204 protein-coding genes, 4 tRNA genes and 5 pseudogenes (2 of these 213 running past the window's edge) are annotated in these 220,826 nt (G+C 75.0%); 70 read left to right on the top strand and 143 right to left on the bottom strand.

Translation table 11 applies throughout. The features are described 5' to 3' along the window. From ACOQFB_RS10340 to ACOQFB_RS10355, 4 genes are all read left to right on the top strand, one after another. Positions 1–513: the 3' end of an ArsB/NhaD family transporter gene (locus tag ACOQFB_RS10340; RefSeq protein ID WP_421610523.1), read on the top strand. Its footprint begins 729 nt before the window's first position; only the last 513 of its 1,242 coding nucleotides appear in the window; its start codon lies off the left edge, out of view; the stop codon is at positions 511–513. A 191-nt stretch (positions 514–704) separates the two neighbouring features. Next, positions 705–1,295, top strand: coding sequence for an RNA polymerase sigma factor (locus tag ACOQFB_RS10345; protein WP_421610522.1), 591 nt, complete (start codon positions 705–707; stop codon positions 1,293–1,295). Next, positions 1,292–1,825, top strand: coding sequence for an anti-sigma factor family protein (locus ACOQFB_RS10350; protein ID WP_421610521.1), 534 nt, complete (start codon positions 1,292–1,294; stop codon positions 1,823–1,825). Before ACOQFB_RS10345 ends, ACOQFB_RS10350 begins: the two co-directional genes overlap by 4 nt. Positions 1,826–1,836: 11 nt before the next feature. Further along, entirely contained in the window at positions 1,837–3,606 is a 1,770-nt protein-coding gene (locus ACOQFB_RS10355; protein ID WP_059438922.1) for a secretin and TonB N-terminal domain-containing protein, read from the top strand. Here the strand turns inward: ACOQFB_RS10355 and ACOQFB_RS10360 are convergent. The 14 genes and pseudogenes from ACOQFB_RS10360 to ACOQFB_RS10425 form a co-directional block, all read right to left on the bottom strand. Beyond that, entirely contained in the window at positions 3,603–5,645 is a 2,043-nt protein-coding gene (locus tag ACOQFB_RS10360) for a HEAT repeat domain-containing protein (RefSeq protein WP_494492558.1), read from the bottom strand. The two genes, ACOQFB_RS10355 and ACOQFB_RS10360, sit on opposite strands and share 4 nt — an antisense overlap. Positions 5,646–5,722: 77 nt before the next feature. Beyond that, the gene (locus ACOQFB_RS10365) at positions 5,723–6,688 is read right to left on the bottom strand and encodes a pseudouridine synthase (RefSeq protein WP_494492559.1); all 966 of its coding nucleotides are present in this window, start codon (positions 6,686–6,688) and stop codon (positions 5,723–5,725) included. A gap of 3 nt (positions 6,689–6,691) precedes the next feature. Then, on the bottom strand, positions 6,692–7,843 hold the full coding sequence (gene scpB, locus ACOQFB_RS10370; protein WP_421610930.1) for an SMC-Scp complex subunit ScpB: 1,152 nt from the start codon (positions 7,841–7,843) through the stop codon (positions 6,692–6,694). Then, a pseudogene (locus tag ACOQFB_RS10375) lies at positions 7,840–8,738 on the bottom strand (segregation and condensation protein A). The gene scpB and the pseudogene ACOQFB_RS10375 overlap by 4 nt, the downstream one beginning before the upstream one ends. 28 nt (positions 8,739–8,766) lie before the next feature. Further along, entirely contained in the window at positions 8,767–9,759 is a 993-nt protein-coding gene (gene trpS, locus ACOQFB_RS10380; protein WP_421610928.1) for a tryptophan--tRNA ligase, read from the bottom strand. Positions 9,760–9,776: 17 nt separating this feature from the next. After that, positions 9,777–10,394 (bottom strand): site-2 protease family protein, encoded by a 618-nt coding sequence (locus tag ACOQFB_RS10385; protein WP_237757999.1) that lies wholly within the window; start codon positions 10,392–10,394, stop codon positions 9,777–9,779. Positions 10,395–10,571: 177 nt separating this feature from the next. Further along, complete coding sequence (xerD, locus tag ACOQFB_RS10390; RefSeq protein WP_059438319.1) at positions 10,572–11,468, bottom strand: site-specific tyrosine recombinase XerD; 897 nt, start codon at positions 11,466–11,468, stop codon at positions 10,572–10,574. Positions 11,469–11,523: 55 nt separating this feature from the next. After that, entirely contained in the window at positions 11,524–12,147 is a 624-nt protein-coding gene (locus ACOQFB_RS10395) for an L-threonylcarbamoyladenylate synthase (protein WP_059438318.1), read from the bottom strand. A gap of 114 nt (positions 12,148–12,261) precedes the next feature. Beyond that, the gene (locus ACOQFB_RS10400; RefSeq protein WP_011420745.1) at positions 12,262–12,456 is read right to left on the bottom strand and encodes a hypothetical protein; all 195 of its coding nucleotides are present in this window, start codon (positions 12,454–12,456) and stop codon (positions 12,262–12,264) included. 24 nt (positions 12,457–12,480) lie between these two features. After that, a complete protein-coding gene (locus tag ACOQFB_RS10405; protein WP_012526193.1) occupies positions 12,481–12,876 on the bottom strand; it encodes a general stress protein in 396 nt (131 codons plus the stop codon). Continuing rightward, positions 12,869–13,813: an ATP-grasp domain-containing protein gene (locus ACOQFB_RS10410; protein ID WP_421610927.1), complete on the bottom strand. Its 945-nt coding sequence runs from the start codon at positions 13,811–13,813 to the stop codon at positions 12,869–12,871. The genes ACOQFB_RS10405 and ACOQFB_RS10410 overlap by 8 nt, the downstream gene beginning before the upstream one ends. Then, positions 13,783–16,830 carry a [protein-PII] uridylyltransferase gene (gene glnD / locus ACOQFB_RS10415; protein ID WP_494492560.1) on the bottom strand — a complete coding sequence of 1,016 codons (3,048 nt, stop codon included), beginning with the start codon at positions 16,828–16,830 and terminating at the stop codon, positions 13,783–13,785. Before glnD ends, ACOQFB_RS10410 begins: the two co-directional genes overlap by 31 nt. A gap of 45 nt (positions 16,831–16,875) precedes the next feature. After that, a complete protein-coding gene (locus ACOQFB_RS10420; RefSeq protein WP_421610925.1) occupies positions 16,876–18,744 on the bottom strand; it encodes a M61 family metallopeptidase in 1,869 nt (622 codons plus the stop codon). 101 nt (positions 18,745–18,845) lie between these two features. Next, the gene (locus ACOQFB_RS10425; protein WP_421610924.1) at positions 18,846–20,666 is read right to left on the bottom strand and encodes an N-acetylmuramoyl-L-alanine amidase; all 1,821 of its coding nucleotides are present in this window, start codon (positions 20,664–20,666) and stop codon (positions 18,846–18,848) included. A gap of 158 nt (positions 20,667–20,824) precedes the next feature. Here ACOQFB_RS10425 and elbB point away from each other — a divergent pair, with 158 nt between their 5' ends. The 3 genes from elbB to ACOQFB_RS10440 all read left to right on the top strand — a co-directional run bounded on the left by elbB (position 20,825) and on the right by ACOQFB_RS10440 (position 22,443). Next, positions 20,825–21,490 carry an isoprenoid biosynthesis glyoxalase ElbB gene (gene elbB, locus ACOQFB_RS10430; protein ID WP_421610923.1) on the top strand — a complete coding sequence of 222 codons (666 nt, stop codon included), beginning with the start codon at positions 20,825–20,827 and terminating at the stop codon, positions 21,488–21,490. A 166-nt stretch (positions 21,491–21,656) separates the two neighbouring features. Continuing rightward, complete coding sequence (locus ACOQFB_RS10435; RefSeq protein WP_011420752.1) at positions 21,657–21,944, top strand: cytochrome c3 family protein; 288 nt, start codon at positions 21,657–21,659, stop codon at positions 21,942–21,944. Between the two features lie 220 nt (positions 21,945–22,164). Further along, on the top strand, positions 22,165–22,443 hold the full coding sequence (locus tag ACOQFB_RS10440) for a cytochrome c3 family protein (protein WP_059439292.1): 279 nt from the start codon (positions 22,165–22,167) through the stop codon (positions 22,441–22,443). Between the two features lie 71 nt (positions 22,444–22,514). Here ACOQFB_RS10440 and mutS read toward each other — a convergent pair whose 3' ends face one another. Continuing rightward, positions 22,515–25,163 (bottom strand): DNA mismatch repair protein MutS, encoded by a 2,649-nt coding sequence (gene mutS / locus ACOQFB_RS10445; RefSeq protein ID WP_421610922.1) that lies wholly within the window; start codon positions 25,161–25,163, stop codon positions 22,515–22,517. An 82-nt stretch (positions 25,164–25,245) separates the two neighbouring features. Here mutS and ACOQFB_RS10450 point away from each other — a divergent pair. Further along, positions 25,246–26,920: pseudogene (locus tag ACOQFB_RS10450) on the top strand (ABC1 kinase family protein). Positions 26,921–26,935: 15 nt separating this feature from the next. Here ACOQFB_RS10450 and ACOQFB_RS10455 read toward each other — a convergent pair. After that, the gene (locus tag ACOQFB_RS10455; RefSeq protein WP_421610921.1) at positions 26,936–27,841 is read right to left on the bottom strand and encodes a hypothetical protein; all 906 of its coding nucleotides are present in this window, start codon (positions 27,839–27,841) and stop codon (positions 26,936–26,938) included. A 108-nt stretch (positions 27,842–27,949) separates the two neighbouring features. Between ACOQFB_RS10455 and lexA the strand changes: the two genes are divergently transcribed. Together lexA and ACOQFB_RS10465 are read left to right on the top strand one after the other, a co-directional pair. Then, positions 27,950–28,639, top strand: coding sequence for a transcriptional repressor LexA (lexA, locus tag ACOQFB_RS10460; protein WP_421610920.1), 690 nt, complete (start codon positions 27,950–27,952; stop codon positions 28,637–28,639). Between the two features lie 153 nt (positions 28,640–28,792). After that, entirely contained in the window at positions 28,793–29,023 is a 231-nt protein-coding gene (locus ACOQFB_RS10465; protein ID WP_421610919.1) for a hypothetical protein, read from the top strand. 76 nt (positions 29,024–29,099) lie between these two features. Here ACOQFB_RS10465 and ACOQFB_RS10470 read toward each other — a convergent pair whose 3' ends face one another. The 4 genes from ACOQFB_RS10470 to ACOQFB_RS10485 form a co-directional block, all read right to left on the bottom strand. Next, a complete protein-coding gene (locus ACOQFB_RS10470; RefSeq protein ID WP_494492561.1) occupies positions 29,100–30,518 on the bottom strand; it encodes a type II toxin-antitoxin system RelE family toxin in 1,419 nt (472 codons plus the stop codon). A 3-nt stretch (positions 30,519–30,521) separates the two neighbouring features. Further along, on the bottom strand, positions 30,522–31,424 hold the full coding sequence (locus tag ACOQFB_RS10475) for a hypothetical protein (protein ID WP_421611012.1): 903 nt from the start codon (positions 31,422–31,424) through the stop codon (positions 30,522–30,524). Positions 31,425–31,428: 4 nt separating this feature from the next. Continuing rightward, positions 31,429–32,235, bottom strand: coding sequence for a metallophosphoesterase family protein (locus tag ACOQFB_RS10480; RefSeq protein ID WP_059439591.1), 807 nt, complete (start codon positions 32,233–32,235; stop codon positions 31,429–31,431). Between the two features lie 106 nt (positions 32,236–32,341). Then, the gene (locus ACOQFB_RS10485) at positions 32,342–33,466 is read right to left on the bottom strand and encodes a hypothetical protein (RefSeq protein ID WP_421611013.1); all 1,125 of its coding nucleotides are present in this window, start codon (positions 33,464–33,466) and stop codon (positions 32,342–32,344) included. 38 nt (positions 33,467–33,504) lie between these two features. Between ACOQFB_RS10485 and ACOQFB_RS10490 the strand changes: the two genes are divergently transcribed. The 7 genes from ACOQFB_RS10490 to ACOQFB_RS10520 all read left to right on the top strand — a co-directional run bounded on the left by ACOQFB_RS10490 (position 33,505) and on the right by ACOQFB_RS10520 (position 42,785). After that, positions 33,505–33,729 (top strand): hypothetical protein, encoded by a 225-nt coding sequence (locus ACOQFB_RS10490; RefSeq protein WP_059439320.1) that lies wholly within the window; start codon positions 33,505–33,507, stop codon positions 33,727–33,729. Between the two features lie 156 nt (positions 33,730–33,885). Further along, positions 33,886–36,393 carry an endopeptidase La gene (lon, locus tag ACOQFB_RS10495; RefSeq protein ID WP_059439323.1) on the top strand — a complete coding sequence of 836 codons (2,508 nt, stop codon included), beginning with the start codon at positions 33,886–33,888 and terminating at the stop codon, positions 36,391–36,393. A gap of 77 nt (positions 36,394–36,470) precedes the next feature. Further along, entirely contained in the window at positions 36,471–37,523 is a 1,053-nt protein-coding gene (locus ACOQFB_RS10500) for an NAD-dependent epimerase/dehydratase family protein (RefSeq protein ID WP_421611014.1), read from the top strand. Positions 37,524–37,744: 221 nt separating this feature from the next. Continuing rightward, complete coding sequence (locus ACOQFB_RS10505; RefSeq protein WP_494492580.1) at positions 37,745–39,538, top strand: protein kinase domain-containing protein; 1,794 nt, start codon at positions 37,745–37,747, stop codon at positions 39,536–39,538. Beyond that, the gene (locus tag ACOQFB_RS10510; RefSeq protein ID WP_011420766.1) at positions 39,535–40,389 is read left to right on the top strand and encodes a tetratricopeptide repeat protein; all 855 of its coding nucleotides are present in this window, start codon (positions 39,535–39,537) and stop codon (positions 40,387–40,389) included. The genes ACOQFB_RS10505 and ACOQFB_RS10510 overlap by 4 nt, the downstream gene beginning before the upstream one ends. 6 nt (positions 40,390–40,395) lie before the next feature. After that, on the top strand, positions 40,396–42,222 hold the full coding sequence (locus tag ACOQFB_RS10515; protein WP_059439253.1) for a sigma 54-interacting transcriptional regulator: 1,827 nt from the start codon (positions 40,396–40,398) through the stop codon (positions 42,220–42,222). Next, entirely contained in the window at positions 42,219–42,785 is a 567-nt protein-coding gene (locus tag ACOQFB_RS10520) for a hypothetical protein (RefSeq protein WP_059439252.1), read from the top strand. The genes ACOQFB_RS10515 and ACOQFB_RS10520 overlap by 4 nt, the downstream gene beginning before the upstream one ends. Here the strand turns inward: ACOQFB_RS10520 and ACOQFB_RS10525 are convergent. From ACOQFB_RS10525 to mutL, 3 genes are all read right to left on the bottom strand, one after another. Further along, the gene (locus ACOQFB_RS10525; protein WP_059439251.1) at positions 42,782–43,315 is read right to left on the bottom strand and encodes a hypothetical protein; all 534 of its coding nucleotides are present in this window, start codon (positions 43,313–43,315) and stop codon (positions 42,782–42,784) included. The genes ACOQFB_RS10520 and ACOQFB_RS10525 overlap by 4 nt on opposite strands. An 82-nt stretch (positions 43,316–43,397) precedes the next feature. Beyond that, entirely contained in the window at positions 43,398–43,568 is a 171-nt protein-coding gene (locus ACOQFB_RS10530; RefSeq protein ID WP_421610822.1) for a hypothetical protein, read from the bottom strand. Positions 43,569–44,030: 462 nt separating this feature from the next. Beyond that, positions 44,031–45,869 (bottom strand): DNA mismatch repair endonuclease MutL, encoded by a 1,839-nt coding sequence (gene mutL, locus ACOQFB_RS10535; RefSeq protein ID WP_059439249.1) that lies wholly within the window; start codon positions 45,867–45,869, stop codon positions 44,031–44,033. A gap of 485 nt (positions 45,870–46,354) precedes the next feature. On the opposite strand from mutL, the gene ACOQFB_RS10540 reads away from it, so the two are divergent. Then, the gene (locus tag ACOQFB_RS10540; RefSeq protein ID WP_421610821.1) at positions 46,355–47,305 is read left to right on the top strand and encodes a lysophospholipid acyltransferase family protein; all 951 of its coding nucleotides are present in this window, start codon (positions 46,355–46,357) and stop codon (positions 47,303–47,305) included. Positions 47,306–47,318: 13 nt separating this feature from the next. Here ACOQFB_RS10540 and ACOQFB_RS10545 read toward each other — a convergent pair whose 3' ends face one another. Next, positions 47,319–48,182, bottom strand: coding sequence for an acyl-CoA desaturase (locus ACOQFB_RS10545; RefSeq protein ID WP_421610820.1), 864 nt, complete (start codon positions 48,180–48,182; stop codon positions 47,319–47,321). 160 nt (positions 48,183–48,342) lie between these two features. Between ACOQFB_RS10545 and ACOQFB_RS10550 the strand changes: the two genes are divergently transcribed. Beyond that, positions 48,343–48,741, top strand: a complete 399-nt coding sequence (locus tag ACOQFB_RS10550; protein WP_059437143.1) for a hypothetical protein — start codon at positions 48,343–48,345, stop codon at positions 48,739–48,741. On the opposite strand, the gene ACOQFB_RS10555 is transcribed toward ACOQFB_RS10550, so the two are convergent. After that, entirely contained in the window at positions 48,738–49,592 is an 855-nt protein-coding gene (locus ACOQFB_RS10555; RefSeq protein WP_059437142.1) for a c-type cytochrome, read from the bottom strand. The two genes, ACOQFB_RS10550 and ACOQFB_RS10555, sit on opposite strands and share 4 nt — an antisense overlap. Positions 49,593–49,690: 98 nt before the next feature. On the opposite strand from ACOQFB_RS10555, the gene ACOQFB_RS10560 reads away from it, so the two are divergent. Continuing rightward, on the top strand, positions 49,691–49,864 hold the full coding sequence (locus ACOQFB_RS10560; protein WP_232287460.1) for a hypothetical protein: 174 nt from the start codon (positions 49,691–49,693) through the stop codon (positions 49,862–49,864). A gap of 10 nt (positions 49,865–49,874) precedes the next feature. Here the strand turns inward: ACOQFB_RS10560 and ACOQFB_RS10565 are convergent, their stop codons facing one another. The 15 genes from ACOQFB_RS10565 to ACOQFB_RS10635 all read right to left on the bottom strand — a co-directional run bounded on the left by ACOQFB_RS10565 (position 49,875) and on the right by ACOQFB_RS10635 (position 66,196). Then, complete coding sequence (locus ACOQFB_RS10565) at positions 49,875–50,627, bottom strand: competence/damage-inducible protein A (RefSeq protein WP_059437141.1); 753 nt, start codon at positions 50,625–50,627, stop codon at positions 49,875–49,877. Between the two features lie 42 nt (positions 50,628–50,669). Next, entirely contained in the window at positions 50,670–51,326 is a 657-nt protein-coding gene (gene tmk / locus ACOQFB_RS10570; RefSeq protein WP_059437140.1) for a dTMP kinase, read from the bottom strand. Beyond that, the gene (locus ACOQFB_RS10575; protein ID WP_059437139.1) at positions 51,323–51,703 is read right to left on the bottom strand and encodes a hypothetical protein; all 381 of its coding nucleotides are present in this window, start codon (positions 51,701–51,703) and stop codon (positions 51,323–51,325) included. The genes tmk and ACOQFB_RS10575 overlap by 4 nt, the downstream gene beginning before the upstream one ends. Before the next feature lie 11 nt (positions 51,704–51,714). Beyond that, a complete protein-coding gene (thrC, locus tag ACOQFB_RS10580; protein WP_421610819.1) occupies positions 51,715–53,073 on the bottom strand; it encodes a threonine synthase in 1,359 nt (452 codons plus the stop codon). 2 nt (positions 53,074–53,075) lie between these two features. Further along, positions 53,076–54,281: an aminotransferase class I/II-fold pyridoxal phosphate-dependent enzyme gene (locus tag ACOQFB_RS10585; protein ID WP_059437137.1), complete on the bottom strand. Its 1,206-nt coding sequence runs from the start codon at positions 54,279–54,281 to the stop codon at positions 53,076–53,078. Between the two features lie 50 nt (positions 54,282–54,331). Then, positions 54,332–54,874, bottom strand: coding sequence for a hypothetical protein (locus ACOQFB_RS10590; protein WP_059437136.1), 543 nt, complete (start codon positions 54,872–54,874; stop codon positions 54,332–54,334). 10 nt (positions 54,875–54,884) lie between these two features. After that, a complete protein-coding gene (locus ACOQFB_RS10595; protein WP_421610823.1) occupies positions 54,885–55,481 on the bottom strand; it encodes a protein-L-isoaspartate(D-aspartate) O-methyltransferase in 597 nt (198 codons plus the stop codon). Positions 55,482–55,604: 123 nt separating this feature from the next. Then, positions 55,605–58,253, bottom strand: a complete 2,649-nt coding sequence (gene recG, locus ACOQFB_RS10600) for an ATP-dependent DNA helicase RecG (RefSeq protein WP_421610818.1) — start codon at positions 58,251–58,253, stop codon at positions 55,605–55,607. A 27-nt stretch (positions 58,254–58,280) separates the two neighbouring features. Beyond that, entirely contained in the window at positions 58,281–58,781 is a 501-nt protein-coding gene (gene greA, locus ACOQFB_RS10605) for a transcription elongation factor GreA (RefSeq protein WP_059437135.1), read from the bottom strand. Between the two features lie 127 nt (positions 58,782–58,908). Then, complete coding sequence (gene carB, locus ACOQFB_RS10610; RefSeq protein ID WP_059437134.1) at positions 58,909–62,142, bottom strand: carbamoyl-phosphate synthase large subunit; 3,234 nt, start codon at positions 62,140–62,142, stop codon at positions 58,909–58,911. 157 nt (positions 62,143–62,299) lie between these two features. Beyond that, positions 62,300–62,725 carry a cyclic nucleotide-binding domain-containing protein gene (locus tag ACOQFB_RS10615; RefSeq protein ID WP_059437133.1) on the bottom strand — a complete coding sequence of 142 codons (426 nt, stop codon included), beginning with the start codon at positions 62,723–62,725 and terminating at the stop codon, positions 62,300–62,302. A 141-nt stretch (positions 62,726–62,866) separates the two neighbouring features. Then, positions 62,867–64,069: a pyridoxal phosphate-dependent aminotransferase gene (locus tag ACOQFB_RS10620; RefSeq protein ID WP_421610817.1), complete on the bottom strand. Its 1,203-nt coding sequence runs from the start codon at positions 64,067–64,069 to the stop codon at positions 62,867–62,869. A 147-nt stretch (positions 64,070–64,216) separates the two neighbouring features. Further along, the gene (gene coaD / locus ACOQFB_RS10625; protein WP_059437131.1) at positions 64,217–64,711 is read right to left on the bottom strand and encodes a pantetheine-phosphate adenylyltransferase; all 495 of its coding nucleotides are present in this window, start codon (positions 64,709–64,711) and stop codon (positions 64,217–64,219) included. A gap of 19 nt (positions 64,712–64,730) precedes the next feature. Continuing rightward, a complete protein-coding gene (rsmD, locus tag ACOQFB_RS10630) occupies positions 64,731–65,270 on the bottom strand; it encodes a 16S rRNA (guanine(966)-N(2))-methyltransferase RsmD (protein ID WP_421610816.1) in 540 nt (179 codons plus the stop codon). Further along, positions 65,267–66,196: a hypothetical protein gene (locus ACOQFB_RS10635; RefSeq protein ID WP_059437130.1), complete on the bottom strand. Its 930-nt coding sequence runs from the start codon at positions 66,194–66,196 to the stop codon at positions 65,267–65,269. Before ACOQFB_RS10635 ends, rsmD begins: the two co-directional genes overlap by 4 nt. A gap of 97 nt (positions 66,197–66,293) precedes the next feature. Between ACOQFB_RS10635 and cysD the strand changes: the two genes are divergently transcribed. The 8 genes from cysD to ACOQFB_RS10675 are packed head-to-tail and all read left to right on the top strand — an operon-like array spanning position 66,294 to position 72,031. Beyond that, the gene (cysD, locus tag ACOQFB_RS10640) at positions 66,294–67,220 is read left to right on the top strand and encodes a sulfate adenylyltransferase subunit CysD (protein ID WP_421610815.1); all 927 of its coding nucleotides are present in this window, start codon (positions 66,294–66,296) and stop codon (positions 67,218–67,220) included. Beyond that, entirely contained in the window at positions 67,220–68,392 is a 1,173-nt protein-coding gene (locus ACOQFB_RS10645; RefSeq protein ID WP_494492562.1) for a GTP-binding protein, read from the top strand. Before cysD ends, ACOQFB_RS10645 begins: the two co-directional genes overlap by 1 nt. Then, positions 68,287–68,529 (top strand): elongation factor 1-alpha C-terminal domain-related protein, encoded by a 243-nt coding sequence (locus ACOQFB_RS10650; RefSeq protein WP_494492581.1) that lies wholly within the window; start codon positions 68,287–68,289, stop codon positions 68,527–68,529. The genes ACOQFB_RS10645 and ACOQFB_RS10650 overlap by 106 nt, the downstream gene beginning before the upstream one ends. After that, on the top strand, positions 68,526–69,245 hold the full coding sequence (locus tag ACOQFB_RS10655; RefSeq protein ID WP_059437128.1) for a phosphoadenylyl-sulfate reductase: 720 nt from the start codon (positions 68,526–68,528) through the stop codon (positions 69,243–69,245). Before ACOQFB_RS10650 ends, ACOQFB_RS10655 begins: the two co-directional genes overlap by 4 nt. Next, positions 69,242–70,096 (top strand): sulfate ABC transporter permease subunit CysT, encoded by an 855-nt coding sequence (cysT, locus tag ACOQFB_RS10660; protein WP_193388345.1) that lies wholly within the window; start codon positions 69,242–69,244, stop codon positions 70,094–70,096. Before ACOQFB_RS10655 ends, cysT begins: the two co-directional genes overlap by 4 nt. Further along, the gene (gene cysW, locus ACOQFB_RS10665; protein ID WP_421610813.1) at positions 70,093–70,944 is read left to right on the top strand and encodes a sulfate ABC transporter permease subunit CysW; all 852 of its coding nucleotides are present in this window, start codon (positions 70,093–70,095) and stop codon (positions 70,942–70,944) included. The genes cysT and cysW overlap by 4 nt, the downstream gene beginning before the upstream one ends. Next, the gene (locus tag ACOQFB_RS10670; protein ID WP_494492563.1) at positions 70,941–71,867 is read left to right on the top strand and encodes a sulfate ABC transporter ATP-binding protein; all 927 of its coding nucleotides are present in this window, start codon (positions 70,941–70,943) and stop codon (positions 71,865–71,867) included. The genes cysW and ACOQFB_RS10670 overlap by 4 nt, the downstream gene beginning before the upstream one ends. Beyond that, the gene (locus tag ACOQFB_RS10675) at positions 71,798–72,031 is read left to right on the top strand and encodes a TOBE-like domain-containing protein (RefSeq protein ID WP_494492564.1); all 234 of its coding nucleotides are present in this window, start codon (positions 71,798–71,800) and stop codon (positions 72,029–72,031) included. Before ACOQFB_RS10670 ends, ACOQFB_RS10675 begins: the two co-directional genes overlap by 70 nt. Positions 72,032–72,159: 128 nt before the next feature. Here ACOQFB_RS10675 and ACOQFB_RS10680 read toward each other — a convergent pair whose 3' ends face one another. The 3 genes from ACOQFB_RS10680 to ACOQFB_RS10690 all read right to left on the bottom strand — a co-directional run bounded on the left by ACOQFB_RS10680 (position 72,160) and on the right by ACOQFB_RS10690 (position 75,588). Continuing rightward, the gene (locus ACOQFB_RS10680; protein WP_421610811.1) at positions 72,160–73,338 is read right to left on the bottom strand and encodes a porin; all 1,179 of its coding nucleotides are present in this window, start codon (positions 73,336–73,338) and stop codon (positions 72,160–72,162) included. 43 nt (positions 73,339–73,381) lie between these two features. Beyond that, entirely contained in the window at positions 73,382–74,407 is a 1,026-nt protein-coding gene (locus tag ACOQFB_RS10685; RefSeq protein WP_421610810.1) for a sulfate ABC transporter substrate-binding protein, read from the bottom strand. Between the two features lie 152 nt (positions 74,408–74,559). Beyond that, positions 74,560–75,588, bottom strand: coding sequence for a cation diffusion facilitator family transporter (locus ACOQFB_RS10690; RefSeq protein ID WP_421610809.1), 1,029 nt, complete (start codon positions 75,586–75,588; stop codon positions 74,560–74,562). Between the two features lie 128 nt (positions 75,589–75,716). On the opposite strand from ACOQFB_RS10690, the gene ACOQFB_RS10695 reads away from it, so the two are divergent. After that, complete coding sequence (locus tag ACOQFB_RS10695) at positions 75,717–76,676, top strand: alpha/beta fold hydrolase (RefSeq protein WP_421610808.1); 960 nt, start codon at positions 75,717–75,719, stop codon at positions 76,674–76,676. Further along, positions 76,673–79,768: a BamA/TamA family outer membrane protein gene (locus ACOQFB_RS10700; protein ID WP_494492565.1), complete on the top strand. Its 3,096-nt coding sequence runs from the start codon at positions 76,673–76,675 to the stop codon at positions 79,766–79,768. The genes ACOQFB_RS10695 and ACOQFB_RS10700 overlap by 4 nt, the downstream gene beginning before the upstream one ends. Here ACOQFB_RS10700 and ACOQFB_RS10705 read toward each other — a convergent pair. After that, positions 79,734–81,452 carry an HNH endonuclease gene (locus tag ACOQFB_RS10705; protein ID WP_421610245.1) on the bottom strand — a complete coding sequence of 573 codons (1,719 nt, stop codon included), beginning with the start codon at positions 81,450–81,452 and terminating at the stop codon, positions 79,734–79,736. The genes ACOQFB_RS10700 and ACOQFB_RS10705 overlap by 35 nt on opposite strands. A gap of 61 nt (positions 81,453–81,513) precedes the next feature. Further along, positions 81,514–81,852, bottom strand: coding sequence for a translation initiation factor IF-2 (locus ACOQFB_RS10710; protein ID WP_421610246.1), 339 nt, complete (start codon positions 81,850–81,852; stop codon positions 81,514–81,516). Positions 81,853–81,963: 111 nt separating this feature from the next. Here ACOQFB_RS10710 and ACOQFB_RS10715 point away from each other — a divergent pair. Together ACOQFB_RS10715 and ACOQFB_RS10720 are read left to right on the top strand one after the other, a co-directional pair. Continuing rightward, a tRNA-Thr gene (locus ACOQFB_RS10715) sits at positions 81,964–82,036 on the top strand. Between the two features lie 100 nt (positions 82,037–82,136). Continuing rightward, positions 82,137–82,454: a CPCC family cysteine-rich protein gene (locus ACOQFB_RS10720; protein ID WP_421610247.1), complete on the top strand. Its 318-nt coding sequence runs from the start codon at positions 82,137–82,139 to the stop codon at positions 82,452–82,454. Positions 82,455–82,558: 104 nt separating this feature from the next. On the opposite strand, the gene ACOQFB_RS10725 is transcribed toward ACOQFB_RS10720, so the two are convergent. Together ACOQFB_RS10725 and ACOQFB_RS10730 are read right to left on the bottom strand one after the other, a co-directional pair. Continuing rightward, a complete protein-coding gene (locus tag ACOQFB_RS10725) occupies positions 82,559–83,152 on the bottom strand; it encodes a DMP19 family protein (RefSeq protein ID WP_421610248.1) in 594 nt (197 codons plus the stop codon). An 83-nt stretch (positions 83,153–83,235) separates the two neighbouring features. Beyond that, complete coding sequence (locus tag ACOQFB_RS10730; RefSeq protein WP_421610249.1) at positions 83,236–83,694, bottom strand: DUF305 domain-containing protein; 459 nt, start codon at positions 83,692–83,694, stop codon at positions 83,236–83,238. A 290-nt stretch (positions 83,695–83,984) separates the two neighbouring features. Here ACOQFB_RS10730 and ACOQFB_RS10735 point away from each other — a divergent pair, with 290 nt between their 5' ends. From ACOQFB_RS10735 to ACOQFB_RS10750, 4 genes are all read left to right on the top strand, one after another. Further along, a complete protein-coding gene (locus tag ACOQFB_RS10735) occupies positions 83,985–84,506 on the top strand; it encodes an NAD(P)H-dependent oxidoreductase (protein WP_059436263.1) in 522 nt (173 codons plus the stop codon). Positions 84,507–84,635: 129 nt separating this feature from the next. Next, on the top strand, positions 84,636–85,166 hold the full coding sequence (locus tag ACOQFB_RS10740; protein ID WP_059436264.1) for an Xre family toxin-antitoxin system antitoxin: 531 nt from the start codon (positions 84,636–84,638) through the stop codon (positions 85,164–85,166). Between the two features lies 1 nt (position 85,167). Next, the gene (locus tag ACOQFB_RS10745; RefSeq protein ID WP_421610250.1) at positions 85,168–85,641 is read left to right on the top strand and encodes an RES family NAD+ phosphorylase; all 474 of its coding nucleotides are present in this window, start codon (positions 85,168–85,170) and stop codon (positions 85,639–85,641) included. A 169-nt stretch (positions 85,642–85,810) separates the two neighbouring features. Next, positions 85,811–86,059, top strand: a complete 249-nt coding sequence (locus ACOQFB_RS10750) for a hypothetical protein (protein ID WP_421610251.1) — start codon at positions 85,811–85,813, stop codon at positions 86,057–86,059. 169 nt (positions 86,060–86,228) lie between these two features. Here the strand turns inward: ACOQFB_RS10750 and istB are convergent, their stop codons facing one another. The 3 genes from istB to ACOQFB_RS10765 form a co-directional block, all read right to left on the bottom strand. Then, entirely contained in the window at positions 86,229–87,011 is a 783-nt protein-coding gene (gene istB / locus ACOQFB_RS10755) for an IS21-like element ISAnsp4 family helper ATPase IstB (RefSeq protein WP_421610252.1), read from the bottom strand. Next, positions 87,008–88,240 (bottom strand): IS21 family transposase, encoded by a 1,233-nt coding sequence (istA, locus tag ACOQFB_RS10760; RefSeq protein WP_421610316.1) that lies wholly within the window; start codon positions 88,238–88,240, stop codon positions 87,008–87,010. The genes istB and istA overlap by 4 nt, the downstream gene beginning before the upstream one ends. Positions 88,241–88,819: 579 nt before the next feature. Continuing rightward, complete coding sequence (locus ACOQFB_RS10765) at positions 88,820–89,101, bottom strand: hypothetical protein (RefSeq protein WP_421610253.1); 282 nt, start codon at positions 89,099–89,101, stop codon at positions 88,820–88,822. Between the two features lie 471 nt (positions 89,102–89,572). On the opposite strand from ACOQFB_RS10765, the gene ACOQFB_RS10770 reads away from it, so the two are divergent. After that, entirely contained in the window at positions 89,573–90,031 is a 459-nt protein-coding gene (locus ACOQFB_RS10770) for a GNAT family N-acetyltransferase (protein ID WP_421610254.1), read from the top strand. Positions 90,032–90,153: 122 nt separating this feature from the next. Then, positions 90,154–90,555 (top strand): group I truncated hemoglobin, encoded by a 402-nt coding sequence (locus tag ACOQFB_RS10775; protein ID WP_059436270.1) that lies wholly within the window; start codon positions 90,154–90,156, stop codon positions 90,553–90,555. A 115-nt stretch (positions 90,556–90,670) separates the two neighbouring features. On the opposite strand, the gene ACOQFB_RS10780 is transcribed toward ACOQFB_RS10775, so the two are convergent. From ACOQFB_RS10780 to ACOQFB_RS10825, 10 genes are all read right to left on the bottom strand, one after another. Continuing rightward, entirely contained in the window at positions 90,671–91,705 is a 1,035-nt protein-coding gene (locus tag ACOQFB_RS10780) for a porin (RefSeq protein WP_421610255.1), read from the bottom strand. 37 nt (positions 91,706–91,742) lie between these two features. Then, positions 91,743–93,104, bottom strand: a complete 1,362-nt coding sequence (locus tag ACOQFB_RS10785; RefSeq protein WP_059436272.1) for an anaerobic C4-dicarboxylate transporter family protein — start codon at positions 93,102–93,104, stop codon at positions 91,743–91,745. 12 nt (positions 93,105–93,116) lie between these two features. After that, complete coding sequence (gene aspA / locus ACOQFB_RS10790; RefSeq protein ID WP_421610256.1) at positions 93,117–94,565, bottom strand: aspartate ammonia-lyase; 1,449 nt, start codon at positions 94,563–94,565, stop codon at positions 93,117–93,119. 240 nt (positions 94,566–94,805) lie between these two features. Further along, positions 94,806–96,242 (bottom strand): sigma-54-dependent transcriptional regulator, encoded by a 1,437-nt coding sequence (locus ACOQFB_RS10795; protein WP_059436274.1) that lies wholly within the window; start codon positions 96,240–96,242, stop codon positions 94,806–94,808. Further along, positions 96,239–98,029 (bottom strand): transporter substrate-binding domain-containing protein, encoded by a 1,791-nt coding sequence (locus ACOQFB_RS10800; protein WP_421610257.1) that lies wholly within the window; start codon positions 98,027–98,029, stop codon positions 96,239–96,241. The genes ACOQFB_RS10795 and ACOQFB_RS10800 overlap by 4 nt, the downstream gene beginning before the upstream one ends. Positions 98,030–98,139: 110 nt before the next feature. Continuing rightward, positions 98,140–98,505, bottom strand: coding sequence for a hypothetical protein (locus ACOQFB_RS10805; protein ID WP_059436276.1), 366 nt, complete (start codon positions 98,503–98,505; stop codon positions 98,140–98,142). Beyond that, positions 98,502–99,653, bottom strand: a complete 1,152-nt coding sequence (locus tag ACOQFB_RS10810) for a tellurite resistance/C4-dicarboxylate transporter family protein (RefSeq protein WP_237757807.1) — start codon at positions 99,651–99,653, stop codon at positions 98,502–98,504. Before ACOQFB_RS10810 ends, ACOQFB_RS10805 begins: the two co-directional genes overlap by 4 nt. 119 nt (positions 99,654–99,772) lie before the next feature. Continuing rightward, positions 99,773–100,405 carry a response regulator gene (locus ACOQFB_RS10815; RefSeq protein ID WP_059436278.1) on the bottom strand — a complete coding sequence of 211 codons (633 nt, stop codon included), beginning with the start codon at positions 100,403–100,405 and terminating at the stop codon, positions 99,773–99,775. Beyond that, entirely contained in the window at positions 100,383–102,167 is a 1,785-nt protein-coding gene (locus tag ACOQFB_RS10820) for a sensor histidine kinase (protein ID WP_059436279.1), read from the bottom strand. Before ACOQFB_RS10820 ends, ACOQFB_RS10815 begins: the two co-directional genes overlap by 23 nt. 73 nt (positions 102,168–102,240) lie before the next feature. Further along, complete coding sequence (locus ACOQFB_RS10825; RefSeq protein ID WP_421610258.1) at positions 102,241–103,860, bottom strand: multiheme c-type cytochrome; 1,620 nt, start codon at positions 103,858–103,860, stop codon at positions 102,241–102,243. A gap of 271 nt (positions 103,861–104,131) precedes the next feature. Between ACOQFB_RS10825 and ACOQFB_RS10830 the strand changes: the two genes are divergently transcribed. The 3 genes from ACOQFB_RS10830 (at position 104,132) to ACOQFB_RS10840 (ending at position 107,157) form a co-directional block, all read left to right on the top strand. Next, positions 104,132–104,731, top strand: a complete 600-nt coding sequence (locus ACOQFB_RS10830; RefSeq protein ID WP_421610259.1) for a DUF2239 family protein — start codon at positions 104,132–104,134, stop codon at positions 104,729–104,731. Next, positions 104,713–105,081, top strand: a complete 369-nt coding sequence (locus ACOQFB_RS10835; protein WP_421610260.1) for a GIY-YIG nuclease family protein — start codon at positions 104,713–104,715, stop codon at positions 105,079–105,081. The genes ACOQFB_RS10830 and ACOQFB_RS10835 overlap by 19 nt, the downstream gene beginning before the upstream one ends. Positions 105,082–105,630: 549 nt before the next feature. Next, positions 105,631–107,157 carry a Glu/Leu/Phe/Val family dehydrogenase gene (locus ACOQFB_RS10840; protein ID WP_421610261.1) on the top strand — a complete coding sequence of 509 codons (1,527 nt, stop codon included), beginning with the start codon at positions 105,631–105,633 and terminating at the stop codon, positions 107,155–107,157. A gap of 123 nt (positions 107,158–107,280) precedes the next feature. Here ACOQFB_RS10840 and ACOQFB_RS10845 read toward each other — a convergent pair whose 3' ends face one another. The 3 genes from ACOQFB_RS10845 to ACOQFB_RS10855 all read right to left on the bottom strand — a co-directional run bounded on the left by ACOQFB_RS10845 (position 107,281) and on the right by ACOQFB_RS10855 (position 110,124). Continuing rightward, entirely contained in the window at positions 107,281–108,267 is a 987-nt protein-coding gene (locus tag ACOQFB_RS10845; RefSeq protein ID WP_494492566.1) for a hypothetical protein, read from the bottom strand. A gap of 622 nt (positions 108,268–108,889) precedes the next feature. Then, the gene (locus ACOQFB_RS10850; protein ID WP_059436285.1) at positions 108,890–109,657 is read right to left on the bottom strand and encodes an ABC transporter ATP-binding protein; all 768 of its coding nucleotides are present in this window, start codon (positions 109,655–109,657) and stop codon (positions 108,890–108,892) included. A 95-nt stretch (positions 109,658–109,752) separates the two neighbouring features. Then, positions 109,753–110,124 (bottom strand): PilZ domain-containing protein, encoded by a 372-nt coding sequence (locus tag ACOQFB_RS10855; RefSeq protein ID WP_059436286.1) that lies wholly within the window; start codon positions 110,122–110,124, stop codon positions 109,753–109,755. A 200-nt stretch (positions 110,125–110,324) separates the two neighbouring features. On the opposite strand from ACOQFB_RS10855, the gene ACOQFB_RS10860 reads away from it, so the two are divergent. Then, on the top strand, positions 110,325–110,939 hold the full coding sequence (locus tag ACOQFB_RS10860) for a DUF6066 family protein (protein ID WP_059436287.1): 615 nt from the start codon (positions 110,325–110,327) through the stop codon (positions 110,937–110,939). 66 nt (positions 110,940–111,005) lie between these two features. Here ACOQFB_RS10860 and ACOQFB_RS10865 read toward each other — a convergent pair whose 3' ends face one another. From ACOQFB_RS10865 to ACOQFB_RS10885, 5 genes are all read right to left on the bottom strand, one after another. Next, positions 111,006–112,577 carry a trypsin-like peptidase domain-containing protein gene (locus ACOQFB_RS10865; protein WP_059436288.1) on the bottom strand — a complete coding sequence of 524 codons (1,572 nt, stop codon included), beginning with the start codon at positions 112,575–112,577 and terminating at the stop codon, positions 111,006–111,008. 114 nt (positions 112,578–112,691) lie between these two features. Beyond that, positions 112,692–113,330, bottom strand: a complete 639-nt coding sequence (locus ACOQFB_RS10870) for a nucleotide exchange factor GrpE (RefSeq protein ID WP_421610263.1) — start codon at positions 113,328–113,330, stop codon at positions 112,692–112,694. Between the two features lie 60 nt (positions 113,331–113,390). Next, on the bottom strand, positions 113,391–113,618 hold the full coding sequence (locus ACOQFB_RS10875) for an RNA polymerase sigma factor region1.1 domain-containing protein (protein ID WP_059436290.1): 228 nt from the start codon (positions 113,616–113,618) through the stop codon (positions 113,391–113,393). A 15-nt stretch (positions 113,619–113,633) separates the two neighbouring features. Next, complete coding sequence (gene ftsH / locus ACOQFB_RS10880; protein WP_421610264.1) at positions 113,634–115,751, bottom strand: ATP-dependent zinc metalloprotease FtsH; 2,118 nt, start codon at positions 115,749–115,751, stop codon at positions 113,634–113,636. A 180-nt stretch (positions 115,752–115,931) separates the two neighbouring features. Beyond that, positions 115,932–116,321, bottom strand: a complete 390-nt coding sequence (locus ACOQFB_RS10885; protein WP_421610265.1) for a (deoxy)nucleoside triphosphate pyrophosphohydrolase — start codon at positions 116,319–116,321, stop codon at positions 115,932–115,934. A 91-nt stretch (positions 116,322–116,412) separates the two neighbouring features. Between ACOQFB_RS10885 and ACOQFB_RS10890 the strand changes: the two genes are divergently transcribed. The 3 genes from ACOQFB_RS10890 to ACOQFB_RS10900 are packed head-to-tail and all read left to right on the top strand — an operon-like array spanning position 116,413 to position 119,908. Then, positions 116,413–117,795 (top strand): MBL fold metallo-hydrolase RNA specificity domain-containing protein, encoded by a 1,383-nt coding sequence (locus ACOQFB_RS10890; protein ID WP_059436292.1) that lies wholly within the window; start codon positions 116,413–116,415, stop codon positions 117,793–117,795. Beyond that, complete coding sequence (locus tag ACOQFB_RS10895; RefSeq protein ID WP_421610266.1) at positions 117,792–119,051, top strand: patatin-like phospholipase family protein; 1,260 nt, start codon at positions 117,792–117,794, stop codon at positions 119,049–119,051. Before ACOQFB_RS10890 ends, ACOQFB_RS10895 begins: the two co-directional genes overlap by 4 nt. Further along, the gene (locus ACOQFB_RS10900; RefSeq protein WP_421610267.1) at positions 119,048–119,908 is read left to right on the top strand and encodes a homocysteine S-methyltransferase family protein; all 861 of its coding nucleotides are present in this window, start codon (positions 119,048–119,050) and stop codon (positions 119,906–119,908) included. The genes ACOQFB_RS10895 and ACOQFB_RS10900 overlap by 4 nt, the downstream gene beginning before the upstream one ends. Here ACOQFB_RS10900 and pheA read toward each other — a convergent pair. Together pheA and ACOQFB_RS10910 are read right to left on the bottom strand one after the other, a co-directional pair. Beyond that, the gene (pheA, locus tag ACOQFB_RS10905; protein WP_059436294.1) at positions 119,905–120,738 is read right to left on the bottom strand and encodes a prephenate dehydratase; all 834 of its coding nucleotides are present in this window, start codon (positions 120,736–120,738) and stop codon (positions 119,905–119,907) included. The genes ACOQFB_RS10900 and pheA overlap by 4 nt on opposite strands. A gap of 40 nt (positions 120,739–120,778) precedes the next feature. Continuing rightward, complete coding sequence (locus tag ACOQFB_RS10910; protein ID WP_421610268.1) at positions 120,779–121,453, bottom strand: HAD family hydrolase; 675 nt, start codon at positions 121,451–121,453, stop codon at positions 120,779–120,781. A 120-nt stretch (positions 121,454–121,573) separates the two neighbouring features. On the opposite strand from ACOQFB_RS10910, the gene ACOQFB_RS10915 reads away from it, so the two are divergent. Both ACOQFB_RS10915 and ACOQFB_RS10920 read left to right on the top strand, forming a co-directional pair. Continuing rightward, positions 121,574–121,912, top strand: a complete 339-nt coding sequence (locus tag ACOQFB_RS10915; RefSeq protein ID WP_421610269.1) for a hypothetical protein — start codon at positions 121,574–121,576, stop codon at positions 121,910–121,912. A gap of 49 nt (positions 121,913–121,961) precedes the next feature. Next, positions 121,962–123,818 (top strand): sensor histidine kinase, encoded by a 1,857-nt coding sequence (locus tag ACOQFB_RS10920; RefSeq protein WP_421610270.1) that lies wholly within the window; start codon positions 121,962–121,964, stop codon positions 123,816–123,818. Between the two features lie 10 nt (positions 123,819–123,828). On the opposite strand, the gene ACOQFB_RS10925 is transcribed toward ACOQFB_RS10920, so the two are convergent. From ACOQFB_RS10925 to ACOQFB_RS10965, 9 genes are all read right to left on the bottom strand, one after another. Continuing rightward, positions 123,829–124,659 (bottom strand): hypothetical protein, encoded by an 831-nt coding sequence (locus ACOQFB_RS10925; protein ID WP_059436298.1) that lies wholly within the window; start codon positions 124,657–124,659, stop codon positions 123,829–123,831. Positions 124,660–124,982: 323 nt separating this feature from the next. After that, a complete protein-coding gene (locus ACOQFB_RS10930) occupies positions 124,983–125,510 on the bottom strand; it encodes a hypothetical protein (protein WP_059436299.1) in 528 nt (175 codons plus the stop codon). A gap of 101 nt (positions 125,511–125,611) precedes the next feature. Then, positions 125,612–126,001, bottom strand: coding sequence for a hypothetical protein (locus tag ACOQFB_RS10935; RefSeq protein ID WP_421610271.1), 390 nt, complete (start codon positions 125,999–126,001; stop codon positions 125,612–125,614). A gap of 51 nt (positions 126,002–126,052) precedes the next feature. Further along, a complete protein-coding gene (locus ACOQFB_RS10940; protein ID WP_272946322.1) occupies positions 126,053–126,175 on the bottom strand; it encodes a hypothetical protein in 123 nt (40 codons plus the stop codon). Positions 126,176–126,460: 285 nt separating this feature from the next. Beyond that, positions 126,461–126,532, bottom strand: a tRNA-Val gene (locus ACOQFB_RS10945). Between the two features lie 53 nt (positions 126,533–126,585). Further along, complete coding sequence (locus ACOQFB_RS10950) at positions 126,586–126,921, bottom strand: hypothetical protein (protein WP_059436301.1); 336 nt, start codon at positions 126,919–126,921, stop codon at positions 126,586–126,588. A 10-nt stretch (positions 126,922–126,931) separates the two neighbouring features. Next, positions 126,932–127,342, bottom strand: coding sequence for an SCP2 sterol-binding domain-containing protein (locus tag ACOQFB_RS10955; protein WP_059436302.1), 411 nt, complete (start codon positions 127,340–127,342; stop codon positions 126,932–126,934). Between the two features lie 3 nt (positions 127,343–127,345). Beyond that, positions 127,346–128,965: an Hsp70 family protein gene (locus ACOQFB_RS10960; RefSeq protein WP_059436303.1), complete on the bottom strand. Its 1,620-nt coding sequence runs from the start codon at positions 128,963–128,965 to the stop codon at positions 127,346–127,348. Between the two features lie 63 nt (positions 128,966–129,028). After that, a complete protein-coding gene (locus ACOQFB_RS10965) occupies positions 129,029–131,209 on the bottom strand; it encodes an ATP-dependent helicase (protein WP_421610272.1) in 2,181 nt (726 codons plus the stop codon). Between the two features lie 137 nt (positions 131,210–131,346). On the opposite strand from ACOQFB_RS10965, the gene ACOQFB_RS10970 reads away from it, so the two are divergent. Next, complete coding sequence (locus ACOQFB_RS10970; protein ID WP_421610273.1) at positions 131,347–132,012, top strand: C40 family peptidase; 666 nt, start codon at positions 131,347–131,349, stop codon at positions 132,010–132,012. Here ACOQFB_RS10970 and ACOQFB_RS10975 read toward each other — a convergent pair. The 4 genes from ACOQFB_RS10975 to ACOQFB_RS10990 all read right to left on the bottom strand — a co-directional run bounded on the left by ACOQFB_RS10975 (position 131,994) and on the right by ACOQFB_RS10990 (position 137,041). After that, complete coding sequence (locus tag ACOQFB_RS10975) at positions 131,994–133,595, bottom strand: amidohydrolase (RefSeq protein ID WP_421610274.1); 1,602 nt, start codon at positions 133,593–133,595, stop codon at positions 131,994–131,996. The genes ACOQFB_RS10970 and ACOQFB_RS10975 overlap by 19 nt on opposite strands. A 145-nt stretch (positions 133,596–133,740) precedes the next feature. Next, complete coding sequence (locus ACOQFB_RS10980) at positions 133,741–134,949, bottom strand: glycosyltransferase family 2 protein (RefSeq protein ID WP_421610275.1); 1,209 nt, start codon at positions 134,947–134,949, stop codon at positions 133,741–133,743. Between the two features lie 51 nt (positions 134,950–135,000). Next, positions 135,001–136,584: a zinc-ribbon domain-containing protein gene (locus ACOQFB_RS10985; protein WP_421610276.1), complete on the bottom strand. Its 1,584-nt coding sequence runs from the start codon at positions 136,582–136,584 to the stop codon at positions 135,001–135,003. Positions 136,585–136,636: 52 nt separating this feature from the next. Then, positions 136,637–137,041 (bottom strand): helix-hairpin-helix domain-containing protein, encoded by a 405-nt coding sequence (locus ACOQFB_RS10990; protein WP_059439358.1) that lies wholly within the window; start codon positions 137,039–137,041, stop codon positions 136,637–136,639. Between the two features lie 139 nt (positions 137,042–137,180). On the opposite strand from ACOQFB_RS10990, the gene hutH reads away from it, so the two are divergent. Continuing rightward, positions 137,181–138,707, top strand: a complete 1,527-nt coding sequence (hutH, locus tag ACOQFB_RS10995) for a histidine ammonia-lyase (protein WP_059439357.1) — start codon at positions 137,181–137,183, stop codon at positions 138,705–138,707. 51 nt (positions 138,708–138,758) lie between these two features. On the opposite strand, the gene ACOQFB_RS11000 is transcribed toward hutH, so the two are convergent. From ACOQFB_RS11000 to ACOQFB_RS11010, 3 genes are all read right to left on the bottom strand, one after another. Beyond that, positions 138,759–140,156: an aspartate kinase gene (locus tag ACOQFB_RS11000; RefSeq protein WP_059439356.1), complete on the bottom strand. Its 1,398-nt coding sequence runs from the start codon at positions 140,154–140,156 to the stop codon at positions 138,759–138,761. Positions 140,157–140,376: 220 nt separating this feature from the next. Further along, positions 140,377–140,742, bottom strand: coding sequence for an FHA domain-containing protein (locus ACOQFB_RS11005; protein WP_059439355.1), 366 nt, complete (start codon positions 140,740–140,742; stop codon positions 140,377–140,379). A gap of 14 nt (positions 140,743–140,756) precedes the next feature. Further along, positions 140,757–142,193, bottom strand: a complete 1,437-nt coding sequence (locus ACOQFB_RS11010; protein ID WP_494492567.1) for a hypothetical protein — start codon at positions 142,191–142,193, stop codon at positions 140,757–140,759. Positions 142,194–142,476: 283 nt separating this feature from the next. Here ACOQFB_RS11010 and ACOQFB_RS11015 point away from each other — a divergent pair. Continuing rightward, positions 142,477–144,273 (top strand): annotated as a pseudogene (locus ACOQFB_RS11015) (serine/threonine-protein kinase); the annotation flags it as partial. Positions 144,274–146,360: 2,087 nt separating this feature from the next. Here the strand turns inward: ACOQFB_RS11015 and ACOQFB_RS11020 are convergent. After that, a complete protein-coding gene (locus ACOQFB_RS11020) occupies positions 146,361–147,983 on the bottom strand; it encodes an OPT/YSL family transporter (RefSeq protein WP_059438813.1) in 1,623 nt (540 codons plus the stop codon). Between the two features lie 27 nt (positions 147,984–148,010). Between ACOQFB_RS11020 and ACOQFB_RS11025 the strand changes: the two are divergent. Then, positions 148,011–148,811 (top strand): annotated as a pseudogene (locus ACOQFB_RS11025) (serine/threonine-protein kinase); the annotation flags it as partial. Between the two features lie 536 nt (positions 148,812–149,347). Here ACOQFB_RS11025 and lipB read toward each other — a convergent pair. The 8 genes from lipB to lipA form a co-directional block, all read right to left on the bottom strand. After that, positions 149,348–150,445: a lipoyl(octanoyl) transferase LipB gene (gene lipB, locus ACOQFB_RS11030; RefSeq protein ID WP_421610279.1), complete on the bottom strand. Its 1,098-nt coding sequence runs from the start codon at positions 150,443–150,445 to the stop codon at positions 149,348–149,350. Positions 150,446–150,513: 68 nt separating this feature from the next. Continuing rightward, positions 150,514–151,968: a dihydrolipoyl dehydrogenase gene (gene lpdA, locus ACOQFB_RS11035; protein WP_421610280.1), complete on the bottom strand. Its 1,455-nt coding sequence runs from the start codon at positions 151,966–151,968 to the stop codon at positions 150,514–150,516. Positions 151,969–152,168: 200 nt separating this feature from the next. Beyond that, positions 152,169–153,023, bottom strand: a complete 855-nt coding sequence (locus ACOQFB_RS11040) for a tRNA threonylcarbamoyladenosine dehydratase (RefSeq protein WP_059438817.1) — start codon at positions 153,021–153,023, stop codon at positions 152,169–152,171. Positions 153,024–153,056: 33 nt separating this feature from the next. After that, positions 153,057–153,833 (bottom strand): TatD family hydrolase, encoded by a 777-nt coding sequence (locus ACOQFB_RS11045; RefSeq protein ID WP_421610281.1) that lies wholly within the window; start codon positions 153,831–153,833, stop codon positions 153,057–153,059. Next, a complete protein-coding gene (locus tag ACOQFB_RS11050) occupies positions 153,830–155,146 on the bottom strand; it encodes a dihydrolipoamide acetyltransferase family protein (protein WP_421610282.1) in 1,317 nt (438 codons plus the stop codon). Before ACOQFB_RS11050 ends, ACOQFB_RS11045 begins: the two co-directional genes overlap by 4 nt. A 13-nt stretch (positions 155,147–155,159) precedes the next feature. Next, positions 155,160–156,134, bottom strand: coding sequence for an alpha-ketoacid dehydrogenase subunit beta (locus ACOQFB_RS11055; RefSeq protein WP_059437150.1), 975 nt, complete (start codon positions 156,132–156,134; stop codon positions 155,160–155,162). A gap of 13 nt (positions 156,135–156,147) precedes the next feature. Then, positions 156,148–157,341: a thiamine pyrophosphate-dependent dehydrogenase E1 component subunit alpha gene (locus tag ACOQFB_RS11060; protein ID WP_421610283.1), complete on the bottom strand. Its 1,194-nt coding sequence runs from the start codon at positions 157,339–157,341 to the stop codon at positions 156,148–156,150. A 14-nt stretch (positions 157,342–157,355) separates the two neighbouring features. Continuing rightward, entirely contained in the window at positions 157,356–158,336 is a 981-nt protein-coding gene (lipA, locus tag ACOQFB_RS11065) for a lipoyl synthase (protein ID WP_059437152.1), read from the bottom strand. A 157-nt stretch (positions 158,337–158,493) separates the two neighbouring features. Between lipA and ACOQFB_RS11070 the strand changes: the two genes are divergently transcribed. Together ACOQFB_RS11070 and moaA are read left to right on the top strand one after the other, a co-directional pair. Next, a complete protein-coding gene (locus ACOQFB_RS11070) occupies positions 158,494–159,567 on the top strand; it encodes an HD domain-containing phosphohydrolase (protein ID WP_059437153.1) in 1,074 nt (357 codons plus the stop codon). Between the two features lie 175 nt (positions 159,568–159,742). After that, entirely contained in the window at positions 159,743–160,747 is a 1,005-nt protein-coding gene (moaA, locus tag ACOQFB_RS11075) for a GTP 3',8-cyclase MoaA (RefSeq protein WP_421610284.1), read from the top strand. A gap of 2 nt (positions 160,748–160,749) precedes the next feature. Here the strand turns inward: moaA and ACOQFB_RS11080 are convergent, their stop codons facing one another. The 4 genes from ACOQFB_RS11080 to ACOQFB_RS11095 form a co-directional block, all read right to left on the bottom strand. Further along, positions 160,750–161,919, bottom strand: a complete 1,170-nt coding sequence (locus tag ACOQFB_RS11080; RefSeq protein WP_059437155.1) for a C45 family autoproteolytic acyltransferase/hydrolase — start codon at positions 161,917–161,919, stop codon at positions 160,750–160,752. 131 nt (positions 161,920–162,050) lie between these two features. Further along, positions 162,051–162,473 (bottom strand): coenzyme B12-dependent isobutyryl CoA mutase small subunit, encoded by a 423-nt coding sequence (gene icmB / locus ACOQFB_RS11085; protein ID WP_059437156.1) that lies wholly within the window; start codon positions 162,471–162,473, stop codon positions 162,051–162,053. Then, positions 162,470–163,258: a class I SAM-dependent methyltransferase gene (locus tag ACOQFB_RS11090; RefSeq protein ID WP_421610285.1), complete on the bottom strand. Its 789-nt coding sequence runs from the start codon at positions 163,256–163,258 to the stop codon at positions 162,470–162,472. The genes icmB and ACOQFB_RS11090 overlap by 4 nt, the downstream gene beginning before the upstream one ends. A gap of 28 nt (positions 163,259–163,286) precedes the next feature. Then, on the bottom strand, positions 163,287–165,053 hold the full coding sequence (locus ACOQFB_RS11095) for a methylmalonyl-CoA mutase family protein (RefSeq protein WP_421610286.1): 1,767 nt from the start codon (positions 165,051–165,053) through the stop codon (positions 163,287–163,289). Positions 165,054–165,278: 225 nt separating this feature from the next. Between ACOQFB_RS11095 and ACOQFB_RS11100 the strand changes: the two genes are divergently transcribed. Together ACOQFB_RS11100 and ACOQFB_RS11105 are read left to right on the top strand one after the other, a co-directional pair. Continuing rightward, positions 165,279–165,352 (top strand) — tRNA-Met (locus ACOQFB_RS11100). A gap of 179 nt (positions 165,353–165,531) precedes the next feature. Continuing rightward, positions 165,532–166,308: an enoyl-CoA hydratase/isomerase family protein gene (locus tag ACOQFB_RS11105; protein WP_421610287.1), complete on the top strand. Its 777-nt coding sequence runs from the start codon at positions 165,532–165,534 to the stop codon at positions 166,306–166,308. Between the two features lie 18 nt (positions 166,309–166,326). On the opposite strand, the gene ACOQFB_RS11110 is transcribed toward ACOQFB_RS11105, so the two are convergent. Beyond that, positions 166,327–168,399, bottom strand: coding sequence for a beta-propeller domain-containing protein (locus ACOQFB_RS11110; RefSeq protein WP_421610288.1), 2,073 nt, complete (start codon positions 168,397–168,399; stop codon positions 166,327–166,329). A 117-nt stretch (positions 168,400–168,516) separates the two neighbouring features. Here ACOQFB_RS11110 and ACOQFB_RS11115 point away from each other — a divergent pair, with 117 nt between their 5' ends. After that, positions 168,517–168,681: a hypothetical protein gene (locus ACOQFB_RS11115; protein WP_193388346.1), complete on the top strand. Its 165-nt coding sequence runs from the start codon at positions 168,517–168,519 to the stop codon at positions 168,679–168,681. Further along, on the top strand, positions 168,681–168,860 hold the full coding sequence (locus ACOQFB_RS11120) for a hypothetical protein (protein WP_059437161.1): 180 nt from the start codon (positions 168,681–168,683) through the stop codon (positions 168,858–168,860). The genes ACOQFB_RS11115 and ACOQFB_RS11120 overlap by 1 nt, the downstream gene beginning before the upstream one ends. 16 nt (positions 168,861–168,876) lie before the next feature. Here the strand turns inward: ACOQFB_RS11120 and ACOQFB_RS11125 are convergent, their stop codons facing one another. The 7 genes from ACOQFB_RS11125 to ACOQFB_RS11155 all read right to left on the bottom strand — a co-directional run bounded on the left by ACOQFB_RS11125 (position 168,877) and on the right by ACOQFB_RS11155 (position 175,154). Beyond that, on the bottom strand, positions 168,877–169,968 hold the full coding sequence (locus ACOQFB_RS11125; RefSeq protein ID WP_421610289.1) for a lysylphosphatidylglycerol synthase transmembrane domain-containing protein: 1,092 nt from the start codon (positions 169,966–169,968) through the stop codon (positions 168,877–168,879). Positions 169,969–170,017: 49 nt separating this feature from the next. After that, positions 170,018–170,731: an NAD(P)-dependent oxidoreductase gene (locus tag ACOQFB_RS11130; RefSeq protein WP_494492568.1), complete on the bottom strand. Its 714-nt coding sequence runs from the start codon at positions 170,729–170,731 to the stop codon at positions 170,018–170,020. A gap of 219 nt (positions 170,732–170,950) precedes the next feature. Continuing rightward, complete coding sequence (locus ACOQFB_RS11135; protein ID WP_059437164.1) at positions 170,951–171,154, bottom strand: DNA gyrase inhibitor YacG; 204 nt, start codon at positions 171,152–171,154, stop codon at positions 170,951–170,953. A 44-nt stretch (positions 171,155–171,198) separates the two neighbouring features. Beyond that, positions 171,199–171,720, bottom strand: coding sequence for a TlpA family protein disulfide reductase (locus ACOQFB_RS11140; RefSeq protein ID WP_059437165.1), 522 nt, complete (start codon positions 171,718–171,720; stop codon positions 171,199–171,201). 191 nt (positions 171,721–171,911) lie between these two features. Continuing rightward, positions 171,912–173,633 carry an MlaD family protein gene (locus ACOQFB_RS11145; protein ID WP_421610291.1) on the bottom strand — a complete coding sequence of 574 codons (1,722 nt, stop codon included), beginning with the start codon at positions 173,631–173,633 and terminating at the stop codon, positions 171,912–171,914. Positions 173,634–173,649: 16 nt separating this feature from the next. Continuing rightward, positions 173,650–174,396, bottom strand: coding sequence for an ABC transporter ATP-binding protein (locus ACOQFB_RS11150; protein ID WP_421610292.1), 747 nt, complete (start codon positions 174,394–174,396; stop codon positions 173,650–173,652). A 2-nt stretch (positions 174,397–174,398) separates the two neighbouring features. Then, complete coding sequence (locus tag ACOQFB_RS11155; RefSeq protein WP_421610293.1) at positions 174,399–175,154, bottom strand: MlaE family ABC transporter permease; 756 nt, start codon at positions 175,152–175,154, stop codon at positions 174,399–174,401. A 115-nt stretch (positions 175,155–175,269) separates the two neighbouring features. Here ACOQFB_RS11155 and ACOQFB_RS11160 point away from each other — a divergent pair, with 115 nt between their 5' ends. Continuing rightward, positions 175,270–175,692, top strand: a complete 423-nt coding sequence (locus ACOQFB_RS11160) for a hypothetical protein (protein ID WP_421610294.1) — start codon at positions 175,270–175,272, stop codon at positions 175,690–175,692. Here the strand turns inward: ACOQFB_RS11160 and ACOQFB_RS11165 are convergent. From ACOQFB_RS11165 to ACOQFB_RS11175, 3 genes are read right to left on the bottom strand one after another with little or no spacing between them, the layout of a single operon-like run. Beyond that, entirely contained in the window at positions 175,689–176,414 is a 726-nt protein-coding gene (locus tag ACOQFB_RS11165; RefSeq protein WP_421610295.1) for an RluA family pseudouridine synthase, read from the bottom strand. The two genes, ACOQFB_RS11160 and ACOQFB_RS11165, sit on opposite strands and share 4 nt — an antisense overlap. Beyond that, complete coding sequence (locus ACOQFB_RS11170) at positions 176,411–177,730, bottom strand: M16 family metallopeptidase (RefSeq protein ID WP_421610296.1); 1,320 nt, start codon at positions 177,728–177,730, stop codon at positions 176,411–176,413. Before ACOQFB_RS11170 ends, ACOQFB_RS11165 begins: the two co-directional genes overlap by 4 nt. Continuing rightward, positions 177,727–179,052: a M16 family metallopeptidase gene (locus ACOQFB_RS11175; RefSeq protein WP_421610317.1), complete on the bottom strand. Its 1,326-nt coding sequence runs from the start codon at positions 179,050–179,052 to the stop codon at positions 177,727–177,729. Before ACOQFB_RS11175 ends, ACOQFB_RS11170 begins: the two co-directional genes overlap by 4 nt. A 228-nt stretch (positions 179,053–179,280) precedes the next feature. Between ACOQFB_RS11175 and ACOQFB_RS11180 the strand changes: the two genes are divergently transcribed. After that, on the top strand, positions 179,281–179,526 hold the full coding sequence (locus ACOQFB_RS11180) for a helix-turn-helix domain-containing protein (protein ID WP_012526021.1): 246 nt from the start codon (positions 179,281–179,283) through the stop codon (positions 179,524–179,526). A gap of 42 nt (positions 179,527–179,568) precedes the next feature. On the opposite strand, the gene ACOQFB_RS11185 is transcribed toward ACOQFB_RS11180, so the two are convergent. Further along, positions 179,569–179,793, bottom strand: coding sequence for a hypothetical protein (locus tag ACOQFB_RS11185; RefSeq protein ID WP_059437173.1), 225 nt, complete (start codon positions 179,791–179,793; stop codon positions 179,569–179,571). Between the two features lie 129 nt (positions 179,794–179,922). On the opposite strand from ACOQFB_RS11185, the gene ACOQFB_RS11190 reads away from it, so the two are divergent. From ACOQFB_RS11190 to ACOQFB_RS11200, 3 genes are all read left to right on the top strand, one after another. After that, the gene (locus ACOQFB_RS11190; RefSeq protein ID WP_421610297.1) at positions 179,923–181,551 is read left to right on the top strand and encodes an HAD-IG family 5'-nucleotidase; all 1,629 of its coding nucleotides are present in this window, start codon (positions 179,923–179,925) and stop codon (positions 181,549–181,551) included. A 231-nt stretch (positions 181,552–181,782) separates the two neighbouring features. Next, complete coding sequence (locus ACOQFB_RS11195; protein WP_421610298.1) at positions 181,783–183,612, top strand: PxKF domain-containing protein; 1,830 nt, start codon at positions 181,783–181,785, stop codon at positions 183,610–183,612. A gap of 153 nt (positions 183,613–183,765) precedes the next feature. Further along, a tRNA-Sec gene (locus ACOQFB_RS11200) sits at positions 183,766–183,864 on the top strand. A 16-nt stretch (positions 183,865–183,880) separates the two neighbouring features. Here ACOQFB_RS11200 and ACOQFB_RS11205 read toward each other — a convergent pair. Beyond that, on the bottom strand, positions 183,881–185,128 hold the full coding sequence (locus ACOQFB_RS11205; RefSeq protein WP_421610299.1) for an MFS transporter: 1,248 nt from the start codon (positions 185,126–185,128) through the stop codon (positions 183,881–183,883). An 86-nt stretch (positions 185,129–185,214) separates the two neighbouring features. On the opposite strand from ACOQFB_RS11205, the gene ACOQFB_RS11210 reads away from it, so the two are divergent. Continuing rightward, positions 185,215–186,120: a LysR family transcriptional regulator gene (locus ACOQFB_RS11210; RefSeq protein WP_421610300.1), complete on the top strand. Its 906-nt coding sequence runs from the start codon at positions 185,215–185,217 to the stop codon at positions 186,118–186,120. A 63-nt stretch (positions 186,121–186,183) separates the two neighbouring features. Here ACOQFB_RS11210 and ACOQFB_RS11215 read toward each other — a convergent pair whose 3' ends face one another. Both ACOQFB_RS11215 and msrA read right to left on the bottom strand, forming a co-directional pair. Beyond that, entirely contained in the window at positions 186,184–187,191 is a 1,008-nt protein-coding gene (locus ACOQFB_RS11215; protein ID WP_421610301.1) for a cytochrome c3 family protein, read from the bottom strand. Positions 187,192–187,322: 131 nt separating this feature from the next. Beyond that, positions 187,323–187,964, bottom strand: a complete 642-nt coding sequence (gene msrA / locus ACOQFB_RS11220; RefSeq protein ID WP_421610302.1) for a peptide-methionine (S)-S-oxide reductase MsrA — start codon at positions 187,962–187,964, stop codon at positions 187,323–187,325. A 128-nt stretch (positions 187,965–188,092) separates the two neighbouring features. Between msrA and ACOQFB_RS11225 the strand changes: the two genes are divergently transcribed. After that, positions 188,093–188,365 (top strand): hypothetical protein, encoded by a 273-nt coding sequence (locus ACOQFB_RS11225; protein ID WP_421610303.1) that lies wholly within the window; start codon positions 188,093–188,095, stop codon positions 188,363–188,365. 51 nt (positions 188,366–188,416) lie between these two features. Here ACOQFB_RS11225 and ACOQFB_RS11230 read toward each other — a convergent pair whose 3' ends face one another. The 3 genes from ACOQFB_RS11230 to speA all read right to left on the bottom strand — a co-directional run bounded on the left by ACOQFB_RS11230 (position 188,417) and on the right by speA (position 191,149). Beyond that, positions 188,417–188,620, bottom strand: coding sequence for a dodecin (locus ACOQFB_RS11230; protein ID WP_059438651.1), 204 nt, complete (start codon positions 188,618–188,620; stop codon positions 188,417–188,419). Positions 188,621–188,717: 97 nt separating this feature from the next. Then, a complete protein-coding gene (locus ACOQFB_RS11235; RefSeq protein ID WP_421610304.1) occupies positions 188,718–189,146 on the bottom strand; it encodes a DnaJ family domain-containing protein in 429 nt (142 codons plus the stop codon). Positions 189,147–189,184: 38 nt separating this feature from the next. Next, positions 189,185–191,149, bottom strand: a complete 1,965-nt coding sequence (gene speA, locus ACOQFB_RS11240) for a biosynthetic arginine decarboxylase (protein WP_059438649.1) — start codon at positions 191,147–191,149, stop codon at positions 189,185–189,187. 89 nt (positions 191,150–191,238) lie between these two features. Between speA and ACOQFB_RS11245 the strand changes: the two genes are divergently transcribed. The 4 genes from ACOQFB_RS11245 (at position 191,239) to ACOQFB_RS11260 (ending at position 196,557) form a co-directional block, all read left to right on the top strand. After that, on the top strand, positions 191,239–193,104 hold the full coding sequence (locus tag ACOQFB_RS11245; protein WP_421610305.1) for an ABC transporter ATP-binding protein: 1,866 nt from the start codon (positions 191,239–191,241) through the stop codon (positions 193,102–193,104). A gap of 3 nt (positions 193,105–193,107) precedes the next feature. After that, the gene (locus ACOQFB_RS11250) at positions 193,108–193,713 is read left to right on the top strand and encodes a class I SAM-dependent methyltransferase (RefSeq protein WP_421610306.1); all 606 of its coding nucleotides are present in this window, start codon (positions 193,108–193,110) and stop codon (positions 193,711–193,713) included. Between the two features lie 9 nt (positions 193,714–193,722). Next, positions 193,723–194,970: a hypothetical protein gene (locus ACOQFB_RS11255; protein WP_421610307.1), complete on the top strand. Its 1,248-nt coding sequence runs from the start codon at positions 193,723–193,725 to the stop codon at positions 194,968–194,970. 66 nt (positions 194,971–195,036) lie between these two features. Beyond that, complete coding sequence (locus ACOQFB_RS11260; protein ID WP_421610308.1) at positions 195,037–196,557, top strand: hypothetical protein; 1,521 nt, start codon at positions 195,037–195,039, stop codon at positions 196,555–196,557. Position 196,558: 1 nt separating this feature from the next. On the opposite strand, the gene ACOQFB_RS11265 is transcribed toward ACOQFB_RS11260, so the two are convergent. The 6 genes and pseudogenes from ACOQFB_RS11265 to ACOQFB_RS11290 form a co-directional block, all read right to left on the bottom strand. Continuing rightward, positions 196,559–197,620, bottom strand: coding sequence for an RluA family pseudouridine synthase (locus ACOQFB_RS11265; protein ID WP_421610309.1), 1,062 nt, complete (start codon positions 197,618–197,620; stop codon positions 196,559–196,561). After that, the gene (locus ACOQFB_RS11270; RefSeq protein ID WP_041453476.1) at positions 197,617–197,883 is read right to left on the bottom strand and encodes a hypothetical protein; all 267 of its coding nucleotides are present in this window, start codon (positions 197,881–197,883) and stop codon (positions 197,617–197,619) included. Before ACOQFB_RS11270 ends, ACOQFB_RS11265 begins: the two co-directional genes overlap by 4 nt. Positions 197,884–198,084: 201 nt before the next feature. Next, positions 198,085–198,966 carry a helix-turn-helix domain-containing protein gene (locus ACOQFB_RS11275; protein ID WP_059439318.1) on the bottom strand — a complete coding sequence of 294 codons (882 nt, stop codon included), beginning with the start codon at positions 198,964–198,966 and terminating at the stop codon, positions 198,085–198,087. 1 nt (position 198,967) lies between these two features. Continuing rightward, positions 198,968–199,966 carry a P-loop NTPase gene (locus tag ACOQFB_RS11280; RefSeq protein ID WP_059439317.1) on the bottom strand — a complete coding sequence of 333 codons (999 nt, stop codon included), beginning with the start codon at positions 199,964–199,966 and terminating at the stop codon, positions 198,968–198,970. A gap of 26 nt (positions 199,967–199,992) precedes the next feature. Continuing rightward, complete coding sequence (locus tag ACOQFB_RS11285) at positions 199,993–200,589, bottom strand: HNH endonuclease (RefSeq protein WP_421610310.1); 597 nt, start codon at positions 200,587–200,589, stop codon at positions 199,993–199,995. 316 nt (positions 200,590–200,905) lie between these two features. Beyond that, positions 200,906–202,942, bottom strand: a pseudogene (locus ACOQFB_RS11290) (transglycosylase SLT domain-containing protein); the annotation flags it as partial. A gap of 185 nt (positions 202,943–203,127) precedes the next feature. On the opposite strand from ACOQFB_RS11290, the gene ACOQFB_RS11295 reads away from it, so the two are divergent. Together ACOQFB_RS11295 and ACOQFB_RS11300 are read left to right on the top strand one after the other, a co-directional pair. Beyond that, positions 203,128–205,371: an ATP-binding protein gene (locus tag ACOQFB_RS11295; protein ID WP_059439314.1), complete on the top strand. Its 2,244-nt coding sequence runs from the start codon at positions 203,128–203,130 to the stop codon at positions 205,369–205,371. 34 nt (positions 205,372–205,405) lie between these two features. After that, positions 205,406–206,827, top strand: coding sequence for a sigma-54-dependent transcriptional regulator (locus tag ACOQFB_RS11300; protein ID WP_059439313.1), 1,422 nt, complete (start codon positions 205,406–205,408; stop codon positions 206,825–206,827). A 65-nt stretch (positions 206,828–206,892) separates the two neighbouring features. On the opposite strand, the gene rsmI is transcribed toward ACOQFB_RS11300, so the two are convergent. The 20 genes from rsmI to rpsE all read right to left on the bottom strand — a co-directional run. After that, positions 206,893–207,765: a 16S rRNA (cytidine(1402)-2'-O)-methyltransferase gene (rsmI, locus tag ACOQFB_RS11305; protein WP_421610312.1), complete on the bottom strand. Its 873-nt coding sequence runs from the start codon at positions 207,763–207,765 to the stop codon at positions 206,893–206,895. Between the two features lie 31 nt (positions 207,766–207,796). Continuing rightward, complete coding sequence (locus ACOQFB_RS11310; protein WP_059439311.1) at positions 207,797–208,201, bottom strand: YraN family protein; 405 nt, start codon at positions 208,199–208,201, stop codon at positions 207,797–207,799. Positions 208,202–210,198: 1,997 nt separating this feature from the next. Next, complete coding sequence (gene rplS, locus ACOQFB_RS11315; RefSeq protein ID WP_011420966.1) at positions 210,199–210,594, bottom strand: 50S ribosomal protein L19; 396 nt, start codon at positions 210,592–210,594, stop codon at positions 210,199–210,201. A 25-nt stretch (positions 210,595–210,619) separates the two neighbouring features. After that, positions 210,620–211,363, bottom strand: coding sequence for a tRNA (guanosine(37)-N1)-methyltransferase TrmD (gene trmD, locus ACOQFB_RS11320; protein WP_011420967.1), 744 nt, complete (start codon positions 211,361–211,363; stop codon positions 210,620–210,622). 41 nt (positions 211,364–211,404) lie between these two features. After that, the gene (rimM, locus tag ACOQFB_RS11325) at positions 211,405–211,899 is read right to left on the bottom strand and encodes a ribosome maturation factor RimM (RefSeq protein WP_059437915.1); all 495 of its coding nucleotides are present in this window, start codon (positions 211,897–211,899) and stop codon (positions 211,405–211,407) included. A 2-nt stretch (positions 211,900–211,901) separates the two neighbouring features. Further along, positions 211,902–212,132, bottom strand: a complete 231-nt coding sequence (locus tag ACOQFB_RS11330; RefSeq protein ID WP_011420969.1) for a KH domain-containing protein — start codon at positions 212,130–212,132, stop codon at positions 211,902–211,904. 7 nt (positions 212,133–212,139) lie between these two features. Next, positions 212,140–212,406 (bottom strand): 30S ribosomal protein S16, encoded by a 267-nt coding sequence (rpsP, locus tag ACOQFB_RS11335; RefSeq protein WP_059437914.1) that lies wholly within the window; start codon positions 212,404–212,406, stop codon positions 212,140–212,142. Between the two features lie 111 nt (positions 212,407–212,517). Further along, positions 212,518–213,111 (bottom strand): hypothetical protein, encoded by a 594-nt coding sequence (locus tag ACOQFB_RS11340; protein ID WP_059437913.1) that lies wholly within the window; start codon positions 213,109–213,111, stop codon positions 212,518–212,520. Between the two features lie 118 nt (positions 213,112–213,229). Then, positions 213,230–213,718, bottom strand: coding sequence for a 50S ribosomal protein L17 (rplQ, locus tag ACOQFB_RS11345; RefSeq protein ID WP_059437912.1), 489 nt, complete (start codon positions 213,716–213,718; stop codon positions 213,230–213,232). 30 nt (positions 213,719–213,748) lie between these two features. Further along, positions 213,749–214,768 carry a DNA-directed RNA polymerase subunit alpha gene (locus tag ACOQFB_RS11350; protein WP_059437911.1) on the bottom strand — a complete coding sequence of 340 codons (1,020 nt, stop codon included), beginning with the start codon at positions 214,766–214,768 and terminating at the stop codon, positions 213,749–213,751. A gap of 185 nt (positions 214,769–214,953) precedes the next feature. After that, positions 214,954–215,580, bottom strand: a complete 627-nt coding sequence (gene rpsD, locus ACOQFB_RS11355; RefSeq protein WP_011420974.1) for a 30S ribosomal protein S4 — start codon at positions 215,578–215,580, stop codon at positions 214,954–214,956. A 19-nt stretch (positions 215,581–215,599) separates the two neighbouring features. After that, positions 215,600–216,091, bottom strand: a complete 492-nt coding sequence (gene rpsK, locus ACOQFB_RS11360) for a 30S ribosomal protein S11 (RefSeq protein ID WP_012525989.1) — start codon at positions 216,089–216,091, stop codon at positions 215,600–215,602. Between the two features lie 29 nt (positions 216,092–216,120). Further along, positions 216,121–216,507 carry a 30S ribosomal protein S13 gene (gene rpsM, locus ACOQFB_RS11365; RefSeq protein WP_011420976.1) on the bottom strand — a complete coding sequence of 129 codons (387 nt, stop codon included), beginning with the start codon at positions 216,505–216,507 and terminating at the stop codon, positions 216,121–216,123. A 26-nt stretch (positions 216,508–216,533) separates the two neighbouring features. Next, positions 216,534–216,650 (bottom strand): 50S ribosomal protein L36, encoded by a 117-nt coding sequence (rpmJ, locus tag ACOQFB_RS11370; protein ID WP_011420977.1) that lies wholly within the window; start codon positions 216,648–216,650, stop codon positions 216,534–216,536. A 234-nt stretch (positions 216,651–216,884) separates the two neighbouring features. Beyond that, entirely contained in the window at positions 216,885–217,679 is a 795-nt protein-coding gene (gene map, locus ACOQFB_RS11375; RefSeq protein ID WP_421610314.1) for a type I methionyl aminopeptidase, read from the bottom strand. Positions 217,680–217,695: 16 nt separating this feature from the next. After that, positions 217,696–218,340, bottom strand: a complete 645-nt coding sequence (locus ACOQFB_RS11380) for an adenylate kinase (protein WP_059437909.1) — start codon at positions 218,338–218,340, stop codon at positions 217,696–217,698. A gap of 55 nt (positions 218,341–218,395) precedes the next feature. Further along, on the bottom strand, positions 218,396–219,739 hold the full coding sequence (secY, locus tag ACOQFB_RS11385; RefSeq protein ID WP_059437908.1) for a preprotein translocase subunit SecY: 1,344 nt from the start codon (positions 219,737–219,739) through the stop codon (positions 218,396–218,398). A gap of 91 nt (positions 219,740–219,830) precedes the next feature. After that, positions 219,831–220,328 carry a 50S ribosomal protein L15 gene (gene rplO / locus ACOQFB_RS11390; protein ID WP_059437907.1) on the bottom strand — a complete coding sequence of 166 codons (498 nt, stop codon included), beginning with the start codon at positions 220,326–220,328 and terminating at the stop codon, positions 219,831–219,833. A 34-nt stretch (positions 220,329–220,362) separates the two neighbouring features. Beyond that, positions 220,363–220,593, bottom strand: coding sequence for a 50S ribosomal protein L30 (gene rpmD / locus ACOQFB_RS11395; RefSeq protein ID WP_011420982.1), 231 nt, complete (start codon positions 220,591–220,593; stop codon positions 220,363–220,365). A 12-nt stretch (positions 220,594–220,605) separates the two neighbouring features. Next, a protein-coding gene (gene rpsE / locus ACOQFB_RS11400; protein WP_011420983.1) for a 30S ribosomal protein S5 crosses the window boundary here: on the bottom strand, positions 220,606–220,826 show its end. It continues 289 nt past the right edge of the window; the window shows 221 of its 510 coding nt (coding positions 290–510); the start codon falls outside the window, past its right edge; its stop codon occupies positions 220,606–220,608.

A 220,826-nucleotide genomic window follows, 5' to 3' on the forward strand; every position in this document is an offset into this window, starting at 1 on the left:
CTGTTCGCGGCGGCGCTCTGCATGGCCATCGCCGGGCGCGCGCCGCGCGAGGCGCTCCAGCGGGTGGACTGGCCGCTGCTCGTGTTCTTCGCGGGGCTGTTCGTGGTGGTGGCGGGCATCGGGCGCGCCGGCGTGACCGAGCGGATGTACCAGGCGGTGGCCCCGCTCCTCGGGGCGGACCCGGCGCGGCAGTCGGCGGTGTTCGGGCTGTTCTCGATCGCGGCGTCGCAGGTGGTCTCGAACGTCCCGTTCGTGATCCTCGCCGGCGAGTGGATCCCCCGCCTCACCGACCCCACCCTGCTCTGGCTGGCGACCGCGCTGTGCGCCACGCTGGCGGGCAACCTGACCATCGTCGGCTCGGTCGCGAACGTCATCGTGCTGGAGCTGGCCGGCTCGCGCGGCCGCATCGGCTTCTGGCGGTTCTTCCGCGTCGGCGCGGTGGTCACGGCGGCGACGGTCGCGGCCGGGCTCGGGATCCTGCTCCTGGAGCACCGGCTGGGGCTGATCGGGTAGGCGTCAACCGCCTGGGAAGACAGAAGCTTTTCACACCTCCGGGGACGCACCCCGGACGGGGGTGGACGGAGCGTGAGATCGACCGCTCCGCCGAAATACACCCCGCCGTTCCCCGTAGGTTCTGCATGGTTGCGGTGGCCGCACTCCCCGATCTAGCTTTCGCGCTCACCTGTCCCGCGAAGGAGCGCTCGTTGGGTCCCTCACTGTCCGGCGAGGCCGCGTGGACGCGGTCGGCCGCACGAGGCGACCGGCAGGCCTTCTCCCGGCTGGTGGACCTGCACAAGCGCACCGTGTTCGCGCTGTGCGTCCGGCTGCTGCGGGACCAGGACGAGGCGCAGGACGCCGCGCAGGAGGCGTTCGCCCGCGCGTACGCGAGCCTGGCCGCGTTCGACCCGGCGCAGCCGTTCGCGCCGTGGCTGCTCCGCATCGCGCGGAACCACTGCCTGGACGTGCTCCGCCGGCGGCTGCCGCAGGCGCAGCGGGTCGAGCTGGACGCGGACCCGGAGGACGGCGCGCCCCGCGACCTCGCCGACCCCGACGCACCCCGCGGCGACGACGCGCTGGAGCGGCGCGAGCTGGCGCGCACGCTCGAGGCCGCGGTGGCGGCCCTGCCGGCCAACTACCGCGAGGTCGTGCACCTCTTCCACGTCGAGCACCTCTCCTACAAGGAGATCGCCGCCGCCATGGACGTCCCCATCGGCACCGTGATGACCTGGCTGCACCGCGCCCGCGCGCGGCTCAAGGCGACGCTCGACGCGAGCGCCCCGGAGATGACGCCATGACGACCTTCACCGGACACCTCACCGACGCCCAGGCGCAGCGCCTGGTGGACGGGACGCTGCTCGAGGCCGAGGCGGACGAGGTCCTGGCGCACGCCGGGGACTGCGCGGAGTGCCAGGCGCTGGCCGAGTCCTACCGCGTGCTCGGCGACGCGCTGGGCGAGGCGCTCGGCGCGCTGGAGGTCCCGGAGCTGCCGCGCGACTTCACCGCCGGCGTGCTCTCCCGCATCGACGCCCGCGAGCGCGCGGTCCGGCGCGAGCGGCGCTTCGCCACGGCCATCCTCGCCGCGGTGCTGGTCGCCATCGGCGTCACCGTGGTGGTCGCCGGGGCCGGAACGTGGGCGCCCGCCGCCAGCCGCCTCGCGGGCGGCCTCGGCTCGGCGGGCGAGGTCCTGCGGCTCGGCGCCGGCCTGGCCGGCACCCTGCTCTCGGCGCTCCGCCTGCAGCTCGCGCTCGCCTGCGCCGTCCTCGCCGTCCCGCTGCTGTTCGCGCTCTCGCGCCTCATCCCCTCGGCGCGCGCAGAGCTCGTCTGACCGGAGCCAGAATGCTCTTCGCCCTCCTCCTCGCCGCGCTCACCTTCGAGAGCCCCGAACCGCCGCCGCCGGTCACGCGCGCGCAGGCGACCGCCCCGGCCCCGCGGCCGCCGCAGAAGCCGGCGCCGCGCGCCCGGCCGGAGGTCCCGGCGCCGCCCGCCCCGCCCGCCCCGGCCCAGCACCCGGCCCCGCCGTCCGTGCTGCAGGGCGAGTGGCCGGCGCCCTCCGGCAAGCGCGTCACCCTCGAGGACACCACCGCGCTGGACGACGCGCTCGAGGAGATCGCCGACGCTGCCGGCTGGAACGTGGTGCTCAACACCGGGCGCACCGGCAACAAGCTGCTGGTCCTGAAGCTCCGGAACGTGCCGGTGGAGGACGCGCTGAAGGCGGCGCTGGCCGGGACCGAGCTGGTCGCCACGCGCTCCGGCGACATGGTGGTGGTCGCGCCCCGCCTCGAGCGGCCCCGCGCCGCCGCCGGGGCGCTCACCGGGTTCGAGAAGCCCACCGGCAAGCGCTTCACCGGCGACTTCGACCACACCCCGGTGGCCGACGCGCTCCGGACCCTCTGCAAGTCGGCCGGGCTCTCGGTGGTCATCCCCGACGAGGCGGCCGGGACCGTGAGCGGCCACTTCGTGGACATCCCGGTGGAGGAGGCGCTGCAGGCGGTGCTGGTGCAGGCCGGGCTCGCCGCGGAGCGGACCGGCTCGCTCATCACCGTGCGCGTGGACCGCTTCGCGCAGGCCGACCGCTTCGACCTGCGGCTCCCCCCGGGCTTCGCCGAGGACGCGCGCCGCTCCGCCGAGGAGGCGCTGCGCCAGGCCGAGCGCGAGCTGCGCCGCGCCGGGCGCGAGGTGGACGAGAGCGGCGGGCGCGATCGGCAGTCCACCGGGCAGGATGTGGTGGTCCGGTCCGGCGAGGCGGTGCGCGACGTGAGCGTGGTGCGGGGCAACGTGCAGGTGCAGGGCGGCGCCGCGGCCCGCGACGTGTCCGCGGTGTTCGGCTCGGTGCAGCTCGACCGCGGGGCCGCGGCCCGCGACGTCTCCTCCGTGTTCGGGGGCGCGAAGCTGGCCGGCGGCGCCGTCACGCGTAACGTGGTGGCGGTGGGCGGGGACGTCGAGATCGGGCCCGGCGCCGCGGTGGAGCAGGACGTGACGAGCATCGGCGGCCGGGTGATCGTGGACCCGAGCGCCACCGTGGGCGGCGACACCAAGTCCATCCCGTTCCCCAGCCTCCCCGGCGTGGTCGGGCACACCGCCTCGAGCGTCTTCCGCGAGGCGTCGCCCATCCTGACCGTGCTCGAGGCGCTCATCTCCTTCGCGGTGCTGTTCGTGCTCGGGCTGCTGGTGCTGGCGCTGTTCCCGCGGCGGCTGGAGGCGGTGGCGAGCTACATGGTCGCGAGCCCGGGCAAGTCGCTGCTCGCCGGGACGCTCGGCACGGTGGCCATGCCGGTGCTGCTCGTGCTGCTCGCCGTCACGGTGGTGGGCATCCTGCTCATCCCGGTGCAGATCCTGGGCATGATCGCGGCCGGCGTCCTCGGCGTCACCGCCCTCACCTTCCACGTGGGGCGCGCGCTGCCGGTGCCGGAGAAGCGCCGCACCGTGGTGCTGCAGCTCGCGCTCGGCACGGCCATCTTCGTGGTGCTCGCGCACATCCCGTTCGTCGGGGCGCTGGTCTGGATCGCGACCTGGCTCGTCACCTTCGGCGCGGTGCTCCGCTCGCGGTTCGGCCAGCAGTCGCCGCCGGTGCTGCCCACCACGCCGGCGCCCCCCGCCGCCCTCTAGCGCCGCACCCGCGGCGCGCCGGCCGGGAGCCGGGACAGCGCCTCCACCGCGGCGCGCCGGACCCGGCCGTGGTAGTCGCTCCGCAGCGCCTCCAGCCGCGGCGCGGCCGGCTCGTGGCGGAGCCGCCCGATGGCGCGCGCCGCCACCGCCCGCACCTCGGCGCGATCGGCCGTGAGCTGCGCGGCGATGGCCGGCCCGGCGTCGCGGGCGGCGAGCTGCGCGAGCGCCTCGATGGCCTCGGCGTCCGCGAGCGAGCCCGGGCGCCCCAGCCAGTCCACCAGCGGCTTCACCGCGGCCGGCGCGCCGGTCTTGCCGAGCGCGAACGCCGCCGCCGGGGCGGCCGCGCCGCCGAGGAGCCCGGTGAGCGGCGCCACCGCGTTCGCCCCGCCCGCGTCGCCCAGCGCCGCGGCCAGCGCGGACCGCCAGGCGCCGTCGTCGGGCGCCGCCTGCGCCGCCGCGCGCGCCAGCGCCGGCACGGATCTCGGCCCGGCCCGGCCCAGCGCCGCGGCGGCCGCGAAGCGCACCTCCGGCGCGCCGTCGTCCAGCGCGGCGGCGACCGCCCGCAGCGCCGCGTCGGTCCCCAGCCCCGCCAGGCCGGCGATGGCGCCGGTGCGCACCGCCGCGTGCGGATCGCGCAGCGCCTCGAGCAGGAGCGGCTCCGCCCCGGGCGCGCGCAGGCCACCGGCGGCGGCGAGCAGCGACCCCAGCTCGCGCGCGTCGGCGTCGCCGGTGGGCGGGCGCGCCCCGGCGCGCGGCGCGGCGGTCGCGGCGGTCACGGCCGTCGCGGCGGTCGCGGCGGTCGCGCCGGCGGGCAGCGACGCCGCGGGCGGCCGTCCCAGGGCGGCCGCCCGGCGCGCGGCAAGCGCCGCGGCGCGGTCGCGGACCGGGCCGGCCGACGCCGGGGCGCCGAGCCGGGCCAGCGCGCGCGCGGCGGCCGCGCGCAGGCCGGGGTCGCCGCGGGCCGGGTCGAGCAGCGGGAGCAGGCGCGCGGCGGCCGCGTCCGCCGCGGCGCCGGTGACCCCCAGCTCCCCCAGCGCGGCCAGGGCCGCCTCGGCCCCCGGCCGGCCCAGCCGCGCCAGGAACGGGCGCGCCGGGCACTCGGTCTCGCGCAGCCGGACCTCGCGCGCCGCCCGCGCCGCCACCGCCGGATCCGCGCTCCGCACCGCCACCTCGCAGAGCGCCGTCCCGACCTCGAGCGCCTCCGGCAGCGCGGCGAGCGCGTCCGCGGCCGCCGCCGCGATCCGGCCGGACGAGGCGAGCGCCACCGCCTCGAGCGCGGCGGTCGCGCCGGGATCCCCGAGCCGGCCCAGCGCGCCCGCGCCGGCCTCGCTCAGCTCCGGATCCGGCGAGCGCAGGAGCCCCTCGAGCGCCGGCCGCGCCGCCCAGTCCCCGGCCTCGCCCAGCCCGCGCGCCGCGCCCGCCGCCAGCGCGCGATCCGGGTTGCGCTCCGGGTCGAGCAGCGGCGCGAGCCGCGCCACCACCTCGGCCCGGCCGCTCGCGCCGATCTCCTCGGCCGCGCCCGCGCGGGCGGGCCCGCGGCCGCCCAGGACCGCCAGGTTGCGCTCCCACAGCGTGCGCGCCTCCTGCTCGACCGCCTCGCGCAGCGAGACGCCCACCGCGTCGAGCGCGTCGGCGATGGCCGCCCGCCCGGCGGGCGAGGCGTCGGCGTAGGCCGCGCGCAGCGCGGCGCGCGCCCGCGGCTGGTCCGGCATGCCGGCGAGCCCGCGCGCGGCCTCGGCCGCCACCGTCGCGTCCGGATCCGCCAGGAGCGCCCCGAGCGCCTCGGCCGCCTCGGCCCCGCCGCGGGCGGCGAACGCCTCGGCCGCCGCCCGCCGCACCTCGGCGCTGCCGTCGCGCTGCGCGACCATCAGGGCGGCGAGCCCGTCGGCGCCGCCGCGCGCGCCCGCCGCGCGCACCGCCGCGGCGCGGCGCGCCGGATCGGGCGAGGCGAGATCGCCGCCGCCGCGGCAGGCGAGGCCCCCGGCCGCCAGGGCGGCGATGGCTGCGACGAGCGTGGCGGCTGCGGGGGCGCGGGGCACGGGGCGCCATGCTCGCCGCGAACCCCGCCGCGCGCAAGCGCGGGCGGGCGCGGCGGCGCCGAGGACGCCCCGGCCGCTCAGCGGCGCCGGCCGGCGCCGCCGGGCCGCGAGGGCCGGGACGCGCGGCCGCCCGGGCGCGGGGCCGAAGCCCTCGGGCCGGCGCGCGGCGCGCCGCGTCCGCGCGGCTCGACCTCGTCCGCGGCGGCCGGCTCGGCGGGCGCAGGGGCCGCGCCGGGCGCCGCCGGCGGACCGTGGCCGTGGCGGCGGGCCGCCTTCGGGAGCTCGCGCACCGACGGTCCCCGGGCCGGCGTGCCGGACTCGAGCCCGACCCGCTGCCGCAGCGCGCGCACCTCCTCGGGCTCGAGCCGGCGGAACTTGCCGGGCCGCAGCCCGCCGACCCCGATGCCGCCGAACTCCGGCCGGAACAGGCGCTGCACCTGCAGCCCCACCGCCTCGCAGAGCCGCTTCACCAGGTGGAAGCGCCCCTCGCCCACCACCACGCGGATCCACACGTTGCGGTCGGCGTGCTCGTGGACGGCCACCTCGATCGCCTTCGCGGGGCCGTCCTCCAGCCGGACGCCGGCCTTCATCCGCTCGAGCGCCTCCGCCGGCGGATCGCCCTTCACCTTGACCAGGTACACGCGCTGGTGGCCGTAGCGCGGATGCGCCAGGCGGTTCGCCAGCTCGCCGTCGTCGGTGAGCAGCAGCGCGCCCTCCGCGTCGTAGTCGAGCCGGCCCACCGGGAACGGCCGCCCCGGCACGCCGCGCAGGTACTCCATGGCGGTGGGGCGGCCCTGCGGATCCGACGCCGTGGTGACGCAGCCGGACGGCTTGTAGAGCAGGTAGTAGCTGCGCTGCTCCGGCTGCGAGACGAGCGCGCCGTCCACCGTGACGAGGTCGCGCCCCGGGTCCACCTTCGTGCCCAGCTCGGTCACGGTGCGCTGGTTGACGCGCACCCGGCCGGCGCTGATGAGCGCCTCCGCCTTGCGCCGCGAGGCGATGCCCGCCCCCGCCAGGAACTTCTGCAGCCGCTCCTCGGCCATGGACTAGCTCCCCGCCGCGGGCGGTCCGCCGGGTGCGGGGCCGGGCTCGGCGTCGGCCCGGGCCTCGGCCTCGTCGACCCGCTTCTTCTCGGCGAGCGCGGCCTCGGCCGCGCGGGCCTTCTCGTCCGCCGCGGCCATCGCCTGCTCCAGCTCGTCGAGCGCCGCGTCGCTCTCGGCGCGCTTCGCCTCCAGCTCGGCGCGGAGCTTCTCGTCCGAGAGCTCCGCCACGATGCCCTCGATCCCGGGCGCCTGCTCGGCCGGGGTCTCCTTCTCCACGATGTCGCGGTGCTCCTCGGACAGCTCGTGGAACTCGCGCAGCGTGGGCAGCGAGGCGAGGTCCTTCAGCGCGAAGAACTCGAGGAACTCGCGGGTGGTGCCGTACAGGATGGGCCGGCCCGGCTCCTCCTTCTTGCCGAGGATCTTGACCAGCTTGCGCTCGAGCAGCGCCTTCACCACCGCGCCGCAGTCCACGCCGCGGATGTCCTCGATCTCGGGGCGGGTCACCGGCTGCCGGTAGGCGATGATGGCGAGCGTCTCGAGCGCGGCCCGGGTCAGCCGCTGCGGCTTCACCTTCAGGAAGCGGCGCGCGAAGTCGGAGTTGTCCGGCGAGGTGCGGAGCTGCCAGCCGCCGGCCACCTCGTGCAGCACGATGCCGCAGGGGCCCTCGCGGTAGTGGCCGGAGAGCTTGTCGAGCGCCTTCTCCAGCCGCTCCACGTCCACGCCGCTCGCGGCGCGCATCTCCTCCACCGTCAGCGGGCGCTCGGCCAGGAACAGGAGCGTCTCCACCACGGTGCGGACCCGGTCGGCGCTGAGCCGCCGCGCCGCCGCGGCCAGCTTCTCGAACGGCAGCTCCTTGTCGTCGGCGACGTCGATGTCGGCCGACTCCACCTCGTCCAGCGCCGGGTCGCCCTGCTTCGCCTCCTCGGCGGCCTGGAGCGCGTCCAGCTCGGCCGCGGAGACCGACGGCGCGGGCGCGGCCTCGGGTGCGCCGGCCGGCGCCGCGGCCCCCGCGAGCTCCGCCGCCTCCGGCGCGGCCTGCTCCGGCACGGGCGCGGCCGCCCCGGCCTCGGGCACCGCGGCGGAGCCCTCCGGCCCCGCGCCGTCCTGCGCGGGCACGTCCTCCGCGGCGGTCGGCCGGTCGGTGGGCTCGGTCATCGGTAGTCCTCCTCTCCGAGGGTCACGTCGTCGCCGAGGGTGTCCTTCGCCTCGACGAGGATCTCCGCCCCGGGGCCGGCCTCTTCCAGCGCGGCCTGGTAGATGCGGATGAGCTTCAGCTTCGCCATCTCGAGGATGGCGAGGAACGTGGAGATCACGTTCGCCTTGGTGTTCCGGCTCTCGGCGGGGCCGGCGAGCAGCTCCTCGAAGGTGGCGCGGCGCCGCAGGCGGAGCACGTCGGCGATGCGCGAGATGGCGTCGCTGATGGTGAGCCGGTCGGTGATCACCTCGTGCGAGTGCTCCGGGCGCGCGTGCGCGATGGCGCGATCGAGCGCCTCGATGAGCTTGAACACCGAGACGTCGGCGAGCCCCTCCGGCCCCTCCGGCGCCGCGGGGCGCTCGGCGCGGACGCGCCGGGTGAAACCGTGCGGTCGAGGATGTCGCGCCCGCCCAGCTCCTCGCCGGCGGCCTTGTACTTCTGGTACTCGAGCAGCCGCCGCACCAGCTCGGCGCGCGGGTCCACCCCGGCGTCCTCGGGGCCGGCCGCGTCCTCGGCCACCTCGGTGCGCGGCAGCAGCAGCTTGCTCTTCATGAGCAGGAGCTGCGCCGCCATGTGCAGGAACTCGCCGGCGATGTCGATGTCGAGCTCGCGCATCGCCTCCAGCGTGGCGAGGTAGCTCTCGGTGATGCGCGCGATGGGGATGTCGAAGAGGTCGACCTCGTGCTCCTTCACGAGGTGCAGGATGAGGTCGAGCGGCCCCTCGAACGGCGGCTGGCCCTCGCGGAGCGGGGGCAGCGTGACCCGGAACGCGTCCGCCGCGGCGCGCGCGTCGGCGTCGCCGGCCCGCGGCGAGTCCGCGCCGAGCCCGGCGTCCGTGTCGGTGTTCCTGGCCATCCCGGCGGACCGCCCCCCGTGGTGGGTCCTACTCGAGCTTCATCGCGGCGCGGACCTGCACCATGTTCGCCTCGGCCGCGGCGCGCGCCTTCTCCGTCCCGAGCTGCACGAGATCGTCGAGGTCCTTCGGCTTCGCGAGCAGGGCCTCGCGCCGCGTCCGCATCTGCTCCTGCTGCGGCAGCAGCCGCTCGAGCAGCTTCTTCTTGCAGTCCACGCAGCCGATCCCGGCGGTGCGGCAGTTCTGGTCCACCCAGGCGACCGTCTCGGCGTCGCTCGTCACCTTGTGCAGGTAGAACACGCCGCAGACGTCCGGGTTGCCCGGGTCCTGCCGCCGCTTGCGGGCCGGGTCGGTGACCATGCCCATGATCTTCTTCTGCGTGGACTCGGCGCTCTCGCCCAGGTCGATGGTGTTGCCGTAGCTCTTCGACATCTTCCGGCCGTCGGTGCCCAGGATCTTGGGCGCCGCGGTGAGCAGCGGCTGCGGCTCGGGGAACACCTCGCCGTAGTGGAAGTTGAACTTCCGGACGATCTCGCGCGACAGCTCCAGGTGCGGCACCTGGTCCACGCCCACCGGCACGCGGGTGGCCTTGTACAGGATGATGTCCGCGGTCATCAGCACCGGGTAGCCGAGGAAGCCGTACAGGGCGAGGTCGCGGTCGGTGATGTTCTCCCGCTGCTCCTTGTACGTCGGCGAGCGCTCCAGCCAGCCGAGCGGCGTGATCATCCCGAGCAGCAGGTTCAGCTCGGCGTGCTGCTTCACCCGGCTCTGGATGAACAGCGTCGCCTTGGCGGGGTCGATGCCCGCGGCGATGAAGTCCACGAACATCTCGCGCTCGGCCTGCTTGATGACCGAGGTGTCGTGGTAGTTCGTGGTGAGCGCGTGCCAGTCCGCGCTGAAGAAGAAGCACTCGTTCTCGTCCTGGAGCTGGACCCAGTTCGCGAGCGCGCCGTGCAGGTGGCCAAGGTGGAGGCGGCCGGTGGGCCGCATGCCGCTGACGATGATGGGGCGCTTCGAGGACATGGATCTCCGGGTGCGGGTCAGGCGCTGATGGCGCCGGCGAGCTGGGCGAGCAGGCCGACCACGAAGCTCGACGGGCCCGAGATGATGCGGCCGGCGAAGATGAAGACCGCGAGGAGCAGGAACGGCGACAGCGCGGTGACGCGCTCCCACTGCGGCCGCAGCCGCGCCGGCATGAACCCGTCCACCACCCGGCTGCCGTCGAGCGGCGGGACCGGGATGAGGTTGAACAGCGCCAGGTTCACGTTCAGCAGGACCATGATCTGCAGGAGCTCGCCCACGCCCTGCCCCGGCGCGATGGCGGTCGGAGCCCAGCGCCAGCACAGCGCGAGCGCCACGGTCGAGAGCACCGCGAGCAGGATGTTGGAGATGGGGCCGGCCGCCGCGGTGAGCGCCATCCCCGTGCTCATGTTCACGTTTTGCCGGAACCGCGCCGGGTTCACCGGCACCGGGCGCGCCCAGCCGAACGGGATGCCGAGCAGCGGCAGCAGGACGGTTCCGATGGGGTCCACGTGGGCGATGGGGTTGAGCGTGAGCCGCCCCATCCGGGACGCGGTGTCGTCGCCCAGCTTCCAGGCGCTCCACGCGTGCGCGAACTCGTGCACGGAAAGCGAGAGCACGAGCGGGATGAGCATCATCAGCCCGCGTTGGAGGTCGAACCCCATTGCCTAAAGCCTCGTCGGGAAAAGCGGTTCTTTAGCAGCGTGGCGCCGGGCGGTCAACGCGCTCGGCGGCCGCCGGACGCGCCGGGGCCGCGGCCCGCTCCCCCCGAAACAGCGGGGGCGCGCCGATTCCGCCCGGGACCGTGGCGCGGCTCAGGCGCGGGGGTGGAAGCGGTCGTACAGCCGCTTCACGTGGGTGCGGTCCACGTGGGTGTAGATCTGCGTGGTGGAGACGTCGGCGTGGCCCAGCATCGCCTGGACCGCGCGCAGGTCGGCGCCCCCCTCCAGCAGGTGGGTGGCGAACGAGTGCCGCAGCTTGTGCGGCGAGATGCGCCGCCGGATGCCGGCGCGGCGGGCGCAGCGGTCCAGGATCTTCGCGAACCCCTGCCGCGTCATCCGGCCGCCGCGCGGCGTGACGAACAGGTCCTTCGAGCGGCGCCCGTGGAGCAGCCGCTCCCGCGCGACCGCCAGGTAGGCCTTCACCGCCTCGGCGGCGGGCGCGCCCACCGGCACGATCCGCTCCTTGTTCCCCTTGCCGCGGGCGACGAGCACCCGGGTCTCGAGGTTCACGTCGTTGAGCTGGAGCGAGACGAGCTCGGAGACGCGCAGCCCGGTGGCGTAGAGCAGCTCCAGCATGGCGCGGTCGCGGATCCCGGCGGCGCTGCGCACGTCCGGCGCGGCCAGCAGGCGGTCCACCTCGTCGTGCGAGAGCAGCCCGGGCAGGCGGCGTCCGGGCCGCGGCGACTCGATCTCGTCGGACGGATCGGCGGGGGTGACGCGCTCGGCGGCGAGGAGCTTGTGCAGCGAGCGGATGGCGGAGAGCGCCCGGGCCTGCGAGCGCGGCGACAGGCCGCGGCGGACCAGCTCGGCGAGGTGGGCCTGGATCTCGGCGCGGCCCACCCGCTCCCAGGCGTCCACGCCCAGCTCGCCGAGGTGCTCGAGGTAGCGGCGCAGGTCGCGGCCGTAGGCCTCGACGCTGTTCTCGGCGAGCCCCTTCTCCACGCGCACGTGGGCGAGGAACAGGTCGAGGGCGGGCTCCAGCGCGGACATCGCGCCGACGATAGCGCCGCGCCGCCGCGCGTCCAGTTCGCGGAGGCGGCCGGCGTCACTCCATCAGGTCGGAGACGTCGCCCTTGCCGACCCGGACCACCACCGGCTCCGGGCCGGAGAGGTCGATCACCGACGACGGCTCGGCCGGACGGAACCCGGCGTCCAGGATGAGGTCGAGCCCGTGGCCCAGCTCCTCCTTGATGTCGTGCGCGTCGATGAGGACGTCGCCGTCGGGCCGGGCGGCCGAGGTGGAGATGAGCGGGTGGCCGAGCCGGCGCACCAGCTCGAGCGCGATGGGGCTGTCGGGGATGCGGATGCCGACGGTCTTCTGGCGGCGCAGCACCAGCTCGGGGACGAGCCGGGTGGCGGGGAGGATGAACGTGAACGGCCCGGGCACCTTGCGGCGCAGCACGCGGTAGGCGGCGTTGTCCACGATGGCGTAGCGCGAGATCTCCGCCAGGTCCTGGCAGATGAAGGCCAGCTCGTGGGTGCGCGGGAGCTGCTTCAGCTGGTAGATGCGCTCGATGGCGCGCTTGTCGAACAGGTCGCAGCCGATGCCGTAGAACGTGTCGGTGGGGTACGCGATGACGCCCCCCGACGAGAGCGCCGAGACGGCGCGCTCGATCACGCGCGGCTGCGGGTGGTGGGGGTCGATCTCGACGATGGGCGCGGCCGGCATGGGCCCGCGATCTAGCAGCTTTCCGCCGGCTCCCCAAGCACCGCGGCGGAGGCGCGCACCGCGGGCGCCCGCCCGGTACGGCGGGCGGGCGTCCGCGGCGCGAACGGACCCTCGTCAGCTGCGGCTCTTCCCGCGCTCGATCAGCTCGCGGACCTTCTGGCCGCCCTTCTTCCCGATCTCCTCGTAGAAGGCGTGCCCGCGCTCGTCGCGCACGGCGATGCCGCCCTTGCGGCCCGCCTCCGAGACCGTCATCCCGCGCCGGCCCTCGTCCGGCTCGCCCCGCCCGACCTTCTCCTCGTGATCCGCCATTCCCGTCCCCCTCCCGTCCGCGTGCTAGCGATCGTCCCCCATGCCCTCGCCCTTCCCGGCCTCCTCCTCGGCGCCGGCCTTCCCCTTCTCGATCAGCTCGCGGACCTTGTGCCCGCCCTTCCGGCCGATCTCCTCGTAGAAGGGCGTCCCGCGCTCGGCCTTGATGGTCTCGCCGCCCTTCTTGCCGATCTCCTCGTAGAAGCGCGGCCCGCGCTCGGCCTTCACGGTGTCGCCGCCCTTCTTGCCGATCTCCTCGTAGAACTTCCGGCCGCGCTCGGCCTTCACCGTCTCGCCGCCCTTCTTGCCGATCTCCTCGTAGAACTTCCGGCCGCGCGTCTCCCGGACCCGCACCCCGCCCTTGCGACCGGCCTCAGAGACCGTCATCGCCCCCTTGCTGCCGCCCTTCTTCTCTTCAGCCATGTGTCGCCCCCGTCCGTTCACGCACAATGTGGTCGCTGGTCTTCCGCCGGCGCAGGGCCCGGGCGAGCACGTGCTCGGCGATGGCCTCCGCCATGTCCAGGCCGGTGGCCTCGAGGATCCCCTGCCAGCTCGGGTTCCCGTTCACCTCGATGACCGTCGCGCCCTCGTCGCCCATGACGAGGTCCACGCCGGCGTAGTCCAGCTCCAGCGCGCCCGCCGCCGCCTCCGCCACCGCGCGCACCGCCACGGGGCAGTCCACCGCCTCCACCCGCCCGCCGCCGCCCACGTTGGTGCGCCACTCGCCCGGCGGCGCGTGCCGCACCATCGCGGCCCGCGTCGTGCCCCCGACCACGAACACGCGCAGGTCGCGCCCCGGGTGCGGGACGTACGCCTGGAGATAGACGGCGCCGTCCCGCCCCGCCCGATCCCGGACGCGGTCCCGCCCCGCCCGATCCGGGCGGACCCGCTCCACGCCCTCGCCGAGCGAGCCCGCGAGCGGCTTCGCCACCGACTCGCCGAGCCGCTCCAGCGCGCGCTCGGCGCCCGCCGGCGCCTGGGCCACCGCCGCCGGCGGCGTCGGCACCCCGGCGCGGACCAGCAGCCACGAGCTGCGGAACTTGTCCTGGGCCGCGAGCAGCGCCTCGATCCGGTTCACCACCACCGCGCCGGCTCCCTCCATCGCGCGGTAGATCTCGAACTGCGCGTCCGGATCGCCGGCCCGCCCGAGGCCGCGCGCGAGCACGAACGCGTCCACCTCCTCCATCCGCATGGTGCCGAGCGAGACCCCCACGCCCTCCGCCCCCACGCCGGCCGCCATCGCCGACGGATCGATCACCACCGCCTCGCCCCGCCGGGCACACGCAGCGAGCAAGCGCTTGCTGTGCCAGTCCTCCTCCGGCCAGGCGGTCACGACCCCGATCCGGACGAAGCGTTCCATGCGAGGCTTGCTTCCCTTCCCCCACCCCGACCGCCGCGCAACATGGTGTCCATGCCCGGCTGGCAGGACAAGGGCGCGCCATCCCGAACCTTTCTCGGAGGTCCCGCCGGGTCCGGCCCGTGGCGCGGCCCGTGAGGCCGCCGGGCGTGCGTCGCCGGTGCGCGGCGTGCCCGCCGGCGTGCCCTCGGCGGCGGGGTGCGGAGGAACGGACCGTGAAATGCGCCGGTCAGTCGGCGCGGGCGAGCGCCGCCTCGAGCGCGGCCACCACGCGCTCGGCCTGCTCGCCCTCCAGCGGCCGGCCGTCGGCCGTGCGGACGTAGAACGCGTCGGCCGCCCGGTGCCCCTCGGTGGCGATGCGCGCCAGGTCCACCGACACGCCCAGCTCGAAGAACGTGCGCGCGACGGTGTGCAGCAGGCCGACCCGGTCCGCGGTGAAGACGTCCACCACGCTGGGCGCGGGCGCTGTGGTTGTCGATCACGATCTTGGTGGGCACGCGGGGGAGCGGCTTCGCGGCGACCGTGGAGGCGCGCAGGCGCCGGGTCATCAGGGCGCCGAGCGGCTCCTCGCCCGCGAGCACGCGCGCCAGGTCCCGGCGCGCGGCGCGCCACCGCGCCGGCTCGACCGGCCCGTCGTCTGGCCCGCGCAGCTCGAACACGTCGAGCGCCCGGCCGGCCAGCCAGCCGGCCGCCGCGGGATCGGGCGAGCTGGAGAACACCTCGGCGTGCTGGATGTCGATGCGGTGCGCCGCCAGCACGCCCGCCACCGTGGCGAGCAGGCCGGGGCGATCGCGGGCGGTGAGCGCCAGCTCGGTCACCCCCAGGTCGCGCCGGTGGCGGAGCGCCCCGGCGAGCACCCGGTCGCGCCCGAGCTGGAGCAGGCGCAGGTGGTGCGGCGCCTCGTCGGGCCCCGCCGTCAGGAAGTACCGCGCCGGCATGGCGGCGACGAAGCGCCGCCGGTCGTCCTCCGACGCGTGGCGGGGGCTGGCGGCGAGCGCGCCGGCCACCCGCGTCCGCCCGGCCGCCTCCGCCGTCCCGGGCTCGGGGCGGCGCTCCCCGCGCTGCAGCACCTCGCGCGTCTTCCCGAAGAGCTCGAGCAGCAGCCGCGCCTTCCACTCGGTCCAGGTGCGCGGGCCCACCGTGGCCATGTCCGCGTAGGTGAGCAGGTACAGCTTCTCCAGCCGGTCGAGCGTGCCGACCTCCTCCGCGAACGCGTGGATGAGATCGGGGTCCGAGAGATCGCGCCGCTGCGCGATGGCGGACATCCGCAGGTGCTTCAGCACCAGCCACTCGATGTCGGCGGCGTCGTCCGGGTCCACGCCCATCCGCACGCAGGCCTCGGCGGCGATCTCGGCGCCGCGCACCGAGTGGTCCTTCCCGGCGCCCTTGCCGATGTCGTGGAACAGGGTGCCGAGGTAGAGCGCCAGCGGGCGCGCCTGGGCCCGCATGAGCTCGCCCAGCACCGGCTCCTTCACGTCGCCGCAGCGGAGCGCGAACAGCCGGCGCACCGCGAACAGCGAGTGAACGTCCACCGTGTACACGTGGTAGACGTCGATCTGGCGGCGGGCGGTGATCCGCGCGAACTCCGGCAGCACCTTGGGCAGCACGCCCAGCTCGTGCATCTGCGTGAGGAACCGGCCGCGGGTCCCGGGCCGCGTGAAGCACGCCAGCAGCTCCTGGTTCAGCTCCGGGTCGGCGGCCGCCTCGAGCGGCAGCTCCTCGGCGACCTGCGCCGCCAGGTCCCGCGCGTACGGGTACAGGTCGAGCTGCTCCCGGTCCGCCGCCGCGAACAGCCGCACCAGCGCGGCGGGCGAGCGGCGCAGCACGTCCTTGTCCGAGACGGTGAGCCGGCCGCGGAACACCTTCAGCTCGCCGCCGGGCAGGAAGCGGTCCGCGGCGCGCGTCGGCTGGCCCTGCAGCACCGGCACCGGCCGCTCCGCGCCGATGGTGGCGGCGGGCGGCGGCACCATGCGCCAGCCGGTGGCGGTCTGCGTCTCCAGGCACCGGTCCACGATCGCGTCGCACGCCACCAGCACCGCCTTCGCGGCCAGGTAGTAGTGGCGCATGAACTCCTCGACCCCGCTCGCGCCCTCGCGGTCGCGGTAGCCCATCGCCAGCGCCACCTGCGGCTGCACGTCGAAGGTGAGCTGGTCCCACTTGCGGCCGGCGAGGTAGTGCATCTCGTTGCGCACCCGCCACAGGAAGTCGCGGGCGCGGCGCATCTCCCGGATGTCGCGCTCCGGCAGCAGCGCCCGGGAGAGCAGCTCGGTGATGCCCGCGACCTTGAACCGCACCCGCGCCAGCCACAGCGCCGACTGGAGGTCCCGCAGCCCGCCCTCCGACTCCTTCACGTTCGGCTCGAGCAGGTAGAGCGAGTCGCCGAAGCGCTCGCGGCGGCCGCGCATCTCGTCGAGCTTGTCCTGCAGGAACTTCTCCACCTTGGCGGTGGAGAGCCCGTGCAGCTCCTCGCGCTCGAGCTCGCGGTACAGGTCGCGGTCGCCGCCCAGCCAGCGGAGGTCGAGCAGCGCGGTGCGCGCGGTGTGGTCCTCGGAGGCGAGCTGGTCGCAGGTCTTCAGGTCGCGGACCGCGTAGCCGACCTCGAGCCGCAGGTCCCAGAGCGCGTAGACCAGGCGCTCCGCCGCGGTCTTCACGAACGCGTCCGGCTTCCCCGGCGCGTGGAGCACGAGCAGGTCCACGTCGCTGAACGGCGCCAGCTCGCGCCGGCCGTAGCCGCCCAGCGCCACCAGCGAGACCGGCGAGGGCGCGTGCGCCTGGCCCGCCTCGGCGACCGCGCGGTCCCAGAGCGCGCCCACCACCCGGTCCATGGCCGCGCTCTGGAGCCGGACCACCGTGTGCCCGCTCGCCCCGGCCCGGTGGACGTCCTCGACGTAGCGGCGCAGCTCGGCGAACGCGGCCCTGGGATCGCCGGTCACCTGCGGCAGCTCGGCGAGCTTCGCCTCGAACTCGAACGGCGCGGCCACGGGGAGGTTGATCAGGGCGTCGAGCGCGGGGGGGGTCATCGCGCCGGAGTATAGCGTCGGCCGGCCCCGCGCTCCCGCCGCCGATCACGGCGCCGGCGCGTGGACGGCGGCGACCGTCCTCGGCGCGGCGACGGCTGCCAGCAGATCGGGCACCCCTGCCTCCCGGACGAGCACCGGGTAGCGCAGCCCGCCGCGCCAGGCGATCGCGTGCGTGCGGAAGCGCTCACCCGACTCGACCAGCAGCTCCAGCGCCCCGCCGCGCTCGGTGGCGCGCAGCGCGTCCTCCAGTCGCTGCCGCGTGTGCTTGCGGCCGTTCACCGCCACGAGCTTCGCGCCCGGCGGGATCCCCGCCCGCGCCGCCGGGGAGCCGGGGACCACGTCCACCACCCGGTCGTCGGAGAGGTAGAGGCCGACCGACGCCTCCAGGTTGAAGGACCCGAGCACCCGCTCCTGCGCCGCCTGCAGCGAGCTGGGCGTCTCGCTCATGGAGAGGCGCCACCCGGCCGCCTCGATCCCGGCGGTGGGCGCCTCCGGGCGCGCACGGACCACGCGCGCCTCGAGGAAGCCGGCCCAGTCGAGCGGCGCCACCTTGCCGAGCGCGGCGATCACGTCCTCGACCCGGTAGGCCGACACGGCGGGCCCGCCGGACCGCCCGCCCAGGAACGCCCGGACGAAGTCGTCGAGCGAGCGGGCGCCGCGGGACTCCCGGCGGATGCGCGCGTCGGCCTCCAGCCAGACCAGCGCGCCCTCCCAGTAGAAGTCCACGCTGCGCCGCGCGTACGCGCCCTCGCTGCGCGCGCCGTAGCCCACCTGCGCCGCCGCGGCGGTGTCCTCGAGCGAGCGCCAGGCGCGGCCGGTGGTGCTCGCCATGCCCTGCGCCGCCACCGCGATCGAGTCCGGCAGGCGCGCGCCGCCGAGGCCGCTCCGCGCGGCCAGGACCCAGCCCAGGTAGTGCGTCAGGCCCTCGTACACCCAGAGCAGCCGCGCGTCGGGCGGCGCCTGGAAGTCCGCGGTCGCCATCCCCTGCGGCCGCCGCGACTTGCCGTTCCACGCGTGGACGTACTCGTGCGACAGCAGGCCCGCCCGCGTCCGCCGCGCGACCGGGTCGAGCAGGGCCCGCTCCGGCATGCGCATGTCGGCGCACTGGTGGTGCTCCAGGCCGGAGAAGACGATCTCGTCGGAGAGCGTGACGAGGAAGCGGTAGCTGGCGAACGGGTACGCGCCGAACAGCGCGCCGGCCTCGGCCACCAGCCGCTCCACGTCGCCGCGCAGCTCGGCCGGGATCGCCAGCGCCTCCTCCGACTCCGCCGCCACCACCAGCAGGTGCGGCGGCGCGCCGGGCGCGTGCACCGGCAGCTCCACCAGGTGGCGCCCGGCGAGCACCGGCGAGTCCACCAGCAGCTCCAGGCTGGCGGGCGCGAAGCGCATCGCCTCGCCCTCGCGCGCGGCGATCGGCAGGGCGGTGCTCGCCTTCCAGCCGCGCGGCAGCGTCAGGCGCGCCCGGACCGGCTGCTCGGCGGCGGGGACGCCGGCGGGCACCAGGACCGCCGTCCCCCAGCCCAGGACGCCGAGCTGCGAGGTGAAGGAGGACCCGGCGGCGGAGCTCCCCTGCCCCGCCGGCGGCGCGAGCTGATCGAGGGCCACCTCGACCCGGTCCGCGCCGCGCGGCACCTGGAGGTGGAAGGCGTACGGGTCCACCGGGTCGCGCGTCCACGCGAGCGGCCGCCCGCCCGCGGTCACCGCCAGCGAGGCCAGCTCCGCCACCGCGTTGCTGGGGCGGTGATCGCCGGGGAGCCACTTCGGCGCGACCAGCGTCAGCGGACCCGGCCGCGCCGGGATCACCAGCCGGGCGTGGACCACGCCCGAGGGCGCGTCCCGGAGGTCCACCTCGAGATCGATCGGCGGCGCCGCGCTCAGCGCAGCGAGGCCCACGGCGACTGCGGCTCCCAGCATGCACGCTCCCGGCGAGAGCCTTCACGCATAGCGGAGAGCGGCCGCCGTGTCGAGGGCTTCCGGGCCCATGCACCGCGCGGGGGCCGTCGGTCCACGCCGGGTCAGCGCGCCGCCGCGACCCGCGCGTCGCCCCGGGCGAACTGCGTCACGGCGCGGGTGATCCCGGACGCCACCTCGTCCTGGTACCGCACCGAGCCGAGCCGCCGCTCCTCGGCGCGGTTGGAGATGAACCCGGTCTCGACCAGCACCGCGGGCATGCGGGCGCCGAGCAGCACGTAGAAGAGCGCGCTCTTCACGCCGAGGTCCTTCACGTCGCCCACCCGCGAGCGCACGCCCGCGCACACCTCGCGCTGGACGAGCTGCGCCAGCCGCCGCGAGCTGTCGGCGCTGGCCTTCGCGTCGAGGTCGCTCAGGATGCGCGCCACCTCGGACGGCCCGTCCTCGGCGTCGAGCCCGTTCTCGCGGGCGGCGAGGCGGGCCGCGTAGCGGTCGTCGGCCACGTTCAGGAAGTAGGTCTCCACGCCGGCCCGGACCCGGCGCGGGTGGGCGTTCGCGTGCACCGAGACGAACAGATCGCCGCGCGCCGTGTTCGCGAGCGCGGTGCGCTCCTCGAGCGCCAGGAACCGGTCGTCGCGCCGCGTCAGCACCACCTGGAAGCCCTCCGCCTCCAGCTTGCGCGCCAGCCGCCGCGCGATCGCGAGCGTCACGTCCTTCTCGCGCACGCGGGTCGGGCCGATGGCCCCGGGGTCGTGGCCGCCGTGGCCGGCGTCCACCACGATGCGGCGGATGGGCCCGAGCTCGCCCTCGCCGGCGGACGGGCCGGCCTTCCCCGCCGGCGCGGCCGGGCCCGGGCCGGGCGCCGGCGCCGGCTCCGCCGCGCGGGTCGCCCCGGCGATCGCCTGGTGGATGGCGGCGTGCGTCCCCACGTCCACGATCAGGCGCGGCGGGTCGTCCAGCGTGAAGAGCTGCACCTTGTCGTCGCCGGGCAGGTCGAGCACCACGCGCACGGTGTTCGGGCCGTTCTGCGCCGCGCGCACCCGGTCCACCTGGTCGCCCGCCACGGCGCGCTCGACCGCCTTGCCGTCCAGCTGCGCCGGGCGCAGGTCGAGCGCGAGCCGGCGCGGCCGGTCGCCCTCGGGCGCGAGCTCCAGCTTGTGCCAGCCCACCCAGTGCGACAGGTAGATGGCGACGCGGGTGTAGTCGCCGCTCGACCAGGTGCGGACCTCGGAGACGGTGGCGGTGCCCTCGCCGCCGGACTCGCCCAGCGGCATGGGCCGGGCGGGCTCGCCGCGGAGGTCGGCCAGCGCCGCGTCGAGCGCGGGCTCCGGGGCCGGCTCCTCGTCGGCGTCGGCCGGCTCCGGCTCGGGCGCCGCCGGGGCGGCGGGCGCGGGCGCCGGCGCGCGCTTCGGCGCGGCCCGGGGCGGCGCGGCGGCGCGGGCGGGCCGGTCGTCGCCGGCCTCGCGCCGGATCGCGGCGGCGAGCGCGGGCGCGTCGCGCGAGCCGAGGCGCGTGGCGCGCGCGGCGAGCCGGAGCGCCTCGTCGCGGTCCGACTCCACCGCGGACCAGCGGTACAGCGCGTAGCGCGCGCGAGAGGCCTCGAGCAGCGCGGCCGGCGCGTCCTTGCCGCGCGCCGCCTGCTGGAGCCCGCGGATGGCCTTCTCCCAGTGGTGCCGGTAGCGGCGCCGGTTCCGGTCGCGCATCAGCGCGGACATCGCCGCCTTGGCGTCCTCGAGCCGCCTCGCCTTCGCCCGGACGGCGGGCTTCTTCGGCGCGGCGGTGGCCGGCCGGGCCCGGGCCGCCGCGCGCCGCGGCGCGTCGTGCTTCGCGGCGGCGGGCGTCCGGCCGCGGCTTCGCGCGGCCGGTGCTGCCTCCACCGGGGCAGCGAGCATCAGCACGGCGAGCAGGACGGCGGCGCGGCGCATGGGAGGGCGAATGTCCCCCCGCTCGATATCTCCGTCCAATTTCCGTCCGCGGCGCCGGGGTCCCGTGCCCCCGGGGCTTCCCCCGCCCGGCCCGGGACGCTGCCCGGGCGCGCGCGGCGGCGGTATCCTGGCGCGTCGACATTCCGGGGAGGCCTCCGATGGCGAGCCAGAAGCGCGTGGGCGTCGTCCTGTCCGGCTGCGGGTTCCTGGACGGCGCCGAGATCCACGAGGCGGTGTGCACCCTGCTCTCGCTCGACCGCCGCGGCGCGAAGCTGATCGCGACCGCGCCCGACGTCGAGCAGCTGCAGGTCGTCGATCACGTGAAGGGGGCGCCGGCCGAGGGCGAGCGGCGCCGCGTCCTGGCGGAGGCGGCCCGCATCGTGCGCGGGCAGATCACGCCGCTCTCCGCCGTCTCCGGGCGCGACCTCGACGCGCTGGTGTTCCCGGGCGGCTTCGGCGCGGCCAAGAACCTCTGCACCTTCGCGGTCGAGGGCCGGGCCATGCGCGTCCTGCCCGAGGTCGAGCGGATCGTGCGCGAGGTGCGCGGCGCCGGCCGGCCGATGGGGTTCATCTGCATCGCCCCGGTGATCGCGGCGCGGATCCTCGGACCCGAGGGGGTCAAGCTCACCATCGGGAACGACCGCGACACCGCCGCCGCGATCGAGTCCTGGGGCGCGCGCCACGTGGACTGCAAGGTGGAGGACGCGGTGGTGGACGAGCGGCTGAAGGTCGCGAGCACGCCCGCCTACATGCTCGGCCCCTGGATCGCGCCGGTCGCGACCGGGATCGACAAGCTGGTCTCGGCGGTGCTGGAGATGGCCTGACGGTCCCCTGCCGGCGGGAGGAAAGGCCCTGAATTGATGCACGTCAACCGGGGACGCCGGTCAGGGCCCCCGTGCGACAATTCTTCCGACCCCCCCTGAATATCGAGTAATGTCGCGCGTCCGATAGCCGGGCGGGCTGGTCCGCCCCGATTCCGAGGAGCCCCACGTGACCAAGTACCTCGCTGCGCTGTTCGCCGCACTGACCGTCGCCGTCGTCGCCGTCGCCGCCGAGCCGCCCGCCACCCTCACCCTCCAGGCCAAGCCGGGCAACGTGACGTTCCCGCACAAGGCGCACGCCGACAAGCTCGGCAAGTGCGAGACCTGCCACGCCACCGCGGCCGGCGGGAAGATCGAGGGCTTCGGCAAGGACAAGGCGCACGGCCTCTGCATCGAGTGCCACAAGAAGGAGGCCAAGGGCCCGACGAAGTGCGCGGAGTGCCACAAGAAGGCGTAGCCGCACCGCTTCGCCGCCGCACCGAGGGGCCGCCGCGCGCGGCCCCTCTTCATTTGCGCCGCTTTGACCAATGGTGCGGGCCGGTGTGTTCAATCCGCGCCTGCGCCCGCGCGCGCATGCGCGCACTTGCCGCAGGTGCCCGGGAGAATGCGCGGGCTAGAGTGCCCGTCCAATTCGCGACGGGAATGGACCCGTCCGCTCTCACCAGGGGTACATCCCAATGAAGCTCCTCGCTTCGATCGTGGCCGCCTTCCTGCTCACCGGCTCCGCCATGGCGGCCGCGCCCGCCGCGCCGACCGTGCTCAAGGCGAAGAACGGCGACGTGACCTTCAACCACAAGACCCACGCGGCGGTGAAGTGCGAGGCCTGCCACGCGACCGCCGCCGGCGGCAAGATCGAGGGGTTCGGCAAGGAGAAGGCGCACGCGACCTGCATCGAGTGCCACAAGAAGGAAGCGAAGGGCCCGGCGAAGTGCGCCGAGTGCCACAAGAAGGCGTAGCGACTCCGTCGGCCGGCCGAGCCCGGCCGCGACCGCAGCGCGAGGGGGCCGGGCGACCGGCCCCCTTCCTTTCACTCCAGCGACTTCTTCCAGCCCGCCAGCAGGTTGAGCGCGTCGAGCGGGCGGAGCGCGTCGAGGTCGAGGGCGCGGATCGCCTTCGCGACCTCGTCCGCCGCGGGATCCGCCGGGGCCCCGCCGCCGAACAGGCCGAGCTGCGCGACGGGCGGCCCGGCGCGGCGCCGACGGCCGCGGGCCAGCGCGGGGTGGCCGCCCTCGTCCACCTCCATCGCCTCCAGGTTCTTCAGGATCTCCCGGGCCCGCGCCAGCACCTCGGCCGGCAGGCCCGCCAGCTTCGCGACCTCGATGCCGTAGCTGCGCGACGCCCCGCCCTGCACCAGCTTGCGCAGGAACACCACCCGGTCGCCCACCTCGCGCACCGCGACGGTGAGGTTGCGCACCGCCGGGCGCTCGCGCGCGAGGTCCTGCAGCTCGTGGTAGTGCGTGGCGAACAGCGTGCGGCAGCCGGTCTCGTCGTGGAGGTGCTCCGCGACCGCCCAGGCGATGGACACGCCGTCGAAGGTGGAGGTGCCGCGGCCGATCTCGTCGAGCACCACCAGCGAGCGGCGGGTGGCGTTGTGGAGGATGGCCGCGGTCTCGGTCATCTCCACCATGAAGGTGGAGCGGCCGCGCGCCAGGTCGTCGGAGGCGCCCACCCGCGTGAAGATCCGGTCCACCAGCCCGATGCGCGCGCGCCGGGCCGGCACGAACGCGCCCATCTGCGCGAGCAGCACCACCAGCGCCGCCTGGCGCATCACCGTGCTCTTGCCGGCCATGTTCGGCCCGGTGATGACCAGCAGCGCGCCGTGCTCGGCGCACTCCGGCGCGCCGCGCGACGCCACCAGCACGTCGTTCGGGACGTACGCGGCCGGACCGTCCGGGAGCACCGCCTCGACCACCGGGTGGCGCCCATCCACGATCTCGAGCGCCTCGGACGCGTCCACCTCCGGCCGGACGTAGCCGCGCTCCGCCGCGACGCGCGCCAGCGAGAGCAGCGCGTCGGCGGTGGCCACCGCGTCCGCGGCGGTGCGCACCCGGGGCGCCTCGGCGGCGACCGCCTGGCGCAGCGCCTCGAACAGCCGCTCCTCCAGCGCCGCCCGCCGCTCCTCGGCGGTGAGGACCTTCTCCTCGAAGCCCTTCAGCTCGGGGGTGACGAAGCGCTCGCCGCCGACCGTGGTCTGCCGCCGCTCCCAGTCCTTCGGGACGAGGTGCAGGTTGGGCTTGGTGACCTCGAGGTAGTAGCCGAAGACCTTGTTGAAGCGGACCTTGAGCGAGCCGATCCCGGTGCGCTCGCGCTCCTTCGCCTCCAGGCCGGCGATCCACCCCTTGCCGTCCTCGGCGATGGCGACGATCTCGTCCAGCTCGGCGGAGTGGCCGCGGCGGATGATCCCGCCCTCGCGCAGCGTGGCCGGCGGCTCCTCCGCGACCGCCGCGTCGAGGTGCGCCGCGAGCGCCTCCAGGCCGCGCAGCCGCCCGCCCGCCTCGCGCAGCAGCGCGGCGCCGCGCGCCTCGAGCACGTCCGCCAGCGCCGGCAGCGCCAGGAGCGCGCCGGCCAGCGCCCGCAGGTCCCGCGCGTTCCCCTGCCCCAGCACGAGCCGCGAGAGCAGCCGCTCGAGGTCGGCGACCGGCCGGAGCGCCCCGGCCAGCTCCTCGCGCGCCACCGAGGCGCCGGAGAGCTCCTCCACCGCGTCGAGCCGCGCGCCGATCCGCGCGAGATCGGTGAGCGGGTAGCGGAGCCACTCCGCCAGGCGCCGGCCGCCGGGCGCGGTCACGGTGCGATCGAGGAGCGCGAGCAGCGTCCCCTTCTTGCGGCCGCCGGAGAGCGTCCGCTCCAGCTCGAGGTTGGTGCGGGTGGCCTCGTCGAGCAGGAGGACGTCGTCGGTGGAGAGCCGCGAGATCCGGTCCACGTGGCGCGGCGCCGCGCGCTGCGTGTCGGCGAGGTAGGCGAGCGCGGCCGCGGCCGCGGAGAGGCCCAGCGGCAGCCCGGAGACGCCGAAGCCGTCCAGGCTGGGCACGCCCAGGTGCCTGCGCAGCCGCTCCTCGGCGCGCTCGAACTCGGCCGCGCCGCGGCGGGCCGCCGGCGCGCCCACCGCGCGCGCGATCGCCTCCGTGCGCGCGCCGTCGGCCGCGTCCGAGAACACCAGCTCGCGCACGCCGGCGCGCCGCAGCTCGTCCACCAGCCGCTCGTCGCCGTCCACCTCGCCGCACTGCAGCTGCCCGGTGGACGCGTCCAGCAGCGCCAGCCCGGCGCGCCCGCCCTCCAGCGCCACCGCCCCCAGCCAGCTCGCCTCGCGCGGATCGAGCACCTGGTCGTCGAGGACCATGCCCGGCGTGACCACGCGGGTGACCTCGCGCTTCACCAGTTGCGACTTGCCCGGCTCCTCCACCTGGTCGCAGATCGCGACCTTGAACCCCTTCTCCAGCAGGCGCGCCACGTAGCCCCGCGCCGCGTGGTACGGCACGCCGCACATCGGGACCTTGTCGTCGCCCTTGGAGCGCGCGGTCAGCGTGATCTGCAGCGCCTCGGACGCGGTGAGCGCGTCTTCGAAGAACATCTCGTAGAAGTCGCCGAGGCGGAAGAACAGGATGGCGTCGGGGTACCTCGCCTTGGTCTCGAGGTACTGCCGCATCATCGGCGTGTGCGCCTGGGCGATCTCCGGCATGGGCGATGGGTTCTACCGCATGCCGGGGCCGCCGTGCACGGGCCGTGGCCACCCCCCGACCCCGGTGTTACAGTCGCGGGCCATGCTCGGGCGGGCGTTCCAGGATCTCAACCGGCTGCGCCAGATCTCGGCCGCCATGGCCCGCCACGGCTTCGGCGCCTACCTCGAGCGGATGCGCCTGCGCGACGTGCTGGGGCGCGACGCGCCGCCGCCGGGCGAGCCGCTCCCCGCCCCGGATCGCACCACCGCCGCCCGCTTCCGCACCATGCTGGGCGAGCTCGGGCCCACGTTCATCAAGCTCGGGCAGCTCCTCTCCTCCCGCCCCGACGTGCTGCCGTCGCACTGGGTGGACGAGCTGGAGAAGCTGCAGGACGCCTGCCCGCCGGTGGGCGTCGCCGAGATCCGCGAGGAGATCGAGCGCGGCCTGGGCCGGCCGGTGGAGACGCTGTTCGCGGAGCTCGACCCGGCGCCGCTCGCCAGCGCGTCGATCGCGCAGGTGCACCGCGCCACCACGCACGAGGGCGTGCGGGTGGTGGTGAAGGTGCAGCGCCCCCGCATCCGCGAGCAGATCGAGTCGGACCTGGCGCTGCTCCACGACCTCGCCGGCCTGCTCGAGGCGGTGATCGAGGAGACCGGCATCTACACGCCCACCGGCGTGATGGAGGAGTTCGACCGGACCATCCACGAGGAGCTGGACTTCTCGAACGAGGCCCGCAACGCCACCGCCATGTACGAGGCGTCCGCCGGCCGCGACTTCCTCGTGATCCCGCGCGTGCACCGGGCGCTGTCCTGCGACACGGTGATCACGCTCGACTACGTGGACGGCGTGAAGGTCTCCGACGTCACCGCCGAGGCCGGCTTCGACCTCGAGCGGGTGGCGCGCAACGTCATCGAGGCGTCGTTCCGGCAGCTGTTCGAGGACGGCCTCTTCCACGGCGACCCGCACCCGGGGAACATCCTGGTGCTGCCGGGCGACCGCATCGCCCTGCTCGACTTCGGCCTGGTGGGCCGGCTGTCGCGCGTGCAGCAGGAGGCGCTCGTCACGCTCATCGTGGCGGTGGCGCTGCGCGACCCGGAGACCGTGGCGCGGGTGCTGAACCCGGATCGGCGTGCCGGACGCGCGCGCGCCCATCACCGAGTTCCGCGAGGACATCCGCGCCATCCTCGACCGCTACCTCGGGCTGCGGCTGGACGAGATCCGCAGCGCCACGCTGCTGCGCGACCTCCTCGACCTCGCCATCCGCCACCGCATCCGCATCCCCAAGGAGTACGCGGTGCTGGCGAAGGCCTCGATCACCATCGAGGGCATCATCCGCCGGCTCTACCCGAAGCTCGACATCCTCGAGGTCGGGCTGCCCTACGCGAAGGAGCTGCTGCTCTCGCGCTTCAACCCGTCCGACGCCTCCGGCCTGCTGATGCGCTCGCTGCTGAAGCTGCAGGGGCTGGCCGAGGACGTGCCGACCCAGCTCTCGCAGATCCTGGTGGACCTCGAGGGCGGCAAGTTCCGCGTGAACGTCGCCTCCGACGCCATCGACCGCATCGGCGGCCACGTGCGGGCGCTCGGGGTGCTCGTGTTCCTCGGCCTGCTCGCGGCCGGCCTCACCGTGGGCGGGCTGGTGGTGCTGGCGGGCGGCGAGGGCCTGCTGGGCGGGCTCGCACTGGGCGCGGCGGCGCTGCTGTGCGCGTTCGCGGCGGCGTACCACCTCGCCACGCTGCGCATGCGCAAGATCTCGCTGCGCCGCTGGCTGAAGCGCTGAGCCGGCCGGCCCCGCTCAGCCGCGCTCCTCCGCGCACGCGAGCGCGGCGACCGTCCCCAGCCAGGCGAGGTCCACCGCCGCCGAGACGCCGGTCGCCGCCACGGCCAGCATCAGCGTCGCGCCGGCCACCGCCAGGCCCGGGCCCGCGGCGGCGGCCCCGGGCAGCGCGCCCCCGAACCCCTCGACCATCGCGGGCGCGAGCGCGCCGGCGATCCCGAACGCGATCGCGGCGAGCACGAACGTGCCGGGGCGCGCGAGCAGCCGCCGCGCCGCCGCGGCGAAGGCCGCGCCGGCCGGCTCGTCGAGGAGCGCGGCGCGCGCCACCGCGGCGTCCACCGCCACCGAGAGCGCGACGGGCACCGCCACCGCCAGCGTGAGCGCGAGCGCCGCCGCGGCCGCGAGCGGCACCGCGCCGGGCCCGCCGCCGGCGCCGGCCAGCCGCGCCGTCCCGAGCGCGAGCGCCGCCGCGAACAGGCCGCCCGACACCTCCGCCACCAGGCCCAGGAGCGCGGTCGCGAGCACCCGCGGCAGCCGGTACGCCACCCCCGCCGCGAAGCGATCCGGGCCGCCGCGCTCGCCGCGCATGGCGGCGCCGAGCGCGGGCAGCGCGCCCGCGAGCCAGGCCACCCGCAGCAGCGCGCCCGCCACCCGTCCGGCCAGCCACAGCCCGCCCGCGATCGCGAGCGCGCGCGGCGCCCAGGCGACCGCCGCCATGCCCCGCACCGGCGCGACCGGGTCGAGCGGCGCGGCGCGGGCGGCCTGGAACGCGGCCTCGGCGAGGATCCCCCAGGCGAATGCGAGCGCGGGCCAGCCGAGCGCGCGCCGCAGGCCGGCGACGGCGAGGCCGGGGGCGACGAGCCAGGCCTCGCGGGCCAGCGCGCGCACGCCGAGCGAGAGGGCGGATCCGAGGGTGGGCGGCACGGCCGGACCGTATCCCCGCCCCGCGCCCCGGGCAACCGGGCCGCCGGCCGGGCGTTTGCTTGTCTTCTGAACGCCGAGCCAGTATACCGATGTTCAGGAGGTGGCTCCATGGAAGGGTTGACCGACCGCCAGCTCGAGGTGCTCCGCTTCATCGCCTCGCAGATCGAGGACCACGGTTACCCGCCCACGATCCGCGAGATCGGCGAGGCGCTGGACATCCGCTCCACGAACGGCGTCAACGACCACCTCAAGGCGCTCGAGCGCAAGGGCTACCTCACGCGCGATCCGGTGAAGTCGCGCGCGCTCATCCCGACGTCCGCGGCGCGCGAGGCGCTCGGCGGCGGCGCCGAGACCGGCTCGAACGTCGTCCCGCTGGTGCGCGGCCCGGCCCGCCCCGGCAGCCGCATGATCGAGATCCCCATCGTCGGCCGCGTCGCCGCCGGCATGCCGATCCTCGCGCAGGAGCGCGTCGAGGACACGGTGCAGGTGGACGCGTTCCTGCTCGGCACGAACAAGAAGGTGTACGGGCTGCGCGTCCAGGGCGACTCGATGATCGGCGACGGCATCCTGCCCGGCGACTACGTCTTCGTGAAGAAGCAGCTCAACGCCGACGACGGCGAGATCGTGGTCGCGATGATCGACGACGAGGCCACGGTGAAGCGCGTCTACTTCGAGGGCGACCGCGTGCGCTTCCAGCCGTCGAACCCGCGCATGGCGCCCATCTACGTCCGCCACTCCGACTTCCGCAGCACGATGATCCTCGGCGTGGTGGTCGGCGTGTACCGCAAGCTCACCTGACCGCGCGGCGGCCGGGCCGCCGGGCGATGCTCGTACGGCCGCCGCCTGCGACGGGTCCTGCCCACCAGGGCGAGCCCGCCCTCGGCTTACCTTGCCCTTCCTGCACGCCTATCTTGCGCACAGGTCCTACGGACCCTGCGGAGGGGAGGCGGCATGGCGAGGTCGAGTGGCAGGCTGGACGCCGCGCGCAAGGCGTACCGGGAGGCGCTGGAGGCCGCACGCGCGCAACCCACGCCCGAAGCGTGGGCCCGGCTGCTCGCGGCCGGGAAGGAGCTGTCGGCGGCGGAGGACCCGCGGTCCCGCAGCAGGCGCGGGCGCAGGCCGGAGCCGCGCGCCAGCGAGGGCGGCACCGAGGCCGCCGATCACCTCGAGGGGATGGACTAGCGGCAGCGCCGCTGGCCGGACGTGCGGTCGAGGGGGTCGCACGTCCGGTCACCGGCGCGTCCTGCCGGTGCCGCGGTCACTGCCGCGTCTTCGCCTGGCGGACGTAGCGGTCGAGGTCCTCCCGGTCGATGAGCGAGAGGATCTCGATCTCGTTCTGGCGCTCGCCGCGCCGGTACAGCAGCCGCACGTCGGTCGCGACCCGCACGCGGTAGTAGCCGGGCAGCCCCTCGAGCGGCAGCGCGCGCAGGCTCGGGTGCCGGTGGTCCTGCGCCAGCAGGGCCGCCTGCTTGAACGCGGCGCGCTGGATCCGGCGATCCCAGCCGGCGAGCGAGTCGTAGAACTCGCGGGTGTACACGGGCATGAGCCACGACGCCGGCGCGTCCTCCGGCTCGTCCGCCTCGACGCCCGCGGCCGCCGGCGCGCCGGCCGGCGCCGCCTGCGCCGCGGCGCGCGCCTCGCGCAGCGCCGCCTCCAGCTCCGCCTCGCGCGCGGCCTGCCGCGCCACCTTCGCGTCGAGCGCGGCCACCCTGCCCTCCAGCTCGCGCGCCGCGGCGCGATGCCTCGACGCCTCCGCGGCCGCGTCGGTGGCCTGCGCCGCCGCGAGCGCCGCCTCGGCCCGCTCCCGCGCCCGGCCGGCCGCCTCCGCCGCCTCCCGCGCGCGCGCGGCGTCGTCCACCGCCTGCGCGGCCCGGGCGCGCGCCTCCTTCAGCCACTCCTGGAGCTTCTCGCGCTGCTCCTCGCCCTTGCGCCGCACCGACTCCACCTGCTGCTCGGCGCGCTCGAGCGACTTCTCCAGGGCCTGCACGCGCGCGGCGGCCGCGGCGGCCTCCTGCTCCGGCGAGGGCGCCTTCGCCTCCGTGCCCCGCGGCGCCGCGCCCTCCGGCGCCGGCCCGTAGTACTCCTTCGCGAGCTGCTCCAGCACCGGGAGCGCGCGCTCGCGCACCGCCGGCGCCGGGTCGGCCAGCACGCGCCAGAGCGCGAGCGGGAGGCCGTGGTCCGAGCTGCCCACCGCGAGCAGGTCGTCCGCGTCGCGCGGCTCGAGCGGCGTCACCGGCAGCGGCATCCCGCCGAACTCCTTCCGGAGCACGTCGAGCACGCGCGCCCGGGTGGCGGGCGCGGCGCGGATCTCGTCCGCGAGCACGTCGCAGCGCTCGACGTCGGAGAGCGCGTCGGTGCGGAACCCGGGCACGCTCAGCCCGAGCTCCTTCACGAGCGCGCGCGTCTCGTCGGGGAGGAGCGCCACGTAGAGCAGGACCGACAGGCCGTCGCGCGACAGCTCGTGCAGCGGCGCGTCGCCGGACGGATCCGGGAGCGGCGGCGGCGGGGGCGGCGCAGCCGGGCGCGGGCGCGCGGCGCGCCGCGGCGCCTTCGCCTTCGCGGCGCCCTCTCCGGCCGCGGCGGCCGTCGGCTTCGCCTTCCCGGGCTTCCTCGGCTTCGCGGCCTCGGCCGCGGCGGGCTTCGCCGGCCTCGCCGGCTTCGCCTTCGGGGAGGCCACGGGCTACTGCGCCGCCTCGCGGACCTCGGCCTGGTACACCGCGCCGGGCGGGATCTTCCAGGGCTCGGCGACCGGCATGGAGACGTGGAAGGCGGCCGGGACCGACGAGCCGCCCGCGCCGCGCACGTTCACGCCGAGGTCGAGCTCCACCGTGGCCGCCTCGCGCGGCAGCAGCTCCACCCACCAGGTGCCGAACATCACGCCCGGCGGGAAGTCCTCCACGAAGCGCTCGGCGTCCACCAGCTTCTGGTACGGCTCGCCGGGGCCGCTCATCTCGCCGTAGGGCTTGCCGGCCGCGTCGAGGAAGCGGAAGCCGATCTTGTCGAAGGACACCGGCGAGATGACCCGGGTGACGGTGCGGTCGCCGGTCTTCTCCCGGTCCACCAGCCGCGGCGCGCCCCACAGCGCGAAGTCGATGCGCAGCCCCGGGCCGCCGCCGGGCGACGCGCCCGGCTCGATGGCGACGAGATCGAGGCGCAGGCCGTTCGCCTGCACCGACTGCACCGGCGCCCAGCGGGCCTTCAGGAGCGCGGCGCGCCCGTCGGCGTACTTCTGGAAGTCCTCGATGGCGGCGCGGTCCTTGTCCGCCAGCTTGCCCTTGCGCTCCGCCTCGGCGGCGGCGAGCGCCGTCGGCGCGGCCTCCACGCCGGGGAAGCGGGCCCGGATCTCCTTCAGGCCCTCGGAGTACCAGCCCAGCAGCGAGGTGGCCTCGTCGGACCACTGCACCGCGCGCTCCGGCGGCAGGGCGCGCGCCAGCGCGGCGCGCTCGGCGAACTCGCGCTTGAGGCGCGCGCGCTCCAGGCGCGACTCGGCGGTGGCCTGCGCGGTGCGCTGGCCGGACAGGACCGAGGCGCCCCCGAGGATCGCGAGCCCGAGCGGCAGCACGACGATGAGCAGCTTCTTCATGGGTTCACTCCGTGCCGGCGACCAGGGCCTCGACGCTGCGGACCCCGGTGCGATCGACCTCGTACAGGTAGGCGCGGGCCCTCCGGACCGGCTCGTCGGCGGTCCGCGACGCCGAGCCCGCGCAGAGCACCGGCGTCGGCCCGGCCGCGCCGGGCAGGTCCACCCGGAACGCGGTGTGGCGGTGCCCGTGCAGCACCGCCGCGACGGGGACCTCCGCCACCAGCCGGACCACCTGGTCCGCGTCGGCGAGCGGCATGCGGCAGACGTGCGCGTCGGACGGCACGCGCTCGGGCGGGAGCACCACGTGGTGGTGGAACGCGAGCAGCACCGCCCGGCCCAGCCGCGCGTGCTCGCGCGCCAGCTCGCGCGCGGCGCGGAGCTGCTCGCCGCCCAGCCGGCCGGGGGTGGTCCAGGGGTCGTCGCCGTAGCGCGCGCTGTCGAGCGCGATCAGCACCGCCTCGTCGCCGAGCGGGACCACGTGCGGATAGGACGGCGCGGCCTTCTTCATGCCCTTGCCGTCCGGGCCGAGCGCGCGCAGGAAGCGGCCCGTCTCCACCGCCTCCTCGGTCCAGACGTCGTGGTTGCCCGGCACCACCGTGAGCTTGCCCGCCTCGGCGAACGGCCGGAGCAGCTCGGCGGCGCGCTCGAACTCGCGCGGCTCGCCCGAGAACGTGAGGTCGCCGGTGACCACCAGGTGGTCCACCCCGATCTCCCGCAGCGCGTCGAGCAGCCCCTTGGCCAGGCGCGCCGAGTGGCGCTCGCAGTCGCGGGCCGTGAAGCCGTTCCGCGGGTACCGGCCGCGGTCGGCCACGTGCAGGTCGCTGATGTGACCGAGGCGGAGGATGCGGGCTCCTGGGAGGGGGTGCGCGGAACCGGACGGAACGCGCGGTGGATGCTATCGACCCCTCCAGCGTGCGTCAAACGAAGCTCGGGCCGGTCGCACCCGCGGTGGGAGCGTGCGCGGGGGCCGCCGGCGGCGCTGCGAGCGGAAGCACGAGGCGAAGCACGCGTCCGCGCCCGGGTGCGGTCTCCTCCTCCACCCGCGCACCCTCGGGGCCGAGCGCCGCACGTGCCAGCGCCGCCGCGCCCGCCTCGCCGGCGCCCCGTCCGCCGGCGCGCCCGAGCTCCAGCACCGCCGCGCCCCGGCGCACCGCCACGGTGGCGGTGAGCTCGCCGCCCGCCGGCAGCGCCTCGCACATGGCGCGCAGCAGCTCGCGCAACATCGCGCGGAGCCGCGCCTCGTCGGCCAGCACCGGCGCCGGCTCGAGCGTCGCCCGGACCCGCACGCCGGGCGGGAGCTGGGCCGCGAGCTCGCCGAGCGCGGCGGCGAGATCGACCGGCCGGGCGGCGCTCCCGCCCGAGCTCGCCCCGAGCGCGCCGAGGCGCCGCTCCAGATCGCCGAGGGCGCCCTCGAGCCGCGCCAGCTCCCCGGCGCCGAGCGCCAGGCGGGGCGCGAGGAGCCGCAGCATGGAGGCCGCGGTGGAGGCCCGCGCCAGCGGCTCGCGGAGCGCGGCGGCGATCGCGCCGAGATCCGCGGAGCACGCCCCCGCGCCGGGCCGCGCCGGCGGCAGGGGCGGCGGGGTGGGCCGCGGGAGCGCCGGCTCGGGTCGCAGCACGGCGAGATCGCGCGGGGGCCGCGAGGACACCCGCACCACCACCGCGCGGGCCGCCGCCGCGCCGCCCCGGGTGCGCAGCTGCACGCGCGCGGCGCTCGGGCCGCGCGCCGCGCCCCGCTGCAGCACCGCCAGGTCCTCCCCCAGGATCACCGACGCCTTGGCCCCGCGCAGCCGGTCCGGGGCGAGCCCGGCCAGCGCCGCCGCCTCCGCGTTCCCGGCCACCACGAAGCCCTCGGGGTCGAGCAGCAGCGCCGCGTCGCCGAGCGCCCCCGGCACCTGCGCGAGGAGCGCCCGCGCCTCGGCAGGCACCCCCGGCCGGCGGGTGCGCAGCAGCAGGGCGAGCAAGGTCACCGCCAGGACGGCGAGCGTTCCCGCGCCGATCGCGAGCGCGGTCTGACCCGGCTGCACGGGTGCGAAATTGCCCACGCGCTTGCCCTTCGGGAAGTCGGTCTTATCCAGAGGGCATGACTGCCAAGCGCGCGTGGTCGCCCGCCGATGGGCCCGGGGTGGCACCCGAGCAGCTGCCCGCCCGGAGCCGGTACGTGTCGGGCTCCGGCGACGACGAGCGCCGCACCGGCCTGTGGGCGCCCAGCGAGGGCCCGGTTCGCCGGGATCCCGGGGGCCCCGGCGGCGAGCCGGACGGGAAGACCATCTCTCGCCCCGGACGGACGGCCCTGAACGAGCGCTGACGGGCGCGCGGCCCCTGCGGCTGGACGTGTCGCCGCGCGCGGCGGATCGCGCGCGCGGAAAACGGGCGCAAGCGCTCGGAAGACCACTTGCTTCTTGTTGATAACGGCGCAGGCGACGGGTATCCCTGATCGGTGCGCGAGCGGAAGGAGACGGCGATGTCCGAGAAGGAAAAGAAGGGCGCGGGGGCGGGGGCGCAGGTGGCCCCGGCCATGGGACCTCCGGTCCTCATCAACAAGGAGGACATCCCGGCGGTGCTGCCGATCCTCCCGCTGCGGAACTCGGTGTTCTTCCCCGGGGGCGTCCTGCCCCTGGCGGTGGGCCGCCAGAAGACCATCGCGCTCATCAAGGACGCGGTCCGCGACGAGCAGGTCATCGGCGTGGTCACCCAGCGCCGGGCCGAGGAGGAGGACCCGGGCGCGGCCGACCTCTACACGGTCGGGACCGTGGCGCGGGTGGTGAAGCTCCTGAAGATGGGGGAGGACAACTACTCGCTCGTCGTGCAGGGGCTCGCCCGGTTCAAGGTGCTCGAGCTGGTGCAGGAGAGCCCGTACCTCAAGGCGCGCATCGAGGCGGTCGAGGACCGCTCGGTGGTGGACGACGTCGAGGTCGAGGCGCTCGCCATCAACCTGAAGAAGCTGGCGCGCGAGGTCATCGAGCTCATGCCCGAGCTCCCGGCCGCCGCGACCGAGCTGGTCGAGTCGATCACGCACCCGGGCCACCTCGCCGACCTCATCGCGGCGAACGTGGACGTGCCCATCGAGGAGAAGCAGCAGGTCCTCGAGACGGTGGAGCTCAAGGCGCGGATGAAGCTCGTGCTCGAGCTGCTCAACCGCAAGCGCGAGATCCTGAAGCTCTCGAACAAGATCGACTCCGCCGTGAAGGGCGAGATGTCGAAGACGCAGCGCGAGTACTACCTGCGCCAGCAGCTCAAGGCCATCAAGGAGGAGCTCGGCGAGCTCGGCGAGGAGGAGGAGGAGCTCGACGAGCTGCAGGAGCGGCTGAAGAAGGCCGGGCTCCCGCCCGAGGTGGAGAAGGTCGCGCAGAAGGAGCTGAACCGGCTGAAGTCGATCCCGACCGCGAGCTCCGAGTACACGGTGGCGCGGACGTACCTCGACTGGATCGCCGACCTGCCCTGGACCAAGCGGACCGACGACAACCTCGACATCGAGAACGCGCGGCAGATCCTCGACACCGACCACTACGGCCTGGAGAAGATCAAGAAGCGCATCCTCGAGTACCTGGCCGTCCGCAAGCTGAAGAACGACATGCGCGGGCCCATCCTGTGCTTCGTGGGCCCGCCGGGCGTCGGGAAGACCTCGCTCGGCCAGTCCATCGCGCGCGCCACCGGCCGCAAGTTCGTGCGGCTGTCGCTGGGCGGCGTGCGCGACGAGGCCGAGATCCGCGGGCACCGGCGCACCTACGTGGGCGCCCTCCCCGGCCGCATCATCCAGTCGATGAAGAAGGCCGGGACGGTGAACCCGGTGATGATGCTCGACGAGATCGACAAGCTCGGGGCGGACTTCCGCGGCGATCCCTCGGCGGCCCTGCTCGAGGTGCTCGACCCCGAGCAGAACCACGCGTTCTCCGACCACTACCTCGACCTGTCCTACGACCTGTCGAAGGTGATGTTCATCGGCACCGCGAACCTGCTCGATCCCATCCCCGGCCCGCTCAAGGACCGCATGGAGATCCTGGAGCTGCCCGGCTACACCTTCGAGGAGAAGGTGCACATCGCGCAGAACCACCTCATCCCGAAGCAGCTCCGGGAGCACGGGCTCAGCGCCGACGCCATCGCAATCACCGAGAAGGCGCTCATCAAGATCATCATGGCGTACACGCGCGAGGCCGGCGTCCGCAACCTCGAGCGGCGCATCGCCGACGTCTGCCGCGCCATCGCGGTGGAGGTGGCGAGCGGCAAGATCGGCGCGGCCGCCAAGCGCGCCATCGAGGAGTCCGACGTCCTCGAGATCCTCGGGCCGGAGAAGTTCTACAACGAGACCGCCGAGCGGACGGAGATCGCCGGCGTCGCGACCGGGCTGGCCTGGACGGCGGCCGGCGGCGACATCCTCTTCATCGAGGCCACCAAGATGCCGGGCAAGGGGGCGCTGACCCTCACCGGCCAGCTCGGCGACGTGATGAAGGAGTCGGCGCAGGCGGCGCTCTCGTACCTGCGCTCGAAGTCCGACGGGCTGGGCATCCCGCCCAACTTCCTCGAGCGGACCGACCTGCACATCCACTTCCCCGCGGGCGCGATCCCGAAGGACGGCCCCAGCGCCGGCGTCACCATCCTCACCGCGCTCGTGTCGCTGCTCACCGGCATCCGGGTGCGCTCCGACGTCGCCATGACCGGCGAGGTCACGCTGCGCGGGCTGGTGCTCCCGGTGGGCGGCATCAAGGAGAAGGTGCTCGCCGCGCACCGGGCCGGCATCAAGCGGATCATCATCCCGGCCCGCAACGAGAAGGACCTGCTGGACGTGCCCGAGCAGGCGCGCAAGGAGGTCGAGTTCGTCTTCGCGGCGCACATGGACGAGGTGCTGGCGGCGGCGCTGGAGGAGAACCCGGTCGGCCGCAAGCCGCCGGCGGCGCCGGAGCCCGAGGGCGAGAAGAAGCCGGGCGCGACGCCCACGCCGCCCGCCAAGAAGCCGGACGAGATCCGGGTCTAGCCCGCGGACGGATCCTTCGACGGGGCCATGGGGCCCGGGGCGGCGCGGTCCCCCCGGGCCCCTGTTACACTCGCGGCATGGCGGGGGTGGCGCTCATCACGGGCTCCGGCGGCGCCGTGGCCGACGCGGTCGCGGCCGAGCTCGCGCGCGCCGGCTGGAGCCCGCGCCCGGTGGCGCTGTCCGCCGAGGGGTTCCGCGGCGCGGGCGACGTGCCGGCCCGCGCGGTCGTGCACCTCGGCGTGCGGACCCCACGCGATCTCCCGGAGCCGGCCCGCATCGCGGTGGAGGCCGGCGCGGCGCGCGCGGCCGCCGAGCTGGCGCGCCGGGCCGGCGCCGCGCGGCTGGTCCACGTCTCCACCGCCGGCGTGTACGGCCGCCCCCGCAACCTGCCCTGCCGCGAGGGCGAGCTGAAGGCGCCGCGCACCGCGCACGAGCGGGTCCGCTGGGCGGCCGAGCAGGCGAGCTGGGCCGCCTTCCGCAAGGGGGCGCCGCTCACGGTGCTCCGCCCCACGGTCCTCTACGGTCCGTCGCTGCGCGGCGGCCCGCTCCGCGTGCTCGCGCTGGTGGCGCTCTTCAACCAGCGGCGGCGGCGCGTGCCCATCATCCGGCGCGGCCCGGTTGCGCACCTGCTCCACCTCGACGACCTCGCCCGCGCGGTGGTCCACGTCCTCGAGCACCCCGACGCCGGCGCGGTGCGCGGCCGCGCCTTCAACGTGGCCGACGACGCGCCGCTCCCGCTCGCCGAGCACCTCGCCGCCGCGCTGACCGCGCTCGGCTACGAGCCCGGCCGCATCCTCCCCACCGCGCCGCGCCTCACCTCGGCGCTGCTCTGGCTGGTGCGCCACGTGCCGGATCGCGCGCTGCTCGCCCGCGTCAACGGGCGGCTCGCGCGCGGCTGGGGGCGGCTCTCGTCGCGCACCGGCGTGGGCCCGGCGCTGGTGCCGCGCATCGAGCGCGAGGCGCTCCACTGGATGAGCGCGGACCACTACTACGACACCTCGCGGCTGGCGGCCCTCGGCTGGCGCCCGCGCCACCCGATCTCGACCGCGGCCATGCCGGACACGGTGCGCGCCCTGGTGTCGGATCACCTGCTCCCCGGCTCGGGGGCGGGCGCCCTGCCCGCCTGGTAGGGGGCGCGTCCAACCCGCCCCTGACCGCGGTGGACGACTTGTGGCCGGCCCCGGGCGGCCGTGTCATAGTGGCGCCCCTCACCCCGCCACGGATGTCGTGATCCGGCGCCGGCGGCGGGCGCCCAGGAACCCTCTCAGATGCACGTGGTCGCAGGCAACGCGCTCCCGTTCCGTCCGGACCGGCGCACCCCCGCCGTCGGGGGGACGCCGCGGTGATCCGGATGCTGGGCCGGTACGAGCTCCTCGAGCAGGTGGGGAGCGGCGGCATGGCGGTGGTGTACCGCGGCCGCGACACCGCGCTCGACCGCGAGGTGGCGGTGAAGCTGCTCCACCCGCACCTCGCCTCCGCGCCCGACTCGCGCGCCCGCTTCTCGCGCGAGGCGCGCGCGGTGGCGCGCCTGTCCCACCCCTCCATCGTCGAGATCTACGACTACGCCGGCGACGCGGCGGTGGAGAGCTACCTCGTCACCGAGTTCGTGCGCGGCCGCACGCTGCGGGCCTGGGCGGCCGCGGTCGGCTTCGGCTACCCCGAGCTCGGCATGCTGGTGGGGCGGACGCTCGCCGACGCGCTCGCGCACGCGCACGCGGCCGGCGTCATCCACCGCGACCTCAAGCCGGAGAACGTGCTGGTCCACGAGGACGAGCCGCCCTCGGTGAAGCTCGCCGACTTCGGCATCGCCCGGATCCTCGCCTCCGACGAGCGCATGACCATGACGGGCGCGCTGGTGGGCTCGCCGCACCACATGGCGCCGGAGATCGTCGAGGGCCACGACGCCGACGCGCGCAGCGACGTGTTCTCGCTCGGCACCATCCTGTACTGGCTCGCCACCGGCAAGCTGCCGTTCGCCGCCTCGAACCCCACCGCCATCCTGCGCCGCGTGCTGGAGGGCGACTTCGAGGACCCGCGCCAGGCCGACCCGCGCGTGCCCGGCGCGCTCGCTGCGCTGATCCGGCGCTGCCTGCAGGTCGATCCGGCGAAGCGCCCGGCCAGCATGGTCGAGGTGCGCGACGCGCTGGACCGGATCCTGGCGGAGGTCGGGATCGACCGGCCCGGCGAGGCGCTCCTCGCGCTCCTGCGCGACCCGGCCGCGGTGAAGGCCGCGTTCCCGGCCCGCGCCGGCGCCGCGCTCGTCGCCCTCGGCGACGCGGCCGCCGAGGAGGGCGCCGCCGCGCGCGCGCTCGCGTACTACGACCGCGTGCTCGCCATCGACCCCGGCAACGCCGAGGTCCCGGCCAAGCTGGCGCGCCTGGCGCGCCGCCGGCGCCTGCGCCGGGCCGCCGCCGTCGCCGGCGGCGCGCTCGCGGCGCTGGCAGTGGGCGGCGCGCTCGCGCTGACGGTCGGGCCGCGGCTGCGGGCCGCCCTCGCGCCCGCGCCCGCGCGACCGCCGCCCGCCGTGGCCCGCGCCGCGCCGGAGCCCGCGCCCGCCCCGGCGCCGGCGACCGCGACCGGGCCCGCTGCGCCCCCCGCGCGCGCGCCCGCCGGCGCCCAGGGCGCCCCCGCGGCCGGCGGCGCGACCCCGGCCGCCGCGCCGCACGCGGCGGCCGCGGCCGTCCCGTTCACGGTCCACGTCCGCCCCTACGCGCAGCGCGCGCTCCTCGACGGCGTCGAGGTCGCGCACGACCAGCAGCTCGTCCGCTTCGAGCTCGCGCCGGGCCCGCACGTCATCCAGGTCGAGCACGCCTGCTGCTCGCCGTTCGTGCGGCGCATCTCCGCCGAGGAGGCCGCGCGCCAGGGCGAGCTGCGCGTGCCGCTCGAGCCCCGCCCGGCCCGGCTGCGCGTCGAGGGCGATCCCGCCACCCGCGTCTACCTGGACGGCCGGCTGGTGGGCACCGCCGGCGAGTCGCAGCGGGCGCCGTTCCTGGTCGCCGTCCCGGCCGGCGGCGAGAGCCCCTACGAGGCGCCGGCGCGCATCCTGCTCGACCTGGCGGGCGCGCCCGCCCGCACGCTCGACGTGAAGCTCCGCGCCGGCGGAGAGGTGACCGTGGCGGCGACGCAGGCCCAGGAGTCCCCGTGAACGCGATCCCCCTGCTGCTGGCGCTCTCGCTGCTCGCGCCCCCCGAGCTGAAGCGGGCCAAGGACCGCTTCGAGTTCGGCGCGTACGGCGACGCCGCCGGGGCGCTGCGCCAGATGCTCGCCGGGGATCCGGCGCTCACCGACGACGAGGCGGTCGAGGCGTACCGGATGCTCGGCATCTCCGAGTTCAACCTGGGCGACCTCCCCGCGGCGCGCGCCGCGTTCGTGAACCTGCTCTCGCACGACCCCGACTACGCGCTCGACCCGTTCCTGGTGCCGCCCGCCATCGTGGAGTTCTTCGACCGGGTGAAGAAGGAGCACGAGCCGGCGCTGGCGCCCCTGCGCGAGCGGCGCCGGGCGCTCCGCGAGCAGCAGCGGCTGGCCGACGAGGCCAAGCGGCGGCTGCTGAGCGAGGAGCAGCTGCGCACCGGGCCGCCCACCAAGGTGGTGCGGGTGCAGGAGCGCCTGTACCTGTTCAACTGGATGCCGTTCGGCGCCGGGCAGTTCCAGAACGGCGACCGGGCCAAGGGCACCGCCATCGCGGCCGGCCAGATCGCGCTCGGCGCGGTGAACATCGCGGCCATCGTCATCCACAACCAGCTCGCCGACGACCGCACCCGCACCTGCACCTCCGGCCAGCCCGGCTGCTCGAACCCGCCCTACAGCGACTCGGACCGCCGCGTGCTCCGGAACGTCGAGGTGGTGAAGTACGTGTCGGCCGCGATGTTCTGGGCGCTGTACGGCTACGGGGTCTGGGACGCCCACCGGCACTTCGTCCCCATCGTCGAGACCGAGATGGCGCCCGGCGGCGAGCCGGCCGGCGCGTCGCTCAAGCTCGAGTGGAGGTACTAGGGACCCGTGGCCACGCTCATCGTGAGAGGACCGGACGGCTCCGAGCGCGAGGTGGCGCTGGTGAAGCGCATCACCAGCGTGGGCCGCGATCCGGAGAACGACGTGGCGGTGGAGGACCCGGCCCTGCCCGCCACCGCGCTGCACATCCACTTCGACGGGAAGGACTACAACGCCGCCGCCCACGACCGCTCCGACATGACCGTGAACGGCAAGCGGCGGGGCGCCTGGCGCCTGGGGCCCGGCGACCGGATCCGGGTGGCCGGCACCGAGCTCACCTTCGAGGCGGTGGCGCGCACGCCCCTGCCCTCGGCCCGGCCCATCGCCGGCCAGCGGCTCCAGGCGCTGGAGACGCTGGTGCGCTTCTCCGAGCGGCTCCTCGGGGCGACCGACCTGAACCGGCTGCTGGACGAGCTGATGGACGCGCTGCTCGAGGTCACGCACGCGGACAAGGGCTTCCTGATCCTGCTCGAGGACGGGGAGATGAGCGTCCGCGCCGCGCGCAACGTGGCGCGCGAGACCATCGAGGGCGCGGTGGAGCGGGTCTCCGACTCGATCATCCGGCGCGTGGTCGAGACCCGCCGCGCGCTGGTGGTGGCCGACGCGCTGCACGACTCGGAGTGGTCGGGCTCGACCTCGGTGGTGAACCTGAAGCTGTGCTCGGTGATGTGCGCCCCGCTCATGCAGAAGGGCGAGGTGTTCGGCGTCATCTACCTCGGCAACGACAACGTGGTCTCGCTGTTCGACGAGCGCGCCCTCGAGCTGCTCGCCCCGTTCGCCGCGCAGGCGTCGCTGCTGGTGCAGAACGCCATGCTGCTCGACTCGCTGCGCCGCGAGAACCTCTCCCTCAAGGAGGCGGTGGCCTCGCGGCAGTACGGCGACCTCATCGGCGCCGGCGCGTCCATGCGCGAGGTCTACCGGCGCATCGACAAGGTGGCCGGGACCGACATCTCGGTGCTGGTGTCCGGCGAGACCGGCACCGGCAAGGAGGTGGTGGCCCGGGAGATCCACCGCCGCTCCACGCGCGCGAGCGGGCCGTTCGTGGCGGTGAACTGCGGCGCGATCCCCGAGGCGCTGCTCGAGTCCGAGCTGTTCGGCCACGTGAAGGGCGCGTTCACCGGCGCGGTGGCCACGCGCATGGGCAAGTTCCAGGCGGCCCACGGCGGCACGCTGTTCCTCGACGAGATCGGCGACATGCCGCTGGCGCTGCAGGTGAAGATCCTGCGGGCGCTGCAGGATCGCGCCGTCACCAAGGTGGGCGACAACCGCCCGGAGGCGGTGGACCTGCGGGTGGTGGCCGCCACCAACCGCGTGCTCGAGGAGGAGATCCGCAAGGGCACGTTCCGCGAGGACCTCTACTACCGGCTCAACGTGGTCGCCATCCACCTGCCCCCGCTCCGCGATCGCGGCGAGGACGTGGTGGTGATCGGCAAGTACTTCCTGCAGAAGTACGCGAAGGAGTTCGCCGCGCGGGTGCGCGGGTTCACGCCCGGCGCGCTCGTGGCCATGCGGAAGTACGCCTGGCCGGGCAACATCCGCGAGCTCGAGAACCGCGTGAAGAAGGCGGTGGTGCTGGCCGACCGCGCGCTGGTGTCGGCCGAGGACCTCGACCTGCGCCCGGAGATCCTCGAGCCCATCCTCCCGCTGGCCCAGGCCAAGGAGGAGTTCCAGAAGCGGTACATCAACGAGGTGCTGGAGCGGAACGCCGGGAACCGCACCAAGACCGCGAAGGACCTGGGCGTGGACCCGCGCACCGTGTTCCGCCACCTCGAGAAGCTCGAGGCCGAGCGGCGCGGCCAGGTCCTGCCGCCGGACGACGAGGAGACCGAGGCGTGAACCGTCCCCGCTTGGCCGCGGCCCTGGGCGCGCTCGCGCTGGCGCTGGCCGGCTGCCCGCTCCCGCAGCCGCTCCCCGACTATCCCAAGGGCGGCACCATCACGCCCCCGCGCATCCTGGCCGACGGCATCACCGTGAACGGCGTGCCCGCGGCGGGCGTGCCGCTCGTGACCGTGCCGGCCGACTGCGCCGGCGCCGAGCCGCGGTACGAGCTCCTGGCGCAGCTCCTCGACACGAACACGCTCGAGCAGGTCGAGGTCCGCTGGTTCGTGGACTACCAGCCGACCCAGGGCGGCGCCTCGTGGGTGCGGCAGGAGTCGGTGCCGGCGAGCGCCGATCAGACCGTCCTCACCCGCGATCCCTCGCCGTTCACGTTCCTGCCCTACCAGCACGCGCCGCGGACCGCCGGGACGGTCCACGTGGTGGAGCTGGTGGTGTCGAACAACTTCTACGCGCCGGCCGACGAGGCCGCGCTGCCGAACCGGAGCGCCGCCCCGGGGTTCGAGACGCAGGTGTACCGCTGGACGTTCCTGCTGGTGCCGGGGACGGACGGCTGCCCCTAGCCGCGCTCCGGCGGCCTCGAGACCGCCTCCTGCGCCTGGCGCAGCGCCTGCGCGGCGCGCCGGGCCAGGTCCGCCTCCTCCTGGGCGAACCGGTTCACCTGGGCCCGGTAGGCCCGGTGCACCTGGAGGACGGCCTCGCGGGCGCGCGCCAGCTCCTCGCGCCCGCCGAAGCCCTGCGGGTCCGGATCGCGGGCGTCCAGCCGGCAGCGGTCGGCGAGGTCGTCCACCCGCTGCTCCCACTCGCGCGCCCAGATCTCCCAGCGCGCGATGGCGTCGCCCTCGCCCACCTCGTCCGCCAGGCGCCAGGCCCGGTGGTTCTGCTCGGCGTGCAGCGCCTCGAGCTCGGTCACGCACACGCGCAGCGCGGCGCGGGTGGGGAGCGCGCCGGTGGCGGCGGGGCGGTGCGGCCCGCGCAGGTTCCGCACGATGCTGGTGAGCACCACCGCGAGCGCGATCGCGATGACGGTGAAGTAGAGCGCCCAGAGGGCCAGCCGGAACGGGCGGTAGCGCGGGTCACGCGGGGGCGGCACGCGCCGGACTCTGCCAAAGGGGCGGGGGGGCGTCCACCCGCTTCTTCCCGCCGGCGGCCGGGCGGCCCGGCGCGCGCGCCCGCTAGCCGGCCCGCGGCGCGTGCGGCGGCTCGCCGGCGACCACGCCCAGGAACGTGCAGCGCCGCCCGCTCACCATCGCGCGGAGGCAGCGCAGGTACACCGTCGGCCCCCAGAGCCGGAGGATCGTGAACGAGTGACGGATCACGTCCTTGCCTGTGATCGTGCCCTGCACGCCCGCGGGTGTTTGCATCCGCGGTGCCGATCGCGCGCAGACGGATTTTCCTGCCGTTCCGGGCGCTCCCGCGTGCGCGTCCGCGCACACCTCGCGCGAGACGGAGCTTTCTTCAGCCCTCCGGCGCAAGGGATGCTGCCGCACCCGTTCCGGCGTCCCAGGATTTCACCTCTGCAATGGGCGCTGCAGAATTGAAAGGCCAGGCCGCCCGCAGGGGCGGCGCCGGCCCGGTAAAGTCGCCTGAATTCCTCGACTTCTTGGCCCCCGTTCCGGGGCACGGCGATTGCTTATGGGGCGTGCGGTAACGCTGCGGCGGTCCCTGGATTCCCCCCCCTTTCCAGGCTCCGATCGCGCGCTTCACCGCTGGGACGCTCTCGGCGCGGTACGCTCGCACACCTCGGATTCGACTCCAGCCGCGCCGAGAGCTGCCCCTTTCCCCCGACCCCTGAACCCTGCGGCGCCCTAGCGGCGGCCGACGCGGCGCTCCAGGTCGGCGAGCGAGAGCTCGAACACCACCGGCCGGCCGTGCGGGCAGCGCGCCTTGAAGTCGATGGCGTCGAGCCCGTCGAGCAGCGCGCGCGCCTCCTCCGGCGAGACGTCCTGGTTCGCGCGCACCGCCGCGTGGCAGGCCATGGTGGCGAGCAGGTCGTGGAACGCGTCGTCCACCGCGCTGCCGCGCTCCACCTCCGCGAGCTGGCTGCCGAGATCGGTGAGCAGCGCGGTCAGATCCACCCCGGCCAGCGCCGCCGGCGCGCCCTTCACCGCGAACGCCTCGCCGCCGAACGGCTCCGCGTCGAAGCCGAGCCGCCCCAGCTCCGCGAGCCCGGACTCGAGCGCGCGCGCCGCGGCGGGCGGGAGCGTCACGACCTGCGGGAGCAGGAACGGCTGCACCGGGATGCGGCGCGCCCGGAACGCCTCCCGGAGGCGGTGGAACAGCATCCGCTCGTGGCTGGCGTGCTGATCGATGACGACCAGCGTCCCGCCGGGCGCCTCGCAGAGCAGGTACGTCCGCGCGTGCTGCCCCACGTAGCGCAGCCCGGCGAAGTACCCCTCCGGCCGCGGCGCCGCGTCCGGCCCGGCGTCCGGTGCGGGCGCGATCGGGAAGGCCAGCCGGCCCGTCGCCCAGGCGCCCGGGGCAGGCTGGACGAGCGTCGCCCCGCTGCCCTCCGGCGGCCGGGCCGCGCGCGCCCAGGCCAGCACCTCGGCGGCCTCCTCGCCGGCCACCGGAACCGGCACCGGGGCCGCCTCGCCGCCGGCCCCCCCCGGAACGCCGTCGCCCGCGGGCGCGGCCTGCGGGCGCGCGCGCAGCCACGGCGCGGTCCGGAGCGCGCCGGCGACGGTGTGGAACAGGGCGTCGAACACCTCGCGCCCCTCGGCGAACCGCACCTCCAGCTTCTGCGGGTGCACGTTCACGTCCACCCGGTCCAGCGGCAGCTCCACGAACAGGACGCCGGCGGGGTGGCGCCCGGGCGGCAGCGTCCCGGCGAACGCGCGGAGCACCGCGTGCGCGGCGGACCGATCGCGCACGTAGCGCCCGTTCACGAACAGGTAGAGCGCCCGGCCGGTCGCCTCGGAGTGATCGGGCGAGCAGACGAGGCCGTGCACGCGCACGTCGCCGCGGCGGGCGTCCACCGGGAGCAGGTGCCGGTGCGCCTCCCGCCCCAGCGCCTGGCCGGCGCGGTCCGCCAGCCCACCGCCTGCGCGCGCGCCGAGCACCAGCCGGCCGCCGGAGCGGAGCGTGAACCCGACGTCCGGGCGCGCCAGCGCCAGCCGGATCACCGCCTCGGAGACGTGCCCGGCCTCGGTGGACGCCGCGCGCATGAACTTGCGCCGCGCCGGCGTGTTGAAGAACAGGTCGCGGACCTCGACGGTGGTGCCGCGCGGGCGGGCCACCGGCGCCACCTCGCCCAGCACGCCGCCCTCGAGCTCGACGCGCGTCCCGGCGCCGTCGTCGCCGGGCGAGGTGTCGAGGCGGAAGCGCGAGACCGACGCGATGGCCGGCACCGCCTCGCCCCGGAACCCCATGGTCCCGATGGCGGCGAGCCCCTGGGCGTCGCGCAGCTTGCTGGTGGCGTGTCGCTCCAGCGCGAGCAGCGCGTCGTCCCGGTCCATGCCCGAGCCGTCGTCCGCCACCCGCACCAGCGCGAGCCCGCCCTCCTCCACGTCCACGCCGATGGCGGTCGCGCCGGCGTCGAGCGCGTTCTCGACCAGCTCCTTGACGATGGAGGCCGGCCGCTCGACCACCTCGCCCGCGGCGATCTGGTTGACGAGCCCGGGCGGCAGGACGTGGATGCGCGGCATGGCGCCCGTTCGTACCACGGCGATCCGACGCGGCGGCTCCCCCCAGCGAACGTTTGACGCCCGCGGCCGCGTGCGTCTATGTGGACGCGATGGCGGGAGGGACCGGCAAGAGGAAGGCCACGGGTCGCCGCGCGCCCGCGCGCCCGGCCGGCGCCGCGCCGGCGGCCCCCCGGCCGGTGCTCGGCAACGACCCGTTCACCCGGGGTGCGGCGCCGCGCGCGCCCGCCGCGTCGCCCTCCCCCGCCGCCTCCGCCGGGCCACCGCCCCCTCCACCCGCTCCGCTCCCGGCGCCTGCGCTCGCGCCGGCGCCCCCGGAGCCGGCACCCGCGCCGACGCCGGCCGCCGCCGCCCCGCCCGCCGCCGTACCCGTACCCGCACCCGCACCCGCACCCTCGCCCGCGCCGCCGGAGACGCCGGCCCGCGCCCCGGAGCGCACCCGGAGGCTCCCGGCCGACCGCACCGGCGCGCAGGCGCGGCTCGCCGACGTGGAGCGGCGGCTGGACTCGGCGCTCGACGGCCTGGAGGCGCGGCTGGGCGACCTCGCCGCGCGCGCCGGGCTGGCCGGGGCGCGCCGCGAGGTGACCGAGGCCGCGGCCCGGCTCGCCCCCGCGGTGGCGGCGAGGCTGGGCGCCGCGCTCGACCTGGCGAGGCTGCTCGAGCCGCCCGAGCGGCTCGACCGCCACGGGATGGACCCGCGGCTGGCGGAGCGCGCCGAGCCGCTCGTCGAGCTGCTGTACGCCACCTGGTGGCGCACCGCGGTGCGCGACGCGGAGCACGTGCCGGCGAGCGGCCCGGTGATGGTGGTCGCGAACCACGCCGGGGTGGTCCCCTGGGACGCGCTGGTGCTGCGCCACGCGCTGCGCCGCGATCACCCGGCGCGCCGGGACCTCCGCCCGCTCCTCGACGACCGCGAGTGCGACCTGCCGGTGCTGGGCGGCCTGGCGGTGCGGCTGGGCGCCGTGCGCGCCACGCCCGAGGCGGCGGGGCGCATCCTGCAGGACGGCGGCGCGCTGGGCGTGTTCCCGGAGGGGAGCGCCGGCGCCCGGAAGCCGTGGAGCGAGCGCTACCGGCTGCAGCGGTTCGGCCGCGGCGGCTTCGTGAAGGTGGCGCTGCGCGCCGGCGCGACCCTCGTCCCCTGCGCCATCGTGGGCAGCGAGGAGGCGGCGCCGGGCATCTCGCGCACGGGCTGGCTGGCGGACCGGCTCGGGCTGCCGCTGCTCACCGCGAGCCCGCTCCTCCGGCTGGCGCCGGCGGCGATGCTGCCTTTGCCCTCGCGCTGGTCGCTCCGCTTCGGCCCGCCCATCGCGCTCGCCGGCCGCTCGCCGGCGGACGCGGAGGACGCGGCGCGGGTGGGCGAGCTGGCGGAGACGGTGCGCGCCACGCTCCAGGCGATGCTGGACGAGGACGTGGCCGCGCGCGGCTCGGTGTTCCTGTAGCGCGCGGGCGAGGTCACAGCGCCTCGGCGCGCACCGCGGGCGGCGGCGCGGCCGTGCGGAGGTGCGCGAGGCGGACCTGCGGCGGCGGGACCTTCAGGTCGCGGACCACGCGCAGCGCGGCGAGCGCGCGCAGCGCGTACCAGGAGAGATCGAGCTCCCACCAGAAGAAGCCCTGCCGCGCGCTCGCCGCGTAGAAGTGGTGGTTGTTGTGCCAGCCCTCGCCGAGCGTCACGAGCGCCAGCACCAGGCTGTTGCGCGAGCCGTCGTCGGTGGCGTAGCGGCGGCGCCCGAACACGTGCGCGAGCGAGTTGATGACGAACGTGCCGTGCCAGAGCGCCACGGTGGAGACGAAGAAGCCCCACAGGAGCGCCGGCAGGCCGCCCGCCAGGAACAGCCCGGTGGCGAGCGCCGCCGGGGGGACGAGGTGGTGGCGGTCGATCCAGCGCAGCTCCGGGTAGCGCGCGAGGTCGCGCACGCGGTCGAGCTTCGTCTCGTGGTGGCGGCGCGAGAGGATCCAGCCGACGTGGCTCCACCAGAAGCCCCGCTCCAGCGGCGAGTGGACGTCCTCCGGCCCGTCGGAGTGGCGGTGGTGGTCGCGGTGGTGGGCGGCCCACCAGAGCGGGCCCTTCTGCGCCGCGCTCGCGCCGAGCACCGCGAGCACGAGCTGGAACGCGCGCGAGGTGCGGTAGCTGCGGTGCGAGAAGTAGCGGTGGTACCCGGCGGTCACCGCGAACATGCGCACCGCGTACAGCGCGGCGGCGAGCGCGCCCCAGCGCCACTCGAACGGCGCGAGCCACGGCGTGGCCAGCGCCACGAGGTGCGCGGCGAAGAACGGGAGCGACGGCAGCCAGTCGATGCGGTCGGGGTCGCGCGACATGAGCCCCGGAGCTTGGCGGGCCGCTGTCACCGGTGCGTCACCGCGATCCGTGCGCTCGCCCGGCGGCGGGGGATGCCCCCCGCGACGCGCGGCCCCAGAGTGTGATCCGGGCGGTCGGCGCGCGTCGCCGGCGGCCGGCCGTCCGGACGGGGGAGCCGCCATGCTGGAGCAGACCGTCGAGCCCGAGGTCGACGTTCAGAAGGAGGCCTTCATCCGGCTGATGGCGGAGACGCTCCCGCTCGCGGGCTACGCCGGCGTGCGCGCCGATCTGCCGGGCTGGGACACGCCCGACGTGATCCACGGCGCCATGCGCGACCACCGCCCCAGCCTGTTCTGCGAGGCGCCGAAGCCGGTGTTCCTCGACGTGCTCTCGCCCGGCCCGGTGGCGCTCGAGGAGGTGGCGAGCCGCTGGCAGCTCTTCTCCTCCGCCGCCGAGCTCGCCGGCGGCGAGTTCCACGTGGTGCTACCGCGGTGGGTGGCGGGGCGCGACGGGCGCCAGGTCGCGAAGCAGATCGCCGAGCTGGTCGGCGTGCGCATCGGCTACATCTGGGCGGTCTAGGGACGGGGCGGCCGCTCCCGGCGCCGCTCCTCCTCGACGGGATCCTTCTCCGGCGGCCCGGGCTCCTCGGCGGCGCCCGTCCCCTCGAACGCGGCCACCGCGCGCAGGAAGCTCCACACCTGGCGCGCCGCCGCCGGGCCCGGATCCTCCGGCCCGTCCGACCAGCCCGGGTGGCCCGCCCGCATCCGCGCGTAGAGCGCGTCCGCGGTCATCCGGTCGGTGAGGCGCGAGAGGTTCGGCCCGGCCTCGCCGCCCGCCTTGCGCACGCGGTGGCAGCCGATGCAGCGCGCGCCGAAGCGATCCGCGCCGAGGCGCGCGCCGTCGGCGGCGCCGTCCGGGACCGCCAGGGCGCGGCCGTAGGTGGTGAACGAGTTCGCGAGCTCGAGCGCCACCACGCCGCGCGCCCACCAGAGCCGCGCGCGCGGATCGGTCTCGAGGCCGCGCTGGTCGAAGGTGGGCCAGGCGATGACGCGCTCCGGGAGCGGCTGGCCGTCGGCGCGATCCGCCAGCACCGGCTGGAGCTGCCGGACCAGGGTCAGCGGGACGGGGACGGCGCGGCGGTCGCGGGTCCGCACGATCACCACGTCCGCGCCCCGGGTCCGCTCCACGCGATCGCTCACCAGCGCGGCGAGCGCGGTGCCTTCCCAGGTCGCCGCCCGGCCCGACTCCGGGTCGAGGCCGCGCACCGACCGCTGCGGCAGCGCGGCCAGCTCGGCCCGGCCGAGCGGGTACGGGCCGCCCTTCACCGCGCCGCGCACCTCGACCTCGGTCTCACTGGGCGTGACGTGCGGGAGGCGGGGTCCGGACGAGCATGCGGCCAGGACGAGGAGCAGAACGGTCGGCTTTCTCATGGGGCTCGTTTGGGCTATGTTCCCGGCTCCCGACGACCTCTCGGAGCGAACTCAGCATGGCACGCGCGTTCATCGGAAGCACGGAATGCCGGGTACACGTGGACAAGGATCTCGGCGACTCGTGGGCGGTGACGGTCTACCCGCCCCCCACGCAGGCCGGCCCGGCCGCCCCACTGGTGGTGAAGCTCCAGGGGACGGACAAGGAGAAGGCCACCAAGGGCGCGCTGGAGATCCTCCAGGGCGCCGGCAAGATCGACAAGTACGAGCTGTAGGCCGGGGCCGTCACGGCCCCTCGGTCCGCAGGATCGAGCCGGCCGGCAGCGCCGCCAGCAGCGCGCGCAGGGCCGCCTCCACCCGGGCCGCGTCCTTCGCCTCCAGCGTCACCTTCACACGGTGGTCGGCCCCGGCGTCGAAGCGCGGGTAGCTGCCGATCTCGACCGCCGGGTGCGCCGCCGCCACCGCGTCGAGCGCGGGCGCGATCTCGCCCTCGCCCGCCGACAGGTACACGCACGCGAGCCGGAACGGCGGCGCCTGGAGCAGGTGCGCGATGCGCTCGAACTGGTGCCGGTAGAACTGCGGCACGCCCGGGAGCATCACCACGTTCTCGAGCGCGAGCGTCGGGTAGCCCTCGTCCCCGAGCAGCTTCGTCCCCTCGGGCACGTCGGCCATGCGCAGCGCCGCCTCGGGCGGCTCGGCGCCCGGGTGGGCGCGGCGGTGCAGCGCGCGGATGGTCTCGACCAGCGCCGGCGAGCGGTGCATGGGCCTGCCGAGCGCCTCCGCCACCGCGCGCACGGTGATGTCGTCGTGCGTCGGCCCCACCCCGCCCGAGGTGAACACCCAGTCCACCTCGGGGTGGAGCGCCGCCACCGCGGCGGAGACCTCGTCCACCCGGTCGCGCACGGTCCGGATGGTGACCAGCTCCACGCCCAGCTCGCGCAGCCGGCGCGCGGTGAACGGTCCGTTCTCGTCCTGGACCTTGGCGGAGAGGACCTCGTTGCCGACGACGACGAGGGCGGCGGTGGGCGTGCGGGGCATCGCCCCCTCCCGTAACCCGTCCCGCGCGCGGACGCCAGCCGGCTACAGGGTCGAGGCGGCCGCCCACACCGCGGCTGCCACCGCCTCCACCGGGCGCTCGCCGTCGATCTCGATGACGGTCTCCCCGGCCTGGCGCAGCAGCGCGATGGCGCGGTCGTACTCGGCGGCCACCTTCCGCTGGAACGCGCCGACCTCGTAGATCTCGCGGTCGAGCGAGGCGGCGCGCCGGCGCCGGAGCGCGACCTCGGGCCGCACCCGGAGGAACAGCGTCGCGTCCGGCGGGCCCGCCGCCGCGTTCACCTGGCGGACCCACTCCATCTCGCCCAGCGCCGCGCCCTGGTAGGCGAGCGAGGAGAGCGTGTAGCGGTCGGAGACGACGTCGATGCCGGCGGCGAGCTTCGGGTCGATCTCGACCGCCCGGTGGTCCCGGCGATCCGCCGCGAACAGCAGCGCCAGCGCGTGCGGGTCGAAGTCCGCGCCCCCGCCGCCGGCCACGCGCCGCGTCAGCACCTGGCGCACGAGCGCGCCCACCGGCCCGCCGGACGGCTCGGCGGTGACGTGGGCGGTGCGGCCGTCGGCGCGGAGCCGCTCGCCGAGCAGCCGCGCCTGCGTGGTGGTGCCGGCGCCGTCGAGCCCCTCGACGACGACGAAGCGGCCGCGAGCGGCCGGACGTCCCCGCCCGCCGCCCGCCGCGCTCACGGGTCCAGCCTCAGCGTCTCGCGCAGCGCGCGGAAGCGCACGTACAGCGCGTCCTCCTCGCGCATCAGCCGGCGGGCGCGCAGGAAGGAGCGGATGGCGAGCGCGAGCAGCACCAGCGCCGCCGCCATGGCCAGGTACAGGAACACCGGCGGGCCCTTCGCCACCTTGCGGACCATGCCGGGCTTGAGCTTGCCCCAGCGGTCCCAGGCGAGCGCGATGGACGCGCCCACGGCGATGAGGCCGGCGAAGATCTCGTAGGCGCCGCGCCGGGCCACGTCGATGGACCGGCGCACCTCCAGCTGCTTCGCGAGCGCGTCGTGCTCGGCGCGCAGCGCGCCGGTCTCCGGGCCGGGGTGGGTGGGCGTGGCGGTGCTCATGGCCCGGCGTTCTACCCTCGCCCGAAGCGGCCGGCAATCGCGTCCTGGACCGCGCCGAGCGTGGCGGGGAGCTGGACGGCCGGGTTGGGCAGCCCGGCGCGGATGCCGGGCAAGGTCTGGTCGTGGTAGCCGACCTTGAAGTCGGAGAACTTGAGGCCGTGCGCGGTGGAGATCACCACCACCCGCTCGCCCTTCCTCACCACCCCGCGGGCGGCGAGCTTCTCGAGCGCCGCGAGCGCCACGCCGGTGTGCGGGCAGGTGAACATGCCGGCCCGGTCCGCGCGCGCGGCCGCGTCGGCGAGCTCCTGCTCGCTCGCCTGCTCCACCACGCCGTCGAGCGCCTCCAGGGCCCGCAGCGCGCGGCGCGCCGACACCGGGGCGCCGATCTGGATGGCGGACGCGAGCGTCTTCCGCGCGGCGAGCGGCTCGACCGTCACCCCGGCGGTGGGCTTCACCCCGGCGCCGGTGGTGGCCCGCCAGAGCGGATTCGCGTGCTCCGCCTGCGCGACCACCAGGCGCGGGAGCCGGTCCACCAGCCCCAGCTCCTTCATGAGCAGGAAGCCCTTCCCCACCGCGCTCGCGTTGCCCAGGTTGCCGCCCGGGATCACGATCCAGTCCGGCGAGGTCCAGCCGAGCTGCTGCGCGATCTCGACGGAGGCGGTCTTCTGCCCCTCGATGCGCAGCGAGTTCATCGAGTTCGCGAGGTAGATGTCCTTCGTGCGGCTGAGCTGCTTCACCACCTGCATGCAGCCGTCGAAGTCGGTGTCGAGCTCGAGCACCAGCGCGCCGTTGGAGATGGGCTGGACGAGCTGCGCGGTGGAGATCTTGCCGCGCGGCAGCAGCACCACGCTGGGGATGCCGGCCGCCGCGCAGTAGGCGGAGAGCGCGGCCGAGGTGTCGCCGGTCGAGGCGCAGGCGACCGCGCGGACCGCGGCGCCGCGCGCCCGCATCTCCTTCACCGCGGAGACGAGCACCGTCATGCCCAGGTCCTTGAACGACCCGGTGTGCGTGACCCCGCACTCCTTCAGCCACACGTCGTCGAGGCCCAGCTCGCGGGCGTAGCGGTCGATGCGGAGCAGCGGGCTGCCGCCCTCGAACATCGAGACCACGTTCCCGTCGGCGATCCCCGGGTAGACCCACTCCTTCTTGCCCCACACGCCGGAGCCGTAGGGCCAGGCGCCCAGCTTGAAGCGCCCGTCGAACAGCGCCTTCCACTCGGCGGCGCTCCGCGTCGCGAGCGCGGCGCGGTCGTGCTCGACCTCGAGCAGCCCGCCGCAGCGCGGGCACTCGTACACCACCTCGGTGAGCTCGGCGCGGAAGTCGCAGCCGTCCGCGCAGCGGAACCAGGACGAGAACGCGGGCGCGGCCATCGCTACCGCCCGCCCGGGCCCTTCTTGAGGAACTTCTCGATCCGCTCGGCGGCGAGCTGCACGCGCGGCTCGTCCACGATGAGCGCGATGCGGACGCTGCCCTCGCCGGCCGGGCCGAAGCCGATGCCCGGGGCGACGGCCACGCCGGCCTCGTCGATGAGGCGCTTGCAGAACTCGAGCGAGCCGAGCGGGCGGAACGGCTCGGGGATGGGCGCCCAGGCGAACATCGAGGCGGCCGGCGCCGGCACCTGCCAGCCGGCCGCGCCGAAGTGGCGGACCAGCGCGTCGCGGCGGACCCGGTACTTCTCGCGGATCTTCACCACCTCGTCGTCGCACTCGTCGAGCGCGGTCATGGCGGCCGCCTGCACCGCGCCGAACAGGCCGTAGTCGAGGTAGCTCTTCACCCGCGCCGCCGCGGCCACCAGCGCCGGGTTGCCGGCGCAGAAGCCGACGCGCCAGCCCGGCATGTTGTAGCTCTTCGACAGCGACATGAACTCGAGCGTGCGGTCGCGCGCGCCCGGCACCGCCAGCATCGACGGCGCCTTCGGGCCGTCGAAGACGATGTCGCAGTAGGCCAGGTCGGACACGATGAACATGTCCCGCGCCTCGGCGAACCGGACGATCTTCTCGAACAGCTCCTGGGTGGCCACCGCCGCGGTCGGGTTCGCGGGGAAGTTCACCACCAGGCCCTTCGGCCGCTTCTCGGCCCGCTCCGCCGCGGCCACCAGCGACTCGAAGAAGTCCACGCCCGGGCCCACCGCCACCGGCAGCGACTCGGCGCCGGCCAGCACCGCGCCGAACGCGTGGATGGGATAGGTCGGCGCGGGCGCGAGGACCGTGTCGCCCTCGGAGAGCATGGCGATGAGGGCGTGCCCGATGCCCTCCTTCGAGCCGATGGTGACGAGCACCTCGCGCTCCGGATCGACCTCGACGCCGTGGCGCCGCTTCCACCAGCGCGACACCGACGCCCGCAGCTCGGGCAGGCCGCGCGGGTTCAGGTACCGGTGCAGCTTCGAGTCGCCGACGGCGCTGCGCAGCCGCTCCACGATCCGGTCCGGCGTGGCGCCGTCCGGATTGCCCATGGAGAAGTCCACCACGTCCACGCCGCGTGCGATGGCCTCGTCGCGCAGGCGGTCGGTGACGGTGAAGACGTACGGCGGCAGGCGCTTGACGCGCGCAAAGGCCTCGGGGTCGTTGAAGGTCTTCATGGCGGGACCCGCCAATTTGCCGGGACCTGCGCCGAATGGCAAGCGCCGAGCTACCCGGCCGTGACGGGGGCGCGTGCCCCGCAAGCGGGGCATGGCCCCGAGGTCACCCAGGCGCCGCAGCCGCAGCGCCGGCCGGCCGGACCGGCCTCGGCGGGCGCGGCGCCGGCGACCGGCAGGCGCATCCCGCAGCGACCGCAGAGCCGCTCGCCGGGCATCGCCGGCGTCCGGCAGTAGCGGCACGTCACGAACACGGGCAGCTGCGTGCGCTCCGCCTCGGGGAGCTCCGCCCCGGTCCGCTCGACGTCCGGCGTCGGGGCGACCTCCACCTCCACCGGCGCCGTGCGCGTCGGCTCGAGGGCCTCCGCCAGCCCGTCCGGCGGCGCCGGCGGGAGCGTCGCCTCCCCCACCCGCGTCGGCTCCAGCCCGGGCACGCTGTCGTCCTGCGCCTGGACCGCCGGGAACAGCGTCGGCTCGAGGCCGTCGAGCGGCGGCACCTCGTCGCCCGCCACGCCGTGGACGGCGAGGCGCTTGCCGCACACCTCGCACTCGGAGCCGAGGGCCTGCGGGTGGTCGCACACGGGGCAGACGATCATGCGGGCGGGATCATACCGCAGGCGGGAGGTGCGTGAGCGGGACGAAGCGGACGGGGAGGACGTCCTCGATCTCCTCGATCCCGTCCGCGGCGCGCTCCAGCACGCGGAGCACCTGCTCCGACTCCGCCTCACCCACCGGCAGCACCATCCGTCCGCCCGGCGCGAGCTGCGCCCGGAGCGGCGGCGGCACCCGCGGCGCCGCGGCGGTGACCAGGATGCGGTCGAACGGCGCGGCCTCCGGCCAGCCCAGCGCGCCGTCGCCCTCGCGCAGGTGGACGTTCCCGAGGCCGAGGTCCTCGAGCAGCAGCGCCCGCGCGCGCGCCGCCAGCTCGGGGACGATCTCCACCGACCAGACCTCGCCGGCGAGCCGCGCCAGCAGCGCGGTCTGGTAGCCGGAGCCGGTCCCGACCTCGAGGACCCGCTCGCCGCCGTCGAGCTCGAGCGCCTCGGTCATGAACGCGACCACGAACGGCTGCGAGATGGTCTGGCCGAAGCCGATGGGCAGCGGCCGGTCGGCGTAGGCCTCGGCCGAGAGGTAGGGCGGCACGAAGCGCGCGCGGTCGAGCTCCGCGATCGCGTCGAGGACGCGCCGGTCGCGGATGCCCATGTGGCCGAGCCAGGCGGCGAGCTCCCTGCTCACGCCCGATGCTAGGCACTCCCGCGCCGCGCCCGCGAGGTGGCGCGCCGCCGCCGTCCGCCTGGGCGAGCCCGCCGGGGTCGGCCGCCCGCGCTAGCCCACCTGCGCCAGCGAGAGCCGCCCCGCCCAGCGGCCGGCCAGCGCCTCGCGCGCGGCCGCGTGCTCCGGGCGGGCGAGGTCCGGGTCGCGCTCCACCAGGCCGAACGCCTCCTCGCGCGCCTCCTCCAGGATGGCCTCGTCGCGGTACAGGTCGGCGACGTCGAGCAGCTTCTGCCCGGACTGCCGGGTGCCGAGCAGCTCGCCGGGGCCGCGGATGCGCAGGTCCACCCGCGCGATCTCGAAGCCGTCCTGCGTCTCCTCCATGGCCCGCAGCCGCTCGCGCGCCTCGTCGCCGGCGCGCCGGAAGTGCGCGAGCAGCAGGCAGAAGCTCTTCGCCGCGCCGCGCCCCACCCTCCCCCGGAGCTGGTGGAGCTGCGACAGGCCGAAGCGCTCGGCGTGCTCGACGATCATGACGCTCGCGTTCGGCACGTCCACGCCCACCTCGATGACGGTGGTCGCCACCAGCACCTGGAGCTCGCCCGCGCGGAAGCGGTCCATGACCCGCTGCTTCTCCTCCGGCTTCATCCGCCCGTGCAGCAGCCCGATCTCGTGGCCCGGGAACACCTTCGCCAGCTCGGTCGCGCCGGTGGTCGCGTCGGCGAGGTCGGTCTTCTCCGACTCCTCCACCAGCGGGTAGACCACGTACACCTGGCGGCCCGCCTCCAGCTCGCCGCGCGCGAGCGCGTAGGCCGCCTTCCGCTGCGAGTCGCCGAACAGCCGCGTGGTCACCGGGGTGCGGCCCGGCGGCAGCTCGGAGATCTTGGACTGGTCGAGGTCGCCGTAGAACGCGAGGGCCAGCGTGCGGGGGATGGGCGTGGCGGTCATGACCAGCACGTCGGGCCGGCGCCCCTTGGAGATGAGCGAGGCCCGCTGCATCACGCCGAAGCGGTGCTGCTCGTCCACCACCACCAGGCCGAGCCGCTCGAACCCCACCGCCTGCTCCAGCAGCGCGTGCGTCCCCACCGCGATGCGCGCCCTGCCCTCCGCCACCGCCGCGCGCGCCTCGCGCTGCGCCTTGCCGCGCGCGCTCGCGCCCACCAGCGCCACCTCGACCCCGCGCCCCTCCAGCCAGCGCGACAGCGTGCGCGCGTGCTGCTCGGCCAGGATCTCGGTCGGCACCATCAGCGCCGCCTGCCAGCCCGACCGCACCGCCAGCATCATCGCGGCGAACGCGACCGCGGTCTTGCCGCTGCCCACGTCGCCCTGCAGCAGGCGGTTCATGGGCTCGGGCTCCGCCATGTCCCGGGCGATCTCCGCGAGCGCGCGCTCCTGGGCGCCGGTCAGCCGGAACGGCAGCGGCTCGACCGCGCGGGCCAGCGCCGCCGGCGAGGCGTCGAACGCGATCCCGGCCTCGGCGCGGACGCCGCGCCGCCGCATGGCGAGCGCGAGCTGCAGGAAGAACAGCTCCTCGAACACGAGCCGCCGGAACGCGGGGGTGACCCGCTCGGCCGCGCGGAGCGGGTCGGTGCCGGGCGGCGGGAAGTGCGCGTCGCGCAGCGCCTCGGCGCGGCCGGCGAGCGCCCGGCGGGCGCGGATCTCCGCCGGCACGTCGTCCACCGCCGCCGGCGCGAGCTCGTCCACCAGCCGCTTCATCAGCTTGCGGAGCGCGGGGTGCTGGTAGTCGGCGGGGCCCGGGTACACCGGCACGATCCGGCCGAAGTTCGCGGAGTCGCCGGCCTGGACCTTCTCCACCTCCGGCTGGCTCATCTGCCGCCGCGCGCCGAAGCCCTCGGTGACCTTGCCGGAGCAGAGCAGCGACTCGCCCGCCGCGAACTGCTTCAGCCGCCAGGGCGGCGGGTTGAAGAAGACGAGCTCCAGCGCCGAGCCGCCCTCCTGCACGCCCACCTTGAGCAGCGGCCGGCCGTTCCGCATCCGCTGGACGCGCACGTGGGCCACGGTCCCGAGCACCGTCGCCTCGTCCCCCACCCGCAGCTCGGAGATGCGGCGCAGCGCGGTGCGGTCCTGGTAGGCGCGCGGCCACAGCTCCAGGGCCGCCTCGACCGTCTCGCGCCCGCGCTCCTCCAGCAGCGCGCGCGGCGCCGGGTGGACCCGCGGCAGGTCGGCGAGGCGCGTGGCGAGGCGCCGGCGGCGGGCGGCGCGCTCCTCCGGCGTGCGCGCGTCGGGGAGCGGATGCCAGGGCGGATCGGGCGCGAGCGGCGGGCGCGGGGCGGCTTCCGCGACCGGCGGCGGGGCCTTTGCGGCCAGCGGCGGGGCCTTTGCGGCCAGCGGCGGGGCCTTTGCGGCGGGCGGCGGCGGGGCGCCCCCGGGCCGGGCCTCGGCCTCCACGCGCGCGGCGCGCGCGAGCGCGCGCAGCTCCTCGGGGACCGGGATGAGCGCGGCGAGGTCGGCGGCGATGCGCGCCAGCGCCTTGCGGCGGGCGGCGAGCGGGAGCGCGTCGAAGCCCTCCGCCTCCAGCTCCAGCCGGCGCAGCGCCGGGGAGTCGCCGGCCCCGGCCGCGCGGGCGCGCGCGACCGCGCCGTGCACCGTCTCGCCGAAGCCGGCGAGCCGGGACGCGCCGGCGAAGCCGTCCTTCACCGCGAACCGGAGCGGCGGCAGGAGCGCCTCGAGCGCACGGGCCGCCGCGGCGCCCGGGAGGTCTCCCTCCTGGCGCGGATCCGCCGGGCCGCCCTGCTTGCGCTCCACGGCGGCGAGGCTACCAGCCGGGTCCGACTACTCGGACTCCGTCGGCAGCTCCTCCTCCACGAACGCGATCGACTGGATCTCGTACTCCTTCTCGCCGCCGGGCGAGCGGACCACCACCGTGTCGCCCTCGCTGCGCCCGATGAGCGCGCGCGCGATCGGGCTGGTGACCGAGATCTTGCCCTGCTTCAGGTCGGCCTCCAGCTCGCCCACGATGCGGTACGTCACCTGGTCGCCCGACTCGGTGTCCTCGAGCGAGACGGTCGCGCCGAACACCACGCGGTCGCCGGCGTGCTTGGTGACGTCGATGACCTCGGCGCTGGCGATCCAGTGCTCCACCTGCGCGATGCGGCCCTCGATGTGGCTCTGCTTCTCCTTGGCCGCGTGGTACTCGGCGTTCTCGGAGAGATCCCCGTGCGCGCGCGCCTCCGCGATCTCCTTCACGATCTTGGGACGCTCGACGCTCTTGAGCCGCCTCAGCTCATCCTTCAGCCGGACGAGGCCGCCCTTGGTCATGGGGACGCGCTGCATCGTTTCACCTTCCCGAAAAACGAGGACGGCCGACCCCGGAGATGCCCGGAGCGGCCGCGTTCCTCTCCTTCACTAGAGCGCCGCGGAGGCCGTGTCAACGATCCAGCGGCCGCCCCCGGCCCCGCCGTCAGCCCCCGTGGTACTCCTGGATGGTGCGCACCGAGGGCGCGCCGCCCCGCGCGGCCTCCATGGCGCCGACCGCCGCGCGCGCGCCGGTGAGCGTCGTGAAGTACGGCAGCCCCTTCATCAGCGTCTCGCGCCGGATGGAGTAGCTGTCGGCGATCTCCTGCTTGCCGGCGGTGGTGTTCACCACGAAGTGCACGTCGCCGTCGATGATGCGGTCCACGATCGACGGCCGGCCCTCGTTCACCTTGCGCACGCGGGTGGTCTCGAGGCCGTGCCCGGCCAGGAACGCGGCGGTGCCGGTGGTCGCGAGCACCTCGAACCCGAGCTTCGCGAGCCGCCGGGCGATGTCCACCACCGCGGGCTTGTCGGCGTCGCGCACCGAGACGAACGCGCGCCGCCCCTCGCCGGTCGCCGGCAGCGCGTTGCCCGCGGCCGCCTGCGCCTTGAAGAACGCGCGGTAGAAGTCGTCGGAGACGCCCATCACCTCGCCGGTGGACTTCATCTCCGGGCCGAGGACGGTGTCCACCCCGCGGAAGCGCGCGAACGGGAACACCGCCTCCTTCACCGAGGTGTGCCGCGGCCGCCGCGCCGAGGACACGCCGGCCTCGGCCAGCGTCTTGCCCACCATGCAGAGCGCGCCCGCCTTCGCGAGCGGCAGGCCGGTGGCCTTGCCCACGAACGGCACGGTGCGGCTCGCGCGCGGGTTCACCTCGAGGACGTAGATGTCGTCGCCCTGGATGGCGAACTGCACGTTCATCAGGCCGACCACGCCCAGCTCGCGCGCCATCGCCACCGACTGGCGCTCGATCTCGGCCACGTGCTCGGGGCGCAGGCTGTACGGCGGGAGCGCGCAGGCGGAGTCGCCGGAGTGGATGCCGGCCTCCTCGATGTGCTCCATCACGCCGCCCACGGTGACGTCGCGGCCGTCCGAGACCACGTCCACGTCCACCTCGGCCGCGTCCTTGAGGAAGCGGTCGATGAGCACCGGGCGCTCGTTGGAGGCCTGCACCGCCTCGCGCAGGTAGGTCTCGAGGTCGCGGTCGTCGTAGACGACCTCCATGGCGCGGCCGCCCAGCACGTAGGACGGGCGGACCATGGCCGGGTAGCCGATGCGGTGCGCCACCGCGAACGCCTCGTCGGCGCTGCGCGCGACGCCGTTCCGCGGCTGCCGGAGCCCGAGCTTCTCGATGAGCGCGGCGAAGCGCTCGCGGTCCTCGGCGCGGTCGATGGCGTCCGGGGCGGTGCCGAAGATGGGCACGCCGAGCGCGTGGAGCGGCACCGCCAGCTTGAGCGGCGTCTGGCCGCCGTACTGGACGATGAGCCCCTTCGGCTTCTCGACGTGCACGATCTCGAGCACGTCCTCGAGCGTGAGCGGCTCGAAGTAGAGGCGATCGGAGGTGTCGTAGTCGGTCGAGACCGTCTCCGGGTTGCAGTTGACCATGATGGTCTCGAACCCGGCCTTGGACAGCGCGAACGACGCGTGCACGCAGCAGTAGTCGAACTCGATGCCCTGCCCGATGCGGTTCGGGCCGCCGCCCAGGATCATCACCTTGGGCCGGTCGGTCGGGGCCGCCTCGCACTCCTCCTCGTAGGTCGAGTAGAGGTAGGGCGTGTAGGCCTCGAACTCGGCCGCGCAGGTGTCCACGCGCTTGAACACCGGGCGGACGCCGAGCGCGTGGCGCGCCTCGCGGACCTCGGCCTCCTTGCGGCCGGCGAGCTGCGCGATGCGCTTGTCGGAGAAGCCCATCCGCTTCACCGCGCGGAACGCCTCGGCGGTGGCGGGGACGCCGCGGGCCAGCGTCCGCTCGGTGGCGACGAGCTCCTCCACCTCGCGCAGGAACCACGGGTCCACGTGGGTGATCCCGTGCACGTCGTCCACGCCGAGGCCGGCGCGGAAGCACTCCGCCAGCCAGAACAGCCGGTGCGCGCGCGGCACGCGCGCCTCGGCGCGGACCCGCTCCACCTCGTCCGGCGCGTAGGCGTCGCCCGGGCGCTTGCCGAGCGGCGACTCCAGGCCGCAGCGGTCGATCTCCAGGCCGCGGATGGCCTTCTGGAGCGACTCCTGGAAGGTCCGGCCGATGGCCATCACCTCGCCCACCGACTTCATCTGCGTGGTGAGCGTGTCGTCGGCGCCGCGGAACTTCTCGAAGGCGAAGCGCGGCACCTTCGTTACCACGTAGTCGATGGTCGGCTCGAAGGAGGCCGGCGTGTAGCGGGTGATGTCGTTCTTGATCTCGTCGAGCGTGTAGCCCACCGCGAGCTTCGCGGCGATCTTGGCGATGGGGAAGCCGGTGGCCTTGGACGCGAGCGCGGACGACCGCGACACGCGCGGGTTCATCTCGATGACCACCATGCGCCCGGTCTTCGGGTGCACGCCGAACTGGATGTTGGACCCGCCGGTCTCGACGCCGATCTCGCGGATGATGCGCAGGCCCGCCTCGCGCATCCGCTGGTACTCCTTGTCGGTGAGCGTCTGGGCCGGCGCGACCGTGATCGAGTCGCCCGTGTGCACGCCCATCGGGTCGAAGTTCTCGATCGAGCAGATGATGACGACGTTGTCCTTCCGGTCGCGCATCACCTCGAGCTCGTACTCCTTCCACCCGATGATCGACTCCTCGCAGAGGATCGTGTGCGTCGGGGAGAGCGTGAGCGCGCGCCGCGCCAGCGGCTCGAACTCCTCGAGGTTGTAGGCGACGCCGCCGCCCTCGCCGCCCATGGTGAAGCTCGGGCGGATGATGATGGGGAAGCCGATGTCGCGGGCGATGGCCCGCGCCTCCTCCCAGCTGGTGGCGTAGCCGCTCTTGGGCAGCTCCACCCCGACGCGCTCCATCGCCTCCTTGAACAGGAGCCGGTCCTCGGCCTTCTCGATGGCCTCGAGCGACGCGCCGATCAGCTCCACGCCGTGGCGCGCCAGCGCGCCGTTCCGGGCGAGCGCCACCGCCAGGTTGAGCGCCGTCTGGCCGCCCAGCGTCGGGAGCAGCACGTCCGGCTTCTCGCGCGCCAGGATCAGCTCGGCGGTCTCCGGGGTGATGGGCTCGACGTAGGTCCGGTCGGCGAACCCCGGGTCGGTCATGATGGTGGCCGGGTTGGAGTTGAGGAGCACGACCTCGTACCCCTCCTCCTTCAAGGCCTTGCACGCCTGGGTGCCCGAGTAGTCGAACTCGCAGGCCTGGCCGATGACGATCGGCCCGGAGCCCACGATCATGATCTTCTTGATGTCCGTGCGGCGCGGCATGGGCGCGGAACCTAGCACACACCGCCCCGCCGATGGGACCCCGCCGCGCGCTCCCGCGCACCCGTCCGGCCGCCCGCCCCCTCGACTCCGCCCCGCCTCGCGGCGGGGCTACGCTCGGGGTGAGCGGCCGCGTTCGGGCCCGCCTCCCGACCGCCTGTCAGGCGCCGTGGACGGCCTTCTCCCGGGCGGCCCGCGCCGCCTCCAGCAGCTTGCGCAGGCGCGGGAAGCGCTCGGCCATCGCCGCGACCATCGGCGCCGGGAAGGCGACCGCCGTGACCGCGGTGCGCGCCACCAGGGCGGCCGGGCGACCGCCGCCGAGCACCCGCCCCTCGCCGAAGCAGGCGCCGCGCTCGAGCTGGCCCAGCGCCTCGCCGCCGGCGAGCACCTCGGCCCGCCCGTCCATCAGCAGGTAGAAGCCGTCGTCGTCCTCGGCCGAGACGGTCTCGCCGGCCGCGGCGTCCACCGCGCGGGCGAGCTGGACGAGATCGCGGAGCGCGTCCGGGTCGAGCGACCGGAACAGCAGGCTCGACTCGACGAAGGCGGTGGTCGCGAGGTCTCCCCACACCTCCCGAGGCGCGTCCATGGCCGGCAGGCTAGCACACGCTCCCTCGTTCGGCGGGTGGAGATTCCGGCGCCGTGACCCCCGAAAGCACGACGCCCCGCGCGGCCCGGTGGGCCGGCGGGGCGCCATCCGGCGGGCTGCCCGGGGCGGGCTGCCCGGGCGCTACTTCAGGCTCTTCGCCATCTCCGCGATGCGGTCGCAGCCCTTGTCGATCTGCTCCATCGAGGTGGCGAACGACAGGCGCATGTAGCCGGGCGCGCCGAAGGCGGAGCCCGGGACCGCGGCGACGAGGTGCTTCTCGAGGAGCAGGTCGATGAGCTTGTCGTCGGTGCCGAGCGGCGCGCTCGCGCCGGGGGCGGTCCGCTTCAGCAGCTCGCCGACGTACGGGAACGCGTAGAACGCGCCGCCCGGATCGAAGCAGCGGACGCCGTCGATGGCGTTCAGGCGCGCCACGATGTGCTTGCGCCGCTCGTCGAACGTCTTGCGCATCTTCTCCACCTCGTCGTCCACGCCCGGCTGCGTGAGCGCGGCGAGCGCGGCCTTCTGCGCGATCGAGGTCGGGTTGGAGGTGGAGTTGTCCTGCAGCTTCTGCATGGCCGAGATGAGCGCCTGCGGGCCGGCCGTCCAGCCGATGCGCCACCCGGTCATGGAGAAGGTCTTGGAGGCGCCGTTCACGAGCGCCACCTGGCCCTGCAGCGACGGGTCGAGGTCGAGGACGTTCTCGAACTTCCCGCGGTAGACGAGCTTGTCGTAGATGTCGTCGGAGACGACCAGGATGTCGGTGCCCTTCACGCAGGAGATCACCGTCTCGAGCGTGCGGCGGGAGAGCATCGCGCCGGTCGGGTTCGACGGGCTGTTCACGATCACGGCGCGCGTCTTCGGGCCGATCGCCTTGCGGATCTGCTCCGGCGCCGGGTCGAACCCGGTGTCCATGGTGGTCTCGACCAGCACGGGCACGCCGCCCGCCACCCGGACCATGTCGGCGTAGGAGACCCAGTACGGCGTGAAGATGACGACCTCGTCGCCGTCGTTCAGCAGCGCCTGGAACAGGTTGTAGAGCGCGTGCTTGCCGCCGCACGAGACCAGCACCTCGCTCGCCTTGTAGCCGAGCTTGTGCTCCTCGCGGATGCGCGCCGAGATGGCCTCGCGCAGCTCCGGGATGCCGTTCGTGGGCGTGTACTTCGTGAAGCCGGCGTCGATCGCCTTCTTCGCCGCGTCCTTGATCATCGACGGCGTGTCGAAGTCCGGCTCGCCGGCGCCGAACCCGACCACGTCGATGCCCTTCGACTTCATCTCCCGCGCCTTCGCGGTGATGGCCAGGGTGGGCGACGGCTTGACCACGTCCAGCCGCTTCGCGAGCTTCATGGTTCCGTTCCCTCGGAGAGAAGGTGACCGCCGCCGAGCGTCCGCGGCGTGAAAAAAAGGGAAACGAGAATACCAGAACGGGTGCTCACCGCCAGGGGCGTCCTGCGCGGCCGGCGGCCTTCCCCCGGGGGCGGCGGGCGCCGCGGATCAGCTGCGCGGCGGGCGGCCCAGCTTGCGCTGGAGCGCCTCGAGCACGTTCGGCGGCACCAGCCCCTCGACGTTGCCGCCGAACTGCGCCACCTCTCGGACCAGCCGCGCCGAGACGAAGAAGTAGTCCTCGCCGGTCATCACGAAGACCGACTCGAACTCCGGCAGCAGCTTCTTGTTCATGTTCGCGAGCTGGAACTCGTACTCGAAGTCCGAGACCGCCCGCAGCCCGCGCAGCACCTTCGGGATGCCGCGCGTCCGCGCGTAGTCCACCATCAGGCCGTCGAAGGAGTCCACCTCGACGCGCGGATCGTTGCCCACCGCCTCGCGGATGAGCGCCTTGCGCTCGTCCACCGTGAACATCGGCGACTTCTGCGGGTTGTTCGCGACCGCGACGACGAGCCGGTCGAACAGGTTCAGCCCGCGCTGGATGATCGCGAGGTGACCGTTGGTGAGCGGGTCGAACGAGCCAGGGTAGATGGCGGCGCGGTTCATGAGGGGTGCGCAGTATCGCTCAGTCGCGCTGGTAGATCGAGATTCCCGTGCCCCCGTACGTGCGCCGATCCGCCAGCGAGAGTGGACCGATCCGGTCCACGGGCGGGCGGCGGGCGTCGTGCTCGGCGACCGCCCGTCCGCCCGGCGCGAGCAGCGCCCCCAGCGCCGCCAGCGCCGCGTCCGGCCCCTCCGCGTAGGGCGGATCGACGAACGCCAGCGCGAACCGCCCCGGCGCGAGCCGCGCCAGCGCCTCCGGCACCCGCCCGCGCACCACCTCGACGCGGTCGGCCCAGCCGCAGGTCTCCGCGTTGCGTCGCAGCAGCTCCGCGGTGGGGCGATCCGCCTCGACGCACACGGCGCGCGCGCAGCCGCGCGAGAGCGCCTCGAGCGCCAGGGCGCCGGTGCCCGCGTAGAGGTCGAGCACGTCGCCGCCGTCGAAGAACTGGCCGAGCAGGTTGAAGACCGCGCCCCGGACCTTGTCGCTGGTGGGCCGCGTCCCCTGCCCCTTCGGCACGGCCAGCCGCCGGCCGCGCGCGGTCCCGGCGATGATGCGCGTCACGCGCGGTCCTCGGCGAGCCGCGCCTCCAGCGCCCGCGCCAGCCCCCGCGCGCTGCCTGCCGCCCCCAGCCGCTCGAGGAAGTCCATCACCTCGACGTAGACGCGGGCCTCGCGCCGGTCGGCCTCGTCGGCCCCGCCGCCGAGCGGCGCCCGCGCGCGCGCCGCGGCCGCGCCCCCGTCCTCGCAGGCCTTCACCGGCGAACCGGCGAGCAGCCCGAGCAGCGGGCGGGACACCGGCCCCCGGCGCACGATGGGCACGCCGGCGAGCGCCGCCGAGAGCCGCGCCAGCGCGGCCACCTGGGCGCGCGCGTCCTCCGGGCCCGCCGGCGCCGGACAGCGCACGCTCGCGACGTCGGGCGGGGCGCCGCGCGCCGCGAGCGCCTCGAACAGCACCGCCGCCTGCCGCGCCGCGGGGACGCCCGGGTCGATCGGCACCACGCAGTCCACGCACACCCCGCGCTCCAGCGCCCCCGCGGCCACCTCGGCGAGCACGCGGGCGCGCTCCTCCGCGGCGACCCCGGACGCGTCGAGGGCCAGGTGCGTGAGCCCCGCGTCCACCAGGCGCCACGCCTCCTGGCAGGCGCGGTCCACCTGCATGGCGGCCTCGCCCTCCACCTGCACCTCGGCGGAGAGGAAGATGGGCAGGCCGGCCGCGACCTCGTCGGCGGCCGCGGCCACGGTCGCGAACCAGGGCTCCGGCGCGACGCCCGACGGGAGCGCCAGGCCCAGCGCGCTCCCCAGCTCCTTCGCCGCCACCAGGGCGGCGCGCGCCACCGCCGCGGACGGCGCGGCCACGAGCGGGAGCGCCGTCCCCAGCTCCACCGCCGGGCCCATCAGCTCGCGGAGCGACAGCGGGCAGGCGCCGCTGTGGGGCGGCAGCCGGCCGAGCACGCCGGGCGGACGGAACGCGAGGATCCGCGTGAGCACGCAGGGTTCATAGCACGCGAGCGACCGGCCGGCGGGCCGCGGACGGCACGTCCGCTTGACGGGACGTTCCTCCGTTAACTAGGATGCCGTTTCCGTTATGACGGACATCCATCCAATCACGGTGCGCCGCCCCCTCGCCCACCTCGACTGGCTCGAGGCCGAGGCGATCCACGTGCTGCGCGAGGTCGCGGGGCAGTGCGCGAACCCCGCGCTGCTGTTCTCCGGCGGCAAGGACTCCATCTGCCTGCTGCGGCTGGCCGAGAAGGCGTTCCGCCCGGCGCGCTTCCCCTTCCCGCTGCTGCATGTCGACACCGGCCACAACTACCCCGAGGTGATCGCGTTCCGGGATCGCCGGGCCGCCGAGCTCGGGGAGCGGCTGGTGGTGCGCTCGGTGGAGGACTCGATCCGCGAGGGCAAGGTGGTGCTGGCGCGGCCCGACGAGCCGCGCAACCGGCACCAGTCGGTCACGCTGCTCGACGCGATCGCCGAGCACGGGTTCGACGCCTGCATCGGCGGCGCGCGCCGGGACGAGGAGAAGGCCCGGGCCAAGGAGCGGGTGTTCTCCTTCCGCGACGACCTCGGCCAGTGGGATCCCAAGCACCAGCGGCCGGAGCTGTGGAGCCTCTACAACGCGCGGATCCGCGAGGGCGAGCACATCCGCGCCTTCCCCATCTCCAACTGGACCGAGCTCGACGTGTGGCAGTACATCGCGCGCGAGCGGCTGGAGCTGCCGTCCATCTACTTCGCGCACCGCCGCCCGGTCGTGCGCCGGGGCGGCGCGCTCGTCCCGGTGACCGACCTCACCCCGCCGCGGCCCGGCGAGCGCGTCGAGGTGATCTCGGTCCGCTTCCGCACCGTCGGCGACATCACCTGCACCGCGCCGGTCGAGTCCACCGCCGCGACGGTGGAGGAGATCGTGGCCGAGACCGCCACCGCCACCGTGACCGAGCGCGGAGCGACGCGCCTCGACGACCAGACCTCGGACGCCTCGATGGAGCAGCGCAAGAAGGAGGGCTACTTCTAGTGTCCACCGCCACCACCATCGCGGCCGTCACCGCGAGCGACCCCGCCCCAGCCCCGGCCGCGTGCCGCGAGGACGGGCTGCTGCGCTTCCTGACCTGCGGGAGCGTGGACGACGGCAAGAGCACGCTCATCGGCCGCCTGCTGCACGACACGCGCTCGATCCTGGCGGACGCGCTCCACGCCATCGAGCGCACCTCGCGCCGCCGTGGCCTCGAGGCGGTGGACCTGTCGCTGCTCACCGACGGCCTGCAGGCGGAGCGCGAGCAGGGCATCACCATCGACGTCGCGTACCGCTACTTCTCGACGGGGTCGCGCAAGTACATCATCGCCGACGCGCCCGGCCACGAGCAGTACACGCGCAACATGGTGACCGCGGCGTCCACCGCCCACCTCGCGCTGGTCCTGGTGGACGCGCGCAAGGGCGTGGTCACGCAGACGCGCCGCCACGCGGTCATCGCGCACCTGGTGGGCATCCCGCACCTCGTGTTCGTGGTGAACAAGCTCGACCTGGTCGGCTGGTCCGAGGAGGCGTTCGCGCGCATCGAGGCGGACGCCCGCGACTTCGCCGCCCGGCTCGGCATCCCCGACGTCCGCTTCGTGCCCATCTCGGCGCTGCACGGCGACATGGTGGTGGAGCGCGGCGCGAGCCTCGGCTGGTACCGCGGCCCGACGCTGCTCGAGCTGCTGGAGCGGGCGCCCGCGGCGCACTCCGCGCCCGGCGAGCGGTTCCGCTTCCCGGTGCAGTGGGTCTGCCGGCCGCACACGCGCGAGCACCACGACTTCCGCGGCTTCGCGGGCCGGGTCGAGTCCGGCGCGGTGGCGGTGGGAGACGCGGTGCAGGTGCTCCCCTCCGGCCGCACCACCCGCGTGAAGGAGATCCGGCTCGGCGAGGAGCGCCTGGCCTCGGCGGGCGCCGAGCAGTCCGTGATGCTCACGCTCGAGGACGAGGTGGACGTGTCGCGCGGCGACCTGCTGGTCCACCCCGGCGAAGGGCCGCCGCCCACGCGCACCGTGGACGCGCTGGTGTGCTGGCTGTCCGAGCGGCCGCTTCCCCGGCGCGGCGCTACCTGGTCCGCCACACCACCCGCGAGACGCGGGCGCAGGCGAGCGAGATCGCCTGGCGGCTCGATCTCGCCGCGCTGGAGCGGGTGCCGGCGGACGGGCTCGCCATGAACGACATCGGCCGGGTGACGCTCCGCCTCGCGCAGCCGCTGGCCGCGGACCGGTACGCCGACGCCCGCCCCACCGGCGCGTTCGTGGTGATCGACGAGGCGACCAACGACACCGTGGGCGCGGGGATGATCCAGTGAGCGGGGCGATCGCGGAGGAGCTGGCGGCGCTTGCGGCGCGCCACGAGGGCGGCGAGCCGGAGGAGATCCTGGCCGCTGCGGCCGAGCGGTTCCCCGGGCGCGTCGCGCTCGCGTGCAGCTTCGGCGCCGAGGACTGCCTGCTGGTGGACGCGGTCGGGCGCGCGCGGCTGCCCGTCGGGATCTTCACCCTCGACACCGGGTTCCTGTTCGCGGAGACGTACGCGCTGTGGAGCCGGCTCGAGGAGCGCCACGGGGTGCGGATCCGCGCGGTGCAGGGCCAGGCGCCCGCCGTGGTCCGGCCCGGCGAGCCGCCGCCGTGGGAGCGGGATCCGGACGCCTGCTGCGACGCTCGCAAGGTTCGCCCGCTGCGGGCGGCGCTGGCCGCGCTCGGCCCCTCCGGCGCCTGGGTCACCGGCATCCGCCGCGACCAGACCCCCGACCGTGCCGGCGCGCGCGTGTTCGAGTGGGACCCGCGCTTCGGCCTCGCCAAGGTGAACCCGCTCGTCGCCTGGACCTCGGAGGACGTGTGGCGCCGCCTCCGCCGGCTGGGCGTCCCCACCAACCCGCTGCACGAGCAGGGCTACCCGTCGATCGGCTGCGCCCCCTGCACCAGCCCGGTCCGGCCCGGCGAGGACCCGCGCGCCGGCCGCTGGCGCGGGCGCGAGAAGATCGAGTGCGGGCTGCACCGCCTCGCGCCCGGCGGGGAGCGCCGATGAGCGCCTCGGCCGCGACGGCGGTGGCGGGCCGCGCGCGCCGGGTGCTGCCCGGGTTCGGGCTCTCCACCGGCCTCACCGTCGCCTGGCTCTCGGCGGTGGTGCTGGTCCCGCTCTCCACCCTGGCGCTGCGCGCGTCCACGCTCTCCTGGGCGCAGGCCTGGGCGGTGGTCGCCTCGCCGCGCGCGCTCGCCTCGTACCGGCTGAGCTTCGGCGCCTCGCTCGCGGGCGCCGCGGTCAACGTGGTCTTCGGCGTGCTGGTGGCGTGGGTGCTGGCGCGGTACCGCTTCCCCGGCCGCTCGCTGGTGGACGCGGTGGTGGACCTGCCGTTCGCGCTGCCCACCGCCGTGAGCGGCATCGCGCTCACGGCGGTCTACGCCCGGAACGGCTGGCTGGGGGCGGTCCTGGAGCCGCTCGGCGTGAAGGCCACGTTCTCGCCGCTGGGCGTCACGCTGGCGCTCACCTTCATCGGCCTGCCGTTCGTGATCCGCACCGTCCAGCCGGTGCTGGAGGACCTCGATCCCGAGCTGGAGGAGGCGGCCGCCACGCTGGGCGCGGGCCGCTGGGCCACGTTCCGCCGGGTGATCCTCCCCGCGCTGGTGCCCGCCGCCGTCACCGGCTTCGCGCTCGCGTTCGCGCGCGGCCTCGGCGAGTACGGCTCGGTGGTGTTCATCTCGGGGAACATGCCGCTGCGGACGGAGATCGCGCCGCTGCTCATCATGACCCGCCTCGAGCAGTACGATTACGCGGGCGCTGCGGCCATCGCCTGCGTGCTGCTGGCCGCCTCGTTCGCGCTGCTCCTCGGCATCAACCGCCTGCAGGCCTGGACGCGGGCGCGCACGGGGAAGGAATGAGCGCGCGCACCGCCACCGAGGATCCGGCCTGGGTGCGGTGGGCGCTCGTCGGGCTCGCGCTCGCGTTCGTGGCCGCGCTCGTGCTGGTCCCCGCCGCGGCCGTGCTCTGGGAGGCGGTGCGCGGCGGCGCCGAGCTCTGGTGGCGCGCGGTGGCCGACCCCGACGCCCGCGCCGCCATCCGCCTGACGCTGCTCGTGGCGGCCGTCGCGGTGCCGCTCAACACCGCGTTCGGCGTCGCCGCGGCCTGGTCGCTCACGCGGTTCCGCTTCCGGGGCAAGAGCCTCCTCGTCTCGCTGGTGGACCTGCCCTTCGGCGTCTCGCCGGTCATCTCGGGGATGGTCACGGTGCTGCTGTTCGGCGCCCAGGGCTGGCTCGGCCCGTGGCTCGACGCGCACGGCCTGAAGGTCGTGTTCGCGGTCCCGGGGATCGTCCTCGCCACGGTGTTCGTGACGTTCCCGTTCGTCGCCCGCGAGCTCATCCCGTTCATGGAGTCGCAAGGCGTCGAGGAGGAGGAGGCGGCGCTCGTGCTCGGCGCGAGCGGCTGGCAGATCCTCACGCGCGTCACGCTGCCGAACGTGAAGTGGAGCCTGCTCTACGGGGTGATCCTGTGCAACGCCCGCGCGATGGGCGAGTTCGGCGCCGTCTCGGTGGTCTCCGGCCACGTCCGCGGGGTGACCAACACCATCCCGCTCCACGTCGAGATCCTCTACAACGAGTACGCCTTCCGCGCCTCCTTCGCGGTCGCGTCGCTCCTGTTCCTCGTCGCGCTGGTCACGCTCGTCGCCAAGAAGGCGCTCGAGTGGAAGCAGCGGTCTGCGCGGGCCACGGCCCGCCGGAGCCACGCATGAGCATCCAGATCACCGGCCTCTCGAAGTCGTTCGACGCGAACCCCGTCCTCCGCGACGTGAACCTGGAGATCCCCGAGGGCGAGCTGGTCGCGCTGCTCGGCCCGTCCGGCTGCGGCAAGACCACGCTGCTGCGCATCCTGGCCGGCCTCGAGTCGCCGGATGCCGGCGAGGTGCGCCACGCCGGCGAGGACGTCGGCGCGCGCTCGGCCCGCGAGCGCAACGTGGGGCTCGTGTTCCAGCACTACGCCTTGTTCCGCCACATGACCGTCGCCGAGAACGTCGGCTTCGCGCTGCGCGTTCGCAAGCGGCCGCGGGCCGAGGTGACGACGCGGGTGGACGAGCTGCTCGCGCTGGTCCAGCTCGACGGGCTCCGCGAGCGCTACCCGCACCAGCTCTCCGGCGGCCAGCGGCAGCGCGTGGCGCTGGCTCGCGCGCTCGCCACCGCCCCGCGGATCCTGCTCCTCGACGAGCCGTTCGGCGCGCTCGACGCGCGCGTGCGGCAGGAGCTGCGCCGCTGGCTGCGCCGGCTCCACGACGAGCTGCACGTGACCAGCGTCTTCGTCACCCACGACCAGGAGGAGGCCTTCGAGGTCTCGGACCGGGTGGTGCTCATGAACGCGGGGCGCGTCGAGCAGGTGGGCACCCCGGCGCAGGTGTTCGAGGAGCCGGCCAGCCCGTTCGTCATGCGCTTCCTGGGCGCGGTGAACGTGTTCCAGGGCCGGGTGGACGGCAACCGCACCTGGGTGAACGACCTCGAGTTCGCGGCGCCCGGCACCTCCGGCGGCGCCGGCGCCGTCCGCAAGAGCGCGCACGTCTACGTCCGCCCCACGAGCTGGAGGTCCACCGCGCGGCGGTGCCCGGCAGCTTCGAGGCGCGGGTGGTCCGGCTGGTCCCGCTCGGCGCCGCGGTCCGCGTGGAGCTGAGCGCGCCCGGCTTCGGCAAGGCGGTGGAGGTCGAGCTGGACGTCCGCAAGGGCGAGGCGCTCGGCCTGCAGCCCGGCGAAGCGGTGCACCTGTCGCCCCGGCGCGCGCGCGTCTTCGCGGCGCCGGACGGCGAGGCGGACAGCCTCACCGCGAGCGCGCTGTAGGCGCCCGCCGGCGACCGCGACCGGCGCAGGCGGGCCCTCCCGCCCCCGCGCGCCGACGCCCGGCGGACGCAAGAAGCCCCCGGCGCCAGGGACGCCGGGGGCTCCCCCCTTCGCCTCCCCGCCGCCGGCTAGAAGATGACCTGCGCGAACGCGGTGGCCCGGTTGCCGGTGCGCACCGGCCGGTCCGACTGGTCGATCTCGTAGTTGAAGATGAGCCGCGCGTTCACCGGGACGACGTCGGCGTAGGCGCCGACGGTGTACCGCTCGTTCAGGTTGTTGCCGGTGCCGCGATCGCGGTCGTAGCGCTCGGCGCGGAAGATGGGGCCGACGTTCCAGGGGCTCTTGCCGTACAGCCCGGCGTACCAGCCGCGGGCCGTCACGTCGCGGCGGGTGAAGTCCTGGGTGCCGGCGTGGACCTGCAGGTCGCGCTCGGACTGGATCAGCTCCGCCGCGACGAACAGCCAGGGCGAGTCGAGCGTGGCGTCGGCGCCGTAGGTCTGGAACCAGAAGTAGGTGTCGTCGTTGGTGGTGGTGACCGCGCCGCCGTTCACCGCCCCGGCCCCGTCGAACCGCCCGTTCGTCCCGGTGGAGGAGACCTGGTGCCCGTAGCCGTACGAGCCGCCCACCCGCAGCGCCGCCGGCCCGAGCTTCGCGCTCGCGCCGCCGCGCGCCCAAACGTTCTTCTCGTCGAGGTCGTCCTTCTTGTTCGGGCCGGCGCCGTTCACGAGCGACGCCGCCACCTCGACCCCCACGCCGCCCCCTACCGCCCACTTGCCGTTGACGCCGACGCCGAGGTCGCGCGAGTCCGGCCCGCGCGCCAGGCTGGCCACGGCGTAGGAGCTGTTCACCCAGAGGAGCTTCGTGTCGCTCTCCGGCTGTTCGTAGCCGAACGGGGTCTTCCACTGGCCGAAGCGGAGCTCGAGGCCGGGCAGCCAGGCGAGCTTCTTCAGCGCGCCGTAGGCGTCCTTGAGCGAGCTGTCGGCGCCGTCCCACAGCACGGCGTAACCGACCTGCGGGAGCAGGTCACCGCGGGCGCCGATGCGGGCGCGGCGCAGCTCGAAGCTGGACGTGTCCTTCGCCGGGGACGGCGCGTCGGTGCGGGAGTACTGGATGTTCAGGAAGCCCCAGAACGTGGGGCCGGACGCCGGCTTCGCGGCCGGCTTCGGGGCCTCGGCGGACGGCTTGGGGGCCTCCGCCGCGGGCGCGGACGAGGCCGCGGGCTGCTCGGGAGCCTGCTGCTGGGCCGCCGCCGGCGCCGCGACGGCGGCGGCGAGGGCGAGGGCGGGGATCAGGATGCGTGCGTTCATGGCGTTCCTTCTACGGTGTACGTGCGTGGTCGGGGGCGGACGCTCAGGTCCCGGGGACGTAGATCTGGTCGAAGGTGCCGCCGTCGGCGAAGTGCGTCGCCTGGGCCCTCTGCCAGCCGCCAAACACCTCGTCCACGGTCACGAGCTTCACCTTGGGGAAACGGGCGGCGTGGCGCGCGGCCACATCCGGATCGCGCGGCCGGTAGAAGTTGCTCGCCGCGATCTCCTGGCCCTCCGGCGTGTAGAGGAACCGGAGGTACGCATCCGCCACCGCGCGCGTGCCGTGGCGATCGACGTAGCGGTCCACCAACGCGATGGGCGGCTCGGCCAGGATGCTGGTGCGTGGGACCACGATCTCGAACTGGCCCTTGCCGAGCTGCTCGACCGCCAGGAAGGCCTCGTTCTCCCAGGCGAGCAGCACGTCGCCGATGCCGCGCTCGACGAACGTGGTGGTCGAGCCGCGCGCGCCCGAGTCGAGCACCGGTACGTTGCGGAACAGCGCCTTCACGAACGCCTTCGCGCTCGCCTCGCTCCCGCCCGGCTTGCGGAGCGCGTGCGCCCAGGCCGCGAGGTAGTTCCAGCGCGCGCCGCCCGAGGTCTTCGGGTTGGGTGTGATCACCTGGACGCCCGGCTTCACCAGGTCGTCCCAGTCGGCGAGGTGCTTCGGGTTCCCCTTGCGGACGAGGAACACGATGGTGGACGTGTACGGCGAGGCGTTCTGCGGCAGGCGCTGCTGCCAGCCCGGCGCGACCAGCCCGGCCTTGGCCACCGCGTCCACGTCGTAGGCGAGCGCCAGCGTCACCACGTCCGCCTCGAGCCCGTCGATGACGGCGCGCGCCTGCTTGCCGGAGCCGCCGTGGGACTGCTTCACCTCCAGGTCCTGGCCGGTCTGCGCCTTCCACTGCGCCGCGAACGCCCGGTTCACCGCCTCGTACAGCTCGCGGGTCGGGTCGTAAGAGACGTTGAGGAGCTTCACCTCCGCCGCGCGCACCGGCGCGGCGGCCGCGACCAGCGCGGCGATGGCGAGCGCGGCGACGAGCCGGCCCGGCTGCTTCACACGATGAGACATGGCCCTTCCTCCCTGGCGACGCGATGGCGTCGCGTCCGTTTTAACGGATGTTCATCCTAGGGAGCGGGCATCATCCGGTCAAGCGGACATACGTCCGTTCGCGCGGCGCAGGGCCGCGGAGCGCGAAAGGAAGGCGGCGCGGGGGACGCGGATCAGTGCCGGTGCACGTCGTCCACGTGCGCGTACTCGGCCGACTCGATCTGCAGCGTGGTGTGGACGATCCCGTAGCGGCGGCGCAGGTCGCTCTTCACCGCGGTGAGGATCTCGTCGTTGCGGCCCATGCTCCCCGCCTCCACCACCAGGTGGGCGGAGAGCGAGAGCATGCCGCTCGAGATGGTCCAGATGTGCAGGTCGTGCACGGCGACCACGCCCGGGCAGCACTCCATCTGCGCGCCGATCGCCCCCGCGTCGAGGTGCGCGGGCACGCTCTCCATCAGGATGTCGGTGATCTCGAGGATCAGCCGCACCGCGCCCCAGAGGATGAGGAGCGCGATGGCGAGCGAGAGCACCGGGTCGATCCAGCGGAGGTCCGGGCGGATGCCCATCACCACCGCGCCGGCCAGGATCGCCACCGAGGAGATGGTGTCGGAGAGGACGTGCAGGAACGCAGAGCGCGCGTTGAGCGAGTGCTCGCCGTGCAGGAACCAGAGGATGGCGAGGTTCGCAGCCAGGCCGACGCCGGCCACGAACGCCATGAGCTCGAGCCGGATGGGCGGGCCCGGGTCGCGCAGCCGCTGGACCGCCTCCCAGGCGATCCAGACCGAGAGCACCACCAGCGCGCCCACGTTGAGCTGCGCCCCGAGCACCTCGGCGCGGCGGTAGCCGAAGGTGCGCTTGTCGTCGGCGGGCCGGGTGGAGAGCCAGGCGGCGACGAGCGCGAGGCCGAGCGCGCCCGCGTCGGTGAGCATGTGCCCGGCGTCGGAGACGAGCGCCAGGGAGCCGGACATCCAGCCGCCCACCGCCTCGGCGACCATGATCGCGGCGGTGAGCCCGAGCGAGATGCCGAGGCGCCGCAGGCTCGTCCCCGCCCCGTGCGCGCCGTGCTGGTGCGCCCGCTCGTGGTCGGCGTGGTGGAGGCCGCACGCGCCGTGCTGCTCGCCCGGCCACTCCCGGGCCCCTCCCGGCCCGGTCGTGGCCGAGGGCTCGTGCGCTCCGTGGACGTGCGGGTGGCCGTGCGACATTCCGCTTGAACCTCCGGGCCGTGCAGTCTACGCCATGCTCCATGGACGCGCACGCGCGGGCGGCGTGGCAAGGCCCCGCCGCATCGCGCGCGGACGCGCCCGCCGCCGAGGCCACGCACGGGGAGCCGATGGAACGCACCGATGCACAGGAGGCCGTCGCCCGGGACGGGACCCGCCTCCACTGGACCAACCACGGCGCCGGCGAGCCCGCGGTGGTGCTGACCGACGGCATCGGCTGCGCCGGGTACGTGTGGCGGGCGCTCGAGCCCGCGCTCGCCGCCCGCCACCGGACCATCCACTGGAACTACCGCGGCCACGGCCGGAGCGCCGCGCCCGCCGACCCGGCCCGGGTCGGCCTCGAGGACTGCGTGGACGACCTGCTGGCGGTGCTCGACGCCGCCGGCGAGCGCTCCGCCGTGATCGCCGGCCACTCCATGGGCGTGCAGGTGGCGCTCGAGCTGCACCGGCGCGCGCCCGGGCGCGTCCGGGCGCTGGTGCTCGTGTGCGGCGCGCCCGGCCGGCCCATCGACACGTTCCACGACTCGCCCGTGCTCCGGATCGCGTTCCCGTTCGCGCGGGCGCTGGTGGAGCGGTTCCCCGAGGCGGTGCGGACCGGGTTCCGGGTGCTCCTCCCGAGCGAGCTCGCCATGCAGTACGCGCTGCAGTTCGAGGTGGACCGCACGCGCGTCGAGCGCGCCGACCTCACGCGCTACTTCGACGACCTCTCGCGCGTGGAGCCCACGCTGTTCGTGCGCATGCTCGCCTCCGCCGCCGAGCACGACTGCCTCCCCCACCTCCACGAGGTGGACGTTCCGACGCTCGTCGTCGCCGGCGAGCGCGACTCGTTCACGCCGCTCCGCCTCTCCGAGCGCATGCACGCGGAGATCCCCGGCAGCGAGCTGCTCATCGTGCCCGGCGGCACGCACGTCGCGCCGCTGGAGGCGCCCGACCTGGTGGCGGAGCGCGTGCTCGGCTTCCTCGAGGCGCGCGTGCCGCGGCCCCGCGCCCGCAAGCGCCGCCCGCCCGCCGCGAAGCCCGGCCGCCCCGCCGCCAGGCGCCGCCGTCCCGCCGGCCGGCGCCCCGAGTGACCGCCCCCGCGCCCCGCGACGCCCGCCCGGCGGGCCGCGCTCCCCGGCGCCGCGCGCCCCGCGCCGCGCTCGGCCTCCGCGTCGCGCGCTCCACGGCCGCTCGGCTCGCCCTGGCCTGCGCCGCCGCGCTCGCGCTCGTGCCCGCCGCCGCGCGCGCCCAGCTCTACGATCCGGCCTTCCGCTGGCGGACGATCGAGACCCCGCACTTCCGCGTCCACCACCACCAGGGCGAGGAGGAGCTCGCGCAGGAGGTGGCCCGCGCCGCCGAGCGCGCGCACGCGATCCTCTCGCCCGTGCTCGGCTTCGCGCCGCGCGAGCGCACCGAGCTCGTCCTCTCCGACGACACCGACGACGCGAACGGCCTCGCCACGCCGCTGCCGTACGACACCATCCGGCTCTACGCCGTCCCGCCGCCCGGGCTCTCCGAGCTGAACGACTACCGGGACTGGGTCTCCAGCCTGGTGTTCCACGAGTACGTCCACATCCTGCACCTCGACCACGTGGGCGGGCTCCCCGCGCTCGCGAACGCCGTGTTCGGCAAGCTGTTCGTCCCGAACGGCCTCACGCCGGGCTGGATGGCCGAGGGGCTCGCGGTGCTGCACGAGGCCGACGGCGAGGCCGTGCCCGGCGCCGGACGCAACGCCAGCGCCATCCACGACATGTACGCGCGGACGCTCGCGCTCGACGGCCCGTTCCCGCGGCTCGACCAGATCTCGAACCCCATGCTCGAGTGGCCGCTCGGCACCGCGCCGTACCTGCTCGGCGGGCGCTTCATGGCGTTCCTGCGGGCCCGGTACGGCGACGCCGCCATCGCCGCGTTCGTCGCCGACCAGGGCTCGCAGGTGTGGCCCTACGCGCCGAGCTGGGCCGGCGCGCGCGCGTTCGGCGGGCGGGACTTCCCGTCGCTGTGGGCCGAGTACGCCGCGGAGGAGCGGCGCCACGCCGAGGCGGTGCGCGCCCGGGTCCACGAGCGGCCCGTGACCGCGCCCACGCGGCTCACGCGCGCCGGCGGCCGGGTGGAGACGCCGCGCTGGTCGCCCGACGGGAGCTTCCTCGCGTACCAAAAGCGCGACCTCGACCGCCGGCCCGGCACCTACCTCGTGACCCCCGGCGGCGCCGACCTCGGCCGCGCGATCACCGTGGACGCGAACGGCGCGCTCTCGCTCGCCTCGCCGCGGGAGGCGGTGGTGGCGATCGGCGAGGTGTGGCGGCTGCACCGGACCTACGACGATCTGTGGGCGGTGGACCTCGCGCGCGGCGCACGGCGCCGGCTCACCGACGGCGAGCGCGCCGGCGATCCCGCCGTCGTGCCCGGCGGCGGGGCGGTGGTCTACGTGCGGCACGAGGCCGGCGGGCGGATGGCGCTGGTGCGCCGGACGCTGCCGCCCGCGCCCATGGTCCCGGCCGATATGACGCTGCGTGAACTCCGCGCCGAGCTGGAGACCCCGCCGCCCGCGCAGGTCGAGGTGCTGTTCGCCCGCCCCGGCGCCCAGGTGTACGCGCCCGCGCCGTCGCCCGACGGCCGCCGGATCGCGTTCGAGCTGCAGGAGAGCGGCCGGCGCGACCTCGCGCTGTGGGAGGACGGCGCCGTCCGGCGCGTCACCGACGACGACGCGCTCGACACCGGGCCCACCTGGACGCCCGACGGCCGGTACCTGCTCTTCGCGTCCGACCGCGGCGGCGTCTACGACCTGTACGCGTGGGAGGCCGCCACCGGCCAGGTCCGGCAGGTGACCAACGTCGAGACCGGCGCGTTCCAGCCCGCCGTGTCGCCCGACGGGCGGACCGTCGCGTTCGTCACGTTCGGCCGCGACGGCTACGACGTCGCGACCGTCCCGTTCGACCCCGCCACCTGGCTCGAGCCGACGCCCGCGCCCCCCGCGCCCGCGCTCACCACCGGGGCCCAGGCCGAGGCCCAGGCCGCGTCCCAGGCCGCGCCCGAGCCCCTGCCCTCGCGGCCCTACCGCGCGCTCGAGACGGTAGGGCCGCGGTGGTGGCTGCCGCTGTGGGGCAGCGACGGCGCCGGGAGCATCTACGGCGCCATGACCGGCGGCACCGACGTGCTCGCGCGGCACGCGTGGGCGCTGCAGGCGTGGTGGAGCGAGGGCGGGCGCGAGCCCGGGTACGCGTTCTCGTACCAGGGCGGCTGGTCGTGGCCCACGCTCGACCTGTCCTCGGTGCGGTACTTCGACTCCGCGCCCGGCGGGCGAGGCGTCGAGTCGGTGTGGACGCCCGTCGCCGCCGGGCTCGGCTTCTCGTTCCCCGGGCTCGGCGAGACGCTCAGCTTCCGGCTCGGCTGGGCCGGGACGTCGTACGACGTGCTCGGCGAGACGCGCCGCGCGCCCACCTCGGACTGGCTCGAGTGGCGAGACGGGTACCTCTCCGAGGCGTCGTTCCGCGCCGTGTACAGCGACGCGCGCCGGTACGTGCGCTCCATCTCGCCCGAGGAGGGCCGGACCGTGGCGCTGTCGGTGCGCGCCGCCGACCCCACCATCGGCAGCGACTTCGGCCTCACCCGGGCGCGGCTCGGCGTCTCGCAGTACCTGCGCGTCCCCGGGACCCGGCACACCGTGCTCGCGCTCCGGCTCGCCGGCGGCGTCGCCGAGGGGTCCATCGGCGGGCGGGCGCCGTACGAGCTCGGCGGCACCGCGACCGTGGATCCCGTGGCCGTGGTGATGCAGACCGCCGGCGTCGCCCCCGACCAGCTCCGCGGCTACCCCTACGGCTGGCTCGCCGGCAGCGCGTTCGCGCTCGGGAACCTCGAGCTGCGCTTCCCCCTGCTCGCGCCCGTGCGCGGGTACTCCACCTGGCCCGTGTTCCTGCGGCGGGTGCACGGCACCGTGTTCGTGGACGCCGGCGACGCGTTCGACCTCCCCGGCGAGCTGCCCTTCGCCGGCCACACGTTCTCGTGGAGGGAGCTGCGGTTCGCCGCCGGCGCCGAGCTCCGCGCCGAGCTGGTGCTCGGGTACTGGCTGCGGACCGACCTGCGCCTCGGCCTCGCCCGCGGGTTCGGCCGCGTGCTCGACGGTCAGTGGAGCGAGCCCGGCGTGGACCCCGTCACCGCGTACGTGACGGTGGGCGAGTCGTTCTAGGCGGGCCCGGATCCCCCGTCCACACCAGCCCGTGCGGCGCCCTCCCGCGCACGCGCAGGAAGCCGCCGTGGATCGCGACGAGGTGGTGCGGCAGGCAGAGCGAGGCGAGGTTCCAGGGTTCGTCCGGTCCGCCCCGCGCGCGCTGCCAGACGTGGTGCGCGTGGTCCGCCGCGCGGGTGCACCCCGGGACCAGGCAGCGCCCGCCGTCGCGTTCCAGGACCCGCCGGGCCAGCGTCCGCCGGCCGCGCAGCAACGGTTTCCAGGTGTCGATGAAGTGCCGCGCGATGATCCCCAGGCACTCGCCGTCCCGGACCCGCCTCCCCGCGGCGAGGCGGGCGGCGCCCAGCGCCGCGTCGAGCAGCTGCACCACCCCCGCGGGCAGCCGGGCCTTCCACGCGCGGCGTGAACACATCTGCGCGTCCTCCGCCGCCTCCGCCTCGCGCCGGAGCGCCGCGCAGGGCGTCGTCTCCGCCCGCGCGATCCACGCCTCGACCGTGTCCTCGTCGGCGGCCGCCGCCACCACGACCGCCTTGCCGTAGGAGACCCGCCCCTCCGCCAGCGCCGCGCGGAGCGGCGGCAGCGAGTAGAGGCGGCGCTCGAGCGCGATGCGCTGCTCGATGGCGCGGAGCGACATGCCCAGGCGCTCGGCGCAGTAGTGGCCGAAGGAGGCGAAGCCCGCCTCGCGCCAGAGCCCCAGCGAGCGCATGAGCAGGCCCAGGTGGCCCACCAGCGCGTCCCAGCGCGTGCGCATCGCCGCGAGCTCGCACAGCCGCGCGTCGAGGGCGTGCACGTCGCCCGGCGCGAGCCCGCGCACCGGATCCGGGGCCGGGAGCGGGTCGAGCCGCTCGAGGTAGCTCCAGCGCTCCGTCTCCTGTTCGAGGGCGAGCCGGGCCGCGTCCCACCACTCGCTGCCCCGGCCCCACGGCGCGCCCTCCAGCGCTGCCGCCGCCGCGTCCGGGTCGAGGTCCTCGAGCCGGAGCCGCTCCGGCTCCGGGTGCGTGGAGAGGTACTCCTGGCAGAGCGCCTCGAGGCGCTGCCACGGCGGCGCCGTCGCGCCCAGCGCCGCGCCCGCCAGCGAGAGCGCCTCGCGCAGCGCGGCGCGGTCCGGGTCGGAGATCTCGAGCTCGACCGGCACCAGCGGCTCGGTCGGCGCTTCCGCGCCCGCCGTCACGCCGTCGCGGCCCGACTCCTCCCGCACCGCCGCCGCGAGCGCCCGGACCGTCTCGACCCGCGCCCGCGCCACCCAGCGCGCCTCGTCCGGCCCCCGGGCGACGCCCAGCACGACCTGCGCCTTGCGCAGCGTCACCTCGCCCGCGCGCACCGCCGCGTCGAGCTGCGGGCGCTCGTCCAGGCCCGCCGAGAGCCGCGCCAGCCGGCGGGAGGTGGACTCCGGGAGACCCAGCCGCTCGCGCGCGTAGTCGCCCAGGCTCGAGTAGCCCAGGCGAAGCGGACCGCCGCCCCTCTCGAACGCGCGCAGCCCCCGGCCCAGGGCGACGTCCAGCGCCCCCGCGCCCCGGGCCACCCGGGCCAGCAGCCCGTCGATCAGCTCCGCCGCCTCCGGACGCAGGACGAACCGCCGGGTGGACGGCGTCGGCACCTCCAGCTCCCACGCCCGCGCCGCGAGCGCCTCCAGCCCGGCCGAGCCGTCAAGCGGCTGGATTTGCTGGAGAACGATCGCGTCCACGCCACGAGGCGTACCACGCGCCTCTGACACTCGGAGCGAAGGCGCGGAGGTCGCGGATGGGTCAGGCCGTGCGCGGCGTCCGGATGGCCCGGACGATGCGGAACGGCGCCGAGACGAGTGTGCGGGCGAGCTGCCAGGTGTCGCGGACCAGGTCGGAGAGGATGTCGGAGAGCGCCTCCTCGTGGATCTCCTCCAGGCGCTCCCGCTCGGCCGTCTCGGCCCGCTCGATCGCGTCCTCGGCCGCCAGCTGCTCGACCCGATCCCGCTCCGCCTCCCGGGCCTCCCGCGACTGGGCCGCCGCGTCGCCCACGAAGCGCTTGCCCGGTGCGGAACGCCGCACCTCCGCGCGCTGCTGCGCCAGCGCCTGCTTCGCCGCCCCCGGCCGATTCTTCACCGCCATGGACGGAAGCTAGGCGCGCCCCCGCCCCCGCGCGACCGCCCGCGGCCCAGGCCTGCGAGCCCTTGCGGCCCGCCGTGGGCGATGCTAGAAAACGCGCGCTTCAGCAGGGCCGCCGACATAGCTCAGCTGGTAGAGCAGCTGATTCGTAATCAGCAGGTCCCCAGTTCAAGTCTGGGTGTCGGCTCTCAGAAACCGAAATTGTTGCGGGCGCTTGGGACTAACCCGGGCGCCCGCTTCCTCTTCGAGCGAGGCCCCGGCCGGATCCCGCAGTAGCCTTCCCCGCGATGGCATCCGACGACGCCGAGCCGCTGCTCCCGTGCCCTTGCTGCGGATACGCGACGCTCTCCAGCCGTGGGAGCGACGAGATCTGTCCGATCTGCTTCTGGGAAGACGACGGGCAGGACGACGACGACGCCGATGACGAGCGCGGCGGGCCGAACCGGGTCAGCCTGACGGCAGCCCGCCTCAACTTCCTTCGGATCGGGGTCGCCGAGCTCGAGAATCGGCCGCACGTCCGAGCTCCGTCGCCGACGGACAGACGGGTTCGCGCATTCGTGCTCGAGGATGGCCGCGTCGTCGATCGGACCGACCGCGAGCCGTGATGGCCGCGTGCGGGCCCCGGCCTGTCATGGCCGGCCGCGACCGCCTCAGTACGTCCTCGAGGTACGGTCGTACGCCCGGCCCCCCTCGACCGGCTCCGCCGCCCTCACCGCGCGAACGCCTCCCGGTGCGCACGGCAGTGTCGTTCCATGAGCTCGGCGAGCGGCTCGGGGTACGCGTAGAACTCGGTATCGAGCGCGTCCAGCGTCGCTTCGACCTCGGGCTCCCACCTGTCCATCTGCTCCCAGCGCGCCGCTCGCGACGGCGCGGGGCCCTGACGACCGAAGACCGCCAGCGCCCGCCGCACGATGGCGGCCGTCTTGCCGGCGCCGATCAGCTCCAGGCCCGCCAGCGCACCGCGGGCCCGGTCGCCCGACGAGTTGAAGAAGTACTGATCGAAGCCACCGTTGTTCACCTCGGCCTCGAGCGCCCAGACGTCGAGGAGCGCTGCCTCGCTCGGGCTCAGCTCGTCGAATCCGACGCGGTCCGCGCGCAGGGACGTTCGCTCCGTCAGCGCGGCGAGGAAGTCTTCACCCCGAAGCCGGAAGATGTCGTCCAGCGACCTGGGCGGCGGCCGCGCCGCATTCGAGCCCCTCGCGGTGGCGGCGTGAGCCCGGTCGCCGCCGAGCCGGTGCTCGACCATGCCCAGCAACCCGACCCCGAACGCAATCGCGAGCACGACCCCAGCTGTCCGGCGCATGCGGCCTCCCGCACCGAGGGTGTTGGGTCGGGACGCCCGCGTCAAGCTCGCCCGCGGTGTCCAGGGGCGGGGCCGCGTCCGGCTCAGCGTCCCTTCCGCTCCAGCTCCTCGACGAGCGCCTTCATCTCGCCGATCTCGCGCCGCTGCGACTCGATGATCTCATCCGCGAGCTTCCGGACGCGCGGGTCGGTGATCCGCGCGCGCTCGCTCGTCAGGATCGCGATCGAGTGGTGCGGGATCATGGCCTTCATCCAGGAGACGTCCTCGACGGTCGCCTGGGAGCGGACGAGATAGAGCGCGAGGCCGAACACGGCGACGGCGAACGCCACGATCGCCGCGTTCCACGCCGTCTTCCCGTACATGCCCCTCATGAACGCGAGCATCACGACCGCCATCGCCGCGCCCATGATCAGCGCCATGTAGGTGCGGGTCTCGCTGAAGTAGACGTGGTCCGGCTCGTACGTGTTCAGGTACATGAGCGCCAGCATGACCACCGTCGAGGTGGCGATCATGGCGGCGAACCTGCCATAGCTCCCCTTCATCCACGCTCCCCCGCGAACCCTGCAGCAGTCGCCCCGACGCGGCCGCTGCCCGCGCCTCGCTTCAGTCTGGACACGGGGTGAGTTGCGCTGCCTGCCCCGCCGCCGGGGCGGCGCCTGGTTCACGGCCTGTCGATCCGTGCTCCTCGCGGCACATGGCGGTCATCGGCGGTTCGACGCGGCGTCATCCCGCCGCCGGCCTTCGGGCCACCCCGCACGACCGGGCCCCCTGCCCGCTCGCGACCCCACCGTGCCGGCCCCGCGGCGCGAGACTGGCGCGGGAGGGGACCACCATGGATCGCCCGAAGGTGCTCGTCGCCTACTACTCGCGCTCGGGGCACACCCGGCGGATCGCGCGCGCGATCGCGGCCGCGCTGGAGGCGGACCTCGAGCCGCTGCACGATCCGACCGACCGGGCCGGCGTGCTCGGGTTCCTCCGCAGCGGCGCGGAGGCGCTCTCGGGCGTGCTCGTGCCGCTCCAGCATCCGCGCCACGACCCGGCGACCTACGACGCGGTGGTGGTCGCGACGCCGGTCTGGGCCTACTCGGTGAGCTCGCCGGTGCGGACATACCTCTGGCTCGAGCGCGAGCGGCTCCCGCCGGTGGCGTTCGCGGCCACGATGGGCGGCCACGGGGCGGACCGCGCCTTCGCGCAGATGGCCTCGGTCGCGGGCCGGGCGCCGATCGCCACGCTCGCGGTCACCGAGCGCGTCGCCGCCGGCGCCGCGCCGCGACAGGAGATCGCCCGCCTCGCGACCGCGGTCCTGGTGCGGGCGCGCAGGCCCTCCCGCCGCCGCAGGGCGCGTGCCGCCTGACGCGCCAGCGCCGGAGCGGTGCGCGCGGCGCCCCGAGGTCGAGGCGGCCGCGAGCGCGCCGCCCGGGCGCCCGGGCGCTGCGCCGGAGCCCGCCTGGCGCGGCGCCATCTGGCGCGATATATCTGCCACATGGCAGAGGGCGAGGCGAAGGCGATCGAGATCCTGGGCGGCCGGGCGCTCCTGCGAGGGCGTGCGCCGACGGCGCGGAAGGCGGGCGCGGCGCGCTCCACCGCGCCCGCGAAGGGCTCCCGCCCGGCCGCGAAGGGCGCGGCGAAGGCGCGGCTCGCGCCCGGCGACCTCCGCTGGACCGGCCTCATCCGCGCCGGCCTGCCGGCCCGCTCGACCCAGACGCTCGCGTCGTCGCTCGACATGTCGGTGAAGGACCTCGCCGTGAGCCTGCGCCTCCCGGTGCGGACGGTGCACCGGCGCCTCGAGAAGGGCGAGCCGCTCACGCCCGAGGAGAGCGAGCGCGCGGTCCGGGCGGCGCGGGTGCTCGCGAAGGCGGAGGACCTGCTCGGCGAGGTGCACGGCCGCGGCTGGGTGCGCGCGCCCTGCCGCGCCCTCGGCGGCGAGATCCCCATCACCCTGCTCGACACCGCCGACGGCTTCACCGCGGTGATGGACGAGCTGGGCCGCCTCGAGCACGGCGTCCTCTCCTGACGTGGACGCCTGGCGCATCACCTTCGCGCGCCACGCGCCGGACGGCCGGCGCGCCTTCTCCGGCGAGGGCGCGCGCCTGTACGGCGGCCGCTGGAACTCGAAGGGCGTGGCCGTGTCGTACGCGAGCGCGACGCTCTCCCTCGCCGCGCTCGAGCTGCTCACCCACGCCGACCAGCGCCTCCTCGCCGGCGCGCCGCTCGCCGCCTGCCGGGCGACCTGGCCGGACGACCTCGCGGTCGAGACCGCCCCGCCCTCGGTCTACGTCCGCGGCTGGCGCCACAGCCCGGCGCCGGCGGCGCTCGCGACGTTCGGCGACCGCTGGATCGCGGAGCGGCGCACGGCGATCCTGCTGGTGCGCTCGGCGGTGATCCCCTCCGAGCGGAACGTGCTGCTCAACCCCGCCCACCGCGACGCGGCGCGGGTCGCCTACGGCGCGCCCGAGCCGTTCTCGTTCGATCCCAGGCTCGTCCGGTAGGGGCCGGCAACCGCTCGACTCCCGCGCCGCACCCACACCGGCTCGATGCCGGCGCGGCGCGCGGTCGTCGCCGCGGTTAGGTCCTGCCTCCGCCCTGCGTCGCCGGGCAGGCACGGACCGCTGCGTCCGCGGCCGACGGCGAGCGCCTCACATCGATGGAGGAACGTTCATGCACGAACCCGACGGCCGGTCACGCGACACGGAGCCGCGACGCCCGGCCGTGGCGGAGCGCGCCTCGCCCGTCATCCACGAGCTCTCGACCCCCGGCGGCCGGCCGCTCTGCGGCGCGGACGCCGTCGTCGCGCCGCCCGACCGGCCGCTGCGCGTCACGTGCACCTCCTGCCTGCGGCTGCTCGCGGACGACACGCGACGTGCCGCGCACGCGGGCAACCCGCGCGCGGACGAGTCCGAGGACTGACATCGCGCCCCGCGTCATCGTGCTCCGCGACGGCTAGCGCGCCGGCCCGGCGTCGTTCGCCGGAGCGGCAGGCTGCAGGTACGGGAGCCCGTCCATCTGCTCGATCGCTGTCAAACGACAGGAAGAACTGACCCCCATACGTCACTAAAACTGACCCCCTCCGTCCCGGTCAGTTCGCCTGCTTCTCGGACCTGCCCAGCAGGCCCGTCTTGCGCTTCTGCTTCAGTCGGTAGCTCTCGCCCTGGATCATCAGCGTGAAGCTGTGGTGGAGGAGCCGGTCGAGGATCGCCGCGGCGAGGACCTCGTCCCCGAAGACGGTCCCCCACTGTGTCACCACCTGGTTCGTGGTGATCAGCATAGAGCCCTTCTCGTACCGCCGCGCCACGAGCTGGAAGAACAGGTGCGCGCTCCGCTTCTCGAACGGCAGGTAGCCGAGCTCGTCCACGATGAGGAGCTTCGGCTTGCTGTAGAACGCGAGCCTTTCGCCGAGCTGTCCCTCGGTCTCGGCCTTCGAAAGCGCGCCGAGGAGCGCGGTGGCGCTCGTGAACAGCACGCTGTAGCCGGCCTCGACGGCGGCGCGGCCGAGCGCGATGGCGAGGTGGGTCTTGCCCACGCCCGGCGGGCCGAAGACGAGGACGTTCTCCGCTTGGGCGATGTAGCGCCCGACCGCGAGCTCGCGGACGAGCTTCTGATCGACGCTCGGCTGGAACTTGAAGTCGAAGTCGTCGAGCGTCTTCACGGTGGGGAAGTGGGCGATCTGGATCCCCATCGCCACCCGCTTGCGCTGCTTCGCCCCAACCTCCTCGCGCAGGATCGTGTCGAGGAAGTCGAGGTAGGTCGGTTCACCGCGGGCAGCCGCCGAGAGGAGCGCGTCGAGCTGCTCGGCGATGCGGCCGAGCCGCAGGCGACCGAGGTGTTCGAGCACGCGGGCGCGCACGATCTCCACGCTCACGCGGCACCGCCGATCACGGCCGCGTAATCATCGAGGCTGCGCCCCAGCGCGGCGAGCGGCTGGGCCATCGGGACGACGTTCTCGACCGGCGTCCGCTTCCACAGACCCTCGAAGTGAGCCGGGTCGATCACGTGCGCGTGCGGCTCGAACGAGCGCGCGTGCACGGCGACGAGATCCTGGCCGTGGAAGATCCGCACCTCCGTCGGCGTGACGAGCGCCTCGACGTGGTCGCGAACGAGCCGGTGCGGAACGCTGTAGCGGACCGTGTCGATGTCCACGAGCGCGTCGTTCGCGACGCGCCGCTGCAGCCGGCGGCCGTGAGTCGGGAGCGGTCTCGCGGGGAGTGGCCGCAGCGCGGCGCGCTCCTCACGCTCAAAGCGCTCTGCAGGGCGCTCATGCGTCGTGCCGTGGACGCGCTGATCCGCGCCCAGTTGCCACTCCGCGAGGTGCGCCTCGAGGTGCCCGAAGGACTCGAACCGCCGGCCCGCGATGCCGTTGCGCTTCACGTACTTCACGCCGGACTCGGTCTTGCCCTTGGTGCGCGCCCGGTACGGCTGGCACGCGCGCGGCTGAACCTCCCAGTCACGGCAGAACGCGAGGTACGCCGGGCGGAACGTGACGGTCTGCGCCTCGCGGTTGCGCCCGATGACGAGGCACCGCGAATTGTCCCCGAGCACCTCGGCCGGCACGCCGCCGAAGTGGCGGAAGGCGGAGGCGATCCCGTCGAGCCACTCGCACTGGCGCTCGTGGAGGAACGCCTTCACGAAGATCCGCCGCGAGTAGCTCAGCAGCGCGGCGAGGAAGTGCACCGTCACCTGCTCGCCGGCGATCCAGACTCGGCGCTCGCCGAAGTCGATCTGCATCTGCCGGCCAGGCGCCGTCTCGAACCGCACCGTTGCGAGCGCGGCGGTGACCTGCTCGCGTCGGCGCTCGGCGACGGCCCGCTGCACGGTCCTGACGCTCGCCTCGATCCCACGCTGCGCGAGCATCTCGGCGACGACGACCGCGTTGCCCTCCGCGACGCCGTCGAACAACGCGACAGCCTCGAGCCGCGACGTGCCATCGAGGCGTCGAGCCGTGGGCCGCTCCTGGACCTCCGCCGCCGGCCCACCGCGCAGGTAGCGGCGCACCGTGTTGCGCGCCAGCCCCAGCTCGCGGGCGATCCGCTTCGCTCCCCAGCCTCGCGCCGCGAGCTCGCGCATCTCCCGCACCGCCTCCGCTTCGACCATCGGCACCTCCGCGATCGGGGGTGCCACAGCCGCCACTTCGCTGCCCATCTCCGCCTCCTCGGTCGAGGGGCGGAGGGGGTCAGAATTAGTGTCGCGAGGGGGTCAGTTATCCTGTCGCTCTACAATCGCGAAGAGCCCGTGACGGGCGCCCCACGTCGCCCACGCCAGCTCCGCCCCCCGAACCCAGACGACCCTTCCGCCCGAGCCGACCAGGGCGCGCTGCTGACGGATGCACCAGACGAGCCGCCCCCACCCGCGCCACTCCGGCACGAGCAGAGAAAGCCGCTCCCGGAGCACGTCCATCCAGCGTCCCTTGCCCATCGTCTCGACTCCTGTGCGTGCGAGGTCGTCACCCCGCGCAGAGGCGGGATGACCGCGAGCGCCCACCGCCGGTGGACGCGCGCGTTCGTTCGTTGCGGACGGGGACCGAGCAGCCGCTGCGCCACTGCTGCGGGTCGGAGCGCCGGAGACTCGTACCGCCCTGACATCTATCACGCCCGCGACCCGAGCGCCGCCCGCCCTGGGACGAGACCCCGAGCGCCCGTGCAGGCGCCAGCGGCCGCCGCCAGCTTCCCCGCCTCACTCCTTCGTGATCGTCCCGTAGTACTGGCCGGAGCACCCGACCACGCGCTCGCCCATGGGGTCGCGCCGGAAGTCGATCGCGAAGGTGATGCGCGTGGCGGACTCCTGGTGGAACTCCTCGACCAGGTGGAGCGTGACGTCGCCGCCGCCGGTGAGGCACCGCCGGCTGATGTTCTTCTGGCAGCGGTCGGACGAGACCACGTTCGAGAGCGTCTGACATTCCGTGTAGGGCGAGGTGTCGATCGGCCCCGACGGCCAGAACGAGGTGCCGGGCGCCATGTTGCTCGAAAAGTCCGTGCCCGGGCCGCAGTCCCCCTCGAACCGGGTGAAGTGGTAGAGCCACTCGCCGTGCCCTCCCTCCTCGAGGAAGCACGCGGTCGGCTGCGGCTGGGGCTGAGGCTCCGGCGGAGCCGGCGGCTGCGGATCGGGCTGAGGCTGCGGCACCGGCGCCGGTTGCGGTGGCGGCGCCGGCTGCGGGTCCGGCTGCGGCGCCGGGGGCTGCGGATCGGGCTGCGGCTGAGGCTGGGGCTCGGGCGCGGGCGACGGATCGCCTCCCCCGCACCCGAGCATCACGACGAGCGCCAACGCGAGCGAACCCCTCATGGCTTCCTCCCAGGGCGAGGACCGGCTCGTGTATGCATGGACCCGGTTCACGGAACGCGTAGGCGGAAACATGGGGAAGCGAGCGCCCCGGATGGCGCTTGCCCGGGCGCCGGGCTGCCGTGACGAATCGGTCGAGGAGGCGACGCCATGCTCCCTTCGAACGAGGCGACGACCGGCGGCCCCGAGCTGCGCCGCGGCGCCTACGAGCTCAGCACGCGCCGGGACCGCCTCGACCTGGACCTCGTCCACCGGTTCCTCTCCACCGAGTTCTGGGACACGCTCGGCATGCGGCGCGAGGTGCTGGAGCGCGCCGTGGAACGCTCGCTCTGCTTCGGCGTGTACGACGGCGACCGGCAGGTCGGGTTCGCGCGCGTGGTCACCGACGGCGCGACGTTCGCGTTCGTCACCGACGACTTCATCCTGCCGGCGCACCGTGGCCAGGGCCTGGGCTCCTGGATGATGCGCTGCATCCTCGCGCACCCGACGTTGCAGGGCCTGCACCGCGTGCTGCTCGTGACCCACGACCCGCGGCTCTATCTCAAGTCCGGGTTCACTCCCCTGAGCGACCCCGAGAGCTACATGGAGCTCTCCGACCCCGGCGCGTGAGCGCCCGCCGCGGCGCGGCCGCGGCGCCGCGGTCAAGTATGGCGGACGCGCGCGCAAGGTTCCGGGTTGCACGCGCCCGTAAACGACTCCTCGGCCGGCGAGGCCGGCAAAGGAGCATGGCCATGGCGACGTCCCTGTACGAGCGGCTCGGCGGCGAGGAGAAGATCGCGCAGATCGTGAACGAGGTGTTCGACCTCCACCTGAAGAACCCCATCATCGGCACGCGCTTCCGGCTCGCGCTCGCGCGCGGGGCCCAGGCGTCCGGCGGCGACGAGGCGGCGGCCGCGGCGCGCCTGAAGCGCGTGACGGTGGAGTTCTTCGCGTCCGGGAGCGGCGGTCCCCAGACGTACACCGGCCGGAACCTGCGCGAGGCGCACACCGGCATGAACGTGAACGAGCAGGAGCTCGTCGCCGCGATCGACGACATCGTGCTCGCCCTGGAGCGGAACGGGATCGGCGCTCCCGAGCGCAACGAGGTGGTGGCGATCCTGTACTCGCTGAAGGGCGAGGTGCTGCGGATCTGAGCGTCGAGACGAAAAGAGGGCGCCTGGACCATTCCAGGCGCCCTCCCCCGCTCCGAGGCCCCACCTCTCGGCGGAACAGGCGGTGCTGCCGGACCGGGGACGACCGCTCGCGCCGCTAGAACGCGTACCGCAGGCCGGCCGAGACGCCGTCCACCCCGCCCGCCTTCGCGATGGCGTCGGTGATGTCGAACGTCTTGGTGCCGTTCCGCTCGTTCTCGATGTGCGCGAACACGAGGTACACGTCGGTCTTCTTCGCCAGCGGACGGATGTAGCCGAGCGCGTACTTCGAGGCGCCGGCGTCGTCGGCGGCGTCCTCCCACATCTGCGAGTAGGACGCGCGGACGCTGCCGCCGAGCACCGGCACGGGCACCGTCAGGCCGGCGAGCGCGCTGGTCTGCTGCACCGTGTCGTCGCTCAGCCGGTAGAAGCCGCCGGAGGCGTGCAGCTTCACCACCCCGAGATCCCAGGTCGCGCCGGCGTTGCCGATGCGGGTGATGACGTCGGTGACCTTGCTCTTGTCCTGGTAGTACGCGGCCGCGGCGAACACCGGGCCGTGGCGCCAGCGCAGTCCGGCGGAGAAGCCGGGGGTGTCGTCGCCGTTCCCCTCGCTCTCCGGGCCGGCGCGGTTCTGGGCCCACAGCGCGGTCAGCTCCAGGCCGGCGAAGGTGGGCGTGACGTACTGGACGGAGTTGTCGGTGCGCGACTGCCGCTTGAGCAGGTTCTCGATGTTGCCGACGGTGCCGATCTCGAACGGATCGACGTCGCACTGCACGTAGTAGCCGGGGGTCTGGTGGCGGCCCACGGTGACCTTGCCCCAGGCGCCGGACAGGCCGGCGTAGGCCTGGCGGCCCCAGAACTGCGCGCTGGTGGACGTGCCGGTGTCGAGGCTGACGCCGGTCTCCACCAGGAACAGGGCGGTGACGCCGTTGCCCAGGTCCTCGGTGGCCTTGAAGCCGAGCCGGCTGCCCGAGAGCTGGCCGGACTCGACCAGGTCGGTGGGGGTCTGGTGCGGGACGGCGCCGTTCGCGCCCTGCACGTGGGCGTAGCCGACGTCCATCTTGCCGTAGATGGTGATGGCGGGCGGCTCCGCGACGGCGGGGCGGGCGGCGACGAGGCAGGCGAAGAGCGCTGCCGAGACGAGCGGTCTCATGGCTTCCTCTCTCTCTGATGTCGGTGCGGGGTGCGGGTCAGTACATGAAGCGGACGATGACGAGCCCGGTGGCGATCGCGACCACGGTCGAGATCAGGCCCGGGACCATGAAGCTGTGGTTCAGCACCCACCTGCCGATGCGCGTCGTCCCGGTGCGGTCGAAGTTGATCGCCGCGACGATGGTCGGGTAGTTGGGGATGAAGAAGTACCCGTTCACCGCGGGGAACATCGCCATGAGCGCCGGCGCGGGGATCCCCAGGCCGATGCCGAGCGGCATGAGCGCGCGCACGGTGGCGGCCTGGCTGTAGAGCAGCACGGAGAGCGCGAACAGCGCGGCCGCGAACAGCCAGGGCGCGGCGGTGACCATGCCCTTGATGCTGCCGCCGAGCACCTCCATGTTGCCGGCGAAGAAGGTGTCGCCCATCCACGCGATGCCGAAGATGGCGATCACCGCCTGCACGCCGGCCCCGAACACGCTGCCGGACGCGACCTTCGAGACGTCCACCCGGCAGATCATCAGCATCAGCGCCGCCGCCGAGAGCATCACCATCTCGATGGTGTGCGGCATGCCGAGCTTGGCGACGCCGCTCGCGGTGGTCCACTGCGGGCGCATCCCGGGGAACGAGCCGAACAGCACCACGGCGAGGGCCGCCGCGAGGAAGATCCCCACCGCGATCTTCGCGGTGACCGGCGCCTCGACGCGCACCGGCGCGCCGCCGTCGGCCCCCGCGAGCGCCTGGCGCCCGGTGGGCGCGGCGAGCCCGCGCGCCACGCGGTCCTGGTACTCGGGATCCCGGTCCAGGTCCTTGCCCATGCGGTTCGCGACGAAGGCCGCCGCCAGCACCCCGAGCAGCGTGGACGGGATGCACACCTTCAGGATGTCGATGAGCTCGATGTGGAAGGCGGCGCCGGCCGCGCCGGTGGAGAGCATGCCCAGCAGCGCCACGGTGGCGGCGGAGATGGGGCTGGCGGTGATGGCCTGCTGCGAGGCGATCACCGAGATGGACATGGGGCGCTCCGGCCGGACGCCGGTCTCGCGCGCCACCTCGGAGATCACCGGGAGCACCGAGTAGGCGACGTGGCCGGTGCCGGCGAACAGCGTGAAGACGTAGGTGACGAGCGGCCCGAGGAACGTGATCCGGTCCGGGTTGCTGCGGAGGATGCGCTCCGCCACCGAGACCAGGTAGTCGAGCCCGCCCGCCGCCTGCAGCACGCCGGCGGCGGTGACCACCGCCGCGATCATGAGCAGCACGTCGATCGGCGGCGAGGTGGGCTGCAGGTGGAATACGAAGGTGAGGACGCCCAGGCCCAGGCCGCCCATCACGCCCAGGCCGATGCCGCCCAGCCGGGCGCCGACGAAGATCGCGGCGAGGACCACCACCAGCTGAAGCCAGATCATGGCGGCCTCCGCCTACGCGACCTGCTGCCGGCGCGACGCGGCCGCGGGCAGGTGCGGGTTGATGTAGCGCGGGCGGAGCAGGTTCTCGGTGGAGAGCACCTCGTCGAGCAGCTCCTTCGACACGAGCTGCTTCTCCAGCACCAGCTCGGCCACCGAGCGGCCGGTGACCAGCGCCTCGCGGGCGACCGCGGCCGAGGCCTCGTAGCCGATGATGGGGTTGAGCGCGGTGACGATCCCGATGCTGTTCACCACCAGCTCGCGGCAGCGCTCGCGGTTCGCGGTGATCCCGTCCACGCACTTCTCGCGCAGGACGCGGAAGCCGTTCACCATGTACGAGATCGCGGTGAACAGGCCGTAGCCGATGACCGGCTCCATCACGTTCAGCTCGAGCTGCCCGTTCTCGGCCGCGAGCGTGACGGTGAGGTCCGCGCCGATGGCGTAGTAGCAGATCTGGTTCACCACCTCCGGCATCACCGGGTTCACCTTGCCCGGCATGATCGAGGAGCCGGGCTGGAGCGGCGGCAGGTTGATCTCGCCCAGGCCGGTGCGGGGACCGGAGGAGAGCAGGCGGAGGTCGTTGCAGATCTTGGAGGTCTTCACCGCGACCCGCTTCAGCACGCCGGCGATCTGCACGTAGGCGCCGGTGTCCCAGGTGGCCTCGATGAGGTTCTCCGACGAGACGAGCGGGGTGCCCACGATCTCGCGGAGGCGGCGCGTGACGAGCTCGGTGTAGCCCGCGGGCGCGTTGATGCCGGTGCCGATGGCGGTGGCGCCCATGTTGACCTCGAGCACCAGGGCCCGCGCCTCCTCCAGCCGCTGCACGTCCTCGCCGAGCGTGGTCGCGTAGGCCTCGAACTCCTGGCCCAGCGACATGGGGACCGCGTCCTGGAGCTGCGTGCGGCCCATCTTCAGCACGTCGGCGAACTCGCGGCCCTTGGCGGCGAACGCCTGCTGCAGCCGCCGCAGCTCGGCGACGAGCTGGCCGAGCTTGGCGTGGAGCGCGATGCGGAACGCCGTCGGGTAGGCGTCGTTGGTGGACTGCGAGCAGTTGACGTGGTTGTTCGGGTGGACGAACTGGTACTCGCCCTTGCGCTTGCCGAGGAGCTCGAGCGCGCGGTTCGCGATCACCTCGTTCGCGTTCATGTTGGTGGAGGTGCCGGCGCCGCCCTGGATCACGTCCACCGGGAACTGGTCGTGCAGCTCGCCCGCGACGATCTCGTCGCAGGCCGCGCAGATCGCCCGCGCCACCTCGGCCGGGACGACGCCCAGCTCGCCGTTCGCCTGCGCGGCCGCCTTCTTCACCTGCGCCAGCGCGCGCACCAGCTCCGGCACGCTGGAGATGGCCACGCCGGTGATGGGGAAGTTCTCGAGCGCGCGCAGCGTCTGGACCCCGTAGTAGCGATCGTCCGGGATCTCGCGCTCGCCCAGGAAGTCGTGCTCCAGCCTCGTCCTCGTCGTCATGCCGTCTCCTCGCCGCCTCCGGGCGGCTCTCGGAGCGTCTGGATGGCAACCGCGGTGCCAGCGCCGGCGGCGCCGCGGATCGCGAGCCGCCGCGCCCGGTTGGACTCACGGTGCGGCAGGGGCGCGCACGGCGAAGGGGGTTGAGCAAAGGAAACGCGCCGGACGCCGGCGCGCGCGCAAGCCCAGGAATCCGGCGGGCTTGACCCGCCGTGACCAAACTCAACGAGTTGAGGAAGCTCCCTACCCTTCGCGCTGGCCCTCGGCCTCGCGCCGCGCCTTCAGGCGCTTCGAGAGCGCCGACGGCGTGATCCCGAGCAAGCGCGCGGCGAGCGACTGGTTGCCGTCGGCGCGCCGGAGCGCCTCCTGCACCAGGAGCTCGTCGGCCTCGTCCAGCGTGGGGATGCGCTCCAGCGCCGCGAACGGGCTGGCGGGCGCCTCGCCGCGCCGGTCGCCCTCGTGCGCCACCTCGGCCTCGCCGATGGCGCGGCGGAACGCCTCCATCGACAGCACCCGGCCCTGGTGCGCGCCCACCGCGTCGAACGCCATGGCGCGCAGCTCGCGCACGTTGCCGGGGAACGCGTAGCTCGCGAGCAGCGCCGCGAGCTGCTTCGGCGGGGTGGGCTTCTTCTTGCCGAGCTCGCGCGCCGCCTCGGCGAGGAAGTGCTCGAGCAGCAGCGGGATGTCGCCCCGCCGCTCCCGGAGCGGCGGCAGGTGCACGTGGTGGGCGCGGAGCCGGTAGTACAGGTCGGCGCGGAACGTGCCCGCGGCCTGCCGCGCCGCCAGGTCGTGGTGCGTCGCCACCACCACCCGGGCCCGCATCCAGCGCGGCCGGTCCGAGCCGAGCGGGTAGTACTCCCCCTCCTGCAGCAGCCGGAGCAGCTTCACCTGCGACGCCGGGCTCAGGTCGCCGATCTCGTCGAGGAACAGCGTGCCCTCCCCGGCGCGCTCCACCATGCCGGCCCGCGCCTCGGCGGCGCCGGTGAACGCGCCGCGCACGTGGCCGAACAGCGTGTCCGCGAACACGGTGTCGTCCAGCCCGGCCACGTTCACCGGCACGAGCTCGCCGGCGCGGCCGGACACCTGGTGCACCGCGCGCGCGATCAGCTCCTTGCCGGTGCCGCTCTCGCCGGTGACCAGCACCGGCTGGCGGCTCCGACTCACCGCCTCCACGTAGCGGAAGACCGCGTGCATCCGCGCGTCGGCGGTGACGATCCGGTCGAACGCCTCGGGGTGCTCGAGCGCGTCGTCGAGGAAGCGCCGGCGGATCTCGCGGTTCTCGCGCTGCAGCTCCTGCATGCGGATGGCCCGCCCGACCCCCTTGACGATCCGGTCCTCCTCGCTGGTCTTCACGAAGTAGTCGAAGGCGCCCGCCTGCATGCAGCGCACGGCCGTCTCGAGCTGGTTCAGCCCGCTCACCACGATCACCGAGACGTCCGGGTGCGCCTCCACGATCCGGCGGAGGAGCTCCTCGCCGGGCAGGTGCGGCATGGTGAGGTCGAGCAGCACCAGCCCCACCTCGTGCCGCTCCAGCACGCCCATCACCTCGCGCGGATCCTCGCAGGTGAGCAGGTTCGTGACGCCGAGCGAGCGCTCCAGGCTGAGCGACATGGTCCGGAGCCAGCCCGGCTCGTCGTCCACGAGCAGCACGGCGAACGGCGGATACGCGAGCCCGGTCACGCGGCCTCCCTCCGGACGACGGGCAGCAGCATGCGCACGGTGGTGCCCTGCCCCGGCACCGACTCGAACTCGAGCGTGCCGCCGTGCTCCTTCACGATGCCCGCGGAGACGGCCAGCCCGAGCCCGGTGCCGCCGGTGTCGCGCTTGGTGGTGAAGAACGGGTCGGTGAGCCGGGCCAGGTGCTCCGGCTCGATCCCGACGCCCTCGTCCCGCACCTCGACGCAGACCGCGCCCTTCGCGGCGTCCACGTACGTGCGCAGGCGGATGCCGCGCGACCGGTCCGGGAGCGCCTGGCAGGCGTTGACGAGGAGGTTCACCAGCACCTGCTCCAGGCGCTGCGGGCTCCCCCGGATCGCGGGCAGCCCGGGCGCGAGCTGCACCTCGAAGCGGTCGGTGCTCTTCTTGACGAGCGCCTCCACGAGCCGCGCCGTGGCCCCCACCACCTCGTCGATCGACACGCCGTCGCGGAGCTCCGGCGGCCCCTGCCGGGCGAAGTCCTTCAGGTCCTCCACGATTCGTTTCACCCTTCGTGACGCGCCGAGCGCATCCGAGACCATCCCGGGCAGGGCCTCGCGCAGCCGCGACCAGCGCAGGCTGCCCAGCGTGTAGTCCCCCTGCTCGCGGGCGTGCGCGTCGAGGATGGGCGTGGCGTCGCGCAGCACGTCGTCGAGCACCTGGAGGTCGAGCAGGATCAGGCCGTTCGGGTTGTTGATCTCGTGGGCCACGCCCGACACCAGCACGCCGAGCGCCGCCATCTTGTCGGCCTGGAGGAGCTGCTGCTGGTTCGCGCGCAGCTCCTCCTCCTTCTGCTTGCGCTCCGCGATCTCGCGGGTGAGGTCCGCGGTCCGGACGGCGACCTGGCGGTGCAGCGTGCGGGACCAGGCCGCCATGGTCGCGAGCAGGAGCACCAGCGGGATCACCACGAACGCGCCCCAGCGCAGCATCTGCTGCACGCTGGGCCCGCGCGGCTCGAGCACGCCCAGCCAGGCCTCGGACATGGCCTGGTACTCGCCGGTGTTGCGCACGATCGCCAGCCCCTCGGCGAGCCGGGCGGCGAGCGCCTCGTTCCCGCGGCGCACCGCGAAGCCGTAGCGCTCGACCGCCGCCGGCTGGTCCATCGCCGTCAGGTTGGAGAGGCCCATCTCGCGGATGAGGTACAGCCCCGGCAGCTTCGCCATCACGGCGTAGTCGTGCCTGCCCGCCGCGAGCTGGCGCAGGACGTCGGCGTGGGTGTCGGCGGGGACGACCTTCACCTCCGGGTGCTCGCGCCGGAGGGTGTCGTGCATGATGCCGCTGCGCAGGACCAGCACCTCCTTGCCGGCGAGGTCCGCGAGCGAGCGGACCGGCCGGTCGCCCTTCCGCGCGAAGATGGCGTGGTGGACGATCAGGCTGGGCGGGGTGAAGTCCACCTCCCTGGCGCGCTCCTCGGAGAACGACATGCCCTGCAGCGCGTCGATCTCGCCGGACTCGAGGGCGCGCCGCATGTCGGCCCAGCGGCCGAGCCGGAACTCGACCTCCAGCCCCACCGTGCGGGCCACGGCCCGGGTGAGATCCACGTTGAAGCCCGCCGGCCGGCCCTGCTGGTCGAGGAACTCGTAGGGCGGGTAGCTCTGGTCGCCGCCGACGATCACGCGCTCGCGGGCCGGCGCGCGGCCGGAGGGGGCGCCGTCGGCGGCCACCGCCGGCGCGGCGAGCGCGAGCGCGCAGCCGAGCGCCACCGAGGCGCGGAGCAGGTGCTGGCCGGTCGAGGCGCGGCGCCCAGGGGGGTCGGCGTCGGCGTGGAGCATGCAGTGGCGCCCCGCGGTCGGGACGGCGGCCGGGCGCGGCGTCCTTCTACATGATCCGGCCGCCGACGTGCCGCCAGCCGGAACGGCGCGGCGCAACGCCGCGGCCCCGCTCAGCCCTCGAGCGGCCCGTCCCGCTCCGCATCCGCGGCGTCGAGGGAGGCGTTCAGGTGGAGGATCGAGCCGACCACCCAGGTGAGTGTGCCGACGCCCACCACCGCCAGGCCGGCCCGCGCGGCGGGGATGGCGCCGTCGATCAGGATCGCGGCGAGGTCGGCGTCGGCGCCGGCGGCGAAGCTGCTCACGCAGTAGACGGCGACGCCGGCGAGCGCGACGATCCAGCCCGCCACCACCAGGACCTTCCCGAGCCGCTGGCGCGCCTCGACGCGCGCGCGGGCGGCCGCGGCGCCGGACGGATCGCGCCGCCGCGGCCGGAGCGGGATGCTGCCAGGGGACGTGAGGACGCCGGGTCGGTTCATGATCTCCTCGCCATTCGCTCGAGACTGCCGGGTTGCGGGCCGGCCGCGCCCCGCTCCGCGTGGAGCGATCGCACGGCCAGGACGACGAGCTGGAGGATGCGGCCGGTCAGGCCGAGCGCCGTGAGCAGCCACGCGGCCAGCGCCACCGTCGCGAAGGCGCGCGCCACCCAGGGCAGGACCGGCATCGCGAACAGCTCCCCCAGCCGGTAGGTGCACAGCGCGTACATGCCCAGCGGGAACACCAGGCCCCAGTACAGCGGGTCGTACGCGATCCGGATACGGGACGGGCCGCCGTGGCGCCAGATCCCGAGCAGGACCAGCATCGGGATCCACCAGGTGGCGGTCGCCCAGAACATGAGCGTCAGCCCCTTCACGAACGGGAGGAGCGCGCCCAGGAACGCGGACCCGGGCGCCGCCGCGGCGAGCGAGGTCCCCGCCACCACCGAGATCGCGACCGCGCCCATGTTGATCCAGTAGGGCGGCATCAGGTCGGACGGCGAGAAGCGGAAGAACATGTAGCGGTAGAAGATGAGCGAGATCATCCAGACGTAGAGCATCCCGCCGCACAGCCAGAGCGACGCGAGGAAGAACAGCACCGCCTCGCTGCCGGGGAAGCGCGGGACGAGCGTCCGGGTCCCGAGCACCACCACCGACTGCGTCGCCACCACCGCGACGAGCCAGCCGCCGTTGATGCCCTCGCCCAGCGTCGGCTTGGGATCCCGCACCGCGAGCACCACGAACACCGCGTAGGTGCAGGCGCACCAGAGCAGCATCCCCACCCACCACAGCGCGAGCGCCGCCGCCGCGTCGCCGCGCAGCAGCAGGAGCTGCAGCCCGAGCACGCAGGTGGCCGCGACCGCGGTGAAGAAGCCGGGGCCGCGCTGGTGGCTGGCGAGGTCCGCGGCCAGGGCGCGCGGGAACACGAGCGCGCGCGCCGCGAAGAGCGCCCAGAGCACCCCGTACGCCGGCACGTTCAGCCAGAACAGGAACGTCGCCGCCTCGCGCAGGCCGAGGAGGTCGGAGACGATCGACACGATGCCGGTGGCCATCACCAGCGCGAAGTACGCGGGGTGAAGCCCCTTCAGCCCGGCGGCGAGGTGCTCCCGCAGCGGGTGCAGCGCGGGCTCGGGGCGGACGGCCGTCTCCATGCCCCACAGCATGCCGACGGCGCGGCGCCGCGTGCATCGGCCGGCGTCCGACGCGCGCGTAGGACGTCGGTCGCCCCGGGTGTCGGCGTCCGTCCGACGCCCGGGCGGGCCGCGCCGCCCTACCCGACCAGCCCGTGGCGCACGGCGTACTGCATCAGCTCGGCGTTCGAGCGCAGGGCCATCTTCTCGAGGATGCGGCTGCGGTAGGTGCTGACGGTCTTCACGCTGAGCTCGAGCCGCTCGGCGATCTCCGACACCGACCGCGCCGCGGCGAGCTGCAGGAAGATCTCCAGCTCGCGCGGCGAGAGCCGCTCGTGCGGGCTCCCGGTGCCGCCGCCGGCCAGGTGGTCGGCGAGCTGCTCGGCCAGCTCGTCGCCGACGTAGCGCCGGCCGGCCAGCACGCTGCGGATGGCCCGGATCAGCTCCTCGGGCGCGCGCTCCTTGGTCAGGTATGCGGACGCGCCGGCGCGGAGCGCCTGGATCACGAACTGGCGGTCGCCGTACATGCTCAGCACCACCACCGGCAGGCGCGGGTGCCGCTCCTTCAGCGGCGGGAGCGCGTTCAGGCTGTTCTGCCCGGCCATGGAGATGTCGAGCAGCAGCACGTCCCACGCCTGCGCCCCGAGCCGCTCCTGCAGCTCGGCGATGGTGGCCGCCTCGCCCACCGACGCGCCCGGGAACTCGGCCTCGAGGATGCGCCGCAGCCCGGACCGGAACATCGCGTGATCGTCAGCCAGCAGGATGCGCAGCATCGGGCCCGCCCGTCCTCGTCCGAGGGATCGTTACCACGATGGTCGTGCCGCCGCCCGGCGTCCCGGCGATCTCGAAGGTGCCGTCCACCAGCAGCGCGCGCTCCTGCATGCCCTGGATGCCCAGCGAGCGCCGGTCGTCCGCCGCCCAGGGGCCGATGCCCTTGCCGTCGTCGCGCACGGTGAGGACCAGGGCGGCCGGGGTGCCGCGCAGGTCGATCGAGACCTCGGTCGCGCCGGCGTGGCGCACCACGTTGGTGAGCGCCTCGCGCACGATCCGGAACAGCGTGACCGCCGGGAGCCACTCGACCGGCTCGACCGACGGGTCCACGTCCAGCATCACCGCCAGCCGGGTCCGCTGCTCGAGGTCCCGCACCAGCCCCTCGAGCGCGGCGGGGAGGCCGAGCCGGTCGAGGACCGGCGGCCGGAGGTCGGAGGAGACCCGCCGCACGAACGCCACCGCCTCGTCGAGCCGCTGCGCGAGCTCGGCGAAGCGCGCGCGCCGCGCCTCCGGGTCCTCGCCCCCGGCGCCCGCCCGCTGCAGCGCGGCGAGGTCCACCTTCACGCTGGTGAGCACCTGCCCCAGCTCGTCGTGCAGGTCCCGCGCGATGGCCGCCGCCTCCGCCTCCCGCGCCGCCGCCAGCCGGTGCGACATGGCGCGGAGCCGGCCCTGGACCTCGGCCGCCTCGCGCTGGCGCGCCGCGAGCGCGTCCGCCATGGCGTTGAACGCCCGCGTCAGCTCCGCGAGCTCGCCGTGCGCCGACGGCGTCTCGGCGCGCGCCGCGAGGTCGCCCTCCCCGAAGCGCCGCGCGGTGCGCGCGAGGTGCCGGAGCACGCGCAGCACCGACACCTCGGCCGCGAGCAGCACGCAGCCGATGGTGAACAGCGTGAGCAGCGCCAGCCCCGCCACCGTCCGGTAGAAGGCGCGGTTCGCCTGCGCCGCGACCCGCGTGTACGGCAGGCTCGCCACCACCGAGACGCCCGGCACCGCCGCGACCGGGGCGGCCACCAGGAAGCGCCGGTCGGTGCCGGACGCCTCCGCCACGGTGCCCTGGCCCGGCGCGTCCACCGCCCGGGCCAGCGCGGGATCGCGCGCCGCCCGGGCCGGCCAGGCGTCGTCGCCGGAGCGGCCGAGCGCGGTGCCGTTCCGGTCGGCGAGCACGAGCGCGTAGCCGGCCGGCAGCTCGGCCTGGCGCGCGAGCTGGTCGAGCCACTGGAGATCGAGCCCGACGAACAGCACCTCGGCGGGCGCGCCGCCGGCGCCGCGCACCGCGTAGGCGAGGTGGAGCACCGGGCGCCCCACCACCGGGCCGACCGCGTACTCGCCCACCTCGACGTCGGAGGACCCGAGCGCGCGCTCGAGCGCCGCGTTCCCGGCGAAGCTCACCCCGGGCGGCGCGGGCCGGGCGCTGCAGCGGAGCCGGCCGTCCGGCGAGAGGATCCCGATGGTGGTGAACTGCGGGTACCCGGCGAGGAGCGCCGGGAGCAGCTCCGGGCAGCGGGCCGCGTCGCCGGCCTCCGGCGCGGCCCGGAGCAGCCCGGCCAGGCGGCGCAGCAGCGTGCGCGCGCCCTCGAGCTGGTGGCCGTGCTCGCGCGAGGCGAGCTGCGCGAGCAGCAGCGCCTCCTGCTCGATGCGCCGCACCACCGCGGTCCGCTCCGCGCTCGCCGCGTAGAACGTGAACAGCATCGCGGGCAGCGTCGCGAAGCAGACCAGCAGCACCAGCCTGCCGCGGAGCGTCCCGAGGACGGTGAGGAGCCTGCGCACGCAGCGATCACCCTAGCGCGCCGGAGGCGCCCGTGCGGGCGCCCCCGGCAGCCAGGACGGGGCGCGGTCGCGCCTACGGGGCAGCCTGCACCCGCGACGCCTTCTCCTGCAGGTACCAGGCGTGCTCGGGGCGGGCGAGGATCCCGTCGAGCACCGCGGTGGCGGCCCGCGCCTGCGTCTTGCGGCCGGCCGCCTCGGCGTGCGCGATGGCCTCGCGCGCCTCCGGCACCACGCCCTCGTAGAAGCGCTTCGCGACCTCGTACATGCCGTGCCAGTGCGCGTAGTCCGGGGACATCATCGCGGCGCCGTGGCGGGCGCGGCGGCCCTCGTGGTGGTGCAGCTCGAACCACTCCCACTCGATCTTCTCGTCGAACGGCGTGCGGGTCAGGATCCCCTGCGCGTACAGCGCGTCCATGAGCGCCTGGCCGGGCTTCGCGAACTTCTCGTTGTAGAGCGCGACGAGGTCGTCGTACTGCCGGTAGGCCGCGTCCACCGTGGAGGTCGCGTGGCACACGTTGCACGCGGTCTTCATGCGGTCGCGCTTCTGCGCGGCGGTGTCCACCACCGCCGCCTTCCGGCGGGCCGGGTCGGACGCGGTGACCACCCGGTGGTCCGCGTCGGTGTCCATGGGGAGCGAGACCGGCGGGCGGTTCGTCCAGGAGATGCGCTCACCGGGATCGTGCGTGACCTTGCCGCCGTTCACGTTCGCGGACATGTGGCAGGTGGCGCAGGTCGGCGCGGCCGCGTAGTCCTTGCCGAGCACCCAGCTCTTGCCGTCCAGGTTCATGCGCTCGCGCGCGTCGCGGTAGGCGACGCCGTGCTTGGACGACTCGTAGATCTCCTTCTGCGGGTGGTCGGGGCCGAGGTGGCAGGTGCCGCAGGCCTCCGGCTGGCGCGCGCGCCGCGCGGAGAAGTCGTGGCGGCTGTGGCAGGCGGCGCAGGAGCCGAGCGAGCCGTCCAGGTTGAGCCGGCCGATGCCGGTGTTGGGCCAGGTGCCCTCCACGAACACCGGCTTGCCCTCCGCGTCGCGCAGGACCCGCGCCAGCACCTCGGGCCGGGTGGGCTTGCCGTCGGGCCCGGGCTTCAGGTCGTCCACCGTGATGGGCGCGCCGGTCCTCGCCTTCAGCGCGGTCTTGTTGCCGTGGCACTGCTGGCAGCCCGCCTGCGCGCTGGCGAGCCCGTTCACCGGGCCGGCGGGCCCGCCGGCCTTCCCGGCGGCGGACGGCGCGAACGGCGCGAACGGCTCGCGCGCGCCCTCGATGGTCTCGGCGATCTGGTTGTCGAGCGAGGCGAGGATGTTGCCGGCCTTGGCGTGGTGGCTCTTGCCGAACTCGGCGCTCTCGGTGGCGTGGCAGCGGGCGCAGTCGCGCGGCGTGACGATGGTCGCGACCAGCTCGCCGTTGTGCTCGAACGCGTCGGCGTCGCCCTTCGAGGCCTGGTGGCACTCGAGGCACCCGACGCCCTTCTTCGCGTGGGCGCTCTCGTGCCACTGCTCGACGATGCCGGCGTTCGCGTCGGCGTGGCAGTCGAGGCAGGCCTGCGAGCGGGTGGAGAGCGCGGCGGCCGCGGCCGGGGGAGCGGCGCCGGGCATCGCGGCGGGCTTGCCGCCGGGCTTGGCGGAGGCCGTCGCGGCCGCGAGGGCGGCCGGCGCGAGGCAGAGGGCGGCGAGGAGCGCGAGGCGACGTGGGTGCATGGATCCTCTCGGAGGCGCGTTCGAGGTTGGCGCGCGGCGGGGGCCGCGCGGCGCCCGCCACGAGAGCAAGGCGCCTGCCAGGGTGCACGCCACGTGGAATCGCGCACTTGCGCGATCCGCCCCATGAGCGGCACCGCTATTTGGGTACCCCGGACCGCTCCTTCGGTGGCGCGATGATTTCACCCGGGCGTTATTGACCGCCCCGCCCTCCCCGCGGTAAGCCTGCGCCGGATTTCACCCGGGTGGAATTCCCGGCAGGCGGAGCGAGGCGATGGCGGACGAGGATCGCTACACGGCGTTCGCGGGCGCGCGGCGGATCGCGTCCGGCGCGCTGCGCGAGGTGCTGCCCGCGCTGAAGGCGCACCACGACGCCAGCGGGGCGCCGGCGCTCGTGTTCCACGATGCGAGCGGCAAGCAGGTGGACTTCGACCTGCGCGGCACCGTGGCCGAGGTGCTGGCCCGCGCCGAGCCGCCGCGCCGCGCGGGCCCGGGCCGGCCCAGGCTGGGCGTGGTGAGCCGCGAGATCTCGCTCCTGCCGCGCCACTGGGAGTGGCTCGAGCGGCAGCCGGGCGGGATCTCGGCGGCGCTGCGGCGGCTCGTGGACGAGGCGCGCCGGCGCGAGCCGGACCGGGCCCGCGCGCGCCGGGTCCGCGAGGCCGCCGACCGGTTCATGTGGGCGATCGCGGGCGACCTGCCCGGCGCCGAGGAGGCCTCGCGCGCGCTGTACGCGCGCGACGGCCAGCGCCTCCGGACGCTGGTGCGGGCGTGGCCGCGGGACGTGCGGGCGCACCTGCTCGCGCTGGCGGAGGAGGCCGAGCGCCTGGAGCGACCGGCGCAGGGAGAGGACGGGGCATGGACCGCAAGGAGCTGAAGCGGCAGGCGCGCGAGGAGAGGCCGGTCGCGGCCGTCTACCAGATCCGCAACGTGCGCGACGGGCGCATCCTCGTCGAGAGCACGCTCAACCTGCGGACGCTGAACGGGCGGCGGCTGACGCTGGCGAGCGGCACGCACCCGAACGCGCGGCTGCGCGCCGACGTGGCGGCGCTCGGGCCCGACGCGTTCGTCCTCGAGGTGCTGCAGGTCCTCGAGGAGGACGAGGACGGGCTCGTCTGGCGCCGGGACGCCCTGCGGCGGCTCGAGGCGGCGTGGATCGAGCGGCTCCGCCCGTGGGGCGAGCGCGGCTATCACCTGCCGCCGCGGGCGCGCGACCCCGCCGCGTGAGGCCGCCCGCGGTGCCGGCGCCACTCCGTCGCGGTCAGCTCCCAGAGCTCGGCCGGCAGCCGGCCCGCCACGAACGCGCGCTCCTCCACGCCGATGCGCCGCATCCCGGAGCGCGCCGAGATCCGCCGGGACGGCGCGTTCTGGCGCCGACCAGCCGGCCGGGCGCTTCCTTCCGCCGGATGGTCCAGTGCCACGCCTCCCCCCGCGGCGTCTCCAGCGTCGGCACGGCCATGGCGCCATCCCAGGTGCCGCGGCGCGTCCGGCGCCGGGCACGCGCGCCTCCGCACCGGGTGCCGAGGATTGCGCCGCGCTGCGGCATGGGCGCCCTTCACTTGGGGCGCAGGAACCGGCGCGGCCGGCTGCTAGATTCCGCCCGCCGAAATACCCTCCGCCGGGGGTGAGCAGAGCTGGCAGGGGGGCCGACGCTTGACGACATCCTACCGTAAGGACTGGCGTTTTCGGACAAGACGGAACATTGATTAACGAGGGATCGAAGGCTACCATTCGCCCGCCTTCGGAACTCCCTCATTACGCGAGGCAATCACCGACATGGCCGGTCGCAACGGGAAGACGAGCTTCTACGACGAGGCGATGGAGACGTTTCACCGGGCCGCGGACCTCATCAAGATGGACCCGCGCGTCCGCATGGAGCTGGAGGAGCCGGACTTCGAGCACATCTTCTACGTCACCGTCGAGACGAGGGACCGGCTGGTGCCGCTGTCCCCCGACGAGCAGGCGAAGTTCCGCGACCTGCCCGCCTCCGACGTGAAGGCCGCCGACGCGTTCGAGCCGCTCGCGAACGGCAACTACGTCCTGCACCGCCGCGCGCTGCTCAAGGCGGACATCACCATGCGCTCGGGCGTGATGAACATCCCGGGCAAGGGCTTCTTCCGGATCGAGAAGGGCGGGCCGAAGAAGTTCAAGGCGTACCGGATCCAGCACAACCAGGTGCGCGGGCCGTACAAGGGCGGCATCCGCTACCACAAGGACGTCTCGCTCGACCTGTTCAAGACGCTCGCCGCCGACATGACCTGGAAGACGGCCATCGCCGAGATCCCGTTCGGCGGCGCCAAGGGCGGCATCAAGATCGACCCCTTCAACTACTCGAAGGAGGAGATCGAGCACCTCACGCTGCGCTTCATCTACAAGATGAAGGGGCTCATCGGCCCGTACATCGACATCCCCGCGCCGGACGTGAACACCAACGGGGAGATCATGGCGATGATGATGCGCCAGTTCACCGACGGTGAGCGCGAGCACCACCGCCTGCGCGGCGTGGTCACCGGCAAGGACGTGCGCATCGGCGGCTCGGAGGGGCGCGTCCGCGCCACCGGCCAGGGCGTCGTCTACTGCATCGAGGAGTGGGCGCGCGAGCACAAGTTCGACCTGAAGGGCGCGCGCGTCCTCGTGCAGGGCTTCGGCAACGTGGGCTCGAACGCGGCCGAGATCCTCGCCGCCATGGGCGCCAAGATCGTCGCGGTGAACGACGCGTTCGGCACCATCCACGCCGACGCCGGCCTCGACGTCCACGCGCTCGCGCAGCACGTCCACCAGAACCCGAAGAACCTGAAGAAGACGGTGGCCGGGTTCACCGGCGGCACCGCCATCTCCAAGGACGACTTCTGGGGCGTGGAGGCCGACATCTGCATCCCGGCCGCGCTCGGCGAGGAGATCGACGGCCCGGTGGCGGAGCGGCTCAAGGTGCGCCTGGTGGCCGAGGCCGCGAACGGCCCGACCACGCGCGAGGGCGACCGCGTGCTCGCCGCGCGCAAGATCGAGGTCATCCCGGACATCATCTGCAACGCCGGCGGCGTGACGGTCTCGTACTACGAGTGGCTGCAGAACCAGCGCCTCGAGCACTGGTCCGAGGCCGAGGTGAACGCCCGCCTCGAGCAGGCCATCAAGAAGAACTACGCCATCATCCGCGACATCTCGCTGAACCGCCCGCAGCGCACGCCGCTCTACGACTCGCGGCCGTACTGCGTCGGCCAGCAGGTGGACGTGCGCACCGCCGCCATGGTGCTCGCGCTGAAGCGCATCGAGGCGCACTACCTGCTGGAAGGGTTCTCGCAGTAGGCGATCCGCCCGTCCGCTCGTGGTTCGACGGGCTCACCACGAGCGGACCTCCGGCGCCTCATCCGCTCGTGGTTCGACGGGCTCACCACGAGCGGACCTCCGGCGCGTCCGGCGGCCCCTCCCTCACTCCTCGTCGCCCGCCACCGCCGCGAGCAGCGCCTCGCGCCGCGCCGAGAGCAGGCGCGCGGTGCGCGGCAGCGCCAGGCGGTACAGCCAGAGGCCCAGCGCGCCCAGCGCGGCCCAGGACGCCGCCACCAGCCAGGGCCACTCCAGGCGCAGCGCCGCCAGCACCGGGAGCGCGAACACCGCGCTCACCGCCGAGACCAGCGCCATGCCGGCGAGCGCGGTGAGCGGCGACAGGCGGCCGCCGCGCTGGATCGAGGTCGAGGCCGCCCGCGGCACCAGCACCGAGACCACGTTGCCGGCGGCGAGGAACCAGGGCGCGGCCCCGGCGTGGAGCGCCACCGCCGCGGCGACCGCCCAGGCCGGGGGCGCCCCCGCGGCGGCGGTCAGGGCCGCCGCGCTCGCGGCGAAGAGCGCGAGCGCCAGCGCGTAGACGGCGCCGTTCTTGGCGGCGAGCGCGTCCTCGAGGCGCACCGGGGCGAGGAACCACGCCCGCGCGCCGCCGCGGTCGCCGCCGAAGGCGTTCAGCCAGAACACCTCGGTCGCGAGGTGCGTGTACATCGCGAGCCCCACCAGCGGCAGGAGCCTCACCACCTCCCCCGCCTCCGCCGGCAGGTGCGGCGCCACCTTCCAGCCGAAGAACGCCGACAGCGCCGGGACGATGAGCGCGAGGACGGTGACGAGCGGGTGGCGCGCCAGGTACTTCAGCTCCTTCTCGAGGAGCGGCGCGAGCCGGCCCCGCAGCCGCCACCCGCCGCCGGCCGCGCGCGCCGCGCCGCCGGCGCCCTCCCCGCCCGACCGCGCGTCGGCGAGCGCGAGCCGGTAGGCCGCCCAGCCCGAGAGCGCGCCGGCGGCGAGCAGCGCCGCGATCCAGGGGAGCGCCGCCGCGCTGCGGCCGGTGAACAGCGCCGCCCCCGCCTCGCTCGCCAGCGCCGCCGGGTAGGCCAGCCAGCGGAACCGGGCCAGCGTCCGGATCGCCTGGAACACCCCGGCCGCGGGCCGCCGCCCGAGGAGAGGAGCAGGAACGCCAGGCCGAGGTAGATGGCCGCGATGCCGAGCTCGCGCACCCGCCGCCCGCGCAGCAGCCGCCCCAGGAGCTCCTGCACCAGCGCCGCCATGGCGGCGGTGGCCGCCACGAAGCCGAGGCTCACCAGCGCGAGCAGCGCCAGCCACGCGCCCGGCCGCGCCAGCGCGGCGCCCGCGAAGGCGCCCAGCAGCAGCAGGCACCAGAACCAGGTGAACGGGTCGCCCAGCACCGACGCGGCCAGGCCGTAGCCGTAGACCCGGGCCGGCGGCAGCGGGTAGACGAGGAACCGGCGCAGGTCGAGCTGGGAGCGGTCCGAGACCGAGAGCGACACCGCCATCCAGGTCTGCCACACGCCGAAGTAGAGCGCCGCCACCGGGATCGACGAGCGCAGGCCCGGGCCCGCGCGCGCCGCCTGGTACGCGCCCGCGCCGGTGAGGCCGGCGAAGACCAGGCCGGCCGGGATCGCGAACGCGAAGGTGGCAATGCGCGCCACCAGCTCCGGCACGCCCGAGCCGCCGCGCAGCCGCCGCCAGAGCACCCGCAGCCGGAGCTCGGCCAGCGCGCGCAGCGGTCCGCCCGCGCTCACGCGGCGCCGCCCTCGCCCAGCCAGGAGAGCCCGGGGCGCGGCCGCTCCTCGCCGACGGTGCGGATGAAGACCTGCTCGAGCGTCTCCGCCGCGCCGCGCACCTCCTCCAGCGTCCCCTGCGCCGCGAGCCGCCCCTCGCGCACGATCCCGACGTGCGTGACCAGCCGCTCCACCACCTCGAGCACGTGGCTGGTGAGGAAGATCGTCATGGCGCCGCGCGCCACCAGGTCCTGCAGAAGCCCACGGATCCCCGAGACCGCCACCGCGTCGATGCCCTCGAACGGCTCGTCCAGGAACAGCAGGCGCGGGCCGTGGATGAGCGCGCAGCCCAGCGCGAGCTTCTTCTTCATGCCGTGGCTGTACTCGCCCACCAGCTTCCCGGCCTGATCCGCGAGCTCCAGCGCCCCGAGCAGCTCGTCGGCGCGCCGCGCCGCCTCGGCCCGCGGCAGGCCGTAGAGCTGCCCGTGGATGCGGAGCTGCTCGGCGCCGGTGAGCCGCTCGAACAGCCCGAGCCCGTCCGGCACCACCCCCACCTGCCGCTTCACCGCGAGCGGGTCCCGCGCGAGGTCCGTCCCCAGCACGGCGGCCCGCCCGGAGGTGGGCGCGAGCAGGCCGGTCAGCATCTTGATGGTGGTGCTCTTCCCCGCGCCGTTCGGCCCGAGGAAGCCGTAGAAGGCGCCGGCCGGGACGGCGAGCGAGAGATCCTGGACCGCAGGCTTCCCGTCGAACAGCCGGGTGAGCCCGTGCGTCTCGATGGCGAGCATCCCGGTCCGGGTAACACGGCGACCGGGGGGCGGCAAGGCGCCGCCGGCGACGGACGGTGAACCGGAGGGGCGCGCGGACGCGCACCCCGGGGACCTCACTGCAGGAGGGACGGCACGGCCTCGTCCAGCTCGAAGTACAGGAACCGCATGCCCATGCCGCGCATGGTGAGCGGGCCCCCCGCGGTCGCGCCGCGCCCGAGCAGGTGGCAGACGTACCGCACCTCGGCCACCGCGATCATGTCGCCGTTCTCGGACGGGAACGTGATCCGCACCTGCGAGCCGATGGGCTGGGGCGAGCGGGTCTCCACGAACATGCCGCCCTCGGAGATGTTCCGGGCGATCCCCAGGCCGCAGCCGGTGTCGCCCTCCAGGTACACGCGGAAGACCTTGTCGAGCCGAGGCGCCGCGCGCCGATCCGGTCCCGCCGCCGCCACCACCTTCCGCGCCTCTCGCCGGCTCCAGAGCATCCCGTCCTCCTCGGAACGGACCAGAGCCTACGATGGTGGGGCGATGTAGTCAAAAAGATCACCCTCGCTCACCTGCCCCGCCTCGGGTCCCACCTGCGCGGGATCACCGGGGATCCTTCGGGGTACCCGCGCCACGGTACACTCGCGGCCCCGCGGCGAGCCGCCGGGCCCGCCCCCTCTCCTCCACCGAGACCATCGACATGCGTGCACTCCTGAGCTCCGTCACCCTCGCCATCGCGGCCGCCGCGCTCGCGCCTGCCCCTGCCCGCGCCGCGGACTTCGACGCGGTCGCCCGCGGCGCCGAGCGGCTCGACGCGCTCGAGCCGTTCCTGGTCCGCTACGTGGGCCACTGCGTGGACGTCTACGAGCGGCGCACCTGCGAGGCGAACGTCGCCGCGACCCGCCGCAGCGCGGACGGGAAGACTTTCGCGGTGCGGGTGCAGGACGCCGCGCCGCTGGTGAAGCCCGAGGTGCGCGGCGACGGCCGGTTCCTCTTGCTGCTCACGCCGTTCGTGGACGGCGGCGGCGTCGCGCTCACGCACGGCGCGCCGCTGCGCCAGGACGCGCAGGGCCACCCGCTCGTCGGGCTCCTGCCGATCCAGGGCACGCTGCCGGACGGGACGATGGAGATGGAGTTCGAGAGCCCGTTCCGCACCGGCGCGATCGAGCTCGAGATCGTCTTCCGGCCCGAGAAGCCCTGGAAGCTGAAGCGGAAGGGCGAGGCCGGCAGCTACGAGGGCGTCGCCGCGCGCTTCCTCGCCGTGCGCGTGCTGGACGCCCGCACCGGCGCGCCCATCGCCTCCAAGGTGTTCTGAGCCGGAGACGGCCGCGCCGCCCCCCGGGTGCGGAGGGCGGCGCGGGAGCGGTCGCGGCGAGGCGGGCTACTTGCCGCCGCCCACCGGCACCGCGATGAACACGGCGGCGTCGCCGCGGCGGACGCGGAGGAGCGCCATGTCGCCCTCCTTCAGCTTCGCCACCGCGGACCTCATGTCCTCCGGCTTCGCCACCTTCTGGCGGTTGGCCTCGAGGATCACGTCGCCGCGGCGGATGCCGGCCCGGTCGGCCGGGCCGCCCTCGGTGACGTCCACCACCACCACGCCCTCGCCCGGCTCGACGCCGAACTGGCGCGCGAGGTCCGGGGTGATGGGGGCGATGGAGACGCCGAGCTTCGGCGACTGATCGCGGGCGCCCTGCCCGCCGCCCTCCTCGCCGCCGCCCTGCTCGCCGCGGCCGACCGCCTCGCCGTCCTCCGGGCGCTGCACCACCTTCACCGCGAACTGCTTCTTCTGGCCGCCGCGCAGCACGGTCAGGTTCGCGGTCTGGCCGGGCGAGACCAGGGCGACGCCGCGGGTGAGCGCGCCGGCCGTCTCGACCGTCTTGTCGTTCAGCGCCACCACCACGTCGCCGGGCTGCAGCCCCGCCTTGTCGGCCGGCGAGCGCGGGACCACGTTCTGGACCAGCGCGCCCTTGGTGCCGGGCTGCAGGCCGAAGCCCTGGATCAGATCCGGCGACAGGTCGGACACCGACACGCCCAGGAAGCCGCGCGTGACCTTGCCCTTCTCCTTGAGCTGCGGCAGCAGCGCCTTCGCCATGTTGATGGGCACCGCGAAGCCGATGCCCTGGCCGATCTGCGGCGACACGATGGCGGTGTTGATGCCGACCACCTCGCCGCGGAGGTTGAACAGCGGGCCGCCCGAGTTGCCGGGGTTGATGGCGGCGTCGGTCTGGATGAAGTCGTCGTAGGTGCCGCCGGGGTTGATGCCGGGGCGGTGCTTCGCCGACACGATGCCGAGCGTGGCGGTGTCGCGCAGGCCGAACGGGCTGCCCAGCGCGAGCACGAAGTCGCCCTGGCGGAGCGCGTCGGAGTCGCCCAGCACCACCGTCGGCAGGTTCTTCGGGGGGTTCACCAGCTGGATGAGCGCCACGTCGGTGAGGGGATCGCGGCCGACGATCTTCGCGCCGAACTCGCGGTCGTCCGAGAGCCGCACGCGGATGTCGGTGGCGTCCTTCACCACGTGGTTGTTGGTGAGGATGAAGCCCTCGGTGTTGAGCAGGAACCCGGAGCCGAGCGACGAGCCCTTGAACTCCTCGGGCATCTCCGGCGCGGGCCGGCCGAAGTAGCGCTCGAAGAAGTCCTCGAAGCCCTCGTCCGGCGTGCCGCCGTGCGGGTTCTGGGCGCGCGGGCCGCGCTGCACGCGCGGGTGCTTGGTGACGGTGGTGGTGGAGATGTTCACCACCGCCGGGCGGAGCTTGTCGATGAGCGGCGCGAGCGAGGTCTGCACCGGGACCGCGGCCTCGGGGCCGGGCGCGGCGGCCGCGGCGTCGCGGAACAGCTGCTGGGACGGCGCCGCCGCGGGCGCGGCGGACGCGGTCGCCGCGCTGCCGTCCCGCGTGCACGCGAAGATCGCGGCGGCTGCGAGAGAGACGGTGACGATTCGGGTGATGAGGCGCATGGCCCCTCTCCTGGGGTTGGTCATGTAGAGACGTTCAGTCACGTTCCAAGGACGCTCGGGCCCGGATTCTATTCCCCGCGCCGCGGGCCGGCCGGCGCGGCGTGGGGCGCGGCATCACGCGCGCGCCACCTTCCCCACGCGGACCCTGGCGGGGCGGAGCACGCGGTCGCCGACGCGGTATCCGGCGCGGATCTCCTGCACCACCACGCCGTCCTGCGACGGATCTCCGACCGCGACGGTGTCCACCGCCTCTGCCACGTGCGGGTCGAACGGCTGGCCGAGGGTGGCGATCCGCTCGGCCCCGAGCGCGCCGATGCGCTGGTGCAGCACGCTGAGTGAAAGACGCACGCCCTCGATCAGGTGGCCCAGCCGCTCGTCGGTGGGCTCCCCCGGCGCGGACGCGGCCGCGAGGGCGCGCTCCAGGTCGTCCGTCGCCTCGAGCAGCGTCTGCGCCACGCCGGCCCGCTCGGCGTCCACGACCCGGGTCCGCTCGCGCTCCAGGCGCTGCCGGAAGGCCTTGTTGTCCTCGACCAGCGCGGCGTACGCGCGGGTCAGCTCGTCGATGCGCGCGGCCTGCTCGGCCAGGCGCGCCTCGGCGGCCGCGCCCAGGGCCGGCCCGCCCTCCTCGTCCTGCGGTGCGCCGGCGCCGGGCGGGGCGATGGGCTCCCCGTCCTGCCGGAACCGGCGTCGATCCACCACCTTCACCTGACCCTCCGCGCCCGGCGCGGAGGCGTCGCGGCGTTCGTCTGCCATGTCACGACCTCCGGCAGGCAAGCTAACCAGCGGAAAGGTCGTGTCAAACGCCGATGGGGATCAGGGCGGCGGGGGCTCGCCGGGGAGCGCGTCCACCTGCTCGCCCTGCGCGTCGCGGATCTCCACCCCGGCCGCGCGCAGGCTGTAGAACAGCAGCCACCGCTCCGCCGGCGAGAGGCTCCCAGGCGGCAGCGCGCGGTCGATCTCGGCGACGGTCAGCGTGCCGCGCCGGATCCCGATCTGGAAGAGCGCCTTGCGCGCCTCGTGGCTCTCGCTGCCGTGCCTCACCGTCGCGCCGCCTCCTCACGGCTCGCGATCCCGGTCGCCGCCCGGGTGCCCGGCGACCGCCTGCGGCGCCTGCGGGGCGGACCGCCCGAAGCCCGCGCTCGCGTCCGCCGAGGCGGCCACGGGACGGTTCGGCGCCTCCGGCGGCGACTCCTCGTGGCCGCGCCCCTCGATGGTCCCGGGCCGCACCACCTTCGGCCCCCACAGCCGCGTGATCTCGTCCTCCTCGACGACCTCGACGGTGAGCAGCCGCGCCGCGAGCGCGTCGAGCCGCTCCCGGTGCTCGCGCACCACCGTCCGCGCGCGCTCCTGCGCCTCCTCCACCAGCGCCTGCACCTCGCGGTCCACCGCCAGCGCGGTGTGGTCGGAGTACGACCGGGTCTCGAACCCCTTCACGCCGAGGAACGTCGGCCCGCCCTGGTCGCCGAGCGACACCGGCCCGAGCGCCCGGCTCATCCCGTAATCGCGCACCATCATCCGCGCCACGGCGGTGGCGTGCTGCAGATCGTTGGAGGCGCCGGTGGACGGCTCGCCGAACACCTCCTCCTCGGCGACGCGCCCGCCCATCAGGCCGGCCATGCGGTCCCGCAGCTCGCTGCGGGTGAGCAGGTAGCGGTCCTCCAGCGGGAGCTGGAGCGTGTAGCCCAGCGCGCCCAGGCCGCGCGGGATGATCGAGACCTTCGAGACCCGATCGGCGAACGGCAGCATCCACGACACGAGCGCGTGCCCCGCCTCGTGGAAGGCGACGATCTCCTTCTCGCGCTCGTTGATGCGGCGGCTCTTCTTCTCGAGCCCGGCCACCACCCGCTCGATGGCCTCCTCGAACTCGGCGCGGGTCACGTGGTTCTTGTTGCGGCGGGCGGCCAGCAGCGCCGCCTCGTTCACCACGTTGGCGAGGTCGGCGCCGGCGAACCCGGGGGTGCGCGCGGCCACCGAGCGCAGGTCCACGTCCGGCCCGAGCTTCACGTTGCGCGCGTGGATCCGGAGGATCTGCTCGCGGCCCCGCTTGTCGGGCCGGTCCACCAGCACCTGGCGGTCGAAGCGGCCCGGCCGCAGCAGCGCCGGATCCAGGATCTCGGGCCGGTTGGTGGCGCCCATGATGATGAGCCCGGCGCGGGCGTCGAAGCCGTCCATCTCGGCGAGGAGCTGGTTCAGCGTCTGCTCGCGCTCGTCGTGCCCGCCCACGATGCCGGCGTTGCGCGACTTGCCGAGCGCGTCCAGCTCGTCGATGAACACGATGCAGGGCGCCTTCTGCGTGGCCTGCGCGAACAGGTCGCGCACGCGGGCGGCGCCCACGCCCACGAACATCTCCACGAACTCCGAGCCGGAGAGCGAGAAGAACGGCACGCCCGCCTCGCCCGCGGTGGCGCGCGCCAGCAGCGTCTTGCCGGTGCCGGGCGGCCCGACCAGCAGCACGCCCTTCGGGATCCGGCCGCCCAGCCGCCGGTACTTCTCCGGCGTCTTCAGGAACTCGACGATCTCCTGCAGCTCCTCCACGGCCTCGTCGATGCCGGCCGCGTCCTGGAACGTCACGCCGGTGTCCGGCTCCATGTGGATGCGGGCCCGCGACTTCCCGAACGCCATCACCCCCGGTGGGCCCTGCCCGAGCTGCCCGGACATGCGCCGCATCACCCAGGCCCAGAACAGCAGCCCGATCGCGATCGGCGCGATCCAGACCCAGAACAGGTCGCCCATGCCGCCTCCGGCCACCGCGTCGTAGGGCACGCCGGCCTTCTCCACGGCCTGCACCAGGTCGTCGCCGCCGCCCGGGATGCGCGTGGCGACGTACGGCAGCGCCTGCCCGTTGCGCTCGCCCTCGCCCTGCGCCGGCTGCGGCTGCGCGCCGCCGCCCTGGGCCGCGCCGGCCTCCACCGGCTTCGGCACCCCGCGGACCCAGTCCGGCCCGATCACGACGCGCTCGAACGCGCCCTGGCGGACCATCTCCTTGAACTGCGAGTACGGGATGCGCCGCACGCCCACGTCTTGGAACGCGCGGAACAGGAAGATGGCGAGCGCGATCAGGACCAGCCACGCCGCCGGCGACGCCAGCGGGATCCGGGACTGGGGGCCAGGCCCGCCGGGCCCGCGCCCCCGCTCGCTGCGCTGCCCGTGGCCCTTCTTCTCGTCTGCCGACACCGAGGCCTCCCGCCCCCTTCGCAGCCAATCTGCGCACGTCCGGGGATCGGGCAATCCGGGTAAGCGCGGAGGGCCCCGGCAGGCTGCTCGCCGTCGGGGGCCTGCGGACGGGTCACGCGTGGCGGGAGCCGGCGCCGGCCCATGCGGGCGGCGCGGCGCGGACGGCGGGGGCGAGCCGGGCTACAGGCCGAGCAGCTTCGCGATGCTCTTCTCGTCGGCCGGCGGGAACTCGTACTGATCGAGCTCGTCCGGCCGGACCCAGCGGTGGTCGTGCACGCGGATGTGCTGGATGGGCCCGCGGACCAGGCGGCAGCGGTACACGCAGAAGTCGATGTCGTAGGCCTCGTACGCGTGCTCGACGTGGATCACGCGACCGCCGACGTCGACGCCGATGCCCATCTCCTCGGCGAGCTCGCGCGCCAGCGCGGCCGGGTCGGTCTCGCCCGCCTCGACGCGCCCGCCGGGGAACTCCCAGAGCAGCGGCAGCGAGGCGGTGGGCGGGCGCTGGGTGATGAGGTAGCGCCCGTCCTGCTCGATCATCGCTCCCACCACGCGGATCTTCCGGCGCATGTCGTGAACGCTCCGTCTGCGGTCCCGTGGTGCCCACCGCGCGCAGGAGGGCCGCGCCGCGCGCGTGAAGGGATTGTAGAATTCGCCCACGATGACGTCCATCCGCTTCCTCGGCGCGGCCGGCACGGTGACGGGCTCACGGTTCCTGGTCGAGACCGGCTCGGTCCGGGTGCTGGTGGACGCGGGGCTGTTCCAGGGCCACAAGGAGCTGCGCCTCCGCAACCGCGCCCCCTTGCCGGTCTCCCCCCGATCCCTGACGGCGGTGGTCCTGACGCATGCGCACGTGGACCACAGCGGGGCGCTGCCGCTGCTGGGGCGCCAGGGCTTCAGCGGGCCGGTCCACTGCACCCCGGCCACCCGCGACCTGGCGGGCCTGCTCCTCCCGGACTCCGGGAGGCTCCAGGAAGAGGAGGCGCGCTACGCGAACCGGAAGGGCTACTCGAAGCACGCGCCCGCCCTCCCCCTCTACACCGAGCAGGACGCGCTCGAGGTGCTGCCCCGGCTCGCGCCGCTGCAGTACGCCGAGCCCCGCCGGATCGCGCCCGGCGTGACCCTCCGCTTCCACCGCGCCGGCCACATCCTGGGGAGCGCGCTGGTGGAGCTGAGCGTGGGGGGCGCCCGCGGGACCCGGCTCCTGTTCAGCGGCGACCTGGGCCGCTACGGCGCCCCCATCCTCCCCGACCCCGAGCCCGGGCCCGCCGCCGACGCCCTGGTGCTCGAGAGCACCTACGCCGGCCGGCGCCACGAGGCCGGCTCGCCCGCCAGCGCGCTCGCCGCCGAGGTCCACGCCGTCGTCCGCTCCGGCGGCGCGCTGGTCGTGCCGGCGTTCGCGGTGGGGCGCACGCAGGAGGTCCTGTTCACGCTGCGTGAGCTGGAGGACCGGGGCGAGATCCCGTCCATCCCGGTGTTCGTGGACTCGCCCATGGCCGTGGACGCGACCCCGATCTACCTGGCGCACCGCGAGGACCACGACGACGAGACCATCCGGCGCATCGCCGCCGGCGAGGAGCCGCTCCGGCCCGCCAAGCTGACGTTCTGCCGCAGCCCGGACCAGTCGAAGGCCATCAACGACGTGCGCGGCCCCTGCGTCATCCTGTCGGCCTCGGGCATGGCCACCGGCGGCCGGGTGCTCCACCACCTGGCGCGCCGCCTCCCCGACGCGCGCAACACCGTCCTGCTGGTGGGCTTCCAGGCCGGCGGCACCCGCGGCTGGCGCCTGCAGAACGGCGCCGCGACGCTGCGCATCCACGGCGAGGACGTGCCGGTGAAGGCGCGGGTGGCGACGCTCGGCGGGTTCTCGGCCCACGCCGACGAGGCGGAGATCCGGCGCTGGCTGGCGACGCTCCCGGCGCAGCCGCGCCGCACGTTCCTGGTGCACGGCGAGCCCACCGCGCTGGCGGCGGCGAAGGCGCGCATGGACGAGCTGGGCTGGGCCGCGCTCGTGCCCTCGCACCTCGAGGAGGTCCGGCTGTGACCGGCGCGGACCGCGGGCGCACCGCGCTGGTCCTGTCCGGCGGCGGGGCGCGGGGCGCGTACGAGGCCGGCGTCGTCCGCTACCTGCGCGAGGAGCTCGCGCCCGAGCTCGGGCACCAGCCGCGCTTCGACGTCCTGTCCGGCACCAGCATCGGCGCGGTGAACGCCTGCGTGATGGCCTCGACCGCGGACGTTCCCGAGAAGCAGGGCGTCGCGCTCGCCGCCGCCTGGCGCAGCCTGCGGCTGGAGAAGGTCTTCCACTGGAGCGCGCTCAACCTGGCCGCGCTGCCCGGCTACGTCGTCCGCCAGCTCCGCGCCACGCGGATGCGCCACCTGAGCTGGCGCCTCTCCGACTTCGTGTTCCCGGAGGCGCTGGCCAAGCTCGTCCACGAGCGGATCGACTGGCCGCGCCTGCACCGCAACGTGCGCGACGGCCACGTGGGTGCGCTCACGGTCAGCGCCACCGACCTCGGCACCGGCCGCGCGGTGGTCTTCGTGGAGAGCCTGCGCGAGCTGCCCGCGTGGAGCCGCGACCCGCTCGTCGAGGCCCGCGCCTGCGCCATCGGGCCCGCCCACGCGCTCGCCTCGGGCGCGATCCCGCTGCTCTTCCGCCCGGTCCGCATCGAGGACTCCTGGTTCGTGGACGGCAGCGTCCGCCAGAACACGCCGCTCGCGCCCGCGCTCCGCCTCGGCGCCGACCGGGTGCTGGTGATCGCGCTCCGCGCGGAGGGGCGCGAGGAGGAGCGGGCGCCCCGCCTCCACCCGGAGGAGGTCCCCACCACCGCCGCGCAGCTCGGCCGGCTGCTGAACGCCCTGCTGCTCGACCACGCCGACTACGACATCGACCGCCTCCGGCACGTGAACGCGATGATGGATCGCGCCGAGCAGGTGTTCGGCCCGGCGTTCGCCGAGCAGCTCGCCGCGCTCTCCGCCCGCGAGCTGGGCGCGCCGTTCCGCCGGGTGCGCGAGCTCGTGATCCGGCCGTCCCGCGACATCGGCGTCCTCGCGCACGAGCACGCCGCCCGCCGGGTCCGCCACCTCCGCCCCGGCACGCTGGCGGCGCGCCTGCTGCGCCGGGCCGCCGCCGACGTGGAGGCCGCGGCCGACGGCGCCGCCGACCTGGCCAGCTTCCTCCTGTTCGACGGCGAGTTCGCCGACGAGCTCATGGCGCTCGGCCACGCCGACGCGCGCCGGAGCCGCGAGGCCCTGCTCGCCTTCTTCGCCGAGCCCGCCGCCGCCGGGGCGCGCACCGCATGACCCCCACGGCACCGCGCCCGCTCGAGCGCCCCACCCTGCTCGACGGGGCCATGGGCACGGCGCTCCTCGCCGCCGGCCTCCCCGCCGGCGCGCTGCCCGAGGCCTGGGTGCTGGAGCGGCCCGAGGCGATCGCGGCCGTCCACGCCGCCCACGCCGCGGCGGGCGCCGAGGTGGTGCTCACCTGCACGTTCAACGCGGCCGGCCCGCGCCTCGACGCGCTCGTCCCGCCGGAGCGGGTCGGCGCGCTCTGCGCGGCCGCGGTGCGCCTCGCGCGCGGGGCCGCCCCCGCCGCGCGCGTGGCCGGCGACCTCGGCCCGACCGCGCTCTACGGCCCCGGTCGCCCGGCCCCGGACGCCGGCCTGGTGCGCGCCCGCTACGCGCGGGCGGCGGACGCGCTCGCCGCCGCCGGGGCCGACCTGCTCTGGGTCGAGTCGCAGTGGGACCTCGCCGAGGCGCGCCTCGCCCTCGACGCCGCGCGCGCCGCCGGGCTCCCGGCCGTGGTGACGTTCTCGCTCCGTGAAGAGGCGGGCCGGCTCGCGGCGCCGGACGGCACGCCGGCCGAGGCGCTCCTCGAGGCGGTCGTGGAGGCCGGCGCCGCGGCGGCGGGGGTGAACTGCGTGCCGGCGGGGGCGGCGCTCGCCGCGCTCGCGGGGTGGGCCGCGCGGCGGCTGCCGGTGCGGTTCGTGGCGAAGCCCAGCCCCGGGCTGCCCGGCGCGGTGCTCGGGCCCGACGCGTTCGCGGAGGCGCTGCGGCCCGCGGTCGAGGCGGGCCTCACCGTCGCCGGCGGCTGCTGCGGCGCCGGCCCCGGGCACCTGGCCGCGCTGGGGCGGCTGCAGGCGCGCGCCCGGGCCGGCTAGACCGGCGCGCCGGTCCGCGGATACGAGCCCAGGAGGTGCAGCTCGTGCACCTGCGCGCGCACGCCCTCGAGCGCGCTCGCGCCGGCGGGGTCGGCGCGGTGCCCCTCGAAGTCCAGGTAGAACACGTAGTGGCCCATGGCCTGCTTGGTGGGCCGGCTCTCGATCTTGGAGAGGTTGATGCCGCGGCGGGCGAACTCGCCCATCACCTCGTACAGGCCGCCCGGCCGGTCGCGGTCGAGCGTGAAGGCGATGCTGGTCCGGTCGGCGCCGGTGGGCGGGGCGTCCTCGCGCGCCAGCAGCACGAACCGGGTCACGTTCTCGTCGGAGTCCTGGACGTTCTCCGCCAGCACCTCGAGGCCGTAGCGCTCGGCGGCGCGCCGCGGGCCGAGCGCCGCCGCGTCCGGCTCGCCGGCGGCCACCTTGCGCGCGGCCTCCGCGGTCGAGAGCGCGGGCTCGAGCGACGCCGCGGGCAGCCGCGTGCGCAGGAACCGGGCGCACTGCCCGAGCGGCTGCGGGTGCGAGAGCACGCGCCGCACCTGCTCCAGCCGCGTGCCGGGCCGGGCCAGCAGGTGCTGGCGGACCTGCAGGAGCAGCTCGGCCCGGATGCGCGCGCCGGGCCGGTGCACGAGCAGGTCGAGCACCGCGCTCACCGCGCCCTCGATGGAGTTCTCGATGGGCAGCAGGGCCGCGTCGAGCTCGCCGCGCAGCAGCGCCTCGTGGGCGTCGGCGAAGGTGGGGAACGGCACCGCCTCCGCGCCGCGGACCGCCTCGCAGCGCGCGACGGCCTCCTCGCTGAAGGTGCCCGGGGGACCGAGGTATCCGACGCGCATGCTCGCGACTCCTATCACGGGACGGCGCGGGCGCGCCGCGTCATGAACCCTGGGTGATGGCCTCGAGCAGCGCCGGGAGGGCCGCGATGTCCTCGAGGAGGTGATCCGGGGAGGCGGCGCGGAGCACCTCGGGGGTGCAGGCGCCCCACAGCGCGGCGATCGTCCGCACCCCCGCCGCGCGGCCGGCCGCGAGGTCGTGCGGCGAGTCGCCCACCATCACGGCGGCGCCCGCTTCCGCCCCGAGCCGCGACAGCGCCAGCCGCACCGGCTCCGGATCGGGCTTCGAGCGGGCGCAGCTGTCGGCCCCGATCACCGCCCCCATCCGCTCGAGCAGCCCCACGTGGCGGAGCGTGCGGTAGGCGCCCTCCTCGGTCTTCGCCGTCACCACGCCGAGGGGATGGCCGCGCGCGGCGAGCGTCAGCACCGTCTCGCGCGCCGAGGGGAAGCAACGGGTCCAGCGATCGTGCTCCGCGATCCAGAACGTCCGGTAGCGCGCGAGCAAGGGCTCGACGTCGGCGGGGCTGCGGGCGAACGAGGCGAGCTGGGCGCGGAGCGGCGTCCCGATCCCGGCGATCCACTCGGCGTCGGTCGGGCAGCACCCGTACCCGTCGAAGGCATGGCGCACGGAGGCGAGGATGAACGGAACGGTGTCTACCAGCGTCCCGTCCAGATCGAACAGGATCGCCATCCGGCGGTGTTCTGGCACGTCCGCCATCATAATGAAAAATCCCGCCCCTTCGCGACGATCGTGCCTAGCTTCGTGCGAGATGACGGGTGCGCGATGACGGGAGCGGCGATCGTACGGCGATCGGACGGGGCGGCGGAGGTGCTCACGGTGTACGGCGCGTTCGACGGCGCCTCCGCGTGGGCGCTCCGGGTCCAGATGGACGAGTCCGCCGCGGACGCGTTCGTGATCGACCTCGCCCACGCCGAGGAGGCGTGCGAGTTCGCGGCCTGCGTCCTCGCGGGCTGGGTGCGCGAGCACCGGCGCGAGAAGCAGGTGCGCTTCCGGGCGGCCACGCGCGAGCAGGCGCGGCTGCTCGCGGCGTTCGGCCTGGACCTCGACGCGGGCGAGCACGCGGCCGTGGAGCCGGTCGGCGACGGCGCGACCGGCGAGCTCGACGGCTTCCCGCTCGGGCTGCGCTCTCCGGAGGGGGCCGGGGTGCCCGCCTGAGGCGGCGGCGCTGCCGCGCGTCCCCGGCTGCCGCATCCTCCAGCGGACCGTGCCGCCCACACCCTCGACGCTGGCCGACCTGATCGAAGCGCGCCGCGAGGAGCTCTCGCGCCGGTTCGTGGAGCGCGCGCGCAGGGAGCTGCGCGAGTCGCGCATGCCCGACCCGCAGCTGCTCGACTCCTTCCCCGCGCTGCTGGACGCCCTGGTGGACGCGCTGCGCAACGGACCGGCGCCGCGTGCGCCGGCCGAGCCGCCGCGGGTGGCGGCGGTGGCGACGGTGCACGGCGAGCAGCGCGCGGGCATGCCGGTGGACGTCGTCCAGCTCGTCTGGGAGTACGGCATCCTCGGCGATCTGATCCTGGAGCTGGCCGAGGAGCAGCGTCTCAGGCCGTCGACTCCCGACCTGCGCGTGCTCGAGACCGCGATCAACGCGGCCATCGCCGAGGGGGTGCGCCGGTTCGTCCAGGCGCGCGAGGTCGCCTCCCGGCGCGCCGACGCCCGGCTGCGGGCGGTCGCCGACCACGCGCCCGCCGCGCTGGTGCTGCGCGGCCGGGACGGCCGCTTCCTGTTCGTGAACCGCTTCGCGGCCGAGGTGCTCGGGGTGCCCCAGGGCGAGCTGCTGGGCCGGCGGTTCGAGGACGTCCTCCCGCCGGCCGTGGCCCGCCGCCTGACGGGCGCCGACGCGCGCGCGGAGCGCGGCACGACCGTCGAGCTGCGCGAGACGCTCGACACCCCGCGCGGCCTGCGGACGTTCCACACCGTGACGTTCGCGCTCGCCGGCGCGCTCGCGCCCGAGGACCCCGCCATCGTCTCCATCGGGCTCGACGTCACCGACGCGCAGAGCGCGCTGGAGCGCCTGCGCCACGCCGACGAGCTGCTCGAGCTGGGCGACGCCTTCCTGGAGCTGGACCGCGCCTGGCGGATCGTCCGGGTGAACCGGAACCAGGAGCGGCTCTCGCGGCGGAGCCGCGAGACCACGCTGGGACGGGTGCTCTGGGAGGTCTGGCCGGAGCTGGCGCGGCCCGACTCGCCCTACTGGATCGAGTACCACCGGGTCATGAACGAGCGCGAGCCGCGCGAGTTCGAGGCGTACTTCGAGCCGCTCGACATGTGGAACGCGGTCGCGGCCTACCCGGTGACCGACGGCGGCGTGGCCGTGTTCTTCCGCGACGCCACCCGCCGCATGCGCGACGAGCAGCGGCTCCGCCAGGCCCGGGACTTCGAGCAGCAGCTCATCGGGATCGTCTCGCACGACCTGCGCAACCCGCTGAACGCGATCCTGCTGGGCACGTCCTCCCTGCTCGCGCGCGAGGACCTCTCCGACCGGAACGTCGCCTCCATCGCGCGCATCCGCTCCGCGGCGGAGCGCGCCGCCCGGCTCATCCGCGACCTGCTCGACCTGACCCGCGCGCGGCTCGGCGCCGGGATCCCGATCCAGCCCCGCCCGACGCAGCTCCGCCAGGTCGCGCAGCAGGTGGTGGACGAGCTCGAGCCGTCGTACCCCGATCGCCCGATCTCGGTGGAGGCCTCGGGCGACACGCACGGTCACTGGGATCCCGACCGCATCGCGCAGGTGATCGGGAACCTGGTGACGAACGCGCTCAAGTACGGCGCGCGCGGCACGCCGGTCACGGTCCGCGTCGCGGCCGAGGACGGCGAGGTGTGGCTGTCGGTGCACAACCTCGGCGTCCCCATCCCCGCCGAGATCATCCCGACGCTCTTCGAGCCGGGCGGGCGGGCGGCGCCGGATCCGACCGGTCGGAGCGTCGGCCTCGGGCTGTTCATCGTGGACCGCATCGCCGACGCGCACGGCGGCCGCGTGGAGGTGCGCTCCGACGAGGAGGACGGCACCACGTTCACGGTGCGGCTGCCCCGGAGGCCGCCGGACGGCGGCGCGCCGGCCTGAGGGACCTCCCTCAGGCGGCGAGGGAGGAGGCGCGCTCCGCGGCCCGGCGGGACACGTCGCGCAGCGCGACCCGCTGCGCGAAGCCGGCCGAGCCGACCACCACGCAGGCGACGCACAGCACCGCCTCCGCCACGAGCGTCCCGCCGTCCACGTGGCCGGTGACGCGCGCGCTGGTGGTGGTGAGGTCGTAGAAGAGCCACCCGAGGTTGTAGACCGCGAGCAGCGTCCAGGTGCGCTGCAGCGCCCCGCCGACGAGGCCGCGCGCCACCAGCGCGAGCGGCCCCACCGCGGAGAAGCAGATCATGTCGCCGGTCACCGACACCGCGGCCGCCAGGGCGTCCGAGGAGAGGCCGCCGCCCAGCGCGTCGCGCAGGTCGAGCGCGAGCACCGGGACCCCGATCACCAGGGCGCCGATCACCGTCGCGGCGGTGGTGCGGACGCTGCGGCGGTCGGTCAGGCCGAGCCCCGTCGCGGTGCGCCGGAAGGCGGCCAGGAACAGGATCGCGCCGGTCACCGAGAACGCGTTGATGGCGACCAGGGTTCCGAGGCGGACCCACGGATCCGACAGCGCCGGCAGGAGATCCCAGCTCCGCGCCGGGCCGTTCAGCAGCCGCACCAGCGTGGGGAGCGCCAGCGACCCGCCGGTGCACGCCCAGGCTTTCCAGAGCAGGTCGCCGGGGCGGAACGCGCGGGCCGCCGCCAGGCAACCCGCGGCGCCGAGCACCTGCCACGCCACCTGCAGGGACCACCAGACCTCGTCCGTCGGCCCGAGCGCCGCGACCACGGCCACGTGGACCGCGAGCGCCAGGAGCGGGAGCGCGCCGAGCCACCCCAGCTTCACCGGAGCGCCTCCTGCTGGCGCGCCGGGGCCGGTGTCGCCGGTGGAACGGTCGCGGGTGATCCGGTCATGAGGCGGCATCTTCGCACGAGTCCGGGGAGGCGCGCGAGAAGCCGTCGCGGGATGGGGCGGCCTGCCCCGCGCGAGACTCGGTCGCTGCGCTCAGAGCGCGTGAATCAATCCCCGGACCGAGCCAGGCGGTCGAGACGCGAGCAGCGCGAGGCGCGACGACCGAGCATGCCCCGAGGCATGTGAGGGAGGAGCAACGACGCGATGCGACGCGGATCGGCCGCCGCGGCGACGGGAGGGGATTGGTTCACGTGCTCTCAGTTCAGGAGCCCGCTCACGTTGACGTCCACCCGGATGGTCGCCGTGACCTTCACCGTGGTGTTCACGTCCGGCGCGCTGCCGGTCGCCTCGACCGTGACCGGCGAGGACGCCGCGGTCAGGTACGGCTTCAGGTCCACGCCCGCGTTCACGTCGAGGTCCACGTGGGTGGTGCCCGCGGGCAGCGCCGAGATCCCGGACTTCGAGGCGAGCAGGATCCGCGGCTGGCCGGCCGTCTCGACGTAGAGGGAGACCGAGTCCACCCAGGTCTCCAGGCTGTCGCCGGCCGTCACCTCGAGGCTGAGCCGGCGGAGCTTGGCCGAGTCCACGTCGCCCGGGTCGATGCCCTCGGCGCGGAGCTGATCGCCGCCGCCGATGTCGAGCGCCTGGATCGACGGGATCGAGCCGGCGGGCGCGCCGGGGACCCCCGGCACGTTCACCGACGCGGAGCGGGTGATGTCCACCTGGTCGAGACGACCGCAGGCAGCGAGGGCGAGCACGGCGGCGGCGGCGAGGGTCCGGTTCATCCCGACAGTGTAGCGTGCTTCCCCGCGGGGCCGAGCCCGCGCGCGGGGCGGCGCCGAGGTCGGCGAAGCTACGCCGGTGTGCGCCAACGTTCCCCTGGCCGTCACCGGCAGTCGCAGGGGACGGTCTCGCCGTCCATCCCGCTGGTGGGCAGGAAGCAGCCGGAGCCCACGACGCGCGCCTCGCGGTTGTCCGGGGTGCAGGTCAGCCACGCCCCGGTGCCGTGGTCCACCGGGCACTCGCCGGCACAGGCTCCGGCGGCGCACCCCCAGGCCGCGGCGACCTCGCACTGGCGCACGCAGTGGTCGAGGCTACGCCACGAGTAGCCGACGCCCCAGCCGCCGCAGACGTAGGTGGAGAAGTAGAGGTGATCGACGAAGCCGCAGGTGCCGCCGCGGCAGCCGCCGCTCACCGCCTCGTCGTCGTCGCACGCGGGCAGGAGCAGCGCGAGCAGCGCCGCCGCCCCGGCCGCACGCGCCCCGGAGCGCGTCATGGCCCACCCCCGGGGCGAAGCGTAGCGCGAACCGGGCGGCGCCGGGAAAGGCTAGCGCGCGGCGGGCGCCGTGGGCGTGCCCGACGGCCTCGAGTCGCAGCGCGTGGCCTGCATGGTCAGGTACCCGAGGGCGAAGAGCATGGCGGCGAGCAGGATCTTCCGGGCGGAGGGCACGCGGGGAGGTTAGCACGGCCGGGGTCCGCGGCCGGCGCCGCGGCCCGCGCGCGCCGGGGACGTGAGCGGGCGGCGCCGGACGGCTACAGCTGGATGCCCTCGCGCTGGAGCCGCTGCACGACGCGCTCGCCGACCTTCGGGGCGACGACGACCGGCCCGGCGCGCGGGCTTTCGCTCACAGTGATGCACAACACGCTCGGGAGGAACGGGCGACGCCGCGGCGCACCAAAGGGAAACGGGCCGGACCTCGGGGGATTTCTCCCGGAGTTCCGGCCCGTTTCGGAGTGGGCGCTGCAGGGTTCGAACCTGCGACCCCTGCCGTGTGAAGGCAGTGCTCTACCGCTGAGCCAAGCGCCCTGGTGCAACGAGGCGGCGAAGTATGCCGTCGGTCCCCGGGTGTGTCAACGGGTTCAGCGCGAGCCGCCGCCGGGGGGATCGGGGGGCTCGCCGCCGCCGCCGCGGCCGGTCTCCTGGAGCTTCTCGGAGAGCTCGCGGGCCTTGCGCTTGATGCGGGCGAGCTGCTTCGCCAGGTCCTGGTAGTCCTGGCGGCCGGGGATCCCCGCGGCGGCCATGACGCGCTCCTGGAGCGCCTCGACCTGCTTGCGGCCGCGCTGGGCGAGGCCCACCGCGCGCGCCACCGCCTCCTGGCCGCGCGGGTCCTTGATGACCGTCTCCGCCGCCCGCGCCACCAGCTTCGTCCCGGCGTCGAGGAGCGAGCCGGCGATGCCCTTCCCTTCGCGTCCCATGCGCCCTCCCCTACGGTAGCTCGGTCTCCACCGCCGCCAGCGCCGCGTCCACCACGCCGCGGTGCTGCGCGCGGCGGATGAGCGCCTCGAGGTCCCCCTCGACCTTCACCCGGCCGGACAGCGCCGCCTGCACCGCGTCCGCGCCGCGCAGGATCGCCTTCACGGTCCCGTACGTCGCGCGGATCACGTAATCCGGCTCGAGCTCGAGGATCTCGTCCTCGTCGGCGAGCAGCCGCCAGCGCGCGATGCGCCCGCCGCGCTGCTCCGCCCAGGCGGCCACCGTCCGCGGCCAGGCGGGCGGGTCGGCCTCCACCACCAGCGCGGCGGTCTCGCCCAGGCCGCGCAGGGCCGGGGCGAGCCCGGGCTGCGCGTTGAGCGCCGCCACCAGCGCGTCGATCCAGTCGCGCGAGCCGAACCGCATCCCCTAGCCTCGCTTGAGCCAGCCGAACAGCCCGCCGCGCCGCTCCTCGCCCGCCGCCGCCGCGGCCTGCTCGCCGGCCGCCTGGCGCCGCCGCGCCTCCTCGGCCAGCGCGCGCTTCATGGCCTCGGGGGTGTCGCGCGTCGCGAGGCCGATCTCGGTCATGCCCTTCACCGGATCGTCGAAGCTCACCTTGAGCAGGCACTCCTCGTCGAGCTTGAAGTCGATGCGCCGGCCGGTGGCCGCGGCCGGGAGGCGGATGGAGCCCAGGAACTCCTGGTCCACCAGGAAGTCGGAGTCGCCCTGGTAGATGTCGATCTCGATGGGCTGCCCGGGCTCGCGCGGCGGCGGGAGGCGGAAGCTCTTGCTCGCCGGGATGGGCGTGTTCTTCTCCAGCACCTTGCGGAAGTGGCCGGTGGGGGTGGCGATGCCGATCGGCATCGAGAGCACGTCCACCAGCGTCACCGAATCGATCTGGTCGATCGAGTCGCCGAGCAGCGCCGCGCCGAGCGCCACGCACTCGTCGGGGTGGACGCCCTTGCGCGGCGGCTTGCCGAAGTGCTCCTGGATCTTCTGCTGCACGAGCGGCATGCGGCTCTGGCCGCCCACCAGGATGATCTCGTCGATGTCCTGCGGGCGCAGGCCCTTCTCCTCCATCACCTGGTCGCAGATCTCGAAGGTGCGCTCGACCAGGTCGAGCGTCAGCTCGTTGAGCTGCTGGCGCGAGAGCGGCATGCGCACGTCGAGCGGCCGCCCCTTGCGCTCCTCGATGAACGGCAGGTCGATGACGACGTTGGGGATGAGGGACAGGTCGATCTTGGCGGACTCCGCGCCCTTCTTCACCCGCTGCATGGCGATGGGCGACTGCGCCAGGTCGATCTTGTGCTGGCGCCAGAAGTCCTCGAGCACGTAGTCGATGATCCGGTTGTCGAAGTCCACGCCGCCCAGGAACGTGTCGCCGCCGGTGGCCAGCACCTCGAACACGTTGCCGGAGAGCTGGAGCACCGAGACGTCGAACGTGCCGCCGCCCAGGTCGTAGACCAGCACCTTCTGGTCGAGCCCGCGCGAGAAGCCGTACGCGAGCGCGGCCGCGGTGGGCTCGTTGACGATGCGCTTCACCTCGAACCCGGCGATGCGCCCCGCCTCGCGCACCGCCTGGCGCTGCGCGTCGGAGTAGTAGGCCGGCACCGAGATGATGGCCCCGGCCAGCTCCTTCTGCAGGAACGCCTCCGCGATGGTGCGGATGTGCGCGAGCACGAGCGCGCTGATCTGCGGGAGCGTGTGGACCTGCCCGCCGAGCAGCACCGCCGCCTCGCCGCTCGGCCCCTCTACGATGTCGTACGAGTAGTAGTTGCGCAGCTCCTGCACGACCTTGGAGTTCCACTTGCGGCCGATGAGCCGCTTCGCGCCGTAGATGGTGTTCTTGGGGTTGGTGACGAGCTGGTCCTTCGCCACCCCGCCCACCAGCACGTCGCCCTTGTCGCTCAGCGCCACCACCGTCGGCAGGATCAGGTTGCCGCGGTCGGTCGGGACGACCTTGGGGATGCGGTTCCGCACGTACGCGACGCACGCGTTGGTCGTGCCGAGGTCGATGCCGATGATGGGCTTTTCCCGCGCGCCTGCCATGGCCCCGAAACCTAGCACAGGAACCGGCGGCACCCGAACCCGGGGCGCGGGGCGCCGGCGCCGCTAGAACGGAACGTCGTCGCCGCCGTCCGGGTCCCCGCCGCCCGGCTCCACCGCCGCGTCGGCCGGGACGGGCCCGCGCCGCGGCGCCGGCTCGCCGAACAGCGCCGGGACGACGCTCGGATCGCGCGGCGGGAGCCCGGTCGCGGGCGGGGGCGCCGCGCCCAGGGCCGCCGGGAGGCCGGGATCGTCGAGCTGCCACCGCTCGAACAGCTCCGGCTCGGCGGGCAGCTCCTCGAGGAAGCGCGACGCCTTCATCACCACGCGCTCGCGGTCCCGCGGCGCGGCGACCACCGGGTAGGTCAGGTACAGCTCGTCCTTGGCGCGGGTGCTCGCGACGTAGAACAGCCGCCGCTCCTCCTCCTCGCCGTCGAGGTCCTTCAGCGCCTGCGCCGAGGGGAAGCGGCCGTCGGCGAGCCACACCACGAACACCGCCCGCCACTCGAGGCCCTTCGCCTGGTGCACCGACGAGAGGATCATCTTCTCGTCCGGCTCGCCGCCCTCCGAGACGGTCTCGGCCGAGATCTCGGTGAGCAGCGCGATCTCGGAGAGGAACGCCTCGGTGTCCTCGTAGCCGCGCGCGTACTGCGCGAGCTGCTGCACGTCCTCGACGCGCTGGTCGGCGTTCAGGAACTCGGCCCGCAGGTACTCCTCGTAGCCGCCGTCCAGCACCTTCTCGATGGCCTCGCCGGGCAGGTCGGAGGTGGGCGGCCGCGCCAGCGCGCGCAGGAGCTGGGCGAGCCGGGTGTAGCCGGCGCGCCCCTTGGCCGGCACGTGCGAGGCGACGTCCGGCGCGAGCAGCTCGTCCACGGTGCCGCGCCCGCGGCTGCGCCGCAGCGCGAACGCGCTCCACACCGCGTCGGCGGTGGCGGTACCGACGCCGGGGGTGATCTTGAGGCAGCGCTTCAGCGCCAGCTCGTCGCCCGGGTTTCGCGCGAAGCGCAGGTGCGCGAGCACGTCCTTCACGTGCGCGGCCTCGAAGAAGCGGACGCCGCTGCGGACGACGAACGGGATCCCGCGCCGCGCCAGCTCGAACTGGATCTCCATCGAGTGGTGGTGCGCGCGGTACAGCACCGCGATCTCCGGGAGCGGGATGCCCTCGTCGCGCAGCTCGAGCACCCGCTGCGCCACGAACGCCGCCTGCTGCTGCACGTCGCGGCAGGGCACCACCGCCGGCAGGGTCCCGTCGCGCCGGACGCTCGACAGCTCCTTCTCGAACTGCCGGACGTTCGCGGCGATCGACGCGTTCGCGAGCGAGAGGATCTGCGGGGTGGAGCGGTAGTTGACCGTCAGGTCGAAGCGCCGCGCGTCCGGGTAGCGCTTCTCGAACTCGAGGATGTTCGCGAAGTGGGCCCCGCGGAACGAGTAGATGCTCTGCGCGTCGTCGCCCACCACGCACAGGTTCCGGTGCTCGGCGGCGATGAGGTCCACCACGTCGCCCTGCAGGCGGTTCGTGTCCTGGTACTCGTCCACCAGCACGTACCGGTAGCGCGCGGCCAGCGCGCGGCGGACGTGCTCGCGCTCGGCGAGCAGGATCTTCCAGTTGAGCAGCAGGTCGTCGAAGTCCATCGCGTTGAGCGCGTGCTTGCGCTCCGCGTAGCGGCGGGCCACCCGCAGCACGTCGTCGGTGAGCGGGACGAACTGCGGGCGGCGGTCGGCGAGCACGTCGGCGAGCGGGGTCTGCGTGTTCACCGCCATCGAGACGAGGTCGATGAGGACGTCGGCCTTCGGGAAGCGGCGCGCGCCCACCGCCAGCCCGCACTCGGCGATGGCCGCGGTCATCACGTCGCGCGAGTCCTCGCGGTCGAGGATGGAGTAGCCGCGCTGGTAGCCCAGCTCCGCGGCGTGCTCGCGCAGCACCTCGTGCGCGACGTGGTGGAACGTGCCGCCGGCGATGCGGCGCGTGTCCACCCGGCAGACCTCCTCCACGCGGCGGAGCATCTCGCGGGCCGCCTTGTTGGTGAAGGTGAGGAGGAGGATGCCCTCCGGCGCGACGCCGTCCGCGACCAGCCGCGCCACGCGCCAGGTGAGCGTGCGCGTCTTGCCGGAGCCCGCGCCGGCGATCACCAGGATCGGCCCGTCGCCCGCCTCGACGACGGCGATCTGCTGGTCGTTCAGGAGCCCCTGGTAGTTGAGCGCGCGGGCGGGCGGGGAGGCCGCCTTGAGCTGGTAATGCCGGGACATGCGTTCAGGGCAGCCAAGCTAGCAGGCGATATCGGCCGGGTCAAACCGGCGGCCCCGGCGGCGGCGGTGCTTCACGATACGTGAATTGTGGCCGAAAAGTTGGAGGGGCGCACCTCGCCGCTTAGCATCCCACCCCGATGTCGCCGCTGCGCACGCTGCCCGTCGCGCTGGCCGGCCTGCTGGCCGCCTGCGCGGGCCCGATGCGCGCCGCCCGCGACAACCCCCTGCCCCCGCCCGCCCAGGGCCGGGCCGGCATCCGCGAACCGGATGCCGGCCCGGCTCGAGGTGTCGCCCCCGTCCGCGCGCGCGCCGTGCCCCGCCCGCTGCCGCGCGCCCTCGCGGTGGAGCGCGCGGTCGCGACCGCGGCGCGGCTGGTGGGCGCCCGCGAGATCGTCGTCGACGGGGCCCGGTTCGGCGACGGCTGCGCCGCGCTGGTCCGCGCCGCCTACGACCGGGCCGGCGCCCCGCTCCCGCCGGACGCCGACCCGCGGGCCCTCCACGCGCTGGCCCGCGACCACGGCGTCGCGAGGCGCTGGGCCCCCGCCGCCGGCGACCTGGCGTTCCTGGCCGATCGGCCCGGCGGGCCGGTCGAGCACGTGGGCCTGGTCGAGTCGGCGGGCAAGGACGGCACCGCCGTGGTGCTCCACCTCACCGAGCACGGCGTGGCCCGGATCCGCGTGAACCTCGGCAAGGCCTGGAAGCTCAAGGGCGACGACGGCCGCACCGTGAACGACCTGCTGGTGGTCGGCGGCGGCCGCCTCCCCGCCGGACGGCTGCTGGTGGGCTACGCCAGGCTGCTCTGACCGGCGACCACCCGTCCGCCGACCACCGTGGCGGCGAGGCGGATCCCCGGGAGCGCCTCCACCGGCACGCCGAGCACGTCGTCGGCGAACGCGGTGAGGTCCGCGTCCATCCCCTCGCGGATCATCCCGTGGCGCCCTTCCGCAAACGCGGCCCAGGCCGCACCGGTGGTGAATGCCCGGAGCGCCGCCTCGCGCGAGACCGCCTCCTGGGGCTGGAACGGCGCGCCGTCCGGCCCCCGTCGCGCCTCCGCCGCGCACAGCCCGGCGCGCGGGTCGGGCGACTCGATGGGGAAGTCCGAGCCGAACGCCAGCACCGCCCCGGCCGCGGCGGCGCTGCGCCAGGCGTAGGCGCCGCGCAGCCGCTCGGTCCCCTCCCCCAGCCGCGCGGGCACCCAGGCGGCGTCGCTCGTGGCGTGGACCGGCTGCATCGAGGCGACCGCGCCGGTCTCGGCGAGGAGCGGCAGGTCCGCGGGCTGGAGGATCTGGAGGTGCTCGACGCGCGGGCGGAGCGGGCGCAGCGCGGGGCCGGCGTCCCGGAACGCCCGGAGCACCTCGCGCACGGCCCGGTCGCCGATGGCGTGGACGGCCGGCTGCATCCCGGCCCGGACCACCGCCTCGAGCCGCGCCCGGAGCTCGTCCGGCGCGGTGAGCAGGAGCCCGCGGTTCCCCGGGTCGTCGGCGTAGTCCTCGAGCAGCGCCGCGCCGCGGCTGCCCAGGGCGCCGTCGGCGAACAGCTTCACCGCCCGCACCTCGAGCCGGCCGCCCAGCTCCGGCGTCCCCCGCCAGCGCTCCAGCTCGGCCTCGAGCACCGGGCGCGGCGCCAGGCCGTCGATCATGGCGTACACGCGCAGCGGCAGCCGGCCCGCCCCGGCGAGGCGGCGGTACGCGTCGAGGACGTCCGGCTCGACGCCGGCGTCGTGCACGCCGGTGAGCCCGAGGGCGGCCAGTTCGTCGAGCCCGGCGAGCAGCAGCTCCTCCAGCTCCTCCGGGCCGGGCCGCGGCAGGCGCGCGGTGACGAGGTCCATCGCCGCGTCCACCAGCACGCCGGTGGGCAGGCCGGCCGCGTCGCGGACGATCCGTCCCCCCGGCGGATCCGCGGTGCTCGGGCCGATGCCCGCCGCGGCGAGCGCCGCGGCGTTCACCCAGCAGGCGTGCCCGTCCACGCGGAACAGCACCACCGGGTGTCCGGGCGCCGCGCGCGAGAGCGGACCGGCCTCCGGGAACGCGCCCCCGGGCCAGCGGTTCTGGTCCCAGCCGCGGCCGCGGATCCAGCGCCCCGGCGGCGTGGCGAGGGCGCGCTCGGCCACCCGCGCCGCGCAGGCCTCGGCGCTCCCGGCCCCCTCGCAGCGGACCTCGCGGCGCGCGCGGGCGAGGCCGAGCACGTGCCCGTGCGCGTCCACCAGGCCGGGCACGGCGCTCCCGCGGCCCAGGTCGAGCCGGCGCGCCCCCGGGGCCGCGCGGGCGGCGCACTCCGCCGGCTCGCCCACGCACAGGAAGCGGCCGTCGCGGATCAGCGCGGCCCCGGCGCGCGGGCGCGCCGGGTCGAGCGTGTGCAGCGTGCCGACCACCAGCAGATCGTCCATGGAGCCCCCGGCGGCCGCCGCGCGGCGGCGCAGGGCGGTGTGTAGCGCCGCCTGCACCGCCTGTCACCCCCGCCCGCGCGCCGATGCGCGGGACGAGCTCGCGGCGAGCGGGGTCCCGGAGGTCAGGCGCGAGCGGGCACGCGCATCACGCGGCCGGCACGCTCGGGCCGGCGCGCTCGGTGCGCTGCCAGGCGGCGCGCTGGCTGCGGCGCAGGAACCGCCACAGCCCCACCGCCAGCGCGGCGTTCATGGCCACGAAGTAGTGCGCCAGCGAGGCGAGCCGGCGCACCGGGCCCCGCAGCCCGGCCGCGCCGTGCCGGCCCGCCAGCGCCAGGCCGTAGAACGCGGCCTGCGCGAGCAGCAGCGCCCGGTAGCCCCACGCGCCGGGCGCGGCGGCGAGCAGCCCGTTCGCGACCGCCGCGGCGGCGAGCAGGAACGGCGCCGACCACCGCAGCAGCTTGTGCGAGACGAACGCGAAGCACAGGAACCCGGTGCGCGGGTCGAGCAGCTCCGGCACCCGCGCCAGCGCCTGCCAGTTGCCCGCGCCGATGCGCGCGCGCCGCCCGAACTCGTGCCCGGCGTCCTCGGTGGTCTCCTCGAACGCGACCGCGTCCGGCTCGAACGGCACCTCCCACCCCCGGGCCGCGATCCGCACCGGGATGACGAAGTCGTCCACGATGGTGTCGGGCGGGAGCGGCGAGAACAGGATGCGGCGGATGGCGTAGAGGCCGCCGTTCGCGCCCAGCACGCAGCCGTGCTTGCCCTCGTAGTACTTGATGGCGGTCTCGTACTTCCAGTACAGGCTCTCCTCGAACTCGCGGCGGGTCGGGTTGAACAGCCGCAGCCGCCCCACCACCGCCCCCACGCCAGGCTCGCGGAAGCGCCGCGCCAGCGCGCGGAGCGCGCCCCGCTCCAGCATCACGTTCGCGTCGGTGAGCACCACCAGGTCTCCGCGGGCCTGCGGCACCAGCCGCGAGAGGACGCTCGCCTTGCCACCGCGCGGCGCGAGCGCGTGCACCTTCACCCGCGAGCCGCCCACCTCGCGGGCGATCTGGGCGGTGCGGTCGGTGCACCCGTCGCAGCCCACCACGATCTCGAGCCGGTCCGGCGGGTAGTCGAGGGCGAGGCAGTTCTCGATCTTGCGGCGGATCCAGGCCTCCTCGTCGAAGGCCGAGAACAGCAGCGTCACCGTGGGCCACGCCTCCGCGGCCCGGCCGCGGCGATCGTCGCCGCCGGAGACGAACCGGACGGCGGCGAGGGCCTCGCGCACCCCGTCCCAGACGGCGAGCATGAGCGGGTACGCGGCGTAGGTGAACGCGACGAGGGCGAGCGCGAGCCAGAAGATCGCTTCCATGGCGGCAGCGGGCGAGCAACCCGCGCGCCAGCGCTCCGATGCCGCTCGGGGCTAGTGCCCCCCGCCGAACTCCACCGGCTCGGGCGCCGGCGCCGGCCGGGGGCGCGGGCGGGGCGGAGCACCCGCCGGCGGCGCGGACGGGGCGCCGGCGGGGCTCGTGGAGGGCGCCGCGCCCGCGGGAGCCGGCGCGGACGGGGCCGGCGCGGGCGCCGCCGAGGGCCTGGGGGCGGCGGGCGCGGACGGCGCGGCCGCCGGCGCGGGCGCGGAGCCGGCCGGGCGCTGGGCAACGCCGTTCCGCGGCGCGGGCCCGCCGTTCCCAGCCGCGGGCGCCCCCTGCCCGCCCGCCGCGCCGGCCCGCCCGGGCGCAGGCAGCGGGAGGAAGCCGGACGGGGTGGCCGGCTCGGGCACGGCCGCGGCGGCGAGCTTCGCGCGGAGCGTGAGCGCGCCCTCGTGGCGTGGGTTCGCGGCGAGCAGGCCGTCGAGCGTGCCGATCGCCTCCTGGCGACGCCCGAGCGCGCCCTGCGTGCGCGCGAGCAGGAGCCGGGCCCGCAGGATCTCCGGGTTGCGCGCGAGCAGCGCCGAGAGCGCGGCCGCCGCCCGCTCCTGCGCGCCGCGATCGTGCGCCCTGGCGTCGAGCGCCGCCTCCGCCAGCGCGACCCAGGGATCGCCGGGGAGCCGCTTCCGCGCCTCGGCCGCGGCGCGCTCGAGCGCGGCGCGATCGCCGGACCAGGCCGCGAGCAGCGCCTGGGACCGGGCCACCTCCGCCGGCGCCGCGTGCGCGGCCTGCAGCCGCCCGAGCGTCTCCGCCGCCCCGGCGGCGAGCGTGCGCGCCCGCTCGGCCTGCGCGCGGGCGTCGGCGGCGAGGCCGTCCGCCTCGGCGCCGGCTGCCTGCTCGGCGGTCTCCCAGCCGGGCTGCTGCTCGGTCCGGAGGCGATCCCGCTCGGCGGCGCGGGCGGCCGCGCGCAGCTGCAGCGCGGAGGCGCCCTCGCCGAGCTCGGCGGCGCGCAGGATCTCCGCCGCGGCGAGGTCCGCCTCGGGCACGCGATCGCGCGGCGCGAGGCGCAGCGCCTCCTCGAAGCGGGCGCGCGCCTGGTCCAGGCTGGTGGCGTCGTCCAGCGCCATGAGCGCGAGCCCCTCGGCGCGGAGCCGGCCGGCCTCCGGCGCGTGGCGGCGCGACAGCAGCAGCCAGCCCGCCGCGACCACGACCGCCACGGCCGCGACGACCAGCGGGATGAGCCACTTGCGCCGGGCGCTCCACCGCAGCCGGGCCTCGAAGGTGCCGACGGTGTCCTTGCGCAGGACCGGCGCCCGCGTCACCGCCGCCTGCGTGGGCTGCGGCTTGTACACCGTGGGCCCGGACCGCACCGCGCGGGGGGGCTCGGGCGCGTACGCGCGGGGCGCGGCGCGCGGCGGCTCCGGCTCCGCCTCGGGCTCCGGCGCGGGCGGCGCCGGCGGCGGCGTCATGGCCGGCGGCTCGGGAGGCGGGGCGGGGCTGGCGGCCGGGCGGGCGGCCTCCGGTGGACGCGCGGTGAACACGTGCTGGCAGCGCGTGCACTGGACCGCGGAGCCCTCGGGCGCGAGCAGCGCCTCGTCGAGCTCGTAGAGCGTCGAGCAGCGTTCACATCGGATGAGCAAAACGTTCCTCCGCCCCCGGGTGGAGGAGCCTACCCCAGGGCCGGTCGGGTCGCTACGGCGCTGCCTCGATCCGGAGCGCGCCGCGCGCCTGCTCCAGGCGGCGGGGGCCGATACCGCGCACGCGGCGGAGGTCGTCCGCCGTGCGGAACGGCCCGTCCTGCTCCCGGCTGCGCACCACCGCCTCGGCGAGCCGCCGGGAGAGCCCGGGGACGTGGGCCAGCTCGCGCGCGCCGGCGGTGTTCGGGTCGATGGGTAGCCCCAGCACCAGGCGCTCGTCCGCCGCGAGCGGGCGGCGGTCCCCGGGGTCCGCGGCGCAGCCGAGCCAGTGGCGCGGCGGCACGCCGCGGCCGGCGGGCGCGCAGGCGGGCGGCGCGGGCGGGGACTCCACCTGGACGCGGAAGCGCGCGGGCAGCAGGACGGCGGCGAGCACCAGGGCGAGCGCGACGCGGCGTGGCATGCGGCCCGCCCGCTGCAACCGGGGAGCCGGCCGGGCCACGGGGCACACACCACGGCGGGTGCCCCGGCGGGAAGCGACGGCGGCCGCCGCGCGGACGGTGTAGGAAGGCGCCGCCGGTCCATCCCTGCACGGAGCGCCCATGGAAACCCTCCTCCTCGACGGCGAGACCCTCACGCTGGAGCAGGTCCGCGCGGTCGCGACCGGGGCCGCCCGCGCGGCGCTCGCCCCCGCGGCGCGCGAGCGCGTGCGGCGCTCCCGCGCGCTGGTGGACGCCCGGCTGGAGGACGGCGAGGCGCACTACGGGATCAACACCGGCTTCGGGACGCTCGCCGAGGTGCGCATCCCGCGGGCCGACCTCGAGCGGCTGCAGCGCAACCTGGTGCTCTCGCACGCGGCGGGCGTGGGCGCGCCGCTGCCGCTCGCGGAGGCGCGCGCGCTGGTGCTGCTGCGCGCCAACGTGCTCGCGAAGGGGGTCTCGGGCATCCGCGAGCGCACGCTGGACCTGCTGCTCGCCATGCTGGAGCGCGGCGTGGTGCCGGTGGTGCCGGAGCGCGGGTCGGTGGGCGCGTCGGGCGACCTCGCGCCGCTCGCGCACCTGGCGCTGGTGCTGATCGGCGACGGCGAGGCGTTCCTCGCGCCGCCGGGCGCGGCGGGCGCACCGGAGCGGCTCCCGGGGGGCGAGGCGCTGCGGCGCGCGGGGCTCGAGCCGGTGGTGCTGCAGCCGAAGGAGGGCCTCGCGCTGGTGAACGGGACGCAGGCCATGGCGGCGGTGGGCACGCTGGCGCTGCTCCGCGCCGAGCGGCTGGCGGCGCTCGCGGACCTGGCCGGCGCCATGACGCTGGAGGGGCTGCTCGGCTCGCACCGGCCGTTCGCGCCGGAGATCCAGGCGGCGCGCGGCCAGCCCGGCCAGATCGCCGCCGCCGCGCACCTGCGCGCGCTGCTGGCCGGCTCCGAGCTGAACGCGTCGCACCAGGGCCCCGGCTGCCACAAGGTGCAGGACCCCTACTCGCTCCGCTGCATGCCCCAGGTGCACGGCGCCGCGCGCGACGGCATCGGCTTCTGCCGGGGCGTGCTGGCGCGCGAGGTGAACGCCGCCACCGACAACCCGCTCGTCTTCCCGGACACCGGCGAGATCGTGTCCGGCGGCAACTTCCACGGGCAGCCGGTGGCGCTCGCGCTGGACGTGCTCGCGGTGGCCGCCTCGCACCTCGCCGCCATCTCGGAGCGGCGCGTGGAGCAGCTCGTGAACCCGTCGCTCTCCGGGCTGCCGCCGTTCCTGGCGCCGCAGCACGGGCTCAACTCCGGGTTCATGATCGCGCAGGTGACGAGCGCGGCCCTGGTCTCCGAGAACAAGGTGCTCTGCCACCCGGCCTCGGTGGACTCGATCCCGTCGTCCGCGGGCCGCGAGGACCACGTGTCGATGGGCATGACCGCCGCGCTGAAGGCGCGCCAGGTGGTGGAGAACGTCCGGACCTGCCTCGCCATCGAGCTGCTGGTCGCGGCGCAGGCGCTGGACCTCCGCGCCCCGCTCCGCCCCGCCCAGCGCGTGGCCGAGGCGCACGCCCGCCTGCGCGAGCGCGTCCCGCACCTGTCGGAGGACCGGGCGCTGCACCGCGACATCGAGGCGGTGTCGCGGCTGGTGGACGAGGGCGCGCTGGAGCTGTGAGCCTGGTCCCGGCCGCCGCCGCCCGGGCGGGCGGCGGCGCCGGCAGCCGCGCTACGCCACCGCCTGCGTGGGCGGGTTCAGGCAGAGCGCCCGGTTGAGCGCGATCACCGCCTGCTTGTAGTCCTTGCGGTCGATCACGAACTGCATGTTCGTCTGCCGCAGCGACTGCGAGAACGCGTTCACGTTGATGCCGTTCTCGGCGAGCGCCTGGGTGGCGCGGGCCAGCACGCCGGGGAAGGCGATGTTGCTCCCGATGACGCACACGATGGCGGACGGGACCACCGTCACCTTCTGGTACTGGTTCTCGAGCTCCTCCACGAAGGCCGAGGAGACCGACTTCTCCCAGACCACGTGCGTGATCGAGTTCGCGTTGGTGGCCTTCAGGATGTACGAGATCCCGTGGCGCTGGAAGATCTCCATCACCCCGAGGTCGAAGCCCACCGTCCCGACCATCGACGGATCGTGGATCTCCACCGCGCTCACCTTGGGTGACCCGGCGATCACCTCGATGCGCGCCTGGCTGCCCACGTAGTCCTTGGTGATGAGCGTGCCGGGGTGCTCCGGCTCGAACGTATTCTTCAGGCGGATGGCGATGCCGGCGAGCTCCATGGGCTTCGCGGCCTTCGGGTGGATCGCCTCCATCCCGACGTCGGCCAGCTGGTCGGCCACGTCGTAGTTGGTCATCCCGACCACCACCGTGTTCTGCGCCCCGACCAGCTCCGGGTCGGCCGAGGACAGGTGGTACTCCTTGTGGATGACCGCCTCGTCGGCCCGCAGCTCGACCGCGACCTTGCTGAAGGTGACCTCGGAGTACCCGCGGTCGAACTCCCGCATGATGCCCTCGACGCCCTTCGTGTACCCGGTGACCACCACCACCTGGCGGGTGACGTCCACGCCGGTGAAGCACTTGTGGATGCGCTCGTCGATGGTGAGCGGGTCGTCGTCGTCGAAGCCGGAGAGGTCCATCAGCGAGGCCTCGACGCCCTTCGCCCGGAGGATCTCCACGCTGTTGAACGCGCTGTGCGCCTCGCCCACCGCCGCGAGCATCTCGCGCGCCGCGAGCAGCACGCTGTCGCGGCGCACGTAGCCGCTCGCGAGCACGTGGCGCATCGAGTCGAGCAGCGCCCGCAGCTCCTTCATGCGCTTCTCGATGAACCCGTCGGCGCGGGCCAGATCGAGCCCGAGCGGCGCGAGGCCGGCGTTGATGGCCTTCAGCTTGCCGGTGAGCGCCTCGATGGCGCTGGTGAAGTCGCCGCCGTTCGCGAAGCGGGCGTACACGCCGGGCTCGCCGGTCTTCTTGTGCTCGAGGAGCTGGTTGGTGACGCCGGCGTAGGCGGAGACGACGTACACCCGGCCGTACACGCGGCTCGGGTCGCGCAGCATGATGTTGCGCAGCACCTCGTCGAAGCGGGACATCGAGGTGCCGCCGATCTTCTCGACGCTGATCATGCGAAGGGTTCCGGGGACTGGGTGGCGGTTCGGGGCTCGGGGCCTGGGATGGACGGACCGCGATGATACCCAAACGTGCGCCACATGCCACCCGCCCGGGCCGCGAACGGCGTGGCCGCCGAGCCGGACGGCGGCGGCGTCCCGGCCCGGAACGCGAGACGCCCGGACCCTCGCGCGTCGAGGATCCGGGCGCCGGGGCCCGCGGCCGGCCGGTGGCCGGCTAGGCGGCGAGCGCGGTGCGGCGGAGGTCGCCGCGCGCCGAGAACCGGAACGCGGTCACCGCGCCGACGCGGATCTCGTCGCCGTCCCGGAGGACGGCGGACCGGACGCGCACGCCGTTCACGAACGTGCCGTTCGTCGAGCCGAGGTCGGTGATCGTCCAGGCGCCGTCCTGCCGGCGGGCGATGCGCGCGTGCAGCCGCGACGCGCCGCGGTCGTCCACGGGCAGGTCGGCCTGGTCGGCGCGGCCGATGGTCAGGCCGTCGCTCAACCGCAGCACGCGCCCGAACGCGTCGAGGTGGCTCGCGAAGCTGCAGACGAGCGACGGCGCGGCGGCGGGTCCTGCCAGGTCGAAGGTGGCGAGCATGGGAGGCTCCTCGGTCACTCCGAGATGGACACGTCGGCCGCGTTCAGGAAGACCTGCACGGGCCGGAACGACCGCCCGTTCACCGAGCACGACGCGTGCGTGACGCCGTCGGCGCCCGCCGTGCAGCGGTCGGCGGCGAGGCCGGCCTGGACCATGGGCCCGCAGGAGCCCGGGATGCCGCGCTCGGCGGCGCAGCCGCGGGGCGTGGACACGCGAGGGTCGAGCGAGTCCGTCGAGAGCGCCACGTACACGCCGGAGCCGTCGAACATGTTGCCGAAGTACGTCGCCTCGCTGAACCGCCAGCCGGCGACCTCCTCGGCGGTGACGGGGATGGCCTCGCCGGACGGGCCGTAGCCGCGGACCGAGATCTGGACGTGCTTGCCGAACGCGTTGGTGTGCGCGGCGAAGCAGGCGCTCACGAGCTCCTGCTCGGCGGCGGGGATGGTGCCGCCCTTGGCCCACTGTGGCGCGAGGCCCAGGCCGCCGCGCCACGTGTAGGTCTCGCCCCCGCGGGCGTACGACAGCTCCTGGCCGGCCGGCAGCGCACACTGCGCGAGGTACTTCATCACCATCGACGAGTACCCGGCGTCGCGGTCGAACCAGGCGGCGAACGCAGGCTGCGCGAGGGCGCTGCCCGTCAGGCCGCTCGCGGCGAGCCCGGAGGTGCCGGCGCCGAACGCCAGGCCGTTGTTGAGGCGGGCGCCGTTCGTGAAGACGCCGTTCGTGAACACGCCGTTGGTGAAGACGCCGTTCCCCAGGATGCCATTGGTGAAGACGCCATTCGTGAACACGCCGTTCGTGAAGACCCCGTTCGTGAACACGCCGTTCGTAAAGACGCCGTTCTCCAGGATGCCGTTCGTGAAGACGCCGTTGGTGAACACGCCGTTGGTGAAGACCCCGTTCGTGAACACGCCGTTCGTGAAGACGCCGTTCGTGAAGACGCCGTTCGTGAAGACGCCGTTCGTGAAGACGCCGTTCTCCGCGAGGCCGTTCGTGAAGACCCCGTTGGTGAACACGCCGTTCGTGAAGACGCCGTTCTCCGCGAGGCCGTTGGTGAAGACCCCGTTCGTGAACACGCCGTTCGTGAACACGCCGTTCTCCGCGAGGCCGTTCGTGAAGACCCCGTTGGTGAACACGCCGTTCGTGAAGACGCCGTTCTCCGCGAGGCCGTTCGTGAAGACCCCGTTGGTGAACACGCCGTTCGTGAAGACGCCGTTCTCCGCAAGGCCGTTCGTGAAGACCCCGTTGGTGAACACGCCGTTCGTGAAGACGCCGTTCTCCGCGAGGCCGTTCGTGAAGACCCCGTTGGTGAACACGCCGTTCGTGAAGACGCCGTTCTCCACGAGACCGTTGGTGAAGACGCCGTTGCCCAGCAGGCCGTTCTCGAGGAGGCCGTTCTCGGCCGGTGCCGCGCGAACGGAGCTGGAGACGACGAGAAGCGCCGCAATCACGAACGAACGAGCCTGGTTGTGCATCGGTTTCCTCCCACCGTCGCCTGTGTGCGCATAGGGCCCCACCGCCACTCCCCGGCGCACACCTTTGGGCACGGCTCCGCACCACTTTTTGTCCCTTCAAACGGGTACGATATCCCGTGTTCATGTGACACTCGACAGGGGTAAGCTGTGGGTGAATGGGACAGATCGGCGTCCCTAAGGATCACACGGCTTTACTCCAAGCGGATATCGGGCAGCCGGCCACGGGTTTCTCGGGACCCACCCTTCGGCGCATCGTATGATGCGTTCCGTGAACACCCCCGGACACCGCCCGCCGGCACTTCCGCCGATCCCGGGGTTCGAGATCGAGGGTGTGATCGGACGGGGCGGGTTCGGCGAGATCCTGTCGGCGCGACGCACCCGCGACGGGACCGCCGCCGCCGTGAAGATCTCCCAGGGCTCCACGCCGCGCGCGCGCGACCAGCTCCTCCGCGAGGCCGCCGCGCTGCGCGAGATTGGCCCCGAGCTCGCGCCGGCGGTGCTCGCGAGCGGCATGCTCGAGGACGGCCGCGCCTGGGTCGCGCTCGAGCGGCTCACCGCGCCGTCCCTCGCCGACCGCGTCCGCGCGGTCGACGGGCCGCTCGATCTCGAGACCCTGCGCGACGCGGTGCTCGCGCTCGCGGACGCGCTCGCGGCCCTCCACGGCCGCGGCTGGCGCCACCTCGACCTCAAGCCGCGCCACGTGTTCGTGGAGCCCGGCGGCGCGCGGCTGGTGGACTTCGGGCTGGCGCACGGCCCGGAGCCGGTCGCGACGGAGGACGCGCCGGCGGGCGCTTCGGCCGGGACGGCGGCGTACATGGCCCCGGAGCAGGTCCGCGGCGACGCGGCGGACGCCCGCGCCGACGTCTACGCGGCGGGCGCGATCCTCTTCGAGCTCGTGACCGGGGCGCCGCCGTTCGAGGGCTCGCCGGGCGAGCAGCGGCAGGCGCACCTGGCGCGCCGGCCCGGGCGTCCGTCCGAGCACGCCGGCGTGCCGCCGGCGCTCGAGGAGGTCATCCTCCGTTGCCTGGCCAAGCTCCCGGAGGCGCGCTACGCCGACGGGAGCGCGCTGCGGGTCGCGCTCCGCGAGGCGTTCGCCGCGGTCGCCGAGCCCCGCGCCGCCGCCGACGCGCCGCGCGCGCCCGCCCTGCGCCCCCGGACCGTCGGCCTGCTGCGCGTCGCCTACGACACGGACGTGCTGCACCTGCAGCGCGCCGCGCAGTCGGTGGGCGGGCGCCTCGGCGCGCTCGGGACCCGCGCCGCCTCGGTCGTGTTCGAGCCGGGCGCGCGCGAGAACGCGGTCCGCCTGGCGCTCGACGGCGCCCACGCGCTCCTCCGCGACGCGATCGTCCGCCACGCGGTGGTGGACCTCGCCAGCGTCATGGTCCACGACGCCGCGGCCGGCTCGCGGTACCTGCTCGCGCCCGCCGACGCGGCGGAGGGCGCCCCGGCGGACGCCGAGGTCCTCCTCACCCCGCGCGCCGCCGCCGCCGTCCCGACCGTGCGCACCGTCCCGGCGCGAGGCGGCCTGCTGCGCGTCGTCGCGGGCGGCGAGTCCCAGGCGCCGCGGCCCCACCTGGTGGGGCGGGCGCCGGTGCTGGAGCACCTCGTCACCACGGCGAACGCCGCGCTCCTCCGCAACGCCCCGGCGATCGCCGCGGTCACCGGCGAGGGCGGCATCGGCAAGACGTCGGTCGGCGCGGAGCTGGCCGCGCGCCTGCGAGCCCTGCCCTGCGCGCCGGAGGTGCTCGAGATCCGCGCCCGCGACGGCATGGTCGGCCAGGACGACACGCTGCGCGCGCTGCTGGCCTGGGCGCTGGGGCTGCCGCCGAGGCCGCCGGCGCCCGCCGACCGCGGCCGCGCCCTGCTCGGCGCCCTGGTCCCGGACGCCGGGCGCGAGGCGTGGGCCCCGGTCGCGCTCGCGCTGGGCTGGGTCCGGTCGGACGAGCCGGCGCTCCGGCAGTGGCGCGCCGCGCCGGGCGCGCTCCGGACCGCCGCGATGCGCGCCACCGGCGAGGCGCTGCGCCGGCGCGCGCGGGCGCGCCCGCTCTGCGTCCTGCTCGACGACGCGCACTTCGCCGACACCGCCGCGCTGGACGCGCTCGAGTACGCGGCGCTCGCCGAGGCGGACGTCCCGCTGTTCGTGTGCGCGCTGGGCCGCCCCGCGCTGGCCACGGCGCGCCCCACCCTCGGCGATCGCGCCGCGCGCGCGATCCACCTCTCCCTCGGCCCCCTCGGCGCGGACGAGTCGGCGGAGCTGTGCCGGCGCCTCCTGCTCCCGGCGGAGAACGTGCCGGCGCGCGCCATCGCCCGGCTGATCGAGCGCGCGCGCGGCGTGCCGGTGCTGCTGGTCGAGCTGGTGCGCGGGCTCCGCGCGCAGGGCCTGGTGCGGCAGCAGGCGGCCGACGGCAACTGGTACGTCGCCACCGACGAGCTGGACCGCGTGCCGGATCTTCCGCTGGTGGACTGGCTGGCCCAGCAGGAGCTGGCGCTGCTCCCGGAGGCGCTGGGCGCGCACGCGCGCCTGGTGGCGCTGCTCGCCGACGAGGTCACGGGCGCGGAGGTCGCCGGGATCGTGGCGGAGCTCGATCGCGAGGGCGGCGGCCCGCTGGTGAGCCTGGATCCGGACGTCGCCACCCGGCGCCTGGTCGAGCTGCGGGTGCTCACCGAGCGGGCGGACCGCGTCGCGTTCCGGCACCCCATGCTCCGCGACGCGGTGGCGGCCTCTGCGTCGGACCCGGAGCGGCGCGCGGTCCACCGCGCCGCGTTCCGGTACTACCTGCTCGCGGCCGACATCCCGGAGGGCGAGCGGCTGCCCCGCCTCGCGGTGCACGCCGAGGCCTGCGGGCTGCGGCCGGAGGCGGCGTCGCTGTGGCTCCGGATCGCGGAGGCGCTGCGCGGGCGCCACGCGTACGTGGAGGCCGAGACCCACTACACCCGCGTGCTCACGCTCCTCGCCGAGGACGACGAGCGGGGCCGCTTCTCCGCGCTGCGGGGGCGCGGGCTGGTCCGGTACCGGCTCGGCCGGTACCGCGACGCCATCTCCGACCTGGGCGCCGCCTCGGCCGCCGCCCGCGCGCTCCGCGACCGCAGCGGCGAGATCGAGTGCCTGCTCGACGAGGCGACCGCGCTCGACTGGATGAACGACTACGGCGCGTCCTCGGAGCGGCTGCGGGCCGCCGAGGCGCTGGCCGGGACCAGCCCGAGCCCGCTGCTCGCCGCCCGGCTCATGGTGGCGCGCGGCCGGGCCATGCTGCGGGCGGGCCGCTGGCAGGAGGGCGCCGCGGCGGTGGAGGCGGCGGCGGTGCTGGCCGAGCCGCTCGGCGACGAGGGCTACGAGACGCTGGTCGTGGCGCTGGTGCTCGGGGGCGCCGCCCTCCCCGTCCTCGGGCGGATCGCCGACGCGGAGCGCGGGCTGGGGCGGGCCCTCGCGATCGCGAGCGCCCGCGGCGACGCGCTCCACCTCGCGTCCGCCCTCAACAACCGCCGCAGCGTCTGGATCGCGCGCGGCGAGCTCGGGCACGCGCTGGAGGACCAGGCCGCGTTCGTCCGGATGCCGCGATCTCGGGATGGTCGGGATCGAGTACATCGGCCAGTTCAACGCCGCCGAGCTCCACTACTGGTCCGGCGCTCCCGAGGCCGCCCTGCCGCACGTCCACCGCGCCGTCGAGATCGAGCGGCGGCACCTCGAGGTGGCGACCCGGCCGCTGGCGCGCCTGCTCATGGTGCGCCTGCACGCCTGGGTGGGCGACACCGACGCGGCCCGGAGCTGGCTCGAGGAGGTGCGCCAGGCCGAGCGCTCGCGGACGGCGGCCCGGCTCGCCCCGTCCGACGCCGTGCTCGAGGCGGCCGTCGAGCTGACGCTGGACCGGGCCGGGCCCGCCGAGTGGGACCGGCTCTGCGAGCGCTCCCGCGCGGAGTCGGTCGAGCAGGAGCCGATCGAGGTGCAGGAGCTGCGGGCGCTGGCGGCGCTCCGCGCCGGCCGGCACGACGAGGCGCGCAGGGCGATGCGCGAGGCGCTCGAGCTCGCGGCGCGGATCCCCAACGTGATGCAGCGGCGGCTCCGGCTGTCGCTGGCCCGCATCGAGGGCGAGCCGGGGACCTCGCCCGTCCCCCGCTGACGCGATCCCGCGACGGCGCGCCGGATCACCTGGGGCCGGCGGCGCTCATGAGCGCGGCGACCGTCAGCGCGACCACCGACTCGCCCACGATGGCACCGGCCGCGACCGGCTCCACGTACCGGCCCCGGCCCCGCCGCGCCGCCCACGCGCCGAGGAGCGCGCCCACCACCATCGCGCCGACGTAGTGCGCCGGGACCAGGAAGCCGAGCCCGACCACGCCGGGGCTCGGCAGCCTCCCCTGCGCCCGGCGACGCCCGGCGAGCTCGAGCAGCATGCCCAGGATCGCGCTCGCCCCGAGCAGCGCCAGCGCGCCGTGCGGCAGGTGTCCGCCCTCCCCGACCGCCTCCGCCAGCGCCTGCCACCGCAGGGCCGTGGGGGCCGGCAGCTCCGCGGACCCGAGCCCGTGCGCGCGCACGAACGCGGTGTAGAGCGGAACCGCCGCCACGGACCCGAGCACCACTCCCAGGATCTGGGCGCGGAGCTGGAGCGCCGGCGCGACCCGGAGGCGCGCGCCGGCCCGCAGCGACCACAGCGAGATGGTGGTCTGGCTCGCGATGGAGGCGGCGAGCGCGCCGGCCCCGGTCGCCCCCACCGCGCCCGCCCCGAGCGCGCCGGCGCTGCCCTGCAGCACCTGGCCGACGTCGCCGATGGGCGAGACGTCGGTCCGGCCGGCGACGCGGGCGCAGGCCACCGTGCCGATGACCGTGGGCAGCGCCACCAGCACGGCCGCGCCCAGGTCGAGCCCCAGCCCGGCGTGGGCCGCGCCGATCATCAGGATCACGGCGCCGGCGGTGAGCGCGACGGTGCCGGCCGAGCGCGACGCGCCGCGCGCGAGCGCCCCCACGTCCGCCATCCCGGCCGCGAACGCGCGCAGGTCGGCGACGAGCGAGACCACGGCGCCGCCGATCACCAGCCCGACGCCGGGCCAGAGCAGCCAGCTCGCGGCGGTCACGTAGGAGAGCTCCGGGAGGACGCCGGCCCGCAGCAGCGCGGGCGTGATCACGAACCAGGCGAGCGCCGAGCCCAGCGCCAGCGCGCTGGCGTTGGCCACCCCGACGAGCGCCCCCGCGCCGACCAGCATGGGGGAGAGCGCCATGCCCAGGCCGAGCGTGCCGAGCCGGCCGCCCGCCAGCAGCGTGGCGGGGATCCACCCCGGCCCGTCGCGGAGACCGGTGAACGCGGCCGAGAGTGCGGCGGCGAGGCCGAGCGGGCGCGCGCCGGTGCTCCCCGCGGTGCGCAGCACCTCGGCGGCGGCGATCCCGCTCGGGAACGGGAGGTTCTCGTCCTCGAGCAGGCGCCGGCGGAGCCCGTGCGCCAGCAGCACCCCCAGCGCCCCGGCGCCGATCCCGAACCCGATCACCGCCCACGCCGGCGCCGGCGCGCCCAGGAGGGCCAGGGCCGGGACCGCGCCGAGCAGGCCCGCCGCCGCCGGACCGGCCCCCGTGGCCGTGGCGATCGACTGGATGACCGTGACCTCCACCGGATCCACCCGGCGGCGGAGCGCCGGGTAGAGCGCGGCGGCGAGCACCGTCGCGGTGACGATCCCGATCTCCCAGAACCCCGTCCGGAGCCCCATGTAGACGTTGCCCGCCGCCAGGAGCAGGCCGAACACGGAGCCGGCCAGCACGGCGCGGGGAGTGAGGCTCACGCGCCCATGCTAAACCGGGGATCGAGGATGCCCGAAGAAAAGGCCACCCTTCCCCTCCCCGGCATCACGCCCCCGGTTGGAGGTCGCGCCCCGGCGCCGGAGACGCTCTCGACGGGCGCCTTCGCCGGGGACTGGCAGCTGGTCCGCTCGCTCGCGGCGGGCGGGCACGGGGTGGTCTACCTCGCGGCCCACCGCGCCACCGGGCGCCGCGCGGCGGTGAAGGTCCTGTCGCACGTCTACGCGGCGTCGCCGGAGATGGCGAGCCGGTTCGTGCGCGAGGCGCGCATCCTCTCCCGCCTCAGCCACCCGAACGTCGTCGAGATCCTGGAGCTGGGAGCGCTCGCCGACGGCCGGCCCTTCGTGGCCATGGAGCTGCTGGAGGGGCGGAGCCTCCTCGAGCTGGTGTTCGCGCGCGGGCGCCTGTCGCTGCCCGAGGCGGTCGAGCTGCTCGCGCCGGTGTGCGCCGCGCTCGACGCCGCGCACCAGGCGGGCGTGGTGCACCGCGACGTGAAGGCGTCGAACGTGTTCGTGGAGACCGGCGACCCGCCCCGCGTGAAGCTGCTCGACTTCGGCGTGGCCCACGCCGCCGGCCCGGACGACCCGAGCATCACCGTCACCGGCGAGCGGCTGGGCTCGGCGCACGCCATGGCGCCGGAGCTGATCCGCGGCGAGGCGGTGGACGCGCGCGCCGACGTCTACGCGCTGGGCGTCCTGCTCTACCAGCTCCTCACCGGCGAGCTGCCGTTCTGGTCGGAGGACCAGTTCGAGCTGGAGCGGCTCCACCTCAGCGCGCCGCCCCCGCGGCCCGGGCGGCTCGCGCCGGTGCCGACCGCGGTGGACGCGGTGGTGGAGCGCGCGCTGGCCAAGCGCCCCGACGAGCGCTTCGGCTCGGCGCCCGCGTTCCTGGAGGCGCTCCGGTCGGCGGCGGGCCTGGCCGGCCAGGCCGAGGAGCACGCGGCCCGCGCGGCCGTCCTGCACGTGTCGCTGGCGCCGGCGCGCGGGCTCGAGCCCGGCGACGTCCTGGCGCTGTTCGAGCTGGAGGACGCCGCCGCGGGCCGGCTGGCCGCGGCCGGGTGGGAGATCGACGTCCGCGCCAGCGGGACGCTGCTCGCCACGCGCGTCCTGCCGGCGGTGCCCGAGGCGGCGCGCGCGGCGCGCGCCGAGGCCGCCGAGCTCGGGGCCGGGCTGAGCGAGTCGCTGGCCCGCGCGGCGGGGGCGCGCTGCCGGGTCGAGGTGTGCCTGCACGCGGGCGAGATCCGGCTCGGCCCGGGCGAGCGGCGCGGGCGGCGCGGTGTACCGGATCGCGGAGTGGGTCCGGGACGCGCCCGGCGGCTTCGTCGCGACGGCGCAGGCGCTCGAGGGGCTCAGCGCCGGGCGCTGAGCGCGAGCCGCACCGCCCGGCGCAGCCCGGGGAAGCGCAGCTGCGCGGCCGCCTCCTCGCCGGTGACCCAGGCGTGCTCGGTGTGCTCGCCGGACAGGCGCGGCTCGAAGCCGTCCGGCACCCGGGCCGCGAACGCCACCTCCTCCACCACCACCAGCGCGCCCGGCCGGACGCGGTTGATGCTGGGGTCGAGGCCGAACGCGTGCCGGTAGCCGAGCGAGGCCACCGGCAGGTCGGCGCCGGTCTCCTCCCGCAGCTCCCGCCGCGCGGCCTGCTCCGGCGACTCGCCCGGCTCGATGCGCCCGGTCACCTGCTGCCAGAAGCCGCCGCGCTCGGCGCTGCGGCGGAGCAGGAGCACGCGCCCGTCCGCGCGCACCGGCACCACCGAGATGGTGCGCAGGTCGGGCCCGGCGTCGGTGCGGGCCAGCTCCAGCACGTCGGCGAGGTGCGCGGCCAGCCGGTTCTCGATCTCGGCCTGCTCCGGCGTGGCCCGGCTGCGCGACGCCAGCTCGGCCTCGAGGCTGGTCACGCCCAGGCGCGGGTCGGCGATGCCGCACGGGACGATCACCTGGAAGTGCGCGAGGTCGGTGCGGGCGTTGAACGCGAAGCCGTGCGAGGTGATCCAGCGCGACAGGTGCACGCCGATGGCGCCGATCTTCCGGCGCCCCACCCAGCAGCCGCGGTGCTCGGGGTGGCGGCCCGCCTCGACGCCGAAGTCGGCGCAGGTGCGGATCATCGCCTCCTCCAGCGCGCCCACGTACCGCCGCACGTCCCTGCGGCCGTTCAGGTCGAGCACCGGGTAGCCGACGATCTGGCCGGGGCCGTGGTAGGTGACGTCGCCGCCGCGGTCGGTCTCGTGGATCTCGAAGCCCTGCTTCTCGAGCCAGGCCGGCGCCGCGACGATGTGCTCGCGCCCGGCGCTCCGCCCGAGCGTCAGCACCGGCGGGTGCTCGAGCAGGAACAGGAAGTCGGTCCCGGCGGGCGTGCCGGCGCGGACGGCGTCGCCGGCGAGCCGCATGAGCGCGAGCCCGTCCTCGTACTCGACGCGGCCGAGGCGGTAGGTGCGCAGGACGCGCGGCATCGGTCCCCTCCCCGCCGGTCCCGCGCGCCGCCCGGGGGCGGCGCCGCGCGCCCGGCGGAGCGCGCGCGTCAGGCCCGGGCGCCCGCGGCGGCCTCGCCCTTCTTCGGGCGCTCCGGGCGGTTCAGCATGTGGATGGCCTCGCCGAGCGCGGCGCGGCAGGCCTCGTTGAAGGCCTCGGGCAGCGTCGGGTGGGCGTGGATGGTGAGCGCCACGTCCTCGAGGTACGCGCCCATCTCCAGCGCCAGCGCGGCCTCGGCGATGAGGTCGCCCGCCTCGGGCCCGCAGATGCTGGCGCCGAGCAGCAGCTTCGTCTTGCGATCGCCCACCACCTTCACGAAGCCCTCGGTGTGGTGGATGGCGATGGCGCGGCCCAGCGCGCCGAACGCGAACTTGCCGACGATGGGGTCGTAGCCCTGCTTGCGCGCCTCCTCCTCCGAGAGCCCCACCGCGGCGACCTCGGGGTCGGTGAAGATGGCGGTGGGCATCGCCACCCAGTCGCGCACGGTCTTGTGGCCGGCGATGACCTCGGCCGCGATCTCGCCCTCCTTCGACGCCTTGTGCGCGAGCAGCGGCGGGCCGGTCACGTCGCCGGCGGCGAAGATGGTGGGCACGCTGGTGCGGTACTGCTGATCGACCTCGATGAAGCCCTTCGGCCCGATCTTCACGCCCACCTGCTCCAGGCCGAAGCCGGCCGAGCTGGGCCTGAAGCCGACCGCGACGAGGATCTTGTCGCAGGCGAGCTCCTGCTCCTTGCCGTCGATCTCCACCTTGACGACGAGCTCCTTCCCGCGGCGCTCGTAGCCCTTGGCCTTCGCGTTCACGTGCACGGCCACGCCGCGCTGCCGGAGCCCCTTCTGCACCAGGCGCACCGCGTCCGGATCGACGCCGGTGAGCACCTGCGGCAGCGCCTCGAGGAACGTCACCTCCGCGCCGAGCTTCGCGTAGACGGTCCCGAGCTCCATGCCGATGATGCCGCCGCCGATGCAGACCAGGCGCTTCGGCACCTCGGGGAGATCCACCGCCTCCCGCGCGCTCCAGACGTCCTTCCCGTCGAACGCGAACCCGGGGATCTCGATGGGCCGCGCACCGGTGGCGACGAGGATCGCGCCGGCCTCGAGGCGGGTCTTCTGCCCGTCCTTGCCGGCCACCTCGACGGCCGTCGGCCCGACCACGGTCGCGGTCCCCCGCACCACCTCGACGCCGTTGCCCTTCTCGAGCAGCGCCACGCCGCCGGTGAGCTTCTTCACCACGCCGTCCTTGAACTCGCGCAGCTTCGGGACGTCCACGCGCGGCGGCTCGGCGATGATGCCGCGGTCGGCGGCGCCGCGCATCTCGTCCACCAGGTTGGCGGCCGCGATGAGCGCCTTCGACGGGATGCACCCCCAGTTCAGGCAGACCCCGCCCAGCGTGGCGTCCTTCTCGACGAGGGCGACCTTCTTGCCGAGCTGCGCGAGGCGGATGGCGGCCGGGTAGCCGCCGGTGCCGGCGCCGATCACGATGGCGTCGTAGGTCTGGGTGGGCATGGCGTTCCCTCGATGAAGGCGCTGGAAGATCGACGCGCGGGCATCCCCGCGCACGCGCGGACTTTAACGGCGGGATGAGGCCGGGTAAACGCAAAATGCCTTCCCGGACAGGGCACTGCGCCCGGCCGTCCGGGCAGCGGCCGCCCGGTGCGCGCGGCCGCGCGGCCCGGCCCGGCGGCGCGGTCCCGCCCTGCACCGCGTCAGCGGCTGCGCGGCTTGCGCCGGCGCTTCGCCTCCGCCTCGGAGAGCGTGCGCGGCGCGACCGGGGCCACGCCGCCGAGCGCGTGGACGACGGCCGCGGCCGCGGCGAGGCCGAACGCCCCGGTGACGAACATGGCGCTCCCGTAGCACTTCGGCTCGCGGCGCCGCTCGCCGGGCAGCCGCGGGCGCGTGCCGGGGATGCCGGCCTCGTCCCCGGGCAGCGCCAGCGTCGGCCGCGGCGCCTCCACCGACCAGACCGCGGTGACGCCGGTGGGCGCGGTGGCCGAGATCCCGAAGCGGCGGCGCAGGTACTTGCGCACGTCCTTGGCGAGCTGGTCGGTGTGCGTCTCGCAGAGGTCCGTGACCTGGATGGCGGTGGGGTCGAGCCGCCGCGCCGCGCCGAGCGAGGTGACGATGGGGATGCGGTGCTCCAGGCAGCGGGCGATGACGTGCAGCTTCGCCACCACGGTGTCCATCGCGTCCACCACGAAGGACGCGCCCTCCGGCACGAGCCGCGCCGCGCTGCCCTCGTCGTAGCGCTCCACCACCGCGTCCACCCGCGCCCCCGGGCCCACGCGGCGGAGCCGCTCCGCCAGCGCCTCGGCCTTGGGCTCGCCGAAGGCGCCGTCGAGCGCGTGGAGCTGGCGGTTCGCGTTCGTCTCCTCGATCCGCTCGCCGTCCACCAGCGTGAGCCGGCCGACCCCGGCGCGGCAGAGCGCCTCGGCGGCGACCGTCCCGACGCCGCCGATCCCCAGCACCACCACGTGCGCCCGCGCCAGCCGGTCCATGGCCTCGAGCCCGAGCAGCCGGGCGGTGCGATCGAGGCGGGGGGAGACGGGGCGGTCGCCGGCCATGCGGGCCCGGTGTAGCGCGGCCGCGGGCGGCGCTCAAGCCAGCCGGAACAGCGCTCGGGCGTTCGCGGTGGTGAGCGCGTCCGCCTCCTCCGCCCCGACGCCGAGCGCGCCCGCCAGCGCGGCGAGGATGCCGGGGAGGTAGGCGGGCTCGTTGCGGCCGCGGTGCGGGCGCGGGGTCTGGTCGGGCGCGTCGGTCTCGACGAGCAGTCGCTCCCGCGGCACCGCCCGCGCGGCGTCGAGCGGCTTGCGGGCGCGCTCGTACGTGAGCGGGCCGGCGAAGGAGAAGTGCAGGCCCGAGGGCAGGTAGGCGCGGACCTGGTCGGCGCTGCCGGAGAAGCTGTGCAGCACGCCGCCCGCCGGGAGCGGCGCCTCGGCGAGCAGCGCCAGGAGCGGCTCGTGCGCGCGCAGGCAGTGCAGGATCACCGGCAGCCGGAAGCGCCGCGCCAGCGCCAGGTGCTCGCGCAGCACCGCCACCTGGCGATCCATGGGGGCGCCCGCCTCGACGCTGGGCCCGTCCAGCCCGCACTCCCCCACCGCCACCGCGCCGCCGCGGGCGAGCGCGGCCTCGAGGTCGGCGAGCCGGCGGTCGTCGCCGCGCGCGTCGAGCTCGGGCAGGAGCTGCGGGTGGATGCCGAGCCCGTGGTGGACGCCCGGCGTCGCGGCGGACCACGCCGCGAGCGCCGCCCAGCCGTCCGGCCCCACCGCCGGCACGACCACGTCGGTGACCCCGGCGGCGCGCGCCCGGGCCAGCGCCTCGGCCCGGTCCGCGTCGAACGCGCGCCCGTCGAGGTGGCAGTGCGAGTCGATCACACCAGCTGCATGAACAGCAGGTTGGGATCCTCGAGGTACTTGATCACCTGGTAGGTGAACGCGGCCGCCTCGTGCCCGTCCACCACGCGGTGGTCGCTCGTCAGCGACACGTGCATCACGTCGCGCGCGACGATCTGCCCGTCGCGCACCACCGGCGTGGGCCGGATGCGGTGGATGCCCAGGATGCCGACCTCGGGGTGGTTGAGCACCGGGGTGGCGAACAGCCCGCCCAGCGCGCCCAGGCTGGTGATGGTGAACGTCGAGCTGCCCAGGTCCTCGGGCCGGATGCGGCCGGCCTTGGTGTCCTGGGAGAGCCGCTCGATCTCGCGGGCGAGGTCGAGGAGCGAGCGGCGGTCGGCGGCGCGGATCACCGGGACCACCAGGCCCGCGTCGGTGGCCGAGGCCACGCCGACGTCGTAGCGGTGCTTCACCACGATCTCGCCGCGCTCGTCGTCGAGCGACGCGTTCAGCTTCGGGAACTTGCGCAGCGCGGCCACCACCGCCTTCACCACGAAGGGCAGGAACGTGACCCTCACGCCCTCCTCCTTCGCGGCGGCGGCGATCCGGTCCTTCACCCGCACCAGCTCGGTGACGTCCGCCTGCTCCACGAACGTGAAGTGCGCGGCGGTCCGCTTCGAGCGCGCCATGTTCTCGGCGATCTTCCGCCGCATGCCGCGGAGCGGGATCCGCTCGTCCGCCTCGGCCGGCCCGGACGGCGCCGGCGCGGGGACCGGCGCGCGGGCCGTCGCGGGCGCGGGCGCCGCGGCCGGCACCTCGGTCTCGCCGCCGTGCCCGTTCACCTTGCCGCGCGCGCGCGACAGGTCGTCCTTGGTGACGCGGCCGCCGGGGCCGGTGCCCGGCACCGCGTTGACGTCGATCCCGAGCTCCCGCGCCATGGCGCGCACGGCGGGGGTGGCGAGCGCCTTCGCGCCGGCGGGCGCGGGCGCGGGGGCAGCGGCCGCCTCGGCCTGGGCGGGCCGGCCCACGGCGACGCTCGCCGCCGCGGCCGCCTGCGCCGTCGCCGCCGCGGTGGCGGCGCGGACCGGGGCCTCCGGCGCCGGGCGCGGCGGCGCGTCGTCGAGCTCGATCTCGACGAGCGGCGAGTGCACCTTGGCGACGTCGCCCACGTTCCAGAACAGCTTCACCACCTTGCCGCGCTTCGGCGACGGGATCACCACCGTCGCCTTGTCGGTCATCACCTCGACGAGCGGCTGGTCCTCGGTGATCGCGTCGCCGGGGGCGACGAACCACTGCTGGACCTCCGCCTCGACGACCCCCTCGCCGATGTCGGGGAGCTCGAGCTTGTAGGCCATGGACGACTCCCCCTCAGTAGGCGACCACCTCGCGGATGGCCTTCAGGATGCGCGGCGCGCGCGGCAGGTACTCGTTCTCGAGCGTGTACGGGAACGGCGTGTCGAAGCCGGTGACGCGCGCCACCGGCGCCTCCAGGTGCAGGAAGCAGCGCTCCTGCACGAGCGCGGCGATCTCCGCGCCGAACCCGCACGTGCGCGGCGCCTCGTGCACCACGATGGCGCGGCCGGTCTTCGACACCGAGGCCACGATGGTCTCGAGGTCGAGCGGCTGGAGCGAGCGCAGGTCGAGGACCTCGCAGTCGTAGCCCTCGGCCGCCGCCTCGCGCGCGGCCTGGTCCACCTCGTGCCACATCGAGCCCCAGGCCATCACCGTCACCTGGTTCCCGGCGCGCGTGATCTTCGCCTTGCCGAGCGGCTCGGCGTACTCGCCCTCGGGGACGTCGCCCTTGGCGGCGCGGTAGACGCGCTTCGGCTCGAAGAACAGCACCGGGTCCGGGTCGCGGATGGCGCTGATGAGGAGCCCCTTGGCGTCGTAGGGGTTGGACGGCACGACCACCTTCAGGCCGGCGGTGTGGATGAACATCGCCTCCGGCGACTGCGAGTGGTAGTGGCCGCCCTTGATGCCGCCGCCGTACGGCGTGCGGATGACCATGGGGCAGGCGTACTGGCCGCCGGAGCGGTAGCGGTACTTCGCCACCTCGTTCACGATCTGGTCGAACGCCGGGAAGATGAAGTCGGCGAACTGGATCTCCGGCACGGGCTTCAGGCCGTAGAGCGCCATGCCCACCGCGGTGCCGATGATGCCGCCCTCGGCGAGCGGGGTGTCGATGACGCGGTCGGCGCCGAACTCGTCGTAGAGCCCCTGCGTGGCGCGGAACACGCCGCCGAACTTGCCGACGTCCTCGCCCAGCACCACCACGTCCGGATCCTTGCGCATCTCGATCCGGAGCGCGTCGTTGACCGCCTGGATGATGTTCATGGTGGGCATGCGGCCCCCTGTATCACGCGTCGGAGTGGCGCGGGTTCGCCGCGCGCGGGTCCGCGGCCACCGCCGCCTCGATCTCGGCGAGCTGCTCGCGCTGCTGCCAGAGCGGCTCCTCGTACACGTCGGCGAAGAGCGTCTCGATGGGCGGCTTGGCCGGGAACGCCTCGGCCTCCTTCAGCGCCACCTGGATCTGCTCGCGCACCTCGTCGCGGAGCGCGGCGTCCTGCGCCTCGTCGAGCGCGCCGCGCCGCGAGAGGTAGCGGCGCATGCGCAGGATCGGGTCCTTGCGCTTCCAGGGCTCGACCAGCTCGGCCGGCCGGTACGCGCGCGGGTCGTCGGAGGTGGAGTGCCCCTCGATGCGGTAGGTCACGCACTCGAGCAGCGTCGGGCCCTCGCCGGCGGCGGCGCGCGCCCGCGCCCGGCGGGTGGCCGCGTACACCGCGAGCAGGTCGTTCCCGTCCACGCGCTCGCCGCGCATGCCGTAGGCGATGGCCTTCTGCGCGATGGTCTCGGAGGCGGTCTGCCGCTCGCGCGGCACGCTGATGGCCCAGCCGTTGTTGCGGCACACGAACACCACCGGGATCTTCCGCACCGCCGCGAAGTTCAGGCCGGTGTGGAAGTCGTGCGCGCTGGTGGCGCCCTCGCCGAAGTAGGTGATGGCGACCATCTCCTCGCCCTTCAGCTTCGCCGCCCAGGCGCCGCCCATGGCCTGCGAGACCTGGGTGGCGATGGGCGAGCTGATCGAGGTGAAGCGGCCCGGCCGCCACGCCTCGTGGCAGGGCATCTGCCGGCCCTTCATGGCGTCGCCGCCGTTGCCGAACAGGTCGCAGACGAAGGTGACGAGCGGCATGCCGCGCAGCAGCGCGGCCCCGTGCTCGCGGTAGCACGGGAAGATCCAGTCGCGCTCGTCCATGGCCGCCGCCGTGCCGAGCACCGTGGCCTCCTCGCCGATCGACCCGATGTAGAAGCCGATCCGCCCCTGGCGCTGCAGCGTGATCATCCGCTCGTCGAGCGCCCGGTTCAGCACCATCCACCGGTACAGCCGCAGCGCCTCGGCGTCCGGCAGGACCACCTCGTCCGGATCGGCGGAGCCGTCCTCGCGGATGACCGTGTGGAGCGGGAACTCCTTCAGGAACCGGCCGGGCTCGTAGTCCCGTGCCTCGCGCGGGTGATGCCTCGTCGGCGGACCCACCACGTGCTCTCGGCGCATGCTCGCTCCTGTTGTCAGCGGGGCTTCGTCCTCGACTCGATCTCGCCGCGCAGGAACAGCTCCGCGGCGCGGTACGACGACCGGACCAGCGGGCCGCTCGCCACGTACCGGAACCCGAGGGCGAGCCCCTGGTCCCGGTACGCCGCGAAGCGCTCGGGCGACACGTACTCCACCACCGGAAGGTGCCAGGCGCTCGGGCGCAGGTACTGGCCGAGCGTGAGGATCTCCACGCCGTTCGCGCGGAGGTCCCGCATCGCCTCGACCACCTCGGCCTCCTGCTCGCCCAGGCCGACCATGATCGACGACTTCGTGACCACCTGCGGGAACTCGCGCTTCATCTGCGCGAGCACGCCGAGCGTCTGGTCGTAGGTGGCCTTCGCGTCGCGGACCGCCGGCGTGAGCCGGCGCACGGTCTCGAGGTTGTTCGCGAAGACGTCCGGGGCGGCGCGGCCGACGGTGCGCACCGCCGCGGGGTCGCCGCGGAAGTCCGGCGTGAGCACCTCGACGAGCAGCCCGGGGATCTCCTTCAGCCGCCGGATCGCGTCGGCGAAGTGCGCGGCGCCGCCGTCGGGCAGGTCGTCGCGGTCCACGCTGGTCACGACGATGTAGTCGAGCCCCAGCTCGGCGATGGCCTCGGCCAGGTGGCGCGGCTCGTCGGGATCGAGCGCCGGCGGGTGGGCGGCCGTCTTCACGTTGCAGAAGCGGCAGCCGCGGGTGCACACGTCGCCCATCAGCATGACGGTCGCGGTGCCGCCGCCCCAGCACTCGGCCACGTTCGGGCAGTGCGCCTCGGCGCAGACGGTGTGGAGCTGGAGCCCCTTCAGCGTCTCGCGGACCTTCTGGTACCGCTCGCCCCCCGGCACGTTCACCCGGAGCCAGCTCGGCTTCTTGGCGCCCATCGGGATGCCGTGCTCGCGCATCGCGGTCGCGATGTCGCGCCGCGAGGTGGGCGCCTCGGTGCCGAGGACCGGCAGGCTGCTGCGGGGTACGCTCATTGCGCCGCCGATGTAGCGATGGGTTCGAGCCGGGTCAAGACGCGCCGCTCCTTTGCCCGCCCGCCCCCAGCTACCCTACACATTGGGGAGCGTACCTGCATGCTATACTCCGCGCGCTTCTCCCCTCTTGGGTTCGCCCAGTCCGCCCCGGTTCCGAATGACGGAGATCGCCCCCGAAGCCACCCGGATCCTGATCGTCGACGATGACGCCGCGGTCCGGGACGTCATCACCGTGCTCCTCCGCGAGGAAGGATACGTCTGCACCACGGTGGCGAGCGCCGAGGCGGCGCTGGACGAGGCCCGCAAGACCGACTACCCGCTCGTCATCAGCGACGTGCGCATGCCGGCGCGCGACGGCTTCTGGCTCCTCGAGCAGATGCGCGAGGCCTCGCCCGACACGGCGGTCATCATGCTGACCGCGTACGGCGACACCGAGGCGGCGGTCGAGTGCCTGCGCAACGGCGCGGCCGACTACCTGCTGAAGCCGCCCAAGGTCACCGAGCTCATCCGCGCCATCGAGCGGGCGCTCGGCCGCCGGCGCCTGGAGCTGGCGCGCGGGCGCTACCGCCGCAGCCTCGAGAACCGGGTCAAGGAGAAGACCGCCGAGCTCTCCCGCACCCTGCACGACCTCGAGAGCACCTACTCGCAGACGCTGTGGACGCTGGTAGCCGCGCTCGACGCGCGCGAGCACGAGACCAGCGACCACTCGCAGCGGGTGGTGCGCTACACGCTCGCCATCGCCCGCCGCGTCGGGCTCCCCGAGGCCGCGCTCCCGGACGTCGGCCGCGGCGCGCTGCTGCACGACATCGGCAAGATCGGCGTGCCCGACGCGATCCTGCTGAAGCCGGGGAAGCTGACGCCGGAGGAGTGGACCGAGATGCGGAAGCACCCGCAGATCGGCTTCAACATCCTGAAGAGCGTCGACTTCCTCCAGGTGCCCGCCGAGATGGTGCTCTGCCACCAGGAGCGCTTCGACGGCGGCGGCTACCCGCGCGGCCTGTCCGGCGAGGCCATCCCGCTCTCGGCCCGCATCTTCGCCATCGCCGACTGCTTCGACGCGATGACGAGCGACCGGCCCTACCGCAAGCGCACCTCCACCGAGAACGCGCGCAAGGAGATCCTGCGCTGCGCCGGGACGCAGTTCGACCCGCGGGCCGCCGACGCGTTCCTGTCGCTGAGCGAGGACGAGCTGCTGGAGCTGTCGCGGCCGTCGGACGAGCGGCCCATCTGATCCCGGGCCCGGCCGCTCGGGGTTCGACGGGCTCACCCCGAGCGGATTTCCGGACTTCGCTCGCCCCGAGCCCGTCGAGGGGCGACCCTTCGACCGCCTGAGGGCGCGGCTGTGCGCGGCCGCGCAGGTCTCGCGGTGGCTTTCTCCTCCCCCCGCCGTGGTGGTATGAGGCGCCGTGCTCCAGGAACACCCCTCCCCGGCCGCCGCGCCGCTCGTGGACGGCCAGGGTCGCCGGATCGTCTACCTCCGCCTCTCGCTCACCGATCGCTGCAACTTCCGGTGCAGCTACTGCTCGCCGGCCGCGCCGGAGACGCACGAGGACCCGCTCGCCCGCGACGAGGTCGCGCGGCTGGTCCGCATCTTCGGCGGCCTCGGCATCCGGCGCGTGCGCCTGACCGGCGGCGAGCCCACGCTGCGCCGCGACGTGCTGGACGTGATCCGCGAGGTGGCGCGCGCGCCCGGCATCGAGGAGGTGGCGCTCACCACCAACGGCCACCTGCTGCAGGCCCTCGCCGGCCCGCTCCGCGAGGCCGGCGTCACCCGGCTCAACGTCTCGCTCGACACGCTCGACCCGGAGAAGCTGCACCGCATCGCCGGCCGCGCCGCCACGCTGGAGCGGATCGTGGCCGGGATCGAGGCCGCCTACCGCGCCGGCTTCGCCTCGGTGAAGCTGAACGTGGTGGTGGTGCGCGGCCAGAACGACGACGAGCTGGGCGCGCTGGCCCGCTTCGCCTGGGGCTTCGGCGCCACCGCCCGCTTCATCGAGCTGATGCCGTTCGGGCCCGGGAAGCCGGTGCCCACCGCCGAGGTGAAGCGGCTGCTCGAGGCGCAGGGCGTCCGGCTCGAGCCCGACGCCACGCGCGGCTGGGGCCCCGCCTACCACATGCGCGGCACCTCCGAGCACGAGGGCCGGACCGTCACCGGCCTGGTCGGCTTCATCGGCGCCATGACCGAGAACTTCTGCGACGGCTGCAACCGTGTCCGCGTCGGCGCCGACGGCTCGCTGCGCGCCTGCCTGGGCGGCCGCGAGCGGCTCGGGCTGAAGGAGCTGCTGCGCGGCGGCGCGGGCGACGCGGAGATCGCCGCGGCCATCCGCGCGGCGCTGCTCGGCAAGGGCGAGCGCCACGACATGGAGCGCGGCGGCGACGGGCTGCTGCCGATGATCGGGACCGGCGGCTAGCGTCAGTCCCGCAGCTCGAAGCGGAGCGGCGGGGTGCGCACCGAGCGGAGGCCGCCGGGCCGGAGCGGATCCGGCTCCTCGCGCTCGAGGAACGTCACCTCCAGCGCGCGCTCCCGCAGGTCGTAGATCCCGTGCCACAGCGTCCGATCGTCGGGCAGCTCGCCGGGGCCGTCCGGCGGCTCCACGAACGCGCGCGCCGCCGCCGCGGCGAGCGCCGAAGGCGTCCACGGGTCGGCCGCCTCCGCCAGCGCGCCGCGCAGCGCCCGCCAGCGCGCGTAGGTGCCCGAGGGGCCGGGCCCGGCCGGCAGCGGCTCGTCCTCCGGGTGGCGGTGCAGCGCGTGGTTGGTGAGGACGAGCGGGAGGCCGGCCGCGTCCAGCAGGTGCACGCGGTTGCGGCCCAGGCCCACCTCGAACGCGAACGCGTCGCCGTGGCGGTCCGCCACGAGCCAGTGCACCGGGTACGCGGCGTAGTGGTGCTTGGCCGCGAGCAGCGCCTCGCGCGCCTGGATCGCGTTCGCACAGGTCTCGAGCAGGTGCCGCCCGAGCTGCAGCTCGTCGAGGCCGACCGTCTCCGCCTCCGGCTCGAGCGGACGCGCCTCGGCCGCCTCCACGTCGGACGCGGCCACGACCGCCAGCCCCTCCGCGTTGATCCCGTCGAGCGCGCCGCCCAGCAGGTCGAACGCCACCATCGCGAGCGTGGCGTGCCCGTCGCTCGGGTGCAGCTCGAGCAGGTAGGGCCGGTCGGCGCCCGGCCCGCAGCCCCGCGGCCGGTTCCCGCACGGCATCGCGTGGTCGAACGCGCGCGAGACGAGCGGGTGGCCGCCGGCGGCGTCGCGCGGCGGCACGAACGCGGCGGAGCAGCCCGCCACCGGCGGCGGCGCCCCCAGCCGCGAGACGTCGTAGGCGTCGTCGCCCGCGTCCACCCCGAACGCATCTGCGGCGCCGCGCACGCGCTCGTGGAGCACCGGCGCGTTCCGCCGGAGCCACTCGGCCTGCACGCGGACGCGCAGCGGGTCGCGCGCGGCGGTCGCCTCCACGCCGTAGCGGGTCCGGGCGATCTCCCCGAGGTGGCGCCCGATGGCGCGGTTCGAGCCGCGCAGCACCAGGTGGTGGACGACGAGCGCGCCGCCGTCGCCGCCCGCGACGATCCGCTCCTCCACGCGTGCAGCCATGAGCGCCTCCCGCAGGAGACACTAGGCCGGCGGAGGGCGCTCCCGGGGGCACCGCTGGGGTCACTGCCGAACGCGTGCGACCTCGCGCGCCGGCGGGCGAGCGGGCGGGCGCCCGGCGGTCGCCGGCGCGGCTAGGCGGCCGCCGCGCGCGGACGGATGTTCGCGCGGATCCACTCGATGATCGCCTGGGTGGAGGAGCCGGGCAGGAACACCTCGGCGGTGCCCTTCTCCTTCAGGCGCGGCACGTCGTCCTGCGGGATGATCCCGCCGCCGAACACCACGATGTCCGAGGCGCCCTTCTCCCCCAGCAGCTCGATCACCGCCGGGAACAGCGTCATGTGCGCGCCGGACATGATGGACAGGCCGATCGCGTCCACGTCCTCCTGGACGGCGGCGGCCACGATCATCTCCGGCGTCTGGTGCAGGCCGGTGTAGATGACCTCGAAGCCGCCGTCGCGCAGGGCGCGGGCGATGATCTTGGCGCCGCGATCGTGGCCGTCGAGGCCGGGCTTGGCGACGAGGATGCGGAGGGGGCGCTCGGTGGCGGGGCTCATGTGATCGGCTTCTCCAAGAGGGCGATGAGATCCGGCGCTTCGGGATCCAGCTCGCGGCGCGGGTGCTCCCCCGCGCCGGTCGTGCTCGTCAGCTCCAGGATGCGGAGGCCGGCGCCAGCGGCCAGGGACCTCCACTCGGAAGGCCTGTAGTACCGCAACTCCGCCGTGCCCGCCAACACCGCGCCGGAGGGGCGGACCAGGCGCCGGTGGCAGCGGTCCACTCCGGTGGCCGGGTCGAACTCGGAGGTCTCCTCCACCACCGAGCCGTCCGGCAGGGTGCGACGCGACGCGTCGCGCGGCTGGCGCGCGAGGCGGAGCGGGTTCGCGTGGTGCACGAGGAGCCGCCCGCCCGGCCGGATAGCGGCCGCGAGCGCCGCGAGGCACGCGGCGTTCGCGGCGTCGTCGAACATGAACAGCGAGGCGTACCAGGAGAACGCGGCGTCGAAGGCGCCCGGCCGCAGCGGCAGCGCGCGGAGGTCCGCGCGGAGCCAGGCCGGGCCCGGCCCGCCGACGGGCGCCGGGGTAGCGGCCCGGGCGCGCGCCAGGTACGCGGCGCTGCGCTCGAGCCCCACCACCGCGCGGACCCGGCCCGCCAGCGCCCGCGCGTGGCGCCCGTGCCCGCAGGCGAGGTCGAGCACGAGGTCGCGCGGGCCGAGCCGGAGCAGGCCCGCGACGACCTCGGCCTCCAGCGCCGTCAGGCGCGGGGTGAGCAGGTCGGCGATCGGCTCGAGGTAGAGCGCGCCGTAGTAGCCGTCGGACCAGTGCGGCGCGGGGGAGCCGTCCACCCGCCCAGTGTACCGGAACGCGCCCGGGCTAGAACCGGCCGTCCTCGCGGTAGGTCCCGTGCACCTTGCGGAAGGTGTCGGCGATCTCGCCCAGCGTCGCGTAGGCCTTCACCGCCTCGATGACCGGCGGGACCACGTTCGTCCCCTCGCGCGCCGCCCGCTCCACGCCGGCGAGCGTCTCGGCCACCCGCGCGGCGCTGCGCCGGGCCTTCACCGCCTTCAGGCGCTCCACCTGCTCGCGCGCGACGGTCTCGTCGATCCGGAGGAGCGGGATCTGCTGCTCCTCGCGCGCCTGGAACGCGTTCACGCCCACCACCAGCCGCTCGTTGCTCTCCACGTCGCGCTGCCAGCGGTAGGCGCTCTCGGCGATCTCGCGCTGCGGGTAGCCCTCCTCCACCGCGCGGAGCATGCCGCCCATGTCGTCGATGCGCCGGAGGTACTCGATGGCGCGGCGCTCCATCTCGCCGGTGAGGTACTCGACGTAGTAGCTGCCGGCGAGCGGGTCCACCACGCGGTCGGCGCCGGACTCGTGCGCGATGATCTGCTGCGTGCGCAGCGCGACCGTGACCGCCTCCTCGGTGGGGAGCGCGTAGGTCTCGTCGAGCGAGTTGGTGTGCAGCGACTGGGTGCCGCCCAGCACCGCCGCGAACGCCTGGAGCGCCACGCGGACCACGTTGTTGTAGGGCTGCTGGGCCGTGAGCGACACGCCGGCGGTCTGCGCGTGGGTGCGGAGCAGCAGCGACTCGCGCTTCTTCGCGCCGAAGCGCTCCTTCATGGTGCGCGCCCAGATCCGGCGCGCGGCGCGGAACTTCGCGACCTCCTCGAAGAGGTCGTTGTGCACGTCCCAGAAGAACGAGAGGCGCGGCGCGAACGCGTCCACGTCCATGCCGCGGTCCACGCACTCCTGCACGTACTCGATGCCGTCGGCGAGCGTGAACGCCAGCTCCTGCAGCGCGGTCGCCCCCGCCTCGCGGATGTGGTAGCCGCTGATCGAGACCGGGTTCCAGCGCGGCATCTCCTTCGCGCAGAACTCGATCATGTCGCAGACGATCCGGACCGCCGGCGTGGGCGGGATCATCCACTCCTTCTGCGCGATGTACTCCTTCAGCATGTCGGCCTGGAGCGTGCCGCCCAGCTTCGCGCGCGGCACGCCCTGCTTCTCCGCCACCGCCACGTACATGGCGAGCGCGATCACCGCGGTCGCGTTGATGGTCATGGAGGTGGTGACGTCGCCGAGCGGGATCCCGTCGAACAGGACCTCGAAGTCCTCCAGCGTGGAGATGGCGACGCCCTCCTTGCCCACCTCGCCGCGGCTCATCGGGTGGTCGGCGTCGTAGCCCATGAGCGCCGGCATGTCGAAGGCGGTGGAGAGCCCGTTCACGCCGTGGGCGAGCAGGTACTTGAAGCGCTTGTTCGTGTCGGCGGGCGTGCCGAAGCCGGCGAACTGGCGCATGGTCCAGAGCCGGCCCCGGTACATGGTCGGCTGCGGACCCCGGGTGAACGGGTACGCGCCCGGGTAGCCCACGTCGCGCAGGAAGTCGTGCTCCGGCAGGTGGGCCGGGTCGATCACGTCGGGGATGGGGATGCCGGAGTCGGTCTGGAAGGCGGCCTTGCGGCGCGGCAGCCGCGCCAGCGCCTCGGCCAGCTCGTCCTGCGTCCAGCGGTCCCGGGCCTCCAGCACCCGCGCGATCTCGTCGCGCCCGTACAGCGGCCGCTCGGCGCGGTCCGGCGCCTTCGGCGTGTCGCCCCGCTTCTCCACCCGCCGCGTCTGGTCCTTCGCCGGCTTCGAGCCCATGGATTCCCCTCGCTGTGAGCGCTGGTTGCCTCGCCCAGATCTAACCCGAGCGAGCGCGGCAGGTCAGGTCGCCTCGCGGGGCCGCCGGGACCGGCGGTGCGGGACCGCTCCTCGCCGCGCCGCGCCGTCGCCGGCCGGCGCCCTCCCGGCGGCCAGGCGGCCGGGCGCGCGCCGCGCTTGACGCGTTCCCGGCGAGAGGGATATGAACCCGCGTTCCGCAGGACCGGTGAGGTAGCTCAGTCGGCTAGAGCGAGGGTCTCATAATCCCTAGGTCGGGAGTTCGATTCTCCCCCTCACCACTCTTCCAAGCCCGCGCAACCTTGAACGAATTCGGCGCCCTGGACCCCGGTCCGCGGCGCCTTTTTCGTGCCCGCACGTCGCGCGGCCCGAACTTCGGGCGCGCGCCCGGTGCGCCGATCGTGAAAAGCTCGGGGGCGAGTCTCGCCGCCCCCACCCGCTCCACCGCCCAGGGGATCCCATGAACGACGTGCTCGTCAGGACCAGGAAGGAAGGCCGCATCGGCTGGATCACGCTCCACCGGCCGGAGGCGATGAACACCTTCACCCTCCCCTTCGCCGACCAGCTCGACCAGGCGCTGCGGACGATGGAGGACGATCCGGAGGTGACGGTCGTCATCGTGGAGGGCGCGGGGAAGAACTTCTGCACCGGCATCGCGCTCGAGCAGTTCACGCCGCGGACGCAGCGCGAGTACCGCGAGCTCCTGCAGCGCATCGACGCGTTCTACCGGACGCTGGCGCGCATGCGGACCGTGACCATCGCGGCGGTGCAGGGCTACGCGGTGGCGAACGGCGCGGGGCTCGCGTTCGCCTGCGACCTCACCGTCGCGGCGGACACGGCGCGGTTCGGCACCACCGCCATCAACGTGGGGCTCATCTGCCTCGGCCCGGCGGCGGCGATGGCGCGGCTCATCGGGCGGAAGAAGGCGGCGGAGCTCTTGCTGACCGGCGAGCTGGTGAGCGCGGCCGACGCGATGGCGCTGGGGCTCGTGAACCGGGTGGTGCCGGAGGCGTCGCTCGCGGACGAGGCGCTGAAGCTCGCGCAGAAGGTCGCCGCGAAGAGCCCGCTCGCGCTGCGCATCGGGAAGGAGGGCCTGAACCGGCTCCCCGACCTGCCCGCGCTCGAGCGCATCGACCTCGCCGACGACCTCTTCGCCACGCTCGCCGCCACCGAGGACGCGGTGGAGGGCGTGCGCGCGTTCCTGGGGAAGCGCGCGCCCACCTGGAAGGAGCGGTAGGCCCGGCGACGGCCGGGATCAGGGCGCCGCGAGCGGCGTGAACGTCACCGTCCGCAGCCACGCCGGCAGGTCGGCGACGCGCGCCGAGCGGACGCCGGCGTCGCTCACGGCGTACACGAACGTCCCGGAGACCGGGTCGTCGGCGAGCACGCTGCGGCGCACGTACGGCGACCAGGCGAAGCTCCAGCCCGGGCCCGAGGCGCTCGCGTACACGTCGGCCATCGAGAGCGCGCCGGCGGGCGTGATACCGGTGGCGGGATCCACCCGGAACAGCCGCAGGTCGGAGACGAGCCCGCTCGTGCCGTAGTCCACGAACGGGATCGCGAGCAGGCCGCCGCCCGCGGCGCCGGGGAACCAGGTGAACGCGTGCGGGTCCCAGAGCGCGTCCGACCAGCTCCACCCCTCCCCGACCAGCGCGGTCGCCACCGCGACGGGGGCGGCGAGGTCGGTGACGTCGAGGAGCTGCACCTTCACCTGCATGCTGCCGCCGGGGCCGGGCTCGCGGCCGACGCCGAGCAGGTGCGTCGCGTCGAGCGGGTGCAGGTAACCGATGAAGCCGGGGAGCTCGAGCTCGCCGACGAGCCGCGGGCTGGCCGGATCGGACAGGTCGAAGGTGAAGAACGGGTCGATCTGGCGTGCGGTGACCGCGAAGCCGCGCGGGCCGAGGAAGCGGGTCGCGAAGAGCGTCTCGTCGCGGCCGAACGGCGCGGTCTTCCCGAGCGTGCGCAGCGCGCCGTCGGCGAGGCCGAGCACGGTCAGCTGGCTGGCGCGCTCCACGGCGCCCCACGGGTCGCTCCCGGCCACCCGCGTCGCGAGCGTGCTCGCCACCCGCAGCGCGCCCTCGTGCTCGTCGAGCTGGTACGGGTCGTCGAGCGTCCCGTCCACCACGCCGGAGCCGAGGTACGGGGCGCGGTCGGGATCGCGGAGGTCGAACGCGTGCAGGTAGGTCGCGTCGGCCTGGCCGGGCATGGGCCACCACCACCAGTGGCTCGCGGCGGCGTAGAGCGTGTCGCGCGACGCGTACACCACGCCGGCCCGGGCCAGTACGGAGGTGCTGGAGGCGAGCGCCTGCCGGTCGAGATCGAGCGTGGCGACGGTCAGGATGCCGGGGCGGACCGGCGCGGCGCCCAGCGCGAAGTCGGTGCACGCGTAAGCGATCGGCGCGCTCGTGCCGTCGGCCCGCTTCACCTCCCCGCGGCGGAGCCAGTCCTCCAGCGGGCGGGCGCGGATGAGCGCCTCGTTCGCGTCCTCCAGCGCCGCGAAGGCCCGGTCGCGCTCGTCGGCGCTCGCGCCCGGCGCCAGCGGCGGCCAGTACGCGACGCCCTCGGGGTACGGGAGCTCGTCGGTGGTCACGAGGCGCACGCGCGCGCCGATGCGCCGCGCGGCGAGGTAGCTGCCCGGCAGGTAGATCTCGGCGGCCACCCTCGGCGCGGCGAGGTCGGTCACGTCGAGCGTGGTCACCTTGGTCACGTTGCTCGCGTCGTGGCCGCACCAGAACGCGTCGCTCGCCACGCCGGGCGCGCCCATGCCCGGCCCGCCGCAGATCGGCGCGTCGCCCTCCAGGGCGCGCGGCACGTAGAGCGTGCTGAACACCACCACGCGGTCGCCGGCCAGGAACAGGTCCCGCGGCCAGCCCTCGATCGCCACCGAGGCCCGCTCCGCCAGCGCGTCCGCCGGCCAGCTGGCCAGCAGGTGCAGCCGGCCGTCGGCGAGCGCGGCGATGCGCGTGCCGTCGTTCTGGACGAAGTCCGCCTCGTCCACGCCGGCCACCTGCGCGTTGGTGGTCGTGTAGCCGGACGGCGCGGGCGACCCGGCGTCCCCCGGGGCCCCGCCGACCGGCACGCCCCCCCAGCCGCCCCAGCTCAGCCGGAGCTGCTCGAGCTCGCTCCGCATCTGCAGCACCACGGCGTCCTCGATGGCCGTCTCGAGCGCCTCGCAGCTCGCGGCGGGGACGAGGCTGGGCGACCGGTCCACCGCGGCGGGCGGCGGCAGCGCGGGCACGCGGCGGCCGCCGCCATCGCCGCCCCGGCAGGCGACGGACGCGGCGAGGGCGGCGGCGAGCGAGAGGACGAGGGTGCGCGGAGCGGACATGGGCGGCTCCTTCCGGCCAGGCCGATCATTCTCCCACCCCGGGCCGGAACACGGGCGGACGGTTCCTTGACGTGTCACCGAAGCGTGGTACGAAGGTTCGATATCGGAGGATACCGGATGCGGAAGACCGCGCAGCTGCTGGCCACGCGCACCGAGCAGGCTCCCCCGCCCGAGCTGCCGCTCCGCGCCCCGGAGGCGCCGCCGCCGGCGCCGCTCCCCCGCAACCGCCCCGCGGACCGGATCAAGGACGCGCTGCTGCGCTGGCTCGAGGAGGAGCTGTGATGGCGCCCCGCCCCCGCACGCTGTTCCTGCCCTTCGAGGACGCCGCCGCCTCGGAGCTGGACCCGTTCCTGGCCGAGATCGATCGCGCGGTGGACGCCGGGTTCCTGGGCGAGCTCGAGGAGGTCCTCGACCGCGCCGCCCGGGCCGTCCTGCGCGATCCCGCCCCGGCGCTGCCCTGATCGCGACGCGCCGGCCTCAGCGGCCCTGGCCGGCGCGGTACTCCGTCTCCTCGTCCTCGAGGCCCGCCTCCACCTCGCGCGGCGCGGTGAACAGGCGCCCCAGCTCGATGTGCCGGGAGAACAGGAACGGCAGGCCCACCGCGACCTGCGCGCCGATCTGCGCCGCCCAGAGCACGTTCGCGTAGGCGACGCCGTGCGTGGCGACCGCCGCGCGCGGCGCGACCAGGCTCAGGCCGAGCACCACCGCGCCCTGGAACGTCCCCACCATGCCGGGACCGGCGGGGATCATCACCCCCACCACCAGCACCCCGAGCACGGTGCAGGCCGCCGCGGCGCCCAGGTCGAACCCGAAGCCGCGCGCCAGCACCTGCATGCCCCAGACGTTCACGCCCCAGTAGATCGCGGTCAGCGCGAAGAACAGCGCCACCTTCCGCCCCGACGGCACCAGCCGCAGGCCGTGGATGAACGCGTCCAGCATCCCCGCCCCGCGCGCGGCGAGCCGCGGCGAGATGGGCGTGGCGAGGCGGGTGGCGAGCGACACCGCCAGCGCCCGGTTCCGGTACGCGCCCACCAGGAACGCGAGCAGCGCCACGAACGCGAGCGACACCACCACGCCGGCGGTGCGGATGACGCGGAGCCCGGGCGTGCCCTCCGGCACCGACAGGAGCGACACCATGAGCAGCAGCCCGGTGAAGATCCCGTCGGCCACCCGCTCCACCACCACCGACGACAGCGCGCTCGAGACGCGCAGCCGGGGCCGGTCGGCGACGAGGTACGGCCGCGCGAACTCGCCCAGCCGGAACGGCAGCAGCGAGAGCGCCATGATGCCGACGGCGGAGACGGCGTTGAGGCGCCCGAAGGGCACCTTCGCGACCGGCTCGAGCAGCAGGCCCCACCTCACCGTGCGCAGCAGGTGGATGGCCGCCAGGAACGGCAGGTACAGCCAGAGGTAGCGGTAGTCGGCGTCGCGGAGCGCCTGGCCGATGCCGCCGAGGTCCTTGCCCCGCAGCGTGAGCCAGAGCGCGACGGCCGAGATCGCCAGGCCGGCGATCACCTGCGCCCAGCGGTGCGTCCTGGCACGCGGTGGGCTGGGTGCGGGCTCGGACATGGCCGCCCGTCATACCACGGCGACGGCCGGCGGGCGCGAGGCTCGCGCGCTACGGCACGGGGTGGCGGGGCGCCTCGCCGGACGCCACCCGGAGCACCTCGTCGAGCACCATCCGCGTCATGGCGGCGCGGGTCTCGCGCGTGCCCGAGCCGAGGTGCGGCGTGAGCACCACGTTCGGGAGGCCCAGGAACGCCTCCGGGACCCTCGGCTCGTCGCGGAAGACGTCGAGGCCCGCGGCGGCGAGGCGGCCGGAGGCGAGCGCCTCGACCAGCGCCGCGTCGTCCACCACCTGCCCGCGCGCCGTGTTCACCAGGATGGCGCCGGGCTTCATGCGCGCCAGGCGCGCCCGGTCCACGAGGCCCTCGGTCGCGGGCGTGAGCGGCACGTGCAGGCTGACGAAGTCGGAGGCGGCGAGCAGCTCGTCGAGCTCCACCCGGCGCGCGCCCGGGAAGCCGGCGTCGCGCGGCGCCGCGTAGAGGAGCCGCATCCCGAACCCGGCGGCCCGCTGCGCCACCGCCTGGCCGATGCGCCCGAACCCCACCAGGCCGAGCGTCTTCCCGCTCACCTCGGTGCCGAGCATCCACGCAGGGTCCACGCTGGTCCACCCGCCGGCGCGGATCACCCGGTCGCCCTCGGCGACGCGGCGCGCGGCCGCGAGCAGGAGCGCCCAGGCGTGGTCGGCGGTGGCGGCGGTCACCACGTCCGGCGTGTTGGTCACGCACAGCCCGCGCGCGCGGCAGGCGCCGAGGTCGAGGTGGTTCACGCCGATGCCGTAGGAGGCGAGGTGGCGGAGCCGGCGCGCCCTCGAGGAGCGGCGCGTCCACGCGGTCGAGGTAGGTGACCACCAGCACGTCCGCGTCGCGCACCGCCGCCGCGAGCTCGGCGCGGGGCAGCGCGGCGTCGCCGCCGCGGAGCTCGAATCGGCCGGCGAGCGCGCCGACGTCGGCGTGCGGCAGCGGCCGCGCCAGGACCAGCACGGGCTTCACGGTTCGTCCTCCTCGCGGTCCTCCGGCCGCTCCGGCGCCTCGGCCCCGTCGCCGGCGCGCGGGCCGGGGATCCGGTACTCCTCGCCCAGCCACTTGCCGAGGTCGATGAGCTTGCAGCGGTCCGAGCAGAACGGGAACGCGCGATTGGCGGGGCGCGGCGCGACGGCGCGGCCGCAGATCGGGCACTTCGGGGTGGCCACGCCGCGGATCTACCGCGCCCGCGCGGGCCACGCCAACCCGTTCGTCAGCCCTTCGGGCAGGACGCCGGGAGCAGCGGCTCCAGCGCGGCGGTGAGCGTCTCCCGGTCCAGCGACCCGGCGAACACGTGCTGGACCGTGCCCTGCGCGTCCACCAGGTAGGTGCGCGGGTAGGCGGGCACGCCCCACGGCTCGAGCGCGGTGGCGCGGGCGTCGAAGAGGATCGGGTACGGGATGTCGCGGGCCATGGCGAGCACGTCCTCGCGCCCGGACTCCTCCGCCACCCCCAGCAGCTCGAAGCACTTGCCCTGCTGCGCCCTCCACACCTCGGCGAGGTCCGGGATCTCGGCGCGGCACGGGCCGCACCAGCTCGCCCAGAAGTTCACCGCCACCACCTTGCCGCGGAGCGACCCCAGGTCGACGGTGCGCCCGGCCAGGTCGGGCAGCGCGAGCGGGGGCGCGGGGTGGCCGCCGCCCTGCGAGCGGGGCTCGCCGCGGCCGCGGAAGAACACCTGGAACGCCACCACGGCGAGGAGCGCGACGAGGACGAGCTTGAGGCGACCGTTCATGGGCGGAGGACTCCTAACGCGGGTGAGGGCCCGCTTCATGGGAGCCACGGGCCGCCGGGGCGGTTCGCGCCCCACCCCGCCCACGGGGTCGCCTCCGCGGGGGCTCCCCGCTCACGGTTCGACGGGCTCACCGTGAGCGGAATCGGGCTCACGGCGAGCGGAACCGGGCTCACCGTGAGCGGAATCGGGGCCTACTTGCTGGCGCCGCTCGCGGCGCTGCCGGCGCCCGACACGAGCAGCGTCTTCAGGTCGTCGTCAGTGAAGTAGAGGCCCGCCCCGAAGAACACGTCGGTGCCGATGTTGAAGCTGCGCCCGTCCGGCGAGGCGGCGCTGCGCCACCGGTTCAGGAAGTCGTCCACGCCGGTGGTGACGTAGAAGTGCTGGAGGAAGTTGTAGTTCGCCCAGACCTTCGCGCGCGGGAACACGTCCTGGTACGGCCGCGAGAACTGGTAGAGCGACGTCGAGATCTGCAGCCGGTCCTTCATCAGGTGCAGGTCGGCGCCCAGGCCGCCCGAGCTCTCGATGACGCCGCCGCGGAACGTGACCGGTCCGTAGCGCTTCGCCATCTGGAGGGAGAACGTGACCTTGTCCTCGTGGCGGGTCCGGGTGGTGACGGTGGTGGAGTCGCCGACCGAGCCCGGCGTGCGGGTGGTGATCGTGTCGGTGGTGACCGTGTCCACGCCGCGCGGATCGCTCACGACCTCGAGCAGGTAGTACTTGTCCGGCCGCGGGAGCAGCTTCGCGCCGAAGTAGACCTTGGCGCCGGGGCGCCCGTCCTCCACGCTCTGGTTGAGCAGCCACTCCGAGCGGAGCTGGACCTCGATCTGCATCTTCTGCAGCCGGTCCACGTAGTCCGAGACGCCTTCCACGGCGGTCCCGAGCTGCCGGCCCATCTTCTCGTCGGTGAGCAGCCGGCCGGCGACGCTCTTGCCCTCCTGCACCTTGGCGAGGAGCTGGTCGAGCCGGGCGAGGCTGTCGTTGAGGCGCGCCACCGCCTGCTGCACGCCCTTCGCCTGCGCCTGCTGGCTGGCGACCGCCGGCGTCGCGCCCGCCGCGCCGGGGGCGCCGGGTGCCCCAGGAGCGCCGGGTGCGCCCGGAGCGCCCGGAGCGCCCGGAGGGCCGGGAGGGCCGGCGGGGCCGCCGCCGGGGGCGCCGGCCCCTCCGCCGTCGAGGATGCCCTGCAGGCTGCCCGCGGCGACCTTCAGGCGCGCGGTGAGCTCGTCCACGTTCGCGAGGATGCTGTGGATGCGGTCCTTGTCGCGGGCCGAGATCTCGCGCAGGTCGGCGGTGAAGTCGCGGGTGTTCGCGATGAGCTCGGTCAGGCTGTCCCGGTTCTGCGCCACCACCTGGTCCACCTGGCGCGTAATGCGGGCCAGGTTCTCCACGATCTCGCGCAGGCTGCCCTGGTCGCCCTGGACGGTCTTGGCGAGGTCGCCGGTGACGAGCTGCACGTCGCTGGCGATCTTCGCCATCGAGTCGAGCAGCTGCTGCACGCTGGTGGCCTCGCGCACGCACTTGATCTCGCGCTCGGCCTCCGGCAGCGACGAGAGGAGCGGCGCGGAGTCGGAGCCGGCGATGACCTCGAGCAGCGCGTCGGGGAGCAGCGCGGAGGGGAAGCTCTTGTAGAGGCAGGCGTCGGTGTGGAGCGGCACCGAGCGGTCGATGCGGATCTGGAGCAGCGCCTTGTTCTTGTCGAGGGTGATCTTCGAGACCTCGCCCACCTGGATGCCGGCGATCTGCACCTTGCTCTTCCAGGTGAGGCCGGTGGCGTCGCTGAAGCGCGCGTACACGAGGTAGCTGTCGGTCTCGGAGTACCCGCCCTTCTTGAAGAAGGTGAACGCGAACAGGAACGCCGCCAGCCCGACGGCGACGAGGACGCCCACGGCCAGGGCCTTGTTGACGGCGGGCTTCACGGGCGGTTCCCGGAGGTCACTGCTTCTCGAACCAGGTGGAGAGGAAGCGCTGCACGAAGGGATCCTTGCTCTGGCGGACCTCCGCGGGCGTCCCCTCCGCGGCGAGGTGTCCATCGTAGAGCACCGCCAGCCGGTCGGCCACCCGGAATGCGCTGGCGATGTCGTGCGAGATCACCATGCTGGTGATGCCGAGGCGCTCCTTGGCGTGCACGATCATCTCGTCCACGTAGTTGGTGGTGATGGGATCGAGGCCGGTGGTGGGCTCGTCGTAGAGCACCACCTGCGGGTCGGAGACCAGCGCCCGGGCCAGCGCGACCCGCTTGCGCATGCCGCCGGAGAGCTCGGCCGGCCAGCGCCCCAGGACCTCCTCGCCCAGGTCCACCACCGCGAGCTTGTCGATCACGCGCTTGCGCACCTCGGTCGCCGCCAGGCGCGTCCCGCGGCGCTTCTCCCGCAGCGGGAACGCCACGTTGTCGAAGACGTTCATCGAGTCGAACAGGGCCGCGCCCTGGAACACCATCCCGAACATCCGGCGGGCCTCGTTGAGCTCGCGGCCGGTCAGGGTGGAGATCTCGTGCTCGCCGACCCGCACCGTGCCGCGGTCCGGCTTCAGCAGCCCGATGACGTGCTTCATGAGCACGGTCTTGCCCGAGCCCGACCCGCCCAGCACCACGTAGGTGTTCCCCTTCGGCACGTCGAGCGTGATGCCCTTCAGCACCTGGTTCGTCCCGAAGGACTTCCAGAGATCGCGAACCTCGATCACGCTCAGGTCCCCACGCTCAGCACGGTGCCGGCGTAGTCGGCGACCAGGATCGCCACCGAGCTGGCCACCACGGCGCGGGTGGTCCCCTCTCCCACCCCGCGCGCGCCGCCGCTCGCGGCGTAGCCGCGCCAGGTGGTGATCACCGCCACGATGTAGCCGAACAGCACCGCCTTCCCGAGCCCGTGGAAGATGTCCTCCGGCCCCAGGAACTCGCGGGTGTGCTGGATGAACGGGCCCTCGGGGATGCCGGAGACGAACACGCCCATGACGTACGCGCCGCCGTACCCGAGCGCGTTGAACAGCATGGTGAGCACCGGGAACATGAGGACGGACGCGACGACCCGCGGCACCACCAGGTACTGGATGGGCGAGACCGCCATGGTCTCCATCGCGTCGATCTGCTCGGTGACGCGCATGGTGCCGAGCTCGGTGGTGATGGCGCTGCCGGCGCGCCCGGTCACCATGAGCGCGGTGAACACCGGCGACAGCTCGCGCGCCAGCGCGAACGCGGTCGAGCCGCCGGTGTAGCCCTCGGCCGCGAACTGGCGGAGCGCGTAGTTCATCTGCAGGCCGAACACCATCCCGGCGAACGTGCCGGTCACCCCCACGATGAAGGCGGAGCCGGCGCCGATGAAGGCCATCTGCGCCAGGACCTGGTCTGGCCGGAACGGGGGCCGGAACGCCCAGGCGACGGTCTCGCCGGCGAACAGGATCATCCGGCCGAAGTCCTCGAAGGCGTCCCGTAGGCGGGAGAGCATGCGGGCGCATTCTGGCACGGCGGCGGGCGGCGCGCCCGCTTTCGCGCGGCCCCGGTCGCGTGCGGCATCGATTCGTGAGGCGCCGGGCGGGGTCGCGGCTATACTCCGCGCCCCCATGGTCAAGGTCGGCGGCGAGGTCGATTCGTTCTGCACGAAGTGCCAGCTCATGCTGGCGCACACGGTTCACGCGGTGGTCGCCGGCAAGCCGGTGAAGGTGGAGTGCAACACCTGCCACGGCGTACACCGGTACAAGGGCCCGGCCGGCGCGTCGGCGCCGCGCGCCGCCTCCGGCGCGGCCGGGGCCCGGCCCGCGCGCGCCCCGCGCGAGAAGGCGGCGGCGGTGCCGTTCGAGGACCTGCTCGGCGCGAGGGACGCGTCGAGCGCCCGCCCCTACTCGCCCAAGACCACCTTCCGCGTGGACGAGGTGGTCGATCACCCGCTGTTCGGGCGCGGCTTCGTCTCCGCCGTCCGCGACGGCGGCAAGATCGAGATCACCTTCCGCTCCGACGTGAAGATCCTGGTCCACGCCCGCGGCTAGCCGCCGCCCGGCGTCCCCCGCAGCAGCGCCAGCACCCCGGCCAGGTCGGCGGGCAGCGGCGCCTCCAGCACCAGCTCCCGCCCGTCCGAGGGGTGGCGCAGCGCCAGCCGCGCCGCGTGGAGCGGCGTGCGCGCGAGCACCGGCTCGCCGCCCGGGCCGAGCAGCGGGGCCGCGTCGCCGTAGGCGGGGTCCACGGCGAGCGGCGTGCCCGCCGCGGCGAGGTGCACGCGGATCTGGTGGGTGCGCCCGGTCTCCGGGAGCGCCTCGACGAGCGCGAGCGGCCCGCCGCCGAGCGGGTGCGCCGGGTACGCCTCGAGCCGGCGCACCACCGTCGCGGAGGGCTTCCCGCGCGGATCGTCCGGCGCGGCCGGGCGCATGCGCCCCTTGCGCCCCGGCGCGATGGCCACCTCGATGCGCTGCTCGGCGGGCGGGGCGCCACGCACCAGCGCCAGGTAGCGCTTGCGCGGCTCGCCCCGGTCGAACGCCAGGTTGAGCGCGCGGTGCGCCGCGGCGGTGCGCGCGAGCACCAGCACGCCGCTCGTGTTCCGGTCGAGCCGGTGCACCACCCAGAGCCGGCCGAAGCGCGCCTCCAGCTCCTCGCGCAGGCTCGGCTCGCCGCCGGCGCGCCCCGGGATGACCAGCCGCCCCGCCGGCTTGTCCACCGCGAGGAGGTCCGCGTCCTCGTGGAGCACCGCCACCGGGACGGCGGGCGCCGCGGTCACACCATCTTCCTGGCGGGGATCACCTTCACCGGCCCGAACCGCTCCAGCGAGCGCGCGATGGCCCGCGCCGGGCCGACCGCCACCACCACCCGGCGGTCGAGCGGGAAGTAGCGCCGCCCGACCTCGCGGCACTGCTCGGGCGTCACCGCCCGCACCCGCTCGCGGAACTCGGCCACCTCGCTGTCGTCGAGCCCGTACAGCTCCAGGTCGGCGAGCTTCTCGGCGAGCTGGTCGTGCGTCTCGAGCGAGAGCGGGTACAGGCCGCAGAGGTAGCTCTGGGTCCGCTCCAGCTCCTCCGCCGACGGGCCCTCGGCGCAGAAGCGCGCCGTCTCGTCGAGGGTGACCTGCACGATCTCGGCGGTGGTCTCGACCTTGGTGAAGGTGGACACGAAGAACAGGCCGCCCACGGCGCTGGTGGCGAAGCGGCTCCGCACGCCGTAGGAGAGGCCGCGGTTCACGCGGATCGCCTCCATCAGCCGCGAGGTGAACCCGCCGCCGAGCACCGCGCTCGCCACCATGCCCGGGTAGTAGTCCGGGCTGCGGCGCGCGAACCCCTCGGACGCGATCCGGACCTGGCTCTGCGTCACGTCCGGCTTGTCCACCACCAGCACCGCGGTGCGCGGCGCCGTGGTCGGGGGGAGCGGCGGCAGCGGGCGCTCCGCGGTGCGCCACCCGGCGAAGCGGCGCCGCACCAGCGCGAGCACCTCGTCGGCGCGGACCGCGCCCACCACCACCAGGAACGCGGCGGAGGGCCGGTAGTAGCGCTGGTGGAAGCCGGCCACGTCGGCCCGCCGGACCGCGCCGAGCGAGCGCACCGTGCCCTCCGGCGAACGCGCGTACGGGTGCGCGCCGTAGCCGGCCGCGAGCATGGCCCGGTCGGCGACCACGCCCGGCTCGTCGAGATCGTGGGCGAGCGCGGCCACCTCGCGGCGGCGCAGCCGGTCCACCTCGCGGGCGGGGAACGTCGGGTTCCCCGCCATCTCGGCGAGCACGTCGAGGCAGCGCGGCAGGACCTCCACCGGCGCCGACAGGCCGAAGTAGGACGCGTCCTCGTCCACGCCGGTGCCGAGCTCGGCGCCGATCGACTCGATGGCGAGGTCGATCTCCTCGCCCGTGTGCCGGCGGGTGCCGCGCCGGGCCGCCAGCGCGACGAGGTGCGAGAGGCCGGAGCGCCCGGACGGATCGAGCGAGGCGCCGCCGCGCAGGACGAGGCGCACCGCGGCGAGCGGGATGCCCTTGCGCTCGGCGACGATCACCCGCAGGCCGCCGGGCAGCGTCTCGCGGCGGATGGGCGGCAGCGCGATGGAGGGGCTCACCGGCGCACCTCCGGGTCGAGCACCACCACCGAGCGGCGGGTCGGGTCGAGGTACTCGGCCGCCACCCGCCGCACGTCGCGCACCCCCACCGCGGCGTAGTGCTCGAGCGCCCGCCCGGCCTCCCGCCAGTCGCCCAGGAGCGCCTCCGCCTGCCCGAGCGCGTGCGCCACCCCGTGGTGGGTGGCCAGCTCGTGGAGCACCGAGCTGCGCAGCAGCGCCTTGGCGCGCCGCACCTCGGCGGCGGTCACGCCGCGCGCGGCCACCCTGGCGAGCTCGGCCCACAGCTCCTTCTCCGCCTTCTCCACCGGCACCCCCGGCGCGAGCTCGGCGAAGGCCAGGAAGACGCCCGGGTCGATGCGCCAGCCCCAGCTGATCGAGACCGACACCGCCAGCTCCAGCTCCTGCACCAGCCGCCGGCGCAGGCGCGACGACTCGCCCACCGCGAGGCACACCTGCAGCACGTCCAGGGCGGCGGAGTCCGGGCTGCGTGCCGCCGGGCCGCGCCACCCCGCCAGCAGCGCCGGCGCCTGCGCCGGGTAGCGGACGGTGGCGCGCCGCTCGCCGCGCTGGGGCGGCTCGCCCTGCGGCACCGGCGCGGGCCGCGGGCCGGCCGGGATGTCGGCGTAGTAGCGCTCCACCAGCCGCAGCGTGGCGTCCGGGTCCACGTCGCCGACCACGTACACCGCGGCGTTGCTGGGCGCGTAGTAGGTCCGGAAGAACGCCTCGCAGTCCTCGCGGGCGATGCGCTGGATGTCCTCCATCCAGCCGATCACCGGCCAGCGGTACGGGTGCGCGAGGAACACCAGCGACTCGAGCTGCTCCTCCATCAGGCCGAAGATCGAGTTCTCGGTGCGGAGGCGGCGCTCCTCCTTCACCACCTCGCGCTCCTGCTCCAGCGAGTCCTCGGTCAGGCGCAGCGAGCGCATCCGGTCCGACTCGAGGTCCACCACCGTCTCGAGCGCCTCGGCGGCGAAGTCCTCGTAGTAGGCGGTGACGTCGTTGGAGGTGTAGGCGTTCGAGTGGCCGCCGCGCGCCTCCAGGACCCGGTCGAACTCCTTCGGGCCGTAGCGCGCCGCGCCGTTGAACATCATGTGCTCGAACAGGTGGCTGATGCCGGTCAGCCCCAGCCGCTCGTTCCGGGAGCCGACCTGGAAGAACGTGTAGTAGCTGACCGTGGGGGTGCTCCGCTCGGGGAGTACACGGACCCGCAGTCCGTTCGACAGGGTGTGCGCGCGGACCTGCGCGAGGTCGAGCAGGGCGGGCGACTCGGGTTGGCTGGCCATCCGGCGCGGAACATAGCCGCGGCCGGACGCCCCGTCCATCAGGCGGACGGCCCGCCGCTCCGCCGCCCGTCCGCCGCGGCGCGCCACGGCCCTCCACCGGAATAGTCGCGTGGTCCGGGGACGTTCACTTGCCTTGGGCGATCGACAGTAGGTCGGTGGACCCGAGAAACCGTTCGGTTCTACAAAATCCGGCCACTGCCACGTTCCGTTCGGGCGACTGGCCGTCAACCCAACGACCCGGGTTCAAGCGTGAGGATCCCAGAAGCGATGGCGACCAAGACGAAGACGCAGCGGGATCCCCGCCGCGAGGAGCTGCGCCGGCTCGGCGAGCGGGTTCGCGAGCACCGCCGGGGACGCGGCATGACGCAGGAGGCGCTCGCGGAGGCGCTCGATCTCTCCGTCGCGTACGTGAGCCTCATCGAGCGCGGCGGGCGCAACCCGCCGTACACCACGGTCGTCGCGATCGCGCGGGCGCTCGGCATCCCGGCGACGCGCATCGTCGCGGAGGACTAGCGGCGCGAAGGGGGAGGCCGGGCCGGCGCGAGGCGGGCCCGGCTAGATCGGATCGAGCGGCCGGCCGCAGGCGGCGCAGCGACCCTTGCTGCGCCGGAGCGGCAGGCCGCAGCCGGGGCACCTCTTCACCTTGGGTGACCGCTCGACGGCCGCGGCGCGGCCGTCCCCCGGCGGAGCCCTGCCGGCCTCCAGGCGGGCGACGCGCTCCTCCAGCGCCGCGAGGCGCGCGAGCAGGTCCGGCGAGGTCTGGCGCTTGCGGGCGGCCACGGCAGGCCGAGCCTGCCACGCCGCCCCGTCCGGTCAAGGATCCGGCCCCCGCCGGCATGGCCCGCGCCGGGCCGCGCGGCCCCGACCACGCGTTGAGGCCCCCTCCCCGGCGTGTTATCTCGGCGCGGGATGGATCTTCCTCGCACCGACGCACCCGCCGCCGGCCCGCTGGGTCGTGCCTACGAGAGCCCCGACGTCCGCGCCCTGCTGGCCGAGCAGCACGGCTCGCACCGCGAGGTCCCCCGCGCGCGGCAGGTCTTCGTCAACCGCAACCTGCGGATGGACCGCATCGAGGCGGTCGGCTTCGACATGGACTACACGCTGGCGATCTACCACCTGCGCCAGCTCGAGACCCTCGCGTTCCAGATGACGCTGGCGCGGATGATCGCGGTGATGGGGTACCCGCCCGCCCTCGGGGCGCTGCACTACGATCCCGAGTTCGTGATCCGCGGGCTGGTCGTGGACAAGCTCCACGGCAACATCTTCAAGATGGACCGGCACAACCACGTGGGCCGCTGCTACCACGGCCGCCGGGAGCTGCCGTTCGACGAGCTGAAGCGCCTGTACCGCGAGGAGAAGATCCACCTCTCGCTGCCGCGCTTCGCCTGGATCGACACGCTGTTCGCGCTGCCCGAGGCCTGCCTGTTCGCGCTGGTGATCGAGCTGCTCGAGGGGCTCGGGCAGACGGTGGACTACGCCCGGCTCTACGACGACATCCGCGAGGCCATCGACACGGTGCACCGCGACGGCACGCTCAAGGCCGAGGTGAAGAAGGAGCTGCCGCGCTACCTCGTGAAGGACGCCGAGCTCGGGCCCGCGCTCCACAAGCTGCGCTCGGGCGGCAAGAAGCTGTTCGTGCTCACCAACTCGCTGTGGGACTACACCGACGCGGTGATGTCCTACGTGCTCGACGGCGTGCTGCCCGAGTACCCGAGCTGGCGGAACTACTTCGACGCGGTGATCACCGGCGCCGCCAAGCCGGCGTTCTTCGCGGAGCGGCGGCCGCTGTACGAGGTCGGGCCGGGCGGCGAGCTGGGGGCCGAGCCCGCCTCGCTCGAGCGCGGGCGCTTCTACCAGGGCGGCGACCTGCCCACGCTGGAGCGGCTGCTCGGGATCGGCGGGGACCGGATCCTGTACGTCGGCGACCACATCTACGGCGACATCCTGCGGTCGAAGAAGAGCTCGCTCTGGCGCACCTGCATGATCGTGCAGGAGCTGGAGGACGAGCTGGCCTGGCTGGAGCGGAACCAGACCTCGCTCGCGGAGCTGTCGCGGCTCGAGGACCTGCGCGTGCGCGTGGAGGACGAGCTCTCGGTGCACCGCGCCGCGCTGAACGTGCTCGACCGGCGCATCGAGCGCGACGAGCCCTCCCCCGAGGAGCGCGAGCGGCTGGAGCAGGAGCGCCGCCGGGACAAGGCGGAGATGGAGGCGCTCCGGCGCGCCCAGCGCGACGCGAACGCGCGCATCGAGGAGCTGCAGCAGGGCGTGGAGGGCGGCTTCAACCGCTACTGGGGGCTCACGTTCAAGGAGGGGAACGAGAACTCGCGCTTCGGCGAGCAGATCGAGGACTACGCCTGCCTCTACACCAGCCGCGTGTCCAACTTCGTCTTCTACTCGCCCATGCAGTACTTCCGCTCGCCGCGCGCGGCGATGCCGCACGAGCGCGCCGCGCCCGCCCGCATCTCGCCCTGGGGCGACGAGCACGGCGCGCCGGTGGCCGGCGACCGCCCGTCCAAGGCGTCGAAGGCGTCGCGCTGACGACGCCACTCGCGTACCGCAACGCGTCGGCAGCGGCCGCCCTGCCGGGCCGCGTCCCGACGTTCGGGGACGCAACGCGGTGACGTGCATCAAGCCGGCTCCGCCGAAGGAGGCGCACTCCCGGTCGCGATGCGATCCCTCGTGGGGTGACGGCATCATGTCCGCGATTGAGCACGATTGCCGGTGATAGGTGTCCTCGCGTTCCACTGACAGTCTGGAACGGGGGATCCCATGCTCGGTCTCGCGAAGGGGATGGCGGCGGCCGCCGTGCTGCTCGCTTCCGCCGGCGCATTCGCGCTCGACGTCGGGCCGGAGTTCGTGGTCGCGGGCAGCGCGCTGTCGCCCTACAGCGACGCGCTCACACCGGGCTACGCGACGAACGGCTACCGCGGCCGGGTCGCGGTGGCGCCGACGCCGGCCGGCTACGCCGTCGCGTGGAGCGGCGCCGACCGCAGGATCTACGCGCTGGCGCTCGGCAGGTACGGCGAGTCGCTCGGGGGCGCCCCGGTTCGCGTCGGCGAGAACGGGCATTCCCCCTCGATCTCCTGCGCCAGCGACAACTGCCTGGTGGTCTGGCGGGCGCGGGACGGATCCACGGATTCCTTCGGAAACGTCCGCGCCGCCATCTTCGGCGCGCGCCTCTCCCACGACATGCAGCTGCTCGACCCGTCGCCCATCCAGATCGCGCTCTATCCCGAGCCCGCGCGCAACCGGAGCTGGCAGGTGATCGGCGCGCAGTCGGACACGGACGGTGCGAACTACTACGTGAGCTACATCTCCCTCTTCGACGCGCCCGGCTGCTACACGCTCTGGGGCGCCGCGATCTCGAGCGCCGGGGTGCTGGCCCCGCCGACCATGCTCGCCCAGGAGTGCGACTGGGGCTACCCGCTCGAGTGGGCCGGCCTGTACGACGGGGACTACTTCGTCGCGCTCCAGTGGTGGGACGAAATGCCCCCGAGGCGCTGGCCGACCACGGTGCTCGCCTATTCCACAGCCAATCGCTTCATCAACTGGGATCAGCCGAGCCCCTGGTGGCCGATCGAGGTCGCGTCGGGCGGGCCGTCGTCGCTCGTCCTCTTCAACTCGTATGACTACGAGTTCCACGACGACGTGGCCTCGCTGACGCAGTTCACGTTGCGGGCCGGCTGGCTCGGCGACCAGCCGGTCCAGTTCACGGCCGACAACACCGCGCTGCTCCAGGCCGAGCCCCGTGCCGAGTCGACGGGCGGGTACCCGGTCGTCGGGGCTTTCGACGGTCGGCAGTACCTCACCATCTGGTGGACGCGGCGCGCGTATCAGCCCGCGGACGTCCTCGGGACCCTGCTCCCGGTCGACTTCTCCCCCGCGGTCGCCGCGCAGGCGCTCTTCTCGTCGGTGAGCGTCGAGCCCGCGCTCGCGTCCGTGGAGAACGGGACCGCCCTGCTGCTGTACGCGGCGCCATCCGCGGCGGATCCGACGGTGGACGAGGTCAGGGGCCGCCTGATCTTCACCGGCTCGATGCCGCCGATCGTCACCGTGCCGCCGTCGATCGCGGCGACCGCCAGCTCCGCAGGCGGCGCCACGGTCTCGTTCGCTGCGACCGCCCACGACGACTACGCGGGGACGTTGCTGCCGACGTGCTCCCCGCCGTCCGGCGCGATCTTCCCACCCGGAACCACGCGCGTGACGTGCTCCGCCGTCGACCCGGCCGGGAACGCAGGGTTCGCGTCGTTCGACGTGGCGGTGACCTTCCAGTGGAGCGGAGTGCTTCCGCCGGTGCGACCCGAGGGTTCCTCGGTGTTCAAGGCGGGCCGGACCGTCCCGGTGAAGTTCCAGCTCGCGGGCGCGAGCGCCGGGATCACGGATCTCCAGGCTCGGCTGTTCCTGTCGCAGATGACGGACGCCGTGCTCGGGACCGTCGAGGAGGAGGCTCCCTTCACGTACGGGGCGACCGTCGGCAACCTCTTCCGCTTCGACGGCGAGCAGTACGTCTTCAACCTGAAGGTCGCGAGCGGGACCTGGATGGTGAGGATCGACCTCGGCGACGGAGTCGACCGGAGCGTCCAGGTCTCGGCGAACTGACGCTCCCGGCCCGCCGGGCGGGCGCGCCGTTCGCGGGCGGAGTGGCTCCGGTCATCCACCGCGAGCGGCGGGCGTCGCGCCGACCCGCCCCGGCCGGCCGCGCGCCCAACGCCGCGCTTGACCCGGCCCCCGCGCGCACGTACACCCGATCCCGGCAGAGCGTCCTAGGCTGGTGCCGGGCCCGGTCTTCAAAACCGGTGGATGGTGCTGAGAGGCGCTGTCGGAGGGTTCGATTCCCTTGCTCTGCCGCCATCCGTCCCCGTGGCGTTCAGCGTGTGGGGCGCCGCGCCACCACCGCGAGCGCCGCGACGCCGCACCCGGCGGCCAGCGCCGCCACCGTCGCCCACCCTCCCCGCGCGTAGGCGGGCACGGCCAGCGCCGAGCCGGCGGCGGCGCCCAGGAAGAACGTCCCGGTGTACAGGCCGTTCAGCCGCCCGCGCGCCTCGGGACGGACGCCGTTCAGCGCCTGCCGCGCGAGCGCCTGATCCGCGATGACGCCGGCGTCGAGCACGCCCGCCGCGACGACCAGGAGCGCCAGCGCCGCGCCCGGCCCGAGCGCGAGCCAGCCGGCGCGCGCCGCGCCGGCGAGCGCCATGGCCCCGGCCACCGCCGCCAGCGCGAGCGCGCTGGCGGGACGGTTCCACCCGCGGTCGCCGGCGCGCCCGGCCAGCGGCGCGACGGCGGCGCCGCTGACCCCGGCGAGCGCGAACAGCGCGATGCCGCGCGGACCGAGCCCGAACGGCGGCGCGGCGAGGAGGAGCGGGACCGTCGCCCAGAACGCGCCGAACGCCGCCATGGAGAGGGCCGAGCCGAGCGCGCGCCGGCGCAGCACCGGCTCGCCGGCAGCCAGCGCCGCGAGCGAGCGGAGCAGCGCGACGTAGCCCGGGCCGGCCGGGCCGCGCCAGCGCGGCAGCCGTCGCCACAGCGGCAGGCCAGCGCCGAGCGCCAGCGCCGCCCACGCCGCGTACACGGTGCGCCAGCCCCACGCGCCGGCCACCACGCTGGAGATGGGGCGCGCCAGGAGGATCCCCAGCATGAGCCCGCTCATCACGTCGCCGACCACCCGCCCCCGCCGCTCCGGGGGCGCGAGGTGCGCGGCGAGCGCCACCAGCACCTGGATGACGCTGCAGCTCGCGCCGAGCAGCAGCGCGGCCGCGAGGAACGCCGCCGGCCCGGGCGCCGCCGCGGCGGCCGCGGCCGCGACGGCGTTCGCCCCGAGCAGCCGCAGCGCCAGGCTGCGGTTCTCCAGCACGTCGCCGAGCGGGACGAGCAGCACCAGCCCGAGCGCGTAGCCCAGGAACGTGGCGGTGACCGCCGCCCCCGCCCAGCCCGGCGACATCCCGAGCGCCGGCCCGATGCTCCCGACCAGCGGCTGCGCGAGGTACAGGCTGCCGGCCGGGACCCCGACCGCGATGGCCATGGCGGCCACCAGGCTGCGAGTGGGTCCTGGCGCGGCGCTGGCCGGCGGCGGCGAGGCGATGGCTGGGGCGGTGCGGGCGGCGGTCGAGCGCGGCATGCGGAGTCTCCGGAGGTCGAGCCGGAGACCTAGGCGGCGGCGCCCCGCGGCGAACCCGGGCGGCGCGGGATAGACTCTCTCGCCGCATGGGAGAATCGGTCGGACGGCTGGCGGACCTCGAGGCGTTCGTGGCGGTGGTGGAGCACGGGAGCCTCACCGCGGCGGCTCGCGCGATGGGGCGCTCGCTGCAGGCGGTGAGCCGGTCGCTGGCGGCGCTGGAGCGCGACCTGGGCGTGGAGCTGGTGCGCCGGACGACGCGCCGCTCCAGCCCCTCCGCGCCGGGGCTCGCCTACTACCGGCGCGTCCGGGCAGCGCTGTCCGACCTGGACGACGCGCGGCGCGAGGCGGCGGAGGGGCACACCGAGGCCACCGGCGTCCTGCGGGTGGGCGCGTCGTCGCTGTTCGGCCCGGGCCAGGTCGTGCCGGCGCTGGCGGCGTTCCTCGAGCGCCACCCTCGGCTGGAGGCCGACCTCCAGATCAACGACCGCTTCGTGGACCTCATCGCGGCCGGGCTGGACGTGGCGATCCGGATCGGCAGCCTCTCCGACTCCACCCTGCGCGCGCGGCGCATCGCGGCGCTGCGCCAGGTCTACTTCGCCGCCCCGGGCTACCTCGCCCGCGCCGGGCGTCCGGAGCGGCCCGACGACCTGGCACGCCACGCCTGCCTGGTGTGGACCGGCTACCGGCGCGGCGCCTCGTGGCCGTTCCGCGTCGAGGGAAAGGACGAGCGCGTGCAGGTCGGCGGACGGCTCCGCACCACCTCGCTCACGGCGGCCATCGAAGGTGCGGCGCGGGGGCTGGGGATCGGCGCCGCCACGCTGTGGCAGGTCCGGGCGCACCTGGATCGTGGCGCGCTGGAGCTGGTCCTGACCGACTTCGAGCCCCCGCCGGTCCCGGTGCACGCGCTGTGGCCCGCCTCGCGGACGCCCCCGGCGCGCACGCGCCTGTTCGTGGAGTTCCTGGCGGAGCGCTTCCGGGCCGAGCCGCCGTGAGCGTGTCCGACCGCGCCCGATCGACGGAGGCGCGCGGTCCCGATCCGGCGCGTCCGGGAGTTTCTACCGCGCGAACTGCTCCAGCCGGTAGCCGGAGGTCACGCTGAAGGCGAACATCACCCCGCCCTCCCGCTCGCCGAGGTCGTCGCGGCGGCGCACCAGGTCGGAGACGCCCGCGAACGAGAAGGTGAGCGTGTCGAGCCAGGGGACGGCGCGCCGCCAGGCCAGGCCGACCCGCGCGCCCAGCGCGGGCATGAGCACGACCGTGCTCCCGGCGGCGTCCACGCCGCCGATGCCGACGAGCTGGAGCGCGACGCGCTCGTGCACCGGGAGCTCGGCCCCGCCGCCCACCATGAAGAGCACCCGGCCCTGGTCGCGCCCGCCCACCCAGTCCAGGCTGTGCGTGAGGAGCGCGCGGTCGTAGTGCGAGGTGAGGCGGACCGAGGGGCCGGCGACGAGGTCCTGGCCCGAGCCGCCGAGGACGGAGAGGCCGGCCTCGAGCGTGCGCACGAACGGCGCCAGCGCCGGCCCCGGCTCCACCTCGCCGGCGGCGCCGTGGGGCAGCGACGGCACCGCCGCGGCGCCCCTCGCCACGCCGCCGGTCACCCCGCCGGCGGAGGGCGCCGCCGACATGAGCGGGCGCGCCTCGCCGGCCCGGATCACCGCGCCGGCCGGGGGCTTCGGCGCCGCCTCGGCCACCACCGGCGCCTCCTTCGGCGGCGCCACCACGTGGCAGCCGCGACAGTCGGTCGGCCCCTTCGCGAGCTGCACGTGGCAGCTGCGGCAGGTGTCGTGGGCCAGCCTGGGCGTGAACTCGATCTTGGTGACCGCGCCGTTCCCGTGGCAGGACTTGCAGGAGATCTTCCGCGCGAGGTGCGCGGCGTGATCGAGCGTGACCGTGCCGTAGGTCTTGGTCGTCCGGACGACCGTCGAGGGCGGCGGCGGGAGCGCCGTGATGACCACCCCGCCGGCGGCCTCCGGGACCGACGCCACGCGCGCGCTCTCGGGGGGAGGCTGGGGCGTCGCGGCGAGCGCCAACGCCAGGAACGCTGCGAGCGGCGCCACGGGCATGGCGCGCACCATACCCGAGGTGCGGCGCCCTCCGACAGCCCCGCCACCGCGGCACGCGGCCGTGCCGCGCAAAGGTTTCGCGCCGCCTGCGCTGGATCAAGCGCACGCCGCCGGGCCGGCGCGCCCGCGGCTCAGCGCGCGGCGAACGCGGGGCAGCTCACCCCGGTGCCGCCGATGCCGCAGTAGCCCTCCGGGTTCTTGGCCAGGTACTGCTGGTGATACTCCTCGGCGTAGTAGAACGGCGGCGCGTCGCGGAGCTCGGTGGTGATCGCCCCGCCCCCGCGCGCCGCGAGCGCGGCCCGGTACGCCTCGCGCGACGCCTCCGCCAGCCGCCGCTGCGCCTCACCGTGCGTGTACACGGCGGAGCGGTACTGCGTCCCCACGTCGTTCCCCTGCCGCATGCCCTGGGTCGGGTCGTGCGACTCCCAGAACACCTTCAGGAGATCGGCGTACGAGACCGTGGCCGGGTCGAACACCACGCGCACGACCTCGGCGTGCCCGGTGCGGCCGGTGCAGACCTCCCGGTACGTCGGGTTGGGCGTCTCGCCGCCCGCGTAGCCGACCGCGGTCGCGTACACGCCGGGCAGGCGCCAGAACACGCGCTCGGCGCCCCAGAAGCAGCCGAGGCCGAAGTCGGCGAGCTCCAGGCTGGCGGGGAACGGAGGGACGATCCGGTTGCCGTTGACGAAGTGGTGCTCGGGGACGGGCATCGGCGCGTCGCGGCCGGGGAGCGCCTCGCCGGCCGCCGGGAGCGTGGGCTTCTTCGCGAACATGGGAGGGGATGTAACGGGCGCGCCACGAGCGGCGCCACCCGCCCGAGGGCACCCCACGTGACGCTTTCCCGCCGGCGGGGCGAGGCCGTCAATGGCGCCCGCAGCTCCCCTGAACCAGGAGACGGACCATGAAGCGCCTCGCACTCGCCGCCCTGCTCGCCGGCCTCGCCGCGCCGGCGCTCGGCGCCACGAAGACGTACCAGGTCACCGGCCCGGTGGTGGAGGTCGGCGACGAGAGCATCACCGTGCAGAAGGGCAAGGAGAAGTGGGAGATCGCCCGGAGCGCCGACACCAAGCTCACCGGCGAGGTGAAGAAGGGCGACAAGGTGACGATCGAGTACCGCATGACCGCCACGAGCATCGAGGTGAAGCCCGGGAAGGCCGCCGCGAAGGCGAAGTAGCCCGCGCGCGCTCCCGGGCCCCGCGGCCCGGGAGCGCCGCCGCGTCCCGCCTCACTCCAGCTTGAAGCCGATGCGCAGCGTCACCTGGAACTCGGCCACCTTGCCGTCCTTGATGGCGCCGCGCTGCTCGGCCACCTCGAACCAGCTCATGTGCCGCACCGTCCGGCCCGCCTCCTCGATCGCGGCCCGGGTCGCCTCCGCGAAGCTCACCGGGGACGTCCCGACCACCTCGATCTTCTTGTAGACGCCGCTCATCTCGGCTCCTCTCCCCGGCCGCGCGCCGGCTTGGTTGACGGTCGGTCACCATGATGCGCCGCCGCCGCGAGGTCCGCAGACGCCCTGGTGGGTCCGTTCACCGTGGGCGGAGGCCCGGCGCCGGGGTGGCCGCGGCGCGGCGCGCCCGCCAGCGCTCCAGCGCCGCCTCCACGTCGAGCGGCGCGAGCGTGGTGGGCGGGCCGGCCACCGCGGTCCGGTTGATGCGGCGGATGCGCGCGTTCAGCGCCTCGAGGCGCTCGCGGACCACCCGCTCGTCGTCGAGCCGCTCGATCCCGGCCAGCACCGCCTCGGCCTCGTGGCGGATCGCGATCGCGTCGGGCAGGGAGGAGAGCCCCTCGCGCTTCAGCTTCTCCTTGATCCACCAGGCCTCGGGCAGCTCGCCGCCGGTGAGCGGCAGCGGCTTGCCGGCGCCGGAGAGGCGCTCGAACGCGCCCTCCTCCTGCGCCTCGCGGATGAGGCGCTCCACGAAGGTCTCGTGGCCCTCGCCCTGCCTGCGCCGCGCCACGCCCGATCCATTGCGCCGCGGGCGCGCGGGCGCAAGCGCTACACGCCGCCCAGGTACGTGTAGCCCTTCATCACCGCCTCGTAGAAGTCCTGCAGGCTCACGCCCTCCTTCGGGCGGATGGCGCCTTCCTTCACCTTCTGGTCGAGCGCGGCCTTCACGCGGCGGAACAGGTCGGCGGGCTCGTACTGCACGCGCGAGAGCACCTTCTCGATGGTGTCCCCGGGGATGACCTCCTCGATGTAGAAGTCCTCCGGGTCCTCGTCGTCCACGAACACGTGGATCTCGTTCACCCGGCCGAACAGGTTGTGCATGTCGCCCATGATGTCCTGGTAGGCGCCGGTCATGAACATGCCGAGGTAGTACGGCTCGCCGGGGCGGAGCGCGTGGAGCGAGAGCGTCTCGTCCACCCCCTCCCCCTCGATGAAGCGGTCGATCTTCCCGTCCGAGTCGCAGGTGATGTCCACGATGGTCGTGTCGCGGGTGGGCGCCTCGCCCATCCGGTGCAGCGGCACGATCGGGAAGAGCTGGTCGAAGGCCCAGTGATCCGGCGCGCTCTGGAAGAGCGAGAAGTTCGCCATGTACTGGTCGGCGATCTTGTCGCCCAGGTCCTTGGTCTCGCGCGGCGGCCGCTTCTTGCCGCGGTTCATGTCGGCGATGCCGCGCACCAGCTTCCAGAACAGGCTCTCCACCACGGCGCGCTCCTCCAGCCCGAGGATGCCGAGCTTGAACATCTGGAGCGCCTCCTCCTTCTTGGCGGCGGCGTCGTGGTAGGTCTCGGCGCGGTTGCGCGGGGTGAGCGAGGAGACGATCTCGCGCATCTCGCGGACCACCTTGGCCTCGTTCGGCTCGGGCTCGGAGGCCTTGGCGATCTCCTCGGCCGAGCCGATCTCGATGTGCCCGAACACCGGGATGATGATGCAGGAGTGGTGCGCGGTGACCGCGCGGCCCGACTCCGAGACGAGGTGCGGCTCGGGCACGCCCTCGTTCATGCAGACGCGCTGCACGTTGTAGACGACGTCGCCCACGTACTCGTCCATCGAGTAGTTCACCGACGAGGCGAAGTCGTTGGTGCGGGTGCCCACGTAGTCCACGCCCAGGCCGCCGCCCACGTCGAAGTACTCGATGGGCAGCCCCATCTTCCGCAGCTTGGCGTAGACGCGGGCGCCCTCGTTGACCGCGTCCTTCACCACCCGGATCTCGGTGAGCTGCGAGCCGACGTGGAAGTGGAGGAGCTTCGCGCAGTGCTCCTTGCCGGCCTCCTTCAGGATCCGCACCGCCTGGATCAGCTCCGGGACGGTGAGGCCGAACTTGGCGAAGTCGCCGGAGGAGCCCTCCCACTTCCCGGTGCCGCGGGTGGTGAGCTTGGAGCGCAGCCCGACCATCGGGTCCACGCCCATCTCCTCGCCCAGCCGCAGCAGCTGCGGCAGCTCGGAGAGCTTCTCGATCACCACGATCACCTTGCGGCCCAGCTTGCGCCCGAGCAGCGCCAGCCGCAGGTACTCCTCGTCCTTGTAGCCGTTGCAGATGGTGAGCGCCTCGGGGTCGGCGTTCATCCCGAGCACCACCAGCAGCTCGCCCTTCGAGCCCGCCTCGAGGCCGTAGTGGTACGGCGCGCCGGCGTCGACGATCTCGTCGACGACCTCGCGCATCTGGTTCACCTTGATCGGGTAGACGCCGAAGTAGCTCGCGCCGTAGCCCATCTCGGCGACGGCCTTGCCGAACGCCTCGTTGATCTGCTTCACCCGCGCGCGCAGCACGTCCTGGAACCGGACCACGCACGGGAAGCCGATGTTGCGCTCGCGGATGTCCTCGACCACGTCCATCAGGTCGATGGTCGGGCCCGGCTGGCCCATGGGGTGGACGGCGACGTGCCCCTTCTCGTTGATGGAGAAGAAGCCGGCGCCCCAGCCGCTCACGTTGTAGTACTGCGCCGCGCGCTCGATGGACCAGTCCGCGGCCGCCATCGCCGTAGTCGCGTCGCTCCGCTGCTCGGGGATGCTCATGTCGCCGCTGATCTACGACACCGCGGCCGAGAAATGAAGCGTCGCGCCCGTCGACTTCGCGGGCGCCGTCCGCTAAGGAACGATCCCCGGTGACCCCGCGCCACGCCCGCCCTCCCCGCCCCACCGCCGACGCCTCGCTCCGCGGCCGGATCGCGGGCGCCCGGACCGTGTTCCGGCAGGTCCCGGGCACGCTGCGGCTGGTGTGGGACACCGACCGCCGCAGCGCCCTGGCGGTGGCGGCGCTCACGCTGGTCTCGGCCCTGCTGCCCGCGGCGGTCGCCTGGGTCGGCAAGCTCATCGTGGACGGCGTGGTGGCCTCCGCCCGCAGCGGCCTCGCCGCCGACCGGGTGCGCGTGCTGTGGCTCGTCGCCGCGGAGGCCGGGCTGATGGGCCTCCAGCTGGCGCTCGCCCGGCTCCTCGGGATGCTGCGCGAGCTGATGCGCGCCGGCGTCGGCAACGTCATCAACGAGCGCATCCTGGAGAAGGCGGTCGAGCTCGAGCTCCGGCACTTCGAGGACGCCGAGGTCTACGACAAGATGCAGAACGCCCGGCGGGAGGCCTCCGCCCGGCCGCTCTCCCTCGCCATGCAGGCGTTCGCGATCGGGCAGAACGCCGTCACGCTCGCGGCGCTGTCCGGCCTGCTCCTCCGCCTCTCCCCGGCGAGCGTCCTCGTCATCGTGGCCGCGTCCATCCCGGCGTTCGTGGCCGAGGCCCGCCTCTCGGCCGAGTCGTTCCGGGTGAACACCTGGCGCGCACCCGAGGGGCGCAAGCTCAACTACCTCGAGTGGATCCTGACCCGCGACAGCCACGTGAAGGAGGTGAAGCTGTTCGGGCTGGGCCCGCTCGTGCTGGGGCGCTACCGGGCGCTGTTCCGCAAGTTCTTCGAGGAGGACCGGCGCATCGCCATCCGCCGCATGCGCGCCGGCGTGGCGTTCGGGCTGGTCTCGCTGGCCGCCTTCTACGGGATGTACGCGCTCATGGCGGGCCGCGCCGCCCAGGGCGCCATCACCCTCGGCGACCTCACGCTCTACATCGCGGTGTTCCGGCAGGGCCAGGGGGCGGTGCAGGCCATCCTCTCCGCCATGGGCGGCATGTACGAGGACGCGCTGTTCATGTCCAACCTGTTCGCCTTCCTGGGCATCCCGACCGGCGGCGAGGCGCCGCGGGTCCGGCCGGCGCTGTCGCCGCCGCGCGGCCGCCCCGGGGCGCTCGAGCTGCGCGACGTGTCCTTCCGCTACCCGGGCAAGCAGGAGTGGGCGCTCCGGAACGTGACGCTCACGCTCGCGCCCGGCGAGAAGCTGGGCCTGGTGGGCGAGAACGGCGCGGGCAAGAGCACGCTGGTGAAGCTGCTGCTCCGGCTGTACGAGCCCACCGAGGGCGCCATCCTGTACGGCGGGGTGGACCTGCGCGACATGGACCCGGCCGACCTGCGCGGCCGGATCGGCGCGGTGTTCCAGGACTTCGTGCGGTACCAGTTCACCGCCGCCGAGAACATCGGCCTCGGCAACCCGCTCCACGTGGACGACCGCCCCCGCATCGAGGAGGCGGCCCGGCGCGGCGGGGCCGAGCCGGTCATCGACGCGCTCCCGCAGCGCTACGACACCGTGCTGGGCGGCTGGTTCGAGCGCGGGCACGAGATCTCCGCCGGGCAGTGGCAGAAGCTGGCCATCGCGCGGGCGTTCATGCGCGAGGCGGAGGTGCTCATCCTCGACGAGCCGACCGCGTCCATCGACGCGGAGGCCGAGCACGAGCTGTTCCAGCGCTTCCAGGCGCTCGCCGCGCACCGCTCCGCCATCGTGATCTCCCACCGCTTCTCGACCGTCCGCATCGCCGACCGCATCGGGGTGCTGCACGGGGGGCGCCTCGAGGAGCTCGGCACGCACCAGGAGCTGATCGCGCGGGACGGCCGGTACGCCCACCTCTTCCACCTGCAGGCGCAGGGCTACCTGGACTGACGGATGCGCGGCCTCGAGCAGATCCCCTGGCTCTACGACCTCGGCCTCTCGCTCGCCGAGCGCGGGGTGGTGGGACGCTGGCGGCGGTGGCTCGCCGGCGGCGCCCGCGGCCGGACCCTCGACCTCGGCACCGGGACCGGGCGCAACCTGCCGCTCGCGCCGGGCGAGGTGCGCATCCTGGCGCTCGATCCCCACCCGCAGAACCTGGCCCGCGCCCGCCGCCGCGGCCCGAGCGTGCCGATGGTCCGGGCGAGGGCCGAAGCGCTGCCCTTCCGCGACGGGGCCTTCGACACGGTGCTCTGCGCGCTCGTGCTGTGCAGCGTGGAGGACCCGCCGCGCGCGCTCGCCGAGCTGCGGCGCGTGCTCCGGCCCGGCGGCGACCTGCGCGCCATGGAGCACGTGCGCCCGGCCGGCCTCGCGGGGCGCATCCACGACCTCCTGCAGCCGGCCTGGACCTGGGTGACCGGCGGCTGCCACCCGAACCGCGACACCGAGCGGGCCATCGCGGAGGCCGGCTTCGAGCTCGTCCCGGCGAGCCGCGAGGCCCGCGGCAACCTGCGCCGGCTGGAGGCGCGCGCGCCCCTGTCGCGCGGGCCCGACTCCCGGTAACGTCGTCGCGTGCGCCCCGACCGACGCCTCCGCCCGCTGCGCGCCCTCGCCGCGGCGCTGCTCGCCGCGGTCGCGGCGCCTGCGACGGCCGCCGAGCCGCCGGAGCCGGACGCGCCGCCGGCCGCCGCGCCGTCCACGCCCGCGCCGTCCACGCCCGCACCGCCGGCGCCGGAGGCGACGGCACCGGCCGCGCCCACGCCATCGCCGCCGGCCGAGGCCGGCCCCGAGACCACGCCGGCGCCGCCGCCCGATCCCTCCGTCGCGCCCAAGGACACCTCCCCGCCCCCGTACGCCGAGGACACCTGGCTCGACGTCGGCCACGCCTTCCTCGAGGAGCGGCTGTTCGCGCCGGTGCTGGTGCTCGACCGGTTCTTCTCCGACGAGCGCGACCTCGAGGCCGAGCGCGCCCGCTCGTTCCTGCGCGTGCGCAACGCGCTCCGCGTCCACCAGTACGGCACGCCCGCGTACGCGCTCGACGTCCGGGCGGTGCTGCGCCTGCCCGGGCTGAACCGGAGGCTGGAGCGGCTCCGCCTGGTGATCGTGGGCCAGGCGGAGGACGTGGTGAACGGGTTCTACCCGGAGCTGACCGGCGCGACGCCGCTCGGCCCGAACCAGCAGGGCGCCGCCAACGCGGAGCTGCGCTACGGCGCCTGGGACGGCCTCTACTCGCACGTGGACCTCGGCACGGGCCTCCTGCTCGAGCTCCCGGTCGGCGCGTTCGGGCGGGTGCGCTACCGGGCGTCGGTCCCGCTGGGCCGGTGGGTGCTGGGTCGCATGGCGCTGGCGGGGTTCTGGCGCACCGACACGCGGCTCGGTACCTCGCTCGACGCCTCGGTCGAGCGCCCGCTCCGCTCCATCGCGCTCGTGCGGCTCGCCGGCACCTCGCGGCTCACCCAGCGCAGCCGCGGGATCGAGTGGGGCTCGGAGCTGGCCGGCCTCCGCGCGCTGGGCCCGCGGACCGCGGTGTCGCTGGCCGCCTCGGTGGAGGGCGCCACCGACGCGCCGACGGACGTGGACCGCTACCGCGTCTACGGCCGCTTCCGGCGCGACCTCTACCGGCGCTGGATCTTCTACGAGCTGGAGCCGGAGGTGGCCTGGCCGTGGGAGGCCGAGCGCGGCGGGCGCTTCCGCGAGTTCGCCATCACCTTCCGGCTCGAGGTGCAGCTCCAGGGCAGCGAGCCGCCGGTCGAGCCACCGGCCGAGCTGCCCGAGCCGCGCGACCCGCCCCACCTCCGGCCGCCGCACGCCACGCCCTAGGCCGCCTCCCGCGTCGGGAGGGGGGGCTTGCGCAGGCGCCCGCCGGCGCGCGTACGATCCCCGGTCATGCGGTCACCCCCGGCCGCCGCGTCCGTTCCGCTCGTGCTCGCCGCGCTCCTCGCGCAGGCGTGCGCGGCGCCGGCGCGCACCTTCCGCTGCCCGGAGCACGGCGGCGCCCCGTGGCGCGAGCTCACCAGCGACCACTTCGTGCTGCGCACCGACCTGGGCGCGCCGGAGGCCGCCGCCCTGGTGGCGCGGCTGGAGCGGCTGCGCGCCGGGGTCGCGGCCACGCTCGGCGCGCCGTCGCTCGGCACGCCCGCGCCCGAGGACGAGGCGCGGGTCGAGGTGATCGCCTTCCGCACCGACCAGGAGTACCGCCCGTTCGCGCCGGACGGCGCGGAGGGCTACTACCTGCGCTACGCCGGCGGCCCGCCGCGCATCGTGCTGTCGGGCGCGATCGACCGGCGCCAGCGCGCGCTCCTCGCGCACGAGCTGACGCACCACTACCTGGCCGGTGCGCTCCGGCGCCAGCCGCGCTGGTTCGCCGAGGGGCTGGCGGTCTACATGGAGTCGCTCGGCGACGACCCGGGCGTGCGCGCGCTCCACGTGGGCGCGCCCCCCGCCGACCGGCTGGCGCGGGCGCGCGCCTCCCCGGTCCCGGTCCGCGAGCTGCTGGCGTGGGACGGCGGCCCGGGCGCGCGGCCGGCGCTCGACGACTACGCCGCGAGCTGGCTGCTGGTGCACTGGCTGGCGCACCGCCGGCCCGAGGCGTTCGGCGAGCTGGAGCGGCGCCTGGCCGAGGGCGAGGCGCCGGCGCGGGCGTGGACCGCGGCGCTGCCCGACCTGGATCCGGCCGTCCCCGGCGCGCTGGAGCGCCTCGACCGCACGCTCGCGGAGTACGCCCGCGGGCCGCTCGAGGCGCGGCGCCGCGAGGCCGAGGTGCCGGTGGCGGTCGGCTACTTCGAGCGGGCGGTCGCGCCGGTCGAGGTGCACGCGCTGCGCCTGGCGCTGTGGCAGCTCGGGCCGCGCAAGGGCCGGGCCGCGCTCGAGGACGAGGTGCGCGAGGCGCTGGTGGAGGACCCGGCGCACCCCATCGCGCTCCAGTACCTCGCCGCCATGGACAAGCTCGACCCGGCCAGGCTGGCGCGCCGCTCGGTGGCCGCCCACCCTGAGGACCCGCGGGCGTGGACGTTCCTCGCCTCGGCGCTCGACGGCGAGGAGCAGGCCGGGGCGCGCGAGGCCGCGCTCCGGCGCGCCGCGGACCTGGCGCCCTCGAACCCGGCCGCGCTCCACAACCTCGCGCAGGAGCTGCTGGCGCGCGGCCGCTCCGGCGAGGGGCTGCCGTTCGCGCGCCGCGCCGCGCAGATCGCGCCCTGGAGCGCGCCGGTGCTGGCCGGGTACGCGGCGGTGCTGTCCGACCTGGGGCGCTGTGGCGAGGCCATCCCGCTGCAGCAGCGCGCGCTCGACGCGCTGCCGGAGCGCGAGCCGGCGGACGCGCGCCGCGAGCTGCTGCGCGGCCTCGACCGCTACGCGCTGCAGTGCCAGCTCGCCCGACGCCTCGAGCCCGCCGCGGCCGCGCGGCCGTGAGCTACCGGCGGCGCCGGGGACCGGGGGCCACCGCCCCCGGCGGCGCCGCGCGCAGGATCTCGAGGGCCGCGCGCAGGTCGGCCGGGACCGGCGCCTCCACCACCAGGCGCCGCCCGGTGCGCGGGTGGTCGAGGCCGAGCCGCAGCGCGTGCAGCGCCTGGCGCCCCACCGCCTCCGCCGCGCGCCGCGCGGGATCGTCGGGCGCGAGCCGGGCCTCGCGGCGGGTCCCGCCGTAGACCGCGTCGCCGAGCAGCGGGTGGCCCGCCTCGGACAGGTGGACGCGGATCTGGTGCGTGCGGCCGGTGTGGAGCGTCACCTCGGCGAGCGAGGCGGCGGCGCCGAACGCCTCGCGCACCCGCCACTCCGTCACGGCCCGGCGCGACGAGGTCACCCGGCCGGTGAAGCGCAGCCGGTCGCGCGGGTGGCGGCCGTAGGGCGTGTCCAGCCGGCCCGCCGGCGCGAGCGCGCCGTGGCACAGCGCCAGGTACACCTTCTCGACCGAGCGGCCCTTCCACTGCGCCTGCAGCGCCGCCAGCGCGGCCTCGGTCTTCGCGACCACCAGGCAGCCCGAGGTGTCCTTGTCGAGGCGGTGGACCAGGCCGAGCCGCGGCAGCGCGCCGTCCGGCCCGGCCGACGCCGGCAGCCCGAGCCGGTGGAGGAGCGCGTTCACGACGGTCGAGTGCGGCGTGCCGCGCGCCGGGTGCACCACCATCCCGGGCGCCTTGTCGAGGACGATGAGGTCGGCGTCTTCGTGCAGCACCGCGAGCGGCAGGTCCTGGGCGACGAGGCCGCTCGGCTCGGGCGGCGGGAGCTCGAGCTCGACGCGCTCGCCGCCGCGGAGCCGCGCCGAGGCCTTCGCGGCGCGCCCGTCCACCCGGACCCGCCCCGCCTCCACCAGGCGCTGGACGCGGGCGCGGGAGAGCTCGGGCGCGAGCCGGACCAGCGCCGCGTCGAGGCGCGCGCCGGCCAGCTCCGGGGGGACGTGCAGGGTGCGCCGGTCGGGCGTCGCGCCGCCTTCGGCGGGGGCGGGTCCGGGCTCCGCGCGCGGCGGGGGCCGCGTCACCAGATGCGGGACTTCACGTGCCCCTTGGACTTCAGGATCACGTCCACGATGGCGCGGTCGTAGAAGTTGGTGCGGCCGTAGAGGTCCGGCGAGACGCGCGACCGGTACAGCTCGCGCCCCTCCTCCAGCTCCTCGCGCAGCGCGTCGAAGAAGTTGTCCTGCTCGATGCCGCGGACGATCTTCTCCTCGTTGTAGAGGGAGACGTCGGAGCAGATCGCCCGCGCCAGGCGCGTGGCGGCCTCGGGTGAGTCGATGAGCGGCATACGGGGGCGGATCGTACGCCGGCTTCCCGGGGTGGTCAACGATGCGGCCCGCACGCACCGTGGAACCCTGGTCTCCGTCCGCTCATCCCGAGCCTTCGGCTCGCTCGCTCATCCCGACCCTTCGACTCCGGCGAGCCTTCGGCTCGCTCGCTCATCCCGAGCGTAGCGCGGCCCTCCGGGCCGCGCGGAGTCGAGGGACGCTCAGCGCGGCCGGGGCGCGCCGGGGCCGGCGGTGGCCGCGGCGACGCGCTCGAGGTACGAGCGCGCCACCTTCTGGCCGTCGAGGCGCAGCTCGCGCGCCATGCTGAGCAGGATGCCACGCAGGTAGACGGGCGCGGGCAGCAGCCCGAAGCGGTCGCCCTCGATGTTCTCGATGTGGTGGCGCGTGACCTTGATGCGCTCGGAGAGCTGCGGGAGCGTGATCCCGCGCGCCTCGCGGAGGCGCCGGAGCACCTCGCCGGTCCACGCGGTGGCGTCGGGCGCCGGCGCGCCGCCCGGGCCCGCGGCGGCCACCAGCGGGATGGGCTCGGGGGCCGCCTGCGCGACGGAGGGCAGCGGCACCGGGGTCATGGACGGGCCGCTCACCTCGCGCCGGAGCGGGATGGGCGGCGGCCGCGCCGGGAGCGGCGGCGGCTCGGCCGCGGGCGGCGGCGAGGTCGGCGCGGACGCGCCGGCGACGTGGCCCGGACGCAGCGGCCAGGACTCCTCGGCGCTCGCCTCCGCCTCGCGCAGCGCCTCCTCGCGGTCCGGCTGCGGCACGAGCGGGAGCACGCGCGCGGGCGGCGACCCCTGCGCCCCGGCGTCGGCCTCGGAGGTCTCCGCGTTCGCGGCGCCGGAGCGGTCGCCGAGCAGGTCGTCGTAGCGCCGCCGCGCGTCCGGGTCGAGGAGCGTGGACTGCGCCTCCTCGATCCGGCGCGTGAGCAGCGACGCCTCCTCGCTCGACATCAGCGTGTAGGTGGCGATGGAGCCCGGCCCGTAGAGCGCGCGGGCGCGCTCCACCGCCTCGGCGATGTCGCGCGACGACGCGTCGGGCGGGACCTCCAGGATCTCGTACAGGGTCTGATCTGCGAGCCGCTTCAGCACCTCATGCCTCGTGCCGCGCCGCGAGGTCGAGCGCCACCAGCGCGTCGGCGATCCCGGCGAAGGCCTTGGCGGCCCGGACGTCGGGCCGCTCGACGAGCAGCGGGCGGCGCGCGCGCAGCGTCCGCCACATCTCGTCGTCGTAGGGGATGAACCCGAGATAGTCCATCTCGAGCCCGAAGTACTTGCGCCACGCCGCCACCACGGCCTTGCCGACGTCGGCGTCCTGCGGCGTGCGCGCCTCGTTCACCACCAGCCGCGGGCGGAACGCGGCGAGCTGCCGGGCCAGGTTCGCGCCGGCCTCCGGATCGCGCTGGCTGACCGTGGTCACCAGCTCCACCGGGCTGCGGAAGTTGCCGCCGGCCATCACGGTCCGGAGCAGCGCCTCGTAGCCGTACACCTGCGCGACGTTCCGCATCCGCCGCCAGAACGCCGCCTTCACGAACCGGTAGGCGTTCTCGACCGCGGTCGGCTCCGGCACCAGCACCAGCACGCCGTGGTCGGCCACCAGGAAGAAGTCGAGCACGTTCGTGTGCGTGCCCGCCCCGAGGTCGAGGATCGCGTAGTCCACGTCGAGCTGCTGGATGTGGCGCAGCAGCCGCATCTTCTGGGCGTAGGGCGGGTTCGCGGCGTCGAGGTGGTCGAGCGCGCCGGAGACCAGCCCCAGGTTCTCGATGCCGGTGGGCGTGACCACGTCGTCGATGCGCGGCACGCGGCGCTCGATGAAGTCGGACAGCGTCCGCTTCGGGACGTCCAGGCCGAGCGTCGTGTGCAGGTTCGCGCCGCCCAGGTCGGCGTCCACCAGCACCACCCGCCGGCGGCGCCGGGCCAGCTCGATGCCGAGGTTCGCGGAGATGAGGCTCTTGCCGATGCCGCCCTTGCCGCCGCCGACCGCGACGATGCGCCGGGCGCGGATCGCGTCCGGGCGCGGCCCGGCCGGCCGGTGCGCGGGCTCCGGCTCCGGAACGGTCCTCACCAGCTTGAGCGTCGGCACGTCGCCCATCGCCTCATCCTAATCCGAAAGGACGACTACTCCAACAGCTCGGCGTTCCAGTATGCGGCGTCGGCCAGGGACAGGAAAGGCCGCCACTCGCGGTACAGCGCCCGCCGCGCCTGGCTCCGGAACGTGGGCGTCCAGCGCGGCCGGGTGGGCTGGCGCAGCAGCCGCATCCCGGCCTCCTCCGGCGTCCGCCCGCCCTTCCGCAGGTTGCAGCGCACGCACGAGCAGACCACGTTCTCCCACGTCGTGGACCCGCCGCGCGAGCGCGGGACCACGTGATCCAGGTTCAGCTCCGCGCGGCGGAAGCGCCGGCCGCAGTACTGGCAGGTGTTCTCGTCGCGCGCGTAGATGTTGAACCGGGAGAAGCGCACCCGCGCCCGCGGCAGGTGCTCGTAGGCGAGCAGCACGATCACCCGCGGCACCCGGATGCGCCGTCCCACCGTGCCCACCGAGTCGTGGCCCGCGGCGGCGGCCAGCGCGCTCCAGCTCTCGAAGTCGAACAGCTGGAACTGCTCGTCGAGCGCCTTCGCCACCCCCTGGTACAGCAGCGTGAAGGCGCGCCGCACCGAGGTGATGTGTACCGGCTGGTAAACCCGGTTGAGGACGAGGACGCCGGTTTCGAGCATCGCTGTTCGCAAGATCATACGCGGCGGGCCCTCCGGCCGCACGCGGGCCCGGGGGCGCGGATCGCCGCGGCCGTGTGGGTCGCGGTGCGCCCCTCCTCCGGGTCAGCCCTTGCCTCCGGCGCGGCGGAGCAGCCCCAGGGACGCCTCCTCGGGCGCGCCGTAGAGCAGCCGGTACGCGGTAGGACCGGAGCACGCGCTTCACGTAGCCGCGCGTCTCCTCCACCGGGATCTCCTCCACGAACTCGTCCACGTCGAGCCCGTCGCGCCCGCCCAGCCAGCGCCGGACCGCGCCGCCGCCGGCGTTGTACGCCGCGAGCGCGAGCGGGAGCGAGCCGTCGAACCGGCGCACCAGCTCGCCCAGGTAGTGCGAGCCGAGCCGGATGTTGAGCGAGGCGCGCATGAGATCGGTCCGCGTCGGCCGGGAGAGCTTCAGGCTCTTCGCCACCGACTGCGCCGTCGGGAGCATGAGCTGGGTGAGCCCGACCGCGCCGGCGCCGGACATGGCGCGCGGGTCGAGCGCGCTCTCCTCGCGCATGAGCGCCTGCACCAGCTCGATGGGCACGCCCGCGGGCGCCGCCCAGCGGCGCACGTCGTCGCGGTAGGCCGGCGGGTACGCGATCCGCCAGGCGCGCAGGTTCTCGCCCTCGGGCGGCTTGCGGAGCGCGCCGCGGGCGCGGGTGCGCAGCAGGTTGTGCGCGGCGCGGTGGTCGCCGGCGCGATCGAGCAGGTCGGCCACCAGCAGCACCGGCTCGGGCGCGTCGCCCGGCGCGCGCAGCCGCGCGGCGGGGATCGCCGACAGCTCCTCGGACGCGGCGCGCGGAAGCCCCATGCGCAGCAGCAGCAGGCCGGCGCGGAAGTGCGGCTCGTCGCGCAGCGGGCCCGGGTCGTAGACGGCCTCGGCGGTCCCGCCGGCCGGCGCCGCGCGGCGCGCGGGGAGGCTCTGGCCGCCGTGGCCGTCGAGCCGGGCCCGCGCCAGCAGGCCGTAGTAGTCGGTGGGGTAGCGCGAGGCGAGGTCGGTGAACACCGCCTCGGCGGCGCGCCGCCCGTCGTCGCCGCGCGCGGCGAGCAGCCGGGCGCGCCAGTACGCCGCCCGCGCGTGCTCGTAGCCGTCGCGGCCGGCCTGCTCCTCCTCGACCGCGAGGAGCTGCGCCACCGCGCCGTCCAGGTCGCCCGCCTGCTTCAGCAGCCACGCCAGCCGGAAGCGCGCCTCCTCGCGGTAGTCGCCGCCCGGGTGGTCGCGGACCAGCGCCGCCAGGGCCTCGCGCGCCTCCTGCGGCTTGCCGGCGCGCGCCAGCAGGTCCGCGGCGAAGAACAGCGCGTCGTCGGCGAAGGCGTGGCCGGGGAAGTCGCGCGCGAGCTGGCGGTAGAGCGCCACCGCCTCGTCGCGGTCGCCGGAGATCGAGGAGGCGCCGGCGAGCAGGTACAGCGACCGGACCCGCAGCCCCTCGTCCTCGCAGCCCGCCACCACCGGCCGCAGCGTGTCGATCGCCTGCCGGTAGCTGCGCTCCTTGCGGTAGGCGCGGCCCAGCGCGGCGCGGGCGCGGCAGGCGGCGGCGCCGAGGTCGTCGGGCCGGAGCGCGGCCACCGCGGGCTCGAGCAGCGCCAGCGCCTGCCCGTTGCGGTTCGCGTCGAGCAGCCCTTCGGCGCGGCGCAGCGCCTCCTCGGCCGAGGGCGGGCCGCCGTGCGGCGCCGCCAGCGCGGTCGCCGCGGCGAGGCACTCCGCCGACTCCGGCGCGAGCGGGTGCGCCGTCCAGCACGCCATCAGGTCGCGCCGCGCGCCGGCGGGATCCGGGGGCCGGGCGGCGGCCCGGATGCGGCCGGCGAGCAGGAGCGCGGAGGCGGCGAGGTCGGGCCGGGAGAGGTCGTTCGGCGCGCCCTCGCGCAGCAGCGGCGCGAGCGCCTCCAGCGCGGTCGCGCCCTCGCCGAGCGTCCAGGCCGCGCGCGCCCGCGAGAGCCGCGCCTCGGCGGCGAGCAGCGAGCGGTCCGGCACCTGCGCCCAGGCCGCCATCGCCTCGCGCGGGCGCCCCGCGCCGGAGAGCGCCTCGCCGCGCAGGAAGGTCACCCGATCGGCGAGGTCGGGCACCTTCTCCTCCAGGCCGGCGAGGACCTTCAGCGCATCCTCGGGCCTCGGGACCTCGAGCAGCGCCAGCGCGCGGACGTAGGCCGCCTCCGGCTCGGGCGCCTTCGCCAGCCGCGCGGCGGCGTCGACCCAGCGCCCGGCGTCGTAGGCGGCCTTGCCCTCCGCGGCGGGGCCCTTGCGGAACAGCGGCGCGAGGTCGGCCTCGCGGAGCGGCGGGGGCGTGGGGGTCGGTGCGGCGGCGAGGAGGCAGGCGGTGAGCGCGGCGGTGAGCATCGGTCCGTGGGACAGAGTGGGACCCGGGGGAGGCGCGGTCAAGGGACCGTTCGCCCGCCGGGGCGGGCGGGGGCGCGCCGCCCGGGCGCACCGGGAGGAACGGCCGGGGCCGCGGGCGGATTCCCTCCCCGGCCGGCGTGCGCCCGTGCGGTGCGCAGCGCCGAAAAGGGTTAGGATCGACGCGCGTGGACATCCGCACCCAGGCCACCCTGCTCGCCGCGATCGTGACGCTCGCCCTCGCGGCGGCGGCGCTGCTCCGCGACAACCGCTCCCGCGTCTTCACGCTGTTCGCGCTGTTCTCGGCCGACCTGTTCCTGTTCTCGCTGGCGCTGTTCTTCCTGCGCTGGAAGCAGTCGTTCGGGATGGTCTGGTGGGAGCGCCTGGCGGTCGGGACCGGGGCGCTCATCCCGGCGGCGGCGCTCGCCTTCTTCCTCGAGTTCCTCGGGGTGGCGCGCCGGCCCGCCCGGCGCGCGCGCAACGCCATGCTGGCCGGATCGCTCACCGGCATCGTGGTGGCGCTCACCCCGCTCGTCCACGTGAAGGCCGCCAAGCTCCTGGTCGCCGCCTACGTGCTGGGCGGCCTCGCGGCGGTCCTCTCCACCCTCTGGGGCAAGCGGCACGGCTCGCAGACCCGCGTCGAGCGCGCGCGCCTCCAGTACCTGTTCGTCGGCGCGCTGGTGGCGGTGGTCCTCTCGACGCTCGACATGCTGCCGCTGTTCGGCGTGCCCTACCCGCCGGAGGGGCTCGGGTCGATCGTCCTCACCGTCTTCATGTTCTTCCTGTCGCAGACGCTGCAGCGCCACCGGCTGCTCGACCTGCACGAGTTCCTCGGGAAGATCGTGGTGGTCACCGCGCTGGGCCTGGTGCTGGTGGCGATCTACGGCGGCCTGGTGTCCTGGGTGGGCGACCGGCCGGAGCTCTTCTACTTCAACACGGTGGTAGCCTCGTTCGTGATCCTCTCGCTGTTCGACCCGATGCGCGACAAGGTCGAGGAGTGGGTGGTCGCGACGCTGTTCCACGAGCGCTACGAGCTGGTGCGGCGCCTCGAGGACCTGCGCGAGCGGACCGGCAAGGTGATCGAGCCGGCCGGGCTCGCGGCGGTGGTGCTGGACGGGCTGGTCGAGACGCGCCGGGTCACCCACTGCTCGCTGTGGCTGCTCGCCGACGATCGCCCCGGGTACCGGCTGCTCGACTACCGCGGCCCGCCGCCGGCGCCGTTCCTCGAGCCGGCCACCGCGCGGGCGCTGCTGGGCGCCTCGTCCTCGGGCCAGAAGGCCATCCTGGCGGAGAACATCGACCGGCGCGTGTCGGAGCTGCGGGCGCTCCTCCCCACCGGCCCGGGCGACCACGTGAGCCGCCGCGGCGCGCCGGCCGCCATCGCCGAGGAGCTGAAGCGGCTCGGCGACGCGCGCGCGGTCATGGGCACCATGCGCGCCGGCATCGCCATGCCGCTGCTGGCCGGCGACCGGGTGGTCGGGTTCCTGGCCTGCTGGGACGAGCGCGTGCAGGAGGCGTTCGCCTCGGACGAGATCGCCGCGCTCATCGAGGTGGCGGACCGCTGCGCGCTCGTGATCGAGAACTCGAAGCTCTACCAGCAGATGAAGGAGCGCGACCGCCTCGCGGCGCTGGGCGAGATGTCCGCCGGCCTGGCGCACGAGATCCGCAACCCGCTCGCCGCCATCAAGGCCGCCATCCAGTACCTCGACCCGCGCAAGGTCCCCGAGGACGACCGCGAGTTCTTCGAGATCGTGGTCGAGGAGGTGAACCGCCTGAACGGCGTCGTCAGCCAGTTCCTCGACTACTCGCGGCCGCTGAAGCCCTCGCTCGCGCCCACGCAGGTGAACGAGGTGCTGGAGAAGACGTTCAAGCTCCTGCAGGCCGAGATCCCGGAGTCGGTCCGGCTCGAGCTGGACCTGGCCGAGTGGCTGCCGCGGGTCCAGGCCGACGCGGAGCAGCTGAAGCAGGTGTTCCTGAACCTGGCGCTGAACGCGTTCCAGGCCATGCCGCGCGGCGGGCGCCTCACCGTCTCCACCCGGCTCGCCCGCGACGAGCTGGCGTTCTGGCGCGAGGGCGCGCGCCGCGCCGACCTGGTGGAGATCCGGTTCCGCGACACCGGCCCGGGCATCCCGGACGACGCGCGCGAGTCGATCTTCGTGCCCTTCTACACCACCAAGGAGAAGGGCACGGGGCTCGGCCTCGCCATCTGCCAGCGCATCGTCAAGGCGCAGCAGGGGACCATCGTGGTGCGCTCGGCCCCGGGCGAGGGCGCCGAGTTCCTCATCTCGCTGCCCGGCATCCACGAGGAGCGCCCGGCCGAGGCGCCGCGCCCGCCGCTCGACGAGGAGGAGAAGGCCCGCGCCCGCGAGCGGCGCCGGGCCCGGGCCGAGGCGCGCCTCCGCGGCCGCAAGCGGCGGAAGAAGCACGCCTGATGCGTCCCCCTGCCCTTCCGTGATACGAGGCGCCGTGGCCCACGTCCTCATCGTAGACGACGAGGTGAACATCCGCCGGGTCCTCGCGGCCATGCTGAAGCGCGAGGGCTACGAGGTCACCACCGCGGCCGACGGCGAGCAGGCCCTCGGCGTGCTGCACCGCACGCCGGTGCACGTGGTGGTCACCGACCTGGTCATGCCGCGGGTGGGCGGGATGGAGCTCCTGCGCCGCGTCGCGCAGGACTTCCCCGACGTGCCGGTGATCCTCATCACCGCGCACGGCTCGGTGGACAGCGCGGTGGCGGCGCTCAAGGCCGGCGCCTTCGACTACATCACCAAGCCGTTCGAGCAGGAGGAGCTGAAGAAGGTCATCGCCAAGGCGGCGCGCGCGCACGACCTGGAGCGCCAGAACCTGCACGCGATGCTGAACGAGGGCGACGGCCCGCCGCTCATCGGGCAGTCGCCGCCCATGCGCGCCATCTACGAGATGGTGGCGCGGGTGGCGGACTCGCCGTCCACCGTCCTCATCACCGGCGAGAGCGGCACCGGCAAGGAGCTCATCGCCAAGGCGCTGCACCGCGGCTCCTCCCGGCGCGACAAGCCGCTCATCAAGGTGAACTGCGCCGCCATCCCCAAGGACCTGGTGGAGAGCGAGCTGTTCGGCTACGAGCGCGGGGCGTTCACCGGCGCGGTCGGCTCCAAGCCCGGGCGCTTCGAGCTGGCCGACGGGGGCACGCTGTTCCTGGACGAGATCGGCGAGGTGCCGGTCGAGATGCAGGTGAAGCTGCTCCGCGCCATCCAGGAGTCCGAGTTCGAGCGCGTCGGCGGCATCAAGACGCTGCAGGTGGACGTGCGCCTCATCGCCGCCACCAACCGCGACCTGAAGCAGCTCATCGCCGACGGGCGCTTCCGCGAGGATCTGTACTACCGGCTGGCGGTGGTCCCCATCGCCCTGCCCCCGCTGCGCGACCGGCGCGAGGACGTGCCGCTGCTGGTCCGCCACTTCATCGAGAAGTACGACCAGCGCCTGGGCAAGAAGGTCGAGGGGATCGAGGGCGAGGCGCTGGAGCTGCTCGTGAACTACTCCTGGCCCGGGAACATCCGCGAGCTGGAGAACCTCATGGAGCGCTCGGTGCTGTTCGCCGACGGGCCGCTCATCCAGGCGAGCGCGCTCCCCGACGCGCTCCGCGAGAAGGGGGCGCAGGCGTCGGTCCCCATCGCCGCGGTCGGCCCGCTGGGCGCCATCGCCGCGCCGAGCGGCGCGTCCATGAAGGAGATCGTCCGCCAGGCGCAGGCCGAGCTGGAGCGCGAGCTCATCACGCGGGCGCTCGAGGAGACCGGCGGCAACGTCACCCGCGCCGCCAAGCGGCTCCAGATCAGCCGGAAGTCGCTGCAGGTGAAGATGAAGGAGCTGGGCCTGCGCGGCGCCGTGGACCTCGAGGACGAGCGGAGCTAGCAGGCTCGCGCCGTCCCGCTGCCGCTCGCGGTGAGCCCGTCGAACCGCGAGCGGGGCGCTCCCGCTCACCCGCCGTGCTTCAGCCGCTCCAGGGCGGCGTAGACGTCGGAGCGGACCAGGCCGCGGGCCCGGGCCACCTCGCGCGCGATCGCGGACGGGGGCTCGCCGGCGGCGAGCCGGCGGCGCAGCTCGTCCTCGAGCGGCTCGGCCTCGGCGGCCGCGGCCGGCGCCGCGCCGGGCGCGGGCGGCGCCACCACCAGCGTCACCTCGCCCTTCACCTCGCCCGCGAACCGGTCCGCCAGCCCGGAGAGCGGGCCGCGCGCCAGCTCCTCGTGCAGCTTGGTCAGCTCGCGGGCCACGAGCGCGGGGCGGTCGCCCAGCGCGGCGGCGAGGTCGCGGAGCGTCTCGGCGGTCCGGTTCCCGGCCTCGTACAGCACCAGCGTGGCCGGCGCCGACGCCAGCCAGGCCAGCGCCGCCGCGCGGGCGCCGCCCTTGCGCGGCAGGAAGCCGGCGAACACGAACCGGTCGGCCGGGAAGCCGGACGCGGCGAGCGCCGTCACGGCCGCGCTCGGGCCGGGCACCGGCACCACCGGCACCCCCGCCTCCCACGCGGCCGCCACCAGCGCCGCCCCCGGGTCCGACACGCCGGGCGTGCCCGCGTCGGTGCAGAGCGCTACCGACTGCCCGGCGCGCAGCCGCTCCAGCACCGGCTCCAGCCGGCCGCGCTCGTCGAACGCGGGGAGCGACAGGAGCAGCGGCGCGGCGGCCCCCAGGTGCGCGAACAGCTTGTGCGTGCGGCGCGTGTCCTCGGCCGCCACCGCCGACACGGTGCGCAGGAGCTCGGCGGCCCGCGGCGACAGGTCGCCCAGGTTGCCGATGGGCGTCGCGAGCACGTAGAGGGTGCCCGGCGCCGCGGCCTGCGGCGGCCGCGCGCTCACCCCGCCCTCCGCGTCGCCGCCGGGCGCGCCATCACCAGTGCCCCGGCCGGCCGTCGCCGTCGAACGCGGCCGGGAAGTGCTCGATGCGCGGCGCGCCGTCGCCGAAGGTGACCGCCACCACGTCGAAGCGGATGGCCTGCTCCAGCCCGCCGTGCCCGAGCGCCCAGTCGGTGGCCGCGGCCACCACCCGCCGCCCCTTGAGCGGGCCCACCGTCTCCTCGGGGCCGCCCAGCGCGTCGGAGGTACGGCTGCGCACCTCCACGAACACGAGCACCTCGCCGTCCCGGCAGACGAGGTCCACCTCGCCGCGCCGGGTGCGGTGGTTGCGATCGAGGATGCGGAAGCCGCGCTCGGCGAGCCAGGCCGCGGCGAGCGCCTCGCCCTCGCGCCCGAGCGCGTGCCGCCCGTCCCCCGCCCCGCCCGCGCCGCCGGCCATCGCGCTACGCCCCGTGGTCCGCGGCCTCGCGGAACGCGAGGTCCGGGGTGGCGTGGACGACCTGCCCGCGCGCGCGCCGCCTGCTTGAGGAGGCGCGCCGCGAAGCGCCGCGCGCCGTCGGAGAGCCCCTGGAACGCGTCGTCCACCAGCCCGACCCGCCGCCCGCCGGCGAGCCCCTGCTCCAGGAACGCGAGCTTCAGCGCCAGGAACACCAGGTCGCGGTCCGCCGGCGGGAGCGACAGGGCCGGCACCGGCCGCCCGGCGACGAGCACGTGGAGCCCGCCCCGGTCGTCCACCTGCACGCCGCCCAGCCGCTGCGAGGTGAGCCCCGCCAGCGCCTGCCCGGCCTTCTCCGCCACCCCGCGGCCCGCGGCGGCCGGGCTCCCGCCCAGCTCGGCCGCGGCGCGCCGGAGCAGCTCGCGCAGCGGCTCCGCGGCGGAGGGCGCGGCCACGGCCGGCGCCGGCGCCGCCGGGGCGGGCGCGGCCGCCTCGGCCTCGATCCGCTGGAGCTCCGCCTCGATGGAGCGCACGTCGCGGACGAACCCGCCCGCCTCGTCGGCGAGCCGCGCCTCGAGCGCGGCGTGCTGCTCGTCGAGCCGCGCCTTCTCCGCGGCCGCGCCGCGCGCCTCCGGCGTCGCCTCCCACGCCTCCAGCCGGGCGCGCGCGCCGGTGGCCGCCGCCTCCGCCTCGGCGAGCCTGCCGAGCGCCTCGCGCAGCTCCGGCGGCCGGGCCAGGCCGAGCGCGCCCAGCGCGCCGCGCACCGCGGCGCCGTCGCGCTCGAACTGCGCCTCGACCTTCGCCTGCCAGTCGTCCACCACCCGGCGCCGCCGGGCGATCCGCTCCCAGGCCTCCTGCGCCGAGACCCAGCGCAGCGCCACCCAGGCCGCCCAGCCGAACGCGGGGATGTCGAGCAGCGCCAGGTAGCGCATGCCGGTGGACGCCGCAGCGCCCGCCACGCCCACGGCCGCCAGCGCCGCGCCCGCGCCGGCGCCGGCCCAGAACGGCGGCGCCCGCCAGAACGGCAGCGGCGCCCCGCCGGCCTCGGCCTCCTCGAACGCCGCGCGCTCGGCCTCCATCCGCGCCACCGCGTCCGCGCGGCGCGCGGACGCCTTCTCGTACGCGGCCAGCGCCGCGTCCGCGTCCCCGAGCGCGTCGCGCGCCGCCGCCACCGGCGCCAGCTCGTCGCGCGCCCGCCCGGCCGCCGCGAGCGCGTCGCGCAGGCGGGCGCCCTCGCGGAGCGCGACGTCCAGCTCGGTGACGCGGGCCTGCAGCGCGTCCAGCTCCTGCTGCACCTTCTCCGAGGCGCGCGCGCGCACCAGCTCGCCCTCGAGCTGCGCGCGGCGGCGCCGGGCCTGCTCCGGCGAGAGCGGCGCGCGCTGCGGGACCGCGGCCGCCGTGCCGCCCATCGCCGGGCGCCGCGAGGGCAGGTCCGCCGCGGAGATGGTGAGGAGCGCGTCCTGCCGGGCGCGCGGCGGGACGCCGACGGGCGCGCGCAGCGCCGCGGCGATCTCGGCGAGGTCCTGGGAGACGAGCGAGAACGCGCGGCGCTCGGCGTCGAAGCGGTGGAGCTGCGCGCCGGCCGCGAAGTCGCGCACCAGCCGGTAGGTGACGCGGTCGTCGCCGACCAGGGTGAGCCCGGCGCGCACCGCCGCGCCGGCCGGGCCGCCGGGCGCGCGGGGCAGCGCCTCCGCGTCCCGCGCGTCGGGGTGCAGGAGCGCCTCGAGCAGGCGGCGCAGGGCGGCGCCGTCGGCGGAGACCACGTTGTATCCGGGGCGCAGCGTCGCCCGGCCACCAGCGGGCGCGACGCCGCGCACGCCCTGGGCTGCGAACTCGAGGAGGATCACGCTCGGGCCGGCATGTTAGCTCCCGGGCGCCGACGCGGGAAGCGCGGCGTCCCGCGCCCAAGGCACGGCACGGCCGCACACCGGCACACGCCGGGGTGCGGCCGCGAGGTGCGGAGGTGCGAGGCCGGCGCCGGACGGCGCGCCGGTGGGAGGCTACGCCGGGGTCGGCGCGGCGTGGGCGGCGTCGGCCGCGCCCGGGCCTTCCTCCTGGTGGAGGCGGGCCGCCTTGCCCTGCAGGTTGCGCAGGAAGTAGAGGCGCGAGCGGCGGACGCCGCCGTGGCCCACGACCTCGATCTTGTCGATGCGGGGGCTGTGCACGGGGAACATGCGCTCCACGCCCACGCCGTAGCTCACCTTGCGCACGGTGAACATGGACGAGCCGGGCGCGCCCTTGCGGTACGCGATCACCACGCCCTCGAAGACCTGGATGCGCTCCTTGTCGCCCTCCTTGATCTTCGTGTGCACGCGGACGCTGTCGCCCGCGCGCATCTCCGGAAGGTCGGTCCGCAGGTACTTCGCCTCGATGTCGGCAATCGCCTTGCGCAGCATGACGTCCGTCTCCTTTACCGCTCGTCTACAGCTCGTCGTCCCCGGCGTCGATCAGCCGGAGGTCGCTCTCGGGAAGCGAGACCCTCGTGAAGAGGTCCGGCCTCCGCTCCCGGGTGGCCCTGAGCGCCTCGCGCCGGCGCCACCGCTCGATCCGCCGGTGGTCCCCGGACAGCAGGACCTCCGGAACCCTCATCCCCCGGAACTCCGGGGGCCTCGTGTACTGCGGGTACTCGAGGAGCCCCTCGGCACCCGCGAAGCTCTCGGCGTCCGCGGACGCCGCGTTGCCCAGCACGCCGGGGACGAGGCGCGCGGCGGCGTCGACGACGCAGAGCGCCGCCAGCTCGCCGCCCGTGAGGACGAAGTCTCCGATCGAGACCTGCATGTCCACCGCCGTCATCACCCGCTCGTCCACTCCCTCGTACCGCCCGCACGCCAGGATCAGCCGCCCGTGCTCCGCGAACCGCCGCGCCAGCGCCTGGTCCAGCCGCGCGCCGCGCGGGCTGGTCAGGACCACCCAGGCCCCCGGGAGCCGCGCGCGCGCGGCCTCGATGGCCTCGACGAGCGGCTCCGGCTTCATCACCATGCCCGCCCCGCCGCCGTACGGCGCGTCGTCGCAGACCCGGTGCTTGCCCGTCGCGTGGTCGCGGATGTCCGTGATCGTCGCCGCGAGCAGGCCGGCCTCCTGCGCCTTCCCGAGGATGCTCTCCCCCAGGTACCCCGCGCACATGCGCGGGAACAGCGTCAGGATGTCGACCTCGAGCCTCGCCACGTCCGATCCTCTTCCTCGGCGGCCTCCTCCTCGCCCCCGGCCTACGGCTCCAGGAGCCCTTCCGGCGGGTCCACCACCACGCGACCCGCCGCGCGATCCACCTCGACGTACGGCGCGAGCGGCACCAGCAGCTCGCCCCGCGCGCCCTGCACGACCAGCACGTCCACCGCGCCGGTCTCCATCAGCCCGGTCACCGTCCCGAGCGCCTCGCCCTGGACGGTCACCACCGGCAGGCCCTCCAGGTCGCCCCAGTAGTGCCTGCCCTCTCCCGCCTCGCCCAGCGCCTCGCGGAGCGCGAGCACCTCGGCCCCGACCAGCGCCTCGGCCGCGGTGCGATCGGCGACGCCGTCCAGCCGCACCGCCCAGAGGCGCCCCTGCGGCCGCGCCTCCAGCACCTTCCGCTCCACCTGCCCGGCCGCGCCGTGCCGGAGCACGACGCGCTCGAGCGTCCCGAGCGCGCCCTCCGACCCGGCCACGCCCAGGTGGCCCTTGAGCCCGAGCGCCCGGACCACCTTGCCGATCCGGACGAGCGCCACGGTCAGTCGAGGATGTCGAGCACCGCGCGCCGGCCCTGGCGCCGGGCCGCGCAGTCGAGCACGGTCCGGAACGCCTTGGCGGTCTTGCCGCCCCGCCCGATGACGCGCCCGAGGTCGTCGGGGGCCACCGTGAGCTCGAAGACGGTCGCGCGGTCGCGCTCGATCGCCTCCACCCTCACGGCGTCCTTCTGCTCGACGAGCTCGCGGGCGAGCCACTGGACGAGGTCGCGCATCGACCCTCTACGCCTTCGGCGCGGCGGGCTGGGCCGCCTTGGCGGCCCGCTTGAGCAGCATCGCGACCGTCTGGCTCGGCTTGGCGCCGGCCTTCAGCCAGTGCTCGATCCGCTCGGCCTTGAGCTCGATCCGCTCCGGGCGCAGGGTCGGGTCGTAGATGCCGACGTCCTCGATGTACTTGCCGTCCCGCGCGTTGCGCGAGTCGGTCGCCACCACGTGATAGAAGGGCGCCTTGTGCGTGCCCGCGCGCGACAGACGAAGAACCACCGCCATGAGCTCTGCCTCCGTGAAGCCTAAGATCCTGGAACGTGGAAGCTTCTCCAGCGGTGCGTCCGCGGAGCCTCCACGAAAAGTGGGTTCCTTTACGCTAACTTAGCGCGGGTGTCAAGGCGCAGGGTGACCTTCCTGCGCCGCGCCGCCCGCGGTCGCGCGGCGCGAGGCCCGCAGCCGCGCCAGGTGGCCGCGCGGCGAGGCGCGCAGCACCGCCGCCCAGACCGCCCACGCGATCGCGGCGCCGGCCAGGCCGCCGCCCAGCAGATCCGGGCCCCAGTGCGGCCCGGACCACGCCCGCGCCGCCCCCCCGGCCGCTGCGACCAGGAGCGCCGCCCTCCCCCGCCGGCCGTAGGCGAGGAGCGTGTAGCCGACGAACACGCCGAGCGGGAGGCCCGGCGCCGAGGCGAGGTGCCGGAGCGTGGTGACGAGCAGGTCGCCCGCGTCCGCCGGCCGCGGCGCGGAGAGCACGCCCTGGGCGCCCACCGCCAGGGCCCCGGCGACCGCCAGCGCCGCCCAGAGCGGCGCGACCGCCTTCAGGACCCCGGGCACCTCGCGCTCCAGCCACGAGTACAGCGCGAGCCCCAGCAGCGCGAGGGCCCAGGGCTCGCTCGCGACGCCCGCCACCGCCCAGGCCACCTCGGCCCACCCCGGCGGCCCGGCGTGCCGGAGGGCGTCGAGCGGGTCCTGGGCGAGGAACGGCGGCATGGAGGGATGGTTGTACCAGCGGGCCGCCGCAGCGGAAAGCGAGAGGGGCCCCGAACGCGCGAGAGGCCGCGTGCGGCGCACGCGGCCTCCCCTGGGAGCGTCGGCCGCGCGGCCGGCGCTACTCGGCCTTGGCGGCCTTCTTGGCGGGCTTCTTCTCCGCCTTGGGCGCCTTGGCGGCCTTGGGGGCCTTCTCGGCCTTGCCCGCGGCCTTCTTCTCGCCCTTCTCCTCCGCCTCGGGGGCGGCGGCCGGGGTGCGGTCCACCAGCTCGATGACCGACATCTCGGCGTTGTCGCCGGCGCGGCGGCCGACGCGGACGATGCGGGTGTAGCCGCCCGGCCGCGCCTTGAAGCGCTCGGCGAGCGTGTCGAAGAGCTTGTTCAGCACCTCGACGTCCCGGACGTCCCGGTGGGCGAGGCGGCGCGCGTGCGGCGTCCCGCGCTTCGCCTGCGTGATCACCTTGTCGGCGAAGCGCTTCAGCTCCTTCGCCTTCGGGGTGGTGGTGACGATCCGCTCGTGGCGGAAGAGGCTCGTCACCATGTTCTTGAACATTGCGGTCCGGTGCTCGGTGGTGCGATCGAGCCGGCGGCCGACGACGCGGTGCTTCATCTGGTGATCTCCTGTCCCTGTGCGGGCGCGCTAGACCTTGGGCGCGCCCTGCGGCGCCGCCTTCGGCGGCCAGTTCTCGAGCTTCATGCCGAGGGAGAGGCCCATCTCGGCCAGGATCTCCTTGATCTCCTTCAGCGACTTCCGGCCGAAATTCTTCGTCTTGAGCATCTCGGCCTCGGTCTTCTGCACGAGGTCGCCGATGGTCTTGATGTTCGCGTTCTGCAGGCAGTTCGCGCTACGGACCGAGAGCTCCAGCTCGTCCACCGAGCGGAAGAGGTTCTCGTTCAGCTTCTGCTCCTCGACCGGCTTGATCTCCTCGGCCGGCTCCTCCGCCTCGTCGAAGTTGATGAAGATCGAGAGCTGCTCCTTCACGATCTTCGCGGCGAAGGCGACCGCGTCGGCCGGGGCGACCGAGCCGTCGGTCCAGACCTCGAGCGTCAGCTTGTCGTAGTCCGTCTGCTGCCCGACGCGCGCGTTGGTGACCTGGTAGTTCACCTTGCGGATGGGGCTGAAGAGCGCGTCGATGGGGATGGTGCCGATGGGCGAGCCGGGGACCTTGTTCCGCTCGGCCGGCACGTAGCCGCGGCCGCGGCGCGCGGTCATCTCGGCGCGGACCCGCCCGCCCTCGCTGATGGTGAGCAGGTGGTGGCCCGGGTTCAGCACCTCGACCTGCGCGTCCGTGATGAGGTCGCCGGCCTTGATCTCCTTCGGGCCGTCCGCCTCGATCCGGATCGTCTTCACGTCGTTGGTGTGGATCTGGAGCAGGACTTCCTTGAGGTTGAGGATGATGTCGGTGACGTCCTCGGCCACCTCGGGGATGGTCATGAACTCGTGCTCGACGCCCTCGACCTTCACCGAGGTGATCGCGGCGCCCTGCAGGCTCGAGAGCAGCACGCGCCGGAGCGAGTTGCCGAGGGTGATGCCGAAGCCCCGCTCGAGCGGCTCCGCGACGAACTTCCCGTAGGTGTTCGAGAGGCTCTCCTGGTCCACGACCAGGCCGCGGGGCTTGATGAGGTCCCGCCAGTTCTTCGTGACGATCGGATCGACCATGGGCTGTCTCCTGGGCCGCCGCCCCCTCTCCCGGCCCGCTCAGCCATGCGGCGGGAGCACCGTGGGACGCGCGACTGCTTGGGATGGTGCGGCGCGGGCCGCGGCGCTCCCGCGCCCGGCCCGCCCGCCGGACCCGTACCGCGGCCGCCGTGGCGGCCGCCGCCCCGGGTCCGCGGGGGGCGCGACTACTTCGAGTACAGCTCGACGATGAGCTGCTCCTGGATCGGCATGGTGATGTCCTCGCGCGCCGGCGAGGTCTTCACGGTGCCCTTGAAGCCGCCCTTGTCGAGGTCGAGCCACGCAGGCACGCCGCGGCGGTCCACCGCCTCGAGCGCCTCGGTGATCCGGACCACCTTCTTCGAGCGGTCCTTCAGCTCCACCTTGTCGCCGGGCCGGCACAGGTAGCTGGGGATGTTGACCTTGCGGCCGTTCACCTTGAAGTGGCCGTGGCGGACCAGCTGCCGGGCCTCGTTGCGGGTGTCCGCGAAGCCGAGCCGGAAGACCACGTTGTCGAGCCGGAGCTCGAGGGTCTGCAGCAGGTTCTCGCCGGTCTTGCCCTTGGCGGCCGCCGCGTTCTGGTAGGCGTGGCGGAACCCGGCCTCGAGGAGGCCGTACATCCGCTTCACCTTCTGCTTCTCGCGGAGCTGGACGCCGTACTCGGAGAACTTGGTCCGGCCCTGGCCGTGCTGGCCGGGAGGATACGGGCGGCGCTCGATGGCGCACTTGTCGGTGTAGCACCGATCGCCCTTGAGATACATCTTGAGGTTTTCCCGGCGGCAGAGCCGGCAGACGCTTTCGCTGTAACGGGCCACGTGTGTCTCCTGGAGGTGATCAGACCCGGCGGCGCTTGGGCGGCCGGCACCCGTTGTGCGGGATCGGCGTCACGTCGCGGATCAGGGTGATCTTGAGGCCGGCGGCGGAGAGCGCACGGAGGGCGGACTCGCGGCCGGCGCCCGGGCCCTTCACCACCACCGAGACGGTCTTGAGGCCGTGCTCCATCGCCTTGGCGGCGGCGTCGCCCGCCGCGACCTGCGCGGCGAACGGCGTCGACTTGCGCGAGCCCTTGAAGCCGCGCGCGCCGGCGCTGGACCAGGCGATCACGTTGCCGGTCACGTCGGTGATGGTGATCTGCGTGTTGTTGAAGGTCGAGGCGATGTGGACGATGCCCGCCGCGATGTTCTTCTTCACCCGCTTCTTCCCCTTCTTCGGGGTCACGGGCGACGCGGTCACCGGCTCGATGCCGCCGAGGTTGGGCGCCGCGGGGGCGGTCGCCTCCTCCTTCTTCGCAGGCTGCTCTGCCTTCGTCTGCTTCTCGTCAGCCACTGAGGATTCTCCGGTTCTCTAGGAGTGCGTTAGGCCTTGGGGGCCGGCGCCGCCGCCTTGCGGACGAGGCCCTTCTTCGGGCCCTTCCGCGTGCGGGCGTTGGTGTGCGTGCGCTGGCCGCGGACCGGCAGGCCCTTGCGGTGCCGGAGGCCGCGGTAGCAGCCGAGGTCCATGAGCCGCTTGACGTTGAGCGAGATCTCGCGGCGGAGGTCGCCCTCCACCTTCACGTTCTGCTCGATGGTCTCGCGGATGCGGCGGACCTCGTCGTCCGTGAGGTCCTTGGTCCGGGTCACCGGGCTGACGTTCGCGCGCTCGAGGATGAGCTTCGCGGAGGTCTTCCCGATTCCGTAGATGTACTGGAGGCTGACCTCGATCCGCTTCTCACGGGGAAGGTCGACGCCGGCGATTCGAGCCATTCGTCTCTCCGAAAACGCGCGGGGGCCTAGCCCTGGCGCTGCTTGTGGCGGGGGTTCGCCGGGCAGATGATCCGCACGGTGCCCTTGCGCTTGATGACCTTGCACTTGTCGCAAATCTTCTTGACCGACGCGCGGACCTTCATGACCGACGCCTCCGATGCTGCTTCAAAAGACAAAAACGCCCGCCGCGACGACCGGCGGGGCTGGCGGCGGGGTCTCGCTGGGACCCCTACTCTAGAGCCGCCCGGATTTTCCGGGGTTTCCCGGCGCCGCCCCTGAACGAGCGGCTTTGCGAAGCGGGCCCTATAACACAGAGGATTTTGGGGTGCAAGCACGAGCGACGGCCCGCCGCCGCCCGCTCCCCCGCTCGCCTGCGCTCAGGCGCCCTCCAGCGGCACTCCTTCCGGCAACGTGAGGATTTCGGGTCCGTTTTCCGTGATGGCCACGGTGTGCTCGAAGTGCGCGGATCTCGACCCGTCCCGCGTCACGGCGGTCCACCCGTCGTCGAGCGTCTCCACCTCGCGGCCGCCCGCGTTCACCATCGGCTCGATGGCGATGACCATGCCCGCCCGGAGGAGCGCCCCCGTCCCGGGGGTCCCGAAGTTCGGGACCTGGGGCGGCTCGTGCAGCCGGCGGCCGATGCCGTGGCCCACGAAGTCGCGCACCACCGAGAAGCCCGCCGCCTCGACGTGCCGCTGCACGGCGGCGCCGACGTCGCCGGTGTGGCGCCCGGGGTTCGCGGCGGCGATGCCCCGCGCCAGCGCGGCCCGCGTCACGGCCAGCAGCCGCTCGCCCTCCGGCGAGGGCCGGCCCACCGCGACGGTCCGCGCCGAGTCGGCGAACCAGCCGTCGAGCACCGCCCCGAAGTCGAGGCCGACCAGGTCGCCCTCCTCGAGCACGCGGTCCGGCGACGGGATCCCGTGGATCACCTCGTCGTTCACCGAGATGCACAGCGTGGCGGGGTAGCCGTGGTAGCCGAGGAACGCCGGCGCCGCGCCGAGCTCGCGCGTGCGCGCGGCGGCGAGGCGATCCAGGTCGGCGGTGGTGACGCCCGGGGCGGCGGCGCGGGCCAGCGCCTCCAGCACCTCCCACACGACGCGGCCCGCGGCGCGGATCCCGGCCACGTCGGCGGGGGTCCGCGTGGCGGCGCGCTCGCGGGTCGTCCCGTACATGCGCTGCGGCGCGGGCCTAGCGGCCCAGGACCTTCTTCGTCGCCGCGAGGATGCCCTCGGGCGTGCCGACGCCCTCGACCTCGGCCAGCTCGCCGCGGTCGCGGTAGTAGCGCTTCAGCGGCTCGGTCTTGGTGCCGTACTCCTGCATGCGCTTGCGGACGTTCTCCGGCTTGTCGTCCTCGCGCTGCACGAGCTCGGCGTCGTCGCGGTCGCAGTAGCCCGCGCGCTTGGGCGGGTTCGCGGACACGTGGTAGACGGCGCCGCACCTCGGGCAGCTCCGCCGCCCGCTGATCCGCTCGACCACGAGCTCCTCGGCCACCTCGTACGAGAGGGCGCGGTCGATGGACCGGCCCAGCGAGCGCAGCAGGCCGTCGAGGTACTCCGCCTGCACCACCGTGCGCGGGTAGCCGTCCAGGATGAAGCCGGGCGCCACGTCGGGGCGGGACAGCCGCTCCTTCACCATGGCGTTGGTGATGTCGTCGGTGACGAGCCCCCCGGCGTCCATGATGGCCTGGACCTGCTTGCCGATCTCGGTCCCGCGCGCCTTGTGGTCGCGGAACATGTCGCCGGTGGAGATGTGCGGGATGCCGAGCTCCGTGGAGAGGAGCTTGGCCTGGGTGCCCTTGCCCGCGCCGGGCGGGCCGAGGAGGATGAGGATCATCGCGTCGCCTCCGGATGCGCGAAGGGCCCCGCCGCGGCGAGGCCCCCGCGGCGTCTCATGCGCCGACCGCTTGCCCCGTCGTCATCCGCCGGCCGCGGATGCGCGGGCCGCGGGGACCGGTGAAGCCCTCGTAGTGCCGCGTGATGAGGTGCCCCTCGATCTGCTGGACGGTGTCGAGCGCCACGCCGACCACGATGAGCAGCGAGGTGCCGCCGAAGTAGAAGTTCACCCCGAACTCGTTCGTGATGACGGTCGGCAGCACGCAGATGGCGGCCAGGTAGATGGCGCCGCCGAAGGTGATGCGCGACAGCACGAAGTCGATGTAGTCGGCGGTCTTCTTGCCGGGGCGGATGCCCGGGATGTAGCCGCCGTACTTCTTGAGGTTGTCGGCCACGTCCACCGGGTTGAACGTCACCGCGGTGTAGAAGTACGCGAAGAAGACGATCAGGGCGACGTAGATGGTGTTGTAGATCCAGCTGCCCGCCTGGATGGCGTTCGACATCCGCTGCAGGAACGGGAACCAGCCCGCCATGGTCGCCGGCAGCAGCAGCAGCGACGACGCGAAGATGGGCGGGATCACGCCGGAGGTGTTCACCTTCAGCGGCAGGTGCGTGGACTGGCCGCCGTAGAGCTTCCGGCCCACCATGCGCTTCGCGTACTGGATCGGGATGCGGCGCTGGCCGCGCTCCACGTACACGATCGCGCCGATCACCACCACCATGAGCGCGGTGAGCACGAGCAGGCCCAGGCCGGTGAGCTGCGAGCCGGAGGCGCCGAGCTGCCGGACCGTGGTGTAGATGGCGGCCGGGATGCGGGCCACGATGCCCGCGAAGATGATGAGGGAGATGCCGTTGCCGACGCCGCGCTCGGTGATCTGCTCGCCCATCCACATGATGAACGCGGTGCCCGCGGCGAGCGAGACCATGGTGAGCAGGCGGAAGCCCCAGCCCGGATCGCCCACCACCGCCACGCCGTTCCCGGCGCGGAGCGACTCGAGGTAGGTGGCGATGCCGTAGCCCTGGATGGCGGAGAGGACCACCGTGCCGTAGCGCGTGTACTGCGTGATCTTGCGCCGGCCCAGCTCGCCTTCCTTCTGCATCTTCTCGAGCGACGGGACCACCACCGTCAGGAGCTGCAGGATGATGGACGACGACACGTACGGCATGATGCCGAGCGCGAAGATCGAGAGCTGCTCGAAGGCGCCGCCGGAGAAGAAGTTGAGGAGGCCGAGCAGGCTGCCCTGCTGGGCCACCACGTCCTGCATCGCCCGCCGGTCCACGCCGGGCGTGGTGACGAAGATGCCGAGCCGGTAGACGGCCAGCATCCCGAGGGTGAAGAACAGCCGCTTCCGGAGCTCGGCGATCCGGAAGATGTTGAACAGCCCGCTCGCTGCGGCCATGCGGTTCCCTTTCCCCTGCGCCTGCCGGGCGGCCCGCCGCCCGCTCACCGTCCGGGCGGCCCGCCGAGGACCGGCGGGCCCGCCGGGACCCCTACTTCGCCTGCGCAGCCGCCTTCTTCGCGGCCTTCGCCTTCTGGTGCATGGTCTGCGGCGCCGGGATCAGCTCGACCTTCCCGCCCGCCTTCTCGATGGCGGCGCGCGCGCCGGCGGTGACGCGGTGGACCTTGACCGTCAGCGCGCTCGAGAGCTCGCCGCCCGCCAGGACCACCACCCCGTCGCGGTTGCCGCGCACCAGGCCGGCGGACTTCAGGGCGACCGGGTCGACGACGCCGGAGAGGCCCTGGAGGTCACCCACCTTCACCTCCTCGAGCTCGCGCCGGAAGATGTTGTGGAAGCCGAACTTCGGGAGGCGCCGCTGGAGCGGCATCTGGCCGCCCTCGAAGCCCTCGAAGTGCATGTTGCCGGAACGGGCCTTCTGGCCCTTCCCGCCGCGGCCGGCGGTCTTGCCGAGGCCGGAGCCCTGGCCACGGCCGACGCGCTTCTTGGCGCGGTTGGCGCCCCGGGGCGCCTTGAGCTGGTTCAGCGACATGAAGGTTCTCCTTTTAGCACGCGGCGCGTGACTGTCACGAACGGGCCGCGGCCTTCCTGGCCTTCCGGCCAGGCGGCGGCGCAGCGTCCACCCGCTCCCACTCCACGAGGTAGGAGACCTTCGCGATCATCCCCAGCGTCTGGGGCGTGTCGGGGAGGAGCTTCGTCGACTCACGCTTCTTGAGACCCAGGCCCTCGACGATGACCCGGTGCGGCCAGGGGCAGCCCGCGAGCCCGCGGACGAGCTTGACCTTGATGGCAGCCATGGTGGTTCCTTCCTACGCCCCGGTGATCTCGGCGGCCTGCTTGCCGCGGAGCCGGGCGCTGTCCTCGACGGACCGCAGCCGCTTCAGGCCGGCGACGGTCGCCTTGAGGACGTTGTGGGGGTTGCGGGAGCCCTGGCTCTTGGTGAGCACGTTGCGGACGCCGGCCGCCTCGAGGACGGCGCGGACGGCGCCGCCGGCGATGACGCCGGTGCCCTCGCCCGCGGGCTTCAGCA

The sequence above is a fragment of the Anaeromyxobacter sp. Red801 genome, from assembly GCF_049201065.2.
In the GTDB taxonomy this organism is placed as follows: Bacteria; Myxococcota; Myxococcia; order Myxococcales; family Anaeromyxobacteraceae; genus Anaeromyxobacter.

What these genes read in the sequence shown, in the direction of transcription:
- ACOQFB_RS10350 (WP_421610521.1), top strand. Translation starts at nt 1,292, where the DNA reads ATGACGACCTTCACCGGACACCTCACCGACGCCCAGGCGCAGCGCCTG.
- ACOQFB_RS10355 (WP_059438922.1), top strand. Translation starts at nt 1,837, where the DNA reads ATGCTCTTCGCCCTCCTCCTCGCCGCGCTCACCTTCGAGAGCCCCGAA.
- ACOQFB_RS10365 (WP_494492559.1), bottom strand. Translation starts at nt 6,688, where the DNA reads ATGGCCGAGGAGCGGCTGCAGAAGTTCCTGGCGGGGGCGGGCATCGCC.
- scpB (WP_421610930.1), bottom strand. Translation starts at nt 7,843, where the DNA reads ATGACCGAGCCCACCGACCGGCCGACCGCCGCGGAGGACGTGCCCGCG.
- trpS (WP_421610928.1), bottom strand. Translation starts at nt 9,759, where the DNA reads ATGTCCTCGAAGCGCCCCATCATCGTCAGCGGCATGCGGCCCACCGGC.
- ACOQFB_RS10385 (WP_237757999.1), bottom strand. Translation starts at nt 10,394, where the DNA reads ATGATGCTCATCCCGCTCGTGCTCTCGCTTTCCGTGCACGAGTTCGCG.
- xerD (WP_059438319.1), bottom strand. Translation starts at nt 11,468, where the DNA reads ATGTCCGCGCTGGAGCCCGCCCTCGACCTGTTCCTCGCCCACGTGCGC.
- ACOQFB_RS10395 (WP_059438318.1), bottom strand. Translation starts at nt 12,147, where the DNA reads ATGCCGGCCGCGCCCATCGTCGAGATCGACCCCCACCACCCGCAGCCG.
- ACOQFB_RS10400 (WP_011420745.1), bottom strand. Translation starts at nt 12,456, where the DNA reads ATGGCGGATCACGAGGAGAAGGTCGGGCGGGGCGAGCCGGACGAGGGC.
- ACOQFB_RS10405 (WP_012526193.1), bottom strand. Translation starts at nt 12,876, where the DNA reads ATGGCTGAAGAGAAGAAGGGCGGCAGCAAGGGGGCGATGACGGTCTCT.
- ACOQFB_RS10410 (WP_421610927.1), bottom strand. Translation starts at nt 13,813, where the DNA reads ATGGAACGCTTCGTCCGGATCGGGGTCGTGACCGCCTGGCCGGAGGAG.
- glnD (WP_494492560.1), bottom strand. Translation starts at nt 16,830, where the DNA reads ATGACCCCCCCCGCGCTCGACGCCCTGATCAACCTCCCCGTGGCCGCG.
- ACOQFB_RS10420 (WP_421610925.1), bottom strand. Translation starts at nt 18,744, where the DNA reads ATGCTGGGAGCCGCAGTCGCCGTGGGCCTCGCTGCGCTGAGCGCGGCG.
- ACOQFB_RS10425 (WP_421610924.1), bottom strand. Translation starts at nt 20,666, where the DNA reads ATGCGCCGCGCCGCCGTCCTGCTCGCCGTGCTGATGCTCGCTGCCCCG.
- elbB (WP_421610923.1), top strand. Translation starts at nt 20,825, where the DNA reads ATGGCGAGCCAGAAGCGCGTGGGCGTCGTCCTGTCCGGCTGCGGGTTC.
- ACOQFB_RS10440 (WP_059439292.1), top strand. Translation starts at nt 22,165, where the DNA reads ATGAAGCTCCTCGCTTCGATCGTGGCCGCCTTCCTGCTCACCGGCTCC.
- mutS (WP_421610922.1), bottom strand. Translation starts at nt 25,163, where the DNA reads ATGCCGGAGATCGCCCAGGCGCACACGCCGATGATGCGGCAGTACCTC.
- lexA (WP_421610920.1), top strand. Translation starts at nt 27,950, where the DNA reads ATGGAAGGGTTGACCGACCGCCAGCTCGAGGTGCTCCGCTTCATCGCC.
- ACOQFB_RS10465 (WP_421610919.1), top strand. Translation starts at nt 28,793, where the DNA reads ATGGCGAGGTCGAGTGGCAGGCTGGACGCCGCGCGCAAGGCGTACCGG.
- ACOQFB_RS10475 (WP_421611012.1), bottom strand. Translation starts at nt 31,424, where the DNA reads ATGAAGAAGCTGCTCATCGTCGTGCTGCCGCTCGGGCTCGCGATCCTC.
- ACOQFB_RS10490 (WP_059439320.1), top strand. Translation starts at nt 33,505, where the DNA reads ATGACTGCCAAGCGCGCGTGGTCGCCCGCCGATGGGCCCGGGGTGGCA.
- lon (WP_059439323.1), top strand. Translation starts at nt 33,886, where the DNA reads ATGTCCGAGAAGGAAAAGAAGGGCGCGGGGGCGGGGGCGCAGGTGGCC.
- ACOQFB_RS10500 (WP_421611014.1), top strand. Translation starts at nt 36,471, where the DNA reads ATGGCGGGGGTGGCGCTCATCACGGGCTCCGGCGGCGCCGTGGCCGAC.
- ACOQFB_RS10505 (WP_494492580.1), top strand. Translation starts at nt 37,745, where the DNA reads ATGCTGGGCCGGTACGAGCTCCTCGAGCAGGTGGGGAGCGGCGGCATG.
- mutL (WP_059439249.1), bottom strand. Translation starts at nt 45,869, where the DNA reads ATGCCGCGCATCCACGTCCTGCCGCCCGGGCTCGTCAACCAGATCGCC.
- ACOQFB_RS10545 (WP_421610820.1), bottom strand. Translation starts at nt 48,182, where the DNA reads ATGTCGCGCGACCCCGACCGCATCGACTGGCTGCCGTCGCTCCCGTTC.
- ACOQFB_RS10550 (WP_059437143.1), top strand. Translation starts at nt 48,343, where the DNA reads ATGCTGGAGCAGACCGTCGAGCCCGAGGTCGACGTTCAGAAGGAGGCC.
- ACOQFB_RS10555 (WP_059437142.1), bottom strand. Translation starts at nt 49,592, where the DNA reads ATGAGAAAGCCGACCGTTCTGCTCCTCGTCCTGGCCGCATGCTCGTCC.
- ACOQFB_RS10565 (WP_059437141.1), bottom strand. Translation starts at nt 50,627, where the DNA reads ATGCCCCGCACGCCCACCGCCGCCCTCGTCGTCGTCGGCAACGAGGTC.
- ACOQFB_RS10575 (WP_059437139.1), bottom strand. Translation starts at nt 51,703, where the DNA reads ATGAGCACCGCCACGCCCACCCACCCCGGCCCGGAGACCGGCGCGCTG.
- thrC (WP_421610819.1), bottom strand. Translation starts at nt 53,073, where the DNA reads ATGGCCGCGCCCGCGTTCTCGTCCTGGTTCCGCTGCGCGGACGGCTGC.
- ACOQFB_RS10585 (WP_059437137.1), bottom strand. Translation starts at nt 54,281, where the DNA reads ATGAAGACCTTCAACGACCCCGAGGCCTTTGCGCGCGTCAAGCGCCTG.
- ACOQFB_RS10590 (WP_059437136.1), bottom strand. Translation starts at nt 54,874, where the DNA reads ATGATCGTCTGCCCCGTGTGCGACCACCCGCAGGCCCTCGGCTCCGAG.
- ACOQFB_RS10595 (WP_421610823.1), bottom strand. Translation starts at nt 55,481, where the DNA reads ATGGGCATCCGCGACCGGCGCGTCCTCGACGCGATCGCGGAGCTCGAC.
- greA (WP_059437135.1), bottom strand. Translation starts at nt 58,781, where the DNA reads ATGCAGCGCGTCCCCATGACCAAGGGCGGCCTCGTCCGGCTGAAGGAT.
- carB (WP_059437134.1), bottom strand. Translation starts at nt 62,142, where the DNA reads ATGCCGCGCCGCACGGACATCAAGAAGATCATGATCGTGGGCTCCGGG.
- ACOQFB_RS10615 (WP_059437133.1), bottom strand. Translation starts at nt 62,725, where the DNA reads ATGGACGCGCCTCGGGAGGTGTGGGGAGACCTCGCGACCACCGCCTTC.
- ACOQFB_RS10620 (WP_421610817.1), bottom strand. Translation starts at nt 64,069, where the DNA reads ATGAAGCTCGCGAAGCGGCTGGACGTGGTCAAGCCGTCGCCCACCCTG.
- coaD (WP_059437131.1), bottom strand. Translation starts at nt 64,711, where the DNA reads ATGAACCGCGCCGCCATCTACCCTGGCTCGTTCGACCCGCTCACCAAC.
- cysD (WP_421610815.1), top strand. Translation starts at nt 66,294, where the DNA reads ATGACGGACATCCATCCAATCACGGTGCGCCGCCCCCTCGCCCACCTC.
- cysT (WP_193388345.1), top strand. Translation starts at nt 69,242, where the DNA reads ATGAGCGCCTCGGCCGCGACGGCGGTGGCGGGCCGCGCGCGCCGGGTG.
- cysW (WP_421610813.1), top strand. Translation starts at nt 70,093, where the DNA reads ATGAGCGCGCGCACCGCCACCGAGGATCCGGCCTGGGTGCGGTGGGCG.
- ACOQFB_RS10670 (WP_494492563.1), top strand. Translation starts at nt 70,941, where the DNA reads ATGAGCATCCAGATCACCGGCCTCTCGAAGTCGTTCGACGCGAACCCC.
- ACOQFB_RS10680 (WP_421610811.1), bottom strand. Translation starts at nt 73,338, where the DNA reads ATGAACGCACGCATCCTGATCCCCGCCCTCGCCCTCGCCGCCGCCGTC.
- ACOQFB_RS10685 (WP_421610810.1), bottom strand. Translation starts at nt 74,407, where the DNA reads ATGTCTCATCGTGTGAAGCAGCCGGGCCGGCTCGTCGCCGCGCTCGCC.
- ACOQFB_RS10690 (WP_421610809.1), bottom strand. Translation starts at nt 75,588, where the DNA reads ATGTCGCACGGCCACCCGCACGTCCACGGAGCGCACGAGCCCTCGGCC.
- ACOQFB_RS10695 (WP_421610808.1), top strand. Translation starts at nt 75,717, where the DNA reads ATGGAACGCACCGATGCACAGGAGGCCGTCGCCCGGGACGGGACCCGC.
- ACOQFB_RS10710 (WP_421610246.1), bottom strand. Translation starts at nt 81,852, where the DNA reads ATGGCGGTGAAGAATCGGCCGGGGGCGGCGAAGCAGGCGCTGGCGCAG.
- ACOQFB_RS10720 (WP_421610247.1), top strand. Translation starts at nt 82,137, where the DNA reads ATGGCATCCGACGACGCCGAGCCGCTGCTCCCGTGCCCTTGCTGCGGA.
- ACOQFB_RS10725 (WP_421610248.1), bottom strand. Translation starts at nt 83,152, where the DNA reads ATGCGCCGGACAGCTGGGGTCGTGCTCGCGATTGCGTTCGGGGTCGGG.
- ACOQFB_RS10730 (WP_421610249.1), bottom strand. Translation starts at nt 83,694, where the DNA reads ATGAAGGGGAGCTATGGCAGGTTCGCCGCCATGATCGCCACCTCGACG.
- ACOQFB_RS10735 (WP_059436263.1), top strand. Translation starts at nt 83,985, where the DNA reads ATGGATCGCCCGAAGGTGCTCGTCGCCTACTACTCGCGCTCGGGGCAC.
- ACOQFB_RS10740 (WP_059436264.1), top strand. Translation starts at nt 84,636, where the DNA reads ATGGCAGAGGGCGAGGCGAAGGCGATCGAGATCCTGGGCGGCCGGGCG.
- ACOQFB_RS10750 (WP_421610251.1), top strand. Translation starts at nt 85,811, where the DNA reads ATGCACGAACCCGACGGCCGGTCACGCGACACGGAGCCGCGACGCCCG.
- istA (WP_421610316.1), bottom strand. Translation starts at nt 88,240, where the DNA reads ATGGTCGAAGCGGAGGCGGTGCGGGAGATGCGCGAGCTCGCGGCGCGA.
- ACOQFB_RS10765 (WP_421610253.1), bottom strand. Translation starts at nt 89,101, where the DNA reads ATGGCGCCCGGCACCTCGTTCTGGCCGTCGGGGCCGATCGACACCTCG.
- ACOQFB_RS10770 (WP_421610254.1), top strand. Translation starts at nt 89,573, where the DNA reads ATGCTCCCTTCGAACGAGGCGACGACCGGCGGCCCCGAGCTGCGCCGC.
- ACOQFB_RS10775 (WP_059436270.1), top strand. Translation starts at nt 90,154, where the DNA reads ATGGCGACGTCCCTGTACGAGCGGCTCGGCGGCGAGGAGAAGATCGCG.
- ACOQFB_RS10780 (WP_421610255.1), bottom strand. Translation starts at nt 91,705, where the DNA reads ATGAGACCGCTCGTCTCGGCAGCGCTCTTCGCCTGCCTCGTCGCCGCC.
- ACOQFB_RS10785 (WP_059436272.1), bottom strand. Translation starts at nt 93,104, where the DNA reads ATGATCTGGCTTCAGCTGGTGGTGGTCCTCGCCGCGATCTTCGTCGGC.
- aspA (WP_421610256.1), bottom strand. Translation starts at nt 94,565, where the DNA reads ATGACGACGAGGACGAGGCTGGAGCACGACTTCCTGGGCGAGCGCGAG.
- ACOQFB_RS10800 (WP_421610257.1), bottom strand. Translation starts at nt 98,029, where the DNA reads ATGCTCCACGCCGACGCCGACCCCCCTGGGCGCCGCGCCTCGACCGGC.
- ACOQFB_RS10805 (WP_059436276.1), bottom strand. Translation starts at nt 98,505, where the DNA reads ATGAACCGACCCGGCGTCCTCACGTCCCCTGGCAGCATCCCGCTCCGG.
- ACOQFB_RS10810 (WP_237757807.1), bottom strand. Translation starts at nt 99,653, where the DNA reads ATGGAGACGGCCGTCCGCCCCGAGCCCGCGCTGCACCCGCTGCGGGAG.
- ACOQFB_RS10815 (WP_059436278.1), bottom strand. Translation starts at nt 100,405, where the DNA reads ATGCTGCGCATCCTGCTGGCTGACGATCACGCGATGTTCCGGTCCGGG.
- ACOQFB_RS10825 (WP_421610258.1), bottom strand. Translation starts at nt 103,860, where the DNA reads ATGCACCCACGTCGCCTCGCGCTCCTCGCCGCCCTCTGCCTCGCGCCG.
- ACOQFB_RS10830 (WP_421610259.1), top strand. Translation starts at nt 104,132, where the DNA reads ATGGCGGACGAGGATCGCTACACGGCGTTCGCGGGCGCGCGGCGGATC.
- ACOQFB_RS10835 (WP_421610260.1), top strand. Translation starts at nt 104,713, where the DNA reads ATGGACCGCAAGGAGCTGAAGCGGCAGGCGCGCGAGGAGAGGCCGGTC.
- ACOQFB_RS10840 (WP_421610261.1), top strand. Translation starts at nt 105,631, where the DNA reads ATGGCCGGTCGCAACGGGAAGACGAGCTTCTACGACGAGGCGATGGAG.
- ACOQFB_RS10850 (WP_059436285.1), bottom strand. Translation starts at nt 109,657, where the DNA reads ATGCTCGCCATCGAGACGCACGGGCTCACCCGGCTGTTCGACGGGAAG.
- ACOQFB_RS10855 (WP_059436286.1), bottom strand. Translation starts at nt 110,124, where the DNA reads ATGCTCTGGAGCCGGCGAGAGGCGCGGAAGGTGGTGGCGGCGGCGGGA.
- ACOQFB_RS10860 (WP_059436287.1), top strand. Translation starts at nt 110,325, where the DNA reads ATGCGTGCACTCCTGAGCTCCGTCACCCTCGCCATCGCGGCCGCCGCG.
- ACOQFB_RS10865 (WP_059436288.1), bottom strand. Translation starts at nt 112,577, where the DNA reads ATGCGCCTCATCACCCGAATCGTCACCGTCTCTCTCGCAGCCGCCGCG.
- ACOQFB_RS10870 (WP_421610263.1), bottom strand. Translation starts at nt 113,330, where the DNA reads ATGGCAGACGAACGCCGCGACGCCTCCGCGCCGGGCGCGGAGGGTCAG.
- ACOQFB_RS10885 (WP_421610265.1), bottom strand. Translation starts at nt 116,321, where the DNA reads ATGCGCCGGAAGATCCGCGTGGTGGGAGCGATGATCGAGCAGGACGGG.
- ACOQFB_RS10890 (WP_059436292.1), top strand. Translation starts at nt 116,413, where the DNA reads ATGACGTCCATCCGCTTCCTCGGCGCGGCCGGCACGGTGACGGGCTCA.
- ACOQFB_RS10900 (WP_421610267.1), top strand. Translation starts at nt 119,048, where the DNA reads ATGACCCCCACGGCACCGCGCCCGCTCGAGCGCCCCACCCTGCTCGAC.
- pheA (WP_059436294.1), bottom strand. Translation starts at nt 120,738, where the DNA reads ATGCGCGTCGGATACCTCGGTCCCCCGGGCACCTTCAGCGAGGAGGCC.
- ACOQFB_RS10910 (WP_421610268.1), bottom strand. Translation starts at nt 121,453, where the DNA reads ATGGCGGACGTGCCAGAACACCGCCGGATGGCGATCCTGTTCGATCTG.
- ACOQFB_RS10930 (WP_059436299.1), bottom strand. Translation starts at nt 125,510, where the DNA reads ATGAACCGGACCCTCGCCGCCGCCGCCGTGCTCGCCCTCGCTGCCTGC.
- ACOQFB_RS10935 (WP_421610271.1), bottom strand. Translation starts at nt 126,001, where the DNA reads ATGACGCGCTCCGGGGCGCGTGCGGCCGGGGCGGCGGCGCTGCTCGCG.
- ACOQFB_RS10950 (WP_059436301.1), bottom strand. Translation starts at nt 126,921, where the DNA reads ATGGGACGCGAAGGGAAGGGCATCGCCGGCTCGCTCCTCGACGCCGGG.
- ACOQFB_RS10955 (WP_059436302.1), bottom strand. Translation starts at nt 127,342, where the DNA reads ATGCGGTTCGGCTCGCGCGACTGGATCGACGCGCTGGTGGCGGCGCTC.
- ACOQFB_RS10960 (WP_059436303.1), bottom strand. Translation starts at nt 128,965, where the DNA reads ATGGCAGGCGCGCGGGAAAAGCCCATCATCGGCATCGACCTCGGCACG.
- ACOQFB_RS10965 (WP_421610272.1), bottom strand. Translation starts at nt 131,209, where the DNA reads ATGTCCCGGCATTACCAGCTCAAGGCGGCCTCCCCGCCCGCCCGCGCG.
- ACOQFB_RS10970 (WP_421610273.1), top strand. Translation starts at nt 131,347, where the DNA reads ATGTCGCCGCTGCGCACGCTGCCCGTCGCGCTGGCCGGCCTGCTGGCC.
- ACOQFB_RS10975 (WP_421610274.1), bottom strand. Translation starts at nt 133,595, where the DNA reads ATGGACGATCTGCTGGTGGTCGGCACGCTGCACACGCTCGACCCGGCG.
- ACOQFB_RS10980 (WP_421610275.1), bottom strand. Translation starts at nt 134,949, where the DNA reads ATGGAAGCGATCTTCTGGCTCGCGCTCGCCCTCGTCGCGTTCACCTAC.
- ACOQFB_RS10990 (WP_059439358.1), bottom strand. Translation starts at nt 137,041, where the DNA reads ATGCCACGCCGCGTCGCGCTCGCCCTGGTGCTCGCCGCCGTCCTGCTG.
- hutH (WP_059439357.1), top strand. Translation starts at nt 137,181, where the DNA reads ATGGAAACCCTCCTCCTCGACGGCGAGACCCTCACGCTGGAGCAGGTC.
- ACOQFB_RS11000 (WP_059439356.1), bottom strand. Translation starts at nt 140,156, where the DNA reads ATGATCAGCGTCGAGAAGATCGGCGGCACCTCGATGTCCCGCTTCGAC.
- ACOQFB_RS11005 (WP_059439355.1), bottom strand. Translation starts at nt 140,742, where the DNA reads ATGCTCGCCACCTTCGACCTGGCAGGACCCGCCGCCGCGCCGTCGCTC.
- lipB (WP_421610279.1), bottom strand. Translation starts at nt 150,445, where the DNA reads ATGCCGCGCGTCCTGCGCACCTACCGCCTCGGCCGCGTCGAGTACGAG.
- lpdA (WP_421610280.1), bottom strand. Translation starts at nt 151,968, where the DNA reads ATGCCCACCCAGACCTACGACGCCATCGTGATCGGCGCCGGCACCGGC.
- ACOQFB_RS11040 (WP_059438817.1), bottom strand. Translation starts at nt 153,023, where the DNA reads ATGGCCGGCGACCGCCCCGTCTCCCCCCGCCTCGATCGCACCGCCCGG.
- ACOQFB_RS11050 (WP_421610282.1), bottom strand. Translation starts at nt 155,146, where the DNA reads ATGGCCTACAAGCTCGAGCTCCCCGACATCGGCGAGGGGGTCGTCGAG.
- ACOQFB_RS11055 (WP_059437150.1), bottom strand. Translation starts at nt 156,134, where the DNA reads ATGCCCACCATGAACATCATCCAGGCGGTCAACGACGCGCTCCGGATC.
- ACOQFB_RS11060 (WP_421610283.1), bottom strand. Translation starts at nt 157,341, where the DNA reads ATGCGCCGAGAGCACGTGGTGGGTCCGCCGACGAGGCATCACCCGCGC.
- lipA (WP_059437152.1), bottom strand. Translation starts at nt 158,336, where the DNA reads ATGAGCGTACCCCGCAGCAGCCTGCCGGTCCTCGGCACCGAGGCGCCC.
- ACOQFB_RS11070 (WP_059437153.1), top strand. Translation starts at nt 158,494, where the DNA reads ATGACGGAGATCGCCCCCGAAGCCACCCGGATCCTGATCGTCGACGAT.
- ACOQFB_RS11080 (WP_059437155.1), bottom strand. Translation starts at nt 161,919, where the DNA reads ATGGCTGCACGCGTGGAGGAGCGGATCGTCGCGGGCGGCGACGGCGGC.
- icmB (WP_059437156.1), bottom strand. Translation starts at nt 162,473, where the DNA reads ATGAGCCCCGCCACCGAGCGCCCCCTCCGCATCCTCGTCGCCAAGCCC.
- ACOQFB_RS11095 (WP_421610286.1), bottom strand. Translation starts at nt 165,053, where the DNA reads ATGGGCTCGAAGCCGGCGAAGGACCAGACGCGGCGGGTGGAGAAGCGG.
- ACOQFB_RS11105 (WP_421610287.1), top strand. Translation starts at nt 165,532, where the DNA reads ATGAACGACGTGCTCGTCAGGACCAGGAAGGAAGGCCGCATCGGCTGG.
- ACOQFB_RS11110 (WP_421610288.1), bottom strand. Translation starts at nt 168,399, where the DNA reads ATGTCCGCTCCGCGCACCCTCGTCCTCTCGCTCGCCGCCGCCCTCGCC.
- ACOQFB_RS11115 (WP_193388346.1), top strand. Translation starts at nt 168,517, where the DNA reads ATGCGGAAGACCGCGCAGCTGCTGGCCACGCGCACCGAGCAGGCTCCC.
- ACOQFB_RS11120 (WP_059437161.1), top strand. Translation starts at nt 168,681, where the DNA reads ATGGCGCCCCGCCCCCGCACGCTGTTCCTGCCCTTCGAGGACGCCGCC.
- ACOQFB_RS11125 (WP_421610289.1), bottom strand. Translation starts at nt 169,968, where the DNA reads ATGTCCGAGCCCGCACCCAGCCCACCGCGTGCCAGGACGCACCGCTGG.
- ACOQFB_RS11140 (WP_059437165.1), bottom strand. Translation starts at nt 171,720, where the DNA reads ATGAACGGTCGCCTCAAGCTCGTCCTCGTCGCGCTCCTCGCCGTGGTG.
- ACOQFB_RS11155 (WP_421610293.1), bottom strand. Translation starts at nt 175,154, where the DNA reads ATGCTCTCCCGCCTACGGGACGCCTTCGAGGACTTCGGCCGGATGATC.
- ACOQFB_RS11160 (WP_421610294.1), top strand. Translation starts at nt 175,270, where the DNA reads ATGGTCAAGGTCGGCGGCGAGGTCGATTCGTTCTGCACGAAGTGCCAG.
- ACOQFB_RS11175 (WP_421610317.1), bottom strand. Translation starts at nt 179,052, where the DNA reads ATGGACGGGGCGTCCGGCCGCGGCTATGTTCCGCGCCGGATGGCCAGC.
- ACOQFB_RS11180 (WP_012526021.1), top strand. Translation starts at nt 179,281, where the DNA reads ATGGCGACCAAGACGAAGACGCAGCGGGATCCCCGCCGCGAGGAGCTG.
- ACOQFB_RS11190 (WP_421610297.1), top strand. Translation starts at nt 179,923, where the DNA reads ATGGATCTTCCTCGCACCGACGCACCCGCCGCCGGCCCGCTGGGTCGT.
- ACOQFB_RS11195 (WP_421610298.1), top strand. Translation starts at nt 181,783, where the DNA reads ATGCTCGGTCTCGCGAAGGGGATGGCGGCGGCCGCCGTGCTGCTCGCT.
- ACOQFB_RS11205 (WP_421610299.1), bottom strand. Translation starts at nt 185,128, where the DNA reads ATGCCGCGCTCGACCGCCGCCCGCACCGCCCCAGCCATCGCCTCGCCG.
- ACOQFB_RS11210 (WP_421610300.1), top strand. Translation starts at nt 185,215, where the DNA reads ATGGGAGAATCGGTCGGACGGCTGGCGGACCTCGAGGCGTTCGTGGCG.
- ACOQFB_RS11215 (WP_421610301.1), bottom strand. Translation starts at nt 187,191, where the DNA reads ATGCCCGTGGCGCCGCTCGCAGCGTTCCTGGCGTTGGCGCTCGCCGCG.
- msrA (WP_421610302.1), bottom strand. Translation starts at nt 187,964, where the DNA reads ATGTTCGCGAAGAAGCCCACGCTCCCGGCGGCCGGCGAGGCGCTCCCC.
- ACOQFB_RS11225 (WP_421610303.1), top strand. Translation starts at nt 188,093, where the DNA reads ATGAAGCGCCTCGCACTCGCCGCCCTGCTCGCCGGCCTCGCCGCGCCG.
- ACOQFB_RS11230 (WP_059438651.1), bottom strand. Translation starts at nt 188,620, where the DNA reads ATGAGCGGCGTCTACAAGAAGATCGAGGTGGTCGGGACGTCCCCGGTG.
- speA (WP_059438649.1), bottom strand. Translation starts at nt 191,149, where the DNA reads ATGAGCATCCCCGAGCAGCGGAGCGACGCGACTACGGCGATGGCGGCC.
- ACOQFB_RS11250 (WP_421610306.1), top strand. Translation starts at nt 193,108, where the DNA reads ATGCGCGGCCTCGAGCAGATCCCCTGGCTCTACGACCTCGGCCTCTCG.
- ACOQFB_RS11260 (WP_421610308.1), top strand. Translation starts at nt 195,037, where the DNA reads ATGCGGTCACCCCCGGCCGCCGCGTCCGTTCCGCTCGTGCTCGCCGCG.
- ACOQFB_RS11270 (WP_041453476.1), bottom strand. Translation starts at nt 197,883, where the DNA reads ATGCCGCTCATCGACTCACCCGAGGCCGCCACGCGCCTGGCGCGGGCG.
- ACOQFB_RS11280 (WP_059439317.1), bottom strand. Translation starts at nt 199,966, where the DNA reads ATGGGCGACGTGCCGACGCTCAAGCTGGTGAGGACCGTTCCGGAGCCG.
- ACOQFB_RS11285 (WP_421610310.1), bottom strand. Translation starts at nt 200,589, where the DNA reads ATGCTCGAAACCGGCGTCCTCGTCCTCAACCGGGTTTACCAGCCGGTA.
- ACOQFB_RS11310 (WP_059439311.1), bottom strand. Translation starts at nt 208,201, where the DNA reads ATGGCCGGCGGCGCGGGCGGGGCGGGGGACGGGCGGCACGCGCTCGGG.
- rplS (WP_011420966.1), bottom strand. Translation starts at nt 210,594, where the DNA reads ATGCTGCGCAAGGCGATTGCCGACATCGAGGCGAAGTACCTGCGGACC.
- ACOQFB_RS11330 (WP_011420969.1), bottom strand. Translation starts at nt 212,132, where the DNA reads ATGCGCGACCTCGTCCAGTGGCTCGCCCGCGAGCTCGTCGAGCAGAAG.
- rpsP (WP_059437914.1), bottom strand. Translation starts at nt 212,406, where the DNA reads ATGGCGGTGGTTCTTCGTCTGTCGCGCGCGGGCACGCACAAGGCGCCC.
- ACOQFB_RS11340 (WP_059437913.1), bottom strand. Translation starts at nt 213,111, where the DNA reads ATGCCGCCGTTCCTCGCCCAGGACCCGCTCGACGCCCTCCGGCACGCC.
- rplQ (WP_059437912.1), bottom strand. Translation starts at nt 213,718, where the DNA reads ATGAAGCACCGCGTCGTCGGCCGCCGGCTCGATCGCACCACCGAGCAC.
- ACOQFB_RS11350 (WP_059437911.1), bottom strand. Translation starts at nt 214,768, where the DNA reads ATGGTCGATCCGATCGTCACGAAGAACTGGCGGGACCTCATCAAGCCC.
- rpsM (WP_011420976.1), bottom strand. Translation starts at nt 216,507, where the DNA reads ATGGCTCGAATCGCCGGCGTCGACCTTCCCCGTGAGAAGCGGATCGAG.
- rpmJ (WP_011420977.1), bottom strand. Translation starts at nt 216,650, where the DNA reads ATGAAGGTCCGCGCGTCGGTCAAGAAGATTTGCGACAAGTGCAAGGTC.
- map (WP_421610314.1), bottom strand. Translation starts at nt 217,679, where the DNA reads ATGTACGGGACGACCCGCGAGCGCGCCGCCACGCGGACCCCCGCCGAC.
- ACOQFB_RS11380 (WP_059437909.1), bottom strand. Translation starts at nt 218,340, where the DNA reads ATGATCCTCATCCTCCTCGGCCCGCCCGGCGCGGGCAAGGGCACCCAG.
- secY (WP_059437908.1), bottom strand. Translation starts at nt 219,739, where the DNA reads ATGGCCGCAGCGAGCGGGCTGTTCAACATCTTCCGGATCGCCGAGCTC.
- rplO (WP_059437907.1), bottom strand. Translation starts at nt 220,328, where the DNA reads ATGTCGCTGAACCAGCTCAAGGCGCCCCGGGGCGCCAACCGCGCCAAG.
- rpmD (WP_011420982.1), bottom strand. Translation starts at nt 220,593, where the DNA reads ATGGCTGCCATCAAGGTCAAGCTCGTCCGCGGGCTCGCGGGCTGCCCC.